Annotated in this window: 187 protein-coding genes and 5 pseudogenes (1 of these 192 only partly in view); 103 read left to right on the forward strand and 89 right to left on the reverse strand. The window is 60.4% G+C overall.

Annotated elements, in window-relative coordinates:
• The 4 genes from KGA83_RS21115 to KGA83_RS21130 all read left to right on the forward strand — a co-directional run.
• Nucleotides 1–721: the end of a DUF2339 domain-containing protein gene (locus KGA83_RS21115; protein ID WP_223530777.1), read on the forward strand. Its footprint begins 2,471 nt before the window's first position; only the last 721 of its 3,192 coding nucleotides appear in the window; its start codon lies beyond the left edge, outside the window; its stop codon occupies nt 719–721.
• Nucleotides 718–2,091, forward strand: coding sequence for a DUF3999 domain-containing protein (locus tag KGA83_RS21120; RefSeq protein ID WP_223530779.1), 1,374 nt, complete (start codon nt 718–720; stop codon nt 2,089–2,091). The genes KGA83_RS21115 and KGA83_RS21120 overlap by 4 nt, the downstream gene beginning before the upstream one ends.
• A gap of 275 nt (nt 2,092–2,366) precedes the next feature.
• Entirely contained in the window at nt 2,367–3,377 is a 1,011-nt protein-coding gene (locus KGA83_RS21125; RefSeq protein WP_108216199.1) for a class 1 fructose-bisphosphatase, read from the forward strand.
• Between the two features lie 3 nt (nt 3,378–3,380).
• Entirely contained in the window at nt 3,381–3,983 is a 603-nt protein-coding gene (locus tag KGA83_RS21130; protein ID WP_223530781.1) for a DUF924 family protein, read from the forward strand.
• Between the two features lie 117 nt (nt 3,984–4,100).
• Here KGA83_RS21130 and KGA83_RS30135 read toward each other — a convergent pair whose 3' ends face one another.
• Together KGA83_RS30135 and KGA83_RS30140 are read right to left on the reverse strand one after the other, a co-directional pair.
• Complete coding sequence (locus KGA83_RS30135) at nt 4,101–4,865, reverse strand: methyl-accepting chemotaxis protein (protein WP_411741915.1); 765 nt, start codon at nt 4,863–4,865, stop codon at nt 4,101–4,103.
• A gap of 93 nt (nt 4,866–4,958) precedes the next feature.
• A pseudogene (locus tag KGA83_RS30140) lies at nt 4,959–5,993 on the reverse strand (cache domain-containing protein); the annotation flags it as partial.
• Nucleotides 5,994–6,275: 282 nt separating this feature from the next.
• Here KGA83_RS30140 and KGA83_RS21140 point away from each other — a divergent pair.
• Both KGA83_RS21140 and KGA83_RS21145 read left to right on the forward strand, forming a co-directional pair.
• Nucleotides 6,276–6,530 carry a hypothetical protein gene (locus tag KGA83_RS21140; protein WP_007975531.1) on the forward strand — a complete coding sequence of 85 codons (255 nt, stop codon included), beginning with the start codon at nt 6,276–6,278 and terminating at the stop codon, nt 6,528–6,530.
• A 30-nt stretch (nt 6,531–6,560) separates the two neighbouring features.
• Nucleotides 6,561–7,130: a lipocalin family protein gene (locus tag KGA83_RS21145; protein ID WP_108216202.1), complete on the forward strand. Its 570-nt coding sequence runs from the start codon at nt 6,561–6,563 to the stop codon at nt 7,128–7,130.
• A 116-nt stretch (nt 7,131–7,246) separates the two neighbouring features.
• Here KGA83_RS21145 and KGA83_RS21150 read toward each other — a convergent pair whose 3' ends face one another.
• On the reverse strand, nt 7,247–8,611 hold the full coding sequence (locus KGA83_RS21150; protein ID WP_223530785.1) for a formimidoylglutamate deiminase: 1,365 nt from the start codon (nt 8,609–8,611) through the stop codon (nt 7,247–7,249).
• Nucleotides 8,612–8,757: 146 nt separating this feature from the next.
• Here KGA83_RS21150 and hutC point away from each other — a divergent pair, with 146 nt between their 5' ends.
• The 18 genes from hutC to mdoH all read left to right on the forward strand — a co-directional run bounded on the left by hutC (nt 8,758) and on the right by mdoH (nt 31,901).
• Complete coding sequence (gene hutC / locus KGA83_RS21155; RefSeq protein WP_170948611.1) at nt 8,758–9,468, forward strand: histidine utilization repressor; 711 nt, start codon at nt 8,758–8,760, stop codon at nt 9,466–9,468.
• Entirely contained in the window at nt 9,465–10,034 is a 570-nt protein-coding gene (locus KGA83_RS21160) for a HutD family protein (protein WP_223530787.1), read from the forward strand. Before hutC ends, KGA83_RS21160 begins: the two co-directional genes overlap by 4 nt.
• A 442-nt stretch (nt 10,035–10,476) precedes the next feature.
• Nucleotides 10,477–12,159 carry a urocanate hydratase gene (gene hutU, locus KGA83_RS21165; protein WP_223457541.1) on the forward strand — a complete coding sequence of 561 codons (1,683 nt, stop codon included), beginning with the start codon at nt 10,477–10,479 and terminating at the stop codon, nt 12,157–12,159.
• Between the two features lie 182 nt (nt 12,160–12,341).
• On the forward strand, nt 12,342–13,814 hold the full coding sequence (locus tag KGA83_RS21170) for a purine-cytosine permease family protein (protein WP_223530788.1): 1,473 nt from the start codon (nt 12,342–12,344) through the stop codon (nt 13,812–13,814).
• A gap of 69 nt (nt 13,815–13,883) precedes the next feature.
• Complete coding sequence (locus KGA83_RS21175; protein ID WP_108216208.1) at nt 13,884–14,852, forward strand: ABC transporter substrate-binding protein; 969 nt, start codon at nt 13,884–13,886, stop codon at nt 14,850–14,852.
• A 70-nt stretch (nt 14,853–14,922) separates the two neighbouring features.
• Nucleotides 14,923–15,774, forward strand: a complete 852-nt coding sequence (locus KGA83_RS21180) for an ABC transporter permease (RefSeq protein ID WP_223530790.1) — start codon at nt 14,923–14,925, stop codon at nt 15,772–15,774.
• Nucleotides 15,771–16,601, forward strand: coding sequence for a glycine betaine/L-proline ABC transporter ATP-binding protein (locus KGA83_RS21185; RefSeq protein ID WP_007975542.1), 831 nt, complete (start codon nt 15,771–15,773; stop codon nt 16,599–16,601). Before KGA83_RS21180 ends, KGA83_RS21185 begins: the two co-directional genes overlap by 4 nt.
• 108 nt (nt 16,602–16,709) lie before the next feature.
• On the forward strand, nt 16,710–18,233 hold the full coding sequence (hutH, locus tag KGA83_RS21190) for a histidine ammonia-lyase (RefSeq protein ID WP_223530792.1): 1,524 nt from the start codon (nt 16,710–16,712) through the stop codon (nt 18,231–18,233).
• Between the two features lie 113 nt (nt 18,234–18,346).
• Entirely contained in the window at nt 18,347–19,879 is a 1,533-nt protein-coding gene (hutH, locus tag KGA83_RS21195; RefSeq protein WP_223530794.1) for a histidine ammonia-lyase, read from the forward strand.
• 110 nt (nt 19,880–19,989) lie between these two features.
• The gene (locus KGA83_RS21200) at nt 19,990–21,396 is read left to right on the forward strand and encodes an amino acid permease (protein ID WP_108216211.1); all 1,407 of its coding nucleotides are present in this window, start codon (nt 19,990–19,992) and stop codon (nt 21,394–21,396) included.
• Between the two features lie 17 nt (nt 21,397–21,413).
• Nucleotides 21,414–22,619 (forward strand): imidazolonepropionase, encoded by a 1,206-nt coding sequence (hutI, locus tag KGA83_RS21205; protein WP_108216212.1) that lies wholly within the window; start codon nt 21,414–21,416, stop codon nt 22,617–22,619.
• A 10-nt stretch (nt 22,620–22,629) separates the two neighbouring features.
• The gene (gene hutG / locus KGA83_RS21210; RefSeq protein WP_218429666.1) at nt 22,630–23,433 is read left to right on the forward strand and encodes an N-formylglutamate deformylase; all 804 of its coding nucleotides are present in this window, start codon (nt 22,630–22,632) and stop codon (nt 23,431–23,433) included.
• 244 nt (nt 23,434–23,677) lie between these two features.
• A complete protein-coding gene (locus KGA83_RS21215) occupies nt 23,678–24,634 on the forward strand; it encodes a choline ABC transporter substrate-binding protein (protein ID WP_108216214.1) in 957 nt (318 codons plus the stop codon).
• A 152-nt stretch (nt 24,635–24,786) separates the two neighbouring features.
• Nucleotides 24,787–25,692, forward strand: a complete 906-nt coding sequence (locus KGA83_RS21220) for an alpha/beta hydrolase (protein WP_223530796.1) — start codon at nt 24,787–24,789, stop codon at nt 25,690–25,692.
• Nucleotides 25,693–25,796: 104 nt separating this feature from the next.
• A complete protein-coding gene (gene pip, locus KGA83_RS21225; protein WP_108216216.1) occupies nt 25,797–26,768 on the forward strand; it encodes a prolyl aminopeptidase in 972 nt (323 codons plus the stop codon).
• A complete protein-coding gene (dtd, locus tag KGA83_RS21230; protein ID WP_007989269.1) occupies nt 26,765–27,202 on the forward strand; it encodes a D-aminoacyl-tRNA deacylase in 438 nt (145 codons plus the stop codon). The genes pip and dtd overlap by 4 nt, the downstream gene beginning before the upstream one ends.
• 321 nt (nt 27,203–27,523) lie before the next feature.
• Nucleotides 27,524–29,338 (forward strand): glucan biosynthesis protein G, encoded by a 1,815-nt coding sequence (locus KGA83_RS21235; protein WP_108216217.1) that lies wholly within the window; start codon nt 27,524–27,526, stop codon nt 29,336–29,338.
• Nucleotides 29,331–31,901 carry a glucans biosynthesis glucosyltransferase MdoH gene (gene mdoH, locus KGA83_RS21240; RefSeq protein WP_108216218.1) on the forward strand — a complete coding sequence of 857 codons (2,571 nt, stop codon included), beginning with the start codon at nt 29,331–29,333 and terminating at the stop codon, nt 31,899–31,901. Before KGA83_RS21235 ends, mdoH begins: the two co-directional genes overlap by 8 nt.
• Before the next feature lie 193 nt (nt 31,902–32,094).
• Here mdoH and KGA83_RS30145 read toward each other — a convergent pair whose 3' ends face one another.
• From KGA83_RS30145 to ubiE, 11 genes and pseudogenes are all read right to left on the reverse strand, one after another.
• Nucleotides 32,095–32,967 carry a methyl-accepting chemotaxis protein gene (locus KGA83_RS30145; RefSeq protein ID WP_371920744.1) on the reverse strand — a complete coding sequence of 291 codons (873 nt, stop codon included), beginning with the start codon at nt 32,965–32,967 and terminating at the stop codon, nt 32,095–32,097.
• Nucleotides 32,950–34,011, reverse strand: a pseudogene (locus tag KGA83_RS30150) (methyl-accepting chemotaxis protein); the annotation flags it as partial. The gene KGA83_RS30145 and the pseudogene KGA83_RS30150, both read right to left, overlap by 18 nt.
• A gap of 205 nt (nt 34,012–34,216) precedes the next feature.
• Nucleotides 34,217–34,924, reverse strand: a complete 708-nt coding sequence (locus KGA83_RS21250; RefSeq protein ID WP_223530800.1) for a 16S rRNA (uracil(1498)-N(3))-methyltransferase — start codon at nt 34,922–34,924, stop codon at nt 34,217–34,219.
• A complete protein-coding gene (gene tatC, locus KGA83_RS21255) occupies nt 34,921–35,715 on the reverse strand; it encodes a twin-arginine translocase subunit TatC (protein ID WP_108216221.1) in 795 nt (264 codons plus the stop codon). The genes KGA83_RS21250 and tatC overlap by 4 nt, the downstream gene beginning before the upstream one ends.
• Nucleotides 35,712–36,164 (reverse strand): Sec-independent protein translocase protein TatB, encoded by a 453-nt coding sequence (gene tatB / locus KGA83_RS21260; RefSeq protein WP_108216222.1) that lies wholly within the window; start codon nt 36,162–36,164, stop codon nt 35,712–35,714. The genes tatC and tatB overlap by 4 nt, the downstream gene beginning before the upstream one ends.
• A 10-nt stretch (nt 36,165–36,174) precedes the next feature.
• Nucleotides 36,175–36,447 (reverse strand): twin-arginine translocase TatA/TatE family subunit, encoded by a 273-nt coding sequence (locus tag KGA83_RS21265; RefSeq protein WP_108216223.1) that lies wholly within the window; start codon nt 36,445–36,447, stop codon nt 36,175–36,177.
• A 25-nt stretch (nt 36,448–36,472) separates the two neighbouring features.
• Entirely contained in the window at nt 36,473–36,805 is a 333-nt protein-coding gene (locus tag KGA83_RS21270; protein WP_007975564.1) for a phosphoribosyl-ATP diphosphatase, read from the reverse strand.
• Complete coding sequence (gene hisI / locus KGA83_RS21275) at nt 36,798–37,199, reverse strand: phosphoribosyl-AMP cyclohydrolase (protein ID WP_108216225.1); 402 nt, start codon at nt 37,197–37,199, stop codon at nt 36,798–36,800. Before hisI ends, KGA83_RS21270 begins: the two co-directional genes overlap by 8 nt.
• 81 nt (nt 37,200–37,280) lie before the next feature.
• On the reverse strand, nt 37,281–38,885 hold the full coding sequence (gene ubiB / locus KGA83_RS21280; protein WP_108216226.1) for a ubiquinone biosynthesis regulatory protein kinase UbiB: 1,605 nt from the start codon (nt 38,883–38,885) through the stop codon (nt 37,281–37,283).
• Entirely contained in the window at nt 38,882–39,505 is a 624-nt protein-coding gene (locus KGA83_RS21285) for an SCP2 domain-containing protein (protein ID WP_108216227.1), read from the reverse strand. The genes ubiB and KGA83_RS21285 overlap by 4 nt, the downstream gene beginning before the upstream one ends.
• On the reverse strand, nt 39,505–40,275 hold the full coding sequence (gene ubiE / locus KGA83_RS21290) for a bifunctional demethylmenaquinone methyltransferase/2-methoxy-6-polyprenyl-1,4-benzoquinol methylase UbiE (RefSeq protein WP_008005057.1): 771 nt from the start codon (nt 40,273–40,275) through the stop codon (nt 39,505–39,507). The genes KGA83_RS21285 and ubiE overlap by 1 nt, the downstream gene beginning before the upstream one ends.
• A gap of 155 nt (nt 40,276–40,430) precedes the next feature.
• On the opposite strand from ubiE, the gene KGA83_RS21295 reads away from it, so the two are divergent.
• From KGA83_RS21295 to KGA83_RS21305, 3 genes are all read left to right on the forward strand, one after another.
• Nucleotides 40,431–40,706 (forward strand): polyhydroxyalkanoic acid system family protein, encoded by a 276-nt coding sequence (locus tag KGA83_RS21295; RefSeq protein ID WP_108216228.1) that lies wholly within the window; start codon nt 40,431–40,433, stop codon nt 40,704–40,706.
• A gap of 244 nt (nt 40,707–40,950) precedes the next feature.
• Complete coding sequence (locus KGA83_RS21300) at nt 40,951–41,373, forward strand: phasin family protein (RefSeq protein WP_108216229.1); 423 nt, start codon at nt 40,951–40,953, stop codon at nt 41,371–41,373.
• 10 nt (nt 41,374–41,383) lie between these two features.
• A complete protein-coding gene (locus KGA83_RS21305) occupies nt 41,384–42,211 on the forward strand; it encodes a phasin family protein (protein WP_223530802.1) in 828 nt (275 codons plus the stop codon).
• 99 nt (nt 42,212–42,310) lie between these two features.
• On the opposite strand, the gene KGA83_RS21310 is transcribed toward KGA83_RS21305, so the two are convergent.
• The 10 genes from KGA83_RS21310 to KGA83_RS21355 all read right to left on the reverse strand — a co-directional run bounded on the left by KGA83_RS21310 (nt 42,311) and on the right by KGA83_RS21355 (nt 55,296).
• A complete protein-coding gene (locus tag KGA83_RS21310) occupies nt 42,311–42,931 on the reverse strand; it encodes a TetR/AcrR family transcriptional regulator (RefSeq protein ID WP_108216231.1) in 621 nt (206 codons plus the stop codon).
• 59 nt (nt 42,932–42,990) lie between these two features.
• Entirely contained in the window at nt 42,991–44,673 is a 1,683-nt protein-coding gene (phaC, locus tag KGA83_RS21315) for a class II poly(R)-hydroxyalkanoic acid synthase (RefSeq protein WP_223530803.1), read from the reverse strand.
• Nucleotides 44,674–44,789: 116 nt separating this feature from the next.
• Complete coding sequence (phaZ, locus tag KGA83_RS21320) at nt 44,790–45,644, reverse strand: poly(3-hydroxyalkanoate) depolymerase (protein ID WP_108216233.1); 855 nt, start codon at nt 45,642–45,644, stop codon at nt 44,790–44,792.
• A gap of 178 nt (nt 45,645–45,822) precedes the next feature.
• Nucleotides 45,823–47,502: a class II poly(R)-hydroxyalkanoic acid synthase gene (gene phaC, locus KGA83_RS21325; protein ID WP_108216234.1), complete on the reverse strand. Its 1,680-nt coding sequence runs from the start codon at nt 47,500–47,502 to the stop codon at nt 45,823–45,825.
• 259 nt (nt 47,503–47,761) lie between these two features.
• Nucleotides 47,762–48,139 carry a gamma-butyrobetaine hydroxylase-like domain-containing protein gene (locus KGA83_RS21330; protein ID WP_218429683.1) on the reverse strand — a complete coding sequence of 126 codons (378 nt, stop codon included), beginning with the start codon at nt 48,137–48,139 and terminating at the stop codon, nt 47,762–47,764.
• Between the two features lie 119 nt (nt 48,140–48,258).
• On the reverse strand, nt 48,259–49,596 hold the full coding sequence (gene hslU / locus KGA83_RS21335) for an HslU--HslV peptidase ATPase subunit (RefSeq protein ID WP_108216236.1): 1,338 nt from the start codon (nt 49,594–49,596) through the stop codon (nt 48,259–48,261).
• A gap of 54 nt (nt 49,597–49,650) precedes the next feature.
• Nucleotides 49,651–50,181: an ATP-dependent protease subunit HslV gene (gene hslV, locus KGA83_RS21340; RefSeq protein ID WP_223530804.1), complete on the reverse strand. Its 531-nt coding sequence runs from the start codon at nt 50,179–50,181 to the stop codon at nt 49,651–49,653.
• A gap of 232 nt (nt 50,182–50,413) precedes the next feature.
• On the reverse strand, nt 50,414–51,127 hold the full coding sequence (locus tag KGA83_RS21345) for an SPOR domain-containing protein (RefSeq protein ID WP_108216237.1): 714 nt from the start codon (nt 51,125–51,127) through the stop codon (nt 50,414–50,416).
• Between the two features lies 1 nt (nt 51,128).
• Nucleotides 51,129–52,865, reverse strand: a complete 1,737-nt coding sequence (gene argS / locus KGA83_RS21350) for an arginine--tRNA ligase (RefSeq protein WP_108216238.1) — start codon at nt 52,863–52,865, stop codon at nt 51,129–51,131.
• Nucleotides 52,866–53,076: 211 nt separating this feature from the next.
• Nucleotides 53,077–55,296, reverse strand: coding sequence for a primosomal protein N' (locus KGA83_RS21355; protein ID WP_223530806.1), 2,220 nt, complete (start codon nt 55,294–55,296; stop codon nt 53,077–53,079).
• Nucleotides 55,297–55,583: 287 nt separating this feature from the next.
• On the opposite strand from KGA83_RS21355, the gene rpmE reads away from it, so the two are divergent.
• The 3 genes from rpmE (at nt 55,584) to KGA83_RS21370 (ending at nt 58,081) form a co-directional block, all read left to right on the forward strand.
• Complete coding sequence (gene rpmE / locus KGA83_RS21360; protein WP_053153366.1) at nt 55,584–55,814, forward strand: 50S ribosomal protein L31; 231 nt, start codon at nt 55,584–55,586, stop codon at nt 55,812–55,814.
• 14 nt (nt 55,815–55,828) lie between these two features.
• Complete coding sequence (locus tag KGA83_RS21365; protein WP_108216240.1) at nt 55,829–56,629, forward strand: thermonuclease family protein; 801 nt, start codon at nt 55,829–55,831, stop codon at nt 56,627–56,629.
• Nucleotides 56,630–56,812: 183 nt separating this feature from the next.
• The gene (locus tag KGA83_RS21370) at nt 56,813–58,081 is read left to right on the forward strand and encodes a malic enzyme-like NAD(P)-binding protein (RefSeq protein ID WP_095942355.1); all 1,269 of its coding nucleotides are present in this window, start codon (nt 56,813–56,815) and stop codon (nt 58,079–58,081) included.
• Nucleotides 58,082–58,284: 203 nt separating this feature from the next.
• Here the strand turns inward: KGA83_RS21370 and KGA83_RS21375 are convergent, their stop codons facing one another.
• On the reverse strand, nt 58,285–60,726 hold the full coding sequence (locus KGA83_RS21375) for a penicillin-binding protein 1A (RefSeq protein WP_371920745.1): 2,442 nt from the start codon (nt 60,724–60,726) through the stop codon (nt 58,285–58,287).
• Between the two features lie 219 nt (nt 60,727–60,945).
• On the opposite strand from KGA83_RS21375, the gene KGA83_RS21380 reads away from it, so the two are divergent.
• The 11 genes from KGA83_RS21380 (at nt 60,946) to hemE (ending at nt 76,748) form a co-directional block, all read left to right on the forward strand.
• On the forward strand, nt 60,946–62,010 hold the full coding sequence (locus KGA83_RS21380) for a pilus assembly protein PilM (protein ID WP_223530808.1): 1,065 nt from the start codon (nt 60,946–60,948) through the stop codon (nt 62,008–62,010).
• Entirely contained in the window at nt 62,010–62,576 is a 567-nt protein-coding gene (locus tag KGA83_RS21385; protein ID WP_108216243.1) for a PilN domain-containing protein, read from the forward strand. The genes KGA83_RS21380 and KGA83_RS21385 overlap by 1 nt, the downstream gene beginning before the upstream one ends.
• Nucleotides 62,573–63,196 (forward strand): type 4a pilus biogenesis protein PilO, encoded by a 624-nt coding sequence (locus tag KGA83_RS21390; RefSeq protein ID WP_108216244.1) that lies wholly within the window; start codon nt 62,573–62,575, stop codon nt 63,194–63,196. Before KGA83_RS21385 ends, KGA83_RS21390 begins: the two co-directional genes overlap by 4 nt.
• The gene (locus tag KGA83_RS21395; protein WP_108216245.1) at nt 63,193–63,720 is read left to right on the forward strand and encodes a pilus assembly protein PilP; all 528 of its coding nucleotides are present in this window, start codon (nt 63,193–63,195) and stop codon (nt 63,718–63,720) included. The genes KGA83_RS21390 and KGA83_RS21395 overlap by 4 nt, the downstream gene beginning before the upstream one ends.
• A 13-nt stretch (nt 63,721–63,733) precedes the next feature.
• Nucleotides 63,734–65,806 (forward strand): type IV pilus secretin PilQ, encoded by a 2,073-nt coding sequence (gene pilQ / locus KGA83_RS21400; RefSeq protein WP_223530809.1) that lies wholly within the window; start codon nt 63,734–63,736, stop codon nt 65,804–65,806.
• A 4-nt stretch (nt 65,807–65,810) separates the two neighbouring features.
• The gene (gene aroK / locus KGA83_RS21405) at nt 65,811–66,329 is read left to right on the forward strand and encodes a shikimate kinase AroK (protein WP_015093141.1); all 519 of its coding nucleotides are present in this window, start codon (nt 65,811–65,813) and stop codon (nt 66,327–66,329) included.
• Between the two features lie 150 nt (nt 66,330–66,479).
• Nucleotides 66,480–67,580, forward strand: coding sequence for a 3-dehydroquinate synthase (aroB, locus tag KGA83_RS21410; RefSeq protein ID WP_223530811.1), 1,101 nt, complete (start codon nt 66,480–66,482; stop codon nt 67,578–67,580).
• Between the two features lie 10 nt (nt 67,581–67,590).
• The gene (locus KGA83_RS21415) at nt 67,591–69,180 is read left to right on the forward strand and encodes an AAA family ATPase (RefSeq protein ID WP_223530813.1); all 1,590 of its coding nucleotides are present in this window, start codon (nt 67,591–67,593) and stop codon (nt 69,178–69,180) included.
• 349 nt (nt 69,181–69,529) lie between these two features.
• Entirely contained in the window at nt 69,530–73,975 is a 4,446-nt protein-coding gene (gene gltB / locus KGA83_RS21420) for a glutamate synthase large subunit (RefSeq protein ID WP_223530815.1), read from the forward strand.
• Between the two features lie 32 nt (nt 73,976–74,007).
• Nucleotides 74,008–75,426 carry an FAD-dependent oxidoreductase gene (locus tag KGA83_RS21425; RefSeq protein WP_108216250.1) on the forward strand — a complete coding sequence of 473 codons (1,419 nt, stop codon included), beginning with the start codon at nt 74,008–74,010 and terminating at the stop codon, nt 75,424–75,426.
• A 254-nt stretch (nt 75,427–75,680) separates the two neighbouring features.
• The gene (hemE, locus tag KGA83_RS21430) at nt 75,681–76,748 is read left to right on the forward strand and encodes a uroporphyrinogen decarboxylase (protein ID WP_223530817.1); all 1,068 of its coding nucleotides are present in this window, start codon (nt 75,681–75,683) and stop codon (nt 76,746–76,748) included.
• 155 nt (nt 76,749–76,903) lie between these two features.
• Here the strand turns inward: hemE and KGA83_RS21435 are convergent, their stop codons facing one another.
• Nucleotides 76,904–78,178: an MFS transporter gene (locus tag KGA83_RS21435; RefSeq protein ID WP_223530819.1), complete on the reverse strand. Its 1,275-nt coding sequence runs from the start codon at nt 78,176–78,178 to the stop codon at nt 76,904–76,906.
• A 119-nt stretch (nt 78,179–78,297) separates the two neighbouring features.
• On the opposite strand from KGA83_RS21435, the gene KGA83_RS21440 reads away from it, so the two are divergent.
• The 3 genes from KGA83_RS21440 (at nt 78,298) to KGA83_RS21450 (ending at nt 80,425) form a co-directional block, all read left to right on the forward strand.
• A complete protein-coding gene (locus tag KGA83_RS21440) occupies nt 78,298–79,200 on the forward strand; it encodes a LysR family transcriptional regulator (protein WP_115947405.1) in 903 nt (300 codons plus the stop codon).
• Between the two features lie 480 nt (nt 79,201–79,680).
• Nucleotides 79,681–79,944 (forward strand): DUF6124 family protein, encoded by a 264-nt coding sequence (locus KGA83_RS21445; protein ID WP_108216253.1) that lies wholly within the window; start codon nt 79,681–79,683, stop codon nt 79,942–79,944.
• Between the two features lie 97 nt (nt 79,945–80,041).
• Nucleotides 80,042–80,425, forward strand: a complete 384-nt coding sequence (locus tag KGA83_RS21450) for a type II toxin-antitoxin system PemK/MazF family toxin (protein WP_223530821.1) — start codon at nt 80,042–80,044, stop codon at nt 80,423–80,425.
• Nucleotides 80,426–80,633: 208 nt separating this feature from the next.
• Here the strand turns inward: KGA83_RS21450 and KGA83_RS21455 are convergent, their stop codons facing one another.
• The 20 genes from KGA83_RS21455 to KGA83_RS21550 all read right to left on the reverse strand — a co-directional run bounded on the left by KGA83_RS21455 (nt 80,634) and on the right by KGA83_RS21550 (nt 98,898).
• Complete coding sequence (locus tag KGA83_RS21455; protein ID WP_223530822.1) at nt 80,634–81,860, reverse strand: beta-ketoacyl-ACP synthase; 1,227 nt, start codon at nt 81,858–81,860, stop codon at nt 80,634–80,636.
• On the reverse strand, nt 81,860–82,588 hold the full coding sequence (gene fabG / locus KGA83_RS21460; RefSeq protein ID WP_108216256.1) for a 3-oxoacyl-ACP reductase FabG: 729 nt from the start codon (nt 82,586–82,588) through the stop codon (nt 81,860–81,862). Before fabG ends, KGA83_RS21455 begins: the two co-directional genes overlap by 1 nt.
• Nucleotides 82,585–83,046 (reverse strand): hotdog family protein, encoded by a 462-nt coding sequence (locus tag KGA83_RS21465; protein WP_223530824.1) that lies wholly within the window; start codon nt 83,044–83,046, stop codon nt 82,585–82,587. The genes fabG and KGA83_RS21465 overlap by 4 nt, the downstream gene beginning before the upstream one ends.
• Nucleotides 83,043–84,239: a beta-ketoacyl-[acyl-carrier-protein] synthase family protein gene (locus KGA83_RS21470; RefSeq protein WP_223530826.1), complete on the reverse strand. Its 1,197-nt coding sequence runs from the start codon at nt 84,237–84,239 to the stop codon at nt 83,043–83,045. The genes KGA83_RS21465 and KGA83_RS21470 overlap by 4 nt, the downstream gene beginning before the upstream one ends.
• On the reverse strand, nt 84,236–84,766 hold the full coding sequence (locus KGA83_RS21475; protein ID WP_223530827.1) for a hypothetical protein: 531 nt from the start codon (nt 84,764–84,766) through the stop codon (nt 84,236–84,238). The genes KGA83_RS21470 and KGA83_RS21475 overlap by 4 nt, the downstream gene beginning before the upstream one ends.
• Entirely contained in the window at nt 84,766–85,491 is a 726-nt protein-coding gene (locus KGA83_RS21480) for a class I SAM-dependent methyltransferase (RefSeq protein ID WP_223530829.1), read from the reverse strand. The genes KGA83_RS21475 and KGA83_RS21480 overlap by 1 nt, the downstream gene beginning before the upstream one ends.
• Nucleotides 85,488–86,735, reverse strand: a complete 1,248-nt coding sequence (locus KGA83_RS21485) for an NAD(P)/FAD-dependent oxidoreductase (protein ID WP_108216261.1) — start codon at nt 86,733–86,735, stop codon at nt 85,488–85,490. The genes KGA83_RS21480 and KGA83_RS21485 overlap by 4 nt, the downstream gene beginning before the upstream one ends.
• A complete protein-coding gene (locus KGA83_RS21490) occupies nt 86,722–87,879 on the reverse strand; it encodes a sodium:proton antiporter (protein WP_223530925.1) in 1,158 nt (385 codons plus the stop codon). The genes KGA83_RS21485 and KGA83_RS21490 overlap by 14 nt, the downstream gene beginning before the upstream one ends.
• Nucleotides 87,879–90,218: an MMPL family transporter gene (locus tag KGA83_RS21495; protein WP_223530831.1), complete on the reverse strand. Its 2,340-nt coding sequence runs from the start codon at nt 90,216–90,218 to the stop codon at nt 87,879–87,881. The genes KGA83_RS21490 and KGA83_RS21495 overlap by 1 nt, the downstream gene beginning before the upstream one ends.
• Nucleotides 90,202–90,906, reverse strand: coding sequence for an outer membrane lipoprotein carrier protein LolA (locus KGA83_RS21500; protein WP_223530833.1), 705 nt, complete (start codon nt 90,904–90,906; stop codon nt 90,202–90,204). The genes KGA83_RS21495 and KGA83_RS21500 overlap by 17 nt, the downstream gene beginning before the upstream one ends.
• Nucleotides 90,903–91,328 carry an acyl-CoA thioesterase gene (locus tag KGA83_RS21505; RefSeq protein WP_223530835.1) on the reverse strand — a complete coding sequence of 142 codons (426 nt, stop codon included), beginning with the start codon at nt 91,326–91,328 and terminating at the stop codon, nt 90,903–90,905. The genes KGA83_RS21500 and KGA83_RS21505 overlap by 4 nt, the downstream gene beginning before the upstream one ends.
• On the reverse strand, nt 91,321–92,865 hold the full coding sequence (gene hutH, locus KGA83_RS21510; protein WP_108216266.1) for a histidine ammonia-lyase: 1,545 nt from the start codon (nt 92,863–92,865) through the stop codon (nt 91,321–91,323). Before hutH (KGA83_RS21510) ends, KGA83_RS21505 begins: the two co-directional genes overlap by 8 nt.
• On the reverse strand, nt 92,846–93,787 hold the full coding sequence (locus tag KGA83_RS21515) for a glycosyl transferase (RefSeq protein WP_223530837.1): 942 nt from the start codon (nt 93,785–93,787) through the stop codon (nt 92,846–92,848). Before KGA83_RS21515 ends, hutH (KGA83_RS21510) begins: the two co-directional genes overlap by 20 nt.
• Complete coding sequence (locus KGA83_RS21520) at nt 93,784–94,518, reverse strand: glycosyltransferase family 2 protein (RefSeq protein ID WP_223530838.1); 735 nt, start codon at nt 94,516–94,518, stop codon at nt 93,784–93,786. The genes KGA83_RS21515 and KGA83_RS21520 overlap by 4 nt, the downstream gene beginning before the upstream one ends.
• 146 nt (nt 94,519–94,664) lie before the next feature.
• Nucleotides 94,665–96,344 (reverse strand): acyl-CoA synthetase family protein, encoded by a 1,680-nt coding sequence (locus tag KGA83_RS21525; RefSeq protein ID WP_223530840.1) that lies wholly within the window; start codon nt 96,342–96,344, stop codon nt 94,665–94,667.
• On the reverse strand, nt 96,341–96,886 hold the full coding sequence (locus KGA83_RS21530) for a hypothetical protein (protein ID WP_108216270.1): 546 nt from the start codon (nt 96,884–96,886) through the stop codon (nt 96,341–96,343). Before KGA83_RS21530 ends, KGA83_RS21525 begins: the two co-directional genes overlap by 4 nt.
• On the reverse strand, nt 96,883–97,137 hold the full coding sequence (locus tag KGA83_RS21535; protein ID WP_008025124.1) for an acyl carrier protein: 255 nt from the start codon (nt 97,135–97,137) through the stop codon (nt 96,883–96,885). The genes KGA83_RS21530 and KGA83_RS21535 overlap by 4 nt, the downstream gene beginning before the upstream one ends.
• Nucleotides 97,138–97,146: 9 nt before the next feature.
• On the reverse strand, nt 97,147–97,407 hold the full coding sequence (locus tag KGA83_RS21540; protein WP_108216271.1) for a phosphopantetheine-binding protein: 261 nt from the start codon (nt 97,405–97,407) through the stop codon (nt 97,147–97,149).
• A complete protein-coding gene (locus tag KGA83_RS21545) occupies nt 97,388–98,197 on the reverse strand; it encodes a lysophospholipid acyltransferase family protein (protein WP_108216272.1) in 810 nt (269 codons plus the stop codon). The genes KGA83_RS21540 and KGA83_RS21545 overlap by 20 nt, the downstream gene beginning before the upstream one ends.
• The gene (locus KGA83_RS21550; RefSeq protein ID WP_108216273.1) at nt 98,173–98,898 is read right to left on the reverse strand and encodes a beta-ketoacyl synthase chain length factor; all 726 of its coding nucleotides are present in this window, start codon (nt 98,896–98,898) and stop codon (nt 98,173–98,175) included. Before KGA83_RS21550 ends, KGA83_RS21545 begins: the two co-directional genes overlap by 25 nt.
• A gap of 356 nt (nt 98,899–99,254) precedes the next feature.
• Here KGA83_RS21550 and KGA83_RS21555 point away from each other — a divergent pair, with 356 nt between their 5' ends.
• On the forward strand, nt 99,255–100,025 hold the full coding sequence (locus tag KGA83_RS21555; RefSeq protein WP_015093167.1) for a ParA family protein: 771 nt from the start codon (nt 99,255–99,257) through the stop codon (nt 100,023–100,025).
• Between the two features lie 93 nt (nt 100,026–100,118).
• Here the strand turns inward: KGA83_RS21555 and trxC are convergent, their stop codons facing one another.
• A complete protein-coding gene (gene trxC / locus KGA83_RS21560; protein ID WP_108216274.1) occupies nt 100,119–100,553 on the reverse strand; it encodes a thioredoxin TrxC in 435 nt (144 codons plus the stop codon).
• Nucleotides 100,554–100,747: 194 nt separating this feature from the next.
• On the opposite strand from trxC, the gene KGA83_RS21565 reads away from it, so the two are divergent.
• Together KGA83_RS21565 and KGA83_RS21570 are read left to right on the forward strand one after the other, a co-directional pair.
• Nucleotides 100,748–101,044, forward strand: coding sequence for a type II toxin-antitoxin system HigB family toxin (locus KGA83_RS21565; protein WP_108216275.1), 297 nt, complete (start codon nt 100,748–100,750; stop codon nt 101,042–101,044).
• A complete protein-coding gene (locus KGA83_RS21570; protein WP_108216276.1) occupies nt 101,041–101,442 on the forward strand; it encodes a type II toxin-antitoxin system HigA family antitoxin in 402 nt (133 codons plus the stop codon). Before KGA83_RS21565 ends, KGA83_RS21570 begins: the two co-directional genes overlap by 4 nt.
• A gap of 6 nt (nt 101,443–101,448) precedes the next feature.
• Here KGA83_RS21570 and selO read toward each other — a convergent pair whose 3' ends face one another.
• The 3 genes from selO to KGA83_RS21585 are packed head-to-tail and all read right to left on the reverse strand — an operon-like array spanning nt 101,449 to nt 108,106.
• Nucleotides 101,449–102,912 carry a protein adenylyltransferase SelO gene (gene selO / locus KGA83_RS21575; protein ID WP_108216277.1) on the reverse strand — a complete coding sequence of 488 codons (1,464 nt, stop codon included), beginning with the start codon at nt 102,910–102,912 and terminating at the stop codon, nt 101,449–101,451.
• Nucleotides 102,913–102,960: 48 nt separating this feature from the next.
• A complete protein-coding gene (gene mscK, locus KGA83_RS21580; RefSeq protein ID WP_223530842.1) occupies nt 102,961–106,329 on the reverse strand; it encodes a mechanosensitive channel MscK in 3,369 nt (1,122 codons plus the stop codon).
• Between the two features lie 34 nt (nt 106,330–106,363).
• Nucleotides 106,364–108,106 (reverse strand): potassium/proton antiporter, encoded by a 1,743-nt coding sequence (locus tag KGA83_RS21585; protein ID WP_223530844.1) that lies wholly within the window; start codon nt 108,104–108,106, stop codon nt 106,364–106,366.
• Between the two features lie 488 nt (nt 108,107–108,594).
• Between KGA83_RS21585 and KGA83_RS21590 the strand changes: the two genes are divergently transcribed.
• From KGA83_RS21590 to KGA83_RS30160, 4 genes and pseudogenes are all read left to right on the forward strand, one after another.
• A complete protein-coding gene (locus tag KGA83_RS21590; protein ID WP_108216486.1) occupies nt 108,595–108,804 on the forward strand; it encodes a hypothetical protein in 210 nt (69 codons plus the stop codon).
• Nucleotides 108,801–109,103 (forward strand): cell division protein ZapA, encoded by a 303-nt coding sequence (locus KGA83_RS21595; RefSeq protein ID WP_095943229.1) that lies wholly within the window; start codon nt 108,801–108,803, stop codon nt 109,101–109,103. Before KGA83_RS21590 ends, KGA83_RS21595 begins: the two co-directional genes overlap by 4 nt.
• Before the next feature lie 262 nt (nt 109,104–109,365).
• Nucleotides 109,366–110,229 (forward strand): annotated as a pseudogene (locus KGA83_RS30155) (cache domain-containing protein); the annotation flags it as partial.
• 204 nt (nt 110,230–110,433) lie between these two features.
• On the forward strand, nt 110,434–111,141 hold the full coding sequence (locus tag KGA83_RS30160; protein WP_411741916.1) for a methyl-accepting chemotaxis protein: 708 nt from the start codon (nt 110,434–110,436) through the stop codon (nt 111,139–111,141).
• Between the two features lie 128 nt (nt 111,142–111,269).
• Here the strand turns inward: KGA83_RS30160 and KGA83_RS21605 are convergent, their stop codons facing one another.
• Together KGA83_RS21605 and putA are read right to left on the reverse strand one after the other, a co-directional pair.
• Nucleotides 111,270–113,072: an acyl-CoA dehydrogenase gene (locus tag KGA83_RS21605; RefSeq protein WP_108216281.1), complete on the reverse strand. Its 1,803-nt coding sequence runs from the start codon at nt 113,070–113,072 to the stop codon at nt 111,270–111,272.
• A gap of 214 nt (nt 113,073–113,286) precedes the next feature.
• On the reverse strand, nt 113,287–117,240 hold the full coding sequence (gene putA, locus KGA83_RS21610) for a trifunctional transcriptional regulator/proline dehydrogenase/L-glutamate gamma-semialdehyde dehydrogenase (RefSeq protein ID WP_223530848.1): 3,954 nt from the start codon (nt 117,238–117,240) through the stop codon (nt 113,287–113,289).
• A 461-nt stretch (nt 117,241–117,701) separates the two neighbouring features.
• Here putA and putP point away from each other — a divergent pair, with 461 nt between their 5' ends.
• The 4 genes and pseudogenes from putP to KGA83_RS30165 form a co-directional block, all read left to right on the forward strand.
• Entirely contained in the window at nt 117,702–119,186 is a 1,485-nt protein-coding gene (gene putP, locus KGA83_RS21615) for a sodium/proline symporter PutP (protein ID WP_108216283.1), read from the forward strand.
• A gap of 289 nt (nt 119,187–119,475) precedes the next feature.
• On the forward strand, nt 119,476–120,882 hold the full coding sequence (locus KGA83_RS21620; RefSeq protein ID WP_223530850.1) for a PAAR domain-containing protein: 1,407 nt from the start codon (nt 119,476–119,478) through the stop codon (nt 120,880–120,882).
• 895 nt (nt 120,883–121,777) lie between these two features.
• Nucleotides 121,778–122,108 (forward strand): annotated as a pseudogene (locus KGA83_RS21625) (hypothetical protein).
• 21 nt (nt 122,109–122,129) lie between these two features.
• A pseudogene (locus KGA83_RS30165) lies at nt 122,130–122,249 on the forward strand (sodium:proline symporter); the annotation flags it as partial.
• An 80-nt stretch (nt 122,250–122,329) separates the two neighbouring features.
• On the opposite strand, the gene KGA83_RS21630 reads toward KGA83_RS30165, so the two are convergent.
• The gene (locus KGA83_RS21630; RefSeq protein ID WP_223530852.1) at nt 122,330–122,824 is read right to left on the reverse strand and encodes a DUF2165 family protein; all 495 of its coding nucleotides are present in this window, start codon (nt 122,822–122,824) and stop codon (nt 122,330–122,332) included.
• A 207-nt stretch (nt 122,825–123,031) separates the two neighbouring features.
• On the opposite strand from KGA83_RS21630, the gene KGA83_RS21635 reads away from it, so the two are divergent.
• The gene (locus KGA83_RS21635; RefSeq protein ID WP_150714677.1) at nt 123,032–123,871 is read left to right on the forward strand and encodes a 23S rRNA (adenine(2030)-N(6))-methyltransferase RlmJ; all 840 of its coding nucleotides are present in this window, start codon (nt 123,032–123,034) and stop codon (nt 123,869–123,871) included.
• 120 nt (nt 123,872–123,991) lie between these two features.
• Here the strand turns inward: KGA83_RS21635 and msrA are convergent, their stop codons facing one another.
• From msrA to KGA83_RS21660, 5 genes are all read right to left on the reverse strand, one after another.
• Entirely contained in the window at nt 123,992–124,642 is a 651-nt protein-coding gene (gene msrA / locus KGA83_RS21640; protein WP_223530854.1) for a peptide-methionine (S)-S-oxide reductase MsrA, read from the reverse strand.
• Nucleotides 124,643–124,775: 133 nt separating this feature from the next.
• Complete coding sequence (locus KGA83_RS21645) at nt 124,776–125,294, reverse strand: DUF3299 domain-containing protein (protein WP_223530856.1); 519 nt, start codon at nt 125,292–125,294, stop codon at nt 124,776–124,778.
• An 11-nt stretch (nt 125,295–125,305) separates the two neighbouring features.
• Nucleotides 125,306–126,571 carry an ABC transporter permease gene (locus KGA83_RS21650; protein ID WP_223530858.1) on the reverse strand — a complete coding sequence of 422 codons (1,266 nt, stop codon included), beginning with the start codon at nt 126,569–126,571 and terminating at the stop codon, nt 125,306–125,308.
• A gap of 1 nt (nt 126,572) precedes the next feature.
• A complete protein-coding gene (locus KGA83_RS21655) occupies nt 126,573–127,283 on the reverse strand; it encodes an ABC transporter ATP-binding protein (protein ID WP_223530860.1) in 711 nt (236 codons plus the stop codon).
• Nucleotides 127,284–127,409: 126 nt separating this feature from the next.
• The gene (locus KGA83_RS21660; RefSeq protein ID WP_223530862.1) at nt 127,410–127,988 is read right to left on the reverse strand and encodes a DUF2796 domain-containing protein; all 579 of its coding nucleotides are present in this window, start codon (nt 127,986–127,988) and stop codon (nt 127,410–127,412) included.
• A gap of 135 nt (nt 127,989–128,123) precedes the next feature.
• Here KGA83_RS21660 and KGA83_RS21665 point away from each other — a divergent pair, with 135 nt between their 5' ends.
• Nucleotides 128,124–128,465 carry a hypothetical protein gene (locus KGA83_RS21665; RefSeq protein ID WP_108216294.1) on the forward strand — a complete coding sequence of 114 codons (342 nt, stop codon included), beginning with the start codon at nt 128,124–128,126 and terminating at the stop codon, nt 128,463–128,465.
• Nucleotides 128,466–128,569: 104 nt separating this feature from the next.
• On the opposite strand, the gene trxA is transcribed toward KGA83_RS21665, so the two are convergent.
• From trxA to KGA83_RS21680, 3 genes are read right to left on the reverse strand one after another with little or no spacing between them, the layout of a single operon-like run.
• A complete protein-coding gene (trxA, locus tag KGA83_RS21670) occupies nt 128,570–129,442 on the reverse strand; it encodes a thioredoxin (protein ID WP_108216295.1) in 873 nt (290 codons plus the stop codon).
• A 39-nt stretch (nt 129,443–129,481) separates the two neighbouring features.
• Nucleotides 129,482–130,138 carry a class I SAM-dependent methyltransferase gene (locus tag KGA83_RS21675; protein ID WP_108216296.1) on the reverse strand — a complete coding sequence of 219 codons (657 nt, stop codon included), beginning with the start codon at nt 130,136–130,138 and terminating at the stop codon, nt 129,482–129,484.
• Complete coding sequence (locus KGA83_RS21680) at nt 130,135–130,599, reverse strand: YbaY family lipoprotein (protein ID WP_108216297.1); 465 nt, start codon at nt 130,597–130,599, stop codon at nt 130,135–130,137. Before KGA83_RS21680 ends, KGA83_RS21675 begins: the two co-directional genes overlap by 4 nt.
• A gap of 127 nt (nt 130,600–130,726) precedes the next feature.
• Here KGA83_RS21680 and nrdR point away from each other — a divergent pair, with 127 nt between their 5' ends.
• From nrdR to KGA83_RS21735, 11 genes are all read left to right on the forward strand, one after another.
• A complete protein-coding gene (nrdR, locus tag KGA83_RS21685; protein ID WP_003228656.1) occupies nt 130,727–131,191 on the forward strand; it encodes a transcriptional regulator NrdR in 465 nt (154 codons plus the stop codon).
• The gene (gene ribD, locus KGA83_RS21690; RefSeq protein WP_223530864.1) at nt 131,188–132,321 is read left to right on the forward strand and encodes a bifunctional diaminohydroxyphosphoribosylaminopyrimidine deaminase/5-amino-6-(5-phosphoribosylamino)uracil reductase RibD; all 1,134 of its coding nucleotides are present in this window, start codon (nt 131,188–131,190) and stop codon (nt 132,319–132,321) included. The genes nrdR and ribD overlap by 4 nt, the downstream gene beginning before the upstream one ends.
• Nucleotides 132,322–132,368: 47 nt before the next feature.
• Nucleotides 132,369–133,034, forward strand: coding sequence for a riboflavin synthase (locus KGA83_RS21695; protein ID WP_008059524.1), 666 nt, complete (start codon nt 132,369–132,371; stop codon nt 133,032–133,034).
• A gap of 16 nt (nt 133,035–133,050) precedes the next feature.
• Nucleotides 133,051–134,142 (forward strand): bifunctional 3,4-dihydroxy-2-butanone-4-phosphate synthase/GTP cyclohydrolase II, encoded by a 1,092-nt coding sequence (gene ribBA / locus KGA83_RS21700; protein WP_223530866.1) that lies wholly within the window; start codon nt 133,051–133,053, stop codon nt 134,140–134,142.
• A gap of 91 nt (nt 134,143–134,233) precedes the next feature.
• Entirely contained in the window at nt 134,234–134,710 is a 477-nt protein-coding gene (gene ribE / locus KGA83_RS21705; protein ID WP_003228649.1) for a 6,7-dimethyl-8-ribityllumazine synthase, read from the forward strand.
• The gene (gene nusB / locus KGA83_RS21710) at nt 134,707–135,207 is read left to right on the forward strand and encodes a transcription antitermination factor NusB (RefSeq protein WP_108216299.1); all 501 of its coding nucleotides are present in this window, start codon (nt 134,707–134,709) and stop codon (nt 135,205–135,207) included. Before ribE ends, nusB begins: the two co-directional genes overlap by 4 nt.
• 28 nt (nt 135,208–135,235) lie before the next feature.
• Nucleotides 135,236–136,201: a thiamine-phosphate kinase gene (thiL, locus tag KGA83_RS21715; protein ID WP_108216300.1), complete on the forward strand. Its 966-nt coding sequence runs from the start codon at nt 135,236–135,238 to the stop codon at nt 136,199–136,201.
• Complete coding sequence (locus KGA83_RS21720; protein ID WP_223530868.1) at nt 136,198–136,701, forward strand: phosphatidylglycerophosphatase A; 504 nt, start codon at nt 136,198–136,200, stop codon at nt 136,699–136,701. Before thiL ends, KGA83_RS21720 begins: the two co-directional genes overlap by 4 nt.
• 247 nt (nt 136,702–136,948) lie before the next feature.
• Nucleotides 136,949–137,566, forward strand: coding sequence for a GTP cyclohydrolase II (gene ribA / locus KGA83_RS21725; protein ID WP_007984463.1), 618 nt, complete (start codon nt 136,949–136,951; stop codon nt 137,564–137,566).
• Nucleotides 137,563–137,982, forward strand: coding sequence for an MFS transporter (locus KGA83_RS21730; protein WP_223530870.1), 420 nt, complete (start codon nt 137,563–137,565; stop codon nt 137,980–137,982). The genes ribA and KGA83_RS21730 overlap by 4 nt, the downstream gene beginning before the upstream one ends.
• A complete protein-coding gene (locus tag KGA83_RS21735) occupies nt 137,982–138,782 on the forward strand; it encodes a cobalamin-binding protein (RefSeq protein ID WP_223530871.1) in 801 nt (266 codons plus the stop codon). Before KGA83_RS21730 ends, KGA83_RS21735 begins: the two co-directional genes overlap by 1 nt.
• Before the next feature lie 137 nt (nt 138,783–138,919).
• Here the strand turns inward: KGA83_RS21735 and KGA83_RS21740 are convergent, their stop codons facing one another.
• The 5 genes from KGA83_RS21740 to KGA83_RS21760 form a co-directional block, all read right to left on the reverse strand.
• Nucleotides 138,920–140,806 (reverse strand): TonB-dependent receptor domain-containing protein, encoded by a 1,887-nt coding sequence (locus KGA83_RS21740; RefSeq protein WP_223530873.1) that lies wholly within the window; start codon nt 140,804–140,806, stop codon nt 138,920–138,922.
• A 151-nt stretch (nt 140,807–140,957) separates the two neighbouring features.
• Entirely contained in the window at nt 140,958–142,856 is a 1,899-nt protein-coding gene (dxs, locus tag KGA83_RS21745) for a 1-deoxy-D-xylulose-5-phosphate synthase (protein ID WP_223530875.1), read from the reverse strand.
• A 91-nt stretch (nt 142,857–142,947) separates the two neighbouring features.
• Nucleotides 142,948–143,835, reverse strand: a complete 888-nt coding sequence (gene ispA, locus KGA83_RS21750) for a (2E,6E)-farnesyl diphosphate synthase (RefSeq protein WP_223530877.1) — start codon at nt 143,833–143,835, stop codon at nt 142,948–142,950.
• Nucleotides 143,832–144,074, reverse strand: a complete 243-nt coding sequence (locus KGA83_RS21755) for an exodeoxyribonuclease VII small subunit (protein ID WP_108216307.1) — start codon at nt 144,072–144,074, stop codon at nt 143,832–143,834. The genes ispA and KGA83_RS21755 overlap by 4 nt, the downstream gene beginning before the upstream one ends.
• 83 nt (nt 144,075–144,157) lie before the next feature.
• Nucleotides 144,158–145,303, reverse strand: a complete 1,146-nt coding sequence (locus tag KGA83_RS21760; RefSeq protein WP_223530878.1) for a Fic family protein — start codon at nt 145,301–145,303, stop codon at nt 144,158–144,160.
• Between the two features lie 278 nt (nt 145,304–145,581).
• Between KGA83_RS21760 and KGA83_RS21765 the strand changes: the two genes are divergently transcribed.
• From KGA83_RS21765 to KGA83_RS21825, 13 genes are all read left to right on the forward strand, one after another.
• Complete coding sequence (locus tag KGA83_RS21765; RefSeq protein ID WP_223530881.1) at nt 145,582–146,373, forward strand: YfaP family protein; 792 nt, start codon at nt 145,582–145,584, stop codon at nt 146,371–146,373.
• Between the two features lie 39 nt (nt 146,374–146,412).
• Nucleotides 146,413–148,125, forward strand: coding sequence for a DUF2138 domain-containing protein (locus tag KGA83_RS21770; RefSeq protein ID WP_223530883.1), 1,713 nt, complete (start codon nt 146,413–146,415; stop codon nt 148,123–148,125).
• A complete protein-coding gene (locus tag KGA83_RS21775) occupies nt 148,122–148,760 on the forward strand; it encodes a DUF1175 domain-containing protein (RefSeq protein WP_223530885.1) in 639 nt (212 codons plus the stop codon). The genes KGA83_RS21770 and KGA83_RS21775 overlap by 4 nt, the downstream gene beginning before the upstream one ends.
• Nucleotides 148,757–153,316 (forward strand): alpha-2-macroglobulin, encoded by a 4,560-nt coding sequence (locus KGA83_RS21780; protein ID WP_317850598.1) that lies wholly within the window; start codon nt 148,757–148,759, stop codon nt 153,314–153,316. The genes KGA83_RS21775 and KGA83_RS21780 overlap by 4 nt, the downstream gene beginning before the upstream one ends.
• The gene (locus tag KGA83_RS21785; RefSeq protein WP_263292692.1) at nt 153,294–154,937 is read left to right on the forward strand and encodes a DUF2300 domain-containing protein; all 1,644 of its coding nucleotides are present in this window, start codon (nt 153,294–153,296) and stop codon (nt 154,935–154,937) included. The genes KGA83_RS21780 and KGA83_RS21785 overlap by 23 nt, the downstream gene beginning before the upstream one ends.
• Nucleotides 154,938–154,940: 3 nt before the next feature.
• Nucleotides 154,941–155,759, forward strand: coding sequence for a YfaP family protein (locus KGA83_RS21790; protein WP_223530890.1), 819 nt, complete (start codon nt 154,941–154,943; stop codon nt 155,757–155,759).
• A 147-nt stretch (nt 155,760–155,906) separates the two neighbouring features.
• Nucleotides 155,907–156,920 (forward strand): YhcG family protein, encoded by a 1,014-nt coding sequence (locus KGA83_RS21795; protein WP_223530891.1) that lies wholly within the window; start codon nt 155,907–155,909, stop codon nt 156,918–156,920.
• Nucleotides 156,921–157,338: 418 nt separating this feature from the next.
• Nucleotides 157,339–159,072 (forward strand): type I restriction-modification system subunit M, encoded by a 1,734-nt coding sequence (locus tag KGA83_RS21800; RefSeq protein ID WP_223530893.1) that lies wholly within the window; start codon nt 157,339–157,341, stop codon nt 159,070–159,072.
• Nucleotides 159,062–160,399: a restriction endonuclease subunit S gene (locus KGA83_RS21805; RefSeq protein WP_223530894.1), complete on the forward strand. Its 1,338-nt coding sequence runs from the start codon at nt 159,062–159,064 to the stop codon at nt 160,397–160,399. The genes KGA83_RS21800 and KGA83_RS21805 overlap by 11 nt, the downstream gene beginning before the upstream one ends.
• Nucleotides 160,396–161,448 (forward strand): YhcG family protein, encoded by a 1,053-nt coding sequence (locus KGA83_RS21810; protein WP_223530896.1) that lies wholly within the window; start codon nt 160,396–160,398, stop codon nt 161,446–161,448. Before KGA83_RS21805 ends, KGA83_RS21810 begins: the two co-directional genes overlap by 4 nt.
• Entirely contained in the window at nt 161,445–164,567 is a 3,123-nt protein-coding gene (locus KGA83_RS21815) for a type I restriction endonuclease subunit R (RefSeq protein ID WP_223530898.1), read from the forward strand. The genes KGA83_RS21810 and KGA83_RS21815 overlap by 4 nt, the downstream gene beginning before the upstream one ends.
• Before the next feature lie 643 nt (nt 164,568–165,210).
• Nucleotides 165,211–165,795 carry a restriction endonuclease subunit S gene (locus tag KGA83_RS21820; protein ID WP_223530900.1) on the forward strand — a complete coding sequence of 195 codons (585 nt, stop codon included), beginning with the start codon at nt 165,211–165,213 and terminating at the stop codon, nt 165,793–165,795.
• Complete coding sequence (locus tag KGA83_RS21825) at nt 165,792–167,174, forward strand: class I SAM-dependent DNA methyltransferase (RefSeq protein ID WP_223530902.1); 1,383 nt, start codon at nt 165,792–165,794, stop codon at nt 167,172–167,174. Before KGA83_RS21820 ends, KGA83_RS21825 begins: the two co-directional genes overlap by 4 nt.
• 114 nt (nt 167,175–167,288) lie before the next feature.
• On the opposite strand, the gene KGA83_RS21830 is transcribed toward KGA83_RS21825, so the two are convergent.
• The 13 genes from KGA83_RS21830 to KGA83_RS21890 all read right to left on the reverse strand — a co-directional run bounded on the left by KGA83_RS21830 (nt 167,289) and on the right by KGA83_RS21890 (nt 181,063).
• Nucleotides 167,289–167,564 carry a hypothetical protein gene (locus KGA83_RS21830; RefSeq protein ID WP_223530904.1) on the reverse strand — a complete coding sequence of 92 codons (276 nt, stop codon included), beginning with the start codon at nt 167,562–167,564 and terminating at the stop codon, nt 167,289–167,291.
• Complete coding sequence (locus tag KGA83_RS21835; RefSeq protein WP_223530926.1) at nt 167,561–168,541, reverse strand: integrase domain-containing protein; 981 nt, start codon at nt 168,539–168,541, stop codon at nt 167,561–167,563. Before KGA83_RS21835 ends, KGA83_RS21830 begins: the two co-directional genes overlap by 4 nt.
• Nucleotides 168,519–168,914, reverse strand: a complete 396-nt coding sequence (locus KGA83_RS21840) for a hypothetical protein (protein ID WP_223530905.1) — start codon at nt 168,912–168,914, stop codon at nt 168,519–168,521. The genes KGA83_RS21835 and KGA83_RS21840 overlap by 23 nt, the downstream gene beginning before the upstream one ends.
• Nucleotides 168,915–169,929: 1,015 nt before the next feature.
• Entirely contained in the window at nt 169,930–171,159 is a 1,230-nt protein-coding gene (locus KGA83_RS21845; RefSeq protein WP_223530907.1) for a tyrosine-type recombinase/integrase, read from the reverse strand.
• A 429-nt stretch (nt 171,160–171,588) separates the two neighbouring features.
• A complete protein-coding gene (locus KGA83_RS21850) occupies nt 171,589–172,335 on the reverse strand; it encodes a S24 family peptidase (protein WP_108216316.1) in 747 nt (248 codons plus the stop codon).
• Between the two features lie 229 nt (nt 172,336–172,564).
• Nucleotides 172,565–173,092 carry an inorganic diphosphatase gene (ppa, locus tag KGA83_RS21855; protein ID WP_007990564.1) on the reverse strand — a complete coding sequence of 176 codons (528 nt, stop codon included), beginning with the start codon at nt 173,090–173,092 and terminating at the stop codon, nt 172,565–172,567.
• A 113-nt stretch (nt 173,093–173,205) separates the two neighbouring features.
• A complete protein-coding gene (locus tag KGA83_RS21860; RefSeq protein WP_108216317.1) occupies nt 173,206–174,018 on the reverse strand; it encodes a zinc-dependent peptidase in 813 nt (270 codons plus the stop codon).
• 4 nt (nt 174,019–174,022) lie between these two features.
• Nucleotides 174,023–174,679 (reverse strand): DedA family protein, encoded by a 657-nt coding sequence (locus tag KGA83_RS21865; protein ID WP_108216318.1) that lies wholly within the window; start codon nt 174,677–174,679, stop codon nt 174,023–174,025.
• A gap of 226 nt (nt 174,680–174,905) precedes the next feature.
• Nucleotides 174,906–175,367: a GNAT family N-acetyltransferase gene (locus tag KGA83_RS21870; RefSeq protein ID WP_108216319.1), complete on the reverse strand. Its 462-nt coding sequence runs from the start codon at nt 175,365–175,367 to the stop codon at nt 174,906–174,908.
• 114 nt (nt 175,368–175,481) lie between these two features.
• Entirely contained in the window at nt 175,482–176,306 is an 825-nt protein-coding gene (eutC, locus tag KGA83_RS21875; RefSeq protein ID WP_108216320.1) for an ethanolamine ammonia-lyase subunit EutC, read from the reverse strand.
• Between the two features lie 8 nt (nt 176,307–176,314).
• Nucleotides 176,315–177,709, reverse strand: a complete 1,395-nt coding sequence (locus KGA83_RS21880; RefSeq protein ID WP_108216321.1) for an ethanolamine ammonia-lyase subunit EutB — start codon at nt 177,707–177,709, stop codon at nt 176,315–176,317.
• Nucleotides 177,710–177,906: 197 nt separating this feature from the next.
• On the reverse strand, nt 177,907–179,280 hold the full coding sequence (gene eat, locus KGA83_RS21885; RefSeq protein WP_108216322.1) for an ethanolamine permease: 1,374 nt from the start codon (nt 179,278–179,280) through the stop codon (nt 177,907–177,909).
• 262 nt (nt 179,281–179,542) lie between these two features.
• Nucleotides 179,543–181,063 (reverse strand): aldehyde dehydrogenase family protein, encoded by a 1,521-nt coding sequence (locus KGA83_RS21890; protein WP_108216323.1) that lies wholly within the window; start codon nt 181,061–181,063, stop codon nt 179,543–179,545.
• Between the two features lie 402 nt (nt 181,064–181,465).
• On the opposite strand from KGA83_RS21890, the gene KGA83_RS21895 reads away from it, so the two are divergent.
• From KGA83_RS21895 to KGA83_RS21910, 4 genes are all read left to right on the forward strand, one after another.
• Nucleotides 181,466–183,379, forward strand: a complete 1,914-nt coding sequence (locus tag KGA83_RS21895; RefSeq protein WP_223530908.1) for a sigma-54-dependent Fis family transcriptional regulator — start codon at nt 181,466–181,468, stop codon at nt 183,377–183,379.
• Between the two features lie 165 nt (nt 183,380–183,544).
• Nucleotides 183,545–184,894 (forward strand): UDP-N-acetylmuramate:L-alanyl-gamma-D-glutamyl-meso-diaminopimelate ligase, encoded by a 1,350-nt coding sequence (gene mpl / locus KGA83_RS21900; RefSeq protein WP_108216325.1) that lies wholly within the window; start codon nt 183,545–183,547, stop codon nt 184,892–184,894.
• Nucleotides 184,891–185,523, forward strand: a complete 633-nt coding sequence (gene ubiX / locus KGA83_RS21905; RefSeq protein WP_108216326.1) for a flavin prenyltransferase UbiX — start codon at nt 184,891–184,893, stop codon at nt 185,521–185,523. Before mpl ends, ubiX begins: the two co-directional genes overlap by 4 nt.
• Complete coding sequence (locus KGA83_RS21910) at nt 185,516–185,800, forward strand: YceK/YidQ family lipoprotein (RefSeq protein WP_108216327.1); 285 nt, start codon at nt 185,516–185,518, stop codon at nt 185,798–185,800. The genes ubiX and KGA83_RS21910 overlap by 8 nt, the downstream gene beginning before the upstream one ends.
• Before the next feature lie 116 nt (nt 185,801–185,916).
• Here KGA83_RS21910 and KGA83_RS21915 read toward each other — a convergent pair whose 3' ends face one another.
• From KGA83_RS21915 to KGA83_RS21925, 3 genes are all read right to left on the reverse strand, one after another.
• Nucleotides 185,917–186,558 (reverse strand): oxidoreductase, encoded by a 642-nt coding sequence (locus KGA83_RS21915; RefSeq protein WP_108216328.1) that lies wholly within the window; start codon nt 186,556–186,558, stop codon nt 185,917–185,919.
• Between the two features lie 27 nt (nt 186,559–186,585).
• Complete coding sequence (locus tag KGA83_RS21920; protein ID WP_223530910.1) at nt 186,586–188,304, reverse strand: C13 family peptidase; 1,719 nt, start codon at nt 188,302–188,304, stop codon at nt 186,586–186,588.
• Between the two features lie 114 nt (nt 188,305–188,418).
• On the reverse strand, nt 188,419–188,874 hold the full coding sequence (locus tag KGA83_RS21925; protein WP_108216330.1) for a MaoC family dehydratase: 456 nt from the start codon (nt 188,872–188,874) through the stop codon (nt 188,419–188,421).
• A 193-nt stretch (nt 188,875–189,067) separates the two neighbouring features.
• On the opposite strand from KGA83_RS21925, the gene KGA83_RS21930 reads away from it, so the two are divergent.
• The 3 genes from KGA83_RS21930 to KGA83_RS21940 are packed head-to-tail and all read left to right on the forward strand — an operon-like array spanning nt 189,068 to nt 190,744.
• Nucleotides 189,068–189,430, forward strand: coding sequence for a CidA/LrgA family protein (locus KGA83_RS21930; protein ID WP_108216331.1), 363 nt, complete (start codon nt 189,068–189,070; stop codon nt 189,428–189,430).
• A complete protein-coding gene (locus KGA83_RS21935) occupies nt 189,427–190,143 on the forward strand; it encodes an LrgB family protein (protein WP_108216332.1) in 717 nt (238 codons plus the stop codon). The genes KGA83_RS21930 and KGA83_RS21935 overlap by 4 nt, the downstream gene beginning before the upstream one ends.
• Before the next feature lie 10 nt (nt 190,144–190,153).
• Nucleotides 190,154–190,744 (forward strand): LON peptidase substrate-binding domain-containing protein, encoded by a 591-nt coding sequence (locus tag KGA83_RS21940; protein WP_108216333.1) that lies wholly within the window; start codon nt 190,154–190,156, stop codon nt 190,742–190,744.
• Nucleotides 190,745–190,756: 12 nt separating this feature from the next.
• Here KGA83_RS21940 and KGA83_RS21945 read toward each other — a convergent pair whose 3' ends face one another.
• Nucleotides 190,757–192,073, reverse strand: a complete 1,317-nt coding sequence (locus tag KGA83_RS21945) for a bifunctional DedA family/phosphatase PAP2 family protein (RefSeq protein WP_223530912.1) — start codon at nt 192,071–192,073, stop codon at nt 190,757–190,759.
• Between the two features lie 184 nt (nt 192,074–192,257).
• Complete coding sequence (locus tag KGA83_RS21950; protein WP_223530914.1) at nt 192,258–192,956, reverse strand: DNA-3-methyladenine glycosylase; 699 nt, start codon at nt 192,954–192,956, stop codon at nt 192,258–192,260.
• Nucleotides 192,957–193,145: 189 nt separating this feature from the next.
• On the opposite strand from KGA83_RS21950, the gene KGA83_RS21955 reads away from it, so the two are divergent.
• From KGA83_RS21955 to KGA83_RS22015, 13 genes are all read left to right on the forward strand, one after another.
• Nucleotides 193,146–194,417, forward strand: coding sequence for a glutamate-5-semialdehyde dehydrogenase (locus KGA83_RS21955; protein WP_223530916.1), 1,272 nt, complete (start codon nt 193,146–193,148; stop codon nt 194,415–194,417).
• Nucleotide 194,418: 1 nt separating this feature from the next.
• The gene (gene nadD / locus KGA83_RS21960; RefSeq protein ID WP_218429771.1) at nt 194,419–195,108 is read left to right on the forward strand and encodes a nicotinate-nucleotide adenylyltransferase; all 690 of its coding nucleotides are present in this window, start codon (nt 194,419–194,421) and stop codon (nt 195,106–195,108) included.
• Between the two features lie 73 nt (nt 195,109–195,181).
• Complete coding sequence (gene rsfS / locus KGA83_RS21965) at nt 195,182–195,676, forward strand: ribosome silencing factor (protein WP_108216338.1); 495 nt, start codon at nt 195,182–195,184, stop codon at nt 195,674–195,676.
• Between the two features lie 9 nt (nt 195,677–195,685).
• The gene (gene rlmH / locus KGA83_RS21970) at nt 195,686–196,153 is read left to right on the forward strand and encodes a 23S rRNA (pseudouridine(1915)-N(3))-methyltransferase RlmH (protein ID WP_003185785.1); all 468 of its coding nucleotides are present in this window, start codon (nt 195,686–195,688) and stop codon (nt 196,151–196,153) included.
• 10 nt (nt 196,154–196,163) lie between these two features.
• Nucleotides 196,164–198,059: a penicillin-binding protein 2 gene (gene mrdA / locus KGA83_RS21975; RefSeq protein WP_223530918.1), complete on the forward strand. Its 1,896-nt coding sequence runs from the start codon at nt 196,164–196,166 to the stop codon at nt 198,057–198,059.
• 31 nt (nt 198,060–198,090) lie between these two features.
• Nucleotides 198,091–199,194 carry a rod shape-determining protein RodA gene (gene rodA / locus KGA83_RS21980; protein ID WP_108216488.1) on the forward strand — a complete coding sequence of 368 codons (1,104 nt, stop codon included), beginning with the start codon at nt 198,091–198,093 and terminating at the stop codon, nt 199,192–199,194.
• 17 nt (nt 199,195–199,211) lie between these two features.
• A complete protein-coding gene (gene mltB, locus KGA83_RS21985; RefSeq protein ID WP_223530920.1) occupies nt 199,212–200,222 on the forward strand; it encodes a lytic murein transglycosylase B in 1,011 nt (336 codons plus the stop codon).
• Nucleotides 200,222–201,232 carry a septal ring lytic transglycosylase RlpA family protein gene (locus tag KGA83_RS21990; RefSeq protein ID WP_108216341.1) on the forward strand — a complete coding sequence of 337 codons (1,011 nt, stop codon included), beginning with the start codon at nt 200,222–200,224 and terminating at the stop codon, nt 201,230–201,232. The genes mltB and KGA83_RS21990 overlap by 1 nt, the downstream gene beginning before the upstream one ends.
• 181 nt (nt 201,233–201,413) lie before the next feature.
• Entirely contained in the window at nt 201,414–202,571 is a 1,158-nt protein-coding gene (locus tag KGA83_RS21995; protein ID WP_108216342.1) for a D-alanyl-D-alanine carboxypeptidase family protein, read from the forward strand.
• Between the two features lie 93 nt (nt 202,572–202,664).
• Nucleotides 202,665–202,940: a DUF493 domain-containing protein gene (locus KGA83_RS22000; protein ID WP_095941984.1), complete on the forward strand. Its 276-nt coding sequence runs from the start codon at nt 202,665–202,667 to the stop codon at nt 202,938–202,940.
• On the forward strand, nt 202,940–203,587 hold the full coding sequence (gene lipB, locus KGA83_RS22005) for a lipoyl(octanoyl) transferase LipB (protein WP_108216343.1): 648 nt from the start codon (nt 202,940–202,942) through the stop codon (nt 203,585–203,587). Before KGA83_RS22000 ends, lipB begins: the two co-directional genes overlap by 1 nt.
• A 25-nt stretch (nt 203,588–203,612) precedes the next feature.
• A complete protein-coding gene (gene lipA, locus KGA83_RS22010) occupies nt 203,613–204,611 on the forward strand; it encodes a lipoyl synthase (protein ID WP_162276382.1) in 999 nt (332 codons plus the stop codon).
• Nucleotides 204,612–204,783: 172 nt separating this feature from the next.
• A complete protein-coding gene (locus tag KGA83_RS22015) occupies nt 204,784–205,731 on the forward strand; it encodes an LD-carboxypeptidase (RefSeq protein WP_108216344.1) in 948 nt (315 codons plus the stop codon).
• 95 nt (nt 205,732–205,826) lie between these two features.
• On the opposite strand, the gene KGA83_RS22020 is transcribed toward KGA83_RS22015, so the two are convergent.
• The 5 genes from KGA83_RS22020 to leuS form a co-directional block, all read right to left on the reverse strand.
• Nucleotides 205,827–207,149: a lytic murein transglycosylase gene (locus tag KGA83_RS22020; RefSeq protein WP_223530922.1), complete on the reverse strand. Its 1,323-nt coding sequence runs from the start codon at nt 207,147–207,149 to the stop codon at nt 205,827–205,829.
• A 62-nt stretch (nt 207,150–207,211) separates the two neighbouring features.
• On the reverse strand, nt 207,212–207,376 hold the full coding sequence (gene arfA / locus KGA83_RS22025; RefSeq protein WP_007990624.1) for an alternative ribosome rescue factor ArfA: 165 nt from the start codon (nt 207,374–207,376) through the stop codon (nt 207,212–207,214).
• A 209-nt stretch (nt 207,377–207,585) separates the two neighbouring features.
• Nucleotides 207,586–208,623: a DNA polymerase III subunit delta gene (holA, locus tag KGA83_RS22030; RefSeq protein ID WP_108216346.1), complete on the reverse strand. Its 1,038-nt coding sequence runs from the start codon at nt 208,621–208,623 to the stop codon at nt 207,586–207,588.
• Nucleotides 208,624–208,662: 39 nt separating this feature from the next.
• A complete protein-coding gene (gene lptE, locus KGA83_RS22035) occupies nt 208,663–209,268 on the reverse strand; it encodes an LPS assembly lipoprotein LptE (RefSeq protein WP_108216347.1) in 606 nt (201 codons plus the stop codon).
• Between the two features lie 87 nt (nt 209,269–209,355).
• Nucleotides 209,356–211,962, reverse strand: coding sequence for a leucine--tRNA ligase (gene leuS, locus KGA83_RS22040; RefSeq protein ID WP_223530923.1), 2,607 nt, complete (start codon nt 211,960–211,962; stop codon nt 209,356–209,358).
• Between the two features lie 281 nt (nt 211,963–212,243).
• Here leuS and KGA83_RS22045 point away from each other — a divergent pair, with 281 nt between their 5' ends.
• Nucleotides 212,244–212,564 (forward strand): hypothetical protein, encoded by a 321-nt coding sequence (locus KGA83_RS22045; protein ID WP_108216349.1) that lies wholly within the window; start codon nt 212,244–212,246, stop codon nt 212,562–212,564.
• A gap of 104 nt (nt 212,565–212,668) precedes the next feature.
• A complete protein-coding gene (locus KGA83_RS22050) occupies nt 212,669–213,430 on the forward strand; it encodes a YdcF family protein (RefSeq protein ID WP_108216350.1) in 762 nt (253 codons plus the stop codon).
• Nucleotides 213,431–213,609: the final 179 nt, after the last annotated feature.

Here is a 213,609-nt window from a genome sequence, read left to right on the forward strand (position 1 = left end):
GGGCTGGGCGATTCTGCCAAGTCTGTATCTGGTGTCGATGGCGGCACCTCGCGTGTGGCCTTGGCCGGTGTCGACATATTCGAGGGAATACCGTGTATACGCCGCTGCACCACTGGCGTTGCTGATGCTCGGCTGGTTCTGGCTGGCGAATGTCGCCAGTGACGGCAACGCCGAGCCACTGCCTTACGTGCCATTGATCAACCCGCTGGAGCTCGGCCTGTTGTTCGCGCTGTTCGGCGTCTATGTCTGGTCCCGCAGTGCCATGACACAACTGGCGGTCCGCGAGGATTACGTCGCCATCGCCACGCAAGGGGTCACCGGCGCCTCGCTGTTCGTGTTCTTTACTGCATTGGTGATGCGCACGGCGCACCATTGGAGCGGGGTGCCGTTCGAGCTGGATCTGTTGCTGGCGTCGATGCGGGTGCAAGCTGGCCTGTCCATCGTCTGGACCCTGATGGCCCTGAGCCTGATGATCGGCGGCCATTTGCGTCGCCGCCGCGAAGTCTGGCTGATCGGTGCCGCCTTGATCGGCGTGGTCGTGGCCAAGCTGTTCTTTGTCGAATTGAGCAATCGCGGCGGGCTGGCGCGGATCGTGTCGTTTATCGGAGTCGGCGTGTTGCTGCTGGTGGTGGGCTATTTCGCCCCGCTGCCGCCCAAGCGCGCCGACGCTGTGCCGGATACCGGGAAACCGCTCGCGGAATCCGAAGGAGTGTCATCTTGAGTCAGAAGCTGAACCTGGGGTGGCTGGGCGCTGTTGCCATGGGTGTGGTGTTGTCGGCGGTTGCCCAGGAAAAACCGGCGGATTTCACCACCCAAGTGCCCTTGTCGGTATCGGGCGAAGGCCCTTGGTACCGCCTTGAACTGCCCCTGAACGTACAACTGAATGCACGCCAGGCCGACCTGAGCGATCTGCGGGTGTTCAACGCCGTCGGTGATGTTCAGGCTTATGCCCTGGCCCGGCAGTCGGCGCAGAGCAGTGAAACGCGCACCTTGAACGAGGTGAAAAGGTTTGCGCTGTACAACTCGGTGGACGCCACTGAAACCGCGCCGAGCGTACGGGTGCAATCGAGCGCCAACGGCACCTTGGTCGAGGTGCAGCCCTCCAGTCAGCTGGAGGCGGGTGAGGAGGAGTTGCGCGGCTGGTTGCTCGACGCTTCCGCGATCAAGGCGCCGTTGCAGCAATTGATTCTCGACTGGACCAGCGAGCGCGACGGCTTCCAGCGTTTCACCCTCGAAGCCAGCGACGATTTACAGCATTGGCAGTTCTGGGGCGAAGGGCAGGTGGCGCGCCTGACCTTTGCCGACGAGCGGGTCGAGCAGCATGAAGTCAACCTGCCGGGCCAGTCGGCGCGCTACCTGCGTTTGCTGTGGATTACACCGCATTCGGCACCGACGCTGACTTCGGCGCAACTGCAAAGCGCCAGTACCCGCAGCCTGCCGCTGTCGTTGGTCTGGTCCCAGGCGTTGGCCGGCAGCAGCACGAAGGCGGGTGAGTACACCTGGCAGTTGCCGATGGGGCTGAATGTCGAGCGAGTGCAGGTCGAGCTGAGCCAGCCCGGCAGCCTGGCGCCGGTGAGCCTGGCCGGTCGGCGCGACAGCAGCCTGCCATGGCAGCCGTTGGGCAGCGGTTTGCTCTATCGCCTGACCCAGAACGGTGAGGACGTGGTGCAAAACGAATTGCCGTTGTCAGGGCAAATAGTCCAGCAATTGAAACTGACCGTAGACGAACGCGGCGGTGGCCTGGGTGATCAGGCGCCGACGCTGAAGTTTGCCGTGCGCGCCACGCAACTGGTGTTCCTGGCGCGCGGGCCGGGGCCTTACACGTTGGTCGTGGGGAATGCGACGGCGAAGGCGGCGAACTTGCCGCTGTCGACGCTGATTCCGGATTACAGCCCGGAGAAGCTCGCGACCCTGGGCCGGGCCATGGTGGATGTCGGGGCGGTGGCGACGAAGCCGTCGACGGTCACCACGTCTGCGACGATCGACACCAACTGGAAAAAAATCGGCTTGTGGGCGGTGTTGTTGCTCAGTGTGGTGTTCCTGGCGGCGATGGCGTTCAGTTTGTTGCGCAAGCCACCTGCCAAATCCTGAAAGTGGGTGCTGCGCACCGGATCGCGAGCAGGCTCGCTCCCACAGGAGTACGCGTTCAAAATGTGGGAGCGAGCCTGCTCGCGAAAGCGTTCGCCCGACCACTGAAAATGCCGAAATGACCGCAGTTCCCAGGCTCACACCCAGCCCATTTCCAACTACGCTCATCCCCGCGCATGAACTCTCTTCGGCCGATCACGTCTGATAGGAGGAAATGCGCCCCGACTCGCGCTAAACTGCGCGGGTTTTTAGCCCCCCCCATTCCTCCGGAGCCTTCCATGTCCCGCGTTACCTTGAGTCGCTATTTGATTGAGCAGACCCGTAGCAACAACACTCCTGCCGATCTGCGCTTCCTGATCGAAGTGGTGGCGCGTGCCTGTAAGGAGATCAGTCACGCCGTGTCCAAAGGCGCCCTGGGTGGCGTTCTGGGCAGCATGGGCACTGAAAACGTCCAGGGCGAAGTGCAGAAGAAGCTCGACGTGATCTCCAACGAAATCCTGCTCGAAGCCAACGAATGGGGCGGTCACCTGGCCGGTATGGCGTCCGAAGAAATGGACAATGCCTACCAGATCCCGGGCAAATACCCCAAAGGTGCGTACCTGCTGGTATTCGACCCGCTGGACGGTTCGTCGAACATCGACATCAACGCGCCGGTCGGAACCATCTTCTCGGTACTGCGTTGCCCGAACGAATACCTGAGCCAGAACGAACCTTTGAATGAAAAGGCCTTCCTGCAGCCAGGCACCCAGCAAGTAGCCGCCGGTTACGCGATCTACGGTCCACAGACCATGCTGATCCTGACCCTGGGCCACGGCGTGAAGGGTTTCACCCTGGACCGTGAAATGGGCAGCTTCGTGCTGACCCACGAAGACATCACCATTCCTGAAACCACCCAGGAATTCGCCATCAACGCGTCCAACCAGCGTCACTGGGAAGCTCCGGTACAGCGCTACGTTGGCGAATTGCTGGCAGGTGAGACCGGTCCGCTGAAAAAGAACTACAACATGCGCTGGGTCGCCGCGATGGTGGCCGACGTGCACCGCATCCTGACCCGCGGCGGTCTGTTCATGTACCCACGCGACAGCCGCGAGCCGTCGAAGCCGGGCAAACTGCGCCTGATGTACGAAGCTAACCCGATGTCGTTCCTGGTGGAACAGGCGGGCGGTGCGTCCACCGACGGCCACCAGCGCATCCTCGACATCCAGCCGGAAGGCCTGCACCAACGTGTTGCGGTGTTCTTGGGTTCGAAAGAAGAAGTTGCCCGCGTCACGGCTTACCACAAGGAATAAACCATGACCGCGCCCTGGCAGCCGTTGCTTGACTGGTGGTTCGGAAGCTCCGAATCAGCGAGGGAAGTGGCGGCGCAGAAGCGCAAGTTGTGGTTCGGCAAGCGCGACAGCCAGGACCTCGAAGCGCGCGAGCGTTTCGGGGACTGGACCGAGCAGGCACTGGCCGGCGGATTGACCGAGTGGATGCAACATCCCGAAGGTTGGCTGGCCCTGGTGCTGTTGCTCGATCAAATCCCGCGAATGATCTTTCGCGATATTCCCAAAGCCTTTGCAGGCGATCTCCGGGCGCAGAAACTGGTAGCCCAAGGCATTGCCGCGGATTACGACCGGCAGTTGCAGCCGATTCAGCGGGTGTTCATCTACCTGGTGTTCGAGCATAGCGAAGACCTCGCGGTGCAGAACGAAGGTGTCTCGCGCTACATCGAGCTGGTGGCGCAGCAACCGGAAATCGATCGGGCGCTGTTCAGCGATTACCTGGACTATGCCGAGCGGCATCAGAAAGTGATTGCGCAGTTTGGGCGCTTTCCGCATCGCAATGCGGTGTTGGGGCGCGAATCTACGGCTGAGGAGCTGGCGTTTCTGTCGAAGCCTGGGTCACGGTTCTAGTTTTTCGTTGTTGCTGATGCCGTCTTCGCTGGCAAGCCAGCTCCTACAGTTGATCTCCAGTGCGACAATGATCGTTGTAGGAGCTGGCTTGCCAGCGAAGAGGCCCGCAAGTCCGTCTTAGATCCTGAAACTACCCACCAACTGCTTCAACCGCGCCGCCTGCTGCTCAAGATCGGCACACGCACGCAAGGTCGACTGCAGGTTCTCCACACCTTCCTGGTTCAGCATGTTGATCTCGGTGATGTCGACGTTGATCGACTCCACCACGGCCGTCTGTTCTTCAGTGGCAGTGGCGACCGACTGGTTCATGCCATCGATCTCACCGATGCGCTGGGTCACGCTACCCAGGCGCTCGCCCGCCTGGTTGGCGATGCCGACGCTGCTTTCGCTCTGGCGCTGGCTGTCGGTCATGATACCCACCGCTGCCCGGGCGCCGACCTGCAGTTCTTCGATCATCGTCTGCACCTGCTGCGCCGAGTCCTGGGTGCGGTGAGCGAGGTTGCGCACCTCGTCGGCCACCACCGCGAAACCACGCCCGGCCTCACCGGCACGTGCTGCTTCAATGGCTGCGTTGAGCGCCAGCAAGTTGGTCTGCTGGGAGATGCTGGTGATCACTTCCAGAATCTGCCCGATATTGACCGTATTGCTGTTGAGGGTTTCGATGTTGCCGCACGAATCGCTGATCTTGGCCGACAACTGCTGCATCGCCGCGATGGTTTTATCCACCACCTGCTGGCCGTCTTCGGCCAGGCTGCGGGCATCGCTGGAATGTTGCGAGGCGAGGGCGGCGTTCTGGGCGATTTCCTGGGCGGCGGCACCGAGCTGGTTGATCGCTGCGGCCACGCTGCTGGTGCGCGAGGCTTGCTGGTCGGAGTTGAACATCGACGAATTCGACGCGGCCACTACACGCAACGCCACCTCGTTGACCTGGCCGGTGGCCGAGGACACTTCGATGATCGAGGTGTGAATGCGCTCGACGAAGCGGTTGAACGACAGTCCCAGCGCGCCGAATTCGTCGTGGCCGTGAATGGTCAGGCGTTTGGTCAGGTCACCTTCGCCTTCGGCGATATCGTGCATGGCGCGGCCCATGGTCAGCAGCGGCTGCATCAGCAGGCTGATCAGCATGCCCAGCAGCGCAATGATGATCACTATGGCAATCACCATGGCGATGATCGCCGAGGTACGGAACTCGCTGAGCATCGAGAACGCCGTTTCCTGGTCGAGCACCAGTGCCACGTACCAGTTCGCCGATGGCACGCCGTTGACGTGGGTGAAGGAGATGAACTGACGCTTGCCGTCGATCTCGACTTCTTTCATGCCCGGGCTGACTTTGGGCGTGTCGCTCGGATAGGCCTCGGCCAGGTTCTTGAGCACCAGCTTGCTGTCCGGGTGAATCAGGATCTTGCCGTCGGCACCGACGATGAACGCATGACCATGACCGCCGAAGTTCAGCGAATTGATGATCGCACTGACGCTGGACAGGTCGATGTCGGCGCCGGCGACGCCGATCATCTGGCCCTGGTGCTGCACCGGGGTGGCCACGGTGATCACCAGTTTGGCGGAAGACGCGGCAATGTACGGTTCGGTGACGATGGTCTGTTGTGCACTATTGGCCGCCTTGTACCAGCCACGGGCGCGTGGGTCGTAGTCCGCCGCGCGGTTGCCCGCCGGGACCGAGAACATCACCCCGTCGGCGCCACCGAAGTAACTCAGCTGGAAGTTGCCGGTGTAGGCGGGCAGGTCAATGATCCGTTTCAGGCCAGCGGGAGCATTGCCATCGGCGGTGATCTGCTGGGCCATCGACTGCAGCAATTGCATTCGGCTTTCCAGCCAGGTCTGGATGTTGCTGGTGGTCAGGCTGCCGAGTTCCTGCATCGAGGCTTCGGTACTGTTGCGCAAGGTTTCGCGCTGGCGATAGTCGTTGAACAGGATGAAACAAGCGAATGCGACGGCCACCACGAGGGCGGCAGCCAGCAATATCTTGTGGCTGAACTTCATGTTTCTGGTCATGGATGAGCTACCGCAGAGGGGCTGTTCTACAAAATGGGGGAGCAAATGCCACCGACGTGGCTTTGCGTTGCATTTATGTCGACTGAGCGGCGCCAAAGATTAGGTGGATTCTGTGAAAAATGACGAAATGCACGGTAAACAAGGAAAGTGACTGATTTTCGGCAAAAGGTAGACGAGTGGCCCGATAAATAGCCTGCCGGGTACGGAACCTCACAGGGGTTTACTCTTCTAAGCTTCAGCTTGGCAGCCATGCCAATCCCCTACGCCCCCCGGAGTTTCACCATGTCGCTGCGTTCCATCGCCCTGCTTTCGTTTTGCGTGTTGCTGGCTGCCTGCAGCAAAGTCAATCAGGAAAACTACTCTAAGCTCTCGGCTGGCATGGCCAAGGCCGATGTGGAGACCCTGTTGGGCAAGCCCGCCGACTGTTCAGGCGCGCTCGGCATGTCCAGTTGCACCTGGGGCGACAAGAACAGCTTTATCAGCGTGCAGTTCGCCGGTGACAAAGTGCTGATGTTTTCCGGCCAAGGCCTGAAGTAAACCGGGGCGTTTGCCCGCGGGAGAAAAATAATGAAACGGTTATTGATCATCCTTTTTGCCGGTCTGCTATTGGCCGGCTGTGCCACGTCTGGCCAGGACCCATTGGCCCCCAAGACTGTCAAAAGCGTCAATCTCAAGCGCTACCAGGGCACCTGGTACGAGTTGGCGCGCATGCCAATGTACTTCCAGCGCGACTGTGCGCAATCCGAAGCCCATTACACGCTCAAGCCTGACGGTAACGTGGCGGTGCTGAACCGCTGCCTGACGGCGCAGTGGCAATGGGAAGAGGTCAAAGGCACGGCTTATCCACAGGAGCCCGGCAAGGGCGACAAGCTGTGGATCGAGTTCGATACCTGGTTCTCCAGGCTGATCCCGGGTACGGCGAAGGGCGAATACTGGGTGCTGTACGTCAGCGATGACTACAAGACCGCCATTGTCGGTGATCCGAGCCGGAAGTATTTGTGGCTGTTGTCGCGCACGCCGAACGTGAATGGTGTGGTGCGTGAGGAGCTGCTGAGCAAGGCGCGTCAGCAGGGTTACGACACCACGCGACTGATCTGGCGGGCGTCGGAAGAGCAGATGGCCGAGACTTCAAATTAATGGTGTAACCAAAAAGATCGCAGCCTGCGGCAGCTCCTACAGGTTTCGTGTTGATCCGCATTATTGCGACCAACCGGGTTCATGTAGGAGCTGCCGAAGGCTGCGATCTTTTGCTTTTAACCGAGCAAGTCGTGCAGTACCTGAGTGAAGGCGCGATTGCTTTCTTCCTCGCCGGCATGCCGCCCGTCACGCACCACCCACTGGCCATTCACCAGCACATCCCGCACCTGGCGATCGCCACCGGCAAACAGCCACCGATTGAGTATCCCGTCACCATTGGCTGTCGCCAGATACGGATCGTTGCCATCGAGCACCAGCCAGTCGGCGCGTTTGCCGACTTCCAGTGCGCCAATCGGCTGGCCCAGCGCCTGAGCACCGCCATCCAGCGCGGCATCGAACAACGTGCGGCCGACCATTGGCTGATCCGCGCCATACAAACGATTACGCCGCTGGTCGCGCAGACGCTGGCCGTATTCCAGCCAGCGCAATTCTTCCACCACGCTCAATGACACATGACTGTCGGAACCGATGCCCATGCGCCCGCCCTGGGCGAGGAAGTCCACCGCCGGGAAAATCCCGTCGCCCAGGTTGGCTTCGGTGGTCAGGCACAGGCCGGCGACGGCGCGACTCTTGGCCATCGACGTGACTTCTTCCGGGTTGGCGTGGGTCGCGTGGACCAGGCACCAGCGCTGGTCGACGTCGATGTTTTCGTACAGCCATTGCAGCGGGCGACGACCGCTCCAGGTCAGGCAGTCGTCGACTTCTTTCTGCTGTTCAGCAATGTGGATGTGCACCGGGCATTGCTTGTCGCTGGCCGCCAGCACTTCGCTGATCTGCTGCGGTGTAACCGCGCGCAGCGAGTGGAAACACAAGCCCAGCGACTGCGCCGGTTGCTGCGCAAGCACCGGTTGCAGGCGCGATTGCAGCTTGAGGTAGTTTTCAGTGCTGTTGATAAAGCGACGCTGACCGTCGTTCGGCGCTTGGCCACCGAAGCCTGAGTGGCTGTAGAGCACCGGCAGCAGGGTCAAGCCGATACCCGCGGAACTGGCTGCCTGGCTGATGCGCAGAGCCAGTTCGGCCGGATCCGCGTAAGGCTGACCATTGAGGTCGTGATGCACGTAGTGAAATTCTGCCACCGAGGTGTAACCGGCCTTGAGCATTTCGATATACAACTGGCGGGCGATGACGCCGAGTTGTTCCGGGCTGATTTTTCCGACGAGGCGATACATCAGATCGCGCCAGGTCCAGAAACTGTCATTCGGATTGCCCGCCACTTCCGCCAGCCCGGCCATGGCCCGCTGGAAGGCGTGGGAGTGCAGGTTCGGCATGCCAGGCAGCAGCGGACCGCTCAACCGCTCGGCGCCATCTGCATGGGAATCGGCCTGGATATGGGTCAAAACGCCGTCGGCGCTGACCTCAAGACGTACATTGTTGGCCCATCCACTAGGCAGCAGCGCGCGTTCGGCAAAGAAGGCGGACATGGTTCATCACCCCATCGTGTGTTATTTGTATATACATATACAGACGTTTGCCTGCCCGGTAAACTCCGGCAAGCTAGCAACCCTATCCAAACGACCAAGGATTAACCGTGCCGACTCCGCCTCCAGTCTCTCCGTTGGCCGCGAACATGGGCGACAGTCCGGCGCCCTTGTACGCCCGCGTCAAACAAATGATCACCCAGCAAATCGACAGTGGAAACTGGCCGCCGCACTATCGTGTGCCGTCGGAAAGCGAACTGGTCAGCCAGTTGGGCTTCAGCCGCATGACCATCAACCGCGCCCTGCGCGAGATGACCGCCGACGGTCTGCTGGTGCGCATGCAAGGTGTCGGTACGTTCGTCGCCGAGCCGAAAAGCCAGTCCGCGCTGTTCGAAGTGCACAATATCGCCGATGAAATTGCCTCCCGCGGTCATCGCCACACCTGCAAGGTCATCACCCTTGAAGAAGAGGCCGCCGGCTCCGAGCGCGCCCTGGCCCTGGACATGCGTGAAGGGCAGAAGGTGTTCCACTCGCTGATCGTGCATTTCGAAAACGATATTCCGGTGCAAATCGAAGACCGTTTCGTCAATGCGCTGGTGGCGCCGGAATACCTCAAGCAGGACTTCACCCTGCAAACGCCCTACGCCTATCTGAACCAGGTCGCGCCGCTGACCGAGGGCGAGCACGTGGTCGAGGCGATCCTGGCCGAGCCATCCGAATGCAAATTGCTGCAGATCGAAAAGGGCGAACCGTGCCTGCTGATTCGTCGCCGCACCTGGTCCGGTCGTCAGCCAGTGACTGCTGCTCGCTTGATCCACCCCGGTTCCCGTCATCGTCTGGAAGGTCGGTTCCATAAATGAGCAGTGCAAAACTTTTACGCGCCAAAGACTACCCACGCATGCCGTGGAAAAACGGCGGCGGCAGCACCGAAGAAATCACCCGCGATGCCGGCACCGGCCTGGATGGCTTTGGCTGGCGCCTGTCGATTGCCGACATTGGCGAATCGGGCGGGTTTTCCACTTTCGCCGGTTACGAGCGAGTGATCACCGTTTTGCAGGGCGATGGTATGAGCCTGACGGTGGATGGTCAGGTTACGCGACCACTGTTACCGCTGGACCCGTTTGCTTTCAGCGGCGAGAGCAAGGTTTCCTGCACATTGCTGGATGGGCCGATTCGCGATTTCAACCTGATCTACGCGCCGCAGCGTTATAGCGCGCGGTTGCAGTGGCTGGCGGGCGAGCAGCGGTTCTTCAGCTCGGCGGGCACGGTGTTGGTGTTTAGCATCAGCGATGCGCTGGACGTGGTGGTCGATAGCAACGCTTCGCAACTTGGCCGGCATGATTGTCTGCAACTCGAAGGTAACACTGGGTTGCTGGAAATCTCCGTTAATAGCCCATGCTGCGTGATTGAACTGACCGCACGCTGATTCTGAATTTTCAAAAGATCGCAGCCTTCGGCAGCTCCTACATGGGATGGTGTGCATCCTGTAGGAGCTGCCGAAGGCTGCGATCTTTTGCTTTCCAGCGTTCCCGAAAGCGCACCATGTTGTTACCGAACGCCCCAGTGTGGCGCAAAACCACGCTCAAGTAACAAAATCCCCTCGCCACAAAAATCCTCCCGAAAAAATTTCATCTACGCCAGAACCCTTGTCCCAGGCGCTCTCCAGCCGTTTCAGAATTTTTCTTGAATGCTCCTCCAACAAGTTGGCCGCTTGATTGCATATGCTTGTATGTACAAGTAAAGACGTATGTGTATGAGTCACGAGGACTCAACCATCGTCCACTGATTCGCCGGTGTGCACTGATGCCCATTGGCTTGCTCGCCCACTGCCTGGGTTGGTTTGGATTGATTGCTGAGGAGTCTTTTTCGTGACTGACATTAAACCTACAAAGTTTCGTGACGTTGAAATCCGTGCCGCACGCGGTAACAAGCTGACCGCCAAAAGCTGGCTGACTGAAGCTCCACTGCGCATGCTGATGAACAACCTCGACCCGGAAGTCGCCGAGAACCCTAAAGAACTGGTGGTTTACGGTGGTATCGGTCGCGCTGCACGTAACTGGGAATGCTACGACAAGATCGTTGAAAGCCTGACCAACCTGAACGACGACGAGACCCTGCTGGTGCAATCCGGCAAGCCGGTCGGCGTGTTCAAGACCCACAGCAACGCCCCGCGCGTACTGATCGCCAACTCCAACCTGGTGCCACACTGGGCGAGCTGGGAACACTTCAACGAACTGGACGCCAAAGGCCTGGCCATGTACGGCCAGATGACCGCCGGCAGTTGGATCTACATCGGCAGCCAGGGCATCGTCCAGGGCACCTACGAAACCTTCGTCGAAGCCGGTCGCCAGCACTATAACGATGACCTGAAAGGTCGTTGGGTCCTGACCGCAGGCCTCGGTGGCATGGGTGGCGCTCAGCCTCTGGCCGCGACCCTGGCCGGTGCTTGCTCGCTGAACATCGAGTGCCAGCAGGTCAGCATCGATTTCCGTCTGAAAAGCCGCTATGTCGACGAGCAAGCAACCGATCTTGACGACGCGCTGGCCCGCATCGCCAAATACACCGCCGAAGGCAAAGCGATTTCCATCGCCCTGCTGGGTAACGCGGCAGAAATCCTGCCGGAACTGGTCAAGCGCGGTGTGCGCCCGGACATGGTCACCGACCAGACCAGCGCCCACGACCCGCTCAACGGCTACCTGCCGGCCGGCTGGACCTGGGACCAGTATCGCGCTCGCGCCAAGACCGAGCCGGCCGCTGTGATCAAGGCCGCCAAGCAATCGATGGCCGTTCACGTTAAAGCGATGCTGGACTTCCAGAAAATGGGCGTACCGACCTTCGACTACGGCAACAACATCCGTCAGATGGCACAGGAAGAAGGCGTGGAAAACGCATTCGACTTCCCGGGCTTCGTTCCGGCCTACATCCGTCCGTTGTTCTGCCGTGGCATCGGCCCGTTCCGTTGGGCTGCGCTGTCGGGCAACGCCGAAGACATCTACAAGACCGACGCCAAGGTCAAAGAGCTGATCCCGGACGACGCCCACCTGCACAACTGGCTGGACATGGCCCGCGAGCGCATCAGCTTCCAGGGTCTGCCGGCACGTATCTGCTGGGTTGGCCTGGGCCTGCGCGCCAAGCTGGGCCTGGCATTCAACGAAATGGTGCGCAGCGGCGAGTTGTCCGCGCCAATCGTGATCGGTCGCGACCACCTGGACTCCGGTTCGGTATCGAGCCCGAACCGCGAAACCGAATCCATGCAGGACGGTTCCGACGCCGTGTCCGACTGGCCACTGCTCAACGCCCTGCTCAATACCGCGAGCGGCGCGACCTGGGTTTCCCTGCACCACGGCGGCGGCGTCGGCATGGGCTTCTCCCAGCACTCGGGCATGGTGATTGTCTGCGACGGTACTGACGAAGCGGCCGAGCGTATCGCTCGCGTGCTGCACAACGACCCGGCCACCGGTGTCATGCGTCACGCCGATGCCGGTTACCAGATCGCCATCGACTGCGCCAAGGAACAAGGGCTGAACCTGCCGATGATTACCGGCAAATAAAGAAAGCGGGCCTTGGCCCAATGCAAAACCGTAGGAGCTGCCGAAGGCTGCGATCTTTTGATCTTGATCTTTTGAAAGCAAAAGATCGCAGCCTCGTTTCACTCGACAGCTCCTACACAGCTCCTACATAGCTTCTACACAGATACAACCAACACCGACCAACAATCCACAGAGGTTGACCCATGGCTGTTAACAGCGAACGTGCAGGCAACAAACCGTTGATCGAGAAGCGCTCGATCGACTACATCCCGGAAGCGGAAAGACACGGTCGTCTGTTGAGCCAGTTCACCCTGTGGATGGGTGCCAACCTGCAAATCACCGCGATTGTCACCGGGGCCCTGGCCGTGGTGCTGGGCGGTGATGTGTTCTGGTCGTTGATCGGTCTGTTGATCGGTCAATTGCTCGGCGGTGGCGTGATGGCGCTGCATGCGGCGCAAGGGCCAAAGCTTGGCCTGCCGCAGATGATCTCCAGCCGGGTGCAGTTCGGCGTCTATGGCGCGGCTATCCCGATCGTGCTGGTGTGTCTGATGTACCTGGGCTTCACTGCAACGGGCACCGTACTTTCCGGCCAGGCGCTGGGCCAGTTGTTTGGCGTCAGCGACACCGTCGGTATCCTTCTATTCGCCAGTGTCATCGTGCTGGTCACCGTGCTCGGTTATCGGGTGATCCATTGGATCGGCCGTGTTGCCAGTGTCATTGGCGTGATTGCCTTTGTTTATCTGTTCAGCCGTCTGATGAGCCAGGTTGACGTTGGCGCACTGTTGCAAATCCGCCACTTCAGCTGGAGCAGTTTCTTGCTCGCGGTGTCGCTCGCAGCGTCCTGGCAGATCGCCTTCGGCCCTTATGTGGCTGACTATTCTCGCTACCTGCCGAGCAAGATTTCCTCGGTGAAAACTTTTTTTGCCGCAGGCGCAGGTTCGGTCATTGGTGCACAGGTGGCGATGGTCCTCGGCGTGTTCGCTGCCGCTTCGGCCAACGGGCAATACGCCGGCCACGAAGTGGCCTACATCGTTGGTCTGGGCGGTACCGGTGCCACTGCTGCGCTGCTGTACTTCAGCATCGCCTTTGGCAAGGTCACCATCTCCACGCTGAACTCCTACGGCAGCTTCATGTGCATTGCGACCATCATCAGCGGTTTCCGGGGTGACCTGAAGGTAACGCGCTTGCAGCGTCTGGCCTTCGTGCTGGTCATCGTCGGTGCTGCGACCCTGATGGCGTTGCTCGGTCAGCACTCGTTCCTCGGTGCGTTCAAGTCCTTCATCCTGTTCTTGCTGGCGTTCTTCACGCCCTGGAGCGCGATCAACCTGGTGGACTACTACTGCATCACCCGCGAGCGTTATGACGTACCGGCGCTGGCCGATCCGAATGGTCGCTACGGTCGTTGGAACCTTCTCGGTATCAGCGTCTATGTGTTCGGTGTGCTGGTGCAATTGCCGTTCATTTCCACCAAGTTCTACACCGGTCCGCTAGTGGCGGCCCTGGGTGATGTGGATATTTCCTGGATCATCGGTCTGGTGCTGCCCGCCGCCCTGTATTACCTGTGTGCAAAAAAATGGCACGGCACAGTGCCCGATCAACTGATTCTGCCGGTCGAGCAGGACAGCGTTGTACAACCTGAAAAAAGCGGAGCCGGTCGCGCTGCGGCGCAGGCCTGATTGGACGTGGACATGGCTGGATGCCTCTTGACTGCCGTAAGCCAACTCATGATTAGGAGCGTCACAACAATGAAATCGAACAAGACCCTGCTGACCGCATTGCTTTCCATGGGCCTGCTGGCCAGCGCCGGCGCCACTCAGGCGGCGGGTTGGTGCGAGTCGGGCAAACCGGTGAAATTTGCCGGCCTGAACTGGGAAAGCGCCATGCTCCTGACCGACGTGCTGCAAGTCGTGCTGGAGAAAGGCTACGACTGCAAGACCGACAGCCTTCCGGGTAACTCCATCACCATGGAAAACGCCCTGAGCAGCAACGATATTCAAGTGTTCGCCGAAGAGTGGGTCGGCCGCAGCGAAGTCTGGAACAAGGCCGAGAAGGCCGGCAAAGTCGTCGGTGTCGGCGCACCGGTTGTTGGTGCAATTGAAGGCTGGTACGTGCCGCGCTACGTGATCGAAGGCGATGCCAAGCGCAAGCTCGAAGCCAAGGCGCCGGACCTGAAAAACATTGCTGACCTGGGCAAATACTCGGCGATCTTCAAGGACGCCGAAGAGCCGTCCAAGGGCCGTTTCTACAACTGCCCGGCGGGCTGGACCTGTGAGCTGGACAACAGCGAAATGCTGAAAAGCTACGGCCTGGAAAGCACCTACACCAACTTCCGCCCAGGCACCGGCCCGGCGCTGGATGCCGCCGTGCTGTCGAGCTACAAACGTGGCGAGCCGATCCTGTTCTACTACTGGTCGCCAACGCCGCTGATGGGCCAGGTCGACGTGGTCAAACTCGAAGAGAAACCGGGCGTGAACAAGACCGTGGATATCAAGGTCGGCCTGTCCAAGACTTTCCATGACGAAGCACCGGAACTGGTGGCCGTGCTGGAAAAGGTCAACGTGCCAATCGACCTGCTGAACCAGAACCTGGGGCGCATGACCAAAGAGCGGATCGAGTCACCAAAACTGGCCAAGATCTTCCTGAAGGAACATCCTGAAGTCTGGCACGCATGGGTGAGCGAAGACGCAGCCAAGAAAATCGACGCGGCCTTGTAGGTCGGGCTTCTCCGACTGCCGGCGACGGCAGTCGGATGCTTGATCGCAACCCCTTGATTGAGAGTCTCTTATGTTTCCCGAAAGCTTTACCTTTTCCATCGCCGACTGGGTCAACGGTTGGGTCGATTCGCTGGTCACCAACTACGGCGACGTGTTCCGGCAAATCTCCGACACCCTGCTGTGGGCCATCGTCAATCTTGAAAGCCTGCTGCGTGCAGCGCCCTGGTGGCTGATGCTGGCGATCGTGGCCGGTGTGGCCTGGCACGCGACCCGTAAAGTCGTGACCACCGCCGTCATCGTCGGCTTGCTGTTCCTGGTGGGTGCAGTCGGCCTCTGGGACAAGCTGATGCAGACTCTGGCGCTGATGATGGTGGCGACGATCATTTCGGTGTTGATCGGCATTCCGCTGGGCATTCTCTCGGCGCGCAGCAACCGCCTGCGTTCGGTGCTGATGCCGTTGCTGGACATCATGCAGACCATGCCGAGCTTCGTGTACCTGATTCCGGTGCTGATGCTGTTCGGCCTGGGCAAGGTCCCGGCGATTTTCGCTACCGTGATCTACGCCGCGCCGCCGCTGATCCGCCTGACCGATCTGGGCATTCGCCAGGTCGACGGCGAAGTGATGGAAGCGATCAACGCCTTCGGTGCCAACCGCTGGCAGCAACTGTTCGGCGTGCAACTGCCGCTGGCCCTGCCGAGCATCATGGCCGGGATCAACCAGACCACCATGATGGCCCTGTCGATGGTGGTGATCGCCTCGATGATCGGTGCCCGTGGTCTGGGTGAAGACGTGCTGGTGGGGATTCAGACCCTCAACGTCGGACGTGGCCTTGAGGCCGGTCTGGCGATCGTGATTCTGGCTGTGGTGATCGACCGCATTACTCAGGCGTACGGTCGCGCACGGCATGAGGTGAGCAAATGAACAACGCAACCGTGAGCAAGATCGAAGTCAAAAACGTCTTCAAGATTTTCGGCAACCGTGCCAAGGACGCGCTGGCCATGGTCGGCCAGGGCAAGACCAAGGATCAGGTGCTGGCCGAAACCGGCTGCGTGGTGGGTGTGAACGACCTGTCGCTGAGCATCGGCAGCGGCGAGATCTTCGTGATCATGGGGCTGTCGGGTTCCGGCAAGTCGACCCTGGTCCGCCACTTCAACCGCCTGATCGACCCGACCAGCGGCGCGATCCTGGTGGACGGCGTGGACATCCTGCAATACGACATGGAAGCCCTGCGCGAATTTCGTCGGCGCAAGATCAGCATGGTGTTCCAGAGCTTCGGCCTGTTGCCGCACAAGAGCGTGCTGGACAACGTCGCCTACGGCCTGAAAATCCGCGGCGAAAGCAAAGCCATGTGCGCCGAGCGTGCGCTGCACTGGATCAACACCGTGGGCCTCAAGGGCTACGAAAACAAATACCCGCATCAGCTTTCCGGCGGCATGCGTCAGCGTGTGGGCCTGGCCCGTGCCCTGGCGGCGGACACCGACATCATTCTGATGGACGAAGCCTTCAGCGCCCTTGACCCGCTGATCCGCGCGGAGATGCAGGACCAGTTGCTGGAGCTGCAAAAAACCCTGCACAAGACCATCGTCTTCATCACCCACGACCTCGACGAGGCCGTGCGCATCGGCAACCGCATCGCGATCCTCAAGGATGGCCGCCTGATCCAGGTCGGCACGCCGAGAGAGATCCTGCACTCGCCGGCGGATGAGTACGTCGACCGCTTTGTGCAGCGTCGGGCGGCGGTGGTTTGAGTCTTTAAAAGATCGCAGCCTGCGGCAGCTCCTACAGGAGCGAGCCGTACCCGGTGTAGGAGCTGCCGAAGGCTGCGATCTTTTGATTTTATTTAGATGAGGCTGAAGATGTCCCAGGCTGAAAAAATCGTTATCACCCAAGCGCAGGTAACCTGGCAGGACGTGGTCGCCGTGGCCCGCGATGGCGCACAGCTTGAGCTGTCGGCGCCGATCTGGGCGCGCATCGAAAACGCGCAGGCCATCGTCCAGCGCATCGTCACCAGCGGTGAACGTGCTTATGGCATCAACACCGGCCTGGGCGCGCTGTGCAACGTCTCGCTGCAGGACGAACAACTCAGCCAGTTGTCGCGCAACACCTTGCTCAGCCACGCTTGCGGCGTGGGTGCAGCGCTGACCAACGAGCAGACCCGCTCGATCATGTGCGCCGCCGTCGTCAACTACAGCCACGGCAAATCCGGCCTGCACCGTCAGGTCGTCGAAGCGCTGCTGGCGTTGCTCAACCGTGGCATCACCCCGCAAGTGCCGTCCCAGGGGTCCGTGGGTTACCTGACCCACATGGCCCACATCGGCATCGCGCTGCTGGGCGTCGGCAATGTCAGCTATCGTGGTCAGGTCGTTAGCGCGCAGCAAGCGCTGGCCGAAGAAGGCCTGCAACCAGTCAAGCTCGGCGCCAAGGACGGTTTGTGCCTGGTCAACGGCACACCGTGCATGACTGGCCTGAGCTGCCTGGCCATTGCCGATGCTACGCGCCTGCTGGAATGGGCCGACGTGATCGGCGCCATGAGCTTTGAAGCCCAACGCGGGCAAATCGACGCCTTCGACGCCGAGATCATCGCGCTCAAGCCGCACCCGGGTATGCAACAGGTCGGAATCAACCTGCGCGCACTGCTCGACGGCAGCGAAGTGATTGCCCAGAGCAAAGGCATTCGTACGCAAGATGCCCTGAGCATCCGCTCGATTCCGCAGGTGCACGGCGCCGCACGCGATCAACTGGTGCATGCGACCAGACAGATCGAAACCGAACTCAACGGCGCCACCGACAACCCGCTGGTGCTGGGCACCGCAGACAAATACCGCGTTGTTTCCCAGGCCAACCCCCATGGCCAGTCCGTGGCAATGGCGGCGGACCTGCTGGCGATTGCCATGGCGGAAATCGGCTCCATCGCCGAGCGTCGCCTGGACCGTTTGATCAACCCGCACGTCAGCGGCCTGCCGGCGTTCCTGGTGGCCAACCCAGGTGTGAACTCCGGGATGATGATCGTGCAATACGTCGCCGCTTCGCTGTGCGCGGAAAACCGTCAACTGGCGCAACCGGCAGTGTTGGATAACTACGTGACGTCGGGCCTGCAGGAAGATCACCTGAGCCTGGGCACCAACGCCGCGCTGAAGCTGCATCGTGCACTGGAAAACTGCACGCAGATCCTCGCCATCGAGTACCTGTTGGCGGCCCAGGCGTTCGAGTTCCTCAAAGAACAACGCTTCGGCACGGGCACCGATGCTGCCTGGCGCCTGCTGCGCGAGCATGTTGCCCCCTACGACCAGGATCGCTGGTTGGCACCGGACATTGCCGCCGCTGCTGCGGTGTTGAAAGACCCGATTTTGCTGCACAACGCTTTTCCAGAACTGAACTGACTTCCACAACACCAGCGTGCCAAGGCGCGGCTCCCTAAAAGGCAGACGCGACGGACAACGGACATCTCCGGAGCGTCTGGTGAGTTAACAACAACTCTCAAAAGGAGCACAAAATGACTGCGCTAAACCTGATTCCCGGCCAACTGAGCCTCGCCCAACTGCGTGACGTCTATCAGCAGCCGGTGAAACTGACCCTCGACCACAGCTCCTCGGCCCAGATTGAAGCCAGCGTTGCCTGCGTGGAGCAGATCCTCGCCGAGAACCGCACCGCTTACGGCATCAACACCGGTTTCGGCCTGCTGGCCTCGACCCGCATTGCCAGCGAAGACCTGGAAAACCTGCAGCGCTCGCTGGTGCTGTCTCACGCCGCCGGTGTCGGTCAGCCGATCAGCGACGAGCTGGTACGCCTGATCATGGTGCTCAAGGTCAACAGCCTGAGCCGTGGTTTCTCCGGCATCCGTCGTGTGGTGATCGATGCGCTGATCGCCCTGATCAACGCCGAGGTTTACCCGCACATTCCATTGAAAGGTTCGGTCGGTGCCTCCGGTGACCTGGCGCCTTTGGCCCACATGTCGCTGGTGCTGCTGGGCGAAGGCAAGGCGCGCTACAAAGGCGAGTGGATGGAAGCCACCGAAGCGCTGAAAGTCGCAGGTCTTGCCCCGCTGACCCTGGCCGCGAAAGAAGGCTTGGCGCTGCTCAACGGCACTCAAGTCTCCACCGCGTTTGCCCTGCGTGGCCTGTTCGAAGGTGAAGACCTGTTCGCCGGTGCCTTGGCGCTGGGCGGCCTGACCGTTGAGGCGGTTCTGGGTTCGCGCTCGCCGTTCGACGCACGCATCCACGCTGCCCGTGGCCAGAAAGGCCAGATCGATGCCGCCGCCGCGTACCGCGACCTGCTGGGCGAGCGCAGCGAAGTCTCCGACTCCCATGAAAACTGCGAAAAGGTCCAGGATCCATACTCCCTGCGTTGCCAGCCGCAAGTCATGGGTGCCTGCCTGACCCAGTTCCGTCAGGCCGCCGAAGTGCTGGCCATCGAAGCCAACGCCGTATCGGACAACCCGTTGGTGTTCGCCGCTGAAGGCGATGTGATCTCCGGTGGTAACTTCCACGCCGAGCCAGTGGCCATGGCCGCTGACAACATGGCGTTGGCCATCGCTGAAATCGGTTCCCTGAGCGAACGCCGTATCTCGCTGATGATGGACAAGCACATGTCGCAACTGCCGCCGTTCCTGGTGGCCAACGGTGGCGTGAACTCCGGTTTCATGATTGCCCAGGTGACTGCGGCGGCACTGGCCAGCGAGAACAAGGCGCTGTCCCATCCGCATTCGGTGGACAGCCTGCCGACTTCCGCCAACCAGGAAGACCACGTATCGATGGCGCCGGCGGCTGGCAAGCGCCTGTGGGAAATGGCCGAGAACACCCGCGGGATTCTCGCCGTGGAATGGCTGGCGGCGGCTCAGGGTCTGGATTTGCGCAACGGTCTGAAGACTTCGCCAAAACTGGAAAAGGCCCGTGCCATTCTGCGTAACGAAGTGCCTTTCTATGAGAAAGACCGCTTCTTCGCGCCGGACATCAATGCGGCGTCTGAGTTGTTGGCTTCGCGTTGCCTGAACGAGCTGATCACGACCAAGCTTTTGCCTAGCCTGTAATGGCCCCTTCGCGAGCAGGCTCGCTCCCACAGGATTCGTGCAATCCTATGTGGGAGCGAGCTCGCTCGCGATTCGATTTAGCGTCGAATAACAATAATTAGGGACGAGAAATGCAACAGGCAGAAAAAGGTTTGAAACGCGGGCTCTCTGCCCGACATATTCGCTTCATGGCGCTGGGGTCGGCGATCGGCACCGGGCTGTTTTATGGATCTGCCTCGGCCATTCAAATGGCCGGGCCTGCGGTACTGCTCGCTTACCTGATTGGTGGCGCGGCGGTGTTCATGGTCATGCGCGCCCTCGGTGAGATGGCGGTGCACAACCCGGTGGCCGGCTCTTTCGGCCAGTACGCCAGCACCTACCTGGGGCCGATGGCGGGCTTCATCCTCGGTTGGACCTACGCATTCGAAATGGTCATCGTCGGCATGGCCGACGTCACCGCGTTCGGTATTTACATGGGCTTCTGGTTCCCGGAGGTTTCCCGCTGGATCTGGGTGCTGGGTGTCGTTTCCATCGTCGGCGGCTTGAATCTGTGCAACGTCAAAGTCTTCGGTGAAATGGAGTTCTGGCTGTCGCTGCTCAAGGTCGCGGCCATCGTCGCGATGATCCTGGGCGGTTTCGGCATCATGTGGTTCGGCATCAGCTCGGCCCCCGGCCAGGCGACCGACATCAGCAACCTCTGGAACCACGGCGGCTTCATGCCCAATGGCATGGGCGGTCTGATTGCTTCGTTCGCAGTGGTGATGTTTGCGTTTGGCGGTATTGAAATCATCGGCGTAACGGCTGGTGAAGCCAAGGACCCGCAGCACGTGCTGCCCCGGGCGATCAATGCCGTACCGTTGCGGATCCTGCTGTTCTACGTGTTGACGATGCTGGTGCTGATGTCGATCTTTCCATGGCAGCAGATCGGCAGCCAGGGCAGCCCGTTCGTGCAGATTTTCGACAAGCTGGGGATCAGCTCGGCGGCCACCATTCTCAATATCGTGGTGATCACGGCGGCGATTTCGGCGATCAACAGTGACATCTTCGGCGCTGGCCGCATGATGTTCGGTCTGGCCCAACAAGGCCATGCGCCCAAGGGCTTCGCCCGCCTGTCGCGCAATGGCGTGCCATGGATGACCGTGGTGGTGATGAGTGCCGCGCTGTTGCTGGGCGTGTTGCTGAACTATCTGATCCCGGAAAACGTGTTCCTGTTGATCGCTTCCATCGCGACCTTTGCCACGGTGTGGGTCTGGCTGATGATTCTGGTGACCCAAGTGGCCATGCGCCGGTCCATGAGCGCCGAGCAGGTTGCACAACTGAAATTCCCGGTACCGCTCTGGCCCTATGCGCCGGCGGCGGCGATTGCCTTCATGCTGTTCATTTTCGGCGTGCTGGGCTATTTCCCGGACACCCAGGCAGCGCTGATCGTCGGCGTGGTCTGGATCGTATTGCTGGTGCTGGCTTACCTGACGTGGGTAAAACCGGCGGCGGGCCAGGCAGCCCTGGTGACACAGGACCCTGTTTTTTCTCATCGATAACCTAATGGAGGCCAAGGATGAAAACTCTCTGGCAACACTGTCACGTCGCAACCATGGCACAAGGCGTCTACTCGATCATCGAGGACGCGGCCATCGTGACGTCAGGAGCGCACATTGAGTGGATCGGCCCGCGCGGTGAATTGCCGGCGGGCGAGTATCCGGCCGTCAATGATTTGAACGGAGCCTGGGTCACACCGGGCCTGATCGACTGCCATACCCATACGGTGTTCGGCGGTAACCGCAGCGGCGAATTCGAGCAGCGCCTGCAAGGCGTCAGCTACGCGCAAATCGCCGCCAGCGGTGGCGGCATCGCCAGCACCGTGCGCGCCACCCGCGCCGCCAGCGAAGATGAATTGTTCGCCAGCGCCAGCAAACGTCTGAAAAGCCTGATGCGTGATGGCGTCACCAGCATCGAAATCAAGTCCGGCTACGGCCTGGACCTGGCCAACGAGCGCAAGATGCTGCGTGTGGCCCGTCGCCTCGGTGCCGAACTACCGGTCAGCGTGCGCAGCACCTGCCTGGCCGCTCACGCCCTGCCGCCGGAATACGTCGATCGCGCCGATGACTACATTGATCACATCTGCGCCGAAATGCTGCCGGCCCTGGCCGCTGAAGGGCTGGTCGACGCGGTGGATGCCTTCTGTGAATACCTGGCGTTCTCCCCGGCGCAGGTCGAGCGTGTATTTATCACCGCCCAGGCACTGGGCCTACCAGTGAAGCTGCACGCCGAGCAGTTGTCGTCGCTGCACGGTTCGAGCCTGGCGGCGCGTTACCACGCATTGTCCGCCGATCACCTGGAGTTCATGACCGAGGACGATGCCATCGCCATGGCCAAGTCCGGTACGGTCGCGGTGCTGTTGCCTGGCGCCTTTTACTTCCTGCGTGAAACCCAATTGCCGCCGATGGACGCCCTGCGCAAGCACGGCGTGAAAATCGCAATCGCCAGCGACCTCAATCCGGGCACCTCGCCGGGACTGTCGTTGCGCCTGATGCTGAACATGGCTTGCACCTGTTTTCGCATGACCCCGGAAGAAGCCCTGGCCGGTGCGACGATTCACGCTGCCACCGCACTGGGCATGGCCGCCACCCATGGTTCGCTGGAGGCCGGCAAGGTTGCGGACTTCGTCGCCTGGCAAATCGATCGCCCGGCCGACCTGTGTTACTGGCTGGGCGGCGACCTGGAAAAACGCGTCGTGCGCCACGGCGTCGAATCAAGTCTGTAGGAGATCTGTTGTGGATAAGGTTCTGAACTTCAAACAAGGCCGCGTACCGCTGCTGATCAGCATGCCCCACGCTGGTGTGCGCTTGACTCCAGCAGTCGAGGCCGGGTTGATCCCGCAAGCCAAGAGTTTGCCGGACACCGACTGGCACATCCCGCAGCTGTACGATTTCGCCGAGGAGCTGGGTGCCAGCACCCTGGCCGCCGAGTACTCGCGGTTCGTCATCGACCTGAACCGGCCATCTGACGACAAGCCACTGTACGTGGGCGCGACCACCGGTCTGTACCCGGCCACGCTGTTCGACGGCGTGCCGTTGTTCCGCGAAGGGCTGGAGCCTTCGAAACAAGAGCGCGCAACCTATCTTGAGCAAATCTGGACGCCATACCACAGCACCTTGCAGCAGGAACTGGCGCGACTGAAAGCCGAGTTCGGCTATGCGCTGCTGTTCGATGCGCATTCGATCCGCTCGATCATCCCGCACCTGTTCGACGGCAAACTGCCGGACTTCAACCTTGGTACCTTCAATGGCGCCAGTTGCGATCCACAGCTTGCGACCCAACTGGAAGCGATCTGCGCGCGTCACGAAAACTACACCCACGTGTTGAACGGACGCTTCAAGGGTGGCCACATCACCCGCCATTACGGCAACCCGGTCGAGAACATCCACGCCGTGCAGCTGGAGCTGGGGCAGTGCACGTACATGGAAGAGTTCGAGCCGTTCCGTTATCGCCCGGACCTGGCGGAGCCGACGCGGGAGGTGCTCAAGGAGTTGCTGCAAGGGTTGCTGGCCTGGGGTGAAAAACACTACGGGCATTAAGGTTTGGTGCGGTCTCTGTAGGAGCGAGCTTGCTCGCGAAAAACGTCAGGTCAACGTGTGCATTCAGGCAGTCCGCGTCATCGTTGTCCTCCATCGCGAGCAAGCTCGCTCCTACAAGTCGCCACCGTGCAAAACACGGTCGCCACAGGTCGCTTCTACCGCTCGTCTGCTGCGTAATGTTCTGGCCACGGTGCACAAAGACACCGCCCCGACAATAATCCGCTGCCGCACGAGAATGCTCTCTATGACAAGCCTCAAAGGTCTGTTCACCCGCTGTCTCTCAATCTTCTGCGGCACCGCTCTGTTGAGCGCCGGCGCCATGGCCGCGGACGATGCTTCCTGCAAAACCGTGCGCATGGGCGTGGTCAACTGGACCGATGTGATCGCCACCAGTGGCATGGCGGATGTGCTGCTCAACGGTCTTGGCTACGAAAGCAGGCAAACCAGCGCCGTGCAGCAAATCATCTTCGCCGGCATCCGCGACAAGCGCCTGGACATCTTCCTCGGTTACTGGAAACCGGCGATGGATAAAAACATCGCACCGTTCGTGGCTGCCAATCAGGTCAAGGTCATGGACAAACCGAGCCTGGCCGATGCCCAGGCCACCCTCGCGGTCCCGGACTATGTGGCAGCGGCCGGACTGAAAACCTTCGCCGACATCGCCAGATTCAAGGATCAGCTCGGCGGCAAGATCTACGGCATCGAGCCGGGCAGCGGCGCGAACACCACGATCAAGACCATGATCGAGACCAATCACTTCGGCCTGAAGGATTTCAAACTGATCGAGTCCGGTGAGGCCGGGATGCTGGCGGCCGTGCAGCGGGCGGTGAATCGCAAGGAATTCGTGGTGTTCGTCGGCTGGACCCCGCACCCGATGAACATCAACATGAAGATCGACTATCTGACCGGCAGTGAAGACGTGTACGGGCCGAATGAAGGTGCTGCGACCGTTTCCACCGTAACCGCGCCGGATTACGCCCAGCGTTGCCCGAACGTCAATCGCCTGCTGGAAAACCTCACGTTCAGCGCTGCTCAGGAAAGCCAGTTGATGGTGCCGATCATGGAGCGCCAGACAGCTCAGGATGTCGCGAAAAAATGGCTGCGTGACCATCCAGAAGACTTGCAGCGCTGGCTGGCGGGTGTCAACAGTTTCGATGGCAAGGATGGCGTGGCGACGGTTCAGGCCAGTCTGAAGAACTGACCCTCGTCTGTTCTGCGCAAACCTGTAGGAGTGAGCCTGCTCGCGATAGCGGTAGGACATTCAGAATTGATGTCGACTGACGCGCCGCCATCGCGAGCAGGCTCGCTCCTACAGGGGGATCTCACCCACTTTCCTGAACGGGCACCAGGCTCATGGCTCCTTACCCGCTTTCCGAGCAAATGACGGCTTTCGTCGAGAAAACCGTCAGTTTCAACAGCACCGACAGCAGTATCACCGGGTTGCGCCAGGCCTACAGCGAGATGTGCCGGGCGTTTACCCCGGCACGCCCCGCCGGGTTGTCTGTGGTTGAATTCGAGTTGGCCGGTGTTGCTGTTCGTTCCTATCAACCACCGGCCAGTGGTGCGTCGTGCATCGTTTACCTGCATGGCGGTGGCTGGGTGGTGGGGGACCTGGATTCCCACGATTTCATCTGCGCCGAATTGGCATCGACGCTTGGTGTGCTGGTGATCGCCGTCGATTACCGCCGGGCGCCGGAGCATCCGTTTCCTGCTGCGTTCGATGATTGCCTGAAGGTCTGGCGAGCACTGCGCACCAGGCCATTTCAACTCGATCCTGCGCGCATGCTGGTGGCCGGCGACAGTGCCGGTGGCAACCTCGCGGCGGCGTTGTGCCTGGCGCTGCGCGATGCCGGCGAGCCGCTGCCGTGTGCGCAGGTTCTGATCTATCCGGGGTTGGGCGGCGATCACCGCCTGCCGTCGCGCAGTGAGTGCATCGACGCGCCGTTACTCAGCAGCAGTGACGTCGATTGCTATCACGCGCTTTACCTGCAAGGCACCCGCCATCCGAACGCCTACGCCATGCCATTGCTCGCCACGGATTTCAGCGGACTGCCACCGGCATGGATCGCCGTGGCGCAATTCGACCCGTTGCGCGATGACGGCGTGCTGTATGCCGAGCGACTGAAGGCTGCGGGCGTGGCTGCCACGCTATATGTCGGCGAGGGTTTGGTTCATGGCTGTTTGCGGGCCCGCGGGCAGGTGGCCGAGGTCGATTCGCTGTACGAAACCTTGTTCGGATATCTGGCGGCGAAACTCTGACTTCGCACGGGCATGCTCATTGACGTAATTCGGGTTTATGATGCCGGACGGCAGAATAATAGAAGTCCCCCCAGGGATGACCTTGACCCCTTACGGAGTGCGCAATGCAGACTTTGTACCCACAGATCAAACCCTACGCCCGGCACGATCTGGCCGTCGATGCGACCCACACCCTGTACGTCGACGAAAGCGGTTCACCGGAAGGTTTGCCCGTGGTGTTCATCCATGGTGGTCCCGGTGCCGGATGTGATGCCCAGAGTCGTTGCTTCTTCGATCCCAATCTCTATCGCATTGTCACGTTCGATCAGCGCGGTTGCGGTCGCTCCACCCCCCACGCCAGCCTGGAAAACAACACCACCTGGGATCTGGTCGCCGACCTTGAGCGAATTCGCCAGCACCTGGGCATCGACAAATGGGTGCTGTTTGGCGGCTCATGGGGTTCGACCCTGGCGCTGGCCTACGCACAAACCCATCCTGAGCGTGTACACGGTCTGATCCTGCGCGGGATCTTTCTCTGCCGTCCGCAGGAAATCGAATGGTTCTACCAGTCCGGCGCGAGCCGCCTGTTCCCCGATTACTGGCAGGACTACATCGCGCCGATCCCTCTGGACGAGCGCGGTGACTTGCTTACCGCGTTCCACAAGCGTCTGGTCGGTAACGACCAGATTGCCCAGATGCACGCGGCCAAGGCCTGGTCCACCTGGGAGGGCCGCACCGCGACCCTGCGTCCCAACCCGCTGGTGGTCGATCGTTTCTCCGAGCCACAACGTGCATTGTCGATTGCCCGCATCGAATGCCACTACTTCAGCAACCACGCCTTCCTGGAGCCGAACCAGTTGATCCGCAACATGGACAGGATCGCCCATTTGCCCGGCGTGATCATCCATGGCCGCTATGACGTGATCTGCCCGCTGGATAACGCCTGGGAACTGCATCAAGCCTGGCCGAACAGCGAACTGCAGGTCATCCGCGATGCCGGCCATGCCGCTTCCGAACCGGGCATCACCGACGCGCTGGTGCGCGCCGCCAATCTGATGGCCCGGCGACTGCTTGACCTGCCGCCTGAAGAAGCATGAAGGGCCTGTTGCAACGGGTGCGCGGCGCGCGGGTCGAGGTCGCGGGCGAAGTCGTAGGTGCCGTCGATCAGGGATTGCTGGTCCTGGTAGCCGTCGAGCCCGACGACACGCGGGCCAGCGCCGACAAACTTCTCAATAAGCTGCTTAACTATCGGGTGTTCAGTGACGCTGAGGGCAAGATGAATCTGTCCCTGGCGGATGTGGGTGGCGGGCTGCTGCTGGTCTCTCAGTTCACTCTGGCTGCCGATACTAAAAACGGGCTGCGTCCGAGTTTCTCGACCGCGGCCCCTCCGGCGCTGGGCGAGGAGTTATTCGACTATTTATTAAGCAAAGCGAAACAGGTGCATGGCACTGTGGCATCAGGTAGATTCGGCGCGGATATGCAGGTGCACCTGGTCAATGACGGCCCGGTAACCTTCCTGTTACAGACCTGAAAGCGTTTGAAACAAGTTTTTACGCTCAATTCGACTGAAAACAGGACTTTTTCGCGATAAATACTTTGTTACCCCTGATGCGTTGTAACGCGGCCTACTAGATAATCGCGCGCTACGGGGATCAGCGTTCGTTGGTCCATTTTGACTTAGGTAGAGAATTGTCCGGATCCGATTGGGGAATCATTTCGCCCCAGCGGAGTCGGAACAATGCTCGCCAACTTGGCAAGAGTGGTTTGCAAGGGCGGTTTTTTCATACCGTACTCCGAGCAGACCCTTTAACTGGCCGTTGGTTTTTTGATCTGTTTTCGGCGAGGGTTGCTCGTGATTGTTAGTCCCTGTAATGCACCAAAATTGTCTGCCAAACGGTTACGCAGCGCCCTGGTAGCGGGCTCTGCACTGCTCTGCCTGCTCAGCGCCGGCCAGCTTTGGGCATTCAGTCTGGATGATGTATCGGTCAAGGCAAAAGAGCTGGCCGCGCAGAAATACGAAGCGCCGCGCAGTAACCTGCCGAACGAATTCCGCGACATGAAATTCGCGGACTATCAGAAAATTCGTTTTCTGACGGAAAAAGCCGAATGGGCTGATCAGAAGACGCCGTTCAAGCTGTCCTTCTATCACCAGGGCATGCATTTCGATACGCCGGTGAAAATCAACGAAATCACCGCGAACACCGTCGAAGAGATCAAATACGACCCGAGTCGCTTCGACTTCGGCGACTTGCAGTTCGATCCCAAGGCCACCGAACAACTGGGTTATGCCGGTTTCCGTGTGCTGTACCCGATCAACAAGGCTGACAAGCAAGACGAAATCATGACCATGCTCGGCGCGAGCTACTTCCGCGTCGTCGGCAAGGGGCACGTCTATGGCTTGTCCGCTCGCGGCATGGCGCTTGATACCGCGTTGCCGTCCGGCGAAGAGTTCCCGCGTTTCCGCGAATTCTGGGTTCAGCAGCCCAAGCCAGGCGACAAGCATCTGGTGATCTTCGCCCTGCTCGACTCTCCGCGTGCTACCGGTGCCTATCGCCTGATCCTGCGTCCGGGCAGCGATACCATCGTCGACGTCAAGGCGAAGATGTTCCTGCGTGACAAGGTCGGCAAGCTGGGTATCGCCCCGTTGACCAGCATGTACCTGTTCGGCGCCAACCAGCCGTCGAAGGTACTGAACTACCGTCGCGAACTGCACGACTCCAGCGGTCTGGCGATCCATGCCGGCAACGGCGAGTGGATCTGGCGTCCGCTGAACAACCCGAAACACCTGGCCGTGAGCAACTTCAGCGTGGAAAACCCGCGCGGATTCGGTCTGCTGCAACGTGGCCGCGACTTCAGCCACTACGAAGACCTCGACGATCGCTACGACAAGCGCCCAAGCGCCTGGATCGAGCCGAAGGGTGACTGGGGCAAGGGCACTGTCGACCTGGTCGAGATTCCGACCGCCGACGAAACCAACGACAACATCGTTGCCTTCTGGAACCCGGAAAAATTGCCGGAACCTGGCCAACCGCTTGATGTCGCTTATCGTATGCACTGGACCATGGACGAAGAGACGATTCATGCGCCGGACAGCGCCTGGGTCAAACAGACCCTGCGCTCCACCGGTGACGTCAAACAGTCCAACCTGATTCGTCAGCCGGACGGCAGCGTTGCCTACCTGGTGGACTTCGAAGGCCCGTCCCTGGCGGCATTGCCTGCCGATGCGGAGGTCCGCAGCCAGGTCAGCGTCGGCGACAATGCCGAACTGGTGGAAAACAGCGTGCGTTTCAACCCTGAAACCAAGGGCTGGCGCCTGACCCTGCGGATGAAGATCAAGGATCCGGGCAAGTCCACCGAGATGCGTGCCGCGCTGGTGCAGAACATAGTGCCTGCGGACCTGGCCAAGACTTCGATTCCGTCGTCGAACTCGTCGGTTGCCAAGGCCGACAAGGTTGCCGCCAAGCAACAGGAGAAAGCAGACAAGGAAGCCAAGCAAGTGGAGGCCAAGCAGGCCGAAGCGAAGCCTGCTGCAGATGCCAAGGACAAGGCCAATCAAGACGCCAAGCAGCCTGCCGCTGCCGACGCGGCCCCAGCCACACCGGAATCGGCGCCGACTGAAGAAGTCCTGACCGAAACCTGGAGCTATCAGTTGCCTGCCGATGAGTAACTCTCAAGTACGGCCAGAAACTCTTTCCGAGTATCTGGCGCATCTGCCGATGACCGACCAGCAGCGCGCGGAACTCGCGGGCTGCCAGTCTTTCAGCGAATTGCACGAACGCCTGTCGTCATCGACGTTCGACGCCCCGACCGAAGCCGCTCAGGCTTCGGTCGGCAAACGCCTGACCCTGAGCACCGCCGAGGAGCTGCAAGACGCGGAAATGCTGGCACTCGACGCCAACGGCCGGGTCTGCCTCAAGGCGACCCCGCCGATCCGGCGGACCAAGGTCGTGCCGGAGCCGTGGCGCACCAACATTCTGGTGCGTGGCTGGCGCCGGATGACCGGTCGTACCAATCCGCCGAAGCCGCCGAAGGACGAGCGGGTGTTGCCTGCTGCGCGCTGGCGCACCGTGGGTTCGATCCGTCGCTACATTCTGTTGCTGCTGATGCTCGGTCAGACCATCGTCGCCGGCTGGTACATGAAAGGCATCATGCCGTACCAGGGCTGGTCGTTCGTCGACCTCGACGAAGTGCTGCACCAACCGCTGCTGCAAACCGCCACGCAAGTGCTGCCGTATGCCTTGCAGACCAGCATTCTGATCCTGTTCGGGATTCTGTTCTGCTGGGTCTCGGCCGGTTTCTGGACCGCACTGATGGGCTTCCTCGAACTGCTCACCGGCCATGATAAATACCGTATCTCCGGTAAAAGTGCCGGCAACGAGCCGATTCCAAAGGATGCGCGCACCGCCCTGGTGATGCCGATCTGCAACGAAGACGTGCCACGGGTATTCGCCGGTCTGCGCGCGACTTTCGAGTCTGTCGCGGCCACGGGTGACCTGGACCGCTTCGACTTCTTCGTCCTCAGCGACAGTAATGACGCCGATATCTGTGTCGCCGAGCAACAGGCCTGGCTGGATGTCTGCCGCGAAGCCGGGGGCTTCGGCAAGATCTTCTATCGCCGTCGTCGTCGTCGCGTAAAACGTAAAAGCGGCAACCTCGATGACTTCTGCCGTCGTTGGGGCGGTGACTACAAGTACATGGTCGTACTCGATGCCGACTCCGTGATGAGCGGCGAGTGCCTGACCAGTCTGGTGCGCCTGATGGAAGCCACGCCGGACGCCGGGATCATCCAGACCGCGCCACGTGCGTCGGGCATGGACACCCTGTATGCGCGCATGCAGCAGTTCGCCACTCGTGTGTATGGCCCGTTGTTCACCGCCGGCCTGCACTTCTGGCAACTGGGCGAGTCGCACTACTGGGGCCACAACGCGATCATCCGCATGAAGCCGTTCATCGATCACTGCGCCCTGGCGCCGTTGCCGGGTAAAGGCGCGTTCTCCGGCGCGATCCTGTCCCACGACTTCGTTGAAGCCGCGCTGATGCGCCGTGCCGGTTGGGGCGTGTGGATTGCCTACGATCTGCCGGGCAGCTACGAAGAACTGCCGCCGAACCTGCTGGACGAACTCAAGCGCGACCGTCGCTGGTGCCACGGCAACCTGATGAACTTCCGCCTGTTCCTGGTCAAGGGCATGCACCCGGTGCACCGCGCGGTGTTCCTGACCGGTGTGATGTCCTACCTGTCGGCGCCGTTGTGGTTCTTCTTCCTGGTGTTGTCGACCGCGCTGCTGGCGGTCAACACGCTGATGGAGCCGCAGTACTTCCTCGAACCGCGCCAGCTCTACCCGTTGTGGCCACAATGGCACCCGGACAAGGCGATTGCGCTGTTCTCGACCACCATCGTGCTGCTGTTCCTGCCGAAACTGTTGAGCATCATCCTGATCTGGGCCAAGGGTGCGAAAGAGTTCGGCGGCAAGTTCAAGGTGACCCTGTCGATGCTGCTGGAGATGCTGTTCTCCATGCTGCTGGCGCCGGTGCGGATGATCTTCCACACCCGTTTTGTCCTCGCTGCGTTCCTTGGCTGGGCCGCGACCTGGAACTCGCCGCAACGTGACGACGACTCCACACCGTGGAGCGAAGCGGTCAAGCGCCACGGCCCGCAAACCCTGCTGGGCTTCTTCTGGGCCATGCTGGTGATCTGGCTGAACCCGAGCTTCCTGTGGTGGCTGGTGCCGATCGTCGGTTCGTTGATGCTGTCGATCCCGGTGTCGGTGATCTCCAGCCGCGTTGGCCTGGGCCTCAAGTCCCGTGACGAGAGCCTGTTCCTGATCCCTGAGGAATACAATCCGCCGCAGGCGTTGCTGGCCACCGACCAGTACACCCACGAAAACCGCTGGCACGCGCTGAACGACGGCTTCGTCCGTTCGGTGGTCGATCCACAGCAGAACGCCCTGGCGTGCTCGTTGGCGACCTCGCGGCACAATCAGGCCGAGCCGATCGAATGGCTGCGGATCGAGCGGGTGCGCCACGCGATGAAAGTCGGACCTGAAGGCCTGACCAACAACGAGCGTGTGCAACTGCTGAGTGATCCGGTGGCCTTGGCCCGCCTGCATGAGCAGGTCTGGAGCGAAGGCCATGCCGAGTGGCTGGATGCATGGCGCAAGTCGGTCAAGGCCGACCCCCACGCGCCGTTGCTGCCGCTCAAGCCGATGAGTGTGCAGCCTCAGGTGGCATAATGAAAAAACCCGCGAAAGCGGGTTTTTTTATGGCTTCAAAAGTTATACCGAGTCGCTCCCATCGCGAGCAGGCTCGCTCCCACAGGGGGTAGTGCCTGGCACAGATATTATGCTCGAGCAGGTCAGTGTGGGAGCGGGCCTGCCCGCGAAGGCATCACCTCGGTCTTTAGTAGGCCGAGGCATGCGCATCACCTCAAATCTTGAATCTGCCCACCAGCATCTGCAAATGCGTCCCCAGCCGCGCCAGCTCAACGCTGGAGGCTGCGGTCTCCTCACTGGCTGCCGAGGTCTGATCCGACACATCCCGCACGTTCAGCACGCTGCGGTTGATCTCTTCAGCCACGGCGCTTTGCTGTTCGGCGGCAGCGGCGATCTGCTGGTTCATCGCCTGAATCGCCGAGACGGTGCGGGTGATGCTTTCCAGTGAGCCGCCGGCGCGGCGGGTCAGTTCGACACTGCTGTCGGTCAGGTTGCGGCTGTTGTCCATAATGGTCGCCACTTGCTGCGTGCCGCTTTGCAGGCCGACGATCAGCTCTTCGATCTCTTCGGTGGACTTCTGGGTGCGCTGGGCCAGGCTGCGGACTTCGTCTGCCACCACGGCAAAACCACGCCCGGCTTCACCGGCGCGAGCGGCTTCAATCGCCGCATTGAGCGCCAGCAGGTTGGTTTGCTGGGCCACGGATTTGATCACGTCCAGCACGCTGCCGATCTTGTCGCTTTCGCGCTGGAGTTCGCCCATGGCAGCGGTGGAGTGGCCGACTTCCTTGGCCAGGCGTTCGATCTGGGCGATGGCTTCACCCACCACTTTGTCGCCCTCGCGGGCCTGCTGGTCGGCGGCGACGGCGGCTTCGGAGGCCTCTTCGGCGTTACGCGCGACTTCCTGCACGGTGGCGGCCATTTCGTTCATGGCAGTGGCAACCTGATCGGTCTCGACCTTCTGGCTGTTGACCCCGGCGCTGGTCTGTTCGGTGACGGCGGACAACTCTTCGGCGGCACTGGCAATCTGCGTGACGCCATCGCTGATGCCGCCGATCAGTTCGCGTAGACCCTGGGTCATGCTCTGCATGGCACGCTGCAACTGGCCGAGTTCGTCGCGGCGCTGCGACGTCAGGTTGTGGGTCAGGTCGCCACTGGCGACGCGCTCGGCGACGGCCAGGGTCTGGTTCAACGGAATGATGATTTGCCGGGTGATCGCCCAAGCGGCCAGCAGGCCGAAAGCGATGGCCAGCACAGTGGCGAGGGTCAGCATGTTCTTGGCATGGGCGGCGTCGGTGTCACGCACGACGGTTTGCGAGACGGTGAGTTTCTGGCTCATGCCCGACAGGATGTCGCCTTGGGCAGACATGCGTACCAGGGCCTTGGCGCTGGCCACCTGGGAGTCGCGGAACTGGCTGACAGCGGCGCGGTAGGCCTTCAGCGAATCAGTCGCCTGTTGCAGGTTGGCGATGTGTTCTTCAGGCAGTTTGGCCGGCAGGCTCTCGAGGTTCTTCAGGGCGTTGTCGATCGCGTCGAGGGCCGGTTGTTCGGCCTCGCTCTTGCCGCTGTAGGTGTAGCCACGTACCTGGAAACGCGCCTGCTGGATCAGTTTGCTCAGGTCGATCACGCTATTGAAGGCGGTCACGCTATCACCTTGCAGCATGGATTTTTCCACTTCGGCGACGCGGGCCACAGCGTTGTCGGCGGTGGCGCCGAGTTTGCTGCGGGCGTCTTCACGCTGGGCGCCGGCCTGGGTCATGTCGCTGAAGGCACGGCGGTATTCGGCGACAGCGGCCAGTTGTTGATCGACCATGGCCGTATCAGCCGGTTGCTCGATCAGGCCGCGGGCGGTCTGCAGGCCGCTTTCGAGTTTGCCCAACAGATCGTTGACGGCACCGGGACCTTGTTCGCCGCGACGCATCTCGTAATCCAGGCGAGCGATGCGCAGGTCCTTGGTCAGGTCGTTGAGACTGGCGATGAACCCCAGTTTATCGCCACGGCTGGTCACACCGCTCAGGCCGCTCCAGCCGGTGAAGGTGATCAGCAGGGTCAGTAACAGCACCAGGCCGAAGCCGATCCCCAGCTTGCGTTTGACGCTGACGTTTCCCAGACTCTCGGCTAGCCATTGATACATGCTGAAACTCCCCCGGACCGCAATTTGGTTTTATGGGGATGTATCGGCAGGAGGGCGCGGTTCTGTAGGCGTCGCCCGATGGATGGGCGAATGATGACGTGTAGGAGCGAGCCTGCTCGCGATGGCGGCGGATCAGCCGACATTGATGTGGCTGGTACACCGCCATCGCGAGCAGGCTCGCTCCTACAGGGAATGTGGCCTGGATCTAGAAAAGTCGGGCCAGCAGGGCGGTCACGGCGGTTTCGACCCGCAGAATGCGCTCGCCCAGTTGCACCGGTTGCAGGCCGGACTTGCCCAGCAGGTCGATCTCGTAGGGAATCCAGCCACCTTCGGGGCCGATGGCCAGGGTCACCGGTTCGCTGAGTGCGCGAGGGCAGGGCGGATAATTGCCCGGATGCCCCACCAGGCCGAGGGTACCGTCGGTGATCGCCGGCAAACGGTCTTCGACGAAGGGTTTGAAGCGCTTCTCGATGACGACTTCCGGCAGCACGCTGTCCCGTGCCTGTTCGAGGCCGAGGATCAACTGCTTGCGAATCGCCTCGGGCTCCAGGAACGGGGTCTGCCAGAAGCTCTTCTCGACGCGATAGCTGTTGACCAGCACGATCCGTGGTACACCCATGGCCGCCACGGTCTGGAACACCCTGCGCAGCATCTTGGGCCGTGGCAGGGCCAATACCAGGGTCAATGGCAGCTTGGCCGGTGGCGGCTGGTCAAGGGTGACGCGCAATTGGGCTTCGTCGGCGTCCAGGCGCAGCACTTCGGCCGAACCCATCAGCCCGCCGATCCGTCCGACGCGCATGCTGTCGCCCACTTCACAGCGGTGGACTTCCTGCATGTGCGTCAACCGGCGATCACGCAGGATCACCTGGTCGGCCGCAATGAAATCGGCTTCTTCGAGCAGCAGCAGGTTCACGGTTGAGTCGCTGGCGGCTGGTCGTTGTGGTCGTCAGCCGGTTGGTCGTCCGGATGTTCGCCACGTTTGCTGATCAGGCTGCCAAACAGGATGCCGATCTCGAACAGCAACCACATCGGCACGGCCAGCAGGGTCTGCGAGAAGATGTCCGGCGGCGTCAGGATCATGCCGACCACGAAGCAGCCGATGATTACGTACGGGCGGATTTTCTTCAGGTATTTGACGTCGACTACGCCGATCCACACCAGCAGCACTACGGCCACCGGGATTTCGAACGCCACGCCAAAAGCGAAGAACAGCGTCATGACGAAATCGAGGTAGCTGGTGATGTCGGTCATCATTTCCACGCCGGCCGGAGTGGCGGAGGCGAAGAACTTGAAGATCAGCGGGAACACCAGGAAGTAGGCGAAGGCCATGCCGGTGTAGAACAAAAAGATGCTGGAGACCAGCAAGGGCACGGCAATGCGTTTTTCATGCTTGTACAGGCCGGGGGCGATGAAACCCCAGATCTGATGCAGGATCACCGGGATGGCCAGGAACAGCGAGACCATCATCGTCAGTTTCAGTGGCGTCAGGAACGGCGACGACACATCGGTGGCAATCATCGTCGCGCCGACCGGCAGGTACTGGCGCAGCGGTGTGGAGACGAAGGTGTAGATCTGCTGGGTGAAGGCGAACAGACCGGCGAAGATGATGAAAATCGCCGCTACGCAGCGCAGCAGTCGGGTACGCAACTCGGTGAGGTGCGAAACCAGCGGCATGTGCTGGTCGTTTTCGGGAAGGTCGCTCATGGGGCTCGCGGCGGCAGTGTTGGGTCATGAGGGGCCGGCGCAACGGGCGCAGCCGCAGGTGTAACGGGTTCAACCGGAGTTGCTGCAACAACAGGTGCAGGTTCGACAGGCGCTACAACGGGAGCAGGTGTCGGGTCGACAGCAGCGGCAGGCGCATGAATCGTCTGCTCTCCCACATGCTCCACCGGCGTCGGCTCCTGCTGGGTCGGCGTGAAGATTTTCCGCGCCTCCTGCTCAAGCGACAGGATGTGCTCGTTGTGCAGTTGCCGACGAATCTCGTCGGCACCGATTTCACGTTCAACTTCCTGTTTGATCGCGTTGAAGCTGCGCTTCAGACGCCCGACCCACAGGCCAGCGGTGCGCGCAGCGCCCGGCAAGCGCTCGGGGCCCAGCACCAGCAGGGCGACGAGGCCGACGAGCAGCAGTTCAGAGAAGCTGATACCAAACATTAGTCAGTGCTCACACGTCTTTGCGGATCGGCTCTTCGACTTTCTGTGCCTGCACGTCGATGGTGTGCGGCTGGTTCACCGAGGCCTGTGGCTGTACCGGTGGCACCGGTTGGGCCGGGTTCGCATTCGGGTCAGCCGGTTTTTCGTCGTCGTTCATGGCTTTCTTGAAACCCTTGATCGATTCGCCGACGTCAGTGCCGAGGTTTTTCAGTTTCTTGGTGCCGAACACCAGTACCACGACAACCAGGATGACGATCCAGTGTTTCCAGTCAAAAATGCCCATGCTGCTGCTCCTCTCTAATCGTTATTCAGGCGGACGGGCGCGAGGCTTTCTCGGCGTGTCCGGAGAGACCGAAGCGACGGTCCAGTTCATCGAGTACAGCCTGTGGATGCTGCCCCAATTGGGCGAGCATGACCATGCTGTGGAACCACAGATCGGCGGTTTCGTAGATCACATCGCTGCAGTCGCCGCTGACGGCGGCATCCTTGGCGGCAATGATGGTTTCGACCGACTCTTCGCCGACTTTTTCCAGAATCTTGTTCAAGCCCTTGTGGTACAGGCTGGCGACATACGAGCTGTCGGCGGCGGCGCCTTTGCGCTCTTCCAGTACTTCGGCCAGACGGGTCAGTGTGTCACTCATGTGTGTGCCCTGCGCAGTAGATGGCGTGCGGATCTTTGAGCACCGGGTCGACCGTTGTCCAGTCGCCGTTTTCAAAGACGCGGTAGAAGCAGCTCTGGCGGCCGGTATGGCAGGCGATGCCGCCGATCTGCTCGACCATCAGGATGATGACGTCGGCGTCGCAGTCCAGGCGCATCTCGTGCAGGGTTTGCACATGGCCGGACTCTTCGCCCTTGCGCCACAGCTTGCCACGGGAACGTGACCAGTAAATGGCGCGGTTCTCGGCAGCGGTCAGTTCCAGTGCTTCGCGGTTCATCCAGGCCATCATCAGGACGCGCCCGGTCTTGTGATCCTGGGCAATCGCCGGCACCAGGCCGTCGGCGTCCCACTTGATCTCGTCCAGCCAGTTTTTCATCTTCGACTCCGACAGCGGGCTCGACCCTTCAATAGTCGAGCTCAGGCGTTGAAACAGTGTGCCAGTCGTTCACACAACTGGCTATCGGCGCACGACCAGATACAAGCCGACCGCCATCATGATGCCGGCCGGCCAGTAAGCCAACTGGTTCAGCGGGCCGCCAGCGGCAAGGATTGCGCCTCCGGCCAGGTGGGCCGTGCCGAGCAGGCGCAGGAACCAGTCATCGCGGCGTCGATGCCAAGCTGGCGGCGGGTCGTAGGCGTGGGGTTGGGACATGCGTTCGAGCAGGTCGCGGGCCATGTTGGCCAGGTGCGGGATCTGTTCGAACTGGCTATGCACGTTGCCGAGCAGGGCTTTGGGGCTGACCCGCTCGCGCATCCAGCGTTCGAGGAATGGCTGCGCGGTGTTCCACAGGTCGAGGTCCGGGTACAGCTGGCGGCCGAGGCCTTCGATGTTCAGCAGGGTCTTCTGCAGCAGCACGAGCTGCGGCTGCACTTCCATGTTGAAGCGTCGCGCGGTCTGGAACAGGCGCATCAGCACCTGGCCGAAGGAAATATCCTTCAGCGGTTTTTCGAAGATCGGCTCGCACACCGTGCGGATCGCGGCTTCGAATTCGTTGAGTTTGGTTTCCGCCGGCACCCAGCCCGAATCGATGTGCAACTGCGCCACGCGACGGTAATCGCGCTTGAAGAAGGCGAACAGGTTGCGCGCCAGGTAATCCTGGTCTTCCGGGGTCAGGCTGCCGACGATGCCGCAGTCGATGGCGATGTACTGCGGGCTCCACGGATTCACGGTGCTGACGAAAATATTGCCCGGGTGCATGTCGGCGTGGAAGAAGCTGTCGCGGAACACCTGGGTGAAGAAAATCTCCACGCCGCGTTCGGCGAGCATTTTCATGTCGGTACGCTGGTCGGCCAGGGTCGCCAGATCGGTAACCTGAATGCCGTAGATGCGTTCCATTACCAGCACTTTCGGCCGACACCAGTCCCAATGGACTTGCGGTACGTACAGCAGCGGCGAGCCGTCGAAATTGCGCTTCAACTGGCTGGCGTTGGCTGCTTCGCGCAGCAGATCGAGTTCGTCGTAGATGGTTTTTTCGTAATCGCTGACCACGTCCACCGGGTGCAGCAGGCGCGCATCGGCCGAGAGTTTTTCGGCGGCGCGAGCGAGGATGAACAGCCATGCCAGGTCCTGGGCGATCACCGGTTTGAGACCAGGGCGGATCACCTTGACCACGACTTCTTCACCGGTTTTCAGTTGCGCGGCATGCACCTGCGCCACTGAGGCCGAGGCCAGCGGTTCGACATCGAAACGGCTGAACACTTCGCTGATTTTCTTGCCGAGTTGTTCTTCGATCAGCTTCACCGACACTTGCGAGTCGAACGGCGGAACGCGGTCCTGCAGCTTCATCAGTTCGTCGGCGATGTCTTCGGGCAACAGGTCGCGGCGGGTGGACAGGATCTGTCCGAACTTGATGAAAATCGGCCCCAGGTCCTGCAACGCCAGGCGCAAGCGCGCGCCACGGCTCAGGTCCAGGGTCTTGCGCGGGAACCAGCGCCACGGCAGGACATAACGCAGCGCCCGCAGGAACCAGGGCAGTGGCAGGGCGAACAGCAGGTCATCGAGGCGGTAGCGGATCACGACGCGCTGGATGCGCAACAAACGGCGGACGGCAAGCAGCTTCATGCGTTATCGCTTGGGTCGAGGGATCGGGAAAGGCGCTCGAAACGCGCCTCGAGACGTTCCAGATCAAGCTTGATCTGGTCCAGTTCACTGAATCGGGCTTCGGCTTCGCGCTGACCGACCAGGGTGCGCGACTCTTCGGCCAGGTACTCGCCCAGGTTCTGGCCCAGGCTGGCAAAGCCTTGCTGATACCAGCGGGCGCGGCTGCGCAGGTGACCGCCGACCAGTTGCGTGGCCACAGGGCCCAGCACGCGTGCGAGTTCGTACTCCCAGTCCAGCTCCAGGTCCTGGAGGATCGCCGCCAGTTCCAGCAGCACGCCGCTGTCGCCGTCGAGTTCGACTTCAGGGGTGTGCAGAACAGAAGTCTTGTCCTTGCTCATGGCCAGTTTCAGCAGGCTCGAAGCCGGTGCACGCAAGGTGCAGTCGGCGCCGGTTTCCCACTGGGAAGCGAGCATCAGGCCATCGTCGCTGGGCAGGATGAACAGTTGCAGCGCCGGGCTGCGGCAATCGACGGCAATCACTTTGCCGGTCAAATGCGCCAGCCGCGGCAGCGCCGTGCTGTCGAGACGCAGCACCCGGTTCAGGCCGAGTTCAACGCTGGCGAGCAGGCCGGCGAGCAGCATCAGGGCTTGATGCCACGGTGCAGGGCGACGATGCCTGCGGTCATGTTGTGATAGGTCACGCGGTCGAAACCGGCCTCGACCATCATCGACTTCAGGGTTTCCTGATTCGGGTGCATGCGGATCGATTCGGCCAGGTAGCGATAGCTTTCCGAGTCGTTGGTGATCAGCTTGCCCATCAGCGGCATGAAGGCGAACGAGTAGGCGTCGTAGGCCTTGGACATCAGCGCGTTGGTCGGCTTGGAGAACTCCAGCACCAACAAGCGGCCGCCAGGCTTGAGCACGCGCAGCATCGAGCGCAGCGCATCTTCCTTGTGGGTCACGTTGCGCAGGCCGAAGGCGATGGTCACGCAGTCGAAATGGTTGTCCGGGAACGGCAGTTTTTCCGCATCGGCCTGGACGAATTCAACGTTGCCGGACACACCGAGGTCCAGCAGGCGGTCACGACCGACCTTGAGCATGGATTCGTTGATGTCGGCCAACACGACCTGGCCGGTCGGGCCTACCAGATGCGAGAACTTGCGGGTCAGATCGCCGGTACCGCCGGCGATATCCAGCACGCGGTTGCCGGTGCGCACGCCCGACAGCTCGATCGCGAAACGCTTCCACAGACGGTGCATGCCGCCCGACAGAAGGTCGTTCATCAGGTCGTACTTGGCGGCTACCGAATGGAAGACCTCAGCGACTTTTTCCGCTTTCTGGCTTTCCGGAACGTTTTTGAAGCCGAAGTGAGTGGTGGGTTCGGCATCGCTGCCTTTGCGCTGATCAGTCATATCGCTGTCACCAAAAGAGAATGCGCGACATTCTAATCCCCAAGGCATGCTTTGTCTTGGCAAGGCTGAAGGTAAGATGGGTATCCATCGGGACGTTTTGACGCAGCAGGGGTCAAGATGCCTCGGGAAAGCATTCATAAAGCAGGAGTCATTCGATGGCCCGTATTAGTGTTGAACGTGCCCATGGCCTGGGTAAGGAAGCGGCTCGCGAGAAGGCCGACAAGCTGGCGCAGAAACTTTCCGATCAGTATGGCCTGGAACCGCAGTGGTCCGGCGACACCCTGAACCTCAAACGCTCGGGTGTGAAGGGCGCGGTGCATGTCGCCGAGGATTCGATTCGCGTCGAAGTGGAACTGGGCCTGATGATGTCGGCCATGAGCGGCATGATCAAAGCGGAAATCGAAAAGGCGCTGGATAAGGTCCTGGTCTGATTCCCGATTGAAATCACATCCCTTGCAGGAGTGAGCCTGCTCGCGATGACGGAATGTCAGCCAACATCAATGTTGACTGGTTAACCGCAACCGCGAGCAGGCTCACTCCTACATTTTTTATGTGGCGCGCCCGACGGTTTATGTCATTTGTTAGGGTGCCGTTTCTAATTTTTCTCCCTACTTTGTGCCAGTGCCCGACACTTGTCCGGGCGGTTCCTCAAACCTTCTGCGCGTGAGGTGCACCATGGCCAAAGTTATATTGAAGAAAAAAATCGATCCGTCGACCGGCACGCCGAGCGACGTCAAATCCTATGCCCGCAAGATCTGGCTGGCAGGCCTGGGTGCCTACGCCAAGATCGGCCAAGAGGGCAGCGAGTACTTTCAAGAACTGATCAAGGCCGGTCAGGTTGTTGAAAAGAAAGGCAAAAAGGTAGTTGCCGAGAAACTGGAAGCGGCCAATGCCGAAATTGATGAAGCCAAGAGTGAAGTCAGCACTTTCAAAGGCCGTGTCGAAGTTCAACTCGACAAGGTCGAGAAGGCGTTCGACACGCGTGTCGCAAGTGCCTTGAATCGTATCGGCATTCCGTCTAAACATGACGTTGAGACACTCTCTGCTAAGCTCGATGAGCTGACGGCATTGCTCGAACGTGTCGCGCGTAAATCTTAAGGAGAACGGGATGGCTGTTAAAAAGAAAACCGAAAAAGAAGGCAGCTCGTGGATCGGGAAGGTTGAAGAATATTCCCGAAAAATCTGGCTGGCTGGTTTAGGCGTGTACTCGAAGATCGACACTGACGGCAGCAAGCTCTTCGATACATTGGTTAAGGACGGCGAGAAAGCCGAGAAGCTCACCAAGAGCGCTGTTGGCAAGACAGTCGACGCCGCCAAGGACTCCGCTTCTTCGGCCAAGTCGCGCATCAGCGGCGTGAAAGATCGCGCACTGGGCAAGTGGGATGAGCTGGAGGGCGCCTTTGACAAGCGTCTGAACAGCGCCATTTCGCGTCTGGGCGTGCCGAGCCGCAACGAAGTCAAGGCACTGCACAGCAAAGTCGATTCCCTGACCAAGCAAATCGAAAAACTGACCGGTGCCAAGGTTGCGCCTGTTGCGGCGAAAACCGCGGCGGCCAAACCTGCTGCCAAGACTGCCGCCGCCAAGCCAGCAGCCAAAACTGCTGCCAAGCCACTGGCAAAAGCGGCGGCCAAGCCTGCTGCTAAAACCGCTGCTGCAAAACCTGCAGCGGCGAAGCCAGCAACCAAGCCAGCCGCTAAAACGGCTGCGGCAAAACCCGCTGCTGCCAAGCCAGCAGCCAAACCCGCTGCGGCGAAAAAACCTGCAGTGAAAAAGCCGGCAGCTCCAAAAGCCGCCGCGCCAAAACCAGCAGTGGCGGCTGCCAAACCGGCGACCCCGGCAGCTCCGGTCAGCGCATCGAACTCCGCTGCCGCGCCAACCCCTGCTGTCACCCCGACTGCCGCGCCAGCTCCATCGACGCCAACCAGTCAGTCCTGATTTTCAGGGCTCAAGAAAACGCCCGGCCTGTGAAGGTCGGGCGTTTTTGTTTGTGCGGAATTTGAGAGCACCACAGACCCACTGTAGGAGCGGTCAGGGTTATTCATGGTCTTTCAGATACTCCATCGCCATCTGTTCGGTCGCAGCCTTCATCGACGGCAGCAAGTGTGGCGCCACCAGCATCATGATCTGGTAAACCACCAGCCGCACCTCGCCTTCGCGATCGAGAATCCTCTGATAGTCCAGTGAGAACAGCAGGGTCAGGGTGATCTGCTCCACCAGTTGCCCCAATGCCTGGGTATCGCTGACCAGCAGCCCTTGCGCCTGTAATCGTGCCAGCAGCGATGCCAGTGTGCGCTTGAGTGCGTTGAGCAGATTGCGAATGCCCTTGGCCAGTTTCGGCAGGCGTCCGGCGAGGTTCGACAGATCCTGGAACAGGAACCGGTAGTGGGACAGGCGCTCGACGATCAGGTGCAGGAACAGCCAGTAATCTTCGGGTGCCAGTTCGACATCGGCCGGTGGATCGAGCAAGGGCGCCAGTTCGCCCTGAAAGCGCTCGAACAGCCCGAGAATCAGCGGTTCCTTGCCGTGGAAGTGGTAATAGAGGTTGCCCGGGCTGATGCCCATTTCATTGGCAACTTCCATGGTGGAGACATTCGGTTCGCCCTTTTGATTGAACAACTGCAGGGCACATTCGAGGATCCGGTCGCGGGTTTTCATCCAGTCTTCTTAATGATCGGGTCTTGCCACGGCCGGCATAGGCCGCGGCGCGTTGAACGTCAGCGCACGCGCACGTAAGTACCGGGTGCTGCCTCCATCGGTGGGTAGTTCTGGTTACCGAGCGCCATGTGGGTTTCCTTCTGCGCGCCGGAGCGTTCCTGAATCCAGCCCAGCCATTGGGTCCACCAACTGCCATCGACACGCTTGGCGTCGTAGTACCAGGCCCGTGGGTCGCTGCTCAGTTTGCCGTTCTCGACGTAGTTGGCCTTCGGGTTGTTCGGCGGGTTGAGGATGCTCTGCACATGACCGCTGTTGGACAGCACGAAGCGGCGCTCACCACCGAGCAGCAGCGTCGAGCGATAGACCGCGTCCCACGGTGTGATGTGATCGTTGATGCCGGCGACGCTGAAGCTGTCGACGGTGACCTTCTGCAAATCGATCGGCGTGCCACACACTTCCAGCCCGCCCGGGTGGGTCAGCGGGTTGTGCTTGAAGAAGTCCAGCAGGTCGCCATGCAGGGCGGCCGGCAAGCGCGTGTTGTCGTTGTTCCAGTAGAGGATGTCGAACGCCGGTGGCTCCTTGCCCAACAGGTAGTTGTTGACGAAGTAGCTCCAGATCAAATCATTGGGACGCATCCAGGCGAAGACCTTGGCCATGTCGCGGCCGTCCAGCACACCTTTCTGATAGGAGCGGCGCTTGGCTGCCTCCAGAGTCTGTTCGTCGGCGAACAGTGAAGCGGGGCTGTCCAGCTGGCTGTCGAGCAGGCTCACCAGATAGGTCGCGCTGGACACCCTGCGCAGCTGCCGCTTGGCCTGCAAGTGGCCTTGCAATGCGGCAATGGTCAGCCCGCCGGCGCAGGCGCCCATCAGGTTGACCTCGCGCGCGCCGGTGATCGCCCGGCAGACATTCATGGCCTCTTCCACGGCTTCCACGTAGGTCGAGAGCCCCCATTCGCGGTGACGCACATCCGGATTGCGCCAGCTGATGATGAAGGTTTGCAGGCCGTTTTTGAGGGCAAACTGGACGAAGCTGTTGTGGGGGCTGAGGTCGAAAATGTAGTACTTGTTGATTTGCGGCGGTACCACCAGCAAGGGCTTGGAATACTGCTTTTCGCTCATCGGCTTGTACTGGATCAACTCCAGCAGTTCGTTGCGAAACACCACGGCACCGGTGGTGGTGGCGACCGTCTTGCCGACCTCGAACGCTTGCTTGGTGACTTGCCGGGGCAGGCCATCGTTGTGCAGCAGATCGTCCACCAAATGGCTGATGCCACGCACCAGGCTGTTACCGCCGGAATTGAAAAGTTCCTTGACCGCCAGTGGATTGAGCAGGGTGTTGGAGGGCGATACGGCGTCGTTGAGCAAGGCGAAAGCGAAGTGGGCGCGGGCACGGTCGTCCGGGCTCATGTTGCTCTCGTCGATCCAGCTTTTGACCTGCTTCTGCCAACTTAAATAGGCCTGCAGGCTGCGGCGATAAAATGGGTTGAGGCTCCACGCGGGGTCGGCGAAGCGAGCGTCCTGCGGGTTGGTCGGGTGCAGGGTGTCACCCAGCAACACGCGGCCAAGCTGACCACCGAGCTTGAGGGCATGTCGGGCGCTGTGCACCGGATTGCGCAAGCCATGGGCGGCCACACTGCGCAGGGTCGAAAACAGATCCCGGCCGCGCAGGCCGGTAATCGCACTCTGTGCATTGATGAACGCGGCGGGAGTCGGTAGGGAATCCCTCGCTGGTTTCTCGCGCATGAGTCAACACTCCTTCGTCTTCAGGCCAAAAAACAAATACACCGAACCAGAACACCATAGACGCTGTAACGGGTTGTTGCGCGGCGCGGCGTCCTGCCGACCGCTGATGCAGCGCTTTAGCCGCCCAATGGCGCCGGACGCGGATGCATCACCGCGCGCTGGCGCTCCTCTTCCAGGAATTTCATGATGATCGGGGCCACCGCTTCGGCCCGGGTAATCAGGAACAAATGCCCGTCATCGATGATGTGCAGCTGGGCGTTGGGAATGCGCCAGGCCAGCAAGCGCATGTTGACCAACGGGATCAGTGGGTCATCGTCGCCGGCCAGTACCAGGGTCGGCTGACGGATCTTGTGCAACCAGTGAATGCTGGTCCAGCCGAGGCCGGCGAACAGTTGCCAGTAGTAACCGAGCTTGCCCGCTGAACGCACCTTGGCCGCATGGCTCGCGGCCAGCGTCGGGTCGCGACGGAAAGAGCCGCCGTAGATCATCGGCGCGATGCGGATCACGTGGGATGGCTGGATGTAACGTCGCGGGCTGGCCATCATCCACAGCACTTTCGGCTTGCCCGGCACCATCACCGCTCCCGCCGCCGTCGCCGCCAGCACGAGTTTCTTGCAGCGCTCCGGGTAGTCGTAAGCGAACTGTTGGGCCAGGGCGCCACCCCAGGACACACCGATGACGTTGACCTGCCCGTAGTCGAGATAGTCGAGCATCCGCGCCGTGAGTTTCGCCAGGCTCGGAAAACGATACGGCCGGTTCGGCGTCGACGAACCACCGACACCGGGTACGTCGAAGGCGATGACTTCCAGGTCCGGATCCAGCGCCGCGATGAACGGGAACACCAGCTCCAGGTTGGCGCCGATGCCGTTGAAAATCAGCAGGGGCGTCAAGTGAGGCTTGCCGGGGCGTACCGCCGTGCGGAGCGTCTGGCCATCCAGGTCGACGGTACGGAATATGAAGGGTTGCGGCATGCTTCAGGCCCTGTGGGTCGCTTTCTCGAATTCTTCCCTGTCCCTCCTGTAGGGGCAGCCGGTCGACGCTCGATTGCTCGCGAAAAACGCAAAGGCAACGCATTTATCCAGACAGCACGCGTTATCGTTGACGTTCATCGCGAGCGAGCTCGCTCCTACAAGGGGCGAGGTGTGTCAGTTACCGCTCATGCACATAGGTGCCTGGCGCCGCTTCACCCGCTGGATAGGCCTTGTTGCCCAATTTCAGCGGAGCTTTTTTCAGGTTGCCTGAACGTTGTGCCTGCCATGCCTGCCAGTGCAGCCACCAGGAGTCGGCATGCTTGGTTGACTCTTCCTGCCATTCATCGGCATTGGCGGGCATTTCGGTGCTGGTCATGTAACGCGATTTCGGATTGCCCGGCGGGTTCAGAATGCTCTGGATGTGCCCGCTGCTGGACAGCACGAATTCAACGTTGCCGCCGAACAGTTGCGCCGATTTGTAGCAGGAACGCCACGGGGTGATGTGGTCGTTGGTGCCGGCCAGCGAGAAGATGTCGGCGGTGACTTTCTTCAGGTCGATCGGCGTACCGCACACTTCCAGTGCATCGGCCCGGGTCAACGGGTTACTTTTGAACATCTCGATCAGGTCGCCGTGGAACGCGGCGGGTAATCGGGTGGTGTCGTTGTTCCAGAACAGAATGTCGAACACCGGCGGTTCATTGCCCAACAGGTAGTTGTTGACCCAGTAGTTCCAGATCAGGTCGTTGGGGCGCATCCAGGCGAAGACTTTCGCCATGTCGCGGCCTTCGAGGACGCCGGCCTGGTAGGAGTGACGCTTGGCGGCTTCAAGGGTTTGCTCGTCGACGAACAGGGCCACGTCGCTGTCCAGAGTGGTGTCGAGCACGCTGACCAGCAGGGTCAGGGCATTGACCTTGCTCTCGCCGATTGCCGCGTAGTGGCCCAGCAGCGCGGTGCAGGTGATGCCGCCGGAGCAGGCGCCGAGCATGTTCACGTCTTTGCTGCCGGTAATGGCGGTGACCACATCGACCGCTTCCTTGAGCGCTTCGATGTAGGTCGACAGACCCCACTCGCGCTGCTCCTTGGTCGGGTTGCGCCAGCTGACGATGAAGGTTTGCACGTTGTTGCGCAGGCAGAACCGCGCCAGGCTCTTGTCCGGGCTCAGGTCGAAGACGTAGAACTTGTTGATCTGCGGCGGTACCACCAGCAGTGGGCGTTCATGCACCTGCTCGGTGATCGGCTTGTACTGGATCAGCTCCAGCACGTCGTTGCGAAAGACCACCGCACCCTCGGTCACGCCGAGGGTCTTGCCGACCTCGAAGGCGCCCATGTTGACCTGGCTCGGCATACCGCCGTTGTGCACAAGGTCCTTGGCCAGGTGCGAGAGACCATCGAGCAGGCTTTTACCGCCGGTTTCGAAGAAACGCTTGACCGCCGCGGGGTTGGCCGCTGTGTTGGTCGGCGCGAAAGCTTCGGTCATGAGGTTGATCACGAAGTGCCCGCGACTGACATCCTTGGCTGGCAGGTTACTGTCGTCGATCCAGGCGTGGAGTTCCTTGCGCCACGCCAGGTAGGTTTGCAGATAACGTTTGTAGAGCGGGTTCTGGCTCCAGGCCGGATCCGCGAAGCGACGGTCATCGCTGGTCGGTTGCAGCTCGGATTTGCCGAACAGTACGTTCTTGAGTTCAAGGCCGAAATGCGCAACATGCTTCGCACTGTGCACGGGTTGCCTGATGGCCTGCCTGAGTACCATGCGAGCAGATGCCAGTAGATCCTTTCCACGCAGCCCAACGACAGGATTCAGGCCCAAGGTGTTTTCCGAGGCCTGATACTTCAAGTCATCGTTATTCTGTTTACTCATCTACGACGCTCCATTGTCCTGAGACGAGTACCGGGTCCTGCTGTGCAGTCACACAGCCAATGCCAGGTACTACTGCTCGGGGTGACCGTTAATACTGCACCGCTGCTTTTTTAATGCAGAGAGCACTGCAGGGAACTTGCCAGTTCCATTGGTTACCCGAGTTTAATTTTTTTCGCAAGCAGGCCAGTCGGTGGCCCTGAAGCGGAGCATTCAAACAGATGAAATTAGAAAATGCCCTCTAAAGAGCGAGAGGCTCGGATTAGAGCATCAGCTTGACGACGGATTCGTTCGGGTCGCGAGTTTTTCCGGCGGCTTTGAGCTCGGCCAGATAATCATCCCAGAGTGCGTCATAACGTCGCCCCAGCTCGTACAGATATTCCCAGGTGAACAAGCCACTGTCGTGACCGTCATCGAAGGTCAGTTTCAGTGCGTACTGACCGGCCGGTTCTACCTTGGTCAGGCCTACGTTGATCTTGCCAAATTGCAGGATGGGTTTGCCGTGGCCCTGGACCTCGGCGGAAGGAGAGTGCACGCGCAGGAACTCGGCGGGCAGGGTGTATTCCTCGCCGGACGCGTATTTGAGCGTCAGGGTTTTCGAGGCTTTGTGCAGCTTGATGTCGGTGGGGAGTTGGGTCATGAGCGCCGTTCCGTTGTGGATGGAACCCTGTAGGAGCGAGCCTGCTCGCGATGGTGTGTCAGTCGACATCAATGCAACTGACCGACCATCGCGAGCAGGCTCGCTCCTACAAGTATGGCTTACAGGATATAACGAGACAGGTCTTCGTTCTGCGCCAATTCGCCCAGGTGGCTGTTGACGTAGTCGGCGTCGATCTGGATCACCTTGTCGTCATGGGCGCTGGCCAGGTCGCCGGCGCTGAACGACACCTCTTCGAGCAAGCGCTCGAGCAGGGTGTGCAGGCGACGGGCACCGATGTTTTCGGTTTTCTCGTTGACCTGCCAGGCGATCTCCGCGATGCGCTTGATGCCGCTCGGCAGGAACTCGATGCCCAGGCCTTCGGTTTTCAGCAGGGCGCAATATTGCTCGGTGAGCGAGGCGTGCGGTTCGCTGAGGATGCGTTCGAAGTCTTCCGGGCTCAGTGCCTTGAGTTCAACACGAATCGGCAGACGACCTTGCAGTTCTGGTACCAGGTCGCTCGGCTTGCTCAGGTGGAACGCACCGGAAGCAATGAACAGGATGTGGTCGGTCTTGACCATGCCCAGTTTGGTATTGACGGTGCAGCCTTCGATCAGCGGCAGCAAGTCGCGCTGCACGCCTTCGCGGGACACATCGATGCCACCGGAATTGCCACGCTTGGCGACCTTGTCGATTTCGTCGATGAACACGATGCCGTGCTGCTCGACCGCTTCCAGCGCCTTGGCCTTCAACTCTTCATCGTTGACCAGACGGCTGGCCTCTTCATCGCGCACCAGCTTGAGCGCTTCCTTGACCTTGAGCTTGCGGCTCTTGTGCTTGCCCTTGCCCATGTTGGCGAACAGGCTTTGCAGCTGGTTGGTCATCTCTTCCATGCCCGGTGGCGCGGAGATATCGACGCCAGCCATTTCGGCGACTTCGATTTCGATCTCCTTGTCGTCCAGCTGACCTTCGCGCAGGCGCTTGCGGAACAACTGACGGGTGTTGGAGTCGGCAGTCGGGGCATCGTCACTACTGAAGCCCATGCGTGCCGGTGGCAGCAGTGCGTCGAGGATGCGCTCTTCTGCAGCGTCTTCGGCGCGGTGGCGAACCTTGACGATTTCCTGCTCGCGCAGCAGCTTGATCGCGGCATCGGCCAGGTCACGAATGATCGATTCGACGTCGCGGCCGACATAGCCGACTTCGGTGAACTTGGTCGCTTCGACCTTGATGAACGGTGCGTTGGCCAGTTTTGCCAGGCGACGGGCGATCTCGGTTTTACCGACACCGGTCGGGCCGATCATCAGGATGTTCTTTGGCGTGACTTCAACGCGCAGCTCTTCAGGCAGCTGCATGCGGCGCCAGCGGTTACGCAGGGCAATGGCGACGGCGCGCTTGGCATCATCCTGGCCGATGATGTGGCGGTTGAGTTCGTGGACGATTTCACGGGGAGTCATGGGCATGATATTCGGTGGACCTCAAGCAAGAATGGGCCGTGGTGCGGTGGCTGCACGGGCTTACTCGGCGCAGTCCTGCTCCTCAATGGTCTGAGTGTGATTGGTGAATACGCAGATGTCGGCGGCGATGCCGAGGGCGGTTTCGACGATTTCCCGGGCCGACAGATCAGTCTTTTTCAGCAGCGCACTGGCCGCGGCCTGGGCGTAACCGCCGCCGGAACCCATGGCAATCAGGCCTTCCTCAGGTTCGACCACGTCGCCGTTGCCGGTGATGATCAGGGAGGCGTCTTTGTTGGCGACGGCGAGCATGGCTTCGAGGCGGCTCAGGGAGCGGTCGGTGCGCCATTCTTTGGCAAGTTCGACGGCGGCGCGCACCAGGTGGCCCTGATGTTTCTCAAGTTGGCCTTCGAAGCGTTCGAAGAGGGTAAAGGCGTCAGCGGTGGCACCGGCAAAACCGGCGAGGACCTGACCGTGGTACAGGCGACGAACTTTTTTCGCGTTGCCTTTCATCACGGTATTGCCAAGGGAAACCTGGCCGTCGCCGCCCATGACGACTTTGCCGTGGCGGCGAACTGAAACGATGGTGGTCAAGGGAAGAGTCTCCACGCAGCGGGGCGAAAATGCCTTATGCCCATTCATATGGGGGTGCTGGAGTGGATTTCAACTGCGGGGCGAGACGAGGGACGAATGGTGTGAATCGAGTTCTGGATATAGTGCCCTTTCAGGCGCATTCGCTGGCAAGCCAGCTCCTACAGGGTTTGTCGAATATTCTGTAGGAGCTGGCTTGCCAGCGAAGAACGATGACGCGGTGGTTCTGACGGGATCAGCGGCTCTGGCGTTGTTGTAACAACAGATTGCTGAAACCCGCACCGGCCAATTGTTTCTGCGCCGTGGTCAGTTGTTCCCGGTTACTGAACGGACCGACCAGCACCCGATACCAGGTTTCATCCTTCACCGTGCCCGATTCAACCGCTACAGCCTGACCCAGCAGGATGATCTGCGCCCGAACCTTGTCCGCATCAGTCTCTTTGCGGAACGAGCCAGCCTGCAGGAAAAACTTCGTCACCGGCGCCGCCTTGACCGCAGGTGCGGGTGGCGGCGTGATCCCGGCCAGGGCTGCCTGGGCGCGAGCCGTATCGATCTTCGCCGCTTCGGCCGGGGTGACCGGCGTGGTCGGGATGACCGGCACTTGTGGCGTCGGCAGGGTTTTTTCCGGCACGGCATCCGGCGGCACGATGACTTCCGATTCCGGAAGCAAGGTGTAGAAGTCGTACTTTGGCTTCACCGGTTGCGTCGGGCTCGGCGGGGTCTTGTTGGCCTCGGCGATCTTGCTGGCTTTCTGCTGTTGCTGTTGTTCGACCTTTTCGCGCTTGACCGTGTCGCTGCCCTTGCCCGGCTCCAGCTTCATCAGAAATACGATGAAGGCGCCGACCGTCAGGCCGATGGCCATCCACAGCCAGCCCGGGATCGGTTGCTTTGCAGGAGCTTGGTAACGGCTGGCGCCACGCTTGGGTGCAGGTTTTTTCTTGGCAGCCAACTTACATACGCTCCAGAGTTTCCAGGCCCAAGAGTTCCAGGCCTTGCTTGAGAGTGCGTCCGGTCAGTGCGGCGAGGCGCAGACGGCTCTGCATTTGTGCCGGGGTATCGGCGGCGAGGATCGGGCAGTTCTCGTAGAAGCTGGAGAACAGGCCCGCGACGTCGTACAGGTAAGTGCAAAGGATGTGCGGGGTGCCTTTTTCGGACACGTTGTTCAGGATTTCACCGAACTGCGCGAGCTTCGCCGCCAGCTCGTGTTCGTGCGCCGCTTCCAGAACGATCTGGCCGTCGACTTCGCTGAAGTCCTTGCCGAGTTTGCGGAACACGCCGGCCACGCGGGTGTAGGCGTACAGCAGGTACGGCGCGGTGTTGCCTTCGAAATTGAGCATCAGGTCGAAGTTGAAGCTGTAGTCACTGGTGCGGTGCTTGGACAGGTCGGCGTATTTCACCGCGCCAATGCCCACGACCTTGGCGATGTTGCGCAGTTCGGCTTCGGCAAGCTCCGGGTTCTTGTCCTTGACCAGGGTGTAGGCGCGTTCCTGGGCTTCGGTCAGCAGGTCGATCAGCTTCACGGTGCCGCCATCGCGGGTCTTGAACGGGCGGCCGTCAGCGCCGTTCATGGTGCCGAAGCCCATGTGTTCCATTTCCATCGGATGGGTCACGAAGCCGGCCTTGCGCGCCACGGCGAACACTTGCTGGAAGTGCAGGGCCTGACGCTGGTCGACGAAGTACAGCGCACGATCGGCCTTGAGCTTGCCGCTGCGGTAACGCACGGCCGCCAGGTCGGTGGTGGCGTAGAGGTAGCCGCCGTCAGCCTTGACGATGATCACCGGCAGCGGGTCGCCATCGGCATTCTTGAATTCGTCGAGGAACACGCACTGGGCGCCGTTGCTCTCGACCAGCATGCCCGCCGCCTTCAAGTCGTTGACCACGTTGATCAGGTCGTCGTTGTAGGCGCTTTCGCCCATCACGTCGGCCATGGTCAGTTTGACGTTGAGCAGTTCGTAGATCTTCTGGCAGTGGGACAGCGAGATGTCCTTGAACTTGGTCCACAGTGCCAGGCAATCGGCGTCGCCGGCCTGCAGCTTGACCACCAGGCCACGGGCGCGGTCGGCGAACTCTGCGGATTCGTCGAAGCGTTGCTTGGCGGCGCGGTAGAAGTTTTCCAGGTCCGACAGTTCGTCGCGGGTGTACGGGTTTTCCTGCAGATAAGCCATCAGCATGCCGAACTGGGTGCCCCAGTCGCCGACGTGGTTCTGACGGATCACGGTGTCGCCGAGGAATTCGAGTACCCGGGCCACGCCGTCGCCGATGATGGTCGAACGCAAGTGGCCGACGTGCATCTCTTTGGCCAGGTTCGGTGCCGACAGATCGACCACGGTGCGCTGTACCGGGCCAGCCTTGCGCACGCCGATGTGGGCGTCGGCCAGGGCGGCGTCCAGGCGGGTCGCCAGGGCGTCGGTGTTCTGGAAGAAGTTCAGGAAGCCGGGACCTGCGATTTCGGTCTTGGCGACGTTTTCGTCGGCCGGCAGCGCAGCGATGATTTTTTCCGCCAGATCGCGGGGCTTCATGCCGGCCGGCTTGGCCAGCATCATGGCGATGTTGCTGGCGAAGTCGCCGTTCTTCTTGTCGCGGGAGTTTTCCACCTGGATCGCCGGCGACAGGCCTTCAGGCAACACACCTTCGTTGACGAGTTGGGTGATGGCTTGTTGGATCAGCTGGCGAATGGTGTCTTTCATGGTCTTCTCTTTCGACCGCAGGCGCGGCGGCGCATCATGCGCTGGTGGAAAAACTGGGCATTATCCGTTGCGAAGACGGGCTTGCCAACCTTAGCAGGCAGGATGTGGATGTGTGGTGACAATTTGGCCGTCTTCGCTGGCAAGCCAACTCCTACAAAGACCCGACGTGACTACTGTAGGAGCTGGCTTGCCAGCGAAGGCAATCTTCCAGTCAATACAAATCTACGGGATCTACATCCAAAGACCAGCGCACCGCCCGTCCGCTCGGCATCTGCTCCAGCACCAGCAACCAATTGGCCAGCAACCGATGCAGCGGTGCCCGCGCCGTAGCCTGCAACAACAACTGCGCACGATAGCGCCCGGCCCGGCGCTCCATCGGTGCCGGGACCGGTCCCAATAGCTCGATTCCCGTCAGATTCTGCTCGGCCAGCAAGCGTTCTGCCTCGCTGCACGCCTCATCCAGGAAGCCTTCGGCCTGACCCGGTTTGTGCGCCTCGGCCCGCAGTAGCGCCAGGTGCGCAAACGGCGGCAAACCGGCCGCACGGCGTTCGCTCAAGGCCTGTTCGGCAAAGGCGAAATAGCCTTGCTCGGTCAATTGCACCAGCAACGGATGGTCGGCCAGGTGCGTCTGGATAATCACTTTCCCCGGCTCTTCGGCGCGGCCTGCGCGGCCTGCGACCTGGACGATCAGCTGAGCCATGCGCTCGCTGGCGCGGAAGTCGCCGGAGAACAGGCCGCCGTCGGCGTCGAGGATCGACACCAGCGTCACCCGTGGAAAGTGGTGACCTTTGGCAAGCATTTGCGTGCCGATCAAAATGCACGGCTGACCTTTTTGAATGGTTGCGAACAACTGGTTCATCGCGTCCTTGCGCGATGTGCTGTCGCGGTCGACCCGCAGCACCGGATAGTCCGGGAACAGAATCGCCAGGCGCTCCTCGGCCCGTTCGGTGCCGGCGCCCACGGGGCGGAGATCGACCTTGTTGCACTTGGGGCACTGGCGCGGCACACGCTCGACGTAGCCGCAATGGTGGCAGCGCAATTCACCGTGACGCTGGTGCACGGTCATCCGCGCATCGCATCGCTGGCACTCGGACATCCAGCCACAGTCATGGCACAACAGAGTCGGGGCGAAGCCGCGGCGGTTGAGGAACACCAGTACCTGCTGCCCGGCAGCCAGGGTCTGTCCAATGGCCTGTTGCATCGGCCCGGAAATGCCGCTGTCCAGCGGGCGGCTTTTGACATCCAGGCGCAGGAAGCGCGGCTGTTTGGCACCGCCGGCGCGCTCGTTCAAGCGCAGCAGCCCGTAGCGGCCGGTGTAGGCGTTGTGCAGGCTTTCCAGCGAAGGGGTGGCGGAGCCGAGGACGATCGGGATGTTTTCCTGTCGCGCCCGCACCAGCGCCAGATCGCGGGCGTGATAGCGCAAGCCTTCCTGCTGCTTATAGGAGCCGTCGTGTTCTTCGTCGATGATGATCAGGCCGGGGTTCTTCATCGGTGTGAACAGGGCCGAACGGGTGCCAATAATAATGTCGGCCTCACCGTCCCGGGCGGCCAGCCAGGCCTCGAGGCGTTCGCGGTCATTGACCGCCGAATGGATCAACGCGATGCGGGCATTGAAACGCTGTTCAAAGCGCGCCAGGGTCTGTGGGCCGAGGTTGATTTCCGGGATCAGCACCAGTGCTTGCTTGCCGGCCTCCAGAGTTTCGCGGATCAACTGTAAATAGACTTCGGTCTTGCCGCTGCCGGTGACGCCGGCCAGCAGGAACGCGTGATAACTGTCGAAGCCGGCGCGAATCGCCTCATAGGCGGCGCGTTGCTCCGGGTTCAGCGGCAGTTCCGGTTGCGCCAGCCAGTGTTCGTGGCGTACACCCGGGGCGTGGCGGCGGATCTCGACCTGCACCAGCTCCTTGGCCAGCAGCAAATCCAGGCTGTCCTTGCTCAGCATCAGTTTGCTCAGCAACTGATGAGCGACACCGTGGGGATGCTGGGCCAGCGTGGCCAGGGCTTCGCGCTGGCGCGGGGCGCGGGCGATGCGCGGATCATCGAGGCTGGCGCCCGGCGCGGCGGACCAGAAACGCTCCTGGCGTGCTTCGGCCAGCTCACCCTGGCGCAGCAAAACCGGCAACGCCCAGCTCAAGGTGTCGCCGAGGCTGTGCTGGTAATACTGGGAGGTCCACAGGCACAGCTTGAACAGTGCGGGCGGCAGTGGTGGCGTAGCGTCGAGCAGGGCCAGGGCCGGCTTTAGTTTCTCGGCCGGGACTTCGCTGGTGTTGGTGACTTCCACCAGAATCCCGATCATCTCGCGCCGGCCGAACGGTACCCGCAGGCGCATGCCGGGGTGCAGTTGCGCGCGCAGGATGCCGGCCGGAGCGCGGTAGTCGAACAGGCGGCGCAGCGGCGAAGGCAGGGCGAGGCGCAGAATGGCGTTGGGCACGCGGGGGGGTCTCGATCAACAAACAATAGGGGGCGTGACATATAACCTGTAGGAGTGAGCCTGCTCGCGATAGCGGTCTTGCATTCAACATTGCGGCGACTGGCAGACCGCTATCGCGAGCAGGCTCACTCCTACAGGGGATCGCGTATTGGGCCGGGAGCCTAGCAGACGACTGGTTTCAGGGACAGCTTGCGTGATCATGATTGTCTGGTAGAATCCGCGGCCTAATTACGTGCGGTATTCAACAATAGTGTTGGGTGGCGGCACGCTAGCCTGAGGAAGACACCATGAAAGCTGATATCCATCCAGAATACCCGGCAGTTGCTGTTACCTGCAGCTGCGGCAACAAGTTCGAAACCCGTTCGACCTTCGGCAAAGCCCTGGCGATCGACGTTTGCAACGAATGCCACCCGTTCTACACCGGTAAGCAGAAGACTCTGGACACTGGCGGCCGCGTTCAGCGCTTCGCCGACCGTTTCGGTGCTTTCGGCAAGAAAGCTCCAGCTGCTGCAGAGTAAGGTTAAAGAGCCTTATGGGCTTTTCCTTGCTGTTAAAAAAGGCGTCCCTTGCGGGCGCCTTTTTTGTGTCCGCGATTTGGCTGTCTGGCGCCCAGGCGTTTTGCCCGGCACCCAGCGGCTTGACGTCCGTCGCGGTGCAGCGGGTAGTGGACGGCGACACCCTGCGCCTGAGCGATGGCCGCAGCGTGCGCATGATCGGCTTGAACACGCCGGAGCTTGGCAAGAAGGGCCGTTCCGATGAACCATTCGCCGTGGCCGCGCGCAAACGCCTCGAAGCCCTGGTGGCGGCGAGTGACGGGCGGGTTGGGTTGGTGCCTGGCGAAGAAAGCGAGGACCATTACGGCCGCACCCTGGCCCATGTCTACGGTGCCAATGGCGCCAACCTCGAAGCGCAGATGCTCGCCGAAGGCCTGGGTTTTCTGGTGGCCGTGGCGCCGAATGTCGATCTGGTCGCCTGTCAGCAAGCGGCCGAGCGCAGTGCGCGTCAGGCCGGGCTCGGGTTGTGGCGCCAGTCACCTGTACTGAAAGCGGAGCAGATCAGCGCTTCCGGCTTTGCTGTGCTCAGCGGTCGTGTGAGCAAAGTGCAGCGTAATCGCGGCGGAGTTTGGATCGAGTTGCAGGATTCGGTTGTATTACGCGTTGCGCCCAATCTGCTGACGCGTTTCGATGTGAACTCGCTGGAAAGCCTCAAGGGCAAGCAGGTCGAGGCGCGCGGCTGGGTGCTGGATCGCTCGCGCAAAGGCGGTATCAAGGATGGCCAGGCGCGCTGGATGTTGCCCTTGACCGATCCCGCGATGCTGCAAGCGGCGCAGTGATAAAAAATTGTAGACATTTTTTCTGTCAATTGTGAACAGTCCGGCCCTTGTGTGCCGTGGCTCTTGGCCCAAAGTCGTAGGGCCGGGCGCTTGACAGGGGTGACCGGTCAGTCTTGTGGGGACTTTGCGAGGGGCGTATCCTCGCTGACCAGTCTGTCCAACAGTAAAAAGCGGAATGCCAAAATGTCTGATCTGAAAACTGCCGCTCTCGAATATCACGCCAATCCTCGTCCAGGGAAGCTGAGTGTCGAGCTCACCAAGGCCACTGCTACCGCTCGCGACCTGTCGCTGGCCTACAGCCCGGGCGTAGCCGAACCAGTACGCGAGATCGCCCGCGATCCTGAGCTCGCCTACAAGTACACCGGCAAAGGCAACCTGGTTGCAGTTATTTCCGATGGCACCGCGATTCTCGGCCTGGGTAACCTCGGCCCATTGGCTTCCAAGCCAGTGATGGAAGGTAAAGGCGTACTGTTCAAGCGCTTCGCCGGCATCGACGTTTTCGACATCGAAGTCGACTCCGAAAGCCCGCAAGCCTTCATCGACACCGTCAAGCGTATCTCCATTACCTTCGGTGGCATCAATCTGGAAGACATCAAGGCACCAGAGTGCTTTGAAATCGAACGTGCTCTGATCGAGCAGTGCGATATCCCGGTATTCCACGATGACCAGCACGGCACCGCTATCGTGACCGCCGCCGGCATGATCAACGCCCTGGAAATCGCTGGCAAAACCCTGCCGGAAGCCAAGATCGTCTGCCTGGGTGCCGGCGCTGCCGCCATCTCCTGCATGAAGTTGCTGGTGAGCATGGGCGCCAACATCGAAAACATCTACATGGTCGACCGTACCGGCGTGATCCACTCCGGCCGCGACGACCTGAACCAGTACAAGGCTGTGTTCGCTCACGCGACCGACAAGCGCACCCTGGCTGACGCCCTGCAAGGCGCTGACGTGTTCGTAGGCCTGTCCGGTCCGAACCTGCTGAGCGCTGAAGGCCTGCTGTCGATGGCGCCTAACCCGATCGTGTTCGCCTGCTCCAACCCTGATCCGGAAATCGCCCCGGAACTGGCGCACGCCACCCGTAACGACGTGATCATGGCCACCGGTCGTTCCGACTACCCGAACCAGGTCAACAACGTACTGGGCTTCCCGTTCATCTTCCGTGGTGCCCTGGACGTTCGCGCCAAGCGCATCAACGAAGAAATGAAAGTGGCTGCGGCCAACGCCCTGCGCGAACTGGCCAAGCTGCCGGTGCCTCAGGAAGTGTGCGACGCCTACGGCGGCATCAAGCTGGAATTCGGTCGTGAGTACATCATTCCGAAGCCAATGGATGCCCGCCTGATCACCCTGATCTCCGATGCTGTGGCTAAAGCCGCCATCGAGACCGGTGTGGCAACCCTGCCGTATCCGAAGAACTACCCGCTGAAAAGCGTGGATGATGTGTTCAACGGCTAAGCCGTTGTAGCGCTTCAACGAAAAGCCCCGGCTTGTGAGAGTCGGGGCTTTTTTGTGCCTGTGAAGAACGGAAAAGATCGCAGCCTGCGGCAGCTCCTACATGGAACGGCGTACGCCCAGTAGGAGCTGCCGCAGGCTGCGATCTTTCAGGCAAAAAAAGCCCCGCGCTTCTCTCGAAGGCGGGGCTTTTTGGCAGATCGGAATCAGAACAAATCGATCGGCGCCGCTTCATCCGCCGGCAGCGGACTGCCCGGTGCCATGCCATTGCTGATCTCGTTGATCGACGGCGGCGTATCTTCGGCCTTGAACAGCTCGAAATAGGCCCCTGGCGTGCCCGGGGTGGCTGCGCGGCCACTGACCGGATCGACTCGCAGGCTGAGGATGCCTTCCGGTTCCGGCTGCGTATGCGGCGGTTTGCCTTTGAGCGCGGGGCCCATGTAGTTCATCCAGATCGGCAGCGCGACGGTGCCGCCGAATTCCTTGCGGCCCAGGCTTTCCGGTTGATCGAAACCGGTCCACACGGTCGTCACGTAATCGGCGTTGTAACCGGAGAACCAGGCGTCCTTGGATTCGTTGGTCGTACCGGTCTTGCCGGCAATGTCCGGGCGGCCCAGGGCCAGTGCGCGGCGACCGGTGCCGAGCTTGATCACGTCCTCAAGCATGCTGTTGAGGATGTACGTGGTGCGCCCGTCAATGATGCGTTCAGCCACGGCGGGTGCTTGTGGCGTCGACGTAGTGCCTGGGGTTTCGCCCACCGTTGCGTTGACTGTGAAGGCTTGAGGGGCGGTTGGCGCGGCAATGCCATCGCTGGCTGCGCCGCCCAGAGGCACGCTTGGTGGGTTGGCGACGAACAGTGTGTCGCCGTTGCGGCTTTCGATCTTGTCGATGATGTAAGGGGTGATCTTGTAGCCGCCGTTGGCGAAGGCGCTCCAGCCGGTGGCGATTTCCATAGGCGTCAGGGTCGCGGTGCCCAGCGCCAGGGACAGGTTGGGTGGCAGGTCCTGTTTGTTGAAGCCGAAGCGAGTGATGTAGTCGATGGTCTTGCCTACGCCCATCGCCTGCAGCAAGCGGATCGATACCAGGTTGCGCGACTTGTACAGCGCTTCACGCAGGCGAATCGGGCCGAGGAAGGTATTGGTGTCGTTCTTCGGACGCCAGACCTTGTCCAGGTACTCGTCGACGAACACGATCGGTGCGTCGTTCACCAGGCTGGAGGCGGTGTAGCCGCTATCCAGTGCGGCGGCGTAGACGAACGGTTTGAAGCTCGAACCCGGCTGGCGCTTGGCTTGCAGTGCGCGATTGTAGTTGCTCTGTTCGAAGGCGAAACCGCCGACCAGCGAACGAATGGCGCCGTTCTGTGGGTCCAGGGACACCAGCGCGCCCTGGGCCTGCGGGATCTGGCTGAACTTCAGCGAATTGTCCGGCTGACGCTGCACGCGAATCAGATCGCCCACTTGAGCCACGTCCGAAGGCTGCTTCGGATTGGCGCCCATGCTGTTGGTATTGAGGAACGGGCGGGCCCATTTCATGGTGTCCCAGCTCACGTGTTCCTGGCCGGTGCGGGTCAGCACTTGCAGGCCGTTCTTGTCGACCAGGGTCACGATGGCCGGTTCCAGGCCGCTGATGGTGCGTTGTTTGGTCAGCTCGGTGGCCCAGGCTTCGCGAGTCTTGCCCGGAAGCCGCGACTCGGGTCCGCGATAGCCGTGGCGCTGATCGTAGGTCATCAGACCTTCGTGGACCGCGGTGTTGGCCAGTTCCTGGAGGTTGCTCGGCACCGTGGTGGTGACGCGGAAGCCTTCGGTATACGCGTCGCTGCCATAACGCCCAACCATTTCGGCACGGGCCATTTCGGCGATGTACGGGGCGTTCACTTCCGGGGTCGGCACGTGATAGCTGGCGTTCAGCGGCTCGTTGATCGCAGCGGTGTAGTCGGCCTCGCTGATTTTCCCGAGCTTGTACATACGCCCCAGGATCCAGTCGCGACGCTCTTTGCTGCGCGCCGGGTTGGCCAGCGGGTTGAAGCGCGACGGTGCCTTGGGCAGACCGGCAATCATCGCCATCTGCGCCAGGCTGACATCACGGATCGATTTGCCGTAATAGACCTGCGCTGCCGCCTCGATGCCGTACGCACGGTTACCCAGATAGATTTTGTTGACGTACAGCTCGAGGATCTCGTCCTTGGTCAGCTGTCGTTCGATCTGCAGGGCCAGCAGGATCTCGGTGGTCTTGCGCGAGAAGCTGCGTTCGCTGCTCAGGAAGAAGTTCTTCGCCACCTGCATGGTGATCGTGCTGCCGCCGGACTGGATGTGTCCGCTTTTGACCAACTGGGTCGCGGCACGCATCAGGCTGCTCGGATCGACGCCGTAGTGGTTGGCGAAATTGTCGTCTTCAGCACTTAGTAACGCATTGATGAAATTGGGGGGAATGTCGGCGAAACGGATCGGTGTACGGCGCATTTCGCCGAATTCTGCGATCAACTTGTTATCGCTGCTGTAGACCCGCAAAGGGATCTGCAACTGGATGCTTCTCAGTGCCTCCACGGACGGCAGCCCGGGACTAAGGTAGAGGTACGCCCCGCTCAGACCCAGAAGGAGTCCGCAGAAAACCGCGACGATGGACCAACCGAAAAACTTTAGCAGACGAATCAAGGCTTTTGGATATCCAGGGCAAAAAATGAATTGGGCAACAGGGTTCAGGCTAAATGAGAACGACCCGCGCATTGAGCAAATGCGGAAAAAAAGCGCTGGGCATTATAAGCATTTTTCTGCTCGGGAGCGTGCTTGGCGCTGCTGTCAAGACGGGTGGATTGAACGCAATTGACATTGCAGAGTCCGTAACTCACGGAAAGTCATAGGGAATTGGTAGTGCCAGGACTCTTCAACAAAAAATCCAATACGCTGCTGGGAATCGATATCAGCTCCACCTCGGTGAAGCTTCTGGAGTTGAGCCGTCAGGGCGAGCGCTTCCGGGTCGAGGCCTATGCGGTCGAGCCGTTGCCGGTCGGCGCGGTGATCGAAAAGAATATCGCCGAGCTCGAAGGCGTGGGGTTGGCCCTCGCCCGCGCGCTGATCAAGGCCAGAACCGGCCTCAAGAACGTGGCCGTGGCCATGGCGGGCTCTGCGGTGATCACCAAGACCATCGAGATGGAGGCCGGTCTTTCCGAGGACGAGATGGAAAGCCAGCTGAAGATTGAGGCTGATCAATACATTCCATATCCCCTGGATGAAGTCGCGATCGACTTTGAAGTTCAGGGCACCTCTGAGCGCAACTCCGAGCGCGTCAACGTGCTGCTCGCCGCTTGCCGCAAGGAAAACGTCGAAGTTCGCGAGGCAGCCCTGGCCCTGGCGGGGCTGACCGCCCGCGTGGTCGATGTCGAGGCCTACGCGCTGGAGCGCTCATTTGCGTTGCTGGCCAGTCGGCTTGCGGTTTCCGGGGAGCGTTTGACGGTCGCAGTGGTGGATATCGGTGCCACCATGACCACGCTGAGCGTGCTGCACAGCGGGCGGATTATCTACACCCGAGAACAATTGTTCGGCGGTCGGCAATTGACCGAGGCAATCCAGCGTCGCTATGGCCTGACGCTGGAGCAGGCGGGGCTGGCGCAAAAGAAGGGCGGCCTGCCGGATGACTATGCCAGTGAGGTCTTGCAGCCATTTCGAGAGGCGCTGGTGCAGCAGGTGTCGCGCTCGTTGCAGTTCTTCTTCGCCTCAGGCCAGTACAGCGCCGTCGACCATGTCCTGTTGGCCGGCGGTACCGCGTCGATCCCGGGGCTGGACCGATTGATCGAGCGGCAATTGGGCACGCCGACCCAGGTTGCGAATCCTTTTTTCGAAATGACGCTGGGCAGCAAGGTCAATGGTGCTGCTCTGGCGAGTGATGCCCCGGCGTTGATGATCGCCTGTGGTCTGGCCCTCAGGAGCTTCGACTGATGGCACGGATCAATCTTTTACCCTGGCGCGAGGAGCGGCGTGAAGCCCGTCGCAAGCGCTTGCTGCTGATCCTGGTGGCCGTGATGGTGGGCACGATGGGCGCGGTGCTGGTCGCGAACCAGGCCATCAGCGGTGCCATCGACCGGCAAGTCGCCCGTAACGACTACATCGGCAAGCAAGTCGCCGTGGTCGATGAACGGATCAAACAGATCGATGATCTCAAGGCGCGCCGTCAGCAACTGGTCGAGCGCATGCGCATCATCCAGGACCTGCAAGGCAATCGCCAAATCAGCGGGCGAATATTTGACCAGTTGGCGCGAGCACTGCCCGACGGCGTGTATTTCACCGAAGTGAAAATGACCGCAAAGACCTTGTCCATCACCGGCGCTGCGCAATCGAACAATCGTGTTTCAGACTTGATGCGCAACCTCGAGGCATCAGACTGGTTCGATGCGCCGAACCTGACCGAAGTCAAGGCTACAGCTGCCGGCCAGGTGGAGCAGGCCAACGTCTTCCAGTTGACCGTTCGTCAGACTCAGCCCGCAACGCCGGAGGAGGGCAAATGAGTCCATCCGAATGGTTCGAAGGGCTGCGCAAGATCGACATCAATGAGCTGGATACCAGCAACATGGGTTCCTGGCCGCCGCCGATCAAGATTCTGGTGGCCGGGTTGCTCATGCTTCTGGTGCTGGCCCTGGGCTACAACTTTTCCACTCGCGACCTTGAGAGCCAGCTCGATCTCAAGCGTGAGGAGGAGTCGACACTCAAGGAGCAGTTCGCCGACAAAACCCGCAAGGCGGCGAATCTGGATCTCTACACCCGGCAACTGAAGGAGATGGAGAACGCCTTCGTCGTACTGCTGCGACAATTGCCCGGCGACACCGAAGTGCCCGGCTTGCTGGAAGACATCACTCGTACTGGTCTGGGCAGTGGCCTGGAGTTCGAAGAGATCAAGCTGCTGCCGGAGGTCGCCCGGCCGTTCTACATCGAACTGCCGATCCAGATCACGGTCACTGGGGATTACCACGACCTGGCCACCTTCGTCAGTGGTGTGGCCGGGTTGCCGCGAATCGTCACCTTGCACGATTTCGACCTTGCCCCCGTCAGCCCCCAGGGTGGTCCGAAACTGCGCTTGAGCATCCTCGCCAAGACCTACCGCTACAACGACAAGGGACGGCATCAATGAGACCGGCGCAGTGTTTTTCGGTAGTGGTGGTGCTGTCTGCTCTGTCCGGTTGTGGTGCCGGCGATGACTACGACGATCTGGATGCATACATGAACGAAATGCGCCTGCGTGGGCCGGGCAGGATTGAACCAACGCCGGTATTCCGGTCTTACCCGACATTCACTTACAACGCGGCGAATCTGCGTAGCCCGTTTTCACCGCAGATCAGCACTGATCTGGCGGCCCGGCGGCGGGGTTCACCTAACGTCAAGCCCGACCCTGGTCGGGTCAAGCAATACCTCGAAGGTTTCAACATCGAGCAGTTTGAAATGGTCGGCACCCTTTCCAATGCAAAGGGCTCCTATGCCTTGCTGCGCGGGGCGGGTGGGGTCCATCGGTTGAAAGTCGGCGATTACCTGGGGCGCAACGACGGACGGATCGTTGCGATCAGTGGCTCGCAAGTCGAAGTGGTTGAAATTGTCCCTGATGGTCAGGGCGCGTGGCTGGAGCGTCCCCGGACCATTCCTTTGAAAGAGCACTCATAGTGGAACTCCAATAATGAACAGGATTTTCTCCACCTTCGGCCTTTCGCTATGGATAGCGTTGTTGTCGCCGATGGTACAAGCGGCCAATCTCAAGGCGCTGGATGTCGCTGCGCTGCCGGGAGACCGTGTCGAGTTGAAGTTGTCGTTCGATGCGCCACCCCCGATGCCCCACGGCTATACGACGGAGTCGCCGGCCCGGATTGCCCTGGATTTGCCGGGTGTCGCCAGTCAGCTGGCCAGCAAGGCTCGCGATCTCGGCAGTGGAAATGCCCGTAGTGCTACGGTGGTGGAAGCCCGGGACCGTACGCGATTGATCATCAATCTGACTCAGCCAGCGCCGTACGAATCGCGAATTGAAGGCAACAATTTGCTGGTAGTAGTCGGGCAGGGTGTCAAACCGTCGACATCCAGGCCGGCGGCTACAGCAGCAATGCCGGCTCCGGCACGAGCCGCTGCGCCGGCAGGCAAGGCCATCCGCGGTGTGGATTTCCAGCGGGGAACCCAGGGTGAAGGCAACGTGGTGATCGACTTGTCGGATCCATCGATGGCGCCCGACATACAAGAGCGCGAGGGCAAGATCATCGTAGGCTTCGCCAAAACCCGATTGCCTGAGCCGTTGCGCGTGCGTCTGGATGTGAAGGATTTCGCCACGCCAGTGCAGTTCGTCAATGCCAGCGCCAGCGGCGATCGAGCGACCATCAGCATTGAGCCCGGTGGCAGGTTCGATTACTCGACCTATCAGACTGACAGCAAGCTCACGGTCAGCGTTCGCCCGGCGACGGTCGACGACCTGCAAAAGCGCAATGCCGGGCAACAGGCCTACAGCGGCGAGAAGCTTTCGCTGAATTTCCAGGACATCGATGTACGTTCGGTACTGCAACTGATAGCCGATTTCACCAACCTCAATCTGGTGGCCAGCGACACGGTGCAGGGTGGCATCACTTTGCGCTTGCAGAACGTGCCGTGGGATCAGGCGCTGGATCTGGTGCTGAAAACCAAGGGGCTGGATAAGCGCAAGGTCGGCAATGTTCTACTTGTTGCGCCGGCCGATGAAATTGCTGCTCGTGAGCGCCAGGAGCTGGAATCACAGAAGCAGATTGCCGATCTGGCGCCATTGCGTCGGGAGCTGTTGCAGGTCAACTACGCCAAGGCGGCGGACATCGCCAAGCTCTTCCAGTCGGTGACCAGTGCTGAAGCGAAACCCGACGAACGGGGGTCGATCACCGTCGATGAGCGCACCAACAATATCATTGCCTACCAGACCCAGGACCGGCTTGATGAGCTGCGCAGGATTGTCACGCAGCTGGATATCCCTGTGCGTCAGGTCATGATCGAGGCGCGCATTGTCGAAGCCAACGTCGACTATGACAAAAGCCTCGGGGTGCGCTGGGGCGGTTCGATACAGAACAAGGGCAACTGGAACACCTCCGGTGTCAGCAACGGACTCAACGGGTCGTCGACCATTGGCACGCCCGGCAGTACCGGCACCAATTCACCGTTCGTCGACATGGGCACGGTCAATAACACCTCGGGCATCGGCATAGCGTTCATCACCGATAACGTCTTGCTGGACCTGGAACTGACAGCCATGGAGAAAACCGGCAACGGGGAAATCGTCTCGCAACCCAAGGTGGTCACGTCCGACAAGGAAACCGCAAAAATCCTCAAAGGCACCGAGATTCCCTATCAGGAAGCCAGTTCCAGTGGCGCGACTTCGGTGTCGTTCAAGGAGGCGTCGCTGTCGCTGGAGGTGACGCCGCAGATCACGCCCGACAACCGGATCATCATGGAGGTCAAGGTGACCAAGGACGAACCGGACTTCCTGAACAAGGTCCAGGATGTGCCGCCCATCAAGAAAAACGAAGTCAACGCCAAGGTCCTGGTCAACGATGGCGAGACCATCGTCATTGGCGGTGTTTTCTCAAATACTCAGAGCAAGGTCGTAGATAAGGTGCCATTTCTTGGCGATGTGCCGTATCTTGGCCGCCTTTTCCGGCGTGATGTGGTTTCGGAGAAAAAATCCGAGCTGTTGGTATTCCTCACTCCGCGTATCATGAATAACCAGGCGATTGCTGTGAGTCATTGATTCTGTGCGAAATTTGATTCTTGTTGGACCGATGGGTGCTGGAAAAAGCACCATCGGCCGGTTGCTGGCCAAAGAGCTGCGCCTGCCATTCAAAGATTCCGATAAGGAAATTGAATTGCGCACGGGCGCCAATATCCCTTGGATCTTCGATAAAGAAGGCGAACCGGGCTTTCGTGATCGCGAGCAGGCAATGATTGCCGAGCTGTGCGATTACGACGGTGTGGTGCTGGCGACAGGCGGGGGCGCGGTCATGCGCGAAGCCAATCGCCGGGCACTGCATGCCGGTGGGCGGGTGGTTTATCTGCATGCGTCGGTCGAGCAGCAGGTCGGCCGTACGGCCCGCGACCGCAATCGGCCATTATTGCGTACTGCCGATCCGGCCAAGACCCTTCGGGATCTGCTGGCGATCCGCGATCCGCTTTATCGGGAAATTGCCGACCTGGTGGTCGAAACCGATGAGCGCCCGCCACGAATGGTCGTACTCGACATTCTAGAGCGCTTGCAGCAGTTGCCACCCCGTTAAAGCGCCGCGCGAAATGCGCTATCCTCGACGTCGCGCCATGACCGCTCAAGGTTGTGGCGGATGGCCACCGAACGGCGTCACACCAGCAGAGGCCGTGGATATTCGTAAACTCAGGGCAGGATGCCTGATTCATCTTCACTGTGGGGACACATGCAGACACTCAAGGTCGATCTAGGCGAGCGCAGCTACCCGATTCATATTGGCGAAGGTTTGTTGGATCAGCCTGAGCTGCTGGCCCCGCACATTCGCGGACGGCAAGTAGCGATCATTACCAACGAGACTGTTGCGCCGCTCTATCTCGAGCGTCTGACACGCAGCCTGGCGCAGTTCTCGGTGATTTCCGTGGTGCTGCCCGACGGCGAAGCCTTCAAGACCTGGGAAACCCTGCAACTTATTTTCGACGGCCTGCTGACTGCCCGGCATGACCGCCGCACGACAGTGATCGCCCTCGGTGGCGGTGTGATCGGTGACATGGCCGGCTTTGCCGCCGCCTGCTACCAGCGCGGCGTCGATTTCATCCAGGTTCCGACCACGCTGCTGTCTCAGGTCGACTCTTCGGTGGGTGGCAAGACCGGGATCAACCATCCGCTGGGCAAGAACATGGTCGGCGCCTTCTATCAGCCGAACGTGGTGCTGATCGATACCGCCAGCCTCAATTCCCTGCCGGCGCGCGAGCTGTCCGCCGGATTGGCCGAAGTCATCAAGTACGGGCTGATCTGTGATGAGCCGTTCCTGACCTGGCTCGAAGACAACGTCGACCGTCTGCGCAATCTGGATCAACAAGCCCTGACTTATGCCATCGAGCGCTCCTGCGCGGCCAAGGCAGCGGTGGTCGGTGCCGATGAGAAAGAGACCGGTGTTCGTGCCACGTTGAACCTGGGCCACACTTTTGGCCACGCCATCGAAACCCACATGGGCTATGGTGTATGGCTTCATGGTGAAGCAGTGGCTGCTGGCACCGTAATGGCGCTGGAAATGTCTGCGCGACTGGGCTGGATCAGCGAGCAAGAGCGCGATCGCGGCATTCGCCTGTTCCAGCGTGCGGGGCTGCCGGTCGTACCGCCGGAAGAGATGACAGAAGCCGATTTCCTCGAACACATGTCCATTGATAAAAAAGTGATCGACGGTCGTTTGCGCCTGGTGCTGCTGCGCCACATGGGTGAAGCGGTGGTGACCGACGATTATCCGAAAGAGGTTCTACAGGCCACGCTGGGGGCAGACTACCGCGCCCTGGCCCAGCTTAAAGGTTAATAAGAACACAATGACTAGTTTGCATGCCGACGAGGCTTTCCTCGGCCATTACCAGTTGAGTCATGACCCTTTTGCTCCTCGGGTGCCTGGCTTCAAATTTTTCCCGGCCCAGCGCAAACCCGTGCTGGGACAACTGCATCACCTGGCGCGTTATAGCCAGTTGCTGCTGGTGGTCACCGGCCCCGAGGGCAGTGGCAAGACCCTGTTGCGTCAGGCCCTGGTCGCCAGCACCAACAAGCAATCGGTACAAAGTCTGGTGGTGTCCGCCCGTGGCGCCGGCGATGCGGCCGGAGTGTTGCGTCAGGTGGCCCAGGCGCTGAACGTTGCCCGGGCTGATGCGGACGCTATTCTGGCCCAGGTGGTACAGCTTGCACTGACCGGGCAGGAAGTCTATCTGCTGGTCGATGACGCCGAACAACTCGACGAGTCCGCCCTTGAGGCGCTGATGATCCTCGCTGCCGGCGCGCCTGAGGGCCGCCCGCATGTGTTCCTGTTCGGTGAAACCTCGCTGATTGCTCAGCTTGAGGCTTTGCATCTCGAGGAAGAACGTTTCCATGTCATCGAGCTGCAACCCTACACCGAGGAAGAAACCCGCGAATACCTGGAGCAGCGGCTTGAAGGCGCTGGTCGCGGTATCGAACTTTTCACCGCAGATCAGATCTCTGATATTCACGAAAGCTCCGAAGGCTGGCCTGGCAGCATCAATCAGGTCGCCCGCGATGCAATGATCGAAGCCATGATCGCCAGCCGCTCAGCGGTCAAGCGTCCAAAAATGGGGTTCAATATGCCGAAGAAACACGTATTGGCGATTTCCGCCGTGGTCGTGGTCGCGGTAGCTGCCGCCTGGTTGATGCCGGGTCGCAACAAGGCACCGACCACGGGTGCACCGGCCAACGAACAGGCGCAACTGCCGCTTGGCCAGGGTCAGCCAACAGCGAATGGTGGTGCTCCGGCCGTCGAATTCGCCGGCAACACGCAGCCGATGCCATTGCCGTTGGTCGGCAATTCGCAGCCGGTCATGCGCGGTCCGCTGGCTGAAGCCGCGGGTGGCATTACCGAGGGCGACGACGGCGTGCCGGTCGAAGGTTCCAGCGCCACACCGCCGACGGTGACCACAACCGCACCGCCTGTGGGCGTTCCTGCCGGCCCTGCGCCGACGCCAGCCGCCAAGCCTGCCCCTACGCCGACTCAGGTCGCCACCGCCAAGCCTGCGCCTGCTCCAGTGGCCAAGCCTGCTCCAGCGCCAGCCAAGCCAGCCGTTGCTGCTGCAGCCAAGCCTGCCGAGAAACCGGCTCCGGCGGCCAAGGCGGCTGGCGGCACCTGGTACGCAGGGCAAGCACCGGGCAACTACGTGGTACAGATCCTCGGCACCAGCTCCGAAGCGAGCGCGCAAAGCTTCGTCAAGGAGCAGGGCGGCGAGTACCGTTACTTCAAGAAAGTCCTCAACGGCAAGCCGCTCTACGTGATCACCTACGGCAACTTTGCCAATCGTGATGCAGCTGTTTCCGCCATCAAGGCCTTGCCAGCGAAGGTTCAGGCTGGTAAACCTTGGCCTCGCACTGTCGCCAGCGTCCAACAGGAACTGGCAACAACTCGCTGAAGATTCGGCGGCCTTACCCAGGCCGCCTCTCCAAGCACCTCAAAATTTCTACAAGTGCGCGCCGCCTTCCGGGCTGCGTGCCTTGTGGTGTCTGCGTCATAGTAGCTTTTGAGTCGTAGCGGTCAAAATTAAAAAAAGTTTTGACTAGCACAGCAGATCGCTTTAAACCTTTCACAAATGCGACATAGATTTGCGACATTTCGTCGTCAAATTTGTGAGGCCAAGTGTCGGTGTGTACAATGACCTCCCTTTTGCCCCGCAAAGCTGGCGTGCGTTCGGCGCGGATGGCAAGTGGTTGAATTGAAAAGAAATTTGCCTCGATCAGAGGCAGCCTGGTGAGAAAGTGTCTATGAAAGCAGGTCTGTACCAACCAGATGAATTCAAGGATAACTGCGGTTTCGGCCTGATTGCTCATATGCAGGGCGAGCCCAGTCATACCCTTTTGCAAACGGCCATCGAGGCCCTGACCTGCATGACCCACCGCGGTGGGATTAATGCCGACGGCAAGACCGGTGACGGTTGCGGTCTGCTGATTCAAAAGCCGGACGTGTTCCTGCGAGCCATCGCCCAGGAAACCTTCGGCGTCGAAATGCCCAAGCAATACGCCGTGGGCATGGTTTTCTTCAACCAGGACCCGGTCAAAGCCCAAGCCGCTCGCGAGAACATGAACCGTGAGATCCTGGCCGCCGGCTTGCAGTTGGTCGGCTGGCGCAAAGTGCCGATCGACACCAGCGTCCTCGGCCGCCTGGCGCTTGAGCGCCTGCCGCAGATCGAGCAAGTGTTCATCGGCGGTGAAGGCCTGAGCGATCAGGACATGGCCGTCAAGCTGTTCACCTCCCGTCGTCGCTCGTCCGTGGCCAACGCCGCTGACACCGACCACTACGTCTGCAGCTTTTCGCACAAGACCATCATTTACAAAGGCCTGATGATGCCGGCGGACTTGACCGCCTTCTATCCAGACCTCAGCGACAAGCGCCTGCAAACCTCGATCTGCGTGTTCCACCAGCGCTTCTCCACCAACACCCTGCCGAAATGGCCGCTGGCCCAACCGTTCCGCTTCCTGGCGCACAACGGCGAGATCAACACCATCACCGGCAACCGCAACTGGGCCGTGGCCCGTCGCACCAAGTTCAGCAACGATCTGATGGACCTGGAAGAACTCGGCCCGCTGGTCAACCGCGTCGGTTCCGACTCCTCGAGCATGGACAACATGCTCGAGCTGATGGTCACCGGTGGCATCGACCTGTTCCGTGGCGTGCGGATGATCATTCCGCCTGCGTGGCAGAACGTCGAGACCATGGACCCGGATCTGCGTGCGTTCTACGAATACAACTCGATGCACATGGAACCGTGGGACGGCCCGGCCGGCGTGGTAATGACCGACGGTCGTTACGCGGTGTGCCTGCTCGACCGTAACGGTCTGCGTCCGGCGCGTTGGGTCACCACCAAGAACGGCTTCATCACCCTGGCCTCGGAAATCGGTGTCTGGAACTACCAGCCTGAAGACGTGATCGCCAAGGGCCGTGTGGGTCCGGGCCAGATCTTTGCCGTGGACACCGAAACCGGTCAGATCCTCGACACCGATGCGATCGACAACCGTTTGAAGTCCCGTCATCCGTACAAGCAATGGCTGCGCAAGAATGCCCTGCGCATCCAGGCGACCATGGAAGACAACGACCACGGTTCGGCGTTCTACGACGTCGATCAGCTCAAGCAATACATGAAGATGTACCAGGTCACGTTCGAAGAGCGCGACCAGGTGCTGCGTCCGCTCGGCGAACAGGGCTACGAAGCCGTGGGCTCGATGGGCGACGATACGCCGATGGCCGTGCTGTCCCAGCGCGTGCGCACGCCGTACGACTATTTCCGCCAGCAGTTCGCGCAGGTCACCAACCCGCCGATCGACCCGCTGCGTGAGGCCATCGTCATGTCGCTGGAAATCTGCCTCGGTGCCGAGCGCAACATTTTCCAGGAGTCGCCGGAACACGCTTCGCGCGTGATCCTCAGCTCGCCGGTCATTTCCCCGGCCAAGTGGCGCTCGCTGATGAACCTCGATCGTCCGGGCTTCGAGCGCGCGATCATCGACCTCAACTACGACGAAAGCGTCGGCCTGGAAGCTGCGATCCGCAATGTTGCCGATCAGGCTGAAGAAGCCGTGCGCTCCGGTCGTACCCAGGTCGTTCTGAGTGACCGTCACATTGCCCCGGGCAAGTTGCCGATCCACGCGTCCCTGGCGACCGGCGCGGTGCACCACCGCCTGACCGAAAAGGGCCTGCGTTGCGACTCCAACATCCTGGTGGAAACCGCCACCGCCCGCGATCCGCATCACTTCGCCGTGTTGATCGGTTTCGGCGCCTCTGCCGTTTATCCGTTCCTGGCCTACGAAGTGCTCGGCGACCTGATCCGTACCGGCGAAGTGCTGGGTGACCTCTATGAGGTGTTCAAGAACTACCGTAAAGGCATCACCAAAGGCCTGCTCAAGATCCTGTCGAAGATGGGCATCTCGACCATCACTTCGTACCGCGGTGCGCAGTTGTTCGAGGCCATCGGCCTGTCCGAGGAAGTCTGCAACCTGAGCTTCCGTGGCGTGCCGAGCCGCATCAAGGGCGCGCGTTTCGTCGACATCGAAGCCGAGCAGAAAGCCCTGGCCACCGAAGCCTGGAGCCCGCGCAAGCCGATCCAGCAAGGCGGTTTGCTGAAGTTCGTCCACGGTGGCGAATATCACGCCTACAACCCGGACGTGGTCAACACCCTGCAGGCCGCTGTGCAGCAGGGCGACTACAGCAAGTTCAAGGAATACACGTCGCTGGTGGACAACCGCCCGGTGTCGATGATCCGCGACCTGCTGAAAGTCAAAACCCTCGACACTCCATTGGATATGAGTGAAATCGAGCCGCTGGAATCGGTGCTCAAGCGCTTCGACTCCGCCGGCATCTCGCTGGGCGCCCTGTCGCCGGAAGCTCACGAAGCCCTGGCCGAAGCCATGAACCGCCTCGGTGCGCGTTCCAACTCTGGCGAAGGCGGCGAAGACCCTGCGCGCTACGGCACCATCAAGAGCTCGAAAATCAAGCAGGTTGCCACTGGCCGTTTCGGTGTGACCCCGGAATACCTGGTCAACGCCGAAGTGCTGCAGATCAAGGTCGCCCAAGGCGCCAAGCCAGGCGAAGGTGGTCAGTTGCCAGGCGGCAAGGTCAACGGTCTGATCGCCAAGCTGCGTTACGCAGTGCCGGGCGTAACCCTGATTTCGCCACCGCCGCACCACGACATCTATTCGATCGAAGACTTGTCGCAGCTGATTTTCGACCTGAAACAAGTCAACCCGAAGGCACTGGTCTCGGTGAAGCTGGTGGCAGAAGCTGGCGTCGGCACCATCGCCGCCGGTGTGGCCAAGGCCTACGCGGACTTGATCACCATCTCCGGCTACGACGGCGGTACCGGTGCATCGCCGCTGACCTCGATCAAATACGCGGGCGCTCCGTGGGAACTCGGCTTGGCCGAAACCCACCAGACCCTGCGTGGCAACGACCTGCGCGGCAAAGTCCGGGTACAGACCGACGGCGGCCTGAAAACCGGCCTCGACGTGATCAAGGCGGCGATCCTCGGCGCTGAAAGCTTCGGCTTCGGCACCGCGCCAATGATCGCCCTGGGCTGCAAATACCTGCGCATCTGCCACCTGAACAACTGCGCCACCGGCGTCGCGACTCAGAACGAGAAGCTGCGCAAGGATCACTACATCGGTACCGTCGACATGGTGGTGAATTTCTTCACCTATGTCGCCGAAGAAACCCGTGAGTGGCTGGCCAAGCTGGGCGTGCGCTCCCTCGAAGAGCTGATCGGCCGTACCGATCTGCTGGAAGTCCTCGAAGGTCAGACCGCCAAGCAGCACCACCTGGACCTCACCCCGTTGCTGGGCAGCGACCACGTGCCGGCAGACAAGCCGCAGTTCTGTGGCGTGGAGCGCAACCCGCCGTTCGACAAGGGCTTGCTGGCTGAGAAAATGGTCACTATGGCCACCTCGGCCATCAACGACCTGAGCGGCGCCGAGTTCGCCCTGGACATCTGCAACTGCGACCGTTCCATCGGTGCACGGATCTCCGGTGAAATCGCGCGCAAGCATGGCAACCAGGGCATGGCCAATTCGCCTATCACGTTCCGCTTCAAAGGCACGGCCGGGCAGAGTTTCGGCGTGTGGAACGCTGGCGGCCTGAACATGTACCTGGAAGGCGACGCCAACGACTACGTCGGCAAGGGCATGACCGGCGGCAAGCTGGTGATCGTACCGCCCAAAGGCAGCGTCTACCGCACTCAGGACAGTGCCATCATCGGCAACACCTGCCTGTATGGCGCCACTGGCGGCAAGCTGTTCGCCGCCGGCACCGCGGGCGAGCGTTTTGCCGTGCGTAACTCTGGTGCCCACACTGTGGTGGAAGGCACTGGCGATCACTGCTGCGAGTACATGACTGGTGGTTTCGTCTGCGTATTGGGCAAGACCGGTTACAACTTCGGCTCTGGCATGACCGGCGGTTTCGCCTACGTGCTCGACCAGGACAACAGCTTCGTTGACCGGGTCAACCACGAACTGGTGGAAATTCAGCGGATCAGCGGCGAGGCGATGGAAGCCTATCGCAGCCACCTGCAAAACGTGCTGAACGAGTACGTCGAGGAAACCGACAGCGAGTGGGGGCGTGAACTCGCCGAAAACCTCGATGACTACTTGCGCCGTTTCTGGCTGGTCAAGCCCAAGGCTGCCAACCTGAAATCGTTGCTTTCCAGCACCCGTGCCAACCCGCAGTGATATGCGCCTGAAGAGTTTGATGAGGTTTTAAAATGGCTGAACGTCTGAATAATGACTTCCAGTTCATCGAGGTCGGGCGCAAGGATCCGAAGAAGAAACTGTTGCGTCAACGCAAGAAAGAGTTCGTGGAAATCTACGAACCCTTCAAACCCCAGCAGTCGGCCGACCAGGCCCACCGCTGCCTGGGTTGCGGTAACCCGTATTGCGAATGGAAGTGCCCGGTGCACAACTTCATTCCCAACTGGCTGAAACTGGTGGCCGAGGGCAACATCCTCCAGGCCGCCGAACTGTCGCACCAGACCAACACCCTGCCGGAAGTCTGCGGCCGGGTGTGCCCGCAGGATCGTCTGTGCGAGGGTGCCTGCACCCTCAACGACGGCTTCGGCGCGGTGACCATCGGTTCGGTGGAGAAGTACATCACCGACACCGCATTCGCCATGGGTTGGCGCCCGGACATGTCCAAGGTCAAGCCGACCGGCAAGCGTGTTGCGATCATCGGTGCCGGGCCTGCAGGCCTGGGCTGTGCCGACGTACTGGTGCGCGGCGGCGTGACCCCGGTGGTGTTCGACAAGAACCCGGAAATCGGCGGTCTGCTGACCTTCGGCATCCCCGAGTTCAAGCTGGAAAAGACCGTGTTGAGCAATCGTCGCGAAGTCTTCACCGGCATGGGTATCGAGTTCCGCCTCAACACCGAGGTAGGCACGGACGTGACCATGGAGCAACTGCTCGAAGAATACGATGCGGTCTTCATGGGCATGGGCACCTACACCTACATGAAGGGCGGCTTTGCCGGGGAAGACCTGCCAGGCGTGTACGACGCGCTCGACTTCCTGATCGCCAACGTCAACCGCAACCTGGGCTTTGAAAAGTCGCCGGAAGATTTCGTCGACATGAAAGGCAAGAAGGTCGTGGTACTCGGTGGTGGCGACACGGCGATGGACTGCAACCGTACGTCGATCCGCCAGGGCGCCAAGTCGGTGACCTGCGCCTATCGTCGTGACGAAGCGAACATGCCGGGCTCGCGCAAAGAGGTGAAGAACGCCAAGGAAGAAGGCGTGAAATTCCTCTACAACCGCCAGCCGATCGCCATCGTTGGTGAAGACAAGGTCGAAGGTGTGAAGGTGGTCGAGACCCGTCTCGGCGAACCGGACGCCCGTGGCCGTCGCAGCCCCGAACCGATCCCGGGTTCCGAAGAGATCATCCCGGCCGACGCCGTGGTCATCGCCTTCGGTTTCCGTCCAAGCCCGGCGCCGTGGTTCGAGCAGTTCGAGATCCAGACCGACAGCCAGGGCCGTGTAGTGGCGCCTGAGCAAGGTCAGTACAAGCATCAGACCAGCAATCCGAAAATCTTTGCTGGTGGCGACATGGTGCGCGGTTCCGACCTGGTGGTGACGGCGATCTTCGAAGGCCGTAATGCCGCGGAAGGGATCCTGGATTACCTGGGCGTCTGAGCCTCGATCCAGACTTGAAATGCAGTAACCCTGTGGGAGCGAGCCTGCTCGCGAAAGCGGTCTGTCAGCCAACTTCAATGTTGGTTGTGCCGGCCTCTTCGCGAGCAAGCCCGCTCCCACAGTTGTTTCGCGGTGTTGCTAAACTCTGTATTTCATTGCGACAAATTGACCCGAAAGACAAAAGCCTCCGCTCTTGCCGTGCCTTTTGCGCCCGGCTCTGAGAAAATGCCCTCACTTTTTTTCCGGATGCCGACATGACTGCCCTGAAGAACGACCGTTTCCTGCGCGCCCTGCTCAAGCAACCCGTAGACGTCACCCCTGTGTGGATGATGCGTCAGGCCGGTCGCTACCTGCCTGAATACCGCGCCAGCCGTGGCAAAGCCGGCGACTTCATGAGCCTGTGCATGAACCCGGCGTTCGCTTGCGAAGTCACGATGCAGCCGCTCGACCGTTATCCACAGCTGGATGCGGCGATCCTCTTCTCCGACATCCTGACCATCCCCGATGCCATGGGGCAGGGCTTGTACTTCGAAACCGGTGAAGGTCCGCGCTTCAAGAAAGTCATCAGCACCCTGGCCGACATCGAAGCCCTGCCGATTCCTGACCCGCAGAAAGACCTGGGCTACGTGATGGACGCGGTCAGCACCATCCGCCGCGAACTGAACGGCCGTGTGCCGTTGATCGGTTTCTCCGGCAGCCCGTGGACCCTGGCGACCTACATGGTCGAAGGCGGCTCGTCGAAAGACTTCCGCAAGACCAAGGCCATGCTCTACGACAACCCGCAAGCCATGCACCTGCTGCTCGATAAACTCGCGCAGTCGGTCACCAGCTACCTCAATGGCCAGATCATGGCCGGCGCACAGGCCGTGCAGATCTTCGACACCTGGGGCGGCAACCTGTCGGCGGCGGCGTACCAGGAATTCTCCCTGGCCTACATGCGCAAAATCGTCAGCGGCCTGATCCGTGAGCACGAAGGCCGCAAGGTGCCGGTCATCCTGTTCACCAAGAACGGCGGCCTGTGGCTGGAAAGCATTGCCGAGGCTGGCGCAGATGCGCTGGGCCTGGACTGGACCTGCGATATTGGCAGCGCCCGCGCCCGTGTTGGCGACAAGGTTGCCCTGCAAGGCAACATGGACCCGACCGTGCTCTACGCCAAACCGGAAGCCATCCGCGCAGAAGTCGGGCGTATTCTGGCCAGCTACGGCAAGGGCAGCGGCCACGTGTTCAACCTCGGCCATGGCATCACGCCGGAAGTCGACCCGGAGCACGCCGGCGCGTTCCTGCGTGCGGTACATGAGCTGTCGGCGCAGTATCACGAGTGATCGGCACCCAATAAAAAACGCCCGGCTTATGCCGGGCGTTTTTGTATCTCGGTAATCTTCTGTAGGAGCGAGCTTGCTCGCGATGGTCGTTAACGATAACGCGTATTTACTGGCTAAACACGGCACTCTTGCGTCCATCGCGAGCAAGCTCGCTCCTACAGGGGGTGGTCGTCCAATGGCGGCAACTTCGCCAGTTTCAACGCCACAAACAGCGCAATCACCAGCAGCGTGCCGATGAACAACCCGATCCCGCTCCAGCCGCCTAGGTGCCAGAACACGCCGCCTGCCGTTCCGGCGATGCTCCCACCGGCGTAATAGCTGAACAGGTACAGCGACGATGCCTGCCCCTTGGCCCTGGTGGCGCGGCGGCCGATCCAGCTGCTGGCCACCGAGTGGGCGCCAAAGAAGCCGAAGGTAAAGATCAGCATGCCAATGATCACCAGCGGCAAGGGCGTGAACATCGTCAGGGCGAGACCAGCGATCATCAGCGCGATGGTGCTCCAGAGCATTTTGCGGCGGCCGAGTTTGTCGGCCAGCGAGCCGATTTTCGCTGAGCTGTAGATGCCCGACAGGTACACCACCGACAACAACCCGACAAAGGTCTGTTCCATGTGGTACGGCGCGGCCAGCAGGCGATAGCCGATGTAGTTGAACAGCGTGACGAACGCGCCCATCAACACAAAGGCTTCAAGAAACAGCAGCGGCAGGCCGGCGTCGCGAAAGTGCATGGTGAAACCGTCGAGCAAGCTGCGCGGATGCAGCGAGCGGGCGCGGAAGTTGCGCGATTTCGGGAGGATTTTCCAGAACACCGCCGCGGCAATCACCGCCAGGCCACCGATCACCAGCATCGCCGTGTGCCAGCTGACGAAGTCGATCAATACCCCGGTGATCAAGCGTCCGCTCATCCCGCCAATCGCGTTGCCAGCGATGTACAAGCCCATGGCGAGGCCGATGTGCTGTGGGTGGATCTCTTCGCTCAAGTAAGTCATCGCAACCGCAGCCAGACCGCTCAACGACAATCCAATCAGCGCACGCATCAGCAGCACACCGTGCCAGCTCGGCATCATCGCACTGGCCATGGTGCACAGCGCGGCGGCGAACAGTGCGGCCACCATTACCTGTTTGCGTCCGACCCGGTCGGAGATCGGGCCGGTAATCAGCAGGCCGATGGCGAGCATGCCGGTGGCGATCGACAGGATCAGGCTGCTCTGCGCCGCGTTGATGGAATATTCGTGGGACAGCAGCGGCATCATCGGCTGCACGCAGTAGAGCAGGGCGAAAGTCGCGAAGCCGCCGCAGAACAACGCCAGCACCGTGCGCATGAACGCCGGGGTGCCTTTTTCGATGTAGATCTCCGCCCGCTCAGCGGCGATAGCGTCCGCTGCTGCGGGAGGAACTTCATGGGCGAGTGGGGCGACAGCAGTTTTCACGTTGGACCTCGGAGGACGCAGCCGGTCGGGCAATGAAAAAAGCATATAGCTGGCTAATGATTCAATCCAATATATTGTTCGACCTGTTTGATAGCTTTTACGACCTAATGGGGTTTTCCATGGAATTGCGTCACCTGCGCTACTTCATCGCCGTCGCCGAAGAACTGCACTTCGGCCGCGCCGCACAGGTGCTGGGCATCTCCCAGCCACCGCTGAGCCAGCAAATTCAGGCGCTGGAACAGGAAGTCGGCGCACGACTGTTCGAGCGTACCAATCGTCGGGTCGAGCTGAGCGAGGCCGGTCGGCTGTTTCTGCAAGAGGCACGGTTGGTGCTGGCGCAGGTCGACAAAGCGGCGGATGTCGCGCGACGGGCGCAACTGGGTGAGTTGGGTGAGCTGAAAATCGGCTTCACCTCGTCGGCCCCCTTCAACTCGACCATTCCCCAGGCGATTTTCTCTTTCCGCCAGCGCTTCCCGGCGGTGCATCTGAACCTGCGGGAGATGAGCAGCACCCAGGTGGCTGATGCGCTGGTGGACGAGTCGATTGAAGTCGGCATCATGCGCCCGCTCGGGCTGCCGGACTGCCTCAGCGTGGTCGAATTGATGCGCGAGCCGCTGGTCGCGGTGCTCAGCTCCAAGCACCCGTTGGTAGAGGGCAGCGAGGAGGGCTTGTTCCTGTCAGCCCTGGCGCTTGAGCCCTTTGTGTTTTTTCCGCGTAGCTACGGCAGTGGCCTGTATGCGCAGTTGCTCAGCCTGGCCCGGGACTCCGGCTTCAGCCCACACTTCGCCCAGGAGGCCGGAGAGGCGATGACCATCATCGGGCTGGTAGCGGCGGGGCTGGGCGTGTCGGTGCTGCCGGCGTCTTATCAGCGGATGCGTATTGACGGTGTGGTCTACCGCCCGCTGCTCGATCCGGCGGCGGTATCGGCGGTGTGGTTGGTGCAGCGTAAGGACCAGAAGTCGGCGATGGCCAAGGCGTTTGTTGAACTGCTGACGCGCAGAGTTGAACCGCTGAAGCAGTGACGGTATGAACACAATATTCCCTGTAGGAGCGAGCCTGCTCGCGATGGACTAAAAAACGCCACGTTCACCCAGGAAGCACGCGCCATCGTTGGCGACCATCGCGAGCAGGCTCGCTCCTACAGGTCAGAGTTTTCGCCGCTGCCCGTGGGACATTTCTGAACTATCCAGAACAGGCTACAGCGCCTTGCGACGTTGCCTGCAACTACCCCAGAATCCGCCGGCTTGTGCGCTTTGAGGGCCGCCGGTAGCTTGATCGGGTCACTGATTGTCAGTGATCGGGTTTAGTAGCCCGTATCGAAGTAAAGCGCATTTGCGCTCCTGATAGGCAGGTATGTCCATACCTGCCCTTGACGGTAGCTGTGCGCAGGGCGTCTTCGGGCGCACCGGTTTCGCTTCGTCCGGTCTACTAACCTGCGTACAGCTGCCACCCCTTTGATCAGTAGCGATTCGGTGTGGCCCCCACTGTCAGGACGCTGAATCATGACGCATACACCAAACCCACCGGATACCGATCCGGACACTCCACACCAAGCCAGCAATATCTTCTTCATCGCCCCCGAAATCGACAACCACACCCTGTTGGAATACGCCTGCGTGTCACTGGCATCAGCCAATGTCATGGCGAGCGATTTCGCGAGGAATCTGAACGGAGCGCAGAGCCACACACTGCTGGGGATTCAGCAATCGATCATGTTGGGGGAGCTGGCGGTGAATCGGGTGTTGGATAACCTCGATCCACCCTGAATCACCCAGGGAGCGTTGGGACACTTCACGTAACGGATCCGGTTTCGTGATTCACCCGATATTGAGCAGAATCGATTTCTTTAGATGAGTGCCATGGATGCCACTTCTATATCAACCCAAGGAAGGCAGCGTACTGATTTGTGATTTCAGGGGTTACGAAGTTCCCGAAATGATCAAGGTCAGACCTGTTGTCGTGATTCGCAAACACAGAACCAACAACTTGTTGGTGACGGTTGTGCCGCTTAGTACAACCGCTCCAGATCATATGCTTGAACATCATCTGGAGCTGCCGAATCATCTGCAGGGAGCAAGTCCGACGTGTTGGGCTAAATGCGATATGGTTGCCACCGTCAGTCTTTCCAGGCTCGACCGGATCAAGAGCCGAGATCGTCGAGGGAAGCGCACTTACGTCATTTCACAACTTGAAACAGACGAGTTTTTTGCGATCAAAGTCGCGGTGCGCAAGGCCTTGGGCCTGTAATCGCAGCAAGTTTGATTGAGGCAGGCCAGTTGCCAGCTGTTGTTCGCAGAATGATTTCGGACAATACTGACGGCGTTCCCGAAAGGGGCTTGTGAGACTCTGAGGATCCTGGGCAACCAGCCATCGCAGAGCCAGGCAGGTGAAGGGCGATGACAAGCCGACCTGTCTGTGAAGGGGCGCCGAAAGGCGCCCTTTGTCGTTTTTGGCCTTACGACCAGCGCTTGAAAATCAGCGAAGTATTCACCCCGCCAAACGCAAAATTATTGTTCATCACATACTGGTTGTTCATCTGCCGAAACTCGCCGCGCAGGTAGTCGAGCTTGCCGCAATGCGGGTCGACTTCGTCGAGGTTGAAGGTGTGGGCGTAGAGGTCGCGGTTCATCATTTCGATGCTGAACCAGGACTCCAGTGCACCGCAGGCGCCGAGGGTGTGGCCGAGGAAGCTTTTCTGCGAGCTGATCGGCATGTGTTCGCCGAACAGGCTGCTGGTGGCCAGGGTTTCGGCGATGTCGCCCTGTTCGGTGGCGGTGCCGTGGCCATTGACGTAGCCGATGTCCGACGGTTTCAGCCCGGCGTCTTCCAGGGCCAGTTCCATGGCCCGGCGCATGGTGATCTGTTCCGGGCGGGTGGTGTGCTGGCCGTCGGCGTTGCTGCCGAAACCGACGATCTCGGCATGGATGTGGGCGCCACGGGCCAGGGCGTGTTCCAGTTCTTCGAGCACCAGCATGCCGCCCCCTTCGCCGATCACCAGGCCGTCGCGTGCGGAGTCGTAAGGGCGCGGGCTGCGTTGTGGGGTGTCGTTTTTCAGGCTGGTGGCGTAAAGCGCGTCGAAGACCATTGCTTCGGTCGGGCACAGCTCTTCGGCGCCACCGGCGAGCATCAGCGGCAGGCGCCCGAACTTGATGGCCTCGTAGGCATAGCCGATGCCCTGGCTGCCGCTGGTGCAGGCGCTGGATGTCGGGATCAGGCGGCCAGTGAGGCCGAAGAAGATGCTGATGTTCGCCGCGGTGGTGTGCGGCATCATGCGCACGTAGGAATTGGCGTTCAGGCCTTCGGCCACCGAGTTGAGCAGCATGTTGCCGAACGCCTTGATCTCGTCGGTGCTGCCGGTCGAGGAGCCGCAGGCGACGCCCATGCGCCCGTCCTTGATCGATTCGTCACCCAATAATCCGGCGTCGGCCAGTGCCAGTTCCGACGCGCCGACGGCCAGCCGTGATACCCGGCCCATGCTGCGCAGTTGCTTGCGGGTCCAGTGGCTCGGCACTTTGAAGTCATCGATGGGGCCAGCCAGGCGCGTGTTGAGTTCGGTAAAACGATCCCACTCGTCCATCCGGCGGATGCCGCTGCGGTTGGCCGCGAAGTTACCGGAGATGGTGCCCCAGTCGCTGCCCAATGAGGTAATGCCGGCCATGCCGGTGACGACGACGCGCTTCATCAGCACAGGCCTCCGTTGACGGCCAGAACCTGCCGGGTAATGTACGAGGCTTCCGCCGACATCAGGAAGTTCACTGCGCCGGCCACCTCTTCAGGGGTGCCCATGCGTTGTGCGGGGATCATTTTCATCAGTTCTTCCACCGGCACGTTTTCGTCGAGCATGGCTGTGTCGATCAGGCCGGGGGCGACACAGTTGACGGTGATTTTGCGCTTGCCCAGTTCGATCGCCAATGCCTTGGCCGCGCCGATCAACCCGGCCTTGGAGGCGCTGTAGTTGACCTGGCCACGGTTGCCGATCAGGCCGGATACCGAGGTGATGCAGACAATCCGCCCGGCGGCGCGACGACGAATCATCGGCATCATCACCGGGTGCAGCACGTTGTAGAAACCGTCGAGATTGGTGCGCATCACCACATCCCAATCCTCCTCGCTCAGGGCCGGAAAGGCACCGTCACGGGTCAGGCCGGCATTGAGCACCACGCCATAATAGGCGCCGTGGGTTTCCACGTCGGCTTCGAGAATTTCCTTGCAACGGGCGCGGTCGGCCACATCGAACTGCAGGATGCGCGCACGACGGCCCAAGGCCTCGACTTCACCCTTGACGGCTTCAGCGTCGGCCAGGCCGCTGCGGCAATGCAACACGATGTCGTGCCCGGCCTGGGCCAGACGCAAGGCGATGGCACGGCCGATGCCACGGCTGGAACCGGTGACCAGTACGGATTCAGTCATGACTGGACTCCTTCGGGTTCATGAAGATATTGAGCGGCCTGGGGTGGGCGGTACACGTTCAGACGGGCGGTAACGTGAATGCCGGGGGCGTTGATGTGGCATTCGAACACTCCCATGCCGTTATCGTCTTCCAGGGAGCGAATACCGTGGATGGTCAACTCGGTACCGGCCGGAAAACTTTCGACGTTGCATTCGAATTTGCGGCTGCCGAGCAGGAAGCCCAATTCCACCTCATCACCGCGCTGGCGCGCATGGCAACCGGCGAAGGCGGCCACGCTCTGGGCCATCAATTCGATACCGACCCAGGCCGGCAGGCTGCCGTCGGGGAGGTTGAACAGGCCGTCGGGCTTGACGGTCAGGCGCGTGTGAATCTGCTCTTCATCGAACGCCAGGATCCGGTCGATAAGGATCATGTCGCCAGCGTGGGGCAGCAGTTCGGCGAGCGGCCAGTCAATCATGGAGCGTCTCCGATAATCAGGCTGACATTGTTGCCACCGAAGGCAAAGGAATTGCTCATCAGGTAGCGAGGTGCAATGGACGTCAGGCGAGTGGCCGGGGTCACCCAGTGCAGCGGTGGCAATTCGGGATCGGGCTGCCCGTCCCAGACGTGCGGTGGCAAGGCATGCTCGCGATTGTCCGGGCTCAGGCTCAACCAGCAGAACGCCGCTTCCAGCGCCCCGGCGGCACCGAGGGTGTGGCCGGTCATGGGTTTGCTCGACGAACTGGGCACGCCGGCCGGGAACAGCGTCGCCACGGCCTGGCTCTCCATGGCGTCGTTGTGCTGGGTGGCGGTGCCGTGCAGGTTCAGATACGCGATCTGCTCCGGTTGCAGGTTGGCGCGGCCCAAGGCTTTGCGCATCGCTTGCAGGGCGCCACGACCGGTCGGCTCCGGGGCGGATATGTGATGCGCATCGGAACTGGCGCCGCTGCCGAGCAAGGCAATTGGTTGGCCGTCACCTGCACGTCTGGTCATCAGGAACAGCACCGCCGCTTCGCCAATGTTGATGCCATTGCGGTTCACCGAAAACGGATTGCAGCGTTGTTCCGAGACCGCTTCCAGCGCCGAGAAACCGTTGAGGGTCAGCTTGCACAAGGTGTCGACACCGCCACACAGCACCGCGTCGCAAATGCCCAGGTCCAACAGGCGCTGGGCGCTCATCAAGGCTCGGGCGCTGGAGGTGCAAGCCGTGGAAATGACATAGGCCGGCCCGCTCAATTGCAGCCATTCGGCGAGGAAGTTCGCCGGCGCCCCGAGCTCCTGTTGCTGATAGTCGTACTCGGCAGGGAACTGCTTTCCACGCAGGTAATGCGCCAGGCTCTGGCTCGCCTCGTCGATACCCGAGGTGCTGGTGCCCAGCACGACACCGATGCGGTCGCGGCCGTAGGTCTGGATTGCGCTGTCGATGTCCGGGCGGATTTGCAGCGTGGCCTCCAGCAACAACTGATTGTTGCGACTGTGATGGCGCGACATCCCGGCTGGAAGGGTTGCCAGTTTGCCTTGGACCGCACCGACCGGCAGCGTGCGTTGCGGCACCCATCCGGCTTGTTCGCGCATACCGCTGCAGTCGCTGGCAAACAGGTTGCGGGCAACTTCCTGCTTATCGCGGCCTAACGCGCAGACCAATCCGAGGGCATTGAGGTAAGCCGTCATGGCGTTTCACCGCTCAGGGGCGTGACTTGATAGGCCGGACCATACGCAAGCTTCAATTGAAAATTCTGCGGTTGTGCGTAGCGGATGTCCCAGCGGTCGGGCAGGGACCGTTGTCTGCCGTACTGCCAGGCGCCGGGATAGTTGGCCGCCAGTTCATCTTGCGGCGTCAGCGCAAACAGCAGCGCCGCGAACAGTTCCCGGGCTTGCGGATTGGGCGGCAAAAAACCATCGGACTCCCAGGTTTTGTCGATCAGTTTCTGGCGGGCCTGGGGAATGCCCAGCAAGTCCATCATCGACCAGCGAATACCTGATTCTTCGCGCTGGATCACCAGCACCCAGTCCTGGCGTTCGTCGGCCTGCCCACGCTGGATGTGCAATTGCAGCGGCAACGGCAGATCTGGATTGTGCACGGGCAGCGGCGCCCGGCCGGCGCAGGCGCTCAGCAGCAGGGTTGCGGCAAGCAGGAGAAATCGCAGAGCATCGGTCATCCCACAGGTTTGGTGCTTCGAGCGACTGGCAATCAACATCACACAGTTCCTTCAAAAGGTTTGCGCGCCACCACATTGACCAGGGTTTCTTCCCGTTGGCCAAAAGGTTTTGGCTTGCACACACCCAATAGTTCGAGCAGGCCGAAATCCTTGGCGCGACTCCACCACAGGTACGGATAAGACACGTTTTTCTCGGTAAATTCGAAGCCCTGCTGGCGAATCATTTGCAGGTACTGCGCCGCGCTTTTCTGCACGTGCATCGGGTGGCGGAACAACCAGCGGATCACCCAGGTATCAATGTAAGCCTCGGTGGATTCTGCGAACAGCAGATAACCGCCGGGTTTGAGCACGCGATAGAACTCGGCCAGTGCCTGTTCCTGCTCCACCAGATGATGGAAGGTCTGGTGACAGAACAGCAGGTCGATACTGGCGTCCGGCAGTTTGAGGCTGGCGCAGTCACTGCCGATCAACTCCACTGCCATGCCCTGGCGGACCGCTTCTTCGCGGCTCTGGTTCAGGCTCTGGGGATCAGCATCGACGCCAATCAGACGAGCGGGCGCGAAGGCCTGGCGCAGCAGCGGGAATGACTTACCCTGGCCACAACCGGCATCCAGCAATACCGGATCGGCAGGCGGGGTGTCGCTGAACAAGCCGCGCAAATCGTTGATCGCCTCGCGCAGCACATAGTGTTGCCAGATCTGGCTGCGCAGGAACCACAACCCGAAACGGGTTTCTTCGACGTATTTGTCGCTCAAGTAGTTCATGACGCATCCCTTGCACAGAACTCCGATATCACCTTCAACCGGCGCCTGGCTTCGCTGACGAACGGGTTGCGTCGGTCCCAGGCGTACCCGGCAAGAATGGAGCTGATCATCCTGCGGATTTCCGGCGAGCTGCCCTCGTGGAAAATCACGTCCTGGAAGGTCCCGGCGTACCAGCCTTCGACGTAGCAACGGAACGTGTCGACGCCGCGCTTGAGCGGTTCGGCGAACTCGGTTTGCCAGTCGACGACTTCGCCTAGCAGCTGACGGTGCAACACCCCGGCGGCCATGCTCGCCGAACGCATGGCGATGGTCACGCCGGAGGAAAACACCGGGTCGAGGAATTCCGCGGCATTGCCCAGTAGCGCGAAGCCCGGGCCGTGCAGGGTTTTGACGTTGGCCGAGTAACCGCCGATGGTCCGCGCCTCGGTGTCCCACTGCGCATTTTGCAACACGCTGGCCAGGCTTGGCGTCTCGGCGATAAAGCTGCGCAGACACTCGTCCAGATTGTCGCTGCGGCCGGCGAAACGTTCCTCGGCGGCGACCACGCCGACCGAGCAGCGCCCGTTGCTGAACGGGATGGTCCAGAACCACACGTCGCGCAGGGTCGGATGAGTGGTCACGAGGATCTTGCTGCGATCGAAAGACGCAAGGTCGATATGGTCTTCGACGTGAGTGAACACGGCCTGACGCACCGGAAAATTCGACGGTGCCTCAAGGTCGAGCAAGCGCGGCAGCACGCGGCCGTAGCCACTGGCATCGAGCAGGAAACCGGCTTCGATGCGGTACTCGCTACCGTCCTCGCGGCGCACGCCGAGCTGCGGTTTTCCGGGCTCAATGTCGACGCTGACGATGGTTTCGCCATAGCGAATCTCCACGCCTTGCAGCGCGGCCTGATCGGCCAGCAGCTTATCGAAATCGGCGCGCAGGACCTGAAAGGTCGTCGATTTGCCGTGGCTGAACGTCTCGCCGAAGTCGAACGCGCTGTAGCGCTCGCCCCAGGCAAACGCGGCACCGGTTTTCACCTGAAATCCGGCCGCGTTGACGGCGTCGAGCATGCCCGCTTCCTCGACGAAGTCCAGGCAATGGGCCAGCAGGCTCTCACCGATGGAAAACCGCGGAAAATTCTGACGCTCGATCACCAGCACATCGTGTCCCTTGCGCTTGAGCAACGCGGCGGCGATTGCACCGGAAGGGCCGGCGCCGATGATCACGACCTGGCGGCATTCCATTTCAACGGTTGGCATGAGGGCTCCTTGCCGGGACAGCGGTTTTCAGGGGGGTTCGGTGCATGCCAGTCAGGGCTGGCAGCAGTGTAGCGATCAGGCCCATCAGCATCAGGGCAAAGTACAGCGGCGGGCTGATGAGTTGCTGTTGCAGCAGCAGGTTGAGAAAAACGATCTCGCTCAAGCCGCGGATGTTCAGCAGCACACTTTCCCGCCAGCGGCTGGCGCCCTGGAACGATGCCCCGGCCCAGCCGAGGCCGAGCCAGTTACCCAGCAGCTTGCTCAGCATCGGCAACAGCAGCAGGGCCGCCAACTGCGTCCAGCCGAGGCTGTCGATCGCGCTGTGCACGTTGATCTGCACAATGCCGAACGTGAGGATCAGCGGGATGGCGATGTACGTCTGCAAGCGGCTCATCCACACGGCCGGCAACGGCAGCACCAGCGGTGCTTTCAGCGCGGCCATGATCAGCACATAGCCGATGCCGAAAATCAGCGCATTGAGCTTGTAGTGCTCGGCGACGACCAGCAGGGCGAAAAAGCTCAGGCTGTAAAGCCATGCCTGGCGCAAACCGAGCAACCGCAGCAGCACCGGCAGGCAGGCGCCAGCCAGGGGCAGCAACAGGCTGCTCAGGTGCAGGCTACCCTGGGCGATGCCGAACAGGGTCCAGCAGGCGAGGTCGATGAGGATTGCGGTTTGCACCAGTCGCCGGGTGGCGGCGGGTGGGTAATCGATGTGCCGCAGGTACAGGTACAACACCGGAATCGCGGTGATGGCGAACAACAGGCCGACGGCCAGCGAGCTGATCCACGGCTGCGGTGGCAATAACCAGACCGCCGTGGCCAGGCCGCAGGCAAACGGAATGCAAAAGCTGGGCAGGGCGATTTTCAGGCTCTGGCGATCCAGTTGCAGGTCGATCACATCGCTGAGGATGTAGCCCAGCAACAGGGCAAAGCTCAGGCTGTAGAGGTTCTTCAGCCAGCCCGGTGACACCAGCAGCGCGCCGCTTAACTGCCATTGGGGCTCGATCCAGAAATACATCAACAACGGCAAGCCGAGAGTCGCCAGCAACAACTGGCTGACGATGGGAATCAGGCCGAAATGCCGGCCGACACCGGTCGCCAACGCGAACAATGCCAGCGCCATCGCCCAGAACAGCGCGACCATCACGTTGCCCGCTCCACGGCCGCAGCCCTATGCGCCTGTCGACCGGCCCACGGCGCGAGCAGGAAGCTGAAGATCAGGCCCAGGCTCACCGACAGCCCGAAGTTGCTTACCGCCGGGGTGCTCGACACCGCCAGCAAACCGAACGACAGCCAGGTGGTCAATGCCGCCAGCAGGGTGCCCAGCAGGCTCACGGCCGCGCCGCCGACCTGTTCGCGCATCAGGATCGCGTAATCGACACTGATCGCCGTTACCAGCAGCAGGCCGAACAGACTGAACAGGGTCAACGGCTGCCCAAGCCAGCCGAGGCTGGCCAGGCTGCACAACGCTGCAAGCAGTGGCAGGGACACGATACGCAACGCACCACCTAGGCCGAAGGGCAGGATCAGCACCAGCACGATCAGCACGCAGGAGGCGAGTTTCAGTTCTGCGGCACTGATTTGGGTGGCCGCGAAGACGTTGTTCAATTCACCCAGTCGATCCACCAGTGTCACGCCGGGTAGGTCCTCACCCTGGAGCCGCAGCAGGGCCGGGTTGTTGATGCCTTGCAGGCTGACTATCGCCGCCACGCCGTCATCGGTCGGCCCCAGCCACAGGGGCCGGTAGGGTTCTGCCAACGGGCCGCTGAGCGCTGCGTCGATGTCCATGATCGGCAACGCCTGTAGCTTCGTCAGCTCCGCTTGCAGCGCCTCGGCCGGTATGCCGATGTCGAGCAACGGTTGCCAGAACGACGGCAGTTTGCTCAATGCTGCGCGCACCTGTTGCTGTTCGTTCGGCGGGCTGACCAGTTGATTGAGCGACAGATAACCCTGGAGCTTTTCCAGGCCAATCAATTGATCCAGTCGCTCTCTCAGGGCGGTCTGGCGTTCGAGCAGTTGCTGCTGGTTGGCGGCGCGTATCAGGAAGAACTGGCTGGTGGGTTGATAGCCGGTAATCCGGGCAATGGTCCGGGCTTCGTCGGTCAATTGTTGCGGCGCGCTGATCCATTGGCGGATGTCGTTTTTGCTGCCGAGCTGTAACAGGCCGCCCACGCAAAAGGCAATCAGCAGCGCCAGCAGGACCGGCGTTTTCGCCTGTTTGAGCAGCGCTTCACGACAGTCCAGCAAAAGCTCGCACATGCGCAATGGCCACTGCGCCGGGCGCAGGTCTACGCCCTTGAGCAATGCCGGCAGCAGGCACACGGCGGACAAATAGGCGCCGAGCAAACCGGCGGCAGAGAAGGCGGCAATCTGGGTCAGCGCCGGGAAGGGGGTCCAGGCCAGGGCCAGATAACCGATACCGCTGGTGATCAGGCTCAGGGTCAATCCGGGCAAGGTCATGCGCAGGGCAGGCCAGCTGTGCCAGGGCTTCAGGCTCCAGCTCTTGGACAGGTAATGCAGCGGGTAATCGATGGCAACGCCGATCAGGCTCGAACCCAGCACCAGGGTCATCACGTGCATATGGCCGAACAACGCCACGCAGGCCACCGCGCCGAAGAGCATGCCGACCACCACCGGCACGAACGCCAGCAAGACGCGCCAGCGCCGGAAGGCCAACAACAGCAACAGCAAAATCCCGACGGTGGCACCGCCGCCGACCCAGGTCATCTCCCGGGCAGCCTGCTGTTGCCCGTTGGCTGCGTACAACAAGCCGCTGGCGGCGAGCAGTTGCACGTCGTGCCGGGCGGCTACTTCGCGACTGTGCTCGAGCAAGTCGGCCACTTGCAGCGGCAGGTTCATGTCGAAGGCGTTGCCGGTGGTGCGCGCGCGCAGCAGCACCCAGCTCTTGCCATCGGCATCGGCGACCAGTGCACCGCTGCCGATGTCCAGTTGCACCGAACCGCGTTGCGGCTGGCTGTTCTGGATGCGCCCGGTCAGGCCCAGCCAGTCGTCCTGGCTCGGCACCAGGCTGTAACCGTTGAACGGGTCGAACAAGGCCTGCACCCGTTGCTGGATAAAGGTGCCGGGGTGCTCGATCAGCAGTTGTCGGTCCGCCGCCTGGAGCATCGCCAGGCGACCTTGCAGTAACTGCGTGCGCAGCGCCGGCAAGTCGGCTTGCAGGGTCCATTGGACCTTTTCGAACAGTCCGCTGGCCTGCCATTGCTCGCCGAGGGTCTGCGCCATGGCGACGGCCTGCTGGCGATCTGTGTGGCCGACCAGCACCAGCATTTCGCGGTTCAGCGGTTCCTGCATGCGTTGTTCTGCGCGCAGTTCCAGAGCATCGGGCGCCGTGCCGGGTACCAGTTCCATCAGGTTGGCCGACAGCGGCGCGGCGTCACGCCATTGCCAACCGGCGAGCGCCAGTACGGCCAGCAGCAGGATCACAAACAGCCGTGGCAACCACCGTTCACTCGGCAAAGTCATGTTGCTCCGCATCGCTCAAGGGTTGGGTGCCGGTGCTGTCCTGCATGCGCAACAACGTGCTGTCGCCCTGGGTTTCGAGCAGTTCGATGCTGTGCACCAGTTCTGCGCCGGTTATGTTGATCTGATTGAACACCTGCTTGAGCAGCATTGAACGTGGCAGCAGCGTGAGCTTCCAGTTCTGCGCATCGCCGCTCAGGGACAATTCGAAATCCCGTTGCAGGCCGCTGCTGTCACCTTGCAGCACGGCCAGGAATAATCGGTTCTGCTCGGCACCGGCGCTTTTGCCCGGCAGCATTTGCCAGACAATGCCGTCACGCCGGGCAATGCCTTTGGCGGTGATGCGATAGTCCTGTTGCAGTGGCGTTTTCAACAACCACAACAAGCCGTGGTTTTTTGCCAGGACGAACGTGCCCTTGCTGACCAGCGGCTGGGGCAGGGCGCGCAGGTGTTTTTCCTGGGTGAAACTGCCGTGGATCACCTCGGGCCTGGCCAGTTGACCGCTGAGTTGTTGCAGGTCGAAGGCATGGGCCAGTCCAGGAATACCCAGTAGCACGCAGAACACTGTAGGAGCGAGCTTGCTCGCGAAAAACCTGAGAGCGCCGCGGGGTGTCAGGTGCCCAGTGTCATCGTTAACGAGCATCGCGAGCAAGCTCGCTCCTACAGGGGAGCGGGAGGGGCAGAAAGTCATCGCAGGGCTATCTCTACGGCGTCGGTGAGCACCTTCGGCGAGGCCAGTTGCATCTCGCGGCTGGCGAGGTCGACGGCGACCTGTATCGACAGGGCCCGGGTCAAGCGTTCGCCGGTTTGCAGGTCGCTGATCAGGTAGTTGATCTTCAAGCGGTTCTCCCACTCCACCAGGTTGGCGCGCACGTTGAGTGTCTGGCCGAACACCGCACCGCGCACGTAGCGCAATTGCAGGTCGATCACCGGCCACGCATAGCCTGATTCGTTCATCGCCGTGTAGTTGTGGCCGATCCTGTCCAGCAGCGCACAGCGGGCGACTTCCAGGTATTTGACGTAATGGCCGTGCCAGACCACGTGCATGCTGTCGACGTCAAAGAACGGTACGACGATTTCCGTGTCGGTGTAGAGAAATCCCTTGCTACGCATGCAGCCTCCAGTGTTGTTCGGCAATGCGTTGCAGGCACAGGCGCAGTTCGCCTTCCAGCGCGCGGTCTTCGATGACCGGCGGGAAATCCTTGGCCAAGGCTTCATGCATGACGGCCAAAGCGGGTGGCAGGGGGCGTGCATCTTCGGCCTGACCGCGCAGCCAGACGCCCTGATTGGCCGCCAGCAAGGTGGCGGCGGCCACCTGTTCGGTGAGCTCCAGCACGCGGATGGCATCGCGGGCGGCGATGGTGCCCATGCTCACCTTGTCCTGGTTGTGGCACTCGGTGGAGCGCGAGAAGACGCTCGCCGGCATGGTGTTCTTCAGCGCTTCGGCGGTCCAGGCACTGGTGCCGATCTGCACCGCCTTGAAACCGTGGTTGAGCATGGCGCGGTCAGCCGTGGCGCCGGACAGGTTGCTCGGCAAACCATGGTTGTAGCGCTCGTCCACCAGCAGCGCAAGCTGCCGATCCAGCAGGTCGGCGACGTTGGCCACGAGGTTTTTCAGGCTGTCCATGGCGAACGCGATGTGGCCGCCGTAGAAGTGCCCGCCGTGCAGCACGCGCTCGGCCTCGGCGTCGATGATCGGGTTGTCGTTGGCGCTATTGAGCTCGATCTCGATGAACGAGCGCAGCCAGTTCAGGCTGTCGGCCAGCACGCCCAGCACATGAGGCGAACAGCGCAGGGAATAGCGGTCTTGCAGGCGATGCAGCGGTGCGGTCGGCGCATCAATGGCCAGATCCTTGCGCAACCACGCAGCGACTTGCATCTGCCCCGGGTGTGGCTTGGCGGCGAACAGGCGCTCGTCGAAGTGCTCCGGGTTGCCTTGCAGGGCGACCACGTTCAGCGCGGTGATGCGTGTGGCCAGATGCAGCAGGTAATCGGCCCGGGCGTAAGCCAGGCAGGCCAGACCAGTCATCACCGCAGTGCCGTTCATCAATGCCAGGGCTTCTTTCGGGCGCAACACCAGTGGCTGCCAGCCGAGTTCGCGGTGCACATCGGCAGCCTCCCGGCGCTCGCCGCGGAACATCACCTCGCGTTCGCCGGACAGTGTGGCGGCAACGTACGAAAGCGGCGTCAGGTCACCACTGGCGCCCACCGAACCTTCTTCCGGAATCAGCGGCAGGATGTCGTGCTCAAGGAACGCCTGCAGGCGCTCCAGCAGCTCCACGCGCACCCCGGAAACACCGTGGCACAACGACTGCAAACGCGCCGCCAGTACCGCGCGGGTGGCCTGGGCGTCGAGCAGTTTGCCCAGCCCGCAGCCGTGGAAAGTGAACAGATGACGGGGCAGCGCCTCGACGTGATGCAGCGGCACCGCGACCACGCAGGAGTCGCCATAACCGGTGGTCACGCCGTAGATCACGCCTTCCTTGTCCAGCAGAGAGTCGAGAAAACGCGCGCCCTTGGCGATGCGCTCGCGGTAGGCGGGATCACTTTGCAACTGCGTTGGCACCTTGCGGTTGGCCAGGGCCAGCACGTCTTCAATGCGCAAAGGGCGTTCGCCGAAGGTTACCGGCTCAAGCGTTGGCGTCGTCATCGGTCTTCCAGAAAGGATAAAAGTTGAACCATTGTTGGGGGGCTTCGAGGCAATAGTGACCCAGGCGTTCGGCGTAGCGGGAGGCCCACTGATGAATGACCTGCTCGCGGTCGCTGCGCTTCCAGGTGATTGCGTCAGCGAAGGGCTCAATGGTCAGTCGATAATCGCCGTCGGGCTTTTTCAGGCACAGCAGCAGGTTGATCGGGCATTTCAGCAGACCGGCCAGCAGCCACGGGCCTTGGGGGAACCTGGCCTGATGACCGAGGAAGTCCACGGTCACGCTGCGCCCACCATGCAACGGCACACGGTCGCCGGCAATCGCCAGCCACTCGCCACGCTCCAGGCGCTCGCTCAGTTGCAGCATGATCCCGGGGTCCAGTTCGCTGACCTGGATCAGGCGCAAATTGGTCGCCCCGGCTTCGCCCAGCAAACGGTTGAACTGTTCGGCGTGCTTGGTGTGCACCAGCACGTTCATCGTGACCTTCTCGCCGATTTCCGCCAGTGCGCGGCAGACTTCCAGATTGCCCAGGTGCGCGCCCACCAGCATCTGCCCGCGGGCACCGCGCAACTGGTCACGCAGCAGCGCCGGGTCGATGATCTCGATTTGTTCGATGCTCAGCTTGCCGTTCCAAACGTCGAGTTTGTCGAGCATGGAGTCGGCGAAGGCCATGAATTGGCCAAACACCCGCCAGTGGCTCGGGCGCAGCTCGCTGCGACCGCTCCAGTCAGTCAGGCGTTGCTGGTATTGCCAGGCACTGTGTCGGGCGCTGCGACCGAACAGGAAAAAGTACAGGACGATGCCGTACAACACTGGGCTCAGTACTCGACGCCCCAGCACTTTGGCGCCGAACGCGGTGAGCTTCATCAGCCAGAAACTGCCGCGCTCCTCGCGGTCGGCCCAGTGTTGTTTGTCTGCGCTCATGCCCGCCACCGTTGCCAGAGGATCATGGGCGAGCGCAGCAACATGCCGAAGAACAGCCGTGTGTGCATGCTGGAAATCAGCACGTTGTCGTGGAACATCCGAAAATGCGAAACGCCGTCCAGCGGGTAATGGACTTTGGTTTGCAGCCATTGCATCGGCTGATTGCGCCAGGCCAGGCGCACCAGAATGTCCGAGTCGAAGTCCATGCGCTTGCCGATTTTCGCTGACTCGATCAACGCCAGGACCGGTGGCAACGGGTAAACCCGGAAACCGCACATGGAGTCGCGAATCTGCAACGACAAGGTGTTGATCCAGACCATGACGTGAGTCAGGTAGCGCGCATACAAACGGCCTTTCGGCACGCTGGCGTCATATTGCGGATAGCCGCAAATCACCGCCTGTGGGTGACGGCGGGATTGTTCAATGAAGCGTTGGACGTCCTGCAAATCGTGCTGGCCATCGGCATCCACCTGCAAGGCATGGCTGAAACCCAGGCGCGAAGCTTCGCGCAAGCCGGTCATGACCGCGCCACCCTTACCCTGGTTTTCGGCGAGGCGAATCAGGTAAACCATGTCACGCTGGGCCAGGCGGTCCAGCACCCGGGCGCAGCGCGGACTGCTGGCATCGTCCACCAGAATGCACGGCAGTTGGCTGGCGATCAGGGCATCGACCACCGTGGTGATTGCGTCTTCGTGGTTGTACACCGGGACGATGGCGCAGGGGCTATGCATGTTGGTTCACCTCTGTGGGACCGAGGTGTCTGCATCGCGAGCAGGCTCGCTCCCACATGGGGTTCGCGGCGTTCACAAATCCAGTGTGGGAGCGACGGTGCGACGATTCGACCTGCTCGCGATTGAGTGCGCAGCACTCACCCAGCTTATGCATGTGCAGCCTCCAGCAAGATCCGCCCGCTGGAGCAAGTGGCGGTTTCGTTGCGATAGGCGAAATACAATTTGCCGCGCACCGGGTCGAAGCGCAGGTGCAGCTGGATTTCATCGCCCGGGCGCACCAGTTGCTGGAACTTCAAGACTTCCATGCCGGCGAATTTTTTCGGCAGGTTCATCAGTTGCTGGCCCAGACTCAGCGCCCAGTCCACCTGCACCACGCCAGGCAACACCGGCGCCGTGGGGAAATGACCGCTGAAATAGGCCAGGTCCGGTGGCACGGCCAGTTGCAGGCTCCATTCGCCATTGCTTTCGACTTGCTCCAGGAGCTCCGGGGTTTTGGGGCGAGGTGTCAGCAGCAGGGCGTCGACGTCGGCCTGGGGCAGTTTGCCTTGAGTGTTCAGCGGCAGTTGTCGCAGCAGGCGCCAGCGTCTTGGCAGGGCCAGGGCTTCGCAGTGTTGGCTCAGGTGTTCGCGCAATTGCTCGGTGAGGCTGCGTCGACCCTGATTGCGCAGCACATGCAAGCCGGCCTCGCTCAGCACCAGCAACGCCCCCAGGGAGGCGCGGTTTTCCTGAACGACGCCGAGCCGCGCTTCGACGACCCATTCATGGGCCATCAGCGCCTGTTCCAGCATCGGCAGCGAGATGCGTTTTTCTTCCAGCTTGACGATCCGGTCCAGCCGCCCAAGCAACTCGAAGCGACCGTCGACAGAGATGCGCGCGGCATCGGCAGTGTGTTCGACATGGCCATTGGGCAAATACGGCGAAGCGATCAGCAGCGCACCCTCACTGTCCTGGGTCAGCGTGACATCGGCAAAGGGCTGCCAGAGTTGCGCGCCCTGACGCCAGGCGATGCCGCCGGTTTCCGAACTGCCGAAGATCTCCGTTGGCCATTGCCCCAGACGCTCATGCAAGCTCTGTGCGGCCTCGACCGGCAAGGCACCGCCGGAGGAAAAAACCCGGCGCACTGAACTCAAGGCAGGCCAGTCGAGGTTGTCGCCCATGCGCTTGAGCAACGCCGGGCTGGCCACCCAGGCGAAGGCCGGGTACTCGCGGCTGGCGCGTTGCAGGTCTTCTGGAAAGGCCAACTGCCGACGTACGAACGGGCGCCCGGCGCACAGCGGCCACAGCACCCGAAACAGCAGACCGTAGATGTGCTGGGTGGCGACGCTGCCAATGATGCACGCCGGGCCCAGGTCGGCGCCCCACAGCTGTTCCAGGGCTTCGACTTCATTGGCCAGTTGGCGCAGGTTTTTTTCGATGCGCTTGGGTTCGCCACTGGAGCCGGATGTGCACAGGCTCAGCCAACAGTTATCCAGGTCCAGCGGCGCCGCACTCAGTGGCGGATGACTGAACTCGCTCAGGTGCGCATCGGCGGGCTGGTCGCTCAGCCACAGATCGACTTCACCTGACCAGCGATGGCGGGTCTGGGGTTGCAGGTCGGACGGCAGCAACACACTGACCCCGGCACGCCAGGCGCCAAGCAACGCGATCGCCAGATCGGCGGCATCCTCCAGGTGCACGGCCATCTGCCGGACACCCCGGGCTTGCAGGCCGGCGGCCAGGTGCAGCGCCTGTTCGCTCAGCCGGGCGTGGTCCAGTGCCGGAGCGGTCGTGATGGCGCGCTCCGGCTGAGCCTTGAGCAGCAGGTGCTCAAGTTTTATCCAATTCATGGGCGGCCTCGTACCCTTTGTCGTATGAGCCATTCAATGGCAAACATCAGGCCTATCAATCCGTAGGAAATCAGGCCGGTGTACAGCGTCCACCAGCTCAGCGGCGCCCAGAGGGTCAGGGCGGCGGCGCACACACCGTTGCAAAGAAAAAAAACGCTCCAGGCGATGGTTACCTGACGGGTATAGCGAATGCCCTCGGCCGGCAATTGCGGTTCGCGTACCCGGGCCAGGCGTTCAACGATCGGTGGGCCGAATGTCAGGCTCGATCCGAACAGCACCAGCATGAAGCTGCTGATCAACACCGGATACCAGCGCAACAGCGCCGGGCTGTCGAACAGTGCCAGCAACAGACAGAACACAATGGCCACCGTGGCCATCCACAGGCTGCCAGGCCGTCGTGTGCCGGTCAGCGCCCGGGCCAGCCACAGTCCGCCCAGCAGCAGGCCGAACTGCCACGGGGCGAAATGTTCCATGCCGAAATACACCGCAAAGGGATACAAAAGGCCTGCCAGCAGCAGGCCGAGGCCAATCAGTCGATTCATGCGGCCGGTTGAACCAGACGGTAGACCGCCTCGACCACGTCACTGACGGTTCGCACCGATTTGAATTCTTCGGCGGCGATTTTCTTGCCGGTCTGACGTTTGATGTGATCAATCAGGTCGACCGCGTCGATGCTGTCGATTTCCAGGTCCTGATACAGGTTGGAGTCCAGGCTCACACGCTCAGGGTCCAGCTCGAAAAGCTCAACCAAGGCATCGCGCAGGGTGTTGAAAATGTCGTCACGAGTTTGCATGGTCCGGTCTCAAGCTGCCTGTTTTGCGGTGACGAACGCCGCAAGGCTCGCCACGTTACTGAAGTGATTACGTGTGTCCTTGGCATCGGCGTCGATCTTGATGCCGTACTTTTTCTGGATGGCCAGGCCCAGTTCCAGGGCGTCCACCGAGTCCAGGCCCAGGCCTTCGCCGAACAAGGTTTGCTCATTACCGATGTCGTCGGCACTGATGTCTTCCAGGCCAAGGGCGTCGATGATAAGCATTTTGATATCACGGTGCAGATCGCTCATCTTCGGCGAGCTCCTTAATAAAGTAAGAATGTAGATAATCGTTGAGCTTGCGCGAGGCTTGCGGAGCCGGCCCCTGCGTGGCGAAAGTCTGTGGGTCTATATCGGCCCCGACCCGGAAACTGAAGTGCACGCGCCGCTTGGGGATGCGATACCAGGGCTCGGCCTTGGTCAATGTGGTCGGGTTGACCTTGATAATGACCGGGGTGAGGATTTTCGCACCCCGCAGGGCGATTGCCGCGCCTCCCCGATGAAAGGCCGGCGCCTGGCCGGGCCGGGTGCGCGTCCCTTCGGGGAAAATGATCAGGGTCTGGCCGTCTTTCAATGCGTCGGCGGCCGCGTCGAGCATGTCCATGCTGCCGTCGTTGCTGATGTATTCGGTGCAGCGCAGCGGTCCGCGGGTGAAAGGGTTTTCCCAGAGGCTTTGCTTGACCACGCAGTTGGCGTGACGCACCAGGCCGATCAAAAACACCACGTCGATCAGCGATGGGTGATTGGCGATGATCATTTGCCCGGGACGACCGAGTTTTTCCGCGCCTTCAATGTTGTAGGTCAGTACGCCGGTGCGGGCCATGAAACGCACGAAAATCCAGAAACAGCGGCTGACCGTTTGCCGGGCCCGCAGCCGATGGGTCCGGGCGTCGCCCGGCAGGCAGTTCAGCACAGGGAAAATCACCAGGCGCAGGCACAGCCCGCCCAGCCCGAACAGGGCAAAGCTCGCGGCGGTGGCCAGCAAGCGCCAGTAATAGGCGTCGCGGTTTTTCTCGGTCACGGGTTGCGTTGCCAGGTCCATACACGATTTTTCCAGGCATGTTGGCAGGTGGTTTGCTGGCCGAGCAGCATACGCAACAGATTCAGCGCGTGTGGCCAGCAGGGGTTGGACAACGCATCCGAGGGGCTGTTCAGGGACAACCGCCAGTCGGTACCGGGTGTGATCAGCAGGCCGACGGCATAAGGGAACGGCACGTCGTCGATCCAGGTCGAGTAAGCCTCGGGCGGCCGCTCTTCGGTGACCACCAGCAGTACCGCGCCAGCGCCTTCCGCCAGCAGCGCGGCAGCTTCGAGCATGCCATGTTCCAGGCCATCGCCTGTGGCAGCCAGGGCGGTCATTTCGCTGGTTTCACCGCGCATGATCGACCACAAGCCAATGATCGCGTTATGCACCGACAAGCTGAACCGGGTCGGTGACAGCGGCTGATCGGCGGCCAGATCACTGAGAATGTCGACGGTGCGGGGCGTTTCGCCGTGACGGGAAACAAAGACCAATGGCAGATCCTGCCGACCTTCGGCCAATGGCCAGCCAACACTGAAGGCCATCCGCGCCAGGCGACTGAGCCGGCGGCGCTGCATGGCCGGCAGAAAAGAAACGTCGGGAGCGGCATCGCTGTCCGGCAGCACGACCGGTTGTCGGCTCCAGGCCTGCCAATCGCTCACGCTTTCAAGCCCCGGGGCCCAGGCGCGCCATTGGGCGATGTTGAAGTTGATCACAGACATTCATCCCACCCTCACGGGCTTACTTGACGCGGGGGAGTTGCCGAGAGCCGAGACTCACCCTGCGTGGCGTTTGGCGCCGAGTGGCGCGCATTATCCCGGTGCCGGGAACGTGTAGCAAATGCTGGTTACATTTTGCTCAATAAGATGAAGCGGCTGACTCGAAAAAATTGAACGATTGGTAATTATTCACAAGGTTTTTGCTCCGTCTGTCGGTTCTGGCGTCCAATCACTGAGCCGTTCAGGGCTTTTCAAGCAAGAGAAGGCAACTGACTGTGTAGTCCCTGTGCCGACAAGGTAGCGAAGCAACGCGGTGGACCACTACACTCGGTCATTCTTTGATACACGGAGGTTTTGACATGCGGCGCGTGGTGTTCAATCAGAAAGGTGGCGTTGGCAAATCCAGCATCGCCTGCAATCTGGCGGCGGTCAGTGCCAGCGAGGGTTTTCGCACCTTGTTGGTGGATCTCGATGCCCAGGCCAACTCCACTCAGTACCTGACGGGGCTCACCGGTAGCGATATCCCGATGGGCATCGCCGATTTCTTCAAGCAGACGCTGTCTTCCGGGCCGTTCTCCAAAAAGAATCAGGTCGACATCTACGAAACCCCGTTCGATAACCTCCATGTCATTACCGCCACCGCCGAGCTGGCGGACTTGCAGCCAAAGCTTGAGGCCAAGCACAAGATCAACAAGCTGCGTAAGTTGCTCGAAGAGCTGAGCGAAGACTACGACCGGATTTACCTCGATACTCCGCCAGCGCTGAATTTCTACGCGGTTTCAGCGTTGATTGCCGCCGATCGTGTGCTGATTCCCTTCGATTGCGACAGTTTTTCACGTCAGGCACTGTACGGCCTGATGGCGGAAATAGAAGAGTTGAAGGACGACCATAACGAAGGCCTGGAAGTCGAAGGCATCGTCGTCAACCAGTTCCAGGCCCGCGCCAGCCTGCCCCAGCAAATCCTCGACGAACTGATCGCCGAAGGCCTGCCGGTGTTGCCGGTGTACCTGGCCAGCTCGGTACGCATGCGCGAATCCCACCAGGCCAACACGCCGCTGATCCATCTCGATCCGCGGCACAAGCTGACCCAGCAGTTCGTCGAGCTGCACAACTTGCTGGAAAACGCCTGAAGATCAAAAGATCGCAGCCTGCGGCGGCTCCTACAAGGACATCAGCGCCCGATCTGTAGGAGCTGCCGCAGGCTGCGATCTTTCCCGGCTGTCTCAGATCCCCTGGCTACGCAACCAGCTCATCAGTTGCGGTAACGGGAAGGCCCCGCTCTGTCGGGCGACTTCCTGGCCATTCTTGAACAGGATCAGGCTCGGAATCGAGCGAATCCCCAATTGCGCCGACAACTGCTGGTTCGCCTCGCTGTCCAGTTTGGCCAATCGGCACTTGCCCGCCAGTTGCCCGGCGGCCTGCTCGAACACCGGTGCAAACGACTTGCACGGCCCGCACCAGTCCGCCCATACATCCACCAGCAGCGGCAGATCGCCCTTGATCTGGCTGGCGTAGTCGCCTTGCTTCAATTCAAACGGCTTGTTCAGCAGGACTTCGGCCTTGCAGCGACCGCATTTTGGATGATCGTCGAGACGCTCGGCAGGGATGCGGTTGAGGCCGTTGCAGTGGGGGCAGGGGATGTGGAGTGGGTCGGTCATGAGCAAGATCCAATGGGAAGCTGATAACACCTAGTTGGAGACGTTTGCTCATGTTTTCAATCACGCAGTGCCCGCCGATGAAACTAGGCTGAGTCGTGCCGAGCCATACCGCTGGTCTGCCAAGAATTATCGCAACTTGCGATATTTTTGATCTATGATTAACTCACCATAGCAAAATGCGATAAGGATGTTGCATGCATGTTCTCACCGAAAAAAGAGTACGTGAAGCCAAGGCCAAATGGCCAATGGCGGCCAACGCGCTGGATCATTGGTATCAATTAGCCAAAGGAAGCAAACCGCCGGATTTTGCGGCGATGAGAGCTACATTCCCTGCTGTCGACAAGGTAGGTGAGTTTCATGTTTTCGATATTGGTGGCAACAAGTTGCGGCTGATAGCTTTTGTCAGATATCGATCGCAAAAGCTTTATATCAAGCATGTGCTGGATCACCGCGAATATGACCGTGGCAAATGGAAGGAGGAAAGAGCATGAGTGTCCTGATCAAAAGAGCTGCCGAGCACTGGGAATTCGTCTCACCGCTGCTTCGAAAGCCGAAAAGCGAAGATGACTATGACCTGCTGGCGCATGCGCTGGACGAGTTGCTTGAGATGACCGGCGATGATGAGTCCCACCCGCTGATGAGTCTGGTGGATATCATCGGTGACTGGATTGAGGAGTGGGATCATAAGCATCACCCGATGCCGAAACCCAGCGGGGTCGAGGTTCTTGGCTACTTGATGCGTGAACACGGCCTGAGTCAGAGTGACCTGCCTGGCGTCGGCCCTCAGTCGGTCGTTTCGGAGATCCTGAGCGGCAAGCGCCAGCTCAACCTGCGACAGATCCGCTGGCTGGCCGAGCGCTTTAGTGTGTCGGCAGAGGTCTTTATCTGACCCGCCTCACGACGAACAACTGATCTCCAGATGCTTGCCCCATTCCGGCGGCCTCTCTGCATAACTTTCCATCCCTGGCTGCTCCTCGAACGGGTTGCTCAGCACTGCGTGCAGCCGGCGGACTTCCGAGTAGTCGCCGCTCTCTGCTGCATCGATGGCCTTTTGCGCCAGGTAGTTGCGCAGGATGTACAGCGGGTTGACCGCGTGCATCCGCTGGCGGCGCTGCTGTTGATCAAGGGTGCCTTCACGGGCCACCCGGGCGACGTAGAGCTCGCCCCAGGCATCGAAACCCTTGAGGTCGACGAAGTCATCACGCAAGCGGGTGATGACCTGTTGCGGTGCTTCATCACCCAGGCGACGGAAAAACAGGCTGTAGTCGACGCCGCTGTTTTGCATCAGTTGCAGCAGGCCCTCCAGCAACTTCTGGTCGTCGTCTTCGGCAGTGGTCAGGCCGAGGCGGCGGCGCATCAGGTCCAGGTAATGGGCCTGGAACAGCGGCAGGTACAGGCCGAGGGTTTCGCGCAGGGCTTCGACGCTGATGAACGGCGTCAGGGCCTGGGCCAACGCGCTGAGGTTCCACTGGCCAATCGGCACCTGGTTGCTGAAAGAGTAACGGCCCTGGTCGTCGGAGTGATTGCAGATGAAGTTGGCGTCGAAGTCGTCGAGGAAGGCGAACGGGCCGAAGTCGAAAGTAATCCCCAGGATCGACATGTTGTCGGTGTTCATCACCCCGTGGCAGAAGCCATAGGCCTGCCATTTGGCGATCAGTTCGGCGTTGCGTTCGACGATTTCACGGAACATCGCCAGGTACGGCTCCGGTTGCTCCAGGCACTGCGGGAAGTGCATGGCCAGCACGTGATCACCCAGCGCTTTCTGCTGCTCGGGGCGTTTTGTGTAGTAGAAATATTCGAAGTGGCCGAAGCGTACATGGCTCGGCGCCAGGCGCAGGATCATGGCCGCACGCTCCTGCTTTTCGCGCCACACCGGGGTGTCGGAGCCGATCACGCACAGGGCGCGGGTGGTCGGGATGTTCAGGGCATTCAGGGCTTCGGACGCGAGGAATTCGCGGATCGATGAACGCAGCACCGCCCGGCCGTCGCCCATGCGTGAAAACGGTGTCTGGCCGGCGCCCTTGAGGTGCAGGTCCCAGTGTTCGCCCGCCTCGTTGTACACCTCGCCGAGCAACAGGCCGCGACCGTCGCCCAGTTGCGGGTTGTAGGAACCGAACTGATGCCCGGAATAGACCATCGCCCTTGGGATCGCGTCGGCCCAGAGCTTGTGGCCGCTGAACAGTTCGGCGAACTCCGGGGTTTCGGCCACGGCCGGGTCGAGGTCCAGCAGCGCCATGGCGGCGGGGCTGGCCACCACCAGGCGTGGATTATCGATGGGCTCGGGCAGCACATGGGCGGAAAACGCATCGCCCAGGCGGTCGAAGCGATTATCGAAAGTGAGTTCGTCGAGGGCTTTCAAGGGCCGGCTCCAGCAGAATGTCCGAGCATTCTGCTGGGGAATGGCTGGTTAGTCGAGTTCGGCGGCGGGCGGCTCTTTCGGTGGCTTGCCGTCGACCAACGGCACGATGGTTTTCGCTTCCGGTTCGATTGGCACCATCTTGTATTCCTGGCCGTGCAGGTTCTTGAGGTAGACCTCCATCTGCCGGAACGAGATGTTGATGTGCTGCTTCTTGAACTCGCGGTTGATGAAGCGGTTGACCTCGTCAAGCACCGGGTTGCGGTCACCGAGGTCGCGCACGTGCATGCGCAACTCGTGGTCGAGGGTACTTTCGCCGAAGTTCAGGAAATACACGTGCGGCTCCGGGTCTTTCAGCACGCGCGGGTTATCGCGCGCGGCCTTGAGCAGCAGCTCTTTCACCAGGTCCAGGTCCGAGCCGTAGTCGACGCCGAGCTTGAGGGTCACCCGGGTGATGGTGTCGGTCAGCGACCAGTTGATCAGTTGCCCGGTAATGAACGTCTTGTTCGGGACGATGATGTCCTTGCGATCGAAGTCGGTGATGGTCGTGGCACGGATGCGAATCTTGCTCACGGTGCCCGAGAGGTTGCCGATGGTGATGGTGTCACCGATCCGCACCGGGCGTTCGAACAGGATCATGATGCCGGAAATGAAGTTGGCGAAGATCTCCTGCATGCCGAAACCGAGGCCGACCGACAGTGCCGCCACCAGCCATTGCAACTTGTCCCAGCTTACGCCGAGGGTCGACAGCGTCGAGACGAAACCGACGCCGGCAATCACGTACGAGAGCAACGTGGTGGTCGCGTAGGCGCTGCCCTGGGCCAGGTTGAGCTTGGACAGCACGAACACTTCCAGCAGACCGGGCAGGTTGCGCGCCAGGGCGAAGGTGATACCGATGATGATCAGCGCGCCGAGCATGTCGCCGATGCTGATCGGCACCATGCTCATGTTGGCGCCGGTGCCGCTGGTGTATTCGTAGAGAGTGACATTGTCCAGGTACGAGAACACCGTGATCAGGTCGGCCCAGACCCAATACAGTGCCGCCATGAAGCCGCCGAGCAATGCCAGGCGGATCAGGCGCAGGGACTGTTCGTTGACCTTCTCGATGTCCATCGTCGGCTCTTCGATGATTGCTTCGCCGTCGGCGGTCTCTTTCGCTGCGTTACGTTTGGCCAGGGCGCGCTGATAAGCCAGGCGACGCGCCGCAACGCTGAGGCCTCGCACGAAGGTGGCTTCGATCACCAGCCAGAACATCAGCAGGTACAGGGTGTTGATCAGGCGGTCGCTGAGCTTCAGCGCGGTGTAGTAGTAGCCGAAGCACACCGCCACGAACAGCGCGACGGGCAGGGCGGTGAACAGGATCCCTACGAGCTTGCGGAACAGCGAGGCGTTCTCATGGGTCGGGCTGCTGATGAGCAAGCGGCTGAGCAGCAAGGTCATCAAGGCGTAGCAGGTGAGCACCACCGGCATGCCGATCACGTCATCGGCCAGCGCCGCCGGTTGCAGCTCGGCAACGGCGACGACGGTCACCAGTGCCATCACCACTATGCCGAGGCGGCGGACCCAGCTGCGCAGGAATTCCACCTGAGGCTTTTCCCAACGGAAATGCAGTTCTGCCACACCGCCCGGCGCGAGGATCCGGTAGGCGGTGTAGAACACCAGCCAGGCTCCGGCCATTTGCAGCAGCGCCGCGCCCATATTGGCGTTCTGCCCACGGGCGTCGATTCGCAGGGCCAGCCCGCACAAGGCGAGGCCCAGGGAAACCGGCATCGCCAGCAGAATATTGATCAGAATCGCCTGCGGCGTGTGCCACTGGCTATCGCGTTTGAAGTGACCGATGTCCTGGTGAACCTTGTTCAGTCGCGCGTACAGATTCTTGCGCCGCCACAGCAATGCGCCGATCAGCAATGCCAGCGGCAGGAACAGCAACGGGCGCTGAGTCAGGCCGTCGGTCAGTTCGCTCAGGCTCGAAAGTACTGGTAGCGAGTCGAGTTGCCGCTCGAGGCGGTCCGGCACGCTGTGAATCCACTCCAGGTCCAGCGGCTTGTTGCTCGGGATCCAGAACATCTGCTCATCGAGCGTCGCCCGCAGGCTTTGCGCAGTGCTGAGCAATTGCTTCTGGTTCAGTTGCAGGGTGATGGATTCATTGAGCACCGCGCTCAGTTCGCGGTTCAGTCGCTCCAGCAGGTCGGCGCGGGTGGTGGCCAGCTCCATCAGGCTTTTGCGCAGTTGCGGCGTGACTTGCTCGGGCGGCTGGGTCGACAGCAGGTTTTCGACGTAGGTGGTCGGATTGCTCAGCAACTCTCGTTGCTGGCTGACTTCGAATTGGTACAGGCGAATGTCGGCGATCTGGTCGGCCAGGTTGCGGTCGAGCCGCAGGCGCGGCAACGCCTGTTTCTGTTTGTAGAGAATCTTCGAGAGCAGCAGGCTGCCTTTGAGCACGTTGATTTGCTCGTCCAGGGCTGCATCGCTCTGGGTCAGGCTGTCCAGCTGTTGCTTGGTTTGCAGGTTTTGCTGGGTGACTTCGTTGAGGCGGTCGGTGCTTTTGAGCAGGTAGTCCGAAAGCTTCAGGTTGGTCGCGCTTTCGGTGGCCAGCAGGCTGCTGCCGCCGGCCTTCTGCGCTTCGATGGATTGCTGGGTGACCGTTTCCTGGGACAACGCCAGACGCTTCTGGTTGATCAGGGTTTGCAGTTCCTGGATTTCCCGATCCAGGCGGTCGGACCGCTCCGACAACAGGTCATGCTGGCTGTTGCCGAGGTCTTGCAATTGGGTATTGCCGGCCAGTTCCTGGCGCCGTAGCGGGATCAGGGCGTTCAGCGCTGCAAGCTCGGCATTGAGCTGGTCACGCTGCTCGGCGCTCAAGGCCTTGCCGCCGTCCTTGCCGTTCTTGAGGAGGGTGTTGATCTGCTGAATGCGCGTCTGGCTGCTGGAAATCTCCGCTTGAGCACGCTCGGGGCGGGTCTGGGCGGTGATGATCAGGCTGTTGGCATCGGCCAGGGCTTTTTGCAGGTCGCCTTGCTGGGTGGAACGCTCGGTGAGCAATTGTTCCAGCTGCTGGATCGGTTCTTTGGCGAAACGCTGCGCCACCGGCACTACGGTGCTGGCCTTGAGACGGGTCAGTTCCCGCTGGTTCTCGACGGTCTGTTTGGGCGCATTGTTCAATTGCTGCTTGAGCGCGGTCAGTTTCTGCTCGTAGTCACGCTTGTTGTTGAGCTGGCTCAGCGTGTTTTGCAGAACGGTTTGCAGGGCCTTCTGATCGGCTTCCGGCAATTTGCGGTCGGCGATCTTGTCCAGGCTCGCCTGCACGGCTTCGCTGGAGGGTGGTTCGGCCGCCTGCACCGCTTGCGATAAACCAAGGGTGCCGACAGAGAGACTCAAGCCCAAAAGGGCAATGGCGAAAATGGAGCGCAGGTTAGGCATAAAGACCGGTCAAGCAAGTGATAGTGGAAGCAGTTTAGAGGAAGAGTCCGGGACCCGGGCGACTTCCTTCGGGGAATCTGACGCCCACTTTGCCGATCTTGTTCCCTTCCATGACCGCCACGGTCCAGATGGTGTTGTTCCATTCCACCTGGTCACCCACCACCGGCGCGCCACCGACCTTCTGGGCAATGAAGTGGCCCAGGGACATCTCCGGATCGATGCCGTCGACCTTCAGGCCATAGAGGGCCGCAACCGCAGCCAGCTGGGCGTCTCCTTCGAGTACGAAGTCGCCGAAGAAGCGCAGATCGAGGCCCCGTTGTGGCGCCTGGCTGAAGAGTTTTCCGAGGGCCGGCAGGTTGTGTTCATGGCCGATGACACACAGCAAGTCATCGACTTCGAGCACCGTACTACCCGACGGATGGAGCAATTGTTGACCGCGAAACAGGGCAGCGATACGGGTGCCTTCGGGCATTTTCAGCTCGCGCAGGGGCGAGCCGATGCACCATTTTTCCGCGCCGAGGCGATAAACGAACAGCTCCCACTCACTGGTGACGTGCACCTCCAGGGCCGAGCGGGAAATGGGCGCAGGCTCCGGGGGCACCGTCACCTTCAGCAGCTTGGCGACCCACGGCAGGCTGGTGCCCTGAACCAGCAGCGACACCAGCACGATAAAGAACGCGAGGTTGAAGTAGAGCTGGGCATTGGGCAGGCCGGCCATCAGCGGGAACACCGCCAGAATGATCGGGACCGCGCCGCGCAGGCCGACCCAGGAGATGAACGCTTTCTCGCGACCATGGAAGGCTTTGAACGGCAGCAGGCCAACCAGCACCGACAGTGGCCGGGCAAACAGAATCATCCACAACGCCAGTGCCAGTGCCGGTAAGGCGATAGGCAGCAGATCGTGAGGCGTCACCAGCAGCCCCAGCACCAGGAACATGCCGATCTGCGCCAGCCAGGCCATGCCGTCGAGCATGTGCAGGATGCCGTGACGGCTGCGCACCGGGCGGTTGCCGATCACCAGGCCGCAGATGTACACCGCCAGGAAGCCGCTGCCGTGCAGGGCGTTGGTCAGGGCAAACACCACCAGGCCACCGGCGATGACCAGAATCGGATACAGGCCGGTGGCCAGGTTGATGCGGTTGACCAGTTGCAGCATCAGCCAGCCACCGCCCAGGCCAATGACGCCACCGATACCGAACTCGCGCAGCAGATGGGTCAGCAGGCTCCAGTGCAGGCCGGTCTGGCCGCTGGCGAGCATGTCGATCAGGGTGACGGTGAGGAACACCGCCATCGGGTCGTTACTGCCGGATTCGATTTCAAGGCTGGCGGTTACCCGTTCGTTCAGGCCTTTGCCACCCAATAGCGAGAACACCGCCGCGGCGTCGGTGGAGCCGACGATGGCGCCGATCAGCAGGCCCTGGATCAGGTTCAGGTTGAACAGCCAGGCGGCCGCCATGCCGGTCAGCCCGGTGGTAATCAGCACCCCGACCGTGGCCAGCGAGAGCGCCGGCCATAACGCCACGCGGAAACTCGACACCCGGGTGCGCAAGCCACCATCGAGCAGGATCACCGCCAGCGCGAGGTTGCCCACCAGATAGGCCGTGGGGTAGTTATCAAAAAGAATGCCGGCGCCATCGACACCGGCCGCCATGCCGACGGCCAGGATGATGACCAGAATCGGGATGCCGAGACGGGACGAAAGTGAGCTCACCAGAATGCTCGCACCTACCAGCAACGCGCCGATCAAGAACAGGCTGTTGATGGTCGTCGCATTCAAAGGCAGTACTCCAGAAAGCTGAAAGGCGGGCGCAAACTGACCATGCAGTCTGCGTGCCAGCGATTCTAACCTGTTGAAATGTGATGCTGTCAAAAAGCTTTTGCGTCATCCCGGAACCCTTGTAGGAGCGAGCTTGCTCGCGATGGGCGTCAACGATGACGCGTGCTGTCTGATTCAGTGCGCCGTCATTGAGATCATCGCGAGCGAGCTCGCTCCTACAAAAGAGGGTTGAAGGCTAAACCGCCCAACCATCGTAGTTTTGCTGGGTCAGGGAGGCCAAATGGTGAGAGGTGAAAATCCGCTGCCGGGGCGTCGTACAAACGCCACGGCGACGAAGTGCAGGAACCAGATTGGCCAATCACAGTCTTTAAAACTCGCGAGGAAGGTTGCCCGTCAGCAAAATCAAGGCTTTGCGCCTGTATAACCCTGGCATCCAGGGTGACTTTTCTTTATCGTACGCGCCCTTTGAAAAAGCCCGGAAAATCAAAATGTTGGAAGCATCCCTAAGCCAATTGGAACAACTGGTCAGCGACCTGGTGCAACAGAACCAGAACCTGAGCGCGGAACTGGCCCAGGCCAAAGATGAAAACGAAAGCCTGCAACTGAGCCTGATGGAATACGAAGAGAAACAAGGCACCACGGCGGCTCGCATCCAGGCTCTGGTTGAGCGTGTCAGCGCAGGTCCTGTCAGCGCATGAGTTACAACGCCGCAGGGGTAAAGGTCGTCTCGATCCTGGGAGAGGACTATTCGATCAAGGCACCGGCCGGGGAAGAACAGACCCTGCTGGACGCCGCGTTGATGTTGAAGGCAGCCCTGGCCGAAACCAAGAGGAAGTACCCGACGCTGATCGGTGACCGACTGCTGGTGCTGGCGGCGATGAATCTGTGCTCCCAGCAGATCGAAATGCAGAAGCAGCACAAGCTCGAACTCGACCGTTACCAAGAGCAAGTCAGCGCCACGGTTGAAGTGATCTCCAAGACGATCAATCAGGCCTGATCGGCTTTGCGCACAACCAAAGAATAAATTGTCGGTTTGTTTGTATACAATCGGCACGGCTGTTGCAGTGTTTCAGCCTCTTATTCTTTGGGGGTGCTCCATGCAGTTCTGGCGACGCAGTATTCAATGGCAGTTGATCCTGAGTATGGGCAGCGCCTTGCTGGTCAGTATTCTGATCGTGGTGGGCATTTATACCCTGGTGGTCAATCGTCTCGCCCAGAGCTATCTGGTCGAGCAAGCCTTGCCGTCGAGCATCGAAGCGATGCGCAACGACATCGAGCGCATCCTCGTCCAACCGCTCACCGCCGCCAAGGACATCGCCAGCAACAGCATGGTGCGCGACTGGCTGGCTGGGGGTGAAGACAGTGCCCGGGCCAGCACCTTTACTACCTATCTCGAAGGCATCCGCGCCGAGCACAAGGCTTTTACCGCGATTATTGTCGGCACCGCGTCCAACCATTACTTCACCGAAAAAGGCCTGGACCGGACCCTCAGCCGATCCAATCCGAAAGACGCCTGGTTCTACTCATTTCTCGACAGTAACCAGCCGCGCACCCTCAATATCGACAATGACACGGCGACCGGAGAATTGGCGCTTTTCATCGACTTCAAAGTCGAGCAGGCCGGTAAAGTCGTGGGCGTTGCCGGGCTTGGCCTGAGCATGAAAGAGCTGTCGGAGCTGATTCACAACTTCAGCTTCGGTGAGCGCGGCAAGGTCTATCTCGTGCGTTCCGACGGTTTGATCCAGGTCCATCCCGAGGCGCAATTGAGTGGCAAGCGCACGTTGGCTGAGCAGATTGGCGAGCCAGCGTCGCAAGCCGTCATTGGTCAAAAAACTGCCACAAACAGCAGCTTTACCCGTGACGGCGAGGACTTTCTTGCGCTAAGCCTGCCATTGCGCGATCTCGGCTGGACCTTGGTGGCCGAAGTGCCGCAATCGCAGATCTACGCCGAAGCCCGCCGCGCCATGTGGATGAGCAGCGGCATCGGCCTGGCGGTGGCGATTGTGTGCCTGATGCTGGTGGTGTTGCTGGCCCGTGGGCTGGTACGACCGATCCGTCAGGTAACAGCCGCGCTGGTGGCCATCGGTAGCGGCGGTGGCGATTTGACCCACCGGCTGGATTCCAGTCGCGCCGATGAGCTGGGTGATCTGGCTCGCGGCTTCAATCGGTTCCTGGATAGCCAGCGCGACATGATCGGCGAAGTGCTGACCACCAGCGAACGCTTGCGCACCGCTGTCGGGCAGGTGGCGCGAGTGGTGGACAACACCGCCGAACGCTCCGGCCGCCAACAGGAAATGACCGACATGGTCGCCACTGCGGTTCACGAAATGGGCCTGACCGTTCAGAACATCGCCCAAAACGCCGGCAATGCAGCGTTCGCATCGCAAACTGCCCGTGACGAAGCGATGCAGGCGCGGGAAGTGGTGGGTAGTTCGATCCGCCACATTGAGAGTATGTCTCGGGAAATCGGCGTCGCGGCCACGGCGGTGGGTGAACTGGCCCATCAAGTGGCGTCCATCGATCAGGTGCTGGCGGTGATTCGCGGGATTTCCGAGCAAACCAATTTGCTAGCGCTCAATGCGGCCATTGAAGCGGCGCGGGCCGGGGACATGGGGCGCGGGTTTGCCGTGGTCGCCGATGAAGTTCGGACCCTGGCGCGACGTACTCAAGCCTCCACCGATGAAATCCAGCAAATGATCGGCAGCCTCAAGCAAGGCGCGGAAAACGCGGTGTCATCGATGCATTCCGGGCAAGCCGCGACGGGCACGGGTGTCGAGTCGAGCCAGCGTACCGGCACCTCGTTGACCGCGATCACCGGGCAGGTTGAACGCATCAGCGACATGAATCATCAGGTGGCAACGGCGACGGAAGAGCAATCGGCGGTTACCGAGGAAATCAACCGGAACGTACAGGGGATTTCCGACCTGGCGCGGGCGACGGCGGGGGAGGTCAGGGCTTGCCTGGAAGATTGCCAGACGTTGCAGCGGTTGGCGGATGATCTGGCGCGGCAGATGGGTGGGTTCAAGCTGAACTGAACAAGCGCGTTGGCTATGCTGACGCCTTCGCTGGCAAGCCAGCTCCTACAAGGCCGGTGCGTTCACACCAAACCCTGTAGGAGCTGGCTTGCCAGCGAATGGATTTCAGCTGCAGCACAAGGTCGGGATCAGAACCACTCATCCTGCATCCCCAGGCACACATCATCCCGCGCCTCAAGAATCGCCAGCTCATGGTGGCACCCCGGTACTTCCCACGTCAGGAAGTAGCGCGCCGCCTGCAGCTTGCCTTTATAGAAGCTCACATCCGCCGCATTACCCTTGGCCAGGCCTTCCTCGGCACGGATCGCCTGTTCCAGCCAGCGCCAGCCGATCACCGTGTGCCCGAACACCTTCAGGTACAGCGCCGAATTCGCCAGGCTGCTGTTGACCTTGCCCTGGGCCAGATCAGTCAGCAGGCCGATGGTCACGGTTTGCAGGCGCGCCACCAGTTTCTCCAGCGGTTCGCGCAGCAGCGTCAGCGAATCAAACGCTTGGGCGCGCTCGGCAGTGTCGGCGATCAGACGGATCAGTTGCTTGAGCCCCGCACCGCCGTTCTGCGCCAGTTTACGACCCAGCAGGTCCAGTGACTGAATGCCGTGGGTGCCTTCGTGGATCGGGTTCAGGCGGTTATCGCGGTAGTACTGTTCCACCGGGTATTCGCGGGTGTAGCCGTGGCCACCGAGGATCTGGATCGCCAGTTCGTTGGCCTTCAGGCAAAACTCCGACGGCCAGGATTTGACGATGGGTGTCAGCAAATCCAGCAGTTCATGAGCTTGTTTGCGTTCGGCTTCGGTCCCAAGGGTGGTGGTGTCATCGAACAGCCGCGCCGCGTACAGGCCAAGGTCGAACGAGCCTTCGACGTAGGCCTTTTGTGTCAGCAACATGCGTTTGACGTCGGCGTGCTCAATGATCGCCACCGGCGCGGTGTTCGGGTCCTTGCTGTCCGGCACGCGGCCTTGCGGACGCTCGCGAGCATATTCCAGCGAGTACAGATAGCCGGCGTAACCGAGCATCACCGCGCCCATGCCGACGCCGATCCGCGCTTCGTTCATCATCTGGAACATGTAGCTCAAGCCCAGGTGCGGCTTGCCCACCAGATAGCCGACGCACTCGCCGTTATCGCCGAAATTCAGCGCGGTGGACGTGGTGCCGCGCCAGCCCATCTTGTGGAACAACCCGGCCAGTAAAACATCGTTGCGTTGGCCGAGGCTGCCATCGTCGTTGACCAGGAACTTTGGCACGATGAACAGCGATATGCCCTTCACCCCGGCCGGTGCGTCCGGCAGCTTGGCGAGCACCATGTGCACGATGTTTTCCGACAGCGGATGATCGCCACCGGAGATGAAGATCTTGTTGCCCTTGAGGCGATAAGTGCCGTCGGACGCAGGTTCCGCGCGGGTACGAATATCCGACAGCGACGAGCCGGCGTGGGATTCGGTCAGGGCCATGGTGCCGAAGAAACGGCCGTCGATCATCGGTTGCAGGAAGCGGCGCTTCTGCTCATCGGTGCCGAAGCTTTCGATCAGGTTCGCCGCGCCCATGGTCAGGAACGGATAAGAGGTCGAAGCGGCGTTGGCCGACTGGAAGTGTGCGAAGCAGGCCTGCGAAAGCAGTGTAGGAAGCTGCATGCCTCCCGCCTCGAAACTGCGCGCGGCGTTGAGGAAACCGGCTTCGAGGAAGGCATCCACCGCCGGTTTCACTTCCGGAATCAGAATCGCCTGACCGTTTTCATAGCGCGGCTCGTTCTCGTCGCCCTTGCGGTTGTGTGGGGCGAAGAACTTCTCGGCGATGCTGCGGGCCGTACCAATGGCCGCATCGAAGGTTTCGCGGTTGTGCTCGGCGAAACGCTCACGCTGGGTCAGGCCCTCGGCATCGAGGACTTCATATAGCTCGAAAGCCAGATTGCGGGAACTGAGCAACGTCTCGGACATGGCAGCCTACCTTTTTTTGGGATGGGCCGAGTCTAGGCTTGCTAATAAAGACTGAACAGGATGATTGATGAGGGTGATGGGAGAAGCAAAAGATCGCAGCCTTCGGCAGCTCCTACAGGGAAACGCATTCCAATGTAGGAGCTGCCGAAGGCTGCGATCTTTTGATCTTGCTTTTAAAGCTCGGGCAGCCGCAGCTGCCCGGTCGTGTTGCGGTTTAGCCGATCGTCATCAAACTGGCATTACCACCCGCCGCAGCCGTGTTAACGCTCAACGCCCGCTCGATCACCAGGCGTTCCAGCGCAATGTTGGTTTCGCCCTGCGACAGACCCTGCACGCCAACGATGGCGCCGGCACGCTTGGCAACCTGCTGGCACACCGCACGCAACTGGTCGGAATGGCCGTGATGCACAACCGCATCAAACACCACTTCGTCCTTGTTCCAGTCGGAAACCAGCTTGATGCGCGCCTGAATATCCTTCGGCAGACGTGCGAACAAGGCTTTGGTCATGTCAGCTTCCGGCCATACCGCCGAACCACCGACAGCCAATACCGCCGCCAGTTGAGTCAGCAGATCGCCTTCCACTTCCGCCAGGCACAACACGTGCTCACGTGGCAGGATCGCGTAGCTGTTGCGCTCGCCGGTCGGGCCGGCCAGAACGCGGGTGATGCCGCTTTGCGATTGCGCGGCGAACTGCACGCACAGGGTGCTCAGGTCGGCAAACTTGTGGCTGTCAGCCCAGGCTTTCAGGGCGGTCAGCGGCTTGCTCATGGCGTCGCGCAGACGAACGTCCGGAGCTGCGGCAGCATCGCCGCGTGCGAAGGATTGTTCGATCGCATCCGCAGGGCGGGTCGACAACAGGCGGTACAGGTACAGCGGGCCGCCGGCTTTCGGGCCGGTACCCGACAGGCCTTCGCCGCCAAACGGCTGCACACCGACCACGGCACCGACGATGTTGCGGTTGACGTAGACGTTACCGGCATTGACGTTGTCGATCACCTTGGCGATGGTCTCGTCGATGCGAGTGTGCACGCCCAGCGTCAGGCCGTAACCCGAAGCGTTGATCTGGCCGATCAGTTGATCGATGTCCTTGCGCTTGTAGCGCACCACGTGCAGCACCGGGCCGAAGATCTCCCGCTGCAGTTCGTCGAAGCTTTCCAGTTCGATCAGCGTCGGCATCACGAAGGTGCCGCGTTTGACTTCTTCAGCGTCGGCGATGGCCACCTGGTACACGCTGCGACCTTTGTCGCGCATGGCCTGGATGTGCTTCTCGATGCCGGCCTTGGCTTCGGCGTCGATCACCGGGCCGATGTCCACGGACAGGCGCTCAGGGTTGCCGAGACGGCTTTCGGCCATGGCACCTTTGAGCATTTCAATGACGCGATCAGCGGAGTCTTCCTGCAGGCACAAGACGCGCAGGGCCGAGCAACGCTGGCCGGCGCTGTCGAACGCCGAGGACACTACGTCGATCACAACCTGTTCGGTCAGTGCCGAAGAGTCGACGATCATCGCGTTCTGGCCACCGGTTTCGGCGATCAGCGGGATCGGACGACCCTGGCTGTCCAGGCGGCCGGCGATGTTGCGTTGCAGCAAGCGCGCGACTTCGGTGGAGCCGGTGAACATCACGCCTTTGACGCGTTCGTCGCCGACCAGGCCGGCACCGACGGTTTCACCGCGACCCGGCAGCAATTGCAGCACGCCTTCCGGAATCCCGGCTTCGAGCAGCAGGCGCACGGCTTGAGCGGCAACCAGTGGCGTCTGTTCCGCAGGCTTGGCCAATACCGGGTTACCGGCAGCCAGAGCGGCAGCCACCTGGCCACTGAAGATCGCCAGCGGGAAGTTCCACGGGCTGATGCACACAACGGGGCCCAATGGGCGGTGAGCGTCATTGGTGAAATCATTGCGTGCCTGCACTGCGTAATAACGCAGGAAGTCCACGGCTTCACGCACTTCGGCGATGGCGTTGGCGAAGGTCTTGCCGGCTTCGCGGGCCAGCAGGCCCATCAGCGGCTGTATCTCGGCTTCCATCAGATCGGCGGCGCGTTCCAGGATCGCGGCGCGTTCGGCGGGCGGCGTGGCCTGCCAGATCGGTGCAGCGTTCAGGGCGCACTGGATGGCGTTGTTGACGTCTTCGACGGTCGCTTCCTGTACATGGCCGACCACGTCACGCAGGTCGGACGGGTTCAGCACAGGGGCTGGAGCTTCGTTGCTGGAAGCGCAACCGAGCATCGGCGCGGCTTTCCAGTGGTTGTGCGCGGTAGCCAGCAGGGCGCAAGACAGCGACGCCAGACGATGTTCGTTGGCCAGGTCGATGCCGCTGGAGTTGGCGCGCTCGGAGCCGTACAGATCACGCGGCAGCGGAATGCGCGGGTGCGGCAGACCGAAACCACCTTCCACGGTCGCCATCTGCTCGATGCTGGCCACCGGGTCGGCTACCAGTTCCTGGATCGAAATCGACTGGTCGGCAATGCGGTTGACGAACGAGGTGTTCGCGCCGTTTTCCAGCAGGCGACGCACCAGGTAAGCCAGCAGGGTTTCGTGGGTGCCGACCGGAGCGTACACGCGGCACGGACGGTTCAGCTTGCCTTCGGAAACTTTGCCTACAACTTGTTCGTACAGCGGTTCACCCATGCCGTGCAGGCACTGGAACTCGTACTGGCCCGGGTAATAGTTCTGACCGGCGATGTGATAAATGGCCGACAGGGTGTGGGCGTTGTGTGTGGCGAACTGCGGGTAGATGACTTCCGGCACCGACAGCAGTTTGCGGGCGCAGGCGATGTAGGACACGTCGGTGTACACCTTGCGGGTGTAGACCGGGTAGCCTTCCAGGCCTTCGACCTGGGCGCGCTTGATTTCGCTGTCCCAGTACGCGCCTTTCACCAGGCGGATCATCAGGCGATGACGGCTGCGGCGAGCCAGGTCGATCACGTAGTCGATCACGTACGGGCAACGCTTCTGGTAAGCCTGGATCACGAAACCGATGCCGTTCCAGCCCGTCAGTTGCGGCTCGAAGCACAGGCGTTCGAGCAGATCCAGCGACAGCTCGAGGCGGTCGGCTTCTTCGGCATCGATGTTCAGGCCGATGTCGTATTGCTTGGCCAGCAGGGTCAGCGACAGCAGGCGTGGGTACAGCTCTTCCATCACACGCTCGTACTGGGCGCGGCTGTAGCGCGGGTGCAGGGCGGACAGCTTGATCGAAATGCCCGGGCCTTCATAAATCCCGCGACCGTGGGAGGCTTTGCCGATCGAGTGGATGGCTTGTTCGTACGAGGCCAGGTACTTCTGCGCGTCGTGCTCGGTGAGTGCGGCTTCACCCAGCATGTCGTAGGAATAACGGAAGCCTTTGGCTTCGAATTTGCTCGCGTTGGCCAGGGCTTCGGCGATGGTTTCGCCGGTCACGAACTGCTCGCCCATCAGGCGCATGGCCATGTCGACGCCCTTGCGGATCATCGGCTCGCCGCTCTTGCCGATGATACGGCTCAGGGACGAGGTCAGGCCGGCTTCGTTGTGCGTGGACACCAGCTTGCCGGTCAGCAGCAAGCCCCAGGTGGCAGCGTTGACGAACAACGACGGGCTGTTGCCCAGGTGCGGCTGCCAGTTGCCGGTGCTGATCTTGTCGCGGATCAGGGCGTCGCGGGTGCCTTTGTCCGGGATGCGCAGCAGCGCTTCGGCCAGGCACATCAGCGCCACGCCTTCCTGGGACGACAGGGAGAATTCCTGCAGCAGGCCCTGAACGATGCCGGCGCGGCCGCCGGCGCTCTTCTGATTGCGCAGTTTTTCCGCGATGGACGCGGCGAGTTTGTTGGTGGCTTCGGCCATCGGTACCGGCAGGCGCGCCTGCTCGATCAGCATCGGCACCACTTCCGGCTCAGGGCGACGGTAGGCGGCGGTGATCGAAGCACGCAGTACCGATTGCGGCAGGATGCTTTCGGCGAATTCAAGGAAGCACTGGTGGGCGTGATCGATGTGGGCCTCGCCTGCTTCGTCAACTTCCTTGCCGTTCAAACCATTCAGCTCGGACAGGGTTGCACCACCCTCGAGTTTTTCCAGGTAATTGAAGATTGCCTGCTTGATCAGCCAGTGCGGCGTGCGATCAATCGAGGTCGCGGCGGCCTTGAGGCGTTCGCGGGTCGGGTCGTCAAGTTTGACCCCAAGGGTGGTGGTAGCCATGTTTTTATCCTCATGTTTGCCACGACTGCGTGGCATCAGCTGACGGCAAGATTAGCCGTGAGACTGTTGAGGTGCAACCGGGTGCAACCCTTTTTTTGTCGGAATATTACGCAGCTCGTCAGGAAATAAATTCTGATAAGGCTGTGCTGCATTTGCTTGGTGCTTTTCCAGCGAGTTAACACTCGTTTTTGCTCCGAAAAGGAGCAAAAAACGATTTTTAACGTTTATTTCCGACTAGGTGCAACTTATTCCCGAGAAACTGGTTGCACCTTATTTGCTTTGTTGAATAGCATTCGTGCCCAAGGTGCAACCCGGGCAAAATCCGGGTGCTCCGGCTGATGGCTTTCCTGGGGAAACATCAGTCATAAATGCGCGGGAATCCGGATCGTCTGTCAAACGTATGCGTTTGCGAACGGTTCACCAGCCGCCGCTACATAAAAACAAAGCCAGGGCGTAACTCAATGAGCGTAAGCAATCCAACCCTGATCACGTTCGTGATCTACATCGCAGCAATGGTGCTGATCGGCTTGATGGCCTATCGCTCCACCAACAACCTTTCCGATTACATCCTGGGCGGCCGTAGCCTGGGCAGCGTCGTGACCGCACTGTCCGCCGGTGCCTCCGACATGAGTGGCTGGTTGTTGATGGGCTTGCCCGGCGCGATCTACATGTCCGGTCTTTCCGAAAGCTGGATCGCCATCGGCCTGATCATCGGCGCCTACCTGAACTGGCTGTTCGTCGCCGGCCGTCTGCGTGTACAGACCGAGCACAACGGTGATGCACTGACCCTGCCGGACTACTTCGCCAGCCGTTTCGAAGACAAAAGCGGCCTGCTGCGGATCATCTCTGCGGTCGTGATCCTGGTGTTCTTCACCATCTACTGCGCTTCCGGCATCGTGGCCGGTGCCCGTCTGTTTGAAAGCACCTTCGGCATGTCCTACGAGACGGCGCTGTGGGCCGGTGCTGCGGCGACCATTGCCTACACCTTCGTCGGCGGATTCCTGGCCGTGAGCTGGACCGATACCGTACAAGCCACCCTGATGATCTTCGCGTTGATCCTGACGCCGGTTATCGTGCTGCTGGCCACTGGCGGCGTCGACACCACTTTCCTGGCCATCGAAGCGCAAGATCCAAGCAACTTCGACATGCTCAAGGGCACCACTTTCATCGGCATCATCTCGCTGATGGGCTGGGGTCTGGGCTACTTCGGCCAGCCGCACATCCTGGCGCGTTTCATGGCTGCCGATTCGGTTAAATCGATCGCCAAGGCCCGTCGTATCTCCATGACCTGGATGATCCTGTGCCTGGGCGGCACCGTGGCAGTCGGCTTTTTCGGTATCGCCTACTTCTCGGCCAACCCGGCTGTGGCCATGCCAGTGAGTGAAAACCACGAGCGTGTGTTCATCGAACTGGCCAAGATCCTCTTCAATCCATGGATTGCCGGTATCCTGCTGTCGGCCATTCTGGCTGCCGTCATGAGCACCCTGAGCTGCCAGTTGCTGGTGTGCTCGAGCGCCCTGACCGAAGACTTCTACAAGACCTTCCTGCGCAAATCCGCTTCCCAGGTTGAACTGGTGTGGGTCGGTCGTGCCATGGTGCTGTTGGTTGCCCTGATTGCTATCGCGCTGGCGGCCAACCCGGAAAACCGTGTACTGGGTCTGGTGAGCTACGCCTGGGCCGGTTTCGGTGCCGCATTCGGTCCGGTCGTACTGATCTCCGTGATCTGGAAAGACATGACCCGCAACGGCGCACTGGCCGGCATCCTGGTCGGCGCGATCACCGTTGTGGTCTGGAAACACTTCGAACTGCTGGGCCTGTACGAAATCATCCCTGGTTTCATCTTCGCCAGCCTGGCGATCTACTTCGTCAGCAAAATGGGCACGCCGACTGCTGGCATGTTCCAGCGTTTTGCGGCTGCCGAGAGTGATTACCGTTTGAACAAGTGATGAGTGATGGGTTGAACTCTACCCATCTCTGATAAAAGAACGGCTCACAGCTTTATGCTGCGGGCCGTTTTTTTTTGCAAGCCAGGTCCGAAAACAGACATTGGCCCTCCAATATCCGTGGTCCTTTTCAGTGCTGGTCGTAAGACATTTCCTGATTTTCTCGGCCATCTTGAGTTTCATCTCTGTCCACGTACTTTGCGTCAAGCCACTCATCCCGAGTCGGCTTACCGATCGTTAACAGTGGTGCGCTGCCCATGACTGGGGCGGCAGTAGAAAGGGAGATCAATCAATGGCTGAAGGGCATTTTATCCGCTTGGGCGACAAGACCACGTGCGGAGGCAAGGTAAAGGACGCCGATACACGCGTCATGATGTATGGCCTCGCCCATGCGCGCGAAGGCGATCCGGTCACCTGCGGCGTGGACGGCCAAACCTACAGGATTGAGGGCGGTATTTCCTGCATGGTGAGTCATGGGCGATTGGTGGCCGGCACGCTGGACAGTTTCAGCGGTTGCCCTTGCAAGGCGACTCTGATCGCATCGGATTTCACAGGCTCGTATGGATCCAGCAGAAGTGCTGCACCGCACGCCGCACGGGCCGTCAGACAACCGTCTGCCCTAGCCACGAGCAACCCGGTAGCATCGCCATCATCACTCGCGACCGCACGGAGCAATCCGAAACCGATACCGTTCAATACATCGGTCCAGGAGCCTGGTTTTTACGTCGTTCCCAAAAGCACCACCCGCGAACAACTCGAGGCCTCGCTGTTCACCCTGCGCGACCCGGCGGTGATGGGCAAATTCAAGTTGCTCAATCCCAACCTGGGCGACGTCAAGGCCGGCTCGATGATCGTGCTGAGCGACCCCAACAACTACCAATGCACCCGTGAAGAAGCGCTGCTCATGGATGTGGCGGCACGGACCAATCAAATACTGGAGACGCTTAGCCCGGAAGAGGCGAATTTCATGATGCAACACCGGGATGCCATTCAGACGATCTTGGGCTATGGCTCAGACGCTGTGGGCGTCGGCGCGAGCATTTTCAAGAATAATCTGGATAACGTCGGTAATGCCTTGAGGGAAATTGAAGTATTGCAACAGACGACGCTCCAAAGAGATGGGCACCTTCGTTCGCCGGCCTTCTTCGTAGAACGACAGCGTTTACTGGCACAACTCAACAGCCATATGACGACCCTAACCCGCAAGGGTATTGGATTCCCAAACCACATCAATTTGAAAAAAATGTTGGGCATCTCCAGCCAAAGTCTGGTTCACCACTGGACCAATGCCAGTCCTGCGGGGCAAATACCGGGTCACGCCACTCATCTAGAAAGTGTGGCAAAGGCAACTAAATACATCAAATACGGTGGTTGGCTAGGTACTGCCATTGGTGGCGGGGCATCTGCCGTGAAGGTTCAGGATGTGTGTACTGCGGGAAATACTGAAACGTGCGAGCGGGTTAAATTTACTGAAACGGGGAGTTTTACCGGGGGGATCGTAGGTGGCGGAATTGTAGGTGCTGCTCTATCAACCTCAGCTGTCGGCGGGCTTTGTGTTGGGTTGGGTGTGCCAACTGGCGGCTTGGGATTACTGGTCTGCAGTATTGTTGTGGTCGGGGCAGGCTCTTTTTCTTCCAGCGCTATTGGGAGCGTTATTGGTGAAAAAATGGGCGAGCGGATTTTCGAGGCCACTCAATGAACATTAGCGTTGCAGACGCACTATTCCTGGCATCAGGACTAATAGTTTTCGGTGGGGCACTTGTTGTTTTTGGGGTTGCGCTGCACTTGGGCTACACCAAGGGAGATGCCCTTTCAGAGCATTTCCAAAACAGTTCTCCACTTATAACTGTCTCCGCGCGTATTGACGCAGGGCTTAGAGGTAAGACTCGACTGGTTTATTCAATATCTAGCGTCGTTACGTTTCCCCAATTTTTTCTGAAGCACGGTATGGTCACTGCTGAAGATCTCGACAACTTTCCCCATGACCTCAGGCAAAAGCTCGTAGTACTGCAATGGACTCTTCTAGGGGTTCTATCCGGCATGGTGCTACTTGGCCTGATAGTGATGTCGGGGATACTCAGGTAACTGACCCATAAAAAATGGGCACCCAATCTGGTTAATACCGATCAGTTAAGGACTCTGTAGGAGCAAGCTCGCTCCTACAGTGATTCCCTTTCGCTTAACTGATCGGCATTACCCAATCTTGTTGGTGTGCCCGTTCTTCATGCCACTCCTCACCCGTCAGGCAGGTTGTAAATTTTCTGGGCAAGGTCCTAGGACGTTTCCTTCAAAACCTATCGGTTTTCATGAACTGGTGCGATGCGAGTTCCGTCGATAGTCTTTGGCGGTCACTGACAATTCAGTGGTGGGGTGTAGGAACCTCTCAAGACCGTTAGAGCTACATTGGCGTCACTGCCTGGTTTGCGGCCGTTTGCATGCGGCCGTAAGATCAGTTGCGGCGGCTATGCGCGGGCACGCTTCGGCGTGGTCGAGTTTTGCTCTAAGGGTCTCGATATTCCTACCCCGTGCATAGCTGCCACCCTGGCCCGTAGGAAGGCTAATGGCAGGTCCATTTCTTCCTTAGAGCGTTAAAAATGAAATCCATTCATCCCGACCCACCCTACGAAAAACCAACCCCCCCATCCCGACAACCGCTTCATGGCATTGACCAGCAACTGCACCGATATGCCTACGCTGTTCGTCGACACCCACGTGCCACTCGACATCCTCACCGACGCCGCCAACTACAGAATCCGCGCAGTAACCCAAGTGCTTGAGAACCTGTCGATGCGCGGTTCGATCGAGTGTGAGTCGTTCATCCTCAGCGATTTTGCCTTGCTCCGCGCAATCTCGTTGCGCGATGGCTGTGATGTGCTGGATGTGGTTGGGCGGCGGTTGCGGGTGCGGCCTACCGCGGCGGCGTAGGCGTCGCCACAAGATCAAAAGATCCCGGGCTTCATCTTTGCCAGCCTGGCGATCTACATCGTCAGCAAATTGGGCGCGCTGTCTGCCGGCATGCTGCAGCGATTCGCCACGGCGGAAAAGGACATCATGCTGAACAAATGAGGCTTTCAGCGAGGCTTTTAGCTTCCTGATTGCAGGAGACGGCTCGCATCCGATGGATGCGGGCCGTTTTTTATTGGGGATCAGTCAAGATCGGCATCGGGCTGATTCAGAAAGATCAGCACGCCCAGTATTGCCATGTAGAACCTGAAGGCTGCGTCCTGACCATTCCAGATGTCGGATTGCCACATCAGAAACCACTCGCCGCCAACAACCATGAAGCCGAAAAACCACACGAAAAACCCAGTCGTCAAACCCGCTACGGCCCACTTTCTGGCCAGTCTGAACTCATGCCCACCGGCTGACCGTGAGCGCCAGAGCTGTAGTGCGCCGTAGCCAAGAAGTCCACAGGTAATGGCTTCGCCAAGGATGATCAGCCAGTAGGCCCCATGCCACACCCAAGGCAGATCAATTGCGCGATACCGGGCGGCGTTGTCAGGGAAGGTGGTGTCCATGCTCAGCACGTGCCGGACGAAGTTGAAGTTGGAACCGTAGTCGGTGATGTTGTTGAACACGGTCATGAAGGCGAATGCGGCGAGCGCCAGGGTCATTGCAATCTTTGCGTAGCGAATGGTCATTTGTGCGTCCTTTGCTTGTTTCGACAAAGAACGCTATCACGCCGGTTTGCAGGTTCGGGAATCTTCCTGTTGTGAGGCGTTTCTGAATTTGTCGAGTGATGGTGCATGTTTGTTGCCGCTATGAATGCTCGAAGTGTCCGCTCGGCCGCCAGGTCCTGACTTGCCGGCCGGTAAAAGGTAAACTCCCCGGCCTTCGCAGGAGCAGCCATGAATTATCGTCACGCCTTCCATGCCGGCAATCACGCCGATGTGTTCAAACACCTGACCTTGACCCGCCTCATCGCCCTGATGTCGCGCAAGGAGCAGCCGTTTGCCTATCTCGACACCCACGCCGGCATCGGTCTGTATGACCTTCAGGGTGATCAGGCCAACCGTACCGGTGAGTACCTGGAAGGCATTGCACGTTTGTGGGATCAGCCGGATCTGCCGATCCTGACCGCTGATTACATGCAGGTGTTGCACGAGATGAACCCGGATGGCCAGTTGCGCTATTACCCGGGGTCGCCGGAGTTGGCGCGGCGCCTGACTCGCCCGCAGGATCGTGTGTTACTCAACGAGAAGCACCCGGAAGACGGCGTGCTGCTCAAGGACAACATGGCTGGTGATCGCCGGGTCAAGGTGCACCTGGGTGAAGGCTGGCATGTGCCGCGGGCCTTGCTGCCGGTGCCGGAGAAGCGCGCGGTGATGTTGATCGATCCGCCGTTCGAGAAGCTCGACGAGATGCAGCGCTGTGCCGCTTCGTTGAAGGAAGCGATTGGCCGGATGCGTCAGACCGTGGCGGCGATCTGGTACCCGGTGAAGGATCAGCGTGCGCTGCGCCGCTTCTACCAGGACCTGGCCGGTACCGGTGCGCCGAAGTTGTTGCGGGTGGAGTTGCTGGTGCATCCGCTGGATACGCCGAACAGCCTGAACGGTTCGGGGCTGGCGATTGCCAATCCGCCATGGGGGCTGGAGGAAGAGTTGCGTGAGTTGCTGCCGTGGTTGTCCGAGAAGCTTGGGCAGACCCAGGGTGGGTGGCGGATGGATTGGTTGATTGCCGAGAGTTGATCTGTAGGAGCGAGCTCGCTCCGGGCGGCGTTCCGACGATGTTCGTGAACGATAACGCGTAAAACCAGGTGCCCAGCGGCGCCCTTTGGTTTTTCGCGAGCGAGCTCGCTCCTACAGTAATCAGATCGGGCAGGTCACACCTGTACCGCCAATCCCGCAATAGCCTTCCGGATTTTTCGCCAGGTACTGCTGGTGATACGCCTCGGCAAAGTAGACGGTCGGGGCCTGGTCGACTTCGGTGCTGATTTCACCGAGACCAGCCTTGGTCAGCTCGGCCTGGTAGATTTCCTTGCTCTTGAGCGCCGCGTCCAGTTGTTCCTGGCTGGTGGCGTAGATTACCGAACGGTACTGGGTGCCGATGTCATTGCCCTGGCGCATGCCCTGCGTCGGGTTGTGCAGTTCCCAGAACATCGCCAGCAGTTCTTCGTAGCTGACCCTGGCCTTGTCATACACCACCAACACCACTTCCGCGTGGCCGGTCAGGCCCGAGCAGACTTCTTCGTAGGTCGGGTTCGGCGTGAAACCGCCGGCGTAGCCGACCACGGTGCTGACCACGCCTTCACGTTGCCAGAAGCGGCGTTCCGCGCCCCAGAAGCAGCCGAGGCCGAAGATCGCGAAGTCGACGTCTTCGAAGAATGGGCCGAGCAAGGGGGTGTCTTTAAACACAAAGTGCTTTTCAGGCAGGGTCATCGCGGTTTCGCGGCCGGGCAGAGCTTGTTCTTTAGTCGGGAGCACGTTTTTGTTCACCAGGATTTCCGAGCGCAGAACCATGATCAGTCCTCTCAGTCAGGTTGGGTTGTAAATAAACAGACCGTCAGTGTGCCCAATACCTTTCAGATAATCACTAGCCAGGTGGGAGGTTCCATGTTGCAGGGCAACCCTGCAACTTCAGGCTGGCGGGTATTCACTCCGGCAGTTCATACAGGTAAATCTTCTCCGCTTCCATCTGATACCCCGCATCCGCCAGCTCGCTGGTGGACGCCTTGACCTGCAACGCGCCTTCGATCCAGTACGGCTGATACAGCTCGTCGAGCTTCACGCCGACTTCGCTTTTGACGTGCACGATCTGGTTCGACGGCGGTGGCGGCACATGGATGCAGGCGCCGAAATACGGCACCAGCAGGAACTCCGTGGTACGTCCTTCCTCGCTCACTTCCAGCGGCACGATGTAGCCCGGCAGGCGAATGTTCTGGCCGTCGAGGGTCTTGACCACCGGTGCGTTGGGCATGTCCTGTTTGGCTGCTGGCGCCGACTCTGCCGAGAGCATGCTGCTCATTTGCGACAGATCATGCAGCGGCGTCATGTTCGGCACTTCTTTCGGCGCGTCGGGCGGAATCATCTCCGACCAGGTCAGGTCTTTTGGCTGGGCCGCCCATAGGGGCAGGGCGACCAGCATCAACAGCGCAAGTACGACGCGGGGCATTTTCAACGTCCTCATAAACGGATCGACAGGCCATCGGCCAGGGATTGGCGATAGGCGCGCCAGGCCGGCACGCTGCCCATCAGCAGCGCGGCGATCAGGATGCCAGCGAGCAGCGTCCATTCATACTCGCTCGGCCAGGACAGCGGCAGGAACAGGCCGTAGTTGGCTTGCACATATCCCTGGGCCGCCGCGATGCACACATACAGCATCGCCACGCCGGCGATCACGCCCGACAGCGCCAGGGCAAAGGCTTCGAGCACCAACAGCGTTGCGATGTGCCATGGCCGAGCACCCACCGAGCGCAGGATCGCCATTTCCCGGCGGCGTTCGTTGAGGCTGGTGAGAATGGCCGTGAGCATGCCGATCAATCCAGTCAGCACCACAAACAGCGAGACCACGAACAAGGCTTTTTCCGCGGTGCCCATCAGGCTCCAGAGTTCTTGCAACGCCACGCCCGGCAGGATCGCCAGCATCGGCTCACCACGGAATTCGTTGATTTCCCGTTGCAGGGTAAAAGTCGAAATCTTGTTGTTGAGACCGAGCATGAACGCGGTGATCGCTTGCGGCGTGAGGTCCATGTTGCGCGCCTGGTCGGCCGTGATGCGACCCTCGCCCCGGGCCGGCACGCCGTTTTGCCAGTCGATGTGAATCGCTTCCATGCCGCCAAGGCTGATGTGCAGCGTGCGGTCTACCGGCGTGCCGGTGCGTTTGAGAATGCCGACCACGGTGAACGGTTTGTCGTCGTGCTTGACCAGGCTGATCGCCGCCACGCCGTGGGCCAGTACCAGTTTGTCGCCGAGTTTGTAGTGCAGTGCCTCGGCCACTTCGGCACCGAGCACCACTTCGAACGGGTCGGTTGCAAACGCCCGGCCATCGGCCAGGTCCAAGTGTTGCCGGTGGCCGTACTGGTAATGCTCGAAGTAGGCTTCGGTGGTGCCCATCACCCGGTAGCCGCGATGGGAGTCGCCGAGGGACATCGGGATTGCCCACTTCACTTTCGGGTTGCTGGCGAAGTGTTCGAAGCTGTCCCAACGGATGTTGTTGGTGGCGTTGCCGATGCGGAACACCGAGTACAGCAACAGGTTCACCGAGCCGGAGCGGGCGCCGACGATCAGGTCGGTGCCGCTGATGGTGCTGGCGAAACTGGCCTTGGCTTCGGTGCGCACACGCTCTACCGCCAGCAACAGGCACACCGACAAGGCGATGGCGAACGCGGTGAGGATCGCGGTGAAGCGGCGGTTAGCCAGGCTGGCCATCGCTAGACGGAACAAGTACATCTCAGACCTCGGACGGGGTGGCGGCGCGATTGAGTTCGGCCAGCGACAGGTTGTGGTCGAACAGCGGCGCCAGGCTCTGGTCGTGGCTGACGAACAACAGGCTCGACCCGGCTTCGCGGCACTCGGCGAACAACAGGCGAATGAAGTTCTCGCGGGCGTCGTAATCGAGGGCCGAGGTTGGCTCGTCGGCGATCACCAGTTCCGGTTGTCCGATCAGCGCGCGGGCGGCGGCGACCCGTTGCTGCTGGCCGATGGACAATGCATCGGCGCGGCGACCGAGGATGTTTGCATCCTTCAACCCCAGGTGGGCAAGCAGCGTCGCGGCCGCTTTGTCGACGCTGCCGTGACGTTGTTTCGCCCGTTCGGCGCGCAGTTTCGAGAAGTGGCAGGGCAGTTCGACGTTTTCGCGCACCGACAGAAACGGCAGCAGGTTGAACTGCTGGAAGATGTAGCCGGTGTGATCGACGCGGAAGTGGTCGCGGGCACCGGCCGAGAGTTGCGTCAGTTCCTGGCCGAGCAGGCGGATGCTGCCGCGATCAGGTTTTTGCACGCCGCCGAGCAGGCCGAGCAGGGTGGTCTTGCCGCTGCCGCTGGGGCCTTTGAGGAACAGGGTTTCCCCGCGCTCCAGGCGAAACGCCGGGATGTCCAGCAGTGGCGGGTGACCGGGCCAACTGAAGCCCAGGTCGGACAGTTCGATGAGTGCTTGGGTCATGGCGCCGATTTCAAGAATATTGATGACCTGTAGGAGCTGCCGCTGGCTGCGATCTTTTGATCTTGAAATTCAAAAGATCGCAGCCTCGTTTCACTCGACAGCTCCTACAAGGGATCTGGGGTGAATTCAGAATTTCAGCGCAGCAGCCTTGGCCGTCACTTCAACCCCTTGCTGCCCGCTCGGGCCGATCAGTTGTACCTGAATTTTCAGGGTCGCCGGGAATGTGTTGAAAATGTTCGCCAGGTCCAGGGTCTTCAGCGCGCCCGGTGTGGCGCAGGTGAATTGGTAGTGGGCGTGGATTTCGCTGTGGTCGTGGTGGTGCTCGTCCTGGGCGTCCTCATCGTGATCTTCATCGGCTTCTGGCTTATCACCGAACAGAGGGCTTTCCAGTTCCTGGTTTTCCACCACGCATCCGGCGGCTTTTGGCAGGTTGAACAAGCCCAGTGGTTGCTCAAGCCGAGCACGGACGGCGGCAACTTTGGCCTTGTCTGCATCGCTGGTGGCGATGTGCTCGAAACCCACCAGGTTCATGGCCGGGCTTTCCAGTTCCAGCTCCAGGGTCTGCCCGTCCAGCCCGGCGTTCAGGCGTCCAACGCCATGTTCGTGGGCGCCCAGGCTGCCATGCTCATGATCGTGTTCGTCGGCGGCGTGGGCGACAGCCAGCGGCAACATGGCAAACGGCAGGGCGAGAAGCAGACGACGCATGGCGAGTCTCCGAAAAGTAAAATGAAGAAAATGTTATGTAATCTTATAACGTAAGTATGGAGAGTTTGACTGCCTGCTTGGCGTTGCACAAGTCCCATGGGAGCATGCAGGGAAGAAAAGTGCGGGAGCAGACCTATGTTGCGAATTCGCGGAAGCATCGGCGACTGGCCGGTGGATCTGACCCTGGAGATGGACGACGCGGACTGGGCGCGACTAGGAGCGCAGTTGCAAGTGGAAAAATCCGAGGTCAGCGCGCCAGCGGCCAAACCGCTGAATCAGGATGATGCGCTGTGGCAGATCGCCAGGGATTTGCTGCGCAAGGCCGGGCAGCTCAGCGGACCGGATCTGCTCGATCAGCTGGAAGGATTGACCGGCAGTGCGGCGGCGGGCAAGCGCCTGCTGGTTCGTTTGCGCCACAGTCCGGATGTGAAGGTGGAAAGCGGCGGGGATACGCCGCTCTACAGCTGGTTGTTGTAGGAGCGAGCTTGCTCGCGAAAAGCGTCAGGGCGCTTCGGCCATGCAGGCAGCCCTCGTCATCGTTGACGTCCATCGCGAGCAAGCTCGCTCCTACAAGGTCGTGATCAGTACAGGGCGGCAAACAATTTGCGGCGGTACGTGCTGACCAGCGGGTGGTCATTGCCCAGCAACTCGAACACCTGCAGCAAGGTTTTGTGCGGCAAGCCTTCGCTGTAGCTGCGGTTGCGGATGAACAACTTGAGCAATGCGTCCAGCGCGGCGTCGTACTGCTGACGGGCCAGTTGCTGGATCGCCAGTTGATAGACCGCCTCATCGTCCAGCGGGTCTTTCGCCAGTCGGGCCTTCAGGTCGGCGGCATCCGGCAAGTCCTTGGCTAAACCAAGAAACTTGATCTGTGCCTTGGCGCCGGCCAGCGCAGCCTTGTGCTCGTCGCTCTTGACCGCATCCAGCACGGTTTGCGCTTCGCCCAGTTCACCGCGCTCGGTCAGGCAGCGGGCGTACAGGATCAGTGCCTTGGCGTTGGTGTTGTCTTCACCCAGCAGTACTTTGAGCAGGGCTTCGGCATCGGCAAAGCGGCTGTCGTCGAACAGCGCCTGGGCCTGTTCGAACGGATCGGCAGCGGCCGGTGGCGGCATTTGCACATGGGGTTCGAGCAGGGCGCGGACGGCGGATTCCGGCTGGGCACCGGCAAAGCCGTCGACAGGCTGGCCGTCCTTGAACAGGACCACGGTCGGCAAGCTGCGGATGCCGAAGCGGGCGACGATGTCTTGCTCGATGTCACAGTTGACCTTGGCCAGCAGCAATTCGCCCTGGTAGCTCTCGGCAATGCTCTGCAACATGGGCATCAGCACCTTGCAGGGCGCGCACCATTCGGCCCAGAAATCCACCAGCACCGGTTTGTGGAAAGAGTTCTCGATCACCGACTGGTCGAAATCGGCAGTCGTGGCGTCGAAGATGTACGGCGTTTGCTGACTCATGGGGGATCTCGTAAAAGCGTGAATGGGGCAACTATACGGTCAGGCGCGGGCGGCATGGTAGAGGCTCACATGCCGAAACTCGTGGGGCTCGGCCAGATCCGGCAGGGTCATGGCTTCGAGCATTTCGATGCGCCGGTACAACGGATGGCGAAAATCCCGCACTCGGGAATCCGCCACCAGCGCCTCTCGGCCGCGGCTGAGGAACTGGTCGAGCAGTGGCAGGTTGGCCCGGTCGTACAGCACATCCGCCACCAGGATCAGATCGAAGCGATCGGCTTCGGCGAAAAAATCCGTCGAGTAATCAAGCTGTACGTCATTGAGCTCGGCATTGGCCCGGCACGCGGCAATCGCCAGCGGGTCAAGGTCGCAGGCCAGCACTTCCAGCGCGCCGGCCTTGGCCGCGGCAATCCCTGCCACCCCGGAACCGGCACCGAAATCCAGTACCCGCTTGCCTTCGACCCAATGCGGGTTTGCGGCCAGATAACGGGCCACGGCGAGGCCGCTGGCCCAGCAGAAACTCCAATACGGCGGCTCATGCAGGATGCGCCGGGTTTCTTCCGGGCTGAACGCGCGGTCCATGTTATCGCCGTCGATCAGCCATAGCTGCAAGTCGGTTTCCGGCAACGGACAGGCTACCAGTTGCGCATCACCAAGCAATTCAGCCAAGGCCCGTTGCAGGTCGAGCGGTGCACTCATGGGGCTTTGACGAATTGCAGTTGGCCCAGGGCCTGGGTGGTCGGCTGGGTAATCAGCTGCGACGGCAAGTGCAGGATCAACTGCCCGGACTGGCTGGCGCGGCCTCGCAGTTCAACGCGGGCGCCGACCGGAAAGGCATCCGGGTTGAAGCGCAGGTGAAACGGCAACACCTGGTTGTTGCCGATCAGGCTGGAACTGGCGAGTAATTGTTGCGGACGGTCTTTATCGTCGATCACCAACAGCGCCAGCTCGACCTCGGCGCCGGCCGGTACACCTTGCAACGTGCCGCTCAATTCGCGCTGATACGCGGGCAGCGGGCCAAGTTCGGCGGCCTCCCGGGCCTTTTTCTGCGCTTGCTGCGGCGCCGGGCCCGGCGTTGGCGGCTGGGGCTTGGGTGCATCGCTGCCGCAAGCCACCAGCAGGCTGAAAACACTGAGCAAAATGAGCGGACGTAACGACATTGGTGGCTCCATAAAGCTGAATTCCATGGATCAAGTGATCATCCCGTCTGTATACCGCAAACCCTATGGCTTGTCTTGCCACGGGGATGCGCTACCATGGCCCTCCCTTTTTTTGTTGCCTGCCACCATGCACTGTCCCTTCTGCGGTGCCAACGACACCAAGGTCATCGACTCGCGTCTGGTCGCCGAGGGCGAACAGGTGCGCCGCCGGCGTGAATGCCTGGCCTGCGGCGAGCGTTTCACGACGTTCGAGACGGCTGAACTGGTGTTGCCGCGCCTGATTAAAACCGACGGCAGTCGCCAGCCGTTCGACGAAGAAAAACTCCGCGCCGGCATGCAGCGTGCGCTGGAAAAGCGCCCGGTGAGCGTCGAGCGCCTCGAATCGTCGCTGGTGCACATCAAACACAAACTGCGCGCGACCGGCGAACGCGAGGTCAAATCCCTCGTGGTCGGCGAGCTGGTGATGGCCGAGTTGCAGAAACTCGACGAAGTCGCCTACATCCGCTTCGCTTCGGTATATCGCCGCTTCCAGGACCTCAACGAGTTCCGCGAAGAGATCGATCGCCTGGCCCGTGAACCGGTGAAAGAATGAACACGCCCGCAGAACTTGCCATCCTCGATGCCCACTACATGGCCCGTGCCCTGGAACTGGCGCGCAAGGGCCATTACACGACGCACCCCAATCCGCGGGTCGGCTGCGTGATCGTGCAAGGTGGGCAGATTGTCGGCGAGGGCTGGCATGAGCGCGCCGGTGAACCCCATGCCGAAGTCCACGCCCTGCGCGCGGCCGGTGAGTTGGCCCGTGGCGCTACTGCCTATGTCACGCTTGAGCCGTGCAGCCATCACGGCCGTACGCCGCCCTGTGCCGATGCGCTGCTGAATGCCGGTGTGGCGCGGGTGGTCGCGGCGATGCAGGACCCGAACCCGGAAGTCGCCGGTCGCGGTCTGCAGCGCCTGGCCCAGGCGGGCATCGCTACCGAAAGTGGTGTGCTGGAGGGTGAAGCGCGAAAGCTCAATCAAGGTTTCCTCAAGCGCATGGAACACGGCTTGCCGTTCGTGCGGGTCAAATTGGCGATGAGCCTGGACGGGCGCACGGCGATGGAAAGCGGCGAAAGCCAGTGGATCACTGGCCCGGCGGCGCGCTCGGCCGTTCAGCGTCTGCGCGCGCAAGCCAGTGTGGTATTGACCGGCGCCGATACGGTGCTGGCGGACAACGCGCGGTTGACCGTGCGCGCCGATGAATTGGGGCTCGATGCCGAGCAAACCGCACTGGCCATGAGTCGTCCCCCGCTTCGAGTGCTGATCGACGGTCGCCTGCGGGTACCGCTGGATGCACCGTTCTTCAAGGTCGGCCCGGCGCTGGTCGCCACCTGCGTGGCGGTGGAAGAGCAATATGCCAACGGTCCGGAATGCCTGATCGTGCCGGGCTATGACGGCCAGGTCGATTTGCGTCAGCTGCTGGTCGAACTCGCCAGCCGTGGCGTCAACGAGGTGTTGGTCGAAGCCGGTCCGCGTCTGGCGGGTGCCTTTGCCCAGTTGGGTTTGGTGGACGAGTTCCAGATTTTCATCGCCGGCAAGTTTTTGGGTTCCTCGGCGCAGCCGCTGCTGGACTGGCCGCTCGCGCAAATGAAGGATGCGCCGGAACTCAAAATCACCGAAATTCGTGCAGTTGGCGATGATTGGCGAGTCACTGCCATTCCCTTGCCAGCAGCAAGCGTATAATTTGCGGCCATCGTGCAAGCTTTGGCCTTGTTCTCGAGGAGAACCTCATGTTTACCGGCATCATCGAATCCATCGGCAGTATTCGTGCATTGACCCCAAAGGGCGGTGATGTGCGGGTACACGTCGAAACCGGCAAGCTCGACCTGAGCGACGTCAAACTGGGCGACAGCATCGCGGTCAACGGCGTGTGCCTGACCGCCGTTGAGTTGCCGGGCAACGGCTTCGCAGCCGATGTCAGTCGCGAAACTCTCGACTGCACTGCCATGAACGACCTGAAGAGCGGCAGCCCGGTCAACCTGGAGAAAGCCCTGACCCCGACCACTCGCCTCGGCGGGCATCTGGTCAGCGGTCACGTCGACGGCGTGGGCGAAGTGGTTGCCCGTACCGAAAACGCGCGCGCCGTGGAATTCCGCATCCGTGCGCCGAAAGAACTTGCCAAGTACATCGCCCATAAAGGCTCGATCACCGTCGACGGCACCAGCCTCACTGTGAACGCGGTCGATGGAGCCGAGTTCCTGCTGACCATCATTCCGCACACCCTGAGCGAAACCATCATGGCGTCGTACCAGCCGGGTCGCCGGGTGAATCTGGAAGTCGACTTGCTGGCCCGTTATCTGGAGCGTCTGTTGCTGGGCGACAAGGCTGCAGAACCGACTGCGGGCAGCACCATCACCGAAAGCTTTCTGGCCGCCAACGGCTATCTCAAATCCTGACTCAAGGGGGTGCCTTGTGGCGCTCAATAGCATCGAAGAACTGGTTGAAGACATCCGCCAAGGCAAGATGGTCATCCTCATGGATGACGAAGACCGCGAGAACGAAGGCGACCTGATCATGGCCGCCGAGTGCTGCAAGCCCGAGCACATCAACTTCATGGCCAAGCACGCCCGTGGCCTGATCTGCATGCCGATGAGCCGCGAGCGTTGCGAACTGCTCAAGCTGCCGTTGATGGCGCCGCGCAACGGTTCCGGTTTCGGCACCAAGTTCACCGTATCGATCGAAGCGGCCACTGGCGTGACCACCGGCATTTCCGCCGCCGACCGTGCGCGCACCGTGCAGGCTGCCGCCGCCCGTGATGCCAAGGCTGAAGACATCGTCAGCCCCGGCCACATCTTCCCGCTGATGGCCCAGGCCGGCGGTACGCTGGCCCGCGCCGGCCACACCGAAGCCGCCTGCGACCTGGCGCGCATGGCCGGTTTCGAGCCGAGCGGGGTGATCTGCGAAGTGATGAACGACGACGGCACCATGTCCCGTCGCGCCGAACTGGAAGCTTTTGCCACCGAACACGACATCAAGATCGGCACCATCGCCGACCTGATTCACTACCGGATGATCCACGAACGTACCGTTCAGCGGATTGCCGAGCAGCCACTGGACAGCGAACTGGGCCAATTCAACCTGGTGACCTACCGTGATTCCGTGGAAGGCGACGTGCACATGGCACTGACCCTGGGCAATGTCTGCGCCGAAGAACCGACCTTGGTTCGCGTGCATAACATGGACCCGCTGCGCGACCTGCTGATGGTCAAGCAACCGGGCCGCTGGAGCCTGCGCGCCGCCATGGCTGCGGTTGCCGAGGCTGGCAGTGGTGTGGTGCTGTTGCTGGGTCACCCGCTCGATGGCGACGTGTTGCTGGCGCACATCCGCGAAACCGCCGACCACGCCGCCGTGAAAAAGCCGACCACCTATAGCATTGTCGGTGCCGGTTCGCAGATCCTGCGTGACCTGGGCGTACGCAAAATGCGCCTGATGTCGGCGCCGATGAAATTTAATGCGATATCCGGTTTCGATCTGGAAGTTGTAGAATACGTGCCCTCCGAATAATGACCGGCTGTTGCCGGCCCTGAATTCGCGGTTCAAATATCACCGAGGGACGCGTACGAGACGCGTCCCGGCTCTTTAAGAGATCTATCGAATGACCCTGAAGACCATCGAAGGTACCTTCATCGCCCCTAAAGGCCGCTACGCTTTGGTAGTGGGCCGTTTCAACAGCTTCGTCGTTGAAAGCCTGGTCAGCGGTGCAGTTGATGCCCTGGTTCGCCACGGCGTGAGCGAAAGCGACATCACCATCATCCGCGCACCTGGCGCCTTCGAAATTCCGCTGGTTGCGCAGAAAGTCGCCCAGAAAGGCGAGTTCGCGGCAATCATCGCCCTGGGCGCGGTCATTCGTGGCGGCACTCCGCACTTCGAATACGTGGCTGGCGAATGCACCAAGGGCCTGGCCCAGGTGTCCATGGAGTTCGGCGTTCCGGTCGCATTCGGCGTGCTGACCGTTGACTCCATCGAGCAAGCCATCGAACGTTCCGGCACCAAGGCCGGTAATAAAGGTGCTGAAGCTGCCCTGTCCGCTCTGGAAATGGTCAGCCTGCTGGCGCAGTTGGAGGCCAAGTGATTAGCGACGAAAGCGATCGTTTCAACCCGCGCGATCCAAAGCCTGCGGATGCCGGCAAGCCATCGAAAAGCGTCAAGCGTCGCGAAGCCCGTCAGCTCGCGACCCAGGCGCTGTACCAATGGCACATGGCCAAGCAGTCGCTGAACGAGATCGAAGCGCAGTTCCGGGTCGATAACGATTTCAGCGATGTCGACGGCGCGTACTTCCGCGAAATCCTCCACGGGGTTCCGCAGTTCAAGAGCGAAATCGACACCGCGCTCACGCCATGCCTGGACTTGACCATCGAAGAGCTGGACCCGGTTGAACTGGCGGTTCTGCGCCTGTCCACCTGGGAACTGCTCAAGCGCGCCGACGTGCCGTACCGCGTTGTGATCAACGAAGGTATCGAACTGGCCAAGGTCTTCGGTTCCACCGATGGCCACAAGTTCGTCAACGGTGTGCTCGACAAGCTGGCCCCGCGTCTGCGTGAAGCTGAAGTGAAGGCGTTCAAGCGCTGATTGGCGCTTGGAATGTCGACACGAAGCCATGGGCGAGTTTGAGCTGATCCGCAATTTCTTCGCCGCCGCGCCTTGTGCGCAGGGCGGCGAAGGCGTTGCCCTCGGGATTGGCGATGACTGCGCCTTGCTGACTGTTCCCCCAGGGGAACAGATGGCGATCTCTACCGATACGTTGGTGGCCGGCGTGCACTTCGCCGATCCCTGCGATCCGTTTCTGCTCGGTCAGCGCTCGCTGGCCGTGGCCGTCAGTGACCTGGCGGCCATGGGCGCCACCCCCGTTGCCTTTACCCTTGCCCTGACCTTGCCTACGGTGACTGCCGATTGGCTGCAGGCCTATGCCCGTGGTTTGAACACCATGGCGCAATGCTGCGGTGTGGCATTGGTGGGTGGCGATACTACCCGTGGGCCGTTAAGCATGACCATGACTGTGTTCGGGCGCGTGCCGGCCGGTCTGGCGCTAACCCGCAGTGGCGCGCAACCGGGCGATCTGCTGTGTGTCGGCGGCGACCTGGGCAATGCTGCGGGTGCCTTGCCATTGGTGCTCGGCCAGCGCACGGCCCAAGCGAGCATCGCCGAGCCATTGCTGGCGCATTACTGGTCGCCGCAACCGCAGCTTGGCTTGGGTCAGGCGCTGCGGGGCAAGGCCACTTCGGCAATGGATATCTCCGATGGCTTGCTCGCTGATTGCGGGCATATCGCGCTGGCTTCAAAGGTCGGTATCCAAGTCGAACGAGATCGCCTGCCGCTCTCCAAAGCGCTGCTCGACTTTCTCGGTCAAGCGGGCGCACAAGTTGCGGCCCTGAGCGGCGGCGACGATTACGTCCTGACCTTCACCTTACCGTCCGTCGAGTTGCCTCTATTGCTGGCCGACGGTTGGCCGATCCATGTGATTGGGCGGGTGGTAACGGGGCAGGGCGTGACGCTGCTGGACGCCGACGGCAAAGACATCACCCCGCAAACCCGGGGTTATCAACATTTTCGGGAGTCACCGTGACAGATCATCCCAATCAGGTCCCGGCGGAAAACGTACCGCCATCGGTCTGGCGTAATCCGTGGCATTTTTTGGCGTTCGGCTTCGGCTCGGGCACCTTGCCAAAGGCGCCTGGCACTTGGGGGTCGTTGGTTGCGCTGCCTTTTATCCCGTTGTGGCAAATGCTGCCCGACTGGGGTTACTGGCTGATGCTGGGCATCACCATGTTGTTCGGCTTCTGGTTGTGCGGCAAAGTGGCCGACGATTTACGGGTACACGACCATGAAGGCATCGTCTGGGACGAAATGGTCGGGATGTGGATCACCCTGTGGCTGGTGCCGGAAGGTTGGCAATGGTTGCTCGTGGGTTTCGTGATGTTCCGCTTCTTCGACATCCTCAAGCCGTGGCCGATTCGCTGGATTGACCGGCACGTACATGGCGGCGTCGGGATCATGCTCGATGATGTCCTGGCCGGGGTGTTCGCTTGGCTGGCGATGCAGGGGCTGGTGTGGTTTTTCGCCTGACCGGGGGGACACCGCCGTCACTCTGTGGGAGCGAGCTTGCTCGCGATGGCGGACTTTCAGTTGACGAATACGCTGCCGATACACCGCTATCGCGAGCAAGCTCGCTCCCACAGGGGTAGTGTCTTGCGGGCGAATATCAAACTTTTTGATAGTTATCGCCGATAATTCAGCCTAAGCGTCGCTCGGAACCTGCTGTTACAATGCCGGCTCTGCGAATCTTCAGACTCTTTAGATCAGGAGCACACCGGTGCCTGTCGTTTTTGTCGCCGCTTCCAAGCTGCCAACGCCTTTTGCGCAATTCACCATGCACGGCTTTCTCGATGAAGCCACCGGCCGCGAGCACGTTGTGCTGAGCCTGGGTGAATTCGCCGACGGTGCCCCGGTACTCGGCCGGCTGCACTCCGAATGCCTGACGGGCGATGCCTTGTTCAGCCAGCGTTGCGACTGCGGCTCGCAACTGGAGGCCGCCTTGCAGGCCATTGCCCGTGAAGGTCGCGGCGTTTTGCTCTACCTGCGTCAGGAAGGCCGGGGCATTGGCCTGCTGAACAAGATCCGCGCCTATGAGCTGCAGGACGGTGGTGCCGACACCGTCGAAGCCAACGAGCGCCTTGGCTTTGCCGCCGATCAGCGTGACTACGCCATGTGCCTGCCGATGCTGGAGCACCTGGGCGTGAAGTCATTGCGCCTGATGACCAACAACCCGCGCAAGGTCAAAGCCCTGACCGACATGGGTATCGCGGTCGCCGAGCGCGTGCCGCTGCACACCGGCCACAACCCGCATAACCGACTCTACCTGGCGACCAAGGCCAGCAAGCTCGATCACATGATGGGCAATGAGCATCAGGGCGAGGTAGACCGGGCGTGACCCGCGGTCAGGTGCGGCGGCGACTGTCTGTCAACTGGTGGCAGTACCTGGCACTGGCCTTGTTGCCGCTGTTTGTGATCAACGCGGTGTTCGGCCAGAGCGAAGCCATCCTGCCGGTGCTGGCGATGCCGTTGTTCATCGCCGGAGTCGCCTCGATGTTTGTCAGCCTGAGGTTCTTCGGCGCCTACAAACACGCGCTGATCGCCACCCAGAAAGCCTTCGACACTTCGGATGAGCCTGCTGCCTGGATCAGTCTGTCGGCCAAGCGGCGTACGGCATTTCTTGCCGCCAGCCTGCCGGCCTGGATCGGTGCCCTGGCGGTGTTCGTCGGTCTTGAAGCGGTGCCGCTGATGCTGCTGGCGCTGTCGACCGCCGTGCTGTTCTACCTCTACCGTATTCCGCGTCAACTCGGTTGATGCGCGCGGTCTGGCTGGCGGTGTCGCTGCTGGCCGCCAGCAGCACGGCCATTGCAGTCGAGCGGGTTGTCAGCCTTGCACCATCGCTCTCTGAAATCGTCGTAGAACTGGGTTCCGCCGACCTTCTGGTCGGTGTGCTGGACGCCGGTGAACGACCTGCCGAACTCAAGAACCTGCCCTCCGTTGGCCGCTATGGCCAGTTGGACATGGAGCGCCTGCTCAGCCTGAGACCTGACCTGTTGCTGCAATGGCCCGGTAGTGTCGGCCCGGCCCAGCGTGACCAGCTCAAGCGCCTGAATATTCCCACCTTCGTCGCCGAACCCCACAGCCTGGACCAGCTCACCGCACAGATCGAGGCCATTGCCGCTCAGCTTGGACGGCCCGAACGCGGAACTTCATTGGCCAGCGATTTACGCCAGCGGCTGGATGAGTTGCGTCAGCGCTATCGACGGGACAAGCCGTTACGGGTGTTCTATCAGGTCTGGGATCGGCCGTTGTACACCGTCGGTGGCGAGCAGATCATCAGCGATGCGCTGGAAGTCTGCGGTGCCCAAAACGTGTTTGCCGACCTGAAACTGCCGGCACCGCAGGTCAGTGTGGAAGCCGTATTGCAGCGTAATCCCGAGGTGATTCTGGCCAGCGATCAGGCGCAACTCGATGCGTGGAAAGCCTGGCCGCAGGTGGTGGCCGTGGCACAAGGACAGTTGCGATTGGTGACGGACAAAGGCCTGGAGCGGCCGAGTGGGCAGATGATTGAGGCAACTGCAAAGCTGTGTCAACTTATCGACCCTGAGCGCTGAATTACGGCGTACCGACACACTACCTCTGTAGGAGCTGCCGAAGGCTGCGATCTTTTGATTTTACATTTGGATAGATGTTGAGCCACTGAAGAGCAAGATCAAAAGATCGCAGCCTTCGGCAGCTCCTACAACTGATCTCAGTGGATTTCAGGCGTCCAGGTCACCCCGAACATCCACGCCCGACCTTCCTCGCGATACCCGTACTGGCTACCTTGATGGCTGTACAACGCCCGGCTGTAACCCTTGTCCAGCAGGTTATCGACCTTCAGCTCCAGACTGATTTCACGATTGAGCGCCCAACTGCTGCGCAGCCCCAACAAGGCATAACCGCCCAGCGGCTGTTGATTGTTCAGGTCGTCATAGCTGCTGCTGACTGCCTGCCAACTGGCGCCGAGGCCCAGGCGATCGAACTGTCGGTCCAGGTCCAGGCTCAAGGTGCGCCGCGCGCGACGGGCCAGGGTATGGCCGGTGTCGCGGTCACGTGGGTCTATGACCGCCACGCCGAGGTTGCTCTGCCAGCCAAACAGTTCCTGCTTCAGTGCGGCTTCGAAACCATTGATTCGCGCGGAAGCAACGTTCTCGGGGCGCAAGTTGCTGCCGAAGATGATCGCGTCTTCAAGGTCGGTGCGATACAGCGACGTCTCCAGGCGACTGTCCTCGGTCAATTGACTGCGCCATTGCAGTTCATAGCTTTTCGACGTCTCCGGTTTCAGGTCCGGGTTGCTGAAGCCGGGGTAATACAGATCGTTGAACGTCGGCGCGCGGAAGCCTTCGCTGTAAGTCAGCAGCACTTCGTTGTCCGGGTTCAGCGGCAGGGTGAAGGTGCCACTCCAGGTATTCTGGCTGCCGAACTGCTGGTTATCGTCATGACGCAGGCCCAACTCCGTGGAAAAGCTGTCGGCCTGATAGCGGTGCTGGATGTACGCCGCACGGTTCCAGCGACTGTCCTCATCGAATGCGGTGCTGCTGTTGATGCGGTCTTCATACCAGTCACCTCCGAGCAGCAAACTGTTGCGCTCGTTGAGCGTCAGGTCGTTCTGCCAGTTCACCGAATCGCGGTAGGTGTTGAACACGCTGCGCTCATCGCTGAGCTTGTCCAGGGTCTTCTCGCGGTTTTCGCTATGGCCGAACTCGATGCGGGTTTTCCACAGATCATTGATGCGCGCGTCTATGTAACTGCTGACACTGCTCACATCGAATTCGTTGTAGGGCTGCTGTTGGACCGACTCGAACGTATTCATGTCGAAGCGCCCGAACGGGTTGTCGAACTCGCTTTTGCCGCGGTTATCCAACGCGTTGGCGCCGATTTCGATGTCATCGGTCAGCGCATGGCTGAGGCTCAGGCTGACGGATTTGTTGCGGTATTCGTCATGGTCGCCGTCGCTGGGATACGACTCGTGGGTGCGATTGATCCCGGCGGTTTCGTCGAGGCTGGCGCCGAGGTTGAAGCGGGTGTGTGCATCGCCACCGGACAAGCCGAGGCTGCGCTCCCAAGTCTGGTTGCTGCCAAAGCCCATGTGCAGTCGAGGTTGCAGGCCCTGTTCGCCACTACGACGGGTGAAGATCTGGATCACCCCGCCAATCGCATCGCTGCCATAAATCACCGAGCGGGAGCCGCGCAGCACTTCCACGCGCTCGACCTGCTCGATGTTGATGTGTTGCAGGTTGCTGTCCCCGGAGGTCGAACTGCCGATGCGCTGACCGTCCACCAGCACCAGGCTCTGGGCCGACTGGGTGCCGCGAATGTAAACCCCCGGCAAGCTGCCGCGCCCGCCGGTTTGCACGACTTGCACGCCCGGTACGCGACGCAGCAGGTCGGTGACGCTATCGGGTTGCAGGCGATCGATGTCTGCGCGGGTGAACACGGTGTTGGCGGCACTGCTGTCATTGCGCGCTTCGACCTGGCGGTTGGCGCTGATCAACACATCGGGCAGCTTCAGGGCCTGATCGCGTTCGAAGGTGTCGGCCAGCAGTTGACCGGCCGGCAGCAGGGTCAGCGTCAGGGCGAAGGGAGAGAGTTTCATGGAGGATCCGGGATTTCAGATGCGACGCAACTCCCCGTAGGAGCTGCCGAAGGCTGCGATCTTTTGATTTTGATTTTTGCAGATATGGAGTTGCCAAAGGCCTGGATCAAAAGATCGCAGCCTTCGGCAGCTCCTACACGGGGTTTTGCGTTTAGATGTTCAGCAGTTGCAGGCGCTCGCGGATCGAAGCCTCGATCCCGGCTTCATCCAAACCACACTCGGCCAGCATTTGCGCAGGCTTGGCGTGTTCGACGTAGATGTCGGGCAAGCCCAGGTGCAGCATCGACTTGAGGATGTTCTCGCGAGCGAGGAATTCGCTGACCGCGCCACCGGCGCCGCCCATGATCGCGTTTTCTTCGACGGTCACCAGCAATTCATGGCAGCCGGCGATTTCGCGAACCAGCGCTTCATCCAGCGGCTTGACGAAACGCATGTCGACCACGGTCGCGTCCAGTGTCTCGGCGACTTTCAGGGCTTCGGCCAGTTGCACGCCGAACACCAGCAGGGCGACTTTGCTGCCCTGGCGGCGGACTACGCCCTTGCCGATCTCGATTGGTTCGAGGTCTTTTTCGATGGTCGCGTTCGGGCCATTACCGCGTGGATAACGCACGGCCGCCGGGCCTTCATACAGGTGACCGGTGGTGAGCATCTTGCGCAGCTCGTTTTCATCGCTCGGGGTCATCACCAGCATGCCGGGGATGCAGCGCAGGTACGAAAGGTCGAAACTGCCGGCGTGGGTCGGACCGTCTTCGCCCACCAGGCCTGCGCGGTCGATGGCGAACAGTACGTCGAGGTTCTGTACGGCGACGTCATGCACCAACTGGTCGTAGCCGCGCTGCAGGAAGGTCGAATAAATGGCTACCACGGGTTTGGCGCCCTCGCAGGCCATGCCGGCCGCGAAGGTGACGGCGTGCTGCTCGGCAATGGCCACGTCGAAGTAGCGCAGCGGGAATCGTTCGCTGAAAGCGACCAGATCCGAGCCTTCCTTCATCGCCGGGGTAATCCCGACCAGGCGCGGATCGGCAGCCGCCATGTCGCACAGCCATTCACCGAACACACCGGAATATTTCGGCCCGCTGGCCTTTTTCGGCGCAACGGCCGGGGCGTCCAGCGGTTCGAGTTTGGTAATGGCGTGGTAACCGATCGGGTCGACTTCCGCCGGGGCGAAGCCTTTGCCTTTCTTGGTGACGACGTGCAGAAACTGCGGACCTTTCAGATCGCGCATGTTGCGCAGCGTGGCGATCAGGGTCGGCAGGTCGTGACCATCGATCGGGCCGATGTAGTTCCAGCCCAGCTCTTCGAACAGCGTGCCGGGAACCAGCATGCCTTTGGCATATTCTTCGGTGCGACGGGCGATTTCCCAGGCACCGGGCAGGCGCGACAACACTTTCTTGCTGCCTTCGCGCATGCTCGCGTAGGTGCGGCTGGAAAGGATTTTCGCCAGATAGTTGGACAAGCCACCGACGTTGCGCGAGATCGACATGTCGTTGTCGTTGAGGATCACCAGCATGTTGGCGTCCACTTCCGGCGCATGGTTCAGCGCCTCGAACGCCATGCCCGCAGTCAACGCGCCGTCGCCGATCACCGCGATCGCCTTGCGCTCGCTGTTCTGCAGGCGGGCGGCAATCGCCATGCCCAGCGCGGCACTGATCGAGGTGCTGGAGTGGCCGACGCCAAAGGTGTCGTATTCGCTCTCGGAGCGGCGCGGGAACGCAGCGACGCCGTCCTTCTGGCGCAGGGTGGCCATGCGCTCGCGACGACCGGTGAGGATCTTGTGTGGATAAGCCTGATGACCCACGTCCCACACCAGACGGTCGTCCGGGGTGTCGAAGACGTAATGCAGCGCGATGGTCAGCTCGATCACGCCCAGCCCGGCACCGAAATGCCCACCGGTCTGGCCGACCGTGTAGAGCAATTCCAGGCGCAACTCATCGGCCAGGGTTTCCAGCTCGGCTTCGCCTAACCGGCGCAGGCCGTCCGGCGTATTCGCGCGGTCGAGCAGGGGCGTGGTCGGGCGTTTGCGGGGAATCTCATGAAACGTCGTGGGCATCAGGCGAATCGTTATAGGTATAAAAGATGCGGCAGTTTACCTGATGCATCGGTCCCTGCCCACGCGTTGGTTTTTTTTGGCGGATTCGCCGTCAGCTGCGGCGATCGACGATATACCGGGCCAGATCGCGCAACGGCTCGGCCGCCGCGTCAAACGGTCGCAGTGCATGCAGGGCCTGGTCGCGCAGCTCCAGGGCATAGGCCTTGGCGGCGTCGAGGCCGAGCAGGGCCGGGTAGGTCGGTTTGTCCCGGGCAATGTCGGCGCCCTGGCGTTTGCCGAGGGTTTCGGTATCGCTTTCGACGTCGAGAATGTCGTCCTGCACCTGGAATGCCAGGCCGATGGCCTGTGCATAAGTCTGCAGGGACTTGAGTTCGTCTTTCTCGGCACGGCCGCTGGCCAGTGCACCGAGCTTGACGCTGACTTCGATCAGCGCCCCGGTCTTGTGCCGATGCATGTATTCCAGGGCTTTCTGATCAAGCTTCAGGCCGACCGAACCGAGGTCGATGGCCTGACCGCCGACCATGCCCGCCGCGCCTGCCGCCAGTGCCAGGGCGCTGACCATTTGCAAGCGGATTTCAGCATCCGACGTGCTCAGGCGTGGATCGAGCAGGGCGCTGAAGGCCAGGCTCTGCAAACCGTCGCCGGCGAGGATCGCGCAGGCTTCATCGAATTTCTTGTGGGTAGTGGGCTGGCCGCGACGCAGATCGTCATCGTCCATGGCCGGCAAGTCGTCATGCACCAGCGAATAGGCGTGAATCAACTCCACCGCGCAGGCTGCGCCGTTGGCTTGCTCGGCCTTGCCGCCCAACGCTTCACACGCGGCGTAGGCCAGCAGTGGACGCACGCGTTTGCCGCCATTCATCACGCTGTAGCGCATGGCCTCATACAGTCGCGCCAGCTCAGGGCTCGGCGCGATGAACAGGGTTTCCAGAGCCGCATTGACGCGGGCCTGGCTGGTGGCGGAGTACGCTGCAATCATTCTGGCTGATCCGCGTCGAAGGGTTCCTCGGCCAACTCGCCATCACGCTCGAGCAGCACTTGAACCTTTTGCTCGGCCTGGGCCAGCGCCGCCTGGCAATCGCGGGTCAGACCGATGCCCTGCTCGAAAGCGGCCAGCGACTCCTCCAGCGACAATTCGCCATTCTCCAGACGCTCCACCAGCGTTTGCAGGTCGGCGAGGGATTGTTCGAAATCCAGTGCAGCTTTTTTGCGGGCCATGGCGGCGATTTCCGGTTGACGTTAAACCGGCGCGACACTAGCAGATAGGGGGTTCATGGGCAAACTCACAGCGACGCACTCTCCTACAGTGGCGAGTTATCAGGATAGCGAATCTGATACCGCGTACTACGCCCGCCACCCGGCAGGCGTTGCAGGCATTCCTTTTCCAGAAGTTCGGCCAGATGCCGGGTCGCGGTTGCTTTGGAGACTTTCGCTACGGCTTGATACTGCGCCGCACTGATCCCGCCTTCGAATCCACGTTCCCCCCCGTCCAGCAAACGATTCAGTACTTTGGTCTGCTCGGTCGACAGCTCGGACTCCCGGTGCGCCTGCCAGAAGCGCGCTTTGCCCAGCACGGATTCGATCCGTGCCATGGCTTCTTGCAGGCTGCACAATAGAGCTTGCAGGAACCATTCGAGCCAAACCGTAATGTCCGTGTTGGATTTCTGGCAGGTTTCCAGCACCCGGTAATAGCCAGATCTATCGTCGAGAATACTCGCCGACATGGCATAAAAACGGATCGCCTGAGCCTCGCCTTGAGCCAATGCAAGGTCGGTGATCGTCCTGGTCAGGCGACCGTTGCCGTCGTTAAACGGGTGGAGTGTGACAAACCAGAAGTGTGCGATGCCAGCTCGCAGCAAAGGGTCGAGCCCGGACTGATTTCGGCTGGATTCAAACCAGTCGAGGAAGGCATCGAGTTGGCGCTCAAGGCCCAGGCGAGGCGGTGCTTCGAAGTGCACGGTCGGTCTGTCGAGACGACCGGAAACCACTTGCATTGGACCATTGCCGCGCAAAGCACCTACACGAATGCTTTGCGCGGCCAAGCCGATGTCCTGTTCTGGAAACAGCCACTCATGCCAATCCAGCAATCGTTCAAGTGTCAGCGGCTCGGCAAAACGCTGCGTCGCATCGAGCATTAATTGCGCGAGTCCTTCACTGCGCTTGCTGACGTTGTCGCCATCATTGAGTTCCAACCCCAATCGCCGCGCCAATGAAGAACGAACTGAACCGACATTCAGCTGTTCGCCTTCAATCGCTGACGAGGTGACGATGTTCTGCAGCAATGCATCCAGTTCACTTTGTGCGCTCAGCGAACTGCCCACGGAACTGGCCATGCCCATTAGCCGACCTTGTGCTTGAACGCACTCGCGTAACAAGGGCGCCAAGCGTTCGGCGCTCCAGGTGAAACCCGGCCAATCAGGTTGCTGCCATATCCATTGAGGTGTCATGAACTTGATGCTCTAAGTAGGGGTGAGCCGATTAGATGGGCTATTCGGCTCACATAATGAGCCGAATATGACGCGTATTCGGCTCATCGTCCACCCGTTACCGTGATTCCCACCGCAATTTCGAAGCCATCCGATTGTTAAGAAACAACCAACTGGCTAACCTTTGCGCCATCTACGGCCCAATAGTCACGGGTCTTTCAGACGAAACACAGTATCCACATCTGTAACGCGCCGAGGATCGGGCGCAAGGTTTCGTCATGCATGGCAGGAGGCGTCGCATGCGCTCATTTCTTTTGCTGCTGATCGGGTTGACTATCGCGCCCGTGATTCTGGCTGCGCCGAATGCCGAGTTATCGGAACCGGTGGGTGGCTGGCGTTACAACGGTCTGCTGGACCGTAGCGAAAACCCGCAAGTCGCCTATCCCACGCCACCGATTGACCGAGGCGTGCAGCGCAACCGCACGATGATCGAAGGCCGCCTCAAGGCCCTCGGCACCCAGCGCGGGCCGCACACGTTGGCGGTCAATGGCAATCCGCTGAACCTCTACACCGACGAGCAAGGGCGTTTTGCCCGGCCCTTTGCGTTTGGTGCCGGTTCCAACAGCGTCGAAATCCGCAGTGCCGAAGGCCAGTCCCTCAAGCGTGTTCAATTCTATGAAGCCAACAACCTGCGCACACCGGCGCGGATTCGCGTGGTGTTGGGTTGGGACGATCCGAAGGCCGAACTCGACCTGCACATCGTCACGCCCGATGGCCAGCATGCCTTCTGGGCGCACCCGGCCTTGACCAATGGCGGCGGCCTCGACCCTGATGGCGTCGATGGCCCGGGTCCGGAAATGTTCACCATGACCGCACCGCTGCATGGCACCTATCTGGTTTACGTGAACTATTGGGGCAACTTCGGCAGCGACGGCTATAACTTCGATGAGTCCAGCAACCAGAACGAGGTGATTACCTCGCAGATCAACCTGGTGCTCAACGAAAACACCGTCGATGAAAAACGCGAGACGTTCGTCGTGCCCCTGCGCGCAATCGGCGACCTGCTGCTGATCAAGACTTTCAACTACTAAGCATCCCCGCTCCACGGATGAACATCGGGTTTTGTGAACATGAGTGATAGCACTGTTACCCCGGCCGCTGGCGCACCCGCGGCCAAACCTTCCCTGCATTGGCCGACGCTGCTGATCGGGTTATGCCTGGTCGTCGTTGTGGCCGGTGGGTTGGGGTGGTTCATGCACAAGCCCAAGGCCCCGGCGCCTGCGTTGGCCAGTGACAAGCTGGGCATGAGTCGCCCGGATGGCTTGCTGGAAACCCATTCCCTGAGCCAGTTGCCCAAGGACTTGCTGGCAGTGCCGTTCCTCAAGGAAACCCTGACCGAAGATTTCGTCTTCTATTACGAAAGCCACGCCGATCGCCTGGGCTTGATCGGCAGCTTGCGGCGGATCATCTACGAACATGACCTGAAACTGCAGGACACCTTGATCGAGCAGCTGTTCGATCAACCGGCCGACGTAGCGTTGTGGCGCGGGGCGGATGGGCGGCTCAAGGATTTCCTGCTGGTGATGGATCGCGGCGGGCTGGCCAAGGTGCTGGAGCCGCTGGCCAAAGTGGCGCTGGACGATTCGCAGCTGAGCAAGGTCGCGGAACTGAAGGTCGGTACCGACGACGTGGCGCTCTATCAACTCAACTACAACGCGAGCAAGGCGCTGCTGTTTGCGTCCCATGGCGACAAACTGGTGGTGCTGTCCAACCCGGCGAAACTCTACGATCCGCAAAGCGGTGCAACGGAAGAATCGGGCAGCGTGTCGACCACGGCCATTGCCGCGTTGCTCAATGGCGACAAACTGTTCCCCGAAGCCTTCGGCCTGCCGCCTCGTACGCCACAGGTGAAACAACGCCTGTCGGTCAATGCCAGCGTGCTGGCGATGGGTTACCAGCGCTTCATTCCGAACTTCGCCGGCCTGCGTTTCGACATGGACGACAAGGGCTGGCACAGCTTTCTGGCCATGGATGAACTGGAGAATCAGCCGGACTTCGATTTCAAACCGATCTGGCAAGCCATGCCCATGGGCGCCAGCGCTTGCGTGGCGTTGCCGCTGGCTGCCGAACAACAGAAGCCGCTGCTGGTGAAACTCGGTGCGCAGGAGAAGGTGGCCCAGGCGCTGACCGAACACATGGCCGGCGCGGCGGGCCTGTGCTGGTATGCCGATTCGCGGTTGTACACGCCTTTGCTGGTGGCCAGCCTCAACGATGATGGCAGCGGCAAACTGGATGGGGATTTGGGCAGCCTGTTCGGCTCGATGGTCGGTGCCTTTGAGCCCAATGTCGAAGACGGCGCCTTCCCGGTGGTGGAAAAACAGGAAGGCCAGAGCCATCAGTGGCAACGCCAGGTCAGCTCCAGTTTCGGTCCCTATGCGGCCAAGGACGCTGAAGACCCCGACGCCATCACCGGCAAGGCGTTCATGAACGTCAGTCTGGCGCGTCACGGTTCGACGCTGCTGTTTTCCCTCGACGACAAGCTGGTGGACAAGGCCCTCGGCACCCTCGACAAACGCTTCCCGCCGATGGCCGACGTGGTACCGAAAGACCTGCTGATGCCGGTCTATTTCGGTCCGGATTCCATGGCGCAACTGATGCAGCAGGAAACGCTCGACAGTCTGCCCCAGGACATGGAGCCGGTGTTTTACAACGCCGCGCAAACCTACCTGATCCCGAAACTGCGCAAGCTCGGCGGCTACGGCAAATACGCCCTGACCTTGCCCGAAGGCAGCGAGCCCGACGGCCACTGGCAGTGGCTGCCGCTGGAGTGGAAAGCCCTGTGACGGCATTGATCCGAAGTCTCGGCCTGCTGACACTGTTGCTGAGCGCGGGTGCCCACGCTGTGGAGGCACCGTCGCTCGACCCGCAGCAGTCCCAGGTGTTTCGCGCCTGGTTCGTGCGCATCGCCCAGGAGCAACTCAGCCAGGGCCCGAGCCCGCGTTGGTATCAGCAAGACTGCGCCGGGTTGGTGCGCTTTGCTGCCAATGAGGCGCTGAAAGTCCATGACGACAAATGGCTGCGCAGCAATGGCCTGTCCAATCGTTACCTGCCGCCGGAGCTGCAACTGAGCGACGCCCAGCGCGCTCTTGCCCAGCAATGGCAGCAGGGCGGCGGCAAGGTCGGGCCATACGTCAATGCGATCAAGTTGATCCAGTTCAACAGCCATCTGGTCAGCCGCGATGTGGCTCAAGCGCGCCCTGGCGACCTGATGTTTTTCGATCAGGGCGACGACCAGCACCTGATGATCTGGATGGGCCGTTACATCGCCTATCACACCGGCACCAGCACACCCACCGACAACGGCATGCGTTCGGCAAGCCTGCAGCAACTCCTGACATGGAAGGACACCCGATGGATACCCGACGCAGCCAACCCCAACTTCATCGGCGTCTATCGACTGAATTTTCTCTCCCCGTGACCGGTGCCCGCATGCTGCGTTTTCTGTCTCTGATGTTGGTGTTGTTGCTGCCGTTCTCGGCGGTTGACGCCGAAGATTCGGTCCCGGCCAGCGGCTATGTGCCGGTGGCCGGCGAGAGTTTTTTTCTGCTGGCCGACAGCAGTTTTGCCAGCGATGAACAGGCGATGGTGCGCCTCGAAGCACCGGGACGCGACTATCGCCGGTTTCGCATGGAACCCTACGGCGGTGCCGACATTCGGGTGTACCGCATCGACAAACCGCTGGACTTCCTCAAGCGCCAGAAGAACCTGCATCGAGTGGTCAGCGATGGCCAGTTCAAGGGTGAAGGCCTGTCCAATACCCTCGCTTACCTGTGGGACAACTGGTATCGCAAATCCCGTCGGGTGATGCAGCGGGCGTTTTCCTACGAGTCGCGTAAACAAGTCACCGAGCAAGTGCCGGAACTGAAGATGGGCAACGCGATGGCCGCGCCAACGCCCTACGATGCGCAGCCGCAATTCGCGCTGATACCGGGTTTGCCGGTGGTCAGCCAGTTCCGCTATCCGTTGTGGCAAGCCAAGCCGATCCAGCCACCTGAGGGGGTGAACCTGGCCGGGTCTTCCAGCGAGTTCGTCAGCGTCGCGCCGGGCAATGTGTACATCCCGCTGGGCAATCTCAAACCGGGTCTGTATCTGGTGGAAGCGCTGATCGGCAAGTACCGCGCGACCACCATGGTGTTCGTATCCAACACCGTGGCGGTGAGCAAGATCGCCGGTGACGAATTGCTGGTGTGGGCCGCGCGCAAACACGAAGGCAGCTCGGTGCCGAAGGTCAATGTGCTGTGGACCGATGGCCTCGGCGTGATGAGCAGCGGTGCCACCGATACCGACGGCCTGCTGCGCCTGAAACACGTCAGCCCCGAGCGTTCGTTCGTGATCGGCGAAGACGAGGAGGGCGGGGTGTTTGTCTCCGAGAATTTCTACTACGACAGCGAAATCTACGACACCAAACTCTATGCCTTCACCGACCGGCCGCTGTATCGGCCGGGGGACTGGGTGTCGCTGAAAATCGTCGGGCGGGAGTTCAAGAACGCACGGGACTCGGTGCAGCCAAGCGCGGCCGACGTCAATGTGACCGTGCTGGATGCGACGGGAACGGCACTGCAAAGTCTGGCGTTGAAACTCGATTCCAAGGCTGGCACCCAGGGCCGGTTCCAACTGCCGGATAACGCCGTGGCCGGTGGCTACGAGTTGCGTTTCAACTACAAGGATCAGGCCTACAGCAGCGCCTTCCGCGTCGCTGAATACATCAAGCCGCACTTCGAAATTTCGCTCAATCTGGCCAAGCAGGATTACCGCACCGGCGAGCCGGTCAAGGGCAACCTGGTGCTGCTGTACCCGGACGGAAAGCCGGTGGCCAATGCGAAACTGAACCTGAGCCTGCGCGCCCAACAGCTGTCGATGGTCGACAACGAACTGCAATACCTCGGGCAATTCCCGGTGGAGCTGACCAGCACCGAATTGACCACCGACGCCAAGGGCAATGCGTCCCTCGATTTGCCGGCCGCCGACAAACCGAGTCGCTACATGCTCACGGTGTTTGCCAGCGACGGCGCGGCGTATCGGGTCAAGACCACCAAGGAAATCCTCATTGACCGTGGCGCGGCGAATTTCCGCTTGAGCGCACCCCGACGCTTCAGCTCGGTGGGTGACAAGGTTGTGTTCAGCTACACCCGCGAAGGCGAGCCGGCCGATGCCGTTACGCCGGGTAGCTTTGGCTGGGTGCGTTTGGAGGACCAGAGCACCGGCGAAGGCAAACTCGCAGCAACGGACAAGGGTTTCACCCTGGCCTTTGACCGGCCGGGCACCTACAACCTGACACTCAAGGATGATCATGGCCGGGTGGTCGGTGCCACCGGCCATTCGGTTTCCGGCGAGGGTGTCAAAGCCGTACCCGGCACCGTGGAAATCGTCCTCGACAAGCCCGAGTACATTACCGGCGATGAAGCGCTGGCGTTGATCACACTCCCTGAACCGGTCAGCGATGCCCTGCTGTCCCTGGAGCGCGACAAGGTCGAGGCGACCGCGCTGCTATCCAGGGGCGGTGACTGGCTGAAACTGGAAAAACTCAGCGATACCCAATACCGCGCGCGCATCCCGGTGAAGGACGGTTTCGCGCCGAACCTGACCTTCTCGGTGCTGTACACCAAGGGCGGCCAATACAGCTTCCAGAACGCCGGCATCAAGGTGGTGACACCACAGATCGACGTGGCCATCACCACGGATAAGGAAACCTATCAGCCGGGTGAAACCGTCTCGGTGGACCTGACCACCCTGTTCGCCGGCAAAGCGATTCCCGCACACCTGACGGTCAGCGTGGTTGATGAAATGGTCTACGCCCTGCAACCGGAAGTCGCGCCGAGCATCAACCAGTTCTTCTATCACCCACGGCGCAATAACGTGCGCACCAGCGCCAGTTTGTCGTTCATCAGTTATGACGTCGCCTTGCCGGGCAGCCCCGGTGCGCCGGGCAAGGCCAATCGCAGTGAGCGCGGCGTGAAGGTGCTGGAGCGACCGCGTCGCGAGGACGTCGACACGGCGGCGTGGCAACCTGAGTTGCTGACCGATGCCAACGGCAAAACCCGTTTCACCTTCAAGATGCCCGACTCCCTGACCCGTTGGCGCATCACCGCCAGGGCCATCGCCGATGGCGGGCAGGTCGGGCAGAAGAAGCAATTTGTGCGCTCGGAAAAACCTTTGTACCTGAAGTGGAGCGGGCCGACCCGATTCCGCGCCGGCGACAAACCGGACCTCGGTGTATTCGCCTTCAGCCAGGCCGAGAAACCGCTCAAGGCCGAACTGGTGACCCGTTACGCTGGCAACGACCAGCGCGTGCCTGTGACCTTGAACAGCGGCATCAACTACATCCCGTTGCCAGCATTTGAACTGGCCAATGGCGAGTGGAGCGCCGAGCTGGTGCAGGACGGCAAAACCGCAGATGCCCTGGCGGTGCGCCTGAGCGCGAGTGGCGAAGGCTGGCAGGTGACTCAAACCCAGAGCCTTGATGTGGGTGAGGGTGATACGCCACTGACGCTGCCGACAGACGCCAGTGATATCCGCCTGCGCCTGGATGACAGCCCGCAAGCATTGTTCCGTTCCGCCCTCGACGACCTGCTGAGCTACCCCTACGGTGGCGTTGAGCAAACGGCCAGTCGCCTGTTGCCGTTGAGCATCGCCTACCCGACGCTGGCGGCGAATCCGCAGATCCGCGATCGCCTGCGCCTGATCATGCAAAACAGTCGTTTGCGCCTGGTGCAAATGGCCGGCCCTTCGGCGAGCTTCACCTGGTGGGGCATGGACGGCGAGCCGGATGCCTTCCTCACCGCCTACGCCTATTACGCCGACTGGCACGCCAGCCAGGTGCTGGATCTGAGCCTGCCGCCGGAGCATTGGCAGCGGGTGCTTGAGGTCTACGCCAAGCAGGCGAAGAACACGCCGCTGTTGCAGCGGGCGCTGATCCTGTCGTTCGCCCGGCAGATGCAGTTGCCGGTCAACACCTTGCTCAGTGGCCTGATGGATGACCTGGCAAAAGCGGGCGAGGGCACTGCCGCGAACCTGATGAACAGCGGCGAAGACAGCCTCGTCATGAGCGATCCGGATTCAGCCCTGGGGCTGGCGGCCGCACGGGTGCTGACGGCATCGCTGGCCAGGCAAGCGAAGGTCGCTTTGCCGGACGCGTTCAATCGGCAACTGGCCGACGCGCAGCAGCGTCTGGCGGTCAGTTCCCAGCCCTTTGCCGAAGCGCTGAACCTGTCACTGCAACCCTTTGGTCAGGCTCACGCTCAAGCGTTGTTGCAACGTCTATTGCCACAGCAATCGACCCTGGAACGTGCATTGGCACTTACCTGGCTGCAACGCAGCATCGAGCAGGCATCGCCCACCATTGCATTGGCGCCGGGTGAAGGCTGGAAGAAGCAGTACGGAGTTTCTGGTGAGATGTATTGGACGTGGCAGGGGGCTGCGCCCGTGCCGGCGGTATTGACGCTGACCGGTGCGCAAGAGCGTCCGTTGCGCGCTGCATTGAGCTACCGCAGCCAACAGCCGGTGGTCGATCCGATGGCCGTGACCATCACCCGTCGCCTGTCGCGACTGGTGCCGGGGGATGAGGCTTTCACCTTCAAACTTGAAGCGGTCGGCAACGCGCCGCTGTCCAGCGACAACCTCTATCTCGACGAAGTGATCGTCACCAGTAAAGCCGCCAGACCGTTGCGTTACGGCATGCTGGAAGTGCCGCTGCCGCCGGGTGCCGATGTCGAACGCACGACCTGGGGCATCAAACTCATGGGCAAGGCCGGCACTGAGCCGACGTCACTGGAAAAGGCGCGATTCGAACCGGGACAAATGGCCTACGCCATTCCGGTCGATGCCTTGAGTGGCGAATTGCGCCTGCGGCACTTGGTGCGTTTCTCGCAGAAGGGGCAGTTCAACTTGCCACCGGTGCGGTTCACCCAGGTTTATGCGCCGCAGCATCAGGCGCTTGAGCAAAAAGCAGCTCTTGGCCAGCTCACGGTTCACTGACGTGCACAGGCTGCTGATAGGTTGCTTGCTGTGTTTGATCCCTGCGCTGGCGACGGCGCAGGACGAACCGCTGCGCCTGGCCTTCAAGGGCGATTTGTTGTCGCTGAACCGAACTCAGGTGATCGCCCGCGAACCGTTGCCGCAGACCTTGCAGACACCGCTGGGCAGTGTGTGGAAGTTGTTCGTCTACGCCTGGCTAGTGGACACCGGCGCGCGTGAGCCGGCTTATGAATGCCGCGGCCAGTCGAAAGAAGAGGTGTATTGCTGCACGACGGGCCACAGGATCGAGCGAGATCAGGCGTTGGTGAAGTCATGCGGTCTGTATTTCGAACCCGCTCGGTTGGGCATCGGCGATGCCGACTGGCGAGCCTATTGGCAGGCGCGGCAGGCGCCGCAATGGTTGCTGGATTTGCCTTCGTTGCAACCGGCTACCCGGGTTTCGGTGGCGGAACTGTTGAAGGTGTTGGCCGTGCTGCCGGCGCAGGATCAAGCGCGGCGTGTGTTGCTCGATGTGGTACTCAATGCCGCCGATGGCCATGTCGTCGGCGAACTCGGCAGCCGTTTGCGGGTGAAGACCTGGAGCTGGTTGGCGGATCAGGATGCTACATCGCGTCAGGGCGGGTTTGCCGGTTGGACGGCGGATGGCACACCGGTCTGGGCTGGAGGACGGGGCACCAGTCAGCGGGTTCTGCGTGATTACGCGCAAGCATTGTCTACGGTAATTCCCGTTTCGTGGCCTGCTGATGCAGGCAAATGCGTAGAGGTCGACCTGTTCTCCCGCTATCCACTTCGGCGGGTGCTGTCAGGAGGCGCCGCGGTGACTTCCGGAGCGTTGCAGGGTGACTACCGCGTCGAATTCGCCAACGGCAATGCGCTGGATATTCACAGCGACGGCGAGCTGTTTCTGCTGGAAGACAAGCTCATCGCCCGGCTGGATCGCGAAGAATACGTCGCCCGTGTTCTCCAGCGCGAAGCCAGTGCCGAACCGGTCGAAGCCGCCAAAGCCCTGACCGTGGCCATCCGCACCTACCTGCTGCAAAACGCTACGCGCAGCGGTGACTGCCTGAGCATCGACGACAGCAGTAGCCGTCAGCGGGTCGCACCGCGTCCGGCGGCGTCCGAGTCTCGCGACATCGCCGCCTGGACCAGCGACCTGGTGCTGGCCGGTAGCGCCGTCACCTACCATTCCGACCAGCCCGGTCCGGACAAACTGTCCTGGCAGCAAGCCGTCGAGCAGGCTCGTGCCGGCCAGCGCTACGACGCCATCCTGCTGCACGCCTACCCTCGCGCCAGTCTCAGTCGCTGGGACAACCCGGTCGCGTCCTGCGAAGCGTTGCCCGCCGCACAAACATGGCTGCAGAAACAACGGCGCGGCTGGCGCCCAAGGCTTGAAAGCGAAACCGGCTACAGCGAAGTCAACACCTTCGCCGTATGCCGTCTGGCCTTCGGCCGCCCCTATGTCGACCGCGAACGCCAGCGCATCTACGTGCGTGGCGCGCAGACACTACAAGACCGTCTCGACCTGACCCACGAATACCTGCACCTGGCTTTTGAAGCACACCCCAACGGCCAGGATGAAACCTACATCGAAGGGCTTGCCCGCCACCTCTTGCTGGAATAGACCATGACACGCCGTTATCCACAGGTCTTGCTGTTGCTCTGTTCGCTGGTGGCCTTGCCATCAGTGATGGCGGCTGACAGCGTCAAACTCGACACCCCCGCCGGCGGTTGGCGCACCGGCGCGCCTGAGGGCGAAGGGGAAAACTTCCGGCAGACCGTCAACTACCCGGCCTCGTCGGTGAATACCTCGACAGGGCAGGCCAACACCGCTCGCATCAGCGGGCAAATCAAAGCCACAGCCAAATCCAAATCCCCAGATCCTGGCCGGCTGATCGTCAACGGGGTGAGCATGCCGCTGAAAATCGACCCGGCCGGCCGCTTCGATCGCCCGTTCTCGTTCCCCAACGGCAGCAACAGCGTCGAGGTTCGCAGCCCTGATGGCCAACAACGTCACCGCACGCAGTTTCTCAACAGCAGCGGCGGTGCGACCCCGGCCAAATTGCGCGTTTTGCTGTCCTGGGACAGCGACAACACCGATCTCGACTTGCACCTGATCACCCCCGACGGCGCGCACATCTGGTACGGCGACCGCGTCGCCTCCAACGGCGCTGCGCTCGACGTCGATGTCACCACCGGCTACGGCCCGGAAATCTTCGCCATGCCCGCACCGATCAAGGGGCAATATCTGGTCTACGTGAACTACTTTGGCGGCGGCTACAGCAGTGATGAAGAGGGGCAGGAAGACGTGGTGCAAGCGTTGACCACCGCGCAAGTGACGGTGATTACCGAAGAAGGCACGCCGAGCGAGAAGATGGAAACTTTCCTGGTGCCGATGCGTGCGGTGGGGGAGTTGACGTTGGTGAAGTCGTTCAGCTATCCGTGAGGTTGAGGTGCAACTTGCGCAGGCTTTGCACACGGCGAGGTGGAGGCTTATTAGTGTTGTTTCATGCAGAAATACATTGTGTTTGTTCCTGCGTCAGTATCAGGAGTAATTGAGAGGGCCCTCCAACCGACATGGAAATGCCCTGACGTGAATGATCTTCCTGGCAATACCTCGCTCGATTCTGCTTTCAGCGAAATTACCCAACTGATTGTGACCGCGCGACAACGCGCCATGCAGGCGGTCAACACTGAGCTGATTGAGCTGCACTGGCAGGTTGGGGCCTACATCAGTCGCAAAACTGAAGCGGCGGAGTGGGGTGATGGGGTGGTGGCACAACTGGCTCAGCACCTGGCCTATACGCAGCCTGGATTACGGGGGTTCACCCGTGCGAATCTTTTTCGCATGCGCAAGTTTTACGAGGCTTATAGGCATGACGCAAAAGTCGCAGCACTGCTGCGACTTTTGCCCTGGACCCAGAATCTGATCATCCTCAACCAGAGCAAACGCCCGGAGGAAGGAGAGTTTTACCTGCGCATGGCAATCCAGGAGAAGTGGTCGAGCCGCGAACTGGAGCGGCAGTTCAAGGCGGCTCTGTTTGAGCGTTCAGTGGTCAGCCCGGCAAAAGTCTCAGCACCGCTGCGACAAATTCATCCCCAGGCCCTGGACGTGTTCAAGGATGCCTACGTGATTGAGTTTCTGGCTCTGGAGCGTGGTCATGCAGAAACAGATTTGCATGGAGGCCTATTGCATAAGCTCAGGGACTTTCTGATTGAACTGGGCAGGGACTTCTGCTTTGTGGGTTCGCAATATCCGTTGCAGGTAGGTGGGCGTGACTTTGCGCTGGATCTGTTGTTTTTTCACCGTGGGCTGAACTGCCTGGTGGCGATCGAACTCAAGGTCGGGCGCTTTGAGCCGGAATACCTGGGGAAGATGGATTTTTATCTTGAAGCGTTGGACCGCAATGTCCGCAAGCCACACGAAAACCCGGCGCTCGGCGTATTGTTGTGCGCAAGCAAAGAGGACAAAATCGTCGAGTACGCCCTGAACCGCTCACTGTCGCCCGCATTGATCGCTGAGTACCACACGCAATTGCCGGACAAGAAACTGTTGCAAGCCAAGCTGCAGGAGTTTTATGCGCTGAATACCGAAGGGGTTGGGTGATCTTTGTCGTGAATCACTTTCTTTCAGGCATTAAAAAGCCGGCTTGTGGTTAGCTTTTTATCGATCTATGTTTTTGAAAAACAATGAGTTAGGTGTTTTTAAAAACGCTTTGATCCCCCATTTGATCCCCCACATTTTTGTGGTTTTTACACGGCATATGACCGGCTTTTTTTGTGGTTCAGTCAACGGTTTTTCACGTGAGGCTGAGCGCAAATTATGACACCCAACCTGCGGGTTCGTCAGTCGTTGCTATGCGTGGCAAGCTGGCTCGCAAAATAGTGCGCGGCCTCCTGATCCGTACAAGTCAGACGAAACACTAGCGACCCGTTATCATGCTGGCTGTCTTCACCCGGACATCTGTGGTCGGGTTTTCATTTTTTACCGCGCAATTCATCTGCGTCGAATGTAGGAATACTCCATGTCGGATCAAAAGGGTGTCGAGCACGCTGCCAGCAGCTTGGCCGAACAGGTGCTTAACGAGGCTCGCGCCCGTTATGCGCCGAGCGAAACCCCAGCTACCGCAGAAGCTGAGCCGCTTAAGAAAAAGCCAGGGCGCACGGCCACTGCTACCCCAACCAGTAGCACCCTGCAGGACCTGCAAAAAACGCTATGGGCCACCGCGGATAAGATGCGCGCCAATATGGACGCCGCCGAGTATAAGCACATCGTTCTCGGTCTGATCTTCCTCAAGTACATCTCAGATAGCTTCGCCGGCCGTCGCGCCGAGCTGAAACGTCGTTTTGCCGATGACAACGACGACTACTATCTGGGCAGTGAGGACGCCGAACTGCTGGCCAGCGAGTTGGAAGAGCGCGACTACTACAAAGAAGTGAATGTGTTCTGGGTACCGGAAGTGGCCCGCTGGGAGTCGCTACGCGCCGCTGCCAAGCAAGTGGACATCGGCAAGCGCATCGACGAGGCTCTGGCTGCGATCGAGGCGGAAAACTCCAGTCTGAAAAACATTCTCGACAAGCGCTACGCCCGCGCCCAGCTACCCGACGGCAAGCTCGGTGAGCTGGTCGACTTGATCTCGACCATCGGCTTCGGTGGCGACGCCAACCAAGCCCGCGACCTGCTCGGCCAGGTCTATGAGTACTTCCTCGGCCAATTCGCCAGTGCCGAAGGCAAGAAAGGCGGGCAGTTCTACACCCCGGCCAGCATCGTCAAAACCCTGGTGGCGGTACTCAACCCACACCACGGTAAGGTCTACGACCCTTGCTGCGGCTCGGGTGGCATGTTCGTGCAGTCGGAAAAATTCATCGAAGCCCACGGCGGTAAACTCGGCGACGTCTCCATCTATGGCCAAGAGTCCAACCCGACCACCTGGCGCCTGGCGGCGATGAACCTGGCCATCCGCGGCATCGATTTCAACCTCGGCCGTGAGCCGGCCGACACCTTTATCCGCAACCAACACTCGGATCTGCGAGCTGACTTCGTCCTGGCCAACCCTCCGTTCAATATCAGCGACTGGTGGCACGGTAGCCTCGAAGGCGACCCGCGCTGGGTCTACGGCACCCCGCCGCAAGGCAATGCCAACTACGCCTGGCTGCAACATATGTTGTTTCATCTCAAGTCCAGCGGCCGCGCCGGTATCGTTCTGGCCAACGGCTCGATGAGCTCCAGCCAGAACAGTGAAGGCGATATCCGCAAGGCGATGGTTGAGGCCGATGTGGTGGAAGTGATGGTCGCGTTACCTGGCCAACTGTTCTTCAACACCCAGATCCCCGCCTGCCTGTGGTTTTTGGCCAAGCAGAAGGTCACTCGCCCCGGCGAAGTGTTGTTTATCGATGCGCGCAAGCTTGGTAGTAACGTCAGCCGGGTGCAGATCGAACTGCTCGACAGCGACATCGAACGCATTGCGCAGACCGTCGCCAATTGGCGCGGGGTGCCGCTGGATGTGGGTGGAGAGATTGCTGAATATGCCGATATCCCTGGCTTCTGCCGCAGTGTCAGACTTGCCGAAATCGCCGAGCATGGCCACGTCCTAACACCGGGTCGCTATGTCGGTGCCGAAGCGGTGGAGGATGATGACGAAGCCTTTGCCGAGAAGATGCAAAACCTTACCTCCTTGTTGGGCGAGCAGATTGCCAAAGGTACGGAGCTAGACCAGTTGATTCGCCAGAAGTTGGGAGGGATGGGGTATGAGCTTTGACCTTCCTTCTCTTCCACAGGGCTGGAGCTACGTTCCTCTTGAACAATTGGCTCAAAAAAACTCCGTAACCTACGGTGTCGTACAACCTGGTACGCACGTTGAGCATGGTGTTCCTATCGTTCGAGTGAACAATTTCAAAGAGGGCCGTGTCGAGCTATCAGAGCTCATGCGAATTGATCCCGAGATTGAAAAAAAATACGGTCGAACTCGATTGCAAGGTGGAGAGGTTCTGCTCACTGTTGTTGGTAGCGTTGGCCAAGTAGCTGTAGTTTCGGAGGCACTCAAAGGCTTCAACGTAGCTAGAGCTGTGGCAGTAATCCACCCACAACAACAGGTCGACCCTAATTGGCTTGCCCTTTGTCTTAGATCACCGTTGTCCCAGCATTTGCTTGGTAGCCGAGCGAATACAACCGTTCAGACAACCATCAATCTGAAAGACCTACGGGCGCTTCCGGTTCCCGTGGCTCCTGAGTATGAGCGTGGAAAGATAATTGAACTGATTGGCTCCCTCGACGACCGTATCACGCTACTCCGCGAAACCAACGTTACCCTGGAAGCCATCGCCCAAGCGCTATTCAAATCCTGGTTCGTCGATTTCAACCCAGTGCGTGCTAAAGCTGAAGGCCTTGAGCCGGAAGGCATGGATGCCGCTATCGCGGTACTGTTTCCCGACAGTTTTGAAGGGTCCGAGCTGGGGTTGGCGCCAAAGGGATGGGCGACACGACCTATCTACGAAATGGCCTCTTACATCAACGGAGCAGCTTACAAAGCATTTGAGCCCAATGCGGAGCGTCGCGGTCTTCCGATCATCAAGATTGCGGAGCTCAAAGCTGGTGTTACCTCTCAAACGGCTTTTTCAGACATTGTCATGCCGGATAAGTACCTAATTAGGACAGGGGACATACTTTTCTCGTGGTCAGGTAATCCAGATACATCCATCGACACGTTCGTCTGGGGGCATGATCCAGCATTGCTTAATCAGCACATTTTTCGTGTTTTGCCACATGCTTCCAATGAGCGCTCATTTGTTCTTCAAACGCTCAGGAACCTAAGGCCAATATTTGCTGAGCTCGCGCGGAACAAACAAACAACAGGACTTGGTCATGTAACCGTGGCCGACTTGAAACGACTCCATGTTATTAATCCACCGGGGTCGGTGATTGAGCAGTTCAATAATTTTGCCGAAACGATTCATCAGATGATTTTTGGTAATGAACAACAAGCCCAAACCCTCACCCAACTCCGCGACACCCTGCTGCCGCGCCTGATCTCCGGCCAGCTGCGTCTGCCGGAGGCCGAGGTGACGGTCGAGGAGTTTTGCGCATGAGCAAGGAAACGATTCCCGCATTACCGGAGGGGTATGCCGACTGGCTGGTTCAGCTTAAGGTCGATATTACTCAGGCCCGGCAGCGGGCTGCGTTGGCAGTCAATGCCGAATTGGTGCAGTTGTATCACCGTATCGGGGCTGAAATCAGGCAACGTCAGCAAGCTCAAGGTTGGGGAGCGAAAGTGATTGATCGCCTAGCACGCGACCTTTCCGAAGCCTTTCCCGATATCCGGGGTTTTTCCGGCCGAAACCTCAAGTACATGGCTTTTTTTGCACAACATTGCCCCGGTGGTCTATTTGGGCAGCAGCCTGCTGCCCAATTGCCCTGGTTCCACGTGGTGACCTTGCTGACCAAACTGGACAGTCCTGCCGAACGCGAGTGGTATGCGCAACACACTGTCCTGCATGGCTGGTCACGCAGTACGCTGGAGCAGAACATCAAGTACCGCTTGCAACAGCGCCAAGGCTCAGCTGTGACCAACTTTGTCGCCCGCCTGCCGGCGGCTGAATCGGCCTTGGCCCAAGAAACCCTGAAGGATCCCTACCTGTTCGATTTTCTAGGTCTGGGCGACGATGCCCACGAGCGCGACATCGAAGATGGGCTGATCCGTCATATCACCCGTTTCCTGCTGGAGTTAGGTGCAGGTTTTGCCTTTGTCGGTCGGCAGTATCGTCTTGAAGTCGGTGGTGATGAGTTCTTCATCGACCTGCTGTTCTATCACACTCGCCTCAAGTGCTATGTGGTCGTGGAGCTCAAGGCTACAGCCTTCAAACCTGAACACGCTGGTCAGTTGAATTTTTACCTGGCGGCGGTGGATGCACAGATCAAGGCTGATGACGACAAGCCCACTATCGGTCTGCTGTTGTGTAAACAGCAAAATCGCCTGGTGGCCGAGTACGCGTTGTCGGGTATTGACAAGCCTATTGGCGTCGCCGAATACCAACTATTGCGTGATTTGCCCGAAAGTCTGGGAAGAAATCTGCCGAGCATTGCCGAGATCGAGGCGGAGCTGGCCGATGAACTGAATACAGGAAGTGAAGTGGAATGACCGAAGACCAACTGGAACAGGAAACTCTCGGCTGGCTGGCAGAGGTGGGCTACACCCACCTATATGGGCCGAATATCGCTCATGATGGCGAATGCCCTGAGCGCGACCACTACCGTCAGGTGGTCCTGGTCGGGCGCCTGCGCAGTGCCATGGCCAAGCTCAATCCCAAGGCACCGCTGGCCGCGCGCGAAGATGCGCTCAAGCAGGTGCTCGAGCTGGGCCTGCCGATACAGCTATCGGCTAACCGCCTGTTCCATCGCCTGTTGGTCAGTGGCGTACCCGTGCAGTACCAAAAAGAGGGTGAAACCCGCGGCGACTTCGTCCGTCTGATCGACTGGGCCGAAGTGAAGGCTAACGACTGGCTGGCGATCAATCAGTTCAGCATCCAAGGGCCGAAACACACCCGGCGTCCGGACATCATCCTGTTCGTCAACGGCCTGCCGTTGGTGTTGCTGGAGCTGAAAAATCCGGCAGATGTGAAGGCCGACTTAGGCAAAGCCTTCGACCAGATTCAGACCTACAAGGAACAGATTCCGGATCTGTTCCAGTACAACGAAATTCTGGTGATTTCCGATGGCAGCGAAGCCCGCATGGGCTCATTGTCGGCCGATGCCGAACGCTTCATGAACTGGCGCACCATCGACGGCGAGGATCTCGACCCGCTGGGTCAATTCAACGAACTGGAGACCCTGGTACACGGTGCTTTGGCGCCGGAAATGCTGCTCGATTACCTCCGCTACTTCGTGTTGTTCGAGGATGACGGCCGGCTGGTAAAGAAAATTGCCGGCTATCACCAATTTCACGCCGTACGCGCCGCGATTCAGCAGGTGGTCACCGCCTCGCGTCCCGGTGGCACCCATAAGGGCGGAGTGGTCTGGCACACCCAGGGCTCGGGCAAAAGCATCACCATGACCTGTTTCGCCGCTCGGGTAATGCAGGAAGCGGCGATGGAGAACCCAACCATCGTGGTGATCACTGATCGCAACGACCTGGACGGCCAATTGTTCGGGGTGTTCTCGCTGTCCCAGGATCTACTGCGCGAACAGCCAGTCCAAGTGGACTCACGTGGCGATTTGCGCACCAAGCTGGCCAACCGGCCCAGTGGCGGTATTGTGTTCGCCACTATCCAGAAGTTCATGCCCGGGGTTGATGAAGACAGCTTCCCGGTACTGTCTCTACGCGCAAACATCGTTGTCATCGCCGACGAAGCCCATCGCACTCAATATGGCTTCAATGCCGAGTTGAAAGTGCCAACCGGCCTTCAAGTGGCCGAAAGCCAGGCCCGTTACCAGGTAGGTTATGCCCAACACCTGCGCAATGCGCTGCCGAACGCCACTTTTGTGGCTTTTACGGGCACCCCGGTGTCCAGCGAGGATCGCGACACCCGCTCGGTCTTCGGTGAATACATTCACGTCTATGACATGCAACAGGCCACCGAAGATGGCGCGACCGTCGCTATCTACTACGAGTCGCGCCTGGCCAAGCTGTCGTTGAAAGATAGTGAGCTACCCACGATCGACGATCAGGTCGATGAACTGGCCGAGGATGAAGAGGACGACCAACAGTCGCGCCTGAAAAGCCGTTGGGCTGCACTGGAGAAAGTAGTCGGGGCCGAGCCGCGGATTCAAAGCGTGGCGGCCGACCTAATCACGCACTTCGAGGAGCGTAATCAAGGGCTGGTGAGTATGGGGCAGATGCCCGGCAAGGCCATGGTAGTGGCCATGAGCCGAGAGATCTGTGTGCACCTGTACAACGAGATCGTCGCTCGGCGTCCGGAGTGGCACGACGAAGACCCGGAGAAAGGCGCGATCAAGATCGTCATGACCGGTAGTGCCTCGGACAAGGCCTTGCTGCGGCCGCACATCTATTCTGGGCAGGTCAAAAAACGCCTGGAAAAGCGCTTCAAGGATCCGTTCGATCCGCTCAAGCTGGTGATCGTCCGCGATATGTGGCTGACCGGCTTTGATGCGCCTTGCGTCCACACCCTGTACGTGGACAAGCCAATGAAGGGCCATAACCTGATGCAGGCCATTGCTCGGGTTAACCGTGTCTTTAAGGACAAGCAAGGCGGCCTGGTGGTGGACTACATCGGTATCGCCAATGAGCTGAAAGCAGCGCTCAAGGAGTACACCGGCAGCAAGGGCAAAGGGCGGCCGACCGTGGATGCCCATGAAGCCTATTCGGTGCTGGAGGAGAAGCTCGACGTCCTGCGCAGCCTGCTACATGGCTTTGATTACACCGATTTCCTCACCGGCGGACACAAGCTCCTGGCCGGGGCAGCCAACCATGTGTTGGGTCTGGAAGATGGCAAAAAGCGCTTTGCGGACACCGCGCTGGCCATGAGCAAGGCCTTCACCCTGTGCTGCACCTTGGATGAAGCTAAGGCCGTACGTGAGGAAGTGGCGTTCTTCCAAGCGATCAAGGTGATCTTGATTAAGCGTGAAGTCAGTCAGCAGAAAAAGACCGACGAAGAGCGCGAATTGGCTATTCGCCAGATCATCGGCAATGCCGTGGTCTCGGGCGACGTGGTGGACATCTTCGAGGCGGTGGGCTTGGACAAGCCCAATATTGGCCTGCTCGACGACGCGTTTCTCGCCGAGGTTCGCAATCTTCCAGAGAAAAACCTGGCGGTAGAACTGTTGGAGCGTTTGCTCGAAGGCGAAATCAAGAGCCGTTACAGCTCCAATCTGGCCCAAGAGAAGAAGTTCTCCGAGCTACTGGCCAATGTGATCAAACGCTACCAAAACCGCTCTATCGAAACCGCCCAGGTCATCGAAGAGCTGATCGAAATGGCCAAGAAGTTCGCTGCGGCCAGCAAGCGCGGTGACGTGCTCGGGCTCAACGATGATGAGTTAGCGTTTTACGATGCTTTGGCGACTAACGAAGCTTCCGTGCGGGAGTTGGGTGATGAAATCCTGGCGAAAATTGCCCATGAATTGACCGCCAGTTTGCGGGCAAATGTCAGTGTCGATTGGAGCAGCCGTGAAAGCGTGAGGGCTAAGCTACGGATCCTGGTGCGACGGATTCTGCGTAAGTACAAGTATCCGCCGGATAAAGCAGAGGATGCAGCGCAGATGATTCTTGACCAGGCATCGAAGCTTTGTGAGGGGTGGCTCTAACAGGAGCTAAAAACGAAGAGGTTAATATGTACCAAGTAGGAATGATGTGTCCGCTCCCATTCGTGAGGTAAGGTGGACTGGCTTGAAAATTAAAGGTCTGCTTGCCGTGCCAGATCCGAATCGCAAGACGAACGGTGGCACGTTCAGATGTCGAATCAGGAATTTTTTTGCGAGCTAGGCTTGCGGGACTCTCCTGCCCATGCCCTTACGAAGTACACCGAGCGAACACTCATTGTCTTCTTCGATGGAGTCTATGAGATGGTAACTATCTAAGAACACGGGGTTGTGAGGGTTTTCCAACGACAAACCGACAGCTTGAACGCGGGTAACACACCCCTTAGGCATGAGGCTTTTGCTTCGAGCCTAGAAAATCATGTGCAGTACTGCTAATACTGTTGACCGGGATCCTAGCCAAAGGTATATTGCTCCACATCGAGAGTAGTACCGCCGGTACTGCAGTGATGTCTTAAGGGGCAACAATGAAAAATGCGAAGCTCTTTGGTGTGATTATACCTTGGTTGTGTCTGCTTCAGAACTTCAGCGTCTACTACGAGCACACGGTACCGGGTACCGGGGCAGGCTCCACGACGTACATTGGGGTAAACTCTCACTTAGAACAACCAATGAAAGCGGGTAGACATCATTGAATATTAAAAAGCTATCCGAAATGATGGAGGTCCGCGCAGGTCATACCTTTAGAGGTAAGGCAGAGGACGGCAGTCGCAACGACGGGTATAAAGTAGTCCAGATAAAAGATATTCGCGAAGGTGGCGTTGACTTTTCTGTTCTTCCCTTTGCCGCGGTAGAGCCAGGTAAAGCAAAAAATATATTGCGCTCTGATGATATTCTCATCCCCCTTCGTGGGAATCGAATAGAAGCCGTTCTTCTTGAGCTACCTAGTGATCTATCTGTTATCACTACAAATCAAGTAGCTATTCTGAGTGCGCCAAGGACAGGTGTTAAATCGGCCTATATATGTTGGTATCTTAACTCTAGCGAGGGGCATTCGCAAATATCGCGCCTTAAAGTAGGTAGCGTTATATCAAATATAGGGTTAAAAGACCTGTCAGATCTCTTGGTGCCATTGCCAAACCTCGACACCCAGACAAAAATAGCTAAAGCTTACAAGAACTGGATATGCCAAAAACAAATCCTAGAGTCACTAACAAGAAACGGCGAAGAAATCCTAGGCGCCTTCTGTACTCAACTTTTGAGAGAAGACTCATGAGTAAAATTGATCACTCATTCATAAGCACGATCATATCGGAGCTTCGCTCAAATACCAATCTTGACGTTCAAGAATACAAAGATTTTTTTGTTAGCGTTTTTTTTGTTTTTTTCATGTCGTCTCATCGACGTGATCTCATAAAAGATATCGATTCAAACTTTTTAGAGTCACTGTCTACGACGCATGGCGACAATTTTTTTTCTAAGCTTCTATTAACTGCTGAACAGGTTGATATTTTTTATAAAAGTGAGCTGGGTCTCAGAGAAACCATAGAGCACCTGATAACGCGTGGGGGAAAGGTAAATGCTATCGATTTCAGACAAGCTTGTATCAAGCTCTACGACGTAGTTTCAAGAAGTGAATTCCCTGCTGTCGCTGGCGATTGCTTTGAAAAAATTATTCAGGACTTTTCAGAGACACAAGGAAAGAGGGCTGGGGAGGCCTATACTCCCCGTGAGTTAGTGGAAATGATGGTGGAAATCGTCGAGCCAAGGGGAGGGGAAAGTGTATACGACCCCACCTGTGGATCCGGTGGTTTCTTAATTTCTGCCAATATCAAAGCGCTAAACTCTAAAGTCCATACTCCAGTTAAAATCCACGGTAGAGAGATAAATTTATCAGCTGCGCGGATTGCGAAAATAAATTGCATTGTGCATGGAATTGCTGATGGCGATATTCGTATATCAGACTCCCTCCAAAGTTTAGAAGTTTCTGCATACGACATAGTGCTTGCTAATCCGCCTTTTTCGCTTGTTACAGATAGCTACCAGAGAAGTACTGCCTGCTCATATTTAGATTTCGGTGTGCCCCCTCCAAGCAATGCTGACTTCGCTTTTTTGCAAATGATTATAAAGTCTCTTAAGCCGGGTGGGCGCGCTGCCGTGCTGATTCCCAATGGTGTTCTTTTTCGAAGTGGTGTGGAAGAGGGCATTAGGACTAGAATTATACAGGCCGGAATAATTGAAGCGGTAATTTCTCTGCCTAGTGGAATGCTAAAATATACTGGGATACCAACAGCTATCTTAGTGTTAAGAAAGCCAGGGGCTGCAAATAAACCTGTTTTATTAATTGATGCGGCTGAAGCGAAAAGTCATGTGGATGCTAGTCTGTCCGTCCCACTAAAATCTCTATTTTGCTCGGCCCTTAAAATATATAAAAACTTCGAGGAAGTCGAAGGTGTCTCAAAACTCATAACGACGGATGAGCTGGAACGCAACAGCTATATCTTAAATATTTCAAGGTACATGCTCACTCAGCAAGTGCAAAAAATGTCGCTTCCCGATCTGACTAAAAAGCAGAGAGAGTTGGAGGTTCGCTTGGCAGAGCTGCAAAGGGAGTTCAGTGAGTTATTGGCTGAGAACGAAATTAAAACTTACTAGCCATTGAGACCATACATTGAGCTCCGCGATTATTTAACTATGGGTCTAAAGTTAAATGGCTCGTAGCGTGAGCCCTAGCTCCCTGGTTTTCTCATAGTTACAACTGGTCGAGAGTTAGATCAGTACTCCGCGCCCTTTTCTTAATCGCTTCCAGACTAATAGGGCTGTGAGTCGATAGTAATACCGGGTGGCGTCCGAATGAGTTTTCAGGTGCTGAGTAAGAAACCAGCGCACATGCTTGAGCTGCCAGGTCCAGGGATTATCTCGCTGCCATCGTTGTTGAATGGCTGCTTGCATAATTCGGGCTTGCCGTAGGTGGCGTTGTTGCGTGGCCTTCGAGCCGGTCAGTGCACCGCTCAGGAACAGTGTCATATCGAAGGGCTTGGTCACGCTCGACCTCCAATGTAGGCCGACACCACATCGATCCGGTTATGCCCGAGCTCACGGCTGATCTGTTGGCGCGCCTGTTGATCCAGGTCGCGGTCAAGGCGATAGCAGTGACCACCATTGACCGGTGCGGCGTGGCCAGTGAGCTGCTCGTAACGCTCGCAGGCGTAGGCCGCTCGCAGTTCATGAAAGCCTTTCAGCCCTTGTTCATGCAACGTTTCGCGGGCGGGGAGCACGGTCTGTTGCAGGAACGCGGCGTAGCTTTCGTCTCGGGCCAGCAAGTTGCGGCTGCGGGGCGGCGACGCATGACGAGCCACCTGCAGCGCCGCCTTCACCACTTCATTGGCCACAACCCATCGCGGCGCTGATGCCCCTGAACGGCCGCCTTTGGTGCCGTCCTGGATGTTGATGCGGCCTAAGTGTTCGGCTTCGCGTTGCAGTCGTGGCAGGTCAGCCAGGATCGCTTCGCGCAGGCGCATACCGGTTGTTCGGGCCAACAGGACAATCGCGGCCACCCGCTCGTGTTGCTGTTCGCCAAGCGCCTCGAGTACTCGCCGCACCCGTTGGTGGTCTTGGCCATCCGGCGCGCGGGTGCGTACGCTCGAGCGCTGCAGTCCTAACGCCTGGCTCGGGCTGGCGATCCTCACGTCCTGATCACCGCGCAGCGCAGCGAGGGTGCGGTTGACGCTGCTCAGGCGGTTCTGCGCGGTCGCGATGCAGAGTTCACCTTGCTGGATCTGCTGGCGCAGATACGCGGCGTAGTCTTGCAGTGTCCGGCGATCGATCTGGCGCGCATCGTTGTAACCGGGGCCGTCCTCTGACCGACACCAGCGCACGAACGCTTGCCAGCGATCGCTATGCGCTTTGACCGTGGCGAAGTGGCCGCCGGCAAACAGATCCTTGAGCGCCTGTGGGCCGGCGTAGCTCAGCTGACGACCGTAGCCAAAGTTGCGACCATCACGCCGACCGACTAGAGCCATCATCATCACCGTTTTCGTTTGTTTGCAGAAAGCGCAGCAGGGCTTTCCAGTGCGGGCTGAGCCGGTCCACCTGCTGCCAGTGTGTCGGGCGGATCAGAAGGGCGTTCTCCTGGTGTTGCAGCAGTGCCCCTTCTTCGCGCAGTTGCTCGATCAGCAGGGCGAGGTTGGCAGGCTCAAATGGTGGTGTGGCGACAGCGGCGACAGTGGCGACAACCCGCGTCGTTTCTGGCCTGGCGCGTGGCGACAGGGTGGCGACAGAAGCGGCGACACGCCGCGATTCTGGTTGCGGCTGATATTGCGCTTGGCAGGGCAGTGGCGCCTGCTGGTATTCCAGCAATGGTTGTGGTGGCTCGAACGTTTCGCACAGTTGCATCGCCATTCTCCTGGGATTATCGACTTCGTCCTCACTCATCCCGCCACGGTTGTTGAGTGTTGTCAGGGATCAAGGCCCCTGCGACCTGTGAGGGTTGTCCACTAACGCGGGACTGGCGGCTCCTTACGACCGGGAGCTTGGGCATCTCATGATCTGGCCTCCTGAGCACTTTCGAAGAAGTGGGCGGGTGGAGGCTGCACCGGCTGACGAGACCGGTGCCGCGAGATCCTGAGTCGGGTGAAGGCAGTGAGGCGATGACCGGGGCATGCCTGACTGTCAGTCAGGTGCAATCCATTCCTTGGGCTGCGGCACCATCATCGGCATCGCTGTGGCGAGTGAACATTCGGTGTTTGTCACGCCGATTGTCACGAGGGGGAAAGCCGCAAAGGCCCGTGCGAGCAGGGCTGCAGCAATGTGATATGCGCCCGTCTCTTTAGGGGGCAAAGAGACGGGCAACAGGTTGGCGCAAGAAATGGCCAAGCGGATAAGTTGCTGCAGAGCAGCCAGGAGAAGGCCTGAGTTGCCGCAGTGGGCAAAGCTGAGAAGTAGGCATCCATCACATCGCTATGACCGTGCGAGCCGCCGGACGCTAATCGCACTTGGGGGAGAACCACCACAATGTGGCGTAGCCTCAAAGGTTCTGGCTACCTGGGTGCTGTCGAGGACAGCGCTGGTACGGTTCTGGTTTAGCGCTCGTTCTGCTCGCGGTCAATCGTATTTTGGGGGCGGATCTTGCGCTAATCGGTAGTGCTGGAAGACCTTGGAAGTCGGTGGCATTCCATGGCCGAGTGGTCGTTCGTCGGTTTTTATTGTGAGCCCATGCGAGTGGGAATGCGGAGCCTTCCCGCTCGCGTGGGCTTGGCCGAGAAAGCCCCAAGAGAGAGGCTTGCAGCGGCGACAGTCGCCACCTCTGTCGCCATGCTGCAGGCCAGGTATTACGCGGGTTGTCGCCGGTGTCGCCACTGTCGCCAGCCGGGCGGATGTGGTTATCCACACCGATTAGGTCACCAAAAATTCAAGTGTCCGCATCACCTGGCTTTTGCTTGGGCGGCGATGTGGCATATTTCGCCCAAGCGTTCATCAGCTCTCTTCGCTTGTCGAAAAAGTCTGATCGGGAATACGCGCCTTCAGTTTCCCCTCGCTCGTCGTGAGCGAGGGCTAGCTCACAGATTTCTCGTGGGAAGGCGGTGGTTTCTCCGGCCCAGTCTCGGAATGTTGAGCGGAAACCATGGCGAGTGATGTGCTCATAGCCCAATTCGTGCAGCAGACTACGAATGCCGTTGGCGTGCATCACACCGCTCAGGCCGTTACCAGGAAAGAGGTAGGGGCTTCGTACTCGAATTCGTGGCAGGTTTTTCACTAGCTCGACGACCTCAGGTGCGAGAGGGATGGCGAACGGCTCACGCGTTTTCATCCGCTCCGCAGGCAATGACCATCGACCTGACTCCAGATCGAACTCGTCCCATTGGGCAAATCTCACCATGTGGCTACGGGCGCCGGTAAGAATCAAAAATTGAGCGGCTACCGATACAGCTGTGGGGAGGTTACGTAGTGCCTGCATGAGATCAGGTAGTTCCTGCCACGCGAGAGCAGGGTGGTGAACACGCTTGCGGGCTTTCTTCTTCTCATTACGGCTGAGTAAGTTTTCCAGGTGGCCGCGCCAGCGAGCAGGATTTTCACCGACCCGCAGCCCTCTCGATCTGGCAGCATCCAAAATCTGCTCAATTTGCCCGCGCACTTCATCCGCCGTGCGTGTTTTCGTCGACCAGATCGGTTGCAAAGTTTTGAGGACCTGCTTGGTCTCGATTTCATCTGCTGAAAGTTTCCCTAAATAGGGAAAGGCATAGAGTTCCAGCTTACGAAGCCAACCTTTGCGCCACTTCTCCGACCAACTGGAGCCGTGGGCATCACGGTAGTCATTAGCTAGCGTTTCGAAGGTAATCTGCTTCGCTTGTTCGCGGCGTTCAGCTTCTTTCTGAGCGGTCTGCTCCGCTTGTCGCTTGGCGAGTGGGTCATCGCCTTTCAGGACTTGGATGCGATTTTCGAATGCTGCAGCACGTGCTTTTTTCAAATCGAGACTTGGATACCCGCCAAGACCCATTTCCCTGCGTCTGCCATGAAGCTGAAACCTCAGCACCCAATTTTTCCGGCCAGTGGAGGTCACGACCAAGCGCAGTCCATCACCGTCTTCATAGGTGCCGGGTTCGGTCAGATTTTCGACAAGTTTTGCGGTCAGCTTTCCCATGATTTTCGCTCTCCAATCCCCCATTTGATCCCCCACTTTGTCGTGGAAGCTGGTGGATTAAAAAAGAAGTCACAGGAACAAAAATAGGCTGAAGCCCTTGATCTAGCAAGGCTATAGAGGGTTTTAGAAGATGAGAATAGATTTCAATAGAGCATTAAAAAGCCGGCTTGTGGCCGGCTTCTCGGGGACTGGCTTGGATCATTTTTGGTAAACCGCGCCAGCCTTCAAAACGTACACCCGGATCTTGCGTCCGGCTGTGGGACCTGGTGAGAAAGTCATCTGTCAGGTCAGTGCATCTGGGCCGCAGGGCGGGTCGATGCGTAAATGTGGGGCGCAGCATACGCAGGTTTGAGGGGAATTCCCAGCGGGAAGTGCCGGGCAGAGCCGTTTGGCCGCCCGGGTGGGCGGCCGATGGGCGTTCTGGAGCGCTTAAAGAAACGGTACCGTCGGCCGTCGTTTGTTCAGGGTCGACCACCAGAACACCCAGCCCAGCACCCTGATGTTCTGCTCTTCGATTTGGGCGGATCTGAAGATTTCATCCGGGTATTCGGCGCGGTTGTGGCTGCGCAGTCGCAGGGAGTTGCCCGGTAGTCGGTGCAGGTACTTGATGCGCAGCATGCCGTCATGTTCGATGGCGTAGATCTCGCCATCGACAATTTGGGTCAGGCCACGGTCAATCGCCAGGGTCGAACCGTCTTCGATTTTTTCCCCCATGCTATTGCCGCTCATAAGGGCGCAGATGGCATCGGCGTGGTTGATTTCCAGGGAGTCGAGGTGGCTGCGGGGCAGGCGGATGGATTGCTCGGGGTCTTCTATGACGTGGGTTTTGTTGGAGCCCGGGGCGGTGACAGCTTCTTTGAGGAATGGCAGTTCGACGTCGACAGGCTCGATGACCGTGTAGACACCGCGGATGGTCTGGGCATCGAAGGTGTTGCCGGAGTCTTCGAGCAGGCGCAGGTGTGGGGCGTCTTTCGAGCCTTCGCCGGTTTTCAGCCAGTCGCTGCTGACGGAGAGTTTTCTGGCGACTTCTTCCATGCAATGGGCGGGCACACCGCGGGTGTACCAGTTATGTACATTTTGCGGAGCCGTATCCAGGAAATCGGCAAATCCTGTGGTCGTGATGCTCGCTGCTTCGAGGAGTGCTTTAAAGCGTGGGCCGCTAGTGTTCTTTTTCATGAACGCGAGTCTACTGGCGGCTGGTAAGGGTTTGAATAAACGCCTCGTTCAAATTTCGCGGGAAATTTACGACGGGATGTAAGACGATCTTGGGGAATTTTAAACAAGTAAAAACCAGGATCGAGCAGGGTTAAACGTTGTGTTTGGCGTGCTTATCAAGCGCCCACAAAAAACCCCGGATCTCCCGGGGTTTTTCTTGCCGCTTGCAGCTGAAAGCCTGCAGCCGGGCTTAGCCTTTGTAGGCAGCAACCGACTTGGTGATCGCTTCGCGGGCGGCGTCTGCGCCGGCCCAGCCTTCGATCTTCACCCATTTGCCTTTTTCGAGATCTTTGTAGTTCGCGAAGAAGTGCTCGATCTGCTGGATCAGCAGTGCTGGCAGGTCGGTGTATTCCTTCACGTCGACGTACAGCTGGGACAGCTTGTCGTGTGGGACTGCGATGACTTTGGCATCGCCGCCGCCGTCGTCGGTCATGTTCAGGATGCCGACCGGACGAGCGCGGATCACCGAACCTGGAGCAACCGGGTAAGGGGTTACAACCAGCACGTCGAGGGGATCACCGTCGTCAGCCAGGGTGTTCGGGATGTAACCGTAGTTGGCCGGGTAGAACATTGGGGTGGCCATGAAACGGTCAACGAACAGGCAATCGCTGTCTTTGTCGATTTCGTATTTGATCGGCGCGTGGTTGGCCGGAATCTCGATCGCGACGTAGATGTCGTTCGGCAGGTCTTTGCCAGCCGGAATCTTGCTGTAGCTCATTGGGCGTTGCCCCCGTTAGTTGACCAGAAATACTTGGCCGGATTGACCAAAAAGTGGCGGCGATTATAGGCATATTCCTGGATCGACGCCACGCACCAGAAGTCGTATGGCGCTCACTGGTGTGCCTGATAGACAGGGTCATGCGCCTTTAGTTGCTTCAATCTCGCCAGCGGGTCCTGGCGATAGAACAACTTCAGTTGCTGGTACACCTGTGGATAAGCCTTGTGCAGCAAATCCGGGGCGCTGAAGAAGTATTCGCTGGTGACGGCGAAGAACTCGGCAGGGTTTTCGGCGGCATACGGGTCGATGGCCGTTTCGGCATGGGGATTGCGATCCAGTTGCCGGTCGAGGTCGTCGTAGGCCTTTTGCATGACGCTGGCCCAGTCGCTGACCCGCATGTCTGGGTGCAACGGCGGCAGGCCGTTGGCGACGCCGTTGAGCATGTCCAGTTTGTGCGCCAGTTCGTGGATGACCAGGTTGTAGCCTTCCCAGCCTCCGCTGGCCATTACGCCCGGCCAGGCAAGGATGATCGGGCCTTGCTGCCACGCTTCACCGCTGTGCTCGCCCACCCATTCGTGCTCGACGCCGCCGACATCGCGATGGCGCTGGGGGCTGAGGAAGTCGTCGGGGTAGAGAATGATTTCGTGGAAGCCCTGATACCAGTTCAGGTCGCCGAGGTGCAGCAGCGGCAATTGTGCCTGGGCAGCGAGCAGCAAGCGTTGCTCCTGATGCAGTTCGACGCCGGGCAGGGCAGTTAGATGCTTGTCTTCGAGGAACAGCACGCAGGCTTCGCGCAGCCATTGGTCTTCGGCGGCACTGATGCCATCGAGAAAACTCAGGTGATGGCGCACCCGTTGCCACATGTCATCGGCAATCGGGTGCTTTGCCAGGGTGCGTCGGCGACGCCAGGCGCTCAGGGACCACATCGTGTCATCGCGATTCGGCTTTGGAACTCGAACCTGCAAGGCGGTTACGCACCATGCCAATGATCATCGGCACCAACGACAACAGGATGATGCCGACTACCAGCAGCGACAGATTCTTCTTGATGAACGGCACGTTGCCGAAGAAGTAACCGAGGGTCACCAGCCCGCCGACCCACAGGACAGTGCCGAAGACACTGAAGGCGAAGAAGCGCGGATAAGGCATTTTCCCCACACCGGCGACGAACGGTGCAAAGGTGCGGATGATTGGCAGGAAACGCGCCAGGGTCACGGTTTTACCGCCATGCTTGTCGTAGAAGTCGTGGGTTTGTTGCAGGTAGTCGCGGCGGAAGATCTTCGAGTCCGGATTGCTGAACAGTTTTTCACCCGCCGTTCGTCCGATGATGTAGTTGGTGCTGTCGCCCAGAATCGCTGCCAGCATCAGCAGGCCGCCGAGCAGTACCGGGTCCATGCCGCCACCGGCCGCCACGGCGCCAGCGATGAACAGCAGGGAGTCGCCCGGCAGGAAGGGCATGACCACCAGACCGGTTTCACAGAAGATCACCATAAACAGGATGGCGTAGATCCATGCCCCGTAGTTGGTTACAAGCATGTCGAGGTAGACGTCGAGATGCAGGACAATATCGATCGGGTTGAAATCCATGGAAAGCACCTGTGGTGATGGCCCGACTCAGCAGGCCTGTGCGGATGACTTCGCGTAAGACTACGGATAAGGGTAGTTTTTCTTACAAGCCGGGGGAGTTTGGGATTATACGAGGCGAGAGGTGAAAATCGCGTCGAGATTGTAGCGGGGAATGTCACGACAAGACCGATGGTTTGATACCGCACCTGTGGGAGCGAGCCGGCTCGCTCCCACAGGTTCAGGTGATTCAGAGTTCGTCGCTGATCGGCAGCACATAGTTCTTGAATTCGGTGTCTTCCTTGAATCCGATGGACTCGTAGGTTTTCTGCGCGACTTCGTTGTTGCTGCTGGTGGAAACACGCATGCGCACGGCATTGGTTTCCTTGGCCATTTTTTTTGCGGTGCGGATCAGGTTGTCGGCCACCAACTGGCGGCGGGCGTCCTCGACGACATAAATATCGTTGAGGATCCACACGCGTTTGAGCGAAAGCGAGGAGAAACTCGGGTATAGCTGGCAGAAACCCATCAGTCTGTTGCTGTCGTCATCGGACAGCGCGAGGTAGATTACCGACTCCTTGCGACGCAGGCGCTTTTCGAGGAACGCTCGGGACGAGTCCGGATACGGCAGGGAACCATAAAACTCGCGATATTTGACGAACAACGGGGTCAGCAGGTCCAGGTGTTCGAGGGTCGCTTGAATAATCCGCATGGTAGGTCTCGTCTTCAAGTGGCTGTCTTACGTCTCTGACGGCGATGGGAAACCCTTGGCGGCCGTGCCACGATCCTGCCTGAAACTGGTACGAATGTGCAATGCGCAAGCGGTTCAGGCATTCGGCGGGCCGAGCAGGAAATTACCTTTCATGTCGGCTTGCGCGTCCGACTCCAGTGTCTGAACCTGTGCTTCATCCTTCAGATTGACCCCTGACAACTGCCGGCGGCAGGCTTCGCGCATCAAGTACAGCAAACGGTGTGCCGCCATGCCGTAACTCAGGCCCTCGAGCCGTACATTGGAGATGCAATTACGGTAGGCATCGGTAAGACCGACCTTGGGATTGTAGGTGAAATATAAACCCAGGCTGTCCGGGGAGCTGAGGCCAGGGCGTTCGCCGATGAGGATCACGGTCATTTTCGCTCCGAGCAATTCACCGATTTCGTCAGCGACCGCCACACGCCCCTGTTCCACCAAAATCACCGGGGCTACCGTCCAGCCTTCCGCCGTAATCTGTTCTTCGAGGCGTGCCAGAAAGGGCAGGGTATGGCGATGAACGGCCAGTGCCGACAGGCCGTCGGCGATCACTATCACCAAATCGACCCCGCCAGGATGCGCCGAAGCGTATTCACGCAAGGTCGTTGCCGATGCGTCACTCAATTTTCGACCCAAGTCCGGGCGTTGCAGATAACTGTTGCGGTCGATCGCTGCACTGTGCAGCAAAAGGCTTTCGTGTCCGCGTTCGGCCAGTTGTGAGCTGAGTGCCGCGTGTTCGAACGGCAAGTGCACCGCATCCCGCGCCTGAGCGTGGGCGTATTGGAAGTCCAGTTGTGCACGGGTGGGAATGCTGGTGCCGGTGCGGCCCAAGGCAATTCGCGCCGGTGTCAGGCGTCGCAGTTCCAGCCATGGGTTGTGGGGATCGAAGGGTAGTTTATCCATGTCAGTTCTCATCCCAGTTGCGCCAAGGCCTGGCGAAAGGCCGGCGGCAGGCTGTTGCCAAACAGAACCCGGCCGTCCGCCTGGGTGAAGATGCCCATTTTCGCCAGCCACTGCTCGAACTCAGGCGCGGGCTTCAACCCCAGGGTCTGCCGGGCGTAGAGCGCATCGTGGAACGAGGTGGTCTGGTAGTTGAGCATGATGTCGTCGGAGCCGGGGATACCCATGATGAAGTTGATCCCGGCGACGCCCAGCAGGGTCAGCAGGGTGTCCATATCGTCCTGGTCGGCTTCGGCGTGGTTGGTGTAGCAGATGTCGCAACCCATGGGCACGCCCAAAAGCTTGCCGCAGAAGTGATCTTCCAGGCCGGCGCGGATGATCTGTTTGCCGTTGTACAGGTATTCCGGGCCGATGAAACCGACGACGGTGTTGACCAGAAACGGGTTGAAATGCCGCGCGACGGCGTAGGCCCGGGTTTCGCAGGTTTGTTGATCGACGCCATGGTGGGCGTTGGCCGACAGGGCGCTGCCCTGACCGGTTTCGAAGTACATCAGGTTCTGGCCCAGCGTACCGCGATTCAGACTCAAGCCGGCGTCATAACCTTCCCTCAAAATACCCAGGTTAATGCCGAAACTGGCGTTGGCCGCTTCGGTGCCGGCGATCGACTGGAACACCAGATCCAGCGGGACGCCGCGATTGACCGCTTCGATTGACGTGGTGACATGGGTCAGCACGCAAGCCTGGGTCGGGATTTCGTAGCGCTGGATGATCGCGTCGAGCATCTCCAGCATGGCGCAAATCGAGGCGATGCTGTCGGTGGCGGGGTTGATGCCGATCATTGCGTCGCCATTACCGTGCAGCAGACCGTCGAGAATGCTTGCGGCGATGCCGGCCGGTTCGTCGGTGGGGTGGTTCGGTTGCAGGCGTGTGGACAATCGACCGCGCAGGCCCAGGGTGCCGCGAAACTGTGTAACCACGCGGATTTTTTGCGCCACCAGCACCAGATCCTGCACACGCATGATCTTCGATACCGCGGCAACCATTTCCGGAGTCAGGCCGGGGGCCAGGGCGCGCAGGACCTGCTCGTCGGCGGCATCGCTGAGCAGCCAGTCGCGAAAGCCGCCGACGGTCAGGTGACTGACGACGGCGAAGGCTTGTTTGTCGTGGGTGTCGATGATCAGACGGGTGACTTCATCGGCTTCGTAGGGGATCAGTGCTTCCTGCAGGAAGTGGCTTAGCGGCGTGTCGGCCAAAGCCATCTGTGCCGCGACACGCTCGCCGTCATTAAGGGCTGCGACGCCGGCCAGAAAATCTCCGGAGCGTGCCGGGCTGGCCTTGGCCATCACTTCCTTGAGGCTGTCGAAGCGGTAAGTCTGGGCGCCGACGGTATGGGCGAATGCGGCCATGGGGCGGTGTCCTCCTGTTATGTACAAGTCTTCAGTTCACGACCGACCCTTGTGGGAGCGAGCCTGCTCGCGATGCGGGCGACTCGGTCTGGTATGTACTCTGCGGTGATGCAATCGCGAGCAGGCTCGCTCCCACAGGGAATCGGTGTGCACTTTGATAAGGCAGGCACCGGCAAAGAATCCCGGCGCCGGTGCATTCATATGCCTTCGAGCATAGCGTCTGCCGGTGCCTCGGAGCGTTGCTTGGCGGTCAACTGGAAGTACAGGTAACCGGCAGCCATGAAACCCAGGAAAACCAGGCCGATCAAGGTGTTGAACCAGGCCATCGCCACCAGGCACACCACCGCCAGAAACAGCGCGATCCCCGGTACGATCGGATAACCCGGAGCGCGGAAGGTGCGTTCCAGGTTCGGTTCGGTCTTACGCAGCTTGAACAGGCTCAGCATACTGATGATGTACATCACGATGGCGCCGAATACCGACATGGTGATCATCGCCGCTGTCAGGGTCATGCCTTGCAGATTGACCAGGCCATCGCTGTAGATCGCCGCGATGCCGATCACACCGCCGGCCAGAATCGCCCGATGGGGCGTCTGGAAACGCGAGAGCTTGGCCAGCCCTTTGGGCAGGTAACCGGCGCGAGCCAGGGCGAAGAACTGCCGTGAATAGCCAAGAATGATCCCGTGAAAGCTCGCCACCAGGCCGAACAGGCCGATCCATACCAGCATGTGCATCCAGGTCGAATTGTTGCCGACCACGGCTTTCATCGCCTGAGGCAACGGATCGTTGATGTTCGACAGTTGACGCCAGTCGCCGACACCACCGGCCATCACCATCACGCCAATGGCCAGGAACACCAGGGTCAAAATGCCGCTGACGTAGGCTTTGGGGATGGTGCGTTTCGGGTCCTTGGCTTCTTCGGCGGCCATGGCTGCGCCTTCGATCGCGAGAAAGAACCAGATCGCGAAGGGAATGGCGGCGAAAATGCCGGGAATCGAGCCCATCGTGAATTCATTCGCGCCCGACCAGCCATTGAGCACAAAGTTGCTGAAGCTGAAGCCCGGGGCGACCACGCCCATGAACACCAGCAGCTCAGCGACCGCCAGCACCGTGACCACCAACTCGAAGGTGGCTGCGATGCTGACGCCAAGGATGTTCAGGCCCATGAACACGAAATAGGCGCCAACGGCGGCGATCTTCGGGTCCAGTTCCGGGTATTGCACGTTGAGGTAGGCGCCGATGGCCATGGCGATGGCCGGTGGTGCAAAGACGAATTCGATCAGGGTGGCGATGCCGGCGATCAATCCGCCTTTCTCACCAAAGGCCCGGCGGCTGTAGGCAAATGGCCCGCCAGCGTGGGGAATCGCAGTCGTCAGTTCGGTGAAGCTGAAAATGAAGCAGGTGTACATCGTCGCCACCATCAGTGCGGTGACGAGAAAACCCAGTGTGCCTGCGGTGCCCCAGCCGTAACTCCAGCCGAAGTACTCGCCGGAAATCACCAGGCCGACGGCAATGCCCCATAGATGCAGGGTGCCGAGTGTGGGTTTGAGCTGTGTGGAAGAAGTAGTCATAAGTCCTCTCTAGTTTTTATTGTTCGATCTTTTGGACTTTCGGTTAAGACGGGTTGGGTGCAAATCCTGAATGATGGGTAGGCAAGGCCCGTGCCAGGGCGGCCAGGCCTTGTGTATTGAGTCAGTGGGTGTGCCTTCGCTGGCAAGCCAGCTCCTACGGGAGCTGGCGAAGCCTGCGATCTCGTTTCAATCGGGTGATGGGAGCTACCGACAAGCAAAGATCAAAAGATCGCAGCCTGCGGCAGCTCCTACCTCCCGGTTTTTAGAAGAAGCCCAGCGGATTGATGTCGTAGCTCACCAGCAGGTTTTTGGTCTGCTGATAGTGGTCGAGCATCATCTTGTGGGTTTCACGGCCAACGCCGGACTTCTTGTAACCACCGAACGCGGCGTGCGCCGGGTACAGGTGGTAGCAGTTGGTCCACACACGACCGGCCTTGATGGCGCGGCCCATGCGGTAGGCGCGGTTGATGTCGCGGGTCCAGAGGCCGGCACCGAGGCCGAACTCGGTGTCGTTGGCGATGGCCAGGGCTTCGGCTTCGTCCTTGAAGGTGGTGATGCTCACCACCGGGCCGAAGATTTCTTCCTGGAACACACGCATTTTGTTGGTGCCCTTGAGCAGGGTCGGCTGGATGTAGTACCCGCTCGCCAGGTTGCCCTCGAGTTTTTCCACCTTGCCGCCGGTCAGCAGCTCGGCGCCTTCGCCCTTGGCGATTTCCAGGTACGAAAGGATTTTATCGAATTGCTGCTCGGACGCCTGGGCGCCGACCATGGTGTCGGTGTCCAGCGGGTCGCCACGTTTGATTTGCAGGACCTTGTTCATGACCACTTTCATGAACTCATCGTAGATCGACTCTTGCACCAGCGCCCGGGAAGGGCAGGTGCAGACTTCGCCCTGGTTGAAGAACGCCAGCACCAGGCCTTCGGCGGCTTTCTCGATGAAGGACGGTTCGGCCTGCATGATGTCTTCGAAGAAGATGTTCGGCGATTTGCCGCCCAGCTCCACGGTGGACGGAATAATGTTTTCCGCCGCGCATTTCATGATGTGCGAGCCAACCGGGGTCGAGCCGGTGAAGGCGATCTTGGCAATGCGCTTGCTGGTGGCCAGCGCTTCGCCGGCTTCTTTGCCGAAGCCTTGCACCACGTTGAGTACGCCGGGCGGCAGCAGGTCGCCGATCAACTCCATCAGCACGGTGATGCCCAGCGGGGTTTGCTCGGCCGGTTTAAGGACCACGCAGTTGCCGGCGGCGAGGGCCGGGGCGAGTTTCCAGGCGGCCATCAGGATCGGGAAGTTCCACGGGATGATCTGCCCGACCACGCCCAGCGGTTCATGGATGTGATAGGCCACGGTGTTGCCGTCGATTTCGGCAGCGCTGCCTTCCTGGGCGCGCAGGCAGCCGGCGAAGTAGCGGAAGTGGTCGGCGGCCAGCGGGATGTCGGCGTTGAGGGTTTCGCGCACGGCTTTGCCGTTGTCCCAGGATTCGGTGATCGCCAGGGTTTCCAGATTCTGCTCGATGCGGTCGGCGATTTTCAGCAGCACCAGCGAACGGGCTTGCGCAGAGGTGGCACCCCAAGCGTCGGCAGCGGCGTGGGCAGCGTCCAGGGCCTTGTCGATGTCTTCGGCCGTGGAACGGGGGAATTCGGCAATCGGTTGGCCATTCACTGGCGAGGTATTGGTGAAGTACTGACCTTTGACAGGCGCGACGAACTCGCCGCCGATGTAGTTACCGTATTTGGCTTTGAACGAAACGATAGCGCCTTCAGTACCGGGGTGAGCGTAACGCATAGTGGTTTCTCCTTGCTTTTGTGCTTATAGGGAGTCGCGCATGTGCGCTTGCTTTAAGCGTAGAGCAAGGGGCGGGCCAGTGCGCTGCAACTCAGGCAAATCAAGGCCTTGCGCATTTTTTGTCGGACGGATGGAGCATGCCTGTGACGCTTGCGGTACAGCCTGCGTGACACTTTGTACCGATTCTGGCACAACCTGTGACCACCCGGTCTTGCAGGCATTGCAATGCGGGCCGGGCTGGAGGATGCTCCGGCGAGCGCTACTGATACACCCTGTAGGAGCTGCCGAAGGCTCGGTCCGCGCTCGGGCGATCTTTTGATCTTGATCTTTCAAAGCAAAAGATCGCAGCCATCGGCAGCTCCTGCAGGGTTGAGTAGGACCTTTCGGGGAGAATAATAAGAAATGCACGACAACCATCTGAGTCGCCATGCCCAGCAAGTATTGACCGTGACCCAGGGCAAGGCCCACCTGCACGGCCCTGGCAGCGACCCGTCCATCGCCCGTTCCTGGCTGCGCTGCCTTGAGGACTATCACCTCGATCCGGCCCTGAGCATCGCGCCGACGGTGCTGGAGCATGGCCGAGTCCTGGAAAGCCGCGAACGCTTGCAGCAAGTGCTGCGCATTGCCGGCAATGAAATGACCAGCCTGCACCAGCAGCTCTCCGGTGCCGGTCATGCAGTGCTGCTGACCGACGCCCGCGGCGTAATCCTCAATTGCGTCACCGCGCCTGCCGAACGGCAGATTTTCGAGCGTGCCGGGCTCTGGCTCGGCGCCGACTGGAGCGAGGCCTGCGAAGGCACCAACGGCATCGGCACCTGCCTGGTGGAGCGTCAGTCGCTGACCATCCATCAGGACGAGCACTTTCGCGGCCGCCACACCGGCCTGACCTGTTCGGCGAGCCCGGTCTTCGATCCCCATGGCGAGCTGCTGGCGGTGCTCGACGTGTCGTCGGCGCGGCGTGATGCCTCACGGCAAAGTCAGTTCCACACCATGGCGCTGGTCAATCTGTCGGCGAAGATGATCGAGAGCTGCTACTTCCTGCGCTGCTTCGATAATCAATGGTTGCTGCGTTTTCACTTGCAGGCCGAGTCCGTCGGTTTGTTCAGCGAAGGGTTGCTGGCGTTCGACGGAGAAGGGCGCATTTGCGCGGTGAACCAGAGTGCGCTGAACCTGCTGGGACACATTCGCGGCGGCTTGCTGGGTAAACCGGTGGAGGCTTTTTTCGATTGCTCGCTCGATGAGTTGCTCGGTCGCGCGAGCACCAATGCTGCTGCCAGTTGGCCGTTGCGCACCCGTGATGGTCGCAAGCTGTTCGCGGTATTGCGCGGTGAGGCACGGCGACCGCTGCCGACTCCATTGGTGCCAGCTGCCAAGGTTGCACAGGCGCCGCGCCTGTCGGGCATTTGCCTGGACGACGCGGCGTTGCAGGCGGATTTCCGCAAGGCCCTGCGCGTGTACGAGCGCGACGTGCCGCTGCTGATCAATGGCGAAACCGGCTCCGGCAAGGAGGCTTTCGCCAAAGCCGTGCACCACGCCAGCCAGCGGGCGGACAAAGCCTTTGTCGCCCTCAACTGCGCGGCCATTCCCGAAAGCCTGATCGAAAGCGAGCTGTTCGGTTATCGCGGCGGCAGCTTCACCGGTGCGCGCAAGGAAGGCATGCGCGGCAAGTTGCAACAGGCCGACGGCGGCACCTTGTTCCTCGATGAAATCGGTGACATGCCACTGGCCATGCAGACGCGCTTGCTGAGGGTGCTCGAAGACCGGCAAGTGGTGCCGATCGGCGGCGAACCGGAATCGGTGAATGTGCGGATCATCAGTGCCACTCACCGCAACTTACTGGATCGCGTGGAGGACGGCAGCTTCCGTGAGGATTTGTATTACCGGCTCAACGGGCTGGAAGTCGCGCTGCCGGCCTTGCGTGATCGTAGCGACAAGTCCCGGCTGCTCGATTTTCTGCTGGCCGAGGAGGCGGGCGGAGAAACCGTGTTGATCGACGGGCCGGCGCGGGAGGCCTTGTTGGGGTTCGCCTGGCCGGGCAACGTAAGGCAGTTGCGAAATGTGCTGCGTACGTTGGCAGCACTGTGTGAGGACGGGCGGATCGGTCTGGAAGATTTGCCGGCGATGATTCGCCAGGCGCGGCCGGTGGTGTCGACGATTGAGGAGGCGTCGGAGCATCCGCTGGAGGATGCCGAGCGGCTGGCGTTGCTCGCGGCGCTGGAGCAGACGCGCTGGCATATGACGCATACGGCGGAGCAGTTGGGGGTCAGTCGAAATACCCTTTATCGCAAGCTGCGTAAACATGGCATCGCTCGGTAATTGCTACGTCGACCTGTAGGAGCCGGCTTGCCGGCGAAGGCGGTCTGGAGATTGTCTTCGCCGGCAAGCCGGCTCCTACAGGTTTTGCGCTGAGCGCCATTGAAACATCAGGTGCGATTTTCCCCTCCCTAAGCTAACCTGCGACCAAGTTTTACGAGGTCGACTATGCACATTCATATTCTTGGTATCTGCGGCACTTTCATGGGGTCAATGGCGGTACTGGCCAAAGAGCTGGGCCATCACGTGACGGGCTCCGATGCCAACGTCTATCCGCCGATGAGCACTCAGCTGCAAGCACAGGGCATCGAATTGACCCAAGGCTACGACCCGGCGCAACTCGATCCCGCCCCCGATCTGGTGGTGATCGGCAACGCCATGTCCCGGGGCAATCCGGCTGTGGAGTACGTGCTGAACAAAGGCCTGCCTTACGTCTCCGGCCCACAATGGCTGGCCGATCACGTGCTGCAAGGTCGTTGGGTACTGGCCGTTGCCGGTACGCACGGCAAGACCACCACCAGCAGCATGCTGGCCTGGGTGCTGGAGCACGCGGGCATGGCCCCGGGCTTCCTGATCGGCGGTGTGCCGCAAAATTTCTCGGTGTCGGCGCGCCTGGGCGATACGCCATTCTTCGTCATCGAAGCCGACGAGTATGACAGTGCGTTCTTCGACAAGCGCTCGAAGTTCGTGCACTACCGTCCGCGCACGGCAATCCTGAACAACCTCGAATTCGATCACGCGGACATCTTCCCGGATCTGCCGGCCATCGAGCGACAGTTCCATCACTTGGTGCGGACCATCCCGAGCGAAGGCCTGGTGATTCATCCGACCACTGAGCCAGCCTTGCTTCGCGTTATCGAGATGGGTTGCTGGACGCCGGTGCAAACCACCGGTGCCGGCGGTCAGTGGCAGGTCAAGCTGCTCAGTGAAGATGGCTCGAAGTTCGAAGTGATGTTCGATGGCGTCGCCCAGGGTGTGGTCGAGTGGGACATGACTGGCCAGCACAACGTCGCCAACGCCTTGGCGACCCTGGCTGCCGCACGCCACGTCGGCGTGGTGCCGTCCATGGGCATCGCCGCGTTGAGCGCCTTCAAAAGCGTGAAGCGCCGGATGGAGATAGTCGCGCAAGTCCGTGGCATCACCATCTATGACGACTTCGCTCACCACCCGACCGCCATTGCCACCACACTCGACGGTCTGCGCAAGCGCATCGGCGATGCACCGCTGATTGCGATCATCGAGCCGCGTTCCAACTCCATGAAACTTGGCGCGCACCGTGACGGATTGCCGGAAAGCGTGGTCGATGCCGATCAGGTGATCTGGTATGCACCGGCCAACCTCGGCTGGGACCTGGCCGGTACTGCGGCGCTGTGTACGGTGCCGTCGATTGTCAGCGATTCGCTGGAAGGCATCATCGAGCGCGTGAAGAGCCAGGCGCAACCGGGCACCCACGTGGTGATCATGAGTAATGGCGGCTTTGGCGGCCTGCACGGCAAGCTGGCCGAGGCACTCAAGTGAACAACGGCCCGGACCGCATCACGCTGGCGATGACTGGCGCTTCCGGCGCCCAGTACGGTTTGCGCCTGCTCGACTGCCTGGTGCGGGAGGATCGTGAAGTGCACTTCATGATTTCCAAGGCCGCGCAGTTGGTGATGGCCACCGAAACTGACGTCACGCTGCCGAACAAGCCGCAGATGATGCAGGCATTCCTCACCGAATACACGGGCGCTGCCGCCGGGCAGATTCGGGTGTACGGCAAGGAAGACTGGATGTCGCCAGTGGCTTCGGGCTCCGGCGCGCCAGCGGCGATGGTGGTGGTGCCGTGTTCGACGGGTACTTTGTCGGCCATCGCCACGGGTGCCTGCAACAACCTGATCGAGCGTGCCGCCGATGTGACGCTCAAAGAGCGTCGCCAGCTGATTCTGGTGCCTCGCGAGGCGCCGTATTCGAGTATTCACCTTGAGAACATGCTCAAGTTGTCGAACATGGGCGTGACAATCCTGCCGGCATCACCGGGCTTTTATCATCAGCCGCAAACCATCGACGATCTGATCGATTTCGTCGTGGCACGGATTCTCAACCTGCTGAATATTCCTCAGGACATGTTGCCGCGCTGGGGCGAGCATCATTTGACCAGCGATGAATAAGCTGCTGGTGATGGTACTGGCGCTGCAATTGGTCGGGTGCGCCACGGCGCGCACCCTCGATGCGGCAAAGCCGGGGGCACCTGTGGTGTACTCGGGGACTCGTCTGGATTTGTACGCGATGAATGGCGGTTGCTGCGCCAAGGACCGTTTCGGAGCTGAAGCACCGAGCTATCCGGGCGTTGATCTGCCGGCCAGTGCGTTGCTCGACACGCTGCTGTTGCCGCTGTCGTTGCTGACGGTGATCGGGGTCAGCTTTCAGGCGACAGGTGGGTTGTAAGAGAGCGCTTCGCGCTCTATCGCGAGCAGGCTCGCTCCCACATTGGATTTGTGAACGACGCAGATCAATTGTAGGAGTGAGCCTGCTCGCGATGAGACCCACTCAGGCACCACAGGCTACTTGCCCAACTTCCTCAGCTCATCCGACTCGACAATCCTGACCCCGTCCTGCTCTTCCAGCGCCAGGCGCCACATTGCCCGGGCCAGTTGGCAGGCCTCGATACCATGGTATTTGCCTGGGATCAGCCGTGACAACGGGCCGGCGACTTTCTCGCCCAGTCGCGGTTCGGTGCGTTCGCCCAGCAACAGCGAAGGACGGCAAATAGTCAGCTGCGGCCAGTCCTGCGCGCGCAGTGCGTACTCCATCTCGCCTTTGACCCGGTTGTAGAAAATCGAGGATCTGCGATCGGCTCCCAGTGCACTGATCACGATCAAATGCCTTGCGCCCATCTCCCGTGCGCGTTTGGCAAAGGCCACGACCATGTCCAGGTCCACCGCGCGGAACGCCTCTTCCGAGCCCGCCTGTTTGATGGTGGTGCCCAGGCAGCAGTAGGCGATGTCGACACGACCGTTCAACTGCGGCAGAAGCTCCACCGGGTCGCCGACCGGGTTTTCAAGGTGAGGGTGCTTGGCCAGGGGCCGGCGTGATGGGGCCAATACCCGGGCAATCGTTGGCTCGTTAAGCAGGCGATCAAGCAGGTGTTCACCCGTCAAACCGGTGGCTCCGGCAAGCAGCACGTGCTGGGGCGTCAAGTACATAGTGTTTCTCCCTTGATACTGTTCAGCTTAGTTGCTGTTTGCATCCTTGCTTTCGATAGACGCACTTTGCAGGGCTTTTCGAGCCTGCTGTTTGCGCAGTAGTTGCCAATGCGAGAGGACGGTTTTCGGTGCCCAGATCTGTGGTTCGGAGGCTTCGAAACCGTCCGCCAGTTCACGTTCGGCGACAGTGGCCTTGGCCAGTTTGAAGGCTTGTTCCAGATCATCGGTCTGGTTCAGGGCCTGGGCGAACAGTGCATCGCCGAAGTAAGTGAAGTTGGCTTCCTCCGAGCAACCGAAGGACACCCGGTCGGCCCGCGAGGCTGTCATGATCAGGGTCCGTTCATCCTTGAGGGCGGGGAGGAATCCGCCGGAGTAGCAGGCCGAAATCACGATGATCTTGTCGCGGTTTTTCAACGGGGCGAGAACAGCAGCCATTTCGTCGGCTGGCAGGTCGGCCAACTCCATGCGTGGCTGGTCAAGCACCAGCTCGTGTTCGCTGGTGCCATGGCTGGTCAGGTAGATGAAAATCAAGTCTTCCGGGCCGCTGCGTTCGGCCAGCGTCAGGGCGGCACGGCGCAGGTTTTCCCGAGTCGCCATCGGGCGGTCGGCGAGGTGATCGCGATGGTTCACCAGGCGGATCTGGCCGAAAGCGCCGAAACGGCTGGTGAGCATATTGGCGACGTAGTCGGATTCGCGCAGAAACACGCTTTGCTTGCCATCACCGCCCAGGGTCAACGAATACAGTTCTACCGCCGGGGTCGAGGGCGCAATGTTGGCCAGCGCTGCGTCGAGCAAGCGCCCCTGGGCCAGCAGGCCGAGCTCCAGGGTGTCGGGCAAGAGTTTGCCCTCGGCGTCGCGCACGCGCTGGCCGTTGATCCAGGTGCCGCTGAGCACGGTGCCGTCGGTCAGCACCAATGTGCCGCGCCCCTGATAACTGTCGTTGTCGAACTGACCGGTGTAAAAACTGCCGTCAGACAGGTTGAGTCGGCCCTGGCCGGAAAAGCGCCAGTCATTGAACTGGCCGATGTAGTGGCTGCCGTCAGTGCCGATCAACTCGCCCTTGCCGTTCAGCGAGCCTTCCTTGAACTGGCCCAGCCAGACATCGCCGTCGGCGTTTTCGTAGCGGCCTTTGCCGTGCAGTTGATTGTTCTTGAAGCTGCCGACATAGATGTCGCCATCGGCACTGTTGAACGTGCCGTTGCCTTCCAGTTGGCCGTCGACGAAGTGCCCGGTGAACTGATTGCCGTTGCCGTCACTGCGCTGGCCTTCGCCATTGGGTTTGCCGTGGGCGAACTGGCCCTGATAGGCGCTGCCGTCTTCAAGTTCGAGGCGACCCAGGCCGGCGTATTGATCGGCCTTGAACTCTCCGCGATAGCTCATGCCGTTTTCTTTGAGGGTGCCTTCGCCGTCGCGTCGGCCGGCCTTGAAGCCGCCGCTGTAACTGCTGGCGTTGGTGGTCAGCGCCCCCTGGCCATCGAACAGTCCCTGATTGAACTGCCCGCGATAGACCTCGCCGTTGCTGCCGTGCCATTCGCCCTGGCCATGCCACTGCCCTTTGTCGAATTCGCCGGCGTACCAGCTGCCGTTCGGGTAGTCGATGCGTCCCTTGCCTTGCAGCAAGCCATTGACCAGGTCACCGCGATAGCGTCCGCCGTCCGGCAGGCGGGCGTCGGGGGCCAAAAGCGATTCGCCGTCGCCGCAAGCGGTGAGCATCAGGGTCAAGGCAAGGAGTGCAAGTGGGCGCATAGCGGATTCCGGGCAATTAGGCGAGGGAGTATGCCGCAGCTATGTGTCCTTATATAGGGTGAGGTATTGCGAGAAGGCGCGAAACAGCATGAGCTGCTTCGCATCCGGGAAGGTTTATACGAAGCACAGGGACAGGGGTTCGGCGATGTACGCCGGCTTGTCCGAACCTTCGATTTCCAGGGTGGTGGTGGCCTTGAGCAGCCATTGGCCGGGTTTTTTCTCGATGACTTCGGTCAGGTCGACCTTGAGTCGCACTTTCGAATTGACCTTGACCGGCTGAATGAAGCGCACGCTGTCGAGACCGTAGTTGACCACCATCTTCAAGCCTTCGGGCATGACGAGGATGTCTTCCATCAGTTTCGGGATTAGCGACAGCGACAGAAAGCCGTGAGCGATGGTGCTGCCAAATGGCGTTTGCGCGGCCTTGACCGGGTCGACGTGGATGAACTGAAAATCCCCTGTGGCCTCGGCGAACAGGTTGATGCGCTCCTGATCGATAGTGAGCCATTCGGAACGTCCAAGTTCCTTGCCGACATAATCTTTGAGCTCTGCAACTGGAACATAGGGCATTGAGACTCTCCTTGGGTTCATCGGTTTTATAGATTTGGCTTGCGAGGATTTAACTTCCCGGCTTACCACTTTAGATCAACATGGCCAAACGCTCCGGTCAACCGACCATGCTTTTGGCGAATGCCGATCTATAGCGCGGGCATGCTTATAATGCCCGGCCAATGCGGGTGACGGATTTTGCGGGGGATCAACAATGTTGCTACGAGGGCTAACGTGGCTGGTGCTGTTCCAATTGCTCGGCACGGCGATCAATCATTTGTTTTTGCCCGTGCTGCCGGGGCCGATTGTGGGGTTGCTGCTGTTACTGGTGTACCTCATCTGTCGCGGACAGGTCGGCGAGCCACTGAACCTGGCGGCCAGCAGCCTGTTGCGCTACCTGCCGCTGTTGCTGGTGCCTCCGGCCGTGGGCGTGATGGTCTATGCCGCTGACATCGCGGCGGACTTCTGGGCCATTGTCGGTGCGCTGGTGTTGTCGCTGCTGCTTTCGATGGCCTTCGCCGGGGTGCTGATGCAGCGCATGGTCAGGCGTCACGCTCACTCCGAGGACAGCCAATGATCTTCGACTGGCACGGCGCCTGGACGTCGGTGATTCACCATCCATTGTTCGGCATAGGCATTACCCTTGGCGCCTATCAACTCGTCCTGGCGGCATTCGAAAAAACCCGTTGGATCTTTTTGCAGCCGGTGCTGGTCTCCATGTTACTGGTGATCGGCGTGCTGGTGGGCTGCGGTCTGACCTACGCCGAGTACCGCAAGAGCACCGAGATCCTGAGCATCCTGCTCGGCCCGGCCACTGTCGCGCTGGCGGTGCCGCTTTACCTCAACCTGCGACGGATTCGGCAGTTGTTCTGGCCGATATTTACTACGCTGGTGATAGGTGGTGTCGTAGCTACGGGCATGGGCGTGCTGCTGGGCTGGTGGTTCGGTGCCGAACACATGATCCTGATGACCATGGCGCCGAAGTCGGTAACCTCGCCGATTGCCATGCTGGTGGCTGAGCAGATCGGTGGTGTCGCGGCGCTGGCAGCGGTGTTCGTCTTGATTACGGGTGTGATCGGGGCGATTTTCGGCCCGGTCCTGTTGACCCGGTTCGGCGTGCACAGCCCGGAAGCCAGGGGTATGGCGCTGGGCATGACGGCCCACGCTGTCGGCACGGCGGTGGCGATGCAGGAAAGTGAAGAGTGTGGCGCCTTCGCGGCGCTGGCGATGAGTCTGATGGGTGTGGCCACGGCGGTTTTCCTGCCGCTGGCGGTGTCGATGGTGGTGTAAGGAAATGTCTATGAGTCTGCCGCTTTTTCCGTTGAACACAGTGCTGTTTCCAGGCTGCATCCTCGACCTGCAGATTTTCGAAGCGCGCTACCTGGACATGATCGGCCGCTGCATGAAACAGGGCAGTGGTTTTGGCGTGGTGTGCATCCTCGAGGGTGAAGAGGTCGGGATCGCCCCGGCCGGCTACGCGCTGGTGGGTTGCGAAGCGCTGATCACCGATTTCAATCAACAGGACAACGGCCTGTTGGGGATTCGGGTCCGAGGCGGACGGCGTTTCCATGTATTACGATCGGAAATCCAGCGCGATCAGTTGACCGTCGCCGAGGTCGAGTGGCTGGAAGACGAACCGGAGCAGCCACTGCAGGACGAGGACGCCGACCTGGTGGCATTGCTCAAGGCCCTGGCGGAACATCCGATGGTTGAAGCCTTGAACATGGGCACTGAAGCGACCGGGCAACAGTCACTGGCCAATCAGTTGGCGTACCTGTTGCCCTTCGCTGAACTGGACAAGATCGACCTGCTGCAACTCGATGATCCGCAGCAACGACTGGATGCGATTCAGGCGTTGCTGGATGAGTTGCAGGGCGAGTTGTTTGCCTGACGGGCTCTGTTGCTAATACGCATACCGCAGCATCGTATGTGGCAAATGCTGCAACACGAAGAAGCCGAACAATGTCAGCAACGCCGGCAATACCAGCCACCAGACCTTGGGTGGCAAGGCGTTGAGCGGTTCCTTGCGCTGGATCAGCCACAGGCTCGCTGCACAAACACACGCTGCCAGCATCGCACCGGCCAGTACATCCGTCGGCCAATGTGCGCCGAGGTACACCCGTGACAGCGCAATTGCCATCGCTGGCAGGCAGCCCACTAATAGCCAGGTCAGGCGCATCCGTGGCGGTTGTCCACGGCCGGCCAGAACGGCGAGGGTCAGGAACAGCGCAAAAGATCCCGACGCATGGCCACTGGGCATGCTGTAACTGGTCAGCGGATCGCTCAGCACATCGGGGCGCACGCGGGCAAAGAACTGTTTGGTCGCGGTGTTCGACAATGCCGTGCAGAGCAGGGTGGTTGCGGCGAAGGTCGCCGGGCGCCATTGACGCATCAGCAGCAGCAACCCGGTCAGCAGTGCGCTGAGCAGCAGCATGTTGCGGAATTCGCCGATCAGCGTGAAGACCACTGCAACCTCATCGAGCATCGGGCTGCGATGTTCCTGCACCAGGGTCATCAGCCCTTGATCGAGGGCGTTCAGGTACGGATAGCCGATGAACAGCCCTGCCAGAATGAGAAAACTCATGCCGGCGATTAACCCTGTAGCCCTGCGATGCTGGCGCAAGCTACTGGTGGCGCTCAACCCCACCAAGACCGCAATGCTGCCGGCAACGATTCCGGCCTGAGCCCAGAAACCTTCAGGCAATGGCAAGCGAATCGCCGCGCCGGTGGCCCAGCCAGGCAGCAAATAAGCCACCGACCACCCCGCGCCGGCCAGCAGGCTGACGGCGATGAAGCGTGGGAAGGGCATGTCGCACATGCCGGCGACCATGGGCAGCATCGGCCGCAATGGCCCGATAAAACGCCCGACCAGCAGGCTGGCGATGCCATAGCGCTGGAAATAGGTCTCGGCTCCGGCAATCCATTCCGGGTGATGGCGCAAACCGGGCAGGCGCCGGATATTTTGATGGAAGTGTCGTCCAAGGAAATACGAAGTCACGTCGCCCAGAACACCGGCGAAGAAACCCAGCAGCAAGGTTTCACTCAGCGCCAATGCACCGCTGCCGGCCAGCACCGCAACGGTGAACAGTAAAACCGTTCCGGGCACGATCAGCCCGGCGATCGCCAGGCATTCCACAAAAGCCACCAGAAATATCGCCGCCGCCAGCCATTGCGGGTTGACCGTCAACCAACCGGTCACGCTATCGAGCCATTGGCCCATATAAACCACTCCATCAAATATTCAATTGCTTCCAGGGGATACGTGCAACTTTGAATACGCCATCGACCCCTGTAGGAGCGGGCTTGCCCGCCAAGGGGCCCTTCCAGTCGATATTAGTTTCGCCTGACACGGCGCCTTCGCGGGCAAGTCGGACCGCCGCATCGCCGCTCCTACAGGTTGTCAGTCAGGTCAGCACAAAATAATCGCGATCCTCGACCTGGCCCCGTCTTAGCGGGTTTCGCGTGCAATAAGCCGCGTAGGCAGCGTCGACGAAGCGGTACATCAGGTGCTCATCGCGCCCGTGGGGGATGCCCAGGCGTGTAGTCTGGATGATGTGGGCGGGCGTCTGGCCGACGTGCTCTACCAGCAACACTTCATGGTCAAAGCGTTTGGCGTCCCACACCGGCACTTTCAGGCCCAGTGCCTTGCAGAGCAGGGTTTGCCCGGCGCAGAGTTTTTGTGACGGGCGAGGGTGGCCCTGGGCGTCGGGATTGTTCAATAGCATCTGTGCCAGGCTGGCCGGCCCGCTCAATTCATCGACCCACGGGTAGGCGGACTTGATCAGCACGGCGTTACCGGGCCCTTGGGCGCTGAAATTAAGGGAATCGCCGCCCCGGGCGTAATACATATAGATGTGGCCGCCATCCAGAAACAAAGCCTTACGCTTTTCTGTGTAGCCGAGGGATGCGTGGCTGCCTTTTTCCGCGCAGTAATAGGCTTCGGTCTCGATGATCCGGGCGCTGAGCCACAGGTCGCCGACCCGATGGCGTATGACTTTACCCAGTAAATCCCGAGCCAGAGTTTGCGCGTCGCGGTCGAAAAACGCGTCCGGAAGGCCCTTGGGCAGGCTCGCAGCGGATGCTCGAACAGTCAGGTTGGACATGATGAACGACGTTTGTCAGGGCTGATTGAGTCGTGATGATAACAATTTGCAGCTTAATCCCGGCTGAACATCAGCAAATTGCCCTCCATTTCGACCATCCGCCCGTCACCGCTGTTAGTCCCGGGACGCGACAGCTATAATCTGCCGCTTTACTCTTTACCAAGACCTTATCAAAGACCACGCCAGACCATGACTGAGTCCGTTCTTGACTACATGACCCGCCTGGGTTGCGCTGCCCGCGAAGCTTCCCGCGTGATCGGCCGCGCCAGCACCGCGCAGAAAAACCGCGCCCTGCAGGCCGCCGCCAATGCGCTGGACGCTGCCCGCGCCGAGCTGACGGCGGCCAATGAGCTGGATTTGGCCACCGGTCGCGCCAATGGTCTGGAGCCGGCCCTGCTTGAGCGCCTGGCTCTGACCCCGGAGCGTATCGACGGCATGATCGTCGGCCTGCGTCAGGTGGCAGCCCTGCCGGACCCGGTTGGCGCGATCCGTGACATGAGCTTCCGCCCGTCCGGTATTCAGGTTGGCAAGATGCGCGTGCCATTGGGCGTGATTGGAATCATCTATGAGTCGCGGCCGAACGTGACCATCGATGCCGCGAGTCTGTGCCTGAAGTCCGGTAACGCGACCATCCTGCGTGGCGGTTCCGAGGCGATTCATTCCAATCGTGCCATCGCCGCCTGCATCCAGCGTGGCCTGGCCGAGGCCGGTCTGCCGGCTGCCGTGGTGCAAGTGGTCGAAACCACCGATCGCGCAGCGGTCGGCGCGCTGATCACCATGCCTGAATACGTCGATGTCATCGTGCCGCGCGGCGGTCGTGGCCTGATCGAACGTGTCAGCCGTGACGCCCGCGTACCGGTGATCAAGCACCTGGACGGGATTTGCCACGTTTACGTGAGTGAACACGCCGACCTGGCCAAGGCCCAGCGCATTGCGTTCAATGCCAAGACTTACCGTTACGGCATCTGTGGTGCCATGGAAACGCTGTTGGTGGATCAAACCGTCGCCAGGGATTTTCTGCCGGCGATGGCGGCCCAGTTCCGCGAAAAAGGCGTCGAACTGCGCGGTTGTGAACGTACCCGGGCAATCATCGATGCCGTGGTCGCCACTGAAGAAGACTGGAGCACCGAGTACCTGGCGCCGATTCTGTCGATCCGTGTAGTCGACGCAATGGACCAGGCCATCGAGCACATCAACCACTACGGTTCCCATCACACCGATTCGATTGTCAGCGAACACCAGGGCGACACCCGGCGTTTCGTGGCTGAAGTCGACTCCTCGTCGGTGATGATCAATACCCCGACATGCTTCGCCGATGGTTTCGAATACGGATTGGGTGCCGAGATCGGCATTTCTACTGATAAGCTGCACGCCCGCGGCCCGGTGGGCCTCGAAGGGTTGACCTGCGAGAAGTACATCGTGGTCGGCGACGGGCAGTTGCGCGGACAGGAGCCGGCCTGACTTGGGCGACTTAGACCCGTCAGCCCCGGTCACCGCCAGCGAGCCAGCCCCTCGCCGCATTGGCGTGCTGGGCGGAACGTTCGACCCGGTGCACATTGGCCATTTGCGCGGTGCGCTGGAAGTCGCCGAAACACTGGCGCTCGATGAACTGCGACTGACACCCAGTGCCAGGCCGCCCCATCGGGATACGCCGCAGGTGTCAGCCAAAGACCGACTGGCGATGGTCGAGTGCGCGGTGGCCGGTGTGGCGCCGTTGGTGGTGGACGCCCGCGAATTGCAGCGGGACAAACCGTCCTACACCATTGATACCCTGGAGCTGATGCGCGCCGAACTGGCCGCAGATGACCAGGTTTTTCTGCTTTTGGGCTGGGACGCTTTTTGCGGCCTGCCCACTTGGCACCGCTGGGAAGAGTTGCTCCAGCATTGCCATATCCTGGTGTTGCAGCGCCCGGATGCCGACAGCGAACCGCCGGATGCCTTGCGCAACCTGCTGGCAGCGCGCTCGGTGAGCGACCCGCTGGCCCTCAAGGGGCCGAGCGGACAGATTGCATTCGTCTGGCAGACACCGCTCGCGGTATCCGCCACCCAGATCCGTCAACTGCTGGCCAGCGGTAAGTCGGTACGTTTCCTGGTGCCCGACGCGGTCCTGGCCTACATCGATGCGCACGGACTCTACCGTGCGTCGAACTGAATAGGAGTGCCTCAAGGCACGTAGCAACAACGTGTATTGAAGCGCCCGAACATACGAGCAAAACGAGTTTTATATGACGAACAACGACGTAAGCAAAGTTAAGCGCAAAGGCACGTTCAAGAGTGCCCCGCTGCCGGAAAAGGTACTCGCTGCCGAGCCGCCTAAAGGCGACGAACTGGTCAAGATCGCCGTAGCCGCCCTGGAAGACGTCAAGGCCCAGGACGTGCTGGTCATCGATGTTCGCGACAAGCAGAGCATCACTGACTACATGATCATCGCCACCGGTACGTCCAACCGCCAGATCGGCGCGATGCTGGACAAGGTCCGCGAGGCCGTCAAAGCCCTGGGCATCAAGCCGCTGGGTGAAGAAGGCAAGGGCGACAGCGACTGGGTTCTGCTGGACATGGACGACGTGATCGTCCACATGATGACTTCCAATGCACGCCAGTTCTACGACCTGGAGCGCCTGTGGAAAGGTGCCGAGCAGAGCCGTGCAGCCGATGGCAAACACCACAGCCCTGAAGTTGGTCACGAGCACTTCAACAAGCTCAACAAAGACCAGGAATAAGGGACTGCTGTGCGACTGCGACTGATCGCCGTCGGTTCACGCATGCCCAAATGGGTGGAAGAAGGCTGGCATGAATATGCCAAGCGTCTTCCGTCCGAGCTGGCGCTGGAACTGGTGGAAATACCGCTCAATACCCGCGGCAAGAACGCCGACGTGGCCCGTTTCATCCGTCAGGAAGGCGAAGCCATGCTGGCCAAGGTCGGGCCGAACGAGCGGATTGTCACTCTCGAAGTCCACGGCAAGCCCTGGAGCACCGAGCAACTGGCGGTTGAGCTCGATCGCTGGCGGCTGGACTCGCGTACGGTCAACTTCATGGTCGGCGGCCCCGAAGGGCTGGCGCCGGAAGTCTGTGCGCGGGCTGATCAGCGCTGGTCGTTGTCACCGCTGACCTTGCCGCACCCGCTGGTGCGGATCCTGATCGGCGAACAGTTGTACCGTGCCTGGACCGTGCTGTCCGGTCACCCTTACCACAAGTAGCTCTACCCTCATGTCCCAGCCGATCCGCATCAAGGACCACGAAAAAGACGCCCGTCTGGTGCGTGGCCGCGTCGTGTTTGGGGCCATTGCAGTGGTGGCGCTGATTGGCGTGCTGATCGCGCGCCTGTATTTCCTCCAGGTGATCCAGTACGAGTACCACTCGACCCTGTCGGAAAACAACCGCGTCCATGTGCAGCCGATTCCGCCGCCCCGTGGACTGATTTTCGACCGCAACGGTGTCGTCATCGCCGACAACCGGCCCAGCTTCAGCCTGAGCATGACCCGCGAGCGCTCTGGCGATTGGCAGCAAGTGCTCGATGTGATCGTCCAGGTGCTGGAGCTGACCCCGGAAGATCGGGTGATTTTCGAGAAACGCATGCGCCAGGGGCGTCGGCCGTTCGAGCCGGTGCCTATTCTGTTCGAGTTGACCGAAGAGCAGATCGCGCGAATTGCCGTGAACCAGTTCCGCCTGCCAGGCGTAGAAGTGGTCGCGCAACTGGTCCGTCACTATCCGCAGGGTGCGCATTTTGCGCACTCGGTGGGTTACATGGGGCGGATCAACGAGAAAGAGCTGAAGATCCTGGATCCGGTGAGTTACAGCGGCACCCATCAAATTGGCAAAACCGGCATCGAGCGTTTCTACGAGCCTGAATTACACGGCCAGGTGGGTTACGAGGAAGTCGAGACCAACGCCCGGGGCCGCGTACTGCGCGTGCTCAAGCGTACCGATCCGATTCCCGGCAAGGACATCGTCCTGAGCCTGGACATCAAATTGCAGGAAGCCGCCGAAGCTGCGCTCGGTGGTCGTCGTGGTGCGGTGGTAGCGCTGGACCCGAAAACCGGTGAAGTGCTGGCGATGGTCAGCCAGCCGAGTTTCGACCCGAACCTGTTCGTCACCGGCATCAGCTCCAGGGCCTATTCCGAGCTGCGCGACTCCATCGACCGGCCGTTGTTCAACCGCGTGCTGCGTGGCCTGTACCCGCCGGGCTCGACCATCAAGCCGGCGGTGGCGATTGCCGGCCTGGATTCCGGCGTGGTGACCGCTTCGACCCGAGTGTTCGACCCCGGTTACTACATGCTGCCCAACTACGATCACAAGTACCGCAACTGGAACCGGACTGGCGACGGCTTCGTCGATCTCGATACCGCAATCATGCGCTCCAACGACACCTACTTCTATGACCTGGCCCACAAGCTGGGCATCGATAGGCTGTCGTCGTACTTGAGCAAGTTCGGTATCGGTCAGAAGGTCTCTCTGGACATGTTCGAAGAATCGCCGGGGTTGATGCCGACCCGCGAATGGAAGCGTGCGACGCGCCGGCAGGCGTGGTTCCCGGGTGAAACGCTGATTCTGGGGATCGGTCAGGGCTACATGCAATCGACCCCGTTGCAACTGGCCCAGGCCACTGCACTGGTGGCCAACAAAGGCATCTGGAATCGTCCGCACCTGGCCAGGACCATCGAAGGCGAGAAGCCGGTGGACCCTAACCCGATGCCGGACATCATCCTGCGCGACCCGTCGGACTGGACCAAGGTCAACCACGGCATGCAGCAGGTTATGCATGGTGCCCGGGGTACGGCGCGCAAAGCCTCGATCGGCGCGCAATACCGAATCGCCGGCAAGTCGGGTACGGCCCAGGTGGTCGCGATCAAGCAGGGTGAAAAGTACGACCGCTCCAAGGTCCAGGAGCGTCACCGTGACCACGCCTTGTTCGTCGGCTTCGCGCCGGCCGACGACCCGAAAATCGTGGTGTCGGTGATGGTCGAGAACGGCGAGTCCGGCTCCGGCGTCGCCGCGCCAGTGGTGCGTCAAGTCATGGATGCCTGGCTCCTGGACCAGGACGGTCGGTTGAAGCCCGAATACGCCAGCCCTATCAGTGCAGAGGCTACCGCCCGTGATGAATAACTTCGATCGCATGCTCTCCAGCGAGGATGTGATGCGTCGCCGTGCGACGCTGCTGCAACGCCTGCACATCGACGGTCCATTATTGATCCTGTTGCTGACTCTCGCCGCCGGCAGCCTGTTCGTGCTGTATTCGGCCAGTGGCAAAAGCTGGGATCTGCTGGGCAAGCAAGCTACTTCGTTCGGCATTGGCCTGGTGTCGATGATCGTCATCGCCCAGTTCGAGCCGCGCTTCATGGCGCGCTGGGTGCCGCTGGGCTACGTGGTCGGGGTAATGCTGTTGCTGGTGGTGGACATCATGGGCCACAACGCCATGGGCGCCACCCGCTGGATCAACATTCCCGGGGTGATCCGCTTCCAGCCCTCGGAATTCATGAAAATCCTGATGCCGGCGACGATCGCCTGGTACTTGTCCAAACGCACCTTGCCGCCCCAGCTCAAGCATGTGGGCGTCAGCCTGATGCTGATCGGCGTGCCGTTCATTCTGATCGTGCGTCAACCGGACCTCGGCACTTCGCTGCTGATCCTGGCCGGCGGCGCTTTCGTATTGTTCATGGGGGGCTTGCGCTGGCGCTGGATCCTCGGCGTACTGGCCGCCGCCGTGCCCGTGGCGGTTGCCATGTGGTTCTTCATCATGCACGACTACCAGAAGCAGCGGATCCTGACGTTCCTCGATCCGGAGAGCGATCCGCTCGGTACGGGCTGGAACATCATCCAGTCCAAGGCCGCCATCGGTTCCGGCGGTGTGTTCGGCAAGGGCTGGTTGCTGGGCACCCAGTCGCACCTGGACTTCCTGCCGGAAAGCCACACTGACTTCATCATTGCAGTAATGGGTGAAGAATTCGGCCTGGTGGGGATCTGCGCGCTGTTGCTAATCTACCTGCTGTTGATCGGCCGCGGACTGGTGATTACCGCCCAGGCGCAGACATTGTTCGGCAAGTTGCTCGCGGGCAGCCTGACCATGACGTTTTTTGTTTATGTTTTCGTCAATATCGGTATGGTCAGTGGCCTGTTGCCGGTGGTGGGGGTGCCGTTGCCGTTCATTAGCTACGGAGGAACTTCGCTGGTGACGCTGCTGTCAGCGTTTGGGGTTTTGATGTCGATCCATACCCATCGCAAGTGGATCGCACAGGTTTGAATAAGGTGAAACTTTCAATGCAAGTAATGCGTGGCTGGGCGACCCGGTATGCGCCATGGGTCGGCCTGGTAAGCATCCTTGGCACCGTGCAGGAAGCGTTGGCCGGCGACTACGAAGGCTCACCCCAGGTGGCCGAATTCGTCGGTGAAATGACCCGCGACTATGGTTTCGCCGGTGAACAATTGATGGGTGTGTTCCGCGAAGCCGAGCGCAAGCAGTCGATTCTGGACGCCATCTCGAAACCCGCCGAACGGGTCAAGCAGTGGAGCGAATATCGCCCGATGTTCATCACCGATGCGCGCATAGCCCGGGGTGTGGATTTCTGGCGTCAGCATGAAGCGGTGTTGGCCCGTGCCGAGCAGGAATACGGCGTTCCGGCCCAGGTGATAGTCTCGATCATCGGCGTTGAAACCTTTTTCGGCCGTAATACCGGAAATTTCCGGGTGATCGATGCCTTGTCGACCCTGGGTTTCGACTATCCTCCCCGTGCCGAGTTTTTCCGCAAGGAATTGCGTGAGTTCCTGCTGCTGGCGCGCGAAGAGCAGGTCGATCCGATGACGCTCAAAGGCTCTTACGCCGGCGCAATGGGGTTGCCGCAATTCATGCCGAGCAGTTTCCGCGCCTATGCGGTGGATTTCGACGGTGATGGCCATATCAACATCTGGACCAACCCCGACGATGCCATTGGTAGTGTCGCCAGTTACTTCAAGCGTCATGGCTGGGGCGCCGGCGAACCGGTGGTCAGCCGTGCCGATGTCCGTGGCGATCAGGTCGACGAGGGTTTGACCGCAGGCATCGAACCGACGAAAACCGTCGGGGAGTTGCGAGCCCTGGGGTGGTCAAGTCATGATGCGCTGCGCGATGATATGCCGGTTACCGCTTTCCGCCTGGAAGGCGACAATGGCTCCGAGTACTGGATGGGCCTGAAGAATTTTTACGCGATCACGCGTTATAACCGCAGCGTGATGTACGCCATGGCTGTACATCAACTGTCTGAACAGCTGGTCCAAGCACGGGGCGTCAAGTAATGCGGGCATTGCCTATCAATAAACCCCTGAAGTTGATGGCATTCGCCGCGTTGGCTGTGCTGGTCGCCAGTTGTTCGACCAGCCGCGCGCCAGCCCAGAAGTCCACCACCGCCGTGCGCTCGACGCCGGGGCTGGACATCAACCGTGCCCACAAGGATGGCGCGCCATGGTGGGATGTCGATGTTTCGCGCATCCCGGACGCCACGCCGACCCTGCATACCGGCCCGTACAAGGCCAGCCCGTACTCAGTACTGGGCAAAACCTATTTTCCGTTGCAAGAATCCAAGACGTACGTGCAGTCGGGTACGGCGTCCTGGTATGGCACCAAGTTCCATGGTCAGAACACCGCCAACGGCGAAGTCTATGACCTGTACGGCATGAGTGCCGCACACAAGACCTTACCGCTGCCGAGTTACGTTCGGGTGACCAACCTGGACAACAACAAGAGCGTGATCCTGCGCGTCAACGATCGTGGGCCGTTCTACTCGGACCGGATCATCGACCTGTCATACGCGGCCGCCAAGAAACTCGGTTATGCCGAGACCGGTACCGCGCGGGTCAAGGTCGAGGGCATCGATCCACAACAGTGGTGGGCCGCCAAGGGCCGTCCGGCGCCTTTAATGCTCAACGAGCCGCAAGTCGCGCAGAATAGCGCCCCGGTGATCACGGCCTCGGCCGGCACCGTCGAGCAATGGACGCCCCCGCCGCAGCAACACGCCGCAGCCGTTGTGCCCGTACAACTTGCTGACGCAAAAAAAAACGCTTCTGCACCAGCCTCTGGCCAGTATCTGCAGGTGGGCGCGTTCGCCAACCCGGACGCTGCAGAACTCCTGAGATCGAAGCTCAGCGGGATGGTGAGCGCTCCGGTGTTCATCAGTTCGATCGTGCGCAATCAGCAGACCCTGCACCGGGTTCGCCTGGGGCCGATCGGTTCGCCGGGTGAGATTGCCCAGGTGCAGAACAGCGTGCGCCTGGCCAACCTTGGTTCGCCAAGTGTGGTCACCGAGTAATACGTAGGACTTGATTGACGATTCACCAGCGATTTGGGGGTGAATCAGGCTGTTGGCTCGTCGAAGAACAAAAGCCCGGCAAGGGTTACAGAGTGAGCAGCTGAACACGCGATGACTCGTTAGAAAGTCATCTGATTAGTTTTGCCCTTGGGCAGTTTCCATTAGCGATTTCGAGAGACGGATGAACATCACCACCTTTGCCAAACGCCTGTTCCTGTTAGTCCCGCTGCTCCTCTCACCTGCCGCGTTCGCGGTCGAGATGATGCCGTCGCCACCGCAACTGGCTGCCAAGGCCTACGTGCTCATGGATGCCAGCAGTGGCAACGTGCTGGTCGAGAACAATGGTGACCAGCGTCTGCCGCCGGCCAGCTTGACCAAGCTGATGACCGCGTACATCGCGACCCTGGAAATCCGTCGCGGCCAGATCGGCGAAAACGATCCGGTGACCGTCAGCGAGAACGCCTGGCGCACCGGCGGTTCGCGGATGTTCATCAAAGTGGGCTCGCAGGTCACCGTCAGCGACCTGCTGCACGGCATCATCATCCAGTCGGGCAACGACGCCAGCGTCGCGCTCTCCGAGCACATCGCCGGCAGCGAAGACGCTTTCGCCGACCTGATGAACAAGACCGTCGCCGACCTGGGCATGACCAACACCCACTTCATGAACCCGACCGGCCTGCCGAACCCTGAGCACTATTCGTCGGCTCACGACATGGCTGTGCTGGCCCGCGCGATCATCCACGAAGACCCGGCTCACTACGCGATCTACTCGCAGAAAGAGTTCTTCTGGAACGGCATCAAGCAACCGAACCGTAACCTGCTGCTGTGGCGCGACAAGACCGTCGACGGCCTGAAAACCGGTCACACCGACGAAGCCGGCTACTGCATGGTGTCTTCGGCCGTACGTGATGGCATGCGCCTGATCGCCGTGGTGTTCGGCACCAACAGCGAGGTGGCTCGTGCCGCAGAAACCCAGAAGCTGCTGACCTACGGTTTCCGCTTCTTCGAAACCCAGACCTTCTATCAGAAGGGCGCCGAACTGGCCCAGGCGCCGGTCTGGAAGGGTTCCACCAACCAGGTCAAGGCTGGCCTGGCTGAAGACCTGACCATGACCCTGCCCAAAGGCCAGCTGAAAAAGCTCGCTGCCAGCATGACCATGACCCCGCAACTGGTCGCGCCAATCGCCAAGGGCGACGTGATCGGTAAAGTCGAAGTGAAACTGGACGACAAGGTCGTGCACAGCGCTGATCTGATCGCTCTGGACGCTGTCGAGGAAGGTGGTATCTTCCGCCGCATGTGGGATAGCATCCGTCTATTCTTCTACGGCTTGTTCAACTGAATTTAGTGTGCACCTGCATGGCTCCGCGCTGATCTGGCGCGCAGCCATGCCCGTCGCCACGGCTTACGCTTACGCTTACGAGGCCGTTACGCCATGACCGATACCGAAGTAAAGGCGCCAAAGATCGAATTCCCTGCCAATGATTATCCGGTTAAGGTGATCAGCGACACCGGCGTGGGCAACAAGGACAGGATCATCGACATCGTTCGCAAGCATGCAACGATCAACGATGAGCGTGTTGACGAGCGCCAGAGCAGCAACGGCAAATACACCACCATCCAGTTGCACATCGTCGCGACCGACCAGGACCAGCTGTACAACATCAACAGCGAACTGCGGGCCACCGGTTTCGTGCACATGGTGTTGTGATGTCTGGCACGCTGGGCTTTCGCGAGCTCGGCCAGATGGCTTACGAGCCGGTCTGGCATGCCATGCAACGCTTCACCAACGAACGCGGCAGCGATGCCGCCGACGAGATCTGGCTGGTAGAGCATCCACCGGTGTTCACCCAGGGCCAGGCGGGCAAGGCTGAACATTTGCTGCTCCCCGGTGATATTCCAGTAGTGCAGGTCGATCGTGGTGGTCAGGTGACATACCACGGGCCTGGCCAGTTGGTGGCTTATCTGCTGCTGGACGTGCGCAAGCTCGGGTTTGGCGTGCGCGATCTGGTCAACCGGATGGAGCAGTGCCTGATCGAGCTGCTGGCCAGTTACGGCGTCACCGCCGTGGCCAAACCCGATGCACCGGGTGTCTACGTCGACGGGGCGAAAATCGCCTCGCTGGGTCTGCGGATCCGCCATGGCTGCTCCTTTCATGGCCTGGCCCTGAACGTGGACATGAACCTGGAACCGTTTCGACGGATTAATCCCTGCGGCTATGCCGGGCTGGCGATGACCCAGCTGAGCGATCACGCAGGATCGATTGAATTTGCCGAGGTAAGTGCCCGGCTGCGCGCGCAGCTCGTCAAACACCTCGACTATGCTGAGCAGACGACCCTGACGGGCGGAATCGACTGATATGACTACTGATGCAGTGCAAACCATGATCCCGACGCTCGATGTCACCGAGCGCCCGGCCCCGCGTCCCAAGGTAGAGGCCGGCGTCAAGCTGCGCGGCGCCGAAAAGGTTGCACGCATCCCGGTGAAGATCATTCCGACTACGGAATTGCCGAAAAAACCGGACTGGATTCGTGTCCGCATCCCGGTTTCACCGGAAGTCGACCGCATCAAGGCCTTGCTGCGCAAACACAAGCTGCACAGCGTGTGCGAAGAGGCTTCCTGCCCGAACCTGGGCGAGTGTTTCTCCGGCGGCACCGCGACCTTCATGATCATGGGCGACATCTGCACCCGTCGTTGCCCGTTCTGCGACGTCGGCCACGGCCGTCCGAAGCCACTGGACGTCAACGAACCGGAAAGCCTGGCCATCGCCATCGCCGACCTGAAACTCAAGTACGTTGTGATCACCTCGGTGGACCGTGATGACCTGCGTGACGGCGGTGCCCAGCACTTTGCCGACTGCATCCGCGAAATCCGCAAACTGTCGCCGAACGTCCAGCTCGAGACCCTGGTCCCGGACTACCGTGGCCGCATGGACATCGCCCTGGAAATCACCGCTGCCGAGCCACCGGATGTGTTCAACCACAACCTGGAAACCGTGCCGCGCCTGTACAAGGCTGCGCGTCCGGGCTCGGACTACCAGTGGTCGCTGACCCTGCTGCAACGTTTCAAGCAGATGATGCCGCACATTCCGACCAAATCCGGTTTGATGCTGGGCCTGGGCGAGACCGACGAAGAAGTCATCGAGGTCATGAAGCGCATGCGCGAACACGACATCGACATGCTGACCCTCGGCCAGTACCTGCAACCGTCCCGCAGCCACTTACCGGTGCAGCGCTTCGTGCACCCGGACACCTTCGCCTGGTTTGCCGAGGAAGGCTACAAGATGGGCTTCAAGAACGTGGCGTCCGGTCCGTTGGTACGTTCTTCGTATCACGCTGACGAGCAGGCCAAGCTGGTCAAGGCCGAGCTGATGTCGTCCTGATTCAGCGCTGTGAAAAGTGCCCGCAAGGTTTAATCGACCTTGCGGGCTTTTTTTGCCCGTCTGACAGTGATTTCGGCCCTTTCCTGCGGACGATGGGACGATTGATCCCCTTCTGTTTGTCGCCGTTCCTGACTAATGTGTGCTTGACGCTTCTACGCTGGGAGATCCATGGATGACCGCAAGACCTGACCCCACGCTCATGCCTCACACGCCTGTACCGGCGTTGCCGATGCAAGGGTTGATCGCCGTGATCGCGCCTGCCGGCCCTGCAGCGCTTGACACCGGCAAGGCCATCGCCTGGATGCGCGCACGTGGTTATTCGCTGCGGATATTTCCGGGGGTGTTCGAGAAGGATGGCTACCTCGCCGGCAGCGACGATATACGACTCAATGACCTGCACGCGGCGTTCACCGACCCGGAGGTCGATGCCATCATTTGCCTGCGTGGCGGTTACGGCACGCCTCGGTTGCTTGATCGCGTCGACTTTCAGTTGCTGCGCCACCACGCCAAGCCATTCATCGGCTACAGCGACATCACCGCGCTGCATTTGGCGATCAGCCGTTATGCGGGTTTTGTGACCTTCCATGGCCCGCTGCTCAACGCCGATCTGCTGGGTGAGCGGCTGCCACCTACCGAAACCTCTTTTTTCAATATGCTCAGTGGGCAATGCAGGGCCGGTAGTGTGCTCATGCATCCGATTGGCCGCCCGTTGACGACGATCGTACCGGGTGTCGCTCATGGGCGCCTGCTCGGTGGCAACCTGTCGATGATTGCCGCGACGATGGGTACGCCCTACCAGATCGATGCCGAGGGCGTCATTCTGTTCATCGAAGATATCAACGAGCCGCTGTATCGCATCGACCGGTTGCTGACCCATCTGCGTCTTGCGGGGACCCTGCACAAGCTGCGTGGGGTGCTGGTGGGGGACATCGCGGGAGTTGAGGTGGTCGCGCTGGAGCGCTTGCTCAAGCAGACGTTCGAGCCATTGCTGATTCCGGTGCTGTCCGGCTGGCGCAGTGGGCATTGCAACCCGAATCTGACGTTGCCGATGGGGGCGTTGGTGCGGCTGGATGCGGGGAACAAGGAATTGGTTTTGGAACAGGATGTGGTAATCAGATAAGTCGCGAATATCTTGAAAAGATCGCAGCCTGCGGCAGCTCCTACGGGGTTTTGTGTACACCCGTAGGAGCTGCCGCAGGCTGCGATCTTTTGCTTTTAGCGGTTACGCAAACCTTCCAGCAATTTGTGCGTCGGGTACCCATCCGCCGGCCAGCCAAACGACTGTTGGGCGCTGCGGATCGCCTTGCGCGTGTTGGCGCCAATGATCCCGTCGGCGGTGCCGGCATCGTAGTTTTGTGTGCTCAGCAGGTTTTGCAGCTCGATCCGCTCGGTACGGCTCAGTGGCAGGTCATCCTTTGGCCACGTGCCGCTGATCAGTCCCGCGCCATTGAAGCGTTCGGACAACAGGCTCACCCCCAAGGCGTAGGACGACGAGTTGTTGTACTTGAGGATCGCCCGGAAGTTATCGAGCACCAGGAACGCCGGTCCACGGTAACCGGCCGGCAGCAGCAAGGCCGCGGACAATTGCTCGGAGCCGGCCGGGACCTGCCCACCATTGGGCAGGGTAATTCCCAGTTGCCGCCATTCGGCGACGCTTCTGCGAGTCGTGCCGTCGGCCAGCAAGTAGTCGAACCCGCCTGGCAACTGCACTTCGAAGCCCCATGGCTGGCCTTTCTGCCAGCCTGAGCTTTGCAGGTAATGTGCGGTCGAGGCCAGGGCATCGGCCGAACTGCCCCAGATATCGCGGCGTCCGTCGCCATCGAAGTCCACGGCATGGGTGTTGTAGGTGGTCGGGATGAACTGGGTCTGGCCCATGGCGCCGGCCCAGGATCCGAGCATCTTCTCGGGTTCGATATCGCCTTGTTGCAGGATTTGCAGGGCGGCAATCAATTGTGCGTGGGCGAAAGCGGGGCGACGGCCTTCGTAGGCCAGGGTCGCCAGCGAGTTGATCACCGACTTGCTGCCCTGGAACTGGCCAAAGTTGCTTTCCATGCCCCACACGGCCACCAGCGCCTGACGATCAACGCCGTAACGCTGCTCGATGCTTTGCAGGATGTCGGCGTATTGGTTGACCAGCGACTGGCCTTTGCGTACCCGCAGCGGCGACAAGGCGCCGTCGAGGTATTCCCACACCGGTTTTGCGAATTCCGGTTGGCTGCGATCGGCACGAATCACACTGGGGTCGAAGCTGACATCGGCAAAAGCGCGATCGAACAGATCGGCGCGGATACCGGCGGCCAAGGCATCCTTGCGGAAACCCGCCTGCCATTCGGCGAAGGTCTGGGTGGGCGGGATGTCGAGGTTTTCACCGTTCGCAACCACAGGCGGAACAACCGCCGGGGAGGTGGCGACAGGGAGGGTCTGAAGCGGCTGGGCGTCGGCGGCGGTAGGTTTTTCCGCGCAGGCGACTAGCAAAACGAGGCTGGAGGCAGCAATCAATTGGCGCAAGTGCCAACGACGGGAAAGACAAAAGGGCATGCACGGGTCCAGGGAATACGGATCAGGTGCAGACCTTAACATGTTGAGCGGATGCTTGCCTTTCAGGCCGCCAGAAAGTAAGAAGCCTCCCAGCTGTCAGACTGGAAGGCTTCGCGGCGGTAGCTGCCTTTGCCCTTGGCGGGGCGTTCCTGGCGGCTGCGGAACAATGGCTGGGCGATGATGGATTTGGCCTTGTTGGGGCCATGCTTCGATGGCTTTTTGCTCATGGTGACTTCTCGCAAGTGAATGGATTTTGCGAGGCGAATCATCGGCCGAAGTTGAAAGGCTGTCCAGTCCCGATGTCTGTCTGAAAAAGCGCCGCTCTTTGTAGGAGCGAGCTTGCTCGCGAAGCACTTGAGGGCGCCGCGTTAAATCAGAACGTCTGCGTTATCGTTAACGACCTTCGCGAGCAAGCTCGCTCCTACAAGGTGCGGGGTTACTCAGCGGGCAGGGTCAGGCGCTGCCCAGCCATCAGCAACGTCAACCGGCTCAAACTCATCCACGGCGAACCGGCCGCCTGGCCTTTGATCTGCGCATCAATGCGTTGCGCTTCGAGCAGCAGTTGCGCCCAGCGTTGTGCCGAGTAGCGTTGCAAGGCCTTGCTCACCAACGGCTTGCGTTTGTCCCAGACCGGAGGCTTGGCCTGGCTGAAGGCCTTGTCCAGCGGCGTCCCCTGGCTGTATTGCAGCGAAATGTTGGCCAGCAGGCGCAACTCCCGGGCCAGGGCCCAGAGAATCACCGGCGGCTCGACGCCTTCACCGCGTAAGCCTTCGAGCATGCGCAACGCATGGGCCGCTTCACCATTGAGCACCGCATCGGTCAGGCCAAAGACGTCGAAGCGCGCACTGTCGGCCACCGCTGCCTGTACAGTTTCAACGGTGATCTGACCCCCCTCGGCCATCAGTTTGAGCTTTTCGATTTCCTGGGCGGCGGCCAGCAAATTGCCCTCGACCCGCGCCGCGATCAGCTCAACGGCGTCCTGGCTGGCAGAAAGCCCGGCCTGGGACAAACGTTGGCGGATCCAGCTTGGCAGCTGGGCGACATCGACTGGCCAGATCTGCACGAACTGGGTCTGTTGTCCTTCGACCAGCGCTTTGCCCCACTTGGTTTTCTGCGCGCTGCCATCGAGTTTCGGCAGGCTGATCAGCAGTACGGTGTCGTCAGCCGGGCGCGAGCAGTACTCGATCAGTGCGGCGGCACCTTTGTCGCCGGGTTTGCCGGAAGGCAAGCGCAGTTCCAGCAGGCGCTTTTCGGCGAACAGTGACATGCTGGCACCGGCTTGCAGCAACGTCCCCCAGTCGAAACTGGCGTCGGCGGCAAACACCTGGCGCTCATCGAATCCCTGCTGACGGGCGGTAGTGCGAACAGCGTCGGCCGCCTCCTGGCACAGCAACGGGTCATCGCCGCTGATGATGTAGACCGGCGCAAGGGCGCCTTGCAGGTGTTTGGCGAGTTGGGCGGGGGCGAGCTTCATAAGAGAGGGCGAACGGGGCGCCTGAGCACCCCGTAAGTCTTACTGCTGCGGCAGTTCGACAGGCGACTGACGCGGGGTATCCGCTTCAGCCTTCTTTGCCGCTTCCAGTGCTGCGGCATCAGCCTTGGCCTTGGCTTCGGCAGTCTGCTGCAACTGATCCAGTTGGCCAGGGCTCAGTTGTTGCAGGCGCAGCATCATGCGCTGAACCAGCTCGCGGCGGGCCTCTGTCCGGGCCGTTGCGGCTTCCTGGTCGGAACCCACCAGGTTGTTGCCGTCGTGCATGTAGATTTTCTGCACTTCAAGCTTGTCGCTCATCAGTGGCAGGTCACCGCGACCAAGGATGTCGTAGTTCAATACGGTGGTCACCTGGTACTCGCCAGCACGACCGGCACCAGCGTAGCTGAGGATACGTTGGCTTTCCTGCTCATTGGTCAGCACCAGTTTGTAAGGTGCGCCGTTAAAGACCTTGACGCCGCTGCCTTCCAGTGTCTGACGCAACTGGGTCACGGTTGGACCATAGGCGTTACGGGCGCTCAGGTCGAGTTCCTTGATCGCCAGTTCGTCGGTGCCGGTGCCGCGCAGCTGGAAACCGCAGGCGCTCAACAGAACCGCGAGGCCCATCACCAGCAGATTGCGTTTGATCATCTTGTTGCTCCCCTTGAAACCATGTGGGCCGATCAAGCGGCCCGAAAGGTTTTACTCGGCGCCAGGCTCACCTGGCGCCCGATCCAATTAGCTGGCGACGATATTGACCAGTTTCCCGGGCACTACGATCACTTTACGGATGGTCAGGCCGTCGACGAAGCGCAGGACGTTCTCGTTGGCGCGGGCGGCTGCTTCGACTTCTTCGCGGCTGGCACTGGCGGGCATTTCGATCTGGCCACGCAGCTTGCCGTTGACCTGGATGACGAGCGTCAGGCTGTCCTGCACCAGTGCGCTGTCGTCCTGCACCGGCCAACCGGCGTCGATCACAGGATCAGCGTGACCCAGTTGATTCCACAGTTCGTGGCTGATGTGCGGCGTGATCGGAGCCAGCAGCAGAGTCACGGTTTCCAGACCTTCGTGAATCAGTGCGCGATCCTGCCCGGTGCTTTGCGCGGCTTTTTCCAGCACGTTCATCAGCGTCATCACCTGGGCGATGGCGGTGTTGAATTTGTGGTTCTGGCCGACGTCCTGGCTGGCCTGCTTGATGGCCAGGTGGATCGAACGACGAACGGCTTTCTGCTCGTCATTCAGGCTGGCGACGTCCAGTTTGCCCGGCAGGCCGTGGGTGACGTGGGCTTGAGCCAGGCGCCAGACACGCTTGAGGAAACGGTGCGAACCTTCCACGCCGGAGTCAGACCATTCCGCGCTCATGTCAGGCGGCGAGGCGAACATCATGAACAGGCGGCAAGTGTCTGCACCGAACTGGTCGATCATCGACTGTGGGTCGACACCGTTGTTCTTCGACTTGGCCATCTTCTCGGTGCCGCCGATTTCCACCGGCAAGCCGTCAGCTTTCAACTTGGCGCTGATAACCTTGGCCTTGCTGTCACGCTCAAGCTCGACGTCCGCCGGGTTGAACCAGGTGTAAGCGCCATTGGCTTCGCGACGATAGTAAGTCTCGGCGATTACCATGCCCTGGGTCAGCAGGTTCTTGAACGGCTCGTTGGAGCTCACCAGGCCTTCGTCACGCATCAATTTGTGGAAGAAGCGCGCGTAGAGCAGGTGCAGGATCGCGTGTTCGATACCGCCGATGTACTGATCCACCGGCAGCCAGTGGTCGGCTGCGGATTTTTCCACGAGGCCACCTTCAAAGTGCGGCGAGGCGTAGCGGGCGTAGTACCACGACGACTCGACGAAGGTGTCCATGGTGTCGGTTTCACGCTTGGCAGGCTGGCCGCATTTAGGGCAGCTGCACTCGTAGAACTCAGGCATGCGCGCCAGTGGCGAGCCGGCGCCGTCCGGCACCACGTCTTCCGGCAGTACGACCGGCAATTGATCTTCCGGTACCGGCACATCACCGCAGGTGTTGCAGTGGATGATCGGGATCGGGCAGCCCCAGTAGCGCTGACGGCTGATGCCCCAGTCGCGCAGGCGGAACTGGGTGCGCGAGGCGCCCAGTTCTTTCTTGATCAGCGCGACTTCGATGGCGTCGAAGGCACCCGCGAAGTCGAGGCCGTCGAACTCGCCGGAATTGATCAGCGTGCCGTACTCGCCGTAGGCGTCTTGCCATGGCTGCGGGTTGCTATCGCCAGAACTGGTGCGCACGACCGATTTAACCGGCAGGTTGTACTTGTGGGCGAACTCGAAATCGCGCTCATCGTGGGCCGGAACCGCCATCACCGCGCCATCACCGTAGTGCATCAGCACATAGTTGGCGACCCATACCGGCAGTTTTTCGCCGGTCAGCGGGTGCTCGACGAACAGGCCGGTCGGCAGGCCTTTTTTCTCCTGGGTGGCGACGTCGGCTTCCGCCACGCTGCCGCCCTTGCATTCAGCGATGAACGCTTGCAGCTCAGGATTGTTCTGTGCAGCGAGGGTGGCGAGGTGGTGTTCGGCGGCCACGGCGACGTAGGTCGCTCCCATGAGAGTGTCCGGACGGGTGGTGAAGACTTTCAGCACGCCCGCTTCGCCGATGGAATCGACGTTGTACGGGAACTGCACTTCCATGCCGCGGGATTTGCCGATCCAGTTGCGCTGCATGGTCTTGACCTGTTCAGGCCAGCCCGGCAGGTCGTCGAGGCTCTCCAGCAGCTCATCCGCGTAGGCGGTGATCTTGAAGTAGTACATCGGGATTTCGCGCTTTTCGATCAGCGCGCCGGAACGCCAGCCGCGACCGTCGATCACTTGCTCGTTGGCCAGGACGGTCTGGTCGATCGGGTCCCAGTTCACGGTGCCGCTTTTTTTGTAAATCACACCTTTTTCGAACAGGCGGGTGAACAGCCATTGTTCCCAGCGGTAGTAATCGGGCTTGCAGGTGGTCACTTCGCGCGACCAGTCCACCGCCAGGCCCAGGCTGCGCAGCTGGGTCTTCATGTAGGCGATGTTTTCGTAGGTCCACTTGGCGGGCGCTACGTTGTTCTTCATCGCGGCGTTTTCCGCCGGCATGCCGAAGGCGTCCCAACCCATGGGTTGCAGAACGTTCTTGCCTTGCATGCGCTGGTAGCGGGAGATCACGTCGCCGATGGTGTAGTTGCGCACGTGCCCCATGTGTAGCTTGCCGCTGGGGTAAGGGAACATCGACAGGCAGTAGTAAGTCTCCTTGCCTGGCTGTTCACTGACTTCAAAGGACTTTTGCTCGTCCCAGAACGACTGGGCGGCGGCTTCGATTTCACGGGGCTGATATTGTTCGTGCATGGCTACTTTTGAACTGAATAGGGGTGGCCTAATCCTCTTCAATGCAACGCTGGACGGTGAACACGCCACATTGGCGTTTTCGAGGCCCAGCCGAGCTGGAAGTGGAGTTACAGGAAGCGCCGTAGCATACATGACCGCGCTCTACCGAGGGAAACCCTGATTGCTGCCGCACGTCCAGCAAAAACCGCTGCGAGGGCCGTTGGTCGCGGCGTTCAGCCGGTTTGTTCATGGAAGCTAAGCTCTAACTGGGGAGTAGGTCTTATCTTCCAATGAGGTGAGGGATGGTTGAGTCTCAGCAAAAAGCTACAAAACCGGAGCTGTACGAAAGGCTGATCGATCGTTTGGCCTTGGCCCTGGACGCGGCAAGAACCGCTGGCCGGTTGCGCGACGAACACCCTCTGGAACTGGAACTGCGTGGTCTGAGCCCCGCAGAGTTTGCACTGGTCAAGGCGTATCTGGATCGCAGTGAGCGTGAGACGCACGGATGCTTGTCAGAGGCGGTAAAGCAACTCGACGTACCACGTTCGGCCAAGATTATCTGGCTCAAGGACAAGGTTCCCGGCAGAGACGCGGTAAAGGTCCGGTCTTTCCAGTTCAAATAGGGCACAGAGCCTTGCTCCATGCATTTTTGAAATATAGTCCTTGCGTAATGATTGTCGCATTGCTCCAACCCACTTAGGCTTCGGGCATCTCCGGGAGATGCTCAATGCCTTTTCGTTATTTCGTAAAACAACTTCTTTTGCCACCCGGCATTCTATTGCTGCTGCTTTTGCTTGCCTGGTGGTTGCGCCGATCCAGGCCGAGGCTTGCCGGTGCGTGCTTTGCGCTGGGCCTGGGGGGCTTCTGGCTGATGAGCCTGCCGGTGGTGGTGCAGTGGAGTGCCGGCCTGCTCGAGCGGGAGCCACCGCTGGCCCGCGATGAATGGGCAGTCCTGGGGCAGCGCGCGGATGCGATCGTGGTCCTCGGCTCGGGGCGCGAACGCGGTGACGTGGCCTGGGGCGCCGACCAGCCCACGGGCGTCGGCCTGGAGCGCCAGCGCTTTGCCGCGCGGCTGGCCAAGGCTTCCGGCTTGCCGGTGCTGACCAGCGGCGGCTTGCATTACGGCACGCCACCCAGCGAGGCGCAGATGATGGCTGACTCCTTGGGCGATGATTTTGGCGTGAACGTGCGTTGGCAGGAAGGGCGCAGCCGCACGACCTGGGAAAATGCGCAGTTCAGCGCCGAAGTGCTGCTGCCACAGGGCGTCAAACGTGTGGTGCTCGTGACCCATGCCGCGCATATGCCACGAGCGGTCTGGAGTTTTCGCAAGGCCGGGTTTGAGGTGGTGCCGGCGCCGGTAGGGTTTCTGGGCGGCGACAACGCACGGCCACTGGGTGGCTGGATGCCGGAGTTCAAGGCGATCTGGCAGAACGGGCAATTGATGAACGAGGCGGTGGGGCAGATCGGTTATTCGTTGTTTTACCGATAAAGATCAAAAGATCGCAGCCTGCGGCAGCTCCTACAGTTGGAATGCAATCCCTGTAGGAGGGGCCGCCTCGTCTTCGACGCCGCGCTGTCGCGCAGCAAACTGAGGGAGCTAGAGTTGAAGAGCGTGCGCGGGGCAGAGACCGTCATTAGCACTGGTGTGACAGCACCCGAGTAGGAGAG

This window comes from Pseudomonas sp. GL-R-19 (genome assembly GCF_019956375.1).
GTDB lineage: Bacteria > Pseudomonadota > Gammaproteobacteria > Pseudomonadales > Pseudomonadaceae > Aquipseudomonas.

What these genes read in the sequence shown, in the direction of transcription:
- nrdR (WP_003228656.1), top strand. Translation starts at nt 130,727, where the DNA reads ATGCACTGTCCCTTCTGCGGTGCCAACGACACCAAGGTCATCGACTCG.
- fabG (WP_108216256.1), bottom strand. Translation starts at nt 82,588, where the DNA reads ATGACTGAATCCGTACTGGTCACCGGTTCCAGCCGTGGCATCGGCCGT.
- KGA83_RS21565 (WP_108216275.1), top strand. Translation starts at nt 100,748, where the DNA reads ATGCATGTTCTCACCGAAAAAAGAGTACGTGAAGCCAAGGCCAAATGG.
- rodA (WP_108216488.1), top strand. Translation starts at nt 198,091, where the DNA reads ATGCGTCGCCGTGCGACGCTGCTGCAACGCCTGCACATCGACGGTCCA.
- KGA83_RS21365 (WP_108216240.1), top strand. Translation starts at nt 55,829, where the DNA reads ATGGGCTTTTCCTTGCTGTTAAAAAAGGCGTCCCTTGCGGGCGCCTTT.
- KGA83_RS21910 (WP_108216327.1), top strand. Translation starts at nt 185,516, where the DNA reads ATGAATAAGCTGCTGGTGATGGTACTGGCGCTGCAATTGGTCGGGTGC.
- KGA83_RS21880 (WP_108216321.1), bottom strand. Translation starts at nt 177,709, where the DNA reads ATGGCCGCATTCGCCCATACCGTCGGCGCCCAGACTTACCGCTTCGAC.
- ubiE (WP_008005057.1), bottom strand. Translation starts at nt 40,275, where the DNA reads ATGACTGATCAGCGCAAAGGCAGCGATGCCGAACCCACCACTCACTTC.
- KGA83_RS21535 (WP_008025124.1), bottom strand. Translation starts at nt 97,137, where the DNA reads ATGCAAACTCGTGACGACATTTTCAACACCCTGCGCGATGCCTTGGTT.
- tatB (WP_108216222.1), bottom strand. Translation starts at nt 36,164, where the DNA reads ATGTTTGGTATCAGCTTCTCTGAACTGCTGCTCGTCGGCCTCGTCGCC.
- KGA83_RS22000 (WP_095941984.1), top strand. Translation starts at nt 202,665, where the DNA reads ATGACCGATACCGAAGTAAAGGCGCCAAAGATCGAATTCCCTGCCAAT.
- KGA83_RS21590 (WP_108216486.1), top strand. Translation starts at nt 108,595, where the DNA reads ATGTTGGAAGCATCCCTAAGCCAATTGGAACAACTGGTCAGCGACCTG.
- KGA83_RS21465 (WP_223530824.1), bottom strand. Translation starts at nt 83,046, where the DNA reads ATGATTGACTGGCCGCTCGCCGAACTGCTGCCCCACGCTGGCGACATG.
- KGA83_RS21570 (WP_108216276.1), top strand. Translation starts at nt 101,041, where the DNA reads ATGAGTGTCCTGATCAAAAGAGCTGCCGAGCACTGGGAATTCGTCTCA.
- KGA83_RS21485 (WP_108216261.1), bottom strand. Translation starts at nt 86,735, where the DNA reads ATGCCAACCGTTGAAATGGAATGCCGCCAGGTCGTGATCATCGGCGCC.
- KGA83_RS21495 (WP_223530831.1), bottom strand. Translation starts at nt 90,218, where the DNA reads ATGACTTTGCCGAGTGAACGGTGGTTGCCACGGCTGTTTGTGATCCTG.
- dtd (WP_007989269.1), top strand. Translation starts at nt 26,765, where the DNA reads ATGAAGGGCCTGTTGCAACGGGTGCGCGGCGCGCGGGTCGAGGTCGCG.
- hutI (WP_108216212.1), top strand. Translation starts at nt 21,414, where the DNA reads ATGAAAACTCTCTGGCAACACTGTCACGTCGCAACCATGGCACAAGGC.
- eutC (WP_108216320.1), bottom strand. Translation starts at nt 176,306, where the DNA reads ATGGATAAACTACCCTTCGATCCCCACAACCCATGGCTGGAACTGCGA.
- KGA83_RS21890 (WP_108216323.1), bottom strand. Translation starts at nt 181,063, where the DNA reads ATGCGTTACGCTCACCCCGGTACTGAAGGCGCTATCGTTTCGTTCAAA.
- KGA83_RS21505 (WP_223530835.1), bottom strand. Translation starts at nt 91,328, where the DNA reads ATGCGTAGCAAGGGATTTCTCTACACCGACACGGAAATCGTCGTACCG.
- KGA83_RS21665 (WP_108216294.1), top strand. Translation starts at nt 128,124, where the DNA reads ATGTTGCGAATTCGCGGAAGCATCGGCGACTGGCCGGTGGATCTGACC.
- KGA83_RS21525 (WP_223530840.1), bottom strand. Translation starts at nt 96,344, where the DNA reads ATGAATTGGATAAAACTTGAGCACCTGCTGCTCAAGGCTCAGCCGGAG.
- KGA83_RS21130 (WP_223530781.1), top strand. Translation starts at nt 3,381, where the DNA reads ATGACCGCGCCCTGGCAGCCGTTGCTTGACTGGTGGTTCGGAAGCTCC.
- KGA83_RS21805 (WP_223530894.1), top strand. Translation starts at nt 159,062, where the DNA reads ATGAGCTTTGACCTTCCTTCTCTTCCACAGGGCTGGAGCTACGTTCCT.
- ispA (WP_223530877.1), bottom strand. Translation starts at nt 143,835, where the DNA reads ATGATTGCAGCGTACTCCGCCACCAGCCAGGCCCGCGTCAATGCGGCT.
- KGA83_RS21200 (WP_108216211.1), top strand. Translation starts at nt 19,990, where the DNA reads ATGCAACAGGCAGAAAAAGGTTTGAAACGCGGGCTCTCTGCCCGACAT.
- phaZ (WP_108216233.1), bottom strand. Translation starts at nt 45,644, where the DNA reads ATGCCGCAACCCTTCATATTCCGTACCGTCGACCTGGATGGCCAGACG.
- KGA83_RS21995 (WP_108216342.1), top strand. Translation starts at nt 201,414, where the DNA reads ATGAACATCACCACCTTTGCCAAACGCCTGTTCCTGTTAGTCCCGCTG.
- mdoH (WP_108216218.1), top strand. Translation starts at nt 29,331, where the DNA reads ATGAGTAACTCTCAAGTACGGCCAGAAACTCTTTCCGAGTATCTGGCG.
- KGA83_RS21595 (WP_095943229.1), top strand. Translation starts at nt 108,801, where the DNA reads ATGAGTTACAACGCCGCAGGGGTAAAGGTCGTCTCGATCCTGGGAGAG.
- KGA83_RS21515 (WP_223530837.1), bottom strand. Translation starts at nt 93,787, where the DNA reads ATGAGCGCAGACAAACAACACTGGGCCGACCGCGAGGAGCGCGGCAGT.
- KGA83_RS21920 (WP_223530910.1), bottom strand. Translation starts at nt 188,304, where the DNA reads ATGCGCCCACTTGCACTCCTTGCCTTGACCCTGATGCTCACCGCTTGC.
- KGA83_RS21550 (WP_108216273.1), bottom strand. Translation starts at nt 98,898, where the DNA reads ATGTCTGTGATCAACTTCAACATCGCCCAATGGCGCGCCTGGGCCCCG.
- mrdA (WP_223530918.1), top strand. Translation starts at nt 196,164, where the DNA reads ATGTCCCAGCCGATCCGCATCAAGGACCACGAAAAAGACGCCCGTCTG.
- KGA83_RS21740 (WP_223530873.1), bottom strand. Translation starts at nt 140,806, where the DNA reads ATGAAACTCTCTCCCTTCGCCCTGACGCTGACCCTGCTGCCGGCCGGT.
- KGA83_RS21940 (WP_108216333.1), top strand. Translation starts at nt 190,154, where the DNA reads ATGAGTCTGCCGCTTTTTCCGTTGAACACAGTGCTGTTTCCAGGCTGC.
- phaC (WP_223530803.1), bottom strand. Translation starts at nt 44,673, where the DNA reads ATGCGCGAGAAACCAGCGAGGGATTCCCTACCGACTCCCGCCGCGTTC.
- pip (WP_108216216.1), top strand. Translation starts at nt 25,797, where the DNA reads ATGCAGACTTTGTACCCACAGATCAAACCCTACGCCCGGCACGATCTG.
- KGA83_RS21675 (WP_108216296.1), bottom strand. Translation starts at nt 130,138, where the DNA reads ATGAGTGCACCGCTCGACCTGCAACGGGCCTTGGCTGAATTGCTTGGT.
- KGA83_RS21415 (WP_223530813.1), top strand. Translation starts at nt 67,591, where the DNA reads ATGACTAGTTTGCATGCCGACGAGGCTTTCCTCGGCCATTACCAGTTG.
- KGA83_RS21295 (WP_108216228.1), top strand. Translation starts at nt 40,431, where the DNA reads ATGGCCCGTATTAGTGTTGAACGTGCCCATGGCCTGGGTAAGGAAGCG.
- hutH (WP_223530792.1), top strand. Translation starts at nt 16,710, where the DNA reads ATGTCCCAGGCTGAAAAAATCGTTATCACCCAAGCGCAGGTAACCTGG.
- pilQ (WP_223530809.1), top strand. Translation starts at nt 63,734, where the DNA reads ATGAACAGGATTTTCTCCACCTTCGGCCTTTCGCTATGGATAGCGTTG.
- KGA83_RS21695 (WP_008059524.1), top strand. Translation starts at nt 132,369, where the DNA reads ATGTTTACCGGCATCATCGAATCCATCGGCAGTATTCGTGCATTGACC.
- KGA83_RS22020 (WP_223530922.1), bottom strand. Translation starts at nt 207,149, where the DNA reads ATGCCCTTTTGTCTTTCCCGTCGTTGGCACTTGCGCCAATTGATTGCT.
- KGA83_RS21215 (WP_108216214.1), top strand. Translation starts at nt 23,678, where the DNA reads ATGACAAGCCTCAAAGGTCTGTTCACCCGCTGTCTCTCAATCTTCTGC.
- KGA83_RS21555 (WP_015093167.1), top strand. Translation starts at nt 99,255, where the DNA reads ATGCGGCGCGTGGTGTTCAATCAGAAAGGTGGCGTTGGCAAATCCAGC.
- KGA83_RS21395 (WP_108216245.1), top strand. Translation starts at nt 63,193, where the DNA reads ATGAGACCGGCGCAGTGTTTTTCGGTAGTGGTGGTGCTGTCTGCTCTG.
- KGA83_RS21480 (WP_223530829.1), bottom strand. Translation starts at nt 85,491, where the DNA reads ATGAACTACTTGAGCGACAAATACGTCGAAGAAACCCGTTTCGGGTTG.
- KGA83_RS21935 (WP_108216332.1), top strand. Translation starts at nt 189,427, where the DNA reads ATGATCTTCGACTGGCACGGCGCCTGGACGTCGGTGATTCACCATCCA.
- KGA83_RS21180 (WP_223530790.1), top strand. Translation starts at nt 14,923, where the DNA reads ATGTTTCCCGAAAGCTTTACCTTTTCCATCGCCGACTGGGTCAACGGT.
- KGA83_RS21185 (WP_007975542.1), top strand. Translation starts at nt 15,771, where the DNA reads ATGAACAACGCAACCGTGAGCAAGATCGAAGTCAAAAACGTCTTCAAG.
- KGA83_RS21850 (WP_108216316.1), bottom strand. Translation starts at nt 172,335, where the DNA reads ATGAAAAAGAACACTAGCGGCCCACGCTTTAAAGCACTCCTCGAAGCA.
- KGA83_RS21160 (WP_223530787.1), top strand. Translation starts at nt 9,465, where the DNA reads ATGAGCAGTGCAAAACTTTTACGCGCCAAAGACTACCCACGCATGCCG.
- KGA83_RS30145 (WP_371920744.1), bottom strand. Translation starts at nt 32,967, where the DNA reads ATGCAGAGCATGACCCAGGGTCTACGCGAACTGATCGGCGGCATCAGC.
- ppa (WP_007990564.1), bottom strand. Translation starts at nt 173,092, where the DNA reads ATGAGCTACAGCAAGATTCCGGCTGGCAAAGACCTGCCGAACGACATC.
- holA (WP_108216346.1), bottom strand. Translation starts at nt 208,623, where the DNA reads ATGAAGCTCGCCCCCGCCCAACTCGCCAAACACCTGCAAGGCGCCCTT.
- KGA83_RS21125 (WP_108216199.1), top strand. Translation starts at nt 2,367, where the DNA reads ATGTCCCGCGTTACCTTGAGTCGCTATTTGATTGAGCAGACCCGTAGC.
- KGA83_RS21990 (WP_108216341.1), top strand. Translation starts at nt 200,222, where the DNA reads ATGCGGGCATTGCCTATCAATAAACCCCTGAAGTTGATGGCATTCGCC.
- KGA83_RS21500 (WP_223530833.1), bottom strand. Translation starts at nt 90,906, where the DNA reads ATGACTTTCTGCCCCTCCCGCTCCCCTGTAGGAGCGAGCTTGCTCGCG.
- KGA83_RS22015 (WP_108216344.1), top strand. Translation starts at nt 204,784, where the DNA reads ATGACCGCAAGACCTGACCCCACGCTCATGCCTCACACGCCTGTACCG.
- gltB (WP_223530815.1), top strand. Translation starts at nt 69,530, where the DNA reads ATGAAAGCAGGTCTGTACCAACCAGATGAATTCAAGGATAACTGCGGT.
- KGA83_RS21450 (WP_223530821.1), top strand. Translation starts at nt 80,042, where the DNA reads ATGCCACTTCTATATCAACCCAAGGAAGGCAGCGTACTGATTTGTGAT.
- putP (WP_108216283.1), top strand. Translation starts at nt 117,702, where the DNA reads ATGAGCGTAAGCAATCCAACCCTGATCACGTTCGTGATCTACATCGCA.
- KGA83_RS21445 (WP_108216253.1), top strand. Translation starts at nt 79,681, where the DNA reads ATGACGCATACACCAAACCCACCGGATACCGATCCGGACACTCCACAC.
- rsfS (WP_108216338.1), top strand. Translation starts at nt 195,182, where the DNA reads ATGACGAACAACGACGTAAGCAAAGTTAAGCGCAAAGGCACGTTCAAG.
- KGA83_RS21145 (WP_108216202.1), top strand. Translation starts at nt 6,561, where the DNA reads ATGAAACGGTTATTGATCATCCTTTTTGCCGGTCTGCTATTGGCCGGC.
- KGA83_RS21825 (WP_223530902.1), top strand. Translation starts at nt 165,792, where the DNA reads ATGAGTAAAATTGATCACTCATTCATAAGCACGATCATATCGGAGCTT.
- KGA83_RS21950 (WP_223530914.1), bottom strand. Translation starts at nt 192,956, where the DNA reads ATGTCCAACCTGACTGTTCGAGCATCCGCTGCGAGCCTGCCCAAGGGC.
- KGA83_RS21540 (WP_108216271.1), bottom strand. Translation starts at nt 97,407, where the DNA reads ATGAGCGATCTGCACCGTGATATCAAAATGCTTATCATCGACGCCCTT.
- hutH (WP_223530794.1), top strand. Translation starts at nt 18,347, where the DNA reads ATGACTGCGCTAAACCTGATTCCCGGCCAACTGAGCCTCGCCCAACTG.
- KGA83_RS21620 (WP_223530850.1), top strand. Translation starts at nt 119,476, where the DNA reads ATGGCTGAAGGGCATTTTATCCGCTTGGGCGACAAGACCACGTGCGGA.
- ribE (WP_003228649.1), top strand. Translation starts at nt 134,234, where the DNA reads ATGACCCTGAAGACCATCGAAGGTACCTTCATCGCCCCTAAAGGCCGC.
- phaC (WP_108216234.1), bottom strand. Translation starts at nt 47,502, where the DNA reads ATGAGTAAACAGAATAACGATGACTTGAAGTATCAGGCCTCGGAAAAC.
- KGA83_RS21810 (WP_223530896.1), top strand. Translation starts at nt 160,396, where the DNA reads ATGAGCAAGGAAACGATTCCCGCATTACCGGAGGGGTATGCCGACTGG.
- ribD (WP_223530864.1), top strand. Translation starts at nt 131,188, where the DNA reads ATGAACACGCCCGCAGAACTTGCCATCCTCGATGCCCACTACATGGCC.
- KGA83_RS21150 (WP_223530785.1), bottom strand. Translation starts at nt 8,611, where the DNA reads ATGTCCGCCTTCTTTGCCGAACGCGCGCTGCTGCCTAGTGGATGGGCC.
- rpmE (WP_053153366.1), top strand. Translation starts at nt 55,584, where the DNA reads ATGAAAGCTGATATCCATCCAGAATACCCGGCAGTTGCTGTTACCTGC.
- mltB (WP_223530920.1), top strand. Translation starts at nt 199,212, where the DNA reads ATGCAAGTAATGCGTGGCTGGGCGACCCGGTATGCGCCATGGGTCGGC.
- tatC (WP_108216221.1), bottom strand. Translation starts at nt 35,715, where the DNA reads ATGAGCGACCTTCCCGAAAACGACCAGCACATGCCGCTGGTTTCGCAC.
- KGA83_RS21635 (WP_150714677.1), top strand. Translation starts at nt 123,032, where the DNA reads ATGAATTATCGTCACGCCTTCCATGCCGGCAATCACGCCGATGTGTTC.
- KGA83_RS21475 (WP_223530827.1), bottom strand. Translation starts at nt 84,766, where the DNA reads ATGTTGATTGCCAGTCGCTCGAAGCACCAAACCTGTGGGATGACCGAT.
- msrA (WP_223530854.1), bottom strand. Translation starts at nt 124,642, where the DNA reads ATGGTTCTGCGCTCGGAAATCCTGGTGAACAAAAACGTGCTCCCGACT.
- trxC (WP_108216274.1), bottom strand. Translation starts at nt 100,553, where the DNA reads ATGACCGACCCACTCCACATCCCCTGCCCCCACTGCAACGGCCTCAAC.
- mscK (WP_223530842.1), bottom strand. Translation starts at nt 106,329, where the DNA reads ATGCCTAACCTGCGCTCCATTTTCGCCATTGCCCTTTTGGGCTTGAGT.
- KGA83_RS21955 (WP_223530916.1), top strand. Translation starts at nt 193,146, where the DNA reads ATGACTGAGTCCGTTCTTGACTACATGACCCGCCTGGGTTGCGCTGCC.
- KGA83_RS21470 (WP_223530826.1), bottom strand. Translation starts at nt 84,239, where the DNA reads ATGACGGCTTACCTCAATGCCCTCGGATTGGTCTGCGCGTTAGGCCGC.
- KGA83_RS21865 (WP_108216318.1), bottom strand. Translation starts at nt 174,679, where the DNA reads ATGGATTTCAACCCGATCGATATTGTCCTGCATCTCGACGTCTACCTC.
- KGA83_RS21770 (WP_223530883.1), top strand. Translation starts at nt 146,413, where the DNA reads ATGAGTGATAGCACTGTTACCCCGGCCGCTGGCGCACCCGCGGCCAAA.
- KGA83_RS21645 (WP_223530856.1), bottom strand. Translation starts at nt 125,294, where the DNA reads ATGCCCCGCGTCGTACTTGCGCTGTTGATGCTGGTCGCCCTGCCCCTA.
- KGA83_RS21385 (WP_108216243.1), top strand. Translation starts at nt 62,010, where the DNA reads ATGGCACGGATCAATCTTTTACCCTGGCGCGAGGAGCGGCGTGAAGCC.
- KGA83_RS21175 (WP_108216208.1), top strand. Translation starts at nt 13,884, where the DNA reads ATGAAATCGAACAAGACCCTGCTGACCGCATTGCTTTCCATGGGCCTG.
- dxs (WP_223530875.1), bottom strand. Translation starts at nt 142,856, where the DNA reads ATGCCCACGACGTTTCATGAGATTCCCCGCAAACGCCCGACCACGCCC.
- KGA83_RS21265 (WP_108216223.1), bottom strand. Translation starts at nt 36,447, where the DNA reads ATGGGCATTTTTGACTGGAAACACTGGATCGTCATCCTGGTTGTCGTG.
- KGA83_RS21140 (WP_007975531.1), top strand. Translation starts at nt 6,276, where the DNA reads ATGTCGCTGCGTTCCATCGCCCTGCTTTCGTTTTGCGTGTTGCTGGCT.
- eat (WP_108216322.1), bottom strand. Translation starts at nt 179,280, where the DNA reads ATGACTACTTCTTCCACACAGCTCAAACCCACACTCGGCACCCTGCAT.
- lptE (WP_108216347.1), bottom strand. Translation starts at nt 209,268, where the DNA reads ATGATCAAACGCAATCTGCTGGTGATGGGCCTCGCGGTTCTGTTGAGC.
- ubiB (WP_108216226.1), bottom strand. Translation starts at nt 38,885, where the DNA reads ATGAAGCTGCTTGCCGTCCGCCGTTTGTTGCGCATCCAGCGCGTCGTG.
- KGA83_RS21895 (WP_223530908.1), top strand. Translation starts at nt 181,466, where the DNA reads ATGCACGACAACCATCTGAGTCGCCATGCCCAGCAAGTATTGACCGTG.
- KGA83_RS30160 (WP_411741916.1), top strand. Translation starts at nt 110,434, where the DNA reads ATGGGCCTGACCGTTCAGAACATCGCCCAAAACGCCGGCAATGCAGCG.
- hutH (WP_108216266.1), bottom strand. Translation starts at nt 92,865, where the DNA reads ATGACGACGCCAACGCTTGAGCCGGTAACCTTCGGCGAACGCCCTTTG.
- KGA83_RS21425 (WP_108216250.1), top strand. Translation starts at nt 74,008, where the DNA reads ATGGCTGAACGTCTGAATAATGACTTCCAGTTCATCGAGGTCGGGCGC.
- KGA83_RS21840 (WP_223530905.1), bottom strand. Translation starts at nt 168,914, where the DNA reads ATGCAACTGTGCGAAACGTTCGAGCCACCACAACCATTGCTGGAATAC.
- KGA83_RS21440 (WP_115947405.1), top strand. Translation starts at nt 78,298, where the DNA reads ATGGAATTGCGTCACCTGCGCTACTTCATCGCCGTCGCCGAAGAACTG.
- KGA83_RS21930 (WP_108216331.1), top strand. Translation starts at nt 189,068, where the DNA reads ATGTTGCTACGAGGGCTAACGTGGCTGGTGCTGTTCCAATTGCTCGGC.
- KGA83_RS21790 (WP_223530890.1), top strand. Translation starts at nt 154,941, where the DNA reads ATGACACGCCGTTATCCACAGGTCTTGCTGTTGCTCTGTTCGCTGGTG.
- KGA83_RS21220 (WP_223530796.1), top strand. Translation starts at nt 24,787, where the DNA reads ATGGCTCCTTACCCGCTTTCCGAGCAAATGACGGCTTTCGTCGAGAAA.
- hutC (WP_170948611.1), top strand. Translation starts at nt 8,758, where the DNA reads ATGGGCGACAGTCCGGCGCCCTTGTACGCCCGCGTCAAACAAATGATC.
- KGA83_RS21915 (WP_108216328.1), bottom strand. Translation starts at nt 186,558, where the DNA reads ATGTACTTGACGCCCCAGCACGTGCTGCTTGCCGGAGCCACCGGTTTG.
- lipB (WP_108216343.1), top strand. Translation starts at nt 202,940, where the DNA reads ATGTCTGGCACGCTGGGCTTTCGCGAGCTCGGCCAGATGGCTTACGAG.
- KGA83_RS21310 (WP_108216231.1), bottom strand. Translation starts at nt 42,931, where the DNA reads ATGAAAACCCGCGACCGGATCCTCGAATGTGCCCTGCAGTTGTTCAAT.
- KGA83_RS21390 (WP_108216244.1), top strand. Translation starts at nt 62,573, where the DNA reads ATGAGTCCATCCGAATGGTTCGAAGGGCTGCGCAAGATCGACATCAAT.
- KGA83_RS21765 (WP_223530881.1), top strand. Translation starts at nt 145,582, where the DNA reads ATGCGCTCATTTCTTTTGCTGCTGATCGGGTTGACTATCGCGCCCGTG.
- KGA83_RS21845 (WP_223530907.1), bottom strand. Translation starts at nt 171,159, where the DNA reads ATGGGAAAGCTGACCGCAAAACTTGTCGAAAATCTGACCGAACCCGGC.
- KGA83_RS21870 (WP_108216319.1), bottom strand. Translation starts at nt 175,367, where the DNA reads ATGCGGATTATTCAAGCGACCCTCGAACACCTGGACCTGCTGACCCCG.
- KGA83_RS21860 (WP_108216317.1), bottom strand. Translation starts at nt 174,018, where the DNA reads ATGTGGTCCCTGAGCGCCTGGCGTCGCCGACGCACCCTGGCAAAGCAC.
- KGA83_RS21680 (WP_108216297.1), bottom strand. Translation starts at nt 130,599, where the DNA reads ATGTCGTTACGTCCGCTCATTTTGCTCAGTGTTTTCAGCCTGCTGGTG.
- KGA83_RS21630 (WP_223530852.1), bottom strand. Translation starts at nt 122,824, where the DNA reads ATGACCATTCGCTACGCAAAGATTGCAATGACCCTGGCGCTCGCCGCA.
- KGA83_RS21300 (WP_108216229.1), top strand. Translation starts at nt 40,951, where the DNA reads ATGGCCAAAGTTATATTGAAGAAAAAAATCGATCCGTCGACCGGCACG.
- KGA83_RS21370 (WP_095942355.1), top strand. Translation starts at nt 56,813, where the DNA reads ATGTCTGATCTGAAAACTGCCGCTCTCGAATATCACGCCAATCCTCGT.
- KGA83_RS21305 (WP_223530802.1), top strand. Translation starts at nt 41,384, where the DNA reads ATGGCTGTTAAAAAGAAAACCGAAAAAGAAGGCAGCTCGTGGATCGGG.
- arfA (WP_007990624.1), bottom strand. Translation starts at nt 207,376, where the DNA reads ATGAGCAAAAAGCCATCGAAGCATGGCCCCAACAAGGCCAAATCCATC.
- KGA83_RS21760 (WP_223530878.1), bottom strand. Translation starts at nt 145,303, where the DNA reads ATGACACCTCAATGGATATGGCAGCAACCTGATTGGCCGGGTTTCACC.
- trxA (WP_108216295.1), bottom strand. Translation starts at nt 129,442, where the DNA reads ATGAGTCAGCAAACGCCGTACATCTTCGACGCCACGACTGCCGATTTC.
- putA (WP_223530848.1), bottom strand. Translation starts at nt 117,240, where the DNA reads ATGGCTACCACCACCCTTGGGGTCAAACTTGACGACCCGACCCGCGAA.
- leuS (WP_223530923.1), bottom strand. Translation starts at nt 211,962, where the DNA reads ATGCACGAACAATATCAGCCCCGTGAAATCGAAGCCGCCGCCCAGTCG.
- hslU (WP_108216236.1), bottom strand. Translation starts at nt 49,596, where the DNA reads ATGCCCATGACTCCCCGTGAAATCGTCCACGAACTCAACCGCCACATC.
- KGA83_RS21605 (WP_108216281.1), bottom strand. Translation starts at nt 113,072, where the DNA reads ATGTCCGAGACGTTGCTCAGTTCCCGCAATCTGGCTTTCGAGCTATAT.
- KGA83_RS21945 (WP_223530912.1), bottom strand. Translation starts at nt 192,073, where the DNA reads ATGGGCCAATGGCTCGATAGCGTGACCGGTTGGTTGACGGTCAACCCG.
- KGA83_RS21270 (WP_007975564.1), bottom strand. Translation starts at nt 36,805, where the DNA reads ATGAGTGACACACTGACCCGTCTGGCCGAAGTACTGGAAGAGCGCAAA.
- KGA83_RS21650 (WP_223530858.1), bottom strand. Translation starts at nt 126,571, where the DNA reads ATGTACTTGTTCCGTCTAGCGATGGCCAGCCTGGCTAACCGCCGCTTC.
- KGA83_RS30135 (WP_411741915.1), bottom strand. Translation starts at nt 4,865, where the DNA reads ATGTTCAACTCCGACCAGCAAGCCTCGCGCACCAGCAGCGTGGCCGCA.
- hemE (WP_223530817.1), top strand. Translation starts at nt 75,681, where the DNA reads ATGACTGCCCTGAAGAACGACCGTTTCCTGCGCGCCCTGCTCAAGCAA.
- mpl (WP_108216325.1), top strand. Translation starts at nt 183,545, where the DNA reads ATGCACATTCATATTCTTGGTATCTGCGGCACTTTCATGGGGTCAATG.
- KGA83_RS21170 (WP_223530788.1), top strand. Translation starts at nt 12,342, where the DNA reads ATGGCTGTTAACAGCGAACGTGCAGGCAACAAACCGTTGATCGAGAAG.
- KGA83_RS21330 (WP_218429683.1), bottom strand. Translation starts at nt 48,139, where the DNA reads ATGACCCAACTCCCCACCGACATCAAGCTGCACAAAGCCTCGAAAACC.
- hisI (WP_108216225.1), bottom strand. Translation starts at nt 37,199, where the DNA reads ATGAAAAACTGGCTGGACGAGATCAAGTGGGACGCCGACGGCCTGGTG.
- KGA83_RS21490 (WP_223530925.1), bottom strand. Translation starts at nt 87,879, where the DNA reads ATGGTCGCGCTGTTCTGGGCGATGGCGCTGGCATTGTTCGCGTTGGCG.
- lipA (WP_162276382.1), top strand. Translation starts at nt 203,613, where the DNA reads ATGATCCCGACGCTCGATGTCACCGAGCGCCCGGCCCCGCGTCCCAAG.
- KGA83_RS21655 (WP_223530860.1), bottom strand. Translation starts at nt 127,283, where the DNA reads ATGACCCAAGCACTCATCGAACTGTCCGACCTGGGCTTCAGTTGGCCC.
- KGA83_RS21660 (WP_223530862.1), bottom strand. Translation starts at nt 127,988, where the DNA reads ATGCGTCGTCTGCTTCTCGCCCTGCCGTTTGCCATGTTGCCGCTGGCT.
- aroB (WP_223530811.1), top strand. Translation starts at nt 66,480, where the DNA reads ATGCAGACACTCAAGGTCGATCTAGGCGAGCGCAGCTACCCGATTCAT.
- thiL (WP_108216300.1), top strand. Translation starts at nt 135,236, where the DNA reads ATGGGCGAGTTTGAGCTGATCCGCAATTTCTTCGCCGCCGCGCCTTGT.
- KGA83_RS21755 (WP_108216307.1), bottom strand. Translation starts at nt 144,074, where the DNA reads ATGGCCCGCAAAAAAGCTGCACTGGATTTCGAACAATCCCTCGCCGAC.
- KGA83_RS21815 (WP_223530898.1), top strand. Translation starts at nt 161,445, where the DNA reads ATGACCGAAGACCAACTGGAACAGGAAACTCTCGGCTGGCTGGCAGAG.
- KGA83_RS21520 (WP_223530838.1), bottom strand. Translation starts at nt 94,518, where the DNA reads ATGCATAGCCCCTGCGCCATCGTCCCGGTGTACAACCACGAAGACGCA.
- KGA83_RS22045 (WP_108216349.1), top strand. Translation starts at nt 212,244, where the DNA reads ATGGTTGAGTCTCAGCAAAAAGCTACAAAACCGGAGCTGTACGAAAGG.
- KGA83_RS21835 (WP_223530926.1), bottom strand. Translation starts at nt 168,541, where the DNA reads ATGGCTCTAGTCGGTCGGCGTGATGGTCGCAACTTTGGCTACGGTCGT.
- KGA83_RS21545 (WP_108216272.1), bottom strand. Translation starts at nt 98,197, where the DNA reads ATGGACCTGGCAACGCAACCCGTGACCGAGAAAAACCGCGACGCCTAT.
- KGA83_RS22050 (WP_108216350.1), top strand. Translation starts at nt 212,669, where the DNA reads ATGCCTTTTCGTTATTTCGTAAAACAACTTCTTTTGCCACCCGGCATT.
- KGA83_RS21530 (WP_108216270.1), bottom strand. Translation starts at nt 96,886, where the DNA reads ATGAATCGACTGATTGGCCTCGGCCTGCTGCTGGCAGGCCTTTTGTAT.
- KGA83_RS21925 (WP_108216330.1), bottom strand. Translation starts at nt 188,874, where the DNA reads ATGCCCTATGTTCCAGTTGCAGAGCTCAAAGATTATGTCGGCAAGGAA.
- argS (WP_108216238.1), bottom strand. Translation starts at nt 52,865, where the DNA reads ATGAAAGACACCATTCGCCAGCTGATCCAACAAGCCATCACCCAACTC.
- KGA83_RS21455 (WP_223530822.1), bottom strand. Translation starts at nt 81,860, where the DNA reads ATGAAGCGCGTCGTCGTCACCGGCATGGCCGGCATTACCTCATTGGGC.
- KGA83_RS21735 (WP_223530871.1), top strand. Translation starts at nt 137,982, where the DNA reads ATGCGCGCGGTCTGGCTGGCGGTGTCGCTGCTGGCCGCCAGCAGCACG.
- KGA83_RS21800 (WP_223530893.1), top strand. Translation starts at nt 157,339, where the DNA reads ATGTCGGATCAAAAGGGTGTCGAGCACGCTGCCAGCAGCTTGGCCGAA.
- KGA83_RS21285 (WP_108216227.1), bottom strand. Translation starts at nt 39,505, where the DNA reads ATGCTGCTCGCCGGCCTGCTCGCCAGCGTTGAACTCGGCCTGAACCGG.